Source organism: Tenacibaculum sp. TB-53 (assembly GCF_059716285.2).
In genome coordinates this window covers 3,173,669-3,387,500 of record NZ_CM202790.1, presented here as the reverse complement: position 1 = coordinate 3,387,500, position 213,832 = coordinate 3,173,669, and the positions used below count along the sequence as shown (strand labels likewise).

Sequence of the window (213,832 nt, the reverse complement as noted above, 5' to 3'; positions counted from 1 at the left end):
CTGCTGCCTCCCGTAGGAGTCTGGTCCGTGTCTCAGTACCAGTGTGGGGGATAATCCTCTCAGACCCCCTACCTATCGTTGCCATGGTAAGCCGTTACCTTACCATCTAGCTAATAGGACGCATAGTCATCTTGTACCAATAAATCTTTAATTTAAAAATGATGCCATCTCTAAACATTATGGAGTATTAATCTTCATTTCTAAAGGCTATCCTCCTGTACAAGGCAGATTCTATACGCGTTACGCACCCGTTCGCCGGTCGCCGACATCTAGCAAGCTAGATTCGCTGCCCCTCGACTTGCATGTGTTAAGCCTGCCGCTAGCGTTCATCCTGAGCCAGGATCAAACTCTTCATTGTATAATCTTTAATATTATTAATGTTAAGTTCCAAAAGAATTTTATAATAGCTTAATCTCTTAAACTACTACCGGTAATTCTACTCTTTAATTACGCTGTCAATTTCAATATTTTCAATGAACTTGTGGCGAGTCGCCAATGACAAGTTGTTACTTATCTTACGACTCATCCTCTTGTAGAAACACTAGACTCGAACTAGTAACTTATCGTCTTCCAAAATTTCTGTGATCGTGCCGCTTTGTGAAAGCGGATGCAAAACTACAAACTCTTTTTAATCTGACAAAACTTTTTTTAAAGTTTTTTTCTCGTTTGATTTGCTACACTATGTTAATGAACTGTTCCCCTAAAATTCGGACTGCAAAGATACTCACTTTATTTCCTAATAAACAAGAATTTGTTAAACTATTTTTTAACCTTTTCTTTAAATATCTTAAACCCTATTTTAATGAACTTTTGCTAACTTTAAAACTTAGCGCTTCTCCGTTGGCGGGTGCAAATATAGATACCTTTTCCCACTTAACAAGCAATTTTTAAACTTTTTTTTTTAAAATATTTATTAATACGTTATTATATAATTAGTTACACTCACGTCCTTTATTTTTTCATGACGGAAAAGTAAAATATAGTTCCTTGCCCCTCTTCGTTATTCAACCATATACGCCCTCCTCTTCTCTTCAAGATCTTCTTAACCAAAGCCAACCCCAGCCCTATAGATTGAAAAGAAGATGTTTCTTCTAGCTTTTGAAAAAGATTAAAAATTTTTTTATGATTTTTTTCTTCTATCCCCGGACCATTGTCTTTTACATAAAAAACATATTCTTTATCTTCTTCTTTGCTTCCTATTTCTATACATATATATTCTTTATCGTTGTGCTTAATCGCGTTCTCTATTAAGTTTTCAAACACTTGGATTATCTCAGTTTCATTATACTCTATTATTGGTAGTTTATTCTTTATTTTTATAATACAATTAGGAACAGAATTTAATTCTATTATTTGCTCTACAATATTATTTACTTTTATTTCTTTCTTCACCTCCTTTTCATTCCCTTTTAAGGAATAATTAAGGATACCATTAATTAATAAATCTATCTGCTCTACTTGATCTTTCATCATTCGAAGCATATTGATGTGTTCATTTTTTCCTGAATCATTTACATTACTCTCCAACATCCATTCTGACAAAGCATGTAAATTCCCTAAAGGGGTTTTTAAGTCATGTGATACTACATAGGCGAACTCTTCTAAATCTTCGTTCTTTTCTGACAATTCTTTTGCTCTAATTTCTAAGTCTTTTGTTCTCTCTTTTACTCTATTTTCTAATGACAAATTTATTTCTTGTAATTGTTTTCGATATCTTACATGACCATTTAAAATAATTGTTGAAAAAATAAAAATAGTAGAAGTGGATATTAATATAGCAGATTCTAATACAATATTTATATTTGATGTGAAACCCCAATAAGTTAAATGCAATAACTGGAAAACACTAAAAACCATTATAAAACCTCTATTGTTTAAAATTAGTATAGCTCCAAACATCACAATAAAAGTTCCTAACAAATAATCTATTGAAAAATCATTTACTTTAGTCGTATATATAAGATAATGTTGAAATAAAAATAACACTAAAAAAACCACATAGCCATAGTATTTTTTAGCCCACTCCTTTTTCACAAGAGGTATTATTCCTGCTATAAAAAAAACAACAGCGAAGGTTTCTCTTAAACCAGGGAGTTCTATTGCTTTTTTATTAAAATAAAAAATTAAAACAGAATAAACATACAACCCAGGAGCCATTAAGAGTAAGACTGCACTACTATTTTTTATTTCAAAAGGTTCAAGCTTACCTTTATTTTTAAAAAAATCAAAAAACATATCTAAAAAACAAACGCTAAAAAAACTAAAAGTAATTATTTCATTTTAAAAAACATTAGCTCTCTAAAATTATTGTACTTATAAAATTAATCTTATAATCTTTAATTATTATATATTGCTTACAAAATGCTTTTACAATATCTTTGCGATTCAAAATTTCCACTTGTAAGGAAATTATACATAACACATATATATAATGATTAAAATTACATTACCTGACGGGAGCGTCAAAGAATTTGAAAAGAACAGCACTCCAATGGATGTTGCTAAAAGTATTAGTGAAGGTTTAGCTAGAAATGTTATTTCTGCAAGTTTTGAAGGAGACACCATTGAAACCACCACCCCACTTACCACAGACGGCTCGTTAGTTTTATATACCTTTAATGACGCAGCAGGAAAGAAAGCTTTTTGGCATTCCTCTGCTCACGTATTAGCACAAGCTATTCAAGATTTTTATCCAAATGCAAAATTAACTATTGGACCTGCTATTGAGAATGGTTTTTATTATGATGTTGATTTTGGAGAAGATACTATTTCTGAAAAAGACTTTGATAAAATAGAAAAGAAATTTTTAGAGCGTGCTCGGGAAAAAGCTGAGTTTAAAATGCGCTCTATTTCTAAAGCTGATGCTTTAGCCTACTATAAAGCACAAAACAACCAATATAAGGTAGAACTTATTGAAGGTTTAGAAGATGGTGATATTACTTTTTGTGATCACAGTGATTTTACTGACTTATGCCGTGGAGGACATATTCCGAACACAGGAATTATTAAAGCAGTAAAAATTATGAATGTTGCTGGTGCTTATTGGCGCGGTGACGAAAAGAACAACCAGTTAACTCGTGTCTATGGAATTTCTTTCCCTAAACAAAAAGAGTTAAAACAATATTTAGAACTACTTGAAGAAGCTAAAAAGCGTGACCATAGAAAACTTGGTAAAGAGCTAGAACTTTTTACTTTTTCTCAAAAAGTAGGACAAGGTTTACCGTTATGGTTACCTAAAGGCGCTGCTTTACGTGGTCGTTTAGAAGATTTCTTAAAAGCTGCTCAAAAGAAAGCAGGGTACGAAATGGTTATGACTCCTCACATTGGTCAGAAAGAACTATATGTTACCTCTGGGCACTATGCTAAATATGGTGAAGATAGTTTTCAACCTATTACTACTCCAAAAGAAGACGAGGAGTTTTTGCTAAAACCTATGAACTGTCCACATCACTGTGAGGTGTACAATCACAAACCTTATTCATATAAAGATTTACCTAAACGTTTTGCTGAATTTGGTACTGTATATAGATATGAACAGAGTGGTGAGTTACATGGTTTAACTCGTGTTCGTGGTTTTACTCAAGATGATGCACACATATTCTGTACACCTGAACAATTAGATGAAGAGTTTAAAAATGTAATTGATTTAGTACTATACGTGTTCGGGTCTTTAGGTTTTGAAGATTTTACTGCTCAGGTATCTATTAGAGATATGGCTAACCTTGATAAATATATTGGTTCAGTTGAAAACTGGGAAAAAGCTGAGCAAGCAATCATTAATGCGGCAAAAGACAAAGGGTTAGATTATGTTGTTGAAGAAGGTGAAGCTGCTTTTTATGGTCCCAAGTTAGACTTTATGGTAAAAGATGCTTTAGGTAGAAGTTGGCAATTAGGTACTATTCAAGTCGATTACAACCTACCTGAACGTTTTGATTTACATTACAAAGGTGCTGACAATCAATTACACCGCCCAGTAATGATTCACCGTGCACCATTTGGTTCTATGGAGCGTTTTATTGCTGTTTTATTGGAGCACACAGGTGGTAATTTCCCTCTTTGGCTAACCCCAGAGCAAGTTATTGTACTGCCAATCAGCGAGAAATATCAAAAATATACCGAAAAAGTTTTAACTTTGTTAGAAAATTCCGAAATTCGCGCCCTCGTTGATAACCGTAACGAGAAGACAGGAAGAAAGATACGTGATGCCGAAGTTAGCAAAATACCTTTTATGGTTATTGTTGGTGAACAAGAAGAAAAAGATGGCACAGTATCTGTAAGAAAACATGGTGAAGGTGATTTAGGAACATTTACTATAGAGGAGTTTATTTCTCTAATACAGAAAGAAGTTAGTAAGACATTAGTTCCTTTTGGTAGTTAAAAAATAGATAGTAATTTAAAATTTATAAGTCATAGCAATTAGAAGAAAAGGCGGTAGAAGACCCGCGAGAGTAATTAAAGAAGATCAACATAGAATTAATGAAAAAATTAGACATGTTGATGAAGTTCGTCTTGTAGGCGATAACGTGGAAGTAGGTGTATATCCATTAGCTAAAGCTAAAGAGATTGCACGAGAGTTAGAATTAGATTTAGTTGAAATTTCACCTAAAGCTGTTCCTCCTGTTTGTAAAGTTATTGATTACAAAAAGTTCTTATATGAGCAAAAGAAACGTGAAAAAGCTTTAAAAGCTAAAGCAACTAAAGTTACCGTTAAGGAAATTCGTTTCGGACCTCAAACTGACGAACATGATTACGAATTCAAAAAGAAGCATGCGATTAAGTTCTTACAAGATGGAGCTAAATTAAAAGCTTTTGTATTCTTCAAAGGGCGTTCGATTGTATTTAAAGAACAAGGACAAATTTTACTATTAAAATTAGCTCAAGAATTAGAAGAATACGGTAAGGTAGAACAAATGCCGAAACTAGAAGGAAAACGTATGATTATGTTTATTGCTCCTAAAAAAGGTAAATAATACATACAATAATATAAGCAAGATAAAACTAAAAACAAAGATGCCTAAAATTAAAACAAAATCTAGTGCTAAAAAACGTTTCAAGTTAACTGGTACTGGAAAAATCAAAAGAAAGCACGCGTTTAAAAGCCACATTTTAACAAAAAAGTCTAAAAAACGTAAGCTTGCATTAACACATGCTACATTAGTACACAAATCTGATGAAGCAAACATTAAGCAACAATTAGTTTTAAAATAATTGTTAGCTCAGGGAATTTAATTATTAACCATGGAGTTGGGCTCATTAAAGAACTTTTAAGTAAGTCGCCTACTACAAAAACACATTTGAATTATGCCAAGATCAGTAAATTCAGTAGCTTCAAGAAATAGAAGAAAAAAAATCTTGAAGCAAGCAAAAGGTTACTTTGGACGTCGTAAAAACGTTTATACAGTAGCAAAGAATGCGGTTGAAAAAGGAATGCTTTATGCATACCGTGACCGTAAAAACAATAAGAGAAACTTCCGTTCTTTATGGATTCAACGTATCAACGCTGGAGCTCGTCAGTTCGGAATGTCTTACTCGCAGTTTATGGGTAAAGTTAAAGCTAATAATATCGAATTAAACCGTAAGGTTTTAGCTGATTTAGCTATGAACAATCCAGAAGCTTTTAAGGCCATTGTAGAAAAAGTAAAATAAGTTTCATAACCTTGCTTATACTAAAAACCCAAACCTTAACGTTTGGGTTTTTTTAAACCATATGTATTCATCAATTGAACTAAAATATCAGTATCATGAAATTTTTAAAAATAGTATTCATCTTTATTTTATCTCAAAGTATTATAGCTCAAACCAGTTCTCCTGACCAACCTAATACGGTTGAAAACCAGTTTAAAGAACTTTATAAGAAATCAAACAACTACCAAATTTATAAGGTCGTAAAAAAAAATGAATACTTAAGACTACAAAATAGTATTTTAGACAGTATAAAGGTTATTAAAACAGATGCTGCTGCTAAACAGGTAAAAATAGATGAACAACAAAAAAGTATTGTTGAATTACAAACTAAGATAGATACACTAAACAAAGATTTAGTTACTTCTATTGATAAGGAAGATGCTATTTCTTTTGTTGGAATTCCTTTAAACAAATCCACCTACAACTCTATAGTATGGGGTATTATTTTTGTTTTACTTGCTGCCTTAGCTTTCTTCATATACAGGTTTAATAACAGTAATGTAGTTACTAAAGAAACAAAAAGTTTATTAACTGAAACTGAAGAGGAATTTGAACAATACAAAAAAAAGACCATTGAAAAAGAACAAAAATTACGTAGACAATTACAAGACGAAATTAACAAACAACGTGGTGTGAATTAACATAAAAATATTTTTATTATAAAATAAAACAATCCTTTGGTTAATTATCCAGTAACCAAAGGGTTTCTTTTTTATATTTATTTTCCTTCATTCTTAATATATTTTTTGTTTTATGGAACATCATTTAGAATTAACATCCCAATAGTTTACTTCATGAAAAAGAATTTTACGCTACTGTTTATATTTACTTTTCTAAAGATATTTGGTCAAACTCATTACGAAATCATAGGTTTTTCAGAAAGATATAAAGGACACTTGGTTATTGAAAAAGGTTATGAAAATGAAATTTTCAAAAAAGGAAGTATTACTGTTTACGAATCTAAAACAAATACAAAAATTATAGAAATACACTCTGATGAATTAACTTTTGAGTTAGAAACCTCTGGAGTTGTTAAAACAAGTATGTTAAACATTCCATATGGAAAACAAAGTATTTTAATTTATAAAGACTTTAATTTCGATGGTGTTAAAGACTTAGCTATCATGGATGGACAGTTTAGCTGCTATCATGGACCGTCTTTTAAAATTTATCTAGAAATTAACAACAAACTAACATTTAGCCCTGAGTTTACTCGATTAGCACAAGAATATTGTGGTATGTTTCAAACGGATGACAAAACAAAAACCATTCATACCATTACTAAAAGTGGTTGTTGCTGGCATCAATATTCAACTTTTAAAGTAGTAAACAATATACCTACTCCTATTTTAATTGTAGAAGAAAATGCTGCTTTTACTCCTTTTTATTCGACTACTATAACAGAATGGAACGGAAATAAAAAAAATACCAAAACCACTAAAACACTAGATTTAAAATATGATGGGCTTTCTAAAATATTATCATTTAATCTTATTAAAAACAAGAAACGGGCTGTTCTATTTAGCATGAATGGATTAACTCTTAATTACGCTTTGATTAAACCTGATGGAACTGTAGAATTCTCATTCCCTATTGAATTGATGGGAGTAGATTACAATTTCAGACTCAATAAAACAAAAGACACCTTAGTTTTTAAAAACAAGGGTGTTACTTATCAAATTTACCAAACAATCAAAGAAAGTAAGATTAACAGCATTGGTATACTTGTTAATATAAAAGGTAAAAAATATAATTTAAAAGGGGATTTAAACTCTATAGAGGGGAGTTTAAAAGCTCTAAAAAACATAAAATTAAATAATCTTATTGTCGAATAATCTTTTAATAAATTAAGTCCCGAGTGATAAACAAACTCGGGACTTATTTATTAATAACTATTATTACCTTTTAAAACTTGGCTCTCTTTTAACATGAAAACACATTTAAGTTATAAACGTAAAAAACACCTATGACAAACCAGAAATTAGCCCTTTGTTATCTATTGTCATATTTTCTGATGCTGGAGTTGCGGGTAACCCAGGCATACGCATCATTTTTCCTAAAATTGGAATTATAAATTGTGCTCCTGCTGCTATTTCTATTTCTCTAACATTTACTGTAAACCCCTCTGGTCTTCCAATTAACTTATCATTATCTGAAAATGACTTTTGAGTTTTTGCCATACAAACAGCAAAGTCATTAAAACCTAAACGATCAATTCTTCGCAAGTTTAACTCAGCTTTTTTATCATAGGTTACAGTATCTGCTCCATAAATTTCTTTGGCAATCTTTTCTATTTTTTCTTTTACAGGACTTTTCCAATCGTACAACGGTTTGTATTGGGTAGCTTTGTTTTCAACTACATCAACAACAGCCTCAGCTAATTTTTTAGTTCCTTCACCTCCTTTTGCCCATCCTTCTGAAACAACTGCTTGTACACCTAAACTAGCACAAGCATCAATCACATAATTAACTTCTTCCTCAGTGTCTGAAATAAAAGAATTGATAGCTACTACAGGTTCAATATTAAATTTTCTAATATTCTCTATATGCTTTTCTAGGTTTTTAAATCCGTTTTGTACACGCTCTAATCTTGGGCTATTGTATTCTTCTTTTGATGATCCTCCATGGTGGCGCAATGCTCTAATAGTAGCAACTAGAACCACACATTTAGGATTTAACCCTGCATATTGTGATTTTATATTTAGAAACTTTTCTGCTCCTAAATCAGCTCCAAAACCAGCTTCTGTTACTACATAATTTGATAACGACAACCCCATTTTAGTTGCAATAATTGTATTAGTACCTTGTGCTATATTTGCAAAAGGTCCACCATGAATAATTGCCGGATTTTCTTCTAAGGTTTGTACTAAATTTGGTTTTACTGCATCTTTTAACAAAATAGCCATTGCATCTTGTGCTTTTAAATCACGTGCAAAAACTGGCTTTTTATCAAAAGTGAACCCAATAAAAATACTCCCTAAGCGTTCTTTTAAATCATCAAAAGAAGTTGCCATACAAAGAATAGCCATTACTTCTGATGCTGGTGTAATGTTGAATCCATCTTCGCGTGGTATTCCATTTGCCGTTCCTCCTAAACCAATTGTAATTTGACGTAACGAACGATCGTTCATATCAATCACGCGTTTCCATAAAATCGTACGAGGATCGATATTTAAATTATCAGTGCTGCTCTGTAAATTGTTATCTATTAAAGCTGACAGTAAATTATTTGCTTTCTCTATAGCGTTGAAATCTCCAGTAAAATGTAAGTTTATATCCTCCATTGGTACAACTTGCGAATGTCCACCTCCAGCTGCCCCTCCTTTAATTCCAAAAACAGGTCCTAATGATGGTTCTCTCAATACTACAGTTGCCTGTTTTTCTATTTTATTTAATCCTTCTGTTAAACCTATAGAAACAGTTGTTTTTCCTTCACCTGCTGGCGTAGGTGTTAGTGCTGTTACCAACACTAAGTTATTTTCTTTTACTTTCTCTTCGTTTATTAAACTTAAAGGTAATTTAGCTTTGTATTTCCCATACATTTCTAAATCATCTTCTTTAATTTTTAATTTACTTGCTATATGTTTAATATGTTGTAATTCTTTTGCTTGAGCAATTTCGATATCTGTTAAATGCGCCATGGCGAATTATTTAAAATTTTTAAGTTATTTATTTTGCTAAAAAATAGGTAAATATACGTAATATAATCCCCCTAAAAATTGACATTTGTTAGCAAATATTCCCTATTTATTATCTAATCACATAAATATGATAAAAGAATTGGCTTTTCTTTTAACGAAACGCTATATTTGCACGTTTTTAAAATAAAGTCGATTTAAATTATTTACAATGCAAAACAAAGGATTAATTAAATTATTTGCTATACTTTTTGGTCTAGTGAGTATTTATCAGTTATCGTTTACATTCTTTGCCAATAAGGTAGAAGATAGTGCGAAACAATATGCTAAAGCTAATGTTAGTGATAACAACGGTAGAGCTCTAGCAAGATATGAACGAAAATACTTAGATAGCGTAGCTAACAAAGAGATAGTAAATTTAGGATTTGCAAAGTACTCTTACAATGATATCAGAAACAAGGAGATGAACCTTGGTCTTGATTTAAAAGGGGGTATTAACGCAATTTTACAGGTATCAGTAAAAGATATCTTAATCGGATTGTCTGACGATTCTCAAAACACAACTTTTAAGCAAGCATTAACGAATGCTGATGAAGCTCAAAAAGATAGCCAAGAGAATTACTTAGATTTATTCTACAACGAGTTCGAAAAATTAAGTAATGGTAGTATTAAATTAAGTGACCCTAGTATTTTTGGAACAAAGGCTTTACGTGATAAAATAGACTTCAACAAAACAAACGAGCAGGTTAAATCGACTTTACAAGAAGAAATAAACACTTCTATCAACACTGCTTTTGAAGTATTACGTAGCCGTATTGATAAATTTGGAGTTGTACAACCGAACATTCAACGTATTGGAAACTCTGGTAGAATTCAAGTAGAATTACCAGGTGCTAAAGATATTGATCGTGTAGAAAAACTATTACAAAGTACTGCTGAATTACAGTTTTGGGAAGTACACACGAATGCAGATGTTCAAAACTTTTTCTTTACAGCAAACGCTAAAGTTGCTGAAATGTTAAAAGATGATTCTGCAACTGAACAAGTGAAAGATACTGCTAAGGCAGACAATGATATTGATGATTTATTGGGTGAATCTGCTGATTCTACAAAAGTTGAAACTCAAAAGAACTTATTTACTTACTTATACCCTAATGTAGCTCAGAGTCCACAACAAGTAAGCTCGTTAGTTGCACAAGCTAGAGTTCAAGATACTGCGAAAGTAAATAGTTTCTTACAGAACAAGGAGATAAGAGCTTTATTACCTAACAACTTAAAATATACAAAGTTTTTATGGGATTACAAAACTCAAGCTGGAGCTGATGGAACAGAGATTATTGGTTTGTATGCAATAAAATCTAACCGAAAAGATAAAGCTCCTATTGGTGGTGATGTAATTGCAGATGCTAAACAAGAATACGATCAATTGAGTAAACCTGTAGTATCCATGTTAATGAATGGTTCCGGTACTAAGCAATGGGCAAAAATGACTAGCGAAAATATTGGTAAGTTCGTTGCTGTGGTATTAGACAACTACGTATATACTGCTCCTGTTGTAAATGCAGCTATTACTGGTGGTAGTACTCAAATTTCAGGAGGAACCATGACAGTAACTGAGGCACAAGATATTGCAACAGTTTTAAAAGCTGGTAAACTACCTGCTCCTGCTCGTATTATTCAAGCTGAAGTAGTTGGACCATCATTAGGTAAAGAGTCTATTGATGCAAGTATGTGGTCATTCGGGTTAGCTATTATTTTAGTGTTGGTTTGGATGTTCTTATACTACGGTAGAGCTGGTATTTATGCTAACATTGCTTTAATAGTTAACATCTTATTTATTTTTGGAATTTTAGCTTCATTTAATTCAGTATTAACCTTACCTGGTATTGCTGGTATTATCTTAACCATAGGTATGTCAGTAGATGCAAACGTAATTATTTTTGAAAGAATTAAAGAAGCCTTAAACGGTGGAAAAAACTTAGGTGAATCAGTAGATGAAGGATTTAGTATTAAAGGAGCGTTATCTGCAATTATTGATGCTAACATTACTACTTTATTAACTGGTATTATTTTATACACTTTCGGTACAGGACCAATTAAAGGTTTTGCTTTAACACTGATGATAGGTATTGCTACTTCTTTATTTACAGCTGTATTCATTACTCGTTTATTTATTGACGGTGCTGTTGAAAAGGGAACTAAGTTACCTTTTAATACTGGTTTCTCTAAAAACTGGTTTAAAAATATTAATATTGAATTCTTACAAAAGCGTAAGATAGCTTATATAATTTCAGGATTCTTTATCGTAGTAGGCTTAGCTTCTATTTTTACTGTAGGTTTAAAGCAAGGGGTAGACTTTAAAGGAGGACGTTCTTATGTGGTACGTTTTGACGAAGCCATGAAAGGTAATGAGATATCAGAGCAGCTGAAAGAAGTATTTGGTACAGCTCCAGAAGTAAAAACTTTTGGTTCTGATCACCAATTAAAAATTACTACTGCCTTCAAAATTGATGAAGAAGGTACTAATGTAGATGAACAAGTTCAAAACGCTTTATATCAAGGATTAAAACCATACTTAGGAGACACTTCTTACGAAAACTTTAAACCTGGTTTTGAAAAAGCAGGAAACGGAATTATGAGCTACATTAAGGTAGAACCTACTATTGCAGATGATATTAAGCAATCAGCTTTATGGGCAGTTTTAGGATCGTTAATCGTAGTTTTCTTATACATCTTATTACGTTTTAGAAAAATGGCATACTCTATTGGTGCGGTAGTAGCTGTTTTTCATGATGTGTTAGTAGTATTAGGTGTATTCTCTTTACTATACAAATTCATGCCATTTGATATGGAAATTGGTCAATCATTCATCGCAGCAATTTTAACAGTAGTAGGATACTCATTAAATGATACTGTGGTAATTTTTGATAGAATTAGAGAGTTTACAGAAGGCAAAAACTCTGTTACTGCTAGTTTAGTAAACAAAGCATTAAACAGTACATTAGGAAGGACTATCAACACCTCTTTAACAACATTACTTGTAATGTTAGCTATCTTCTTCTTTGGAGGGGACAGTATTAAAGGATTTATGTTCGCATTAATCGTAGGTGTGGTAGTAGGTACTTATTCTTCTTTATTTGTTGCAACGCCAATTATGTTTGACGTTTCTAAAAAAGAAGAAAACAAGTAACTTAAATAAAAACATACATAAAACCGTTTTGAATAAACTTCAAAACGGTTTTTTCATTTAATATCAAGCAACTATCTTTGCAGTCTGATGAAAATTACAAAACTCCACGATTTATATTTTAAAGAATTCATTTCAGCTGATGAAATTTCTAATATTGTTAGTTCTTTAGCTGAGCAAGTAAGAAAAGATTTACCTTCTGATGAAGTTCCTATTTTCATAGGAATTTTAAACGGGTGCTTTGTTTTTACTGCCGATTTTTTACGTGAATATAAAGGAAACTGTGAAATTAGTTTTGTTAAATTGTCTTCTTACCAAGGCACTTCTTCAACAGAAAATGTAAAGAGCTTAATTGGTCTTAATGAAGATTTATCTGGTCGTACCGTTATTATTTTAGAAGATATTATTGATACTGGTACAACCCTTCAAGAGATTTATGAAATCTTTAAAACAAAAAAATTAAAAGAACTAAAAATAGTAACACTTTTTTACAAGCCTGATGTCTATCGTAAAGAGCTACATATAAATTATATTGGAAAAAGTATTGAAGATAAATTTATTGTAGGTTACGGATTAGATTACAAAGGTTATGGTAGAAACTTGCCTGCTATTTATCAATTAACAACACCACCAAAAATGAAAAACATCGTATTATTCGGTCCTCCAGGTGCAGGAAAAGGTACTCAAGCAGAAGTTTTAAAAGAAAAATACAATTTAGTACACATTTCAACAGGAGATGTATTCCGATTTAATATTAAAAATAAGACTGAATTAGGATTATTAGCAAAAACATATATTGATGCTGGAGATTTAGTTCCTGATGAAGTTACCATTAATATGTTGAAAGAAGAGGTTAACAAAAATGCAGATTCTGCAGGATTTATTTTTGATGGATTTCCTCGTACAGAATCTCAAGCAAAAGCTTTAGATACTTTTTTAGCTGAAAAAGGTGAACGTATTAACGGAATGGTTGCTTTAGAAGTGCCAGAAGACTTATTAGTTGAACGTATCTTAGAAAGAGGAAAAACTAGTGGTCGTTCTGATGATATGGATGAAAGTAAAATCCGTAATCGTTTTAATGAATACAATACTAAAACAGCTGTTTTAAAAGACTATTACCAAACACAAAACAACTACTACGGAGTAAACGGAGTTGGCTCTATTGAAGAAATTACACAACGTTTATCAGACGTATTTGATACACTATAACAAACACTTGTTTAATTGTTAAAGTAATAACAATTATCGCTTTTTAACAATTCAACAAATAAACAACGAACAATGACTGAAGGAAATTTTGTCGACTATATTAAAATCTACGCATCATCAGGTAAAGGTGGTCGTGGATCTGCACACTTACATCGCGAAAAATACATTGCGAAAGGTGGACCTGATGGTGGTGACGGTGGTCGAGGTGGTCACATTATATTACGTGGCGATAAAAATATGTGGACACTTTTCCATTTAAAATTTAAACGTCATTTTAGAGCTGAACACGGTGGTGATGGTAGTAGCAGTAGAAGTACTGGACATGATGGTGCTGATGTTATCATTCCTGTTCCATTAGGAACTATTATCCGTGATGCTGATACTGACGAAATTTTACATGAAGTTATTGAAGACGAACAAGAAATCATCTTATTAGAAGGTGGTAAAGGTGGTCGTGGTAACTGGCATTTTAAGTCATCAACCAATCAAACTCCTCGTTATGCACAGCCAGGTATTGACGGACAAGAAGGTTGGTATCGTATTGAATTAAAAATTTTAGCTGATGTTGGTTTAGTTGGTTTCCCTAATGCAGGAAAATCAACTTTATTATCTGTTATTACCGCCGCCAAACCTAAAATTGCTGATTATGCATTTACAACCCTAAAACCTAATTTAGGTATTGTGGAATATCGTAATCATCAAAGTTTTGTAATGGCAGATATTCCTGGGATTATTGAAGGAGCTGCTGAAGGAAAAGGTTTAGGGCATCACTTTTTACGTCATATAGAACGTAACTCTACCCTACTCTTTTTAATTCCTGCTGATAGCGAGGATATAAAAAGGGAGTATGAAATTTTATTGAATGAGCTTCGCAAACACAATCCTGAATTATTGGATAAAGACCGTTTATTAGCTATATCAAAATCAGATATGCTAGACGACGAATTGAAAGAAGAAATTAAACAAGAATTACCAGAAGGCATTGAAGCGTTATTTATTTCATCTGTAGCTCAACAAGGCTTAATGGAGCTCAAGGATAAATTGTGGCAAATGTTGAATTAAGGAATTGAGTTAATAAGAAAGTAACAAAAGCGCCCTATGGGGCGCTTTTGTTTTAATCCATATTCCATACCTTTTCAAAAATTTCTTTAAAAGCTACTTTAGGATCTTCTTTAGAGCTTTTTTCAATATACAAATTCATTAGCTCTACTCTATCTACAGCACTTGGATGTGTAAATATTTCTGGCCCTAATAAAGATTGAACTACTTCTAAATTCTGTTTTAATTCTTCTCCTAAAGTTTTCTCTTGGGTTAGCATTAAATGTATCGCAATTAAGTCTGCTAAATACTCTGCTTTTTTATAATCATTTGTTTCAATCCCAGAAGGTATTTGTAAACCAAATTTAAACTTTTTTGCTTGATTAAGTGTTACGATGTGACCTATCTCGTGAGATAGTACATAAACTTTTATATAATCTTTATCATAATCTACTAATCCTTGACTTACTTCAATATAATTATCTGCTGCTCCAGCATTAATAGAGTTGTCGTTCTTATCTATCCTAAATTCATTAGGTATTTTTATATCAATATATGAACTAAACAGAGGTTTTATTTTTTCTTGATATAATTTATTTAGCTGTTCTTCTTTAGTTAATTCTAGAACTATGTCTTCATTTTTTATAGCACTTGTTTTACAAGTTACTAATAAAATAGCTATTAATAATATGGTTACTTTATTCATTATAAATTTGCATAAAAAAACACCCTTAAAATAAATTCTAAGAGTGCTTAACTAGGGGAATTAATCAATTAATCAAAATAAGTGTACGTAATGTCAGTGTTAATGAATCCAAATACTACATATGACGCTGTTACAGGATAGTTATCTGTGTTATATGTGTACGTTACAGGTGTATCACTTGAAAAACTACCTTGTGTTGGGTTGTTTACGTTTACTGCATCTAACCCTATTCCTATATTTATCTTTGAAAAAGCTGATGGATAAACACCTTTAAAAGGATTATTTTTATCATCATAAGTGTTTTCCAATGTTTCAGTTCCAATAGTTTGAGACTTTACATTTCCTTCTTTGTTGTATACATAACTTGTATTAGTTATTTTATCATTTTCTTTGTTTACCCTTACCTTCTTTTCTAATCTATTATCAGAATCATAAGTGTAGGTATAAGTATAAACCTCTTTACCATCTTTTTTTTCAATAGCGCTTGCAATTAAACCTGCATCATTGTAAGTGTAAATTGTACTTTTCGTATCAGTTTTAACTTCTATTACTTGGTTTTTATCATCATATACCAATGTGTACGTTGTAGTTGCTCCACCTTCTTCAATTTCATATGACTTAATAAAGTTAGATACATCATCATATGTATAAGTAGTTAAACTCTCGCTATAATCGTCTTTAAAAAGGAAAGTCTTTATTTTAGAACCACTACCTACTTCTCCACGAATATTAATAGTAACATTGTATACTTTCTCATCACCATTTTCTGCAGTAACAGTAAAAGGCATTGCTTCACCGTCAACAAAATTTACCGCTTCTCCTGAGGCTGGTGAAATAGTAGCTTTATCTGATATGGTAATATTAGGAACTAAACCTGTAATATCTGTTTTAAAAGGAACACTTATTGTAATGTTATTTCCTAAATCGTATATAACATCATCTTCACTTAAGCCTTCAAAGTTTATTTTAAAACTTGTAATACTGTTTAAAGATGATTGTACTACTTTATCGTTATCATCACTAGAGCAGCTTACTATTACAAGTGCAATAATTAAAGACAAAAAAGGGAAAACTTTTTTCATAATGTAAATATTTAAATAATTAGTAATTAAGTATCAATTTATTTTTATCCGTTTGATACTTGCCGGATATTTTTATCTTAAAAATTTGGGTTATTTATCTTAGCATCGTTTGGAAACTGAACGACATACCTACTGTCATTTTTATTTAGGCTATAATTTTTTCCTTCGTACCACTTTGTTATTTCAGGTTGTGTAGTTCTTTTTAAGTCATTCCAACGTTGCCCCTCAATTGCAAATTCACGTGCACGCTCGTCTAATATTTCTTCATATAACTGTTGCTTTGTTAATGAATTAATATAAGTGGTATAAGTTATAACTTTAGCTGGTGTATACCTGTTCTTTATTAATACTAACAGTTGCTCTTTTGCAAATGTTAATTCGTTTAATTGTGTATATGCTTCTGCTAAGGTTAAGTATAGTTCAGCTACTCTGAAGGTTGATTTATACTTAAGGTCTGCTGTTTTAGCAGCTCTGTAAACTGTTCCGTCTTTCTTAAAGTAAATATTAAATCTTAAATCATTTATTCTATCATATTTATTTAAAAATTGATCAGAAACCGCAGCATTACTTGCTATGTCAAAAGACGACACTTGATCTAATGCTAAAATAGATTCTACAGAACTAAATTCTGAAGGCATTATTGAACTATCTGAATTTAAGTCTTGTATTGTATTTTTTATAGCTAAGGCTTCTTTACTTACATCAATAGCTTTTTGCCACTCTTTTTTATACAAATACACTCTAGCTTTTAAGCTTTTCAAGGCAATTTTTGAAAATCTATAGTTAAAACCAGAAGCTTGCTGTTCTATATTTAAACGTGCTTCGGCATTAGAAAGATCACTTAGTATTTGCGTATATACTTCTTCTACTGATTGAATGTCATACTTTTGGTCTAAGTTATATTTAGTAACTATAGGAACTCCATTGTCATTACTTGCTGTTGTTGTATCGTATGCCTTTGCATACAAATTAATTAACTGAAAATATTGTAGTGCTCGTAAAGCGTAAGCTTCCCCAACTAATTGGGTAATTGCTGTTGCATCTCCAGTAATTTCTGTTTCTTTTTCTATAACATGGTTTGCATGAAAAATTATTTTATAGAAACTAGCATACGAAAAAGGTGTTGTTAATGGTGATGCACTCGCATCATTCCATAAATAAATATCTTCATACTGCTCTGAACCTACAGAGCTTTTGCTTAACTGTAGTTCATCTGCTCTATAAGTAGTTAATATATGGTTGTTTTTTTCTGTTGCATAAGCTGTTGTTAAAAAGCTTCGGTAATCTTCAACCGATTTTGGTATTACTTGTCCTACCGGTTCTATATCTAAGTAATCATCACAAGAAACGATGCTTACTATACTAATTAATAATATGTATATATGTTTTTTCATTACTGTATTTTTTAAAAAGAAAGATTAAATCCAAAAGAAATAATTTTTGGTATTGGTTGAGAATATGGACTACCAAAGGTTTCTGGATCAAAATATCCGTCATAATCTGTTCCGAAAACAAATAAATTTCTTCCTTCTAGGTTAAAGCTTAATCTTGAAACATTCATACTTTCTAAATATCTGCTTGGTACATTGTATCCAAACTTTATACTATTAATTCTTATGTACGAAATTTTATCTACCCAAATATCTAAATCTCTGTATGTATTACCTGTATCGTAAGTATGATACCAACTATACACTAAATCTGTTTCAAAACCTGGTGTTGTACTTCCTATAAAAGCTGGGTAACTTCCTGTCCCTGCTTTTAAGACTTCTTTATTATAGTTATATGTTGGGCTTATTTGCGTTGGGTGATACGAAGGTGTTCGTTTTATAGTTTGGTTTATGTTAAAATTGGTTGCAACACTTAAACTAAAATCTTTGTATTGAAATTTATTTATGAAACCTCCACTAAATTCAGGATCTCCGTTACCTACATACGTATATAGATTTCTATGCTCTTCTTCTGTTAACTGGCTTCCATCAACCCCTTCTGATAGATTATAAAAATCTACTGCGGTTACTTTTTTTCCATCTTTCCAAAAAAGAGGCAAACCATTACTATCTAAACCTGCTGTTTTTATTGCAAAAACTGCATTTACTCCGTATCCTAATAAAGAAGGTTTTAATTCATTATCTCTAATTTGAATCTTTTCTACTTTATTTTTATTATGTGATATGTTAAAACTTGTACTCCATTTAAAATCATCTTTTATAATATTTCTAGAGTTTATTGCTAATTCAATACCTTTATTACTTAATGTTGCCCAATTGGTATTAATGAAATTAAAGCCAGATTCTAGTGGTATAGATTGTAATCCTATTAAATCTGAACTTTTACGATAATAATAATCTGCTGAAACGTATAATCTATTATTAAATAAGCCTAAGTCAAACCCTACATTTGATGAGATTGTTTTTTCCCAACGTAAATCTTTGTTAGGAGCAGATATTACATTAATTCCTTGTTCAGAATTCCCTGGTAAAATAGTTTCATCTTTATAATTCCCTACTACAAAAGGAGATGTTGATTTGTCTATATTTCCTTGTACCCCGTATGAACCTCTTATTTTAAACTCATTAACAGCATCTATATCAAAAAAGCTTTCTCTAGCTACATTCCAAGAACCTGCAACAGACCATAATGGTAAGTACCTAAACTCTGGATTTACTCCAAATAAGTTTGATCCATCATATCGTAAACTTCCAAATACTGTATACTTTCTATCATAAGTGTAAGAAGCTGTTCCGAAGAAAGAAGCGTAAGCATTTTCATTAATTGTTTTCTTATATGGGTTAAACAATTCATTTCCTAAAGCTCTTTCGTCTGTTATAGGTATAGTTCTTAAAGTATTTGTATTAAAACCAAATCCTTTTGTATGAATTTCAGTTCGTTTATCCTCTCTAAACTCGGTACCTAACATTACATCAACTTCATGAATATTATTTATAGAAGTGTTATAATTTAATGTTGTTTTCCAATTATATTGAAAAGCATCACTATTCCAGTTTTGATTAATACCTCCTTCTGGCATAAAAAAGGCATCGTTACCGTCTTCATCTTGGTATCTAGAGCCAAATCTATATTTTCTAGTGTAGTAACTGTTTTTATCTCCAAATTTTTCAGTTTGATCAAAGTCAAACTGCATACCTAATTGAGTATATAATGTTAAAGCATTATCAAACTTATATGTAAGATCAATTATTGGTTTAATAGAATAAGATGTTAACTCTTGATTTGTATTTTGTCTTTCTTCTAATGGATTGTATTTTAAATTTAAATCTGATCTTTCAATCAAGTCTGGGTCATAATTATAACCTCCATCTGCGTTGTATGGAGTGAAATAAGGGTTTACTCTTCTTGAGTAATTTGCTGGGTTAGTGTATGCATCTGCACCAGTAATATATGATGTGCTTTTATTTCTACTTGCAAAAACAGACACTCCTACATTTAATTTATCATTTACATCATAGTCATTTTTAAACGTAAGATTGTATCTATTTAAACCAGTACCTTTTGTAGTTCCTTCTTCATCAAAATATCCTAAAGAAAAATAATATCTTGATTTTTCACTTCCACCTGAAAGTGTTAATCCGTATTGTTGATTTATTGCTGCTTGATACAACTCATTCCCCCAATTAGTATCTTTGTTTCTTAAGCTATTAATTGCATTCTGAGCTAACGGATTTATACTTGAAAAACCATTATTTTGGAAATTATTATATTCTCCATAGGCCTGTAAAATACGAGAAACTTCTCCTCTTTCACTTTGATAAGTTAAGTCTGATCTACGAGCTAAACCTAATTCAAAATCTACTTTCTCAGAAGCATTCATCAAGTTTAACCTATCAAAATCAGGACGTAAAGTTAAGAATGTGCTTGCATTAAAGTTTATCCTCATATTCCCCTCTTTACCTTTTTTAGTCGTAATTACAATTACTCCGTTTGCAGCTCTTGCTCCATAAATAGAGGTTGCAGAGGCGTCTTTTAAAACTGTTATTTCTTCAATATCTTCAGGATTGATTCCTGCAATTGGAAAAGATTTTAAGTTATCAATATTATCTTTATCTCTAAAATCTTTAGGAATATCATTTCCTTGTAAAGGAATTCCATCTAAAACCCACAAAGGATCAGAAGAACCGTTTAAAGTTGAAGTACCTCTAATTTGAATTTTAGCGGGTGCACCTGGAGCGCCACTAGTTGGTTGAACAAGTACTCCTGAAATTTCTCCAGAAAGCATCTGATCAATATTAGCTGTTCCTGCTCTTTTAACATCATCTGTTTTAATTTTTGCAAACGACGACGTAATTTTACGTTTCTCTATTTTTTGATAACCTGTTACGATAACTTCCCCTAAAAGCTCTTCCTTTTCTTTTAGTGTTATTATCATATCTGTACTTCTATTTTCTACATTTATTTTCTCTGTTTCAAAACCTATATATGATATTATAATATATTTTGTTTCCTTTGGTGCTTTAAAAGAGAAATTTCCGTCGAAATCAGTAGTTGTTCCAATCATTGAAGCTTGAATAACTCCTTCTATATTCGTTTTGTTACCAATTACTTTGGTTGAAGCGTAGATACTAACCCCTGGTAAAGTTTCATTTCTAGCTTCGTCTATTACCGTTCCACTAATCGTTTTTGTGTTTTGTGCAAAAACCGAAAATGGTATAAGAAGCAGTAAGTAAATTATTTTTTTGTTCATCATCTTAATTATTCAAATTATATTCAATTCTAGCTATTAAATCATTGTAGTGATTTTGAGTAGCCTTGTCCCCTTTCTTTCTTTTTCTTTTTAATAATTTTAAGATTCTTTCTAATTCAGCTCTCTTGTTTGAACCTACGTCTGATACCCTTGGTATATAAGAGAAATGTACATTTTTGAAGTTCTTACTTTTTAAGTTTGTTTCTTTAGTTTTCTTTAATAATATATTTCTATCTACTGTTAATACATCCACGTAATTTTTCTGGGTCATACGATCAAACATATCTATAGGTTTGTTATTAATCGTTTTCTTAAAAATAGCCTCGAAAAGTTCATTGAATAAGTACTCTTCTGTAAACACATCATTTTTGTCTGAAGCCAGTACTTTGTTCTCAATAATTCGCATTAATCTATCTGTTTCGATTAAACGATAAATCATATTTGTTTGATAAGCACGGTGCATGGAAATTGGAGAGTAAAAGCGTTCACCATCAGGAGCGTCTCTTACTGGATATACTTTGTGTATAAGATCTGGAGCGAACAACCATTTTTGGGGTAAAATTGTTTCTTTTATGATATAATCGAGTGCTTCTTTTTGTATTTTGGTTGGTACTGGAACGAAAGTGTTTTTACCATCTCCATGTATTGTGTTATTTATATATATACCCCCTATGTTTGCCATTACATGTCCGCTGTATAGTTGCCATTGATCAATCACCGCTTTATAAAGCTTTGCTGCCTTATAATAATCTTCTCCTTCTTCATACGTCCATTTAATAATGTTTGGAACTATTCTTCTTAAGTTCTCTAATCCATACTTACTTGCTTTCACAGCATCATCTCCTAAATCTTCACTTTGAGATCTTGGATCTATAATATTTCTTTGTTGTGGACCATAAAAATACATTGGATCGTTTTCATGCTTTCGTATCCATTGATTTAATATGGGCAACTCTTCATGAGGTGTTTTTATATCTAACCAACGATATCCCCAGTTGATTGCATACTTATCATATACTCCTATTTTTGGACTAATTTCGGTTACATTATCACCTGGTTGAGCTACATAATTATAGCGAGCATAATCCATAATAGATGGTGCTGTGCCTCCCATTTTCTTGGTAAAACTAGCTGACCTTAACGAGTCTACTGGATAACTAAAAGAAGCCCCCATATTATGTTTTAATCCAAAAGTATGCCCCACTTCATGAGAAGATACAAATCTAATAGATTCTCCCATTATTTTATCAGAAAAAATATTAGCTCTTGCTTCTGGGTTTATAGGTCCGGTTTGAACGCGAATCCATTGATGTAATCCTTTCATTAAATTATGCCACCAAATAATATCTGATTCTAAAATCTCTCCACTTCTTGGATCAACTATAGAAGGTCCCATTGCATTTTGTCTTTCTGATGCCACGTAGGTAATTACCGAATAACGAACATCATCAATATCAAAATCTTCATCTTCATTTGTTACTTCCTTAACTACTACAGCATCCTTAAACCCTGCTTCCTCAAAAGCTTTATTCCAATCATATACTCCATTTTTTATGTATGGCACCCATTTTTTTGGTGTTGCTGGGTCTATATAATAAACAATTTGCTTTTTTGGTGTTACTAATTCTCCTTTTTTATATTTCTCTACATCTTCCTTTTTAGGCTCAAGCCTCCAACGTGTAATTAATTCACGATGTTCTACTTCATGCTGACTATCAGAATAATAATCCATAGGCTTACTAAAATATCCTATTCTTTTATCTCCAAAACGTGGCTTCATTATATTTGTTGGTAACAAAACTATATTGGTTGTAACTCCAATTGACAGAGGTAGCGCTGCACTTTTTCCTTCAGATACACTGGTTGTTAAAAGAGATTTTACTACAATGTTTTTAGAAAAAGTTTTTAATTTCTCTATCTTAGATAGTTTTGTCTTAATACTCCCACCTAAGCCAATATTTGACAATAAGTCATTAAAGGTTTTATCTTTACCGTTAAAAACTCTGTTTACTTTAATTAATACTGATGTTTTCTTTTCGTTTTCTGACTCTATTTTAAACTCTTCTACAATAGATTCTCCAAAATTATTACGTACTGAACGAGTTATTGCATTATTTTTTGGTGAAGTTACTCTTGGGTTAATTGTTTTTACCCACACTTTATTTAATACGGTATCTTTATAAAACCTAATTAATTTAGTTTCATAGGCCATACCCTTATTTAATCCATGCCCGTTTAAAGCATAAGGAACTTGAGATATTTTGTTTACTATTAAAAAATCTTTTGAAAGCAATGAATCTGGGATTTCAAAGTAGATGTCTTCTTTTAATCTGTAAATATTAAACAGTCCCTCTTTTTTGTTTCCCTCTTTTTGTAATTTCTTGTACGAAACTTTACTAGTACTTTTAATAGTATCTGTTTTTTCTTCTTCTTTCTTTTGTGCTGCTACCATTGTGGTAAAAAACACCAAGAATAAACTAAGTACTTTTAAATTAATGTTCTTCATTTGAGAATGCCCCTTCATAAATTATGTTGTTATTAAGAAGAAACCAAATGTAGAAATGAAGATGTTTGATTAAAACTAAATGAGAGTGAAGTTACTTTATAAAGGAGTGAATTTTATTATTTTGACAACAAAGGCATATAACATTTAAAATCTTCATTAAAAACCTCTGTCTTAAATGATTTTACGTTATAAAATGCGTAGAAATTACTTAAATACCCTAAGCCTACGCTATAACTTGCTTCTTTCTTATTTTTTCTTGGATTATAATTGTTACTTACTATTATCTGGTCTTCTTCAATTAAAACTTTAATAAAAAGAGGTTTTTTTTTTGTTATTTCATTATGTTTAATAGCATTCTCAACCAATGTTTCTAATGCTAAAAAAGGAATTTTTTTTGATAAAGCTTTTCCTCCACTATTATCTACAACAGATAGATTTATACTATTACTAAATCTAATTTTTTGCAAAAAGAAGTATTGCTCTAAAAAATGTAATTCATCTTTTACTGTAGCCAAGTTTGCTTCTCTTTCTTTTAACAAATACCTATATACCTCTGAAAGTTTTAATACAAATTGCTGAGACATTTTTTTATCTACTCCTATTAAAACATGTAAAGAATTTAGGGTGTTGAATAGAAAATGAGGATTCAGCTTTTTTCGTAATTGACTTAATTGTAATCGTGCGTTTTTTTGTTGATATTGCTCGTTACTAATAGCCAATCGTTTTCTTTCTTGTTCGTACTGAAGCGTTTTTAAATATTGACTCCTTAGTTGACCTCGAGAAAAAGCTAATATTAACATAAAGGTTAGTAATGCCAACAAACTCATCCATAATAAATATTGTTTAATATCGTTAACAGATTCTCTGATTGAAATATTTAAAGGGAAACTTGTTATTAAAATTAACTCAGAGTTACCTACTTGTAACACATCATAATATCTTACCACTTCTAGGTTTAAATACTCTGATTTTACTGTTACTTTTATTGGCCCATTATTTTTCAATTCATTACTCTTCGTTTTTTTTATTATATTTTGGGGTGAAATAGTATTAAAAAATGTCTTTTCATATTTTCCAATGTAATTAGTATCTGGATGCAACATACAAACACCTGTTTTGTCTGTTACAATAACATACCCTCCATAAACACTATATTTTTGTGAAAAATAATTCCAATATTTTAATAAATTAATACTGTAGCCGTATACTATTGTAGTATTGTCTGATTGTTTTCTTACAATAATTTTCTGGTAGTACGTAGTATCTTTTTGTGTTGATACTACTTCAAAAACCTGATTTTCCTTTTTTAATTTTCTAATCCCATGTAGGATTTCTTTTTCAAGTTTTTTTTCTCCTAAAAAAGAAGTATATACGGCCTCATTTTCTTTAAAAAAATAAATAAAACTAGCATCAATAATTTCCTCAGAAAAAGCTAGCTCGCTATTAAAAACCAATCGATTTTTAAGTTGCTCTCTCTTTAATACAGTACTGTTATCTATAATCTTTTCTGCTCCTGAAATAAACTTATCAAACTCGTTAAAATCAAATTGTAATATTCCTTTCTTCTCTCTTACGTTTTGAGTTGTTGCTTCTTCTACTAACCTCTCTGCTTCTGACGTAATTTTATTTGTTATTAATTCGTATCCAATAAAAAATAATATTATTAACGATACACTTACCAGCAGGTAGTATTGATGCTTTCTTTTTTTTAATGGAAACTTCATAAGAACTAATTATCCAACCATTTTTTAAACTCTTTAATTCTTTGAGCACTTACTAAAAGCATCTCTTCTACATTTAAGTTTGGTTGTAATTCTATTTTTATACGATTATTACTATATTTTGATATATTATTAATCGCTGAATGTTGAATAATATATTTTCTATTAATCTTGAAAAAGTATTTTTCAGATAGTTCTTCTTCTAAACTAGAAATTGTTCCATCATAAAGGTAACTTTCGTTATCAAAAGTAAACAAGAACAAGTACTTTCCTTGCGCCATAAAATAAGCGACTTCCTCTCTTTTAATAGAAATAGATAAACTTCCTTTTGACACCAAAAAGCGTTCTTTTTCTTTTTGATGCTGTATTTTATTGTTCATTTGTAACAATAATTGCTCAAGCTTATCAGTGTATCCTTTATTCTCATTAAGGTTTACATATTTTTCTATGGCTTTATTAAGTAGCTCTTCACTGTAGGGTTTTAATAAATAATCTATGGCAAAAAACTGAAATGATTTGATGGCATACTCATCAAAAGCTGTTGTAAAAATAATAGGAATTGAAATTTTCAATCTTTCAAAAATTTCAAAGCTATAACCATCTCCAAGGTGAATATCGCTTAAAATTAAATCGCAAGTGTTTTCTTTAAGCCAAAGAATTGAATCTTCTACACTTTCCAACCGCTTTTTTACAGAAATTGGATAAGGACTTTTCTGCAATAAGTTTTCTAAAGAAGTTGCTGCTAAATCTTCATCTTCAATTATTACTACATCTAATATTTTCATTTACTTTATAGAGATTTAAGAGGGTTCTCCAAAAGTATTAAATTATTTTTATCTTTAACTAAAGGTTATGTTTATGCTAAAAACTATATTTGATTTCTTAACATTTTACAACACCCGTTTTGCTTTAATAAAAGCTCGTTTCCAATAATTCTCATGTAGCGAGGTTACTATTACTCCTCGTGATGTAGTTGAATGTATAAAACGAATATCTCCATTATCTACAGAAGTTACCAACCCTACATGATTTACTTTTCCTCTTTTTCTTGAGGTTTTAAAAAACAGTAAATCTCCTCTTTGAACTTCTCGTAAAGAAATATTTTCTCCTTGTAAATACATTTGATGAGACGTTCTAGCGATAGGCATGTTTCGTTGTTTAAACGAAGTAAAAATCAATCCTGAACAATCCATTCCTCTTTTCGTCATGCCTCCAAAACGATATGGCACACCTTTATAAGTAACCGCTGTCCATACTATTTTATCTGCAACTGTAACTTTGCTTGATGATTTAGTTGTTGCTAATTGTGTGTTTTTCTTAACTTTTGTTACTTTTTTTGTTCTTGTTTGGTATGTAGTACTTACATTCTTTGATGATCCACAAGAAATCATTAAAAATGATACTATACATATAAATAAGATTTTTTTTATCATGCTTTTTTATTTTTTCACTCCTGCAACAATCAACTTCGCTGTTTTTTCAGAAGCTCCTTTTCCTCCTAATTTTTGTTCTAAATCAAAATATGACAAAAATAATTTCTGGCGATGTTCTAACTCTAAAATACGTGTTAGTTCGTACTGTAAATTTTCTTTGGTAAAATCATTTTGTATCAACTCTTTTACCACTTCTCTATCCATTATTAAATTTACTAACGATATATATTTTAATGTTATTATTCGCTTAGCTATTTGATAAGAAATATTACTTCCTTTATAACACACTACCTGAGGCACTTTAAACAAAGCTGCCTCTAGTGTTGCTGTACCTGACGCAACCAAAGCAGCATGTGAAATACTTAACAAGTCATACGTTTTATTATTAATGAATTTTACATTGGCATCTCCAATAATTTCTTTATAAAACTCATACGATTGACTTGGTGCTCCTGCCACTACAAACTGATATTGTGGAAAATCTTTTACCAATGAAAGCATTACTGATAACATTTTTGTTATTTCCTGCTTTCTACTTCCTGGTAACAGTGCTATAACCTCCTTATGTCCAAGGTCGTGTTCTTTTCTAAACTTTTCGATAGAAACTTGCTCTCTTCCTGCAATTCCATCGATTAAAGGATGACCCACAAAGCGAACATTATAATCATACTTTTTGTAAAACTCTTTTTCAAATGGGAGAATTACAAACATTTGGTCGATATCTCGTTTAATATCTTTTACTCTACCTGCTCTACTTGCCCAAACTTGAGGTGATATATAATAATTGGTTCTAAAACCTTGCTTTCTTGCCCACTTAGCTATACGAAGGTTAAAACCTGAGTTATCAATAAAAATTATTACATCAGGATTAAATTGAGCAATATCTTTTTTACAAAAAGAAATCATTCCTAAAATCTTTCGTAAATTCATCAACACCTCAACAAAGCCCATAAAAGCACGCTCTTTATAATGCTTAACAAGTGTACCGCCAACTTCTTGCATTAGGTCACCTCCCCAAAAACGAATGTCAGCTTTCGGATCTTCCTTTAACAAGGCCTTCATCAAATTAGCTCCGTGCAAATCACCTGAAGCCTCACCTACAAGAATGTAATATTTCATGTATTAAAATTAGAAAAACTTTAAATATGCTGTTAATAAAGCTACAGCAATTGTAGTTATTAACACTCCTCTTGCTCTGTAATCTTGTTTTTTCTTTAAAAACACCCAAAAAACAAATAAGTTAGGTATTGCTGCCAGAGCTATTACAGAACCTAATACCCCTCCTTCTCTTATTTTAGAAATCGTTTCTGAAATACTAAGTTCTGAAATGTACTCTAAATAAACAAAGAAGCCACAAGTTGTTGCCAACAATGAGACTATGATTCCTATTAGTATTTCTTTTTTTATATGTCCCATGTATGTAACTTTTGAATTGCGTGATGTGCTGTCATATCAAATTGAACAGGCACTACCGATATAAAACCATTTTCTAACGCCCAAATATCAGTATCTTGTCCTTTATCTCTATTAATAAACTCTCCTGAAAGCCAATAGTACTCTTTGCCAAACGGACTTTTACGTTTATCAAACGTTTCTTTCCAATAACCATTCGCTTGTCTACATATACGAACTCCTTTAATTTCGTCTTCTTTCAACTTCGGAATGTTTACATTTAAAATTACCCCGTCAGGTAATCCGTTTAATAAAACATTTAACGCTATTTTTTCTATAAACTTACGTGCAGCTCTAAAATCAGCATGCCAATCAAAATCTAATAAAGAAAAACCTATTGCTGGAATCCCTTCAATACCTGCTTCAACAGCAGCACTCATGGTTCCTGAATAAATTACATTGATGGATGAATTGGATCCGTGATTGATTCCTGAAACACATAAATCTGGTGTACGATTTAAGATTTCATTTTTTGCCATTTTAACACAATCTGCAGGCGTACCAGAACAACTGTACTCTATTTGTGGACCTTCATCAATGGTTATAGGGTTACAATGTAACACATTATTCACCGTAATAGCATGCCCCATTCCACTTTGTGGGCTATCAGGAGCCACCACCACTACATCCCCTATTTTATTCATAATTTCAATCAACATACGAATACCAGGAGCCGTAATTCCGTCATCATTCGTAACTAAAATCAAAGGTCTATCTTGCATAGTAAGTAAGTTTTACAACAAATGTAATATAAAAAATGGATTCTTTTTTTAACATTTTGTAAAGACAAATTGGTTCATTTTATGTGTAAAATTGTGGTAATCAAACCCAAGCATTATGGTACGGATTATTGTTTATGTAACTATTTTTATAATTTCTTCTTTTTTTTCAATTATTTCAGCACAAAACGCCCCCACAATACCATGTAACGAAATAGGTTATACCCAATTTGATTTTTGGGTCGGAAATTGGAATGTTTATAACACTGAAGGAAAATTAATTGGTCACAATAATGTTATAAAAACGCCTAATGCCTGTGCTATTCAAGAAAATTGGGATTCAAAAACATCCAAAAATAAAGGGACTAGCTACAATTATTACAATAAAAAAGATAATACTTGGAATCAGGTTTGGATTGATAACACTGGTTTTTCATTAGTTTTAAAAGGTAGTTTTAAAGATAATTCTATGATTTTAAAAAGTGATCTTATAAAAAAAGATAAAGGCAATTATTACAATCAAGTTACTTGGACAAAAAACAAAGATGGTTCTGTAACTCAAGTTTGGAATCTTCTAAATGAAGACCATAAAAAGACTCAAGAAGTTTTTAGAGGCATTTATAAAAAGTAATAATGCTAAAAAATTGGCATTATTTTAGTAGCTTAGCAACACAACGACTCAACACAAATTAAAAAGACAGAAGATTTTATGAAGACGAAGTTTATTATACCATTTTTAGCAATCACACTTTTATTTTCTAATTCTGTTAGTTCTAATACAGTTCCTAACAACGATCCAGAAAAAGATCGTGTAATTGTTTACGTTTTAAAAAATATTTTAAGTCGATATCATTACGTTCAAAAAAAATTAAATGATGACTTTTCCGAACATGTATATAACACATTTATCGATGGACTTGATCCTAATAAACGTTATTTTACTCAAGAAGATTTAAAAGAATTCTCTCAATATAAATATCAAATTGACAATCAATTAAGAGACTCAAATATTGATTTTTACAAATTGGTGTATCAACGCTTTTTAGAAAAGATGGAGTCTGGTAAAAAGACCTATCGTTCCTTATTAAAACAACCTTTTAATTATAAAAAGAAAGAGGTTATTGATGTTGATTATGATAAGGTTCCGTATGCTAAAAACGAAACTGAATTAATGAATTACTGGAGAAAGCAATTAAAATTATCTATTTTAAGTAACATTGAAGACGCCGAAAACCAGCAAAACGAAAAAGCTAAAAAGGATAAAAGTTTTAAAAAGAAAAGCTTTAAAGAACTAGAGGCTGAAGCAAGAAAGAAAGTCCTAAAAAATATGGACGATTTATATATGCGTATCGGTGAACTTGAGAACTCTGATTGGTATTCTACTTTTTTAAACAGTGTAGTAAGCGGTTTTGATCCACATACAACCTATATGTCTCCTCGAATTAAAACACGTTTTGATCAAGAGATGTCTGGTAAATTAGAAGGTATTGGAGCTCGTTTGCAAAAAAAAGGAATTTACACCCATATTGTTGAATTAATTTCTGGAGGTCCAGCATGGAAACAAGGTGAATTAGAAGCTGACGATATTATTTTAAAAGTTGCACAAGGTGATGAAGAGCCTTTAGATATTGTTGGAATGCGTTTAGATGATGCCATAAAATTTATCAAAGGAAAAAAAGGAACTGAGGTACGTTTAACTGTAAAGAAAAAGATTGATGGTTCTATTAAAGTAATTCCAATTATTAGAGATGTAGTTGAGCTTGAAGAAACTTTTGTAAAATCAAGTATTGTTGAAAAGAATGGCAAAAAGTATGGGATTATTAATCTTCCTAGGTTTTATATAGATTTTAATGACTTAAGCCGTAGAGATGCTGCTAAAGACATGGAAAAAGAAATTGAGCGTTTAAAAGAAGAAGATGTTCAAGGTTTAATTGTTGATTTGCGTGACAACGGTGGTGGGTCTTTAAAAACAGCTATTGAAATTGGTGGTTTATTCATTAACAAAGGACCAATTGTTCAAGTAAAATATCGTGGTGAAGATCCTTTAGTAAAAGTTGATACTGATCCAAAAATTCAATGGGAAGGACCTTTGGTAGTAATGGTAAATGAATTTTCTGCTTCAGCTTCTGAAATTTTTGCTGCTGCAATGCAAGATTATAAGCGTGGGGTTATTATTGGTGGTAAACAAACTTATGGTAAGGGAACTGTACAAAATGTATTGCCTATTAACCGTTTTTATGAACAATATCCTAACGATTTAGGTGCTTTAAAAATGACCATTCAAAAGTTTTATAGAATTAATGGTGGTTCTACTCAAATTGAAGGAGTTTATTCTGATATTTCTTTACCTACCCGATATAGTTATATGGACTTTGGAGAACGTGATTTAGACGGTGCTTTGCCTTGGGATAAGGTACAACAAGCAAAATATACTGCTACGAATTCATACAGTAACTTTGCTGATGTAGTATACAACAGTAAACAACGTGTAATGAATAACGAAAAGTTTAATAAAATAAATGACTATGCTAAATGGTTAAAGAAAAATCAAGACGAAAGAGTCTATTCTTTAAACTATGATGCTTTTAAAAAGGAAAGCGAAGCTAAAACAAAAGAAGGAGAACAGTTTAAAGATATTTTTAAATTTGATTCTCATCTAACTTTTGTCTCTCCTAAATATGAGTTAAATTTATTTAAAAAGGATACTGTTTTAGAAGAAAAAAGAGTTGCATGGCATAAAAACCTTCAGAAAGATATTTATGTAAATGAAGCGCTAAACGTTCTTAGCGAGTTGAAAATGAACGATAATCATGTAGCTGTAAAACATTAAAAAAAAGGGTTCATTCGAACCCTTTTTCTTTCTACTCATTTTATGTTAAAGAACACTTTTTTAAACTTGTTGGCTACTTACTCAAACGATAATAGCTTCAATATTTTATTGTGGCAAGAAATAGAAGAGCATTATACCAGTAAAAAAAGACATTATCACACATTTGAACATCTTGAAAATTTACTTTTTCAATTAACTCCTATAAGAACCAAAATAAGTAGTTGGAACACAATTCTATTCACACTGTTTTATCACGATGTTATCTATAATTCTTTAAAAAACAACAATGAAGAAAAAAGTGCTGAGTTAGCTGTAAAAAGAATGAATCAACTTTCAATTCCCAATAAAGTTATAGAAAATTGTTTTTCACAGATTTTAGCCACTAAATCTCATAAAACATCTGAAAATTCAGACACCAACTACTTTACAGATGCTGATTTATCTATCTTAGGTCAAAACTGGGAAGTATATACTCAATATTATAAAAATGTTCGAAAAGAATACGCCATTTATCCTAATATAATCTATAATTCAGGTCGTAAAAAAGCTTTACAGCATTTTTTAACAATGGAAAATATATTCAAAACAGAATACTTTTACCAAAAGTTTGAGGAAACAGCACGAAAAAATATTCAGAAAGAAATTGAACTATTATAATAGCTCAATTTTAACTACCAACCCTTCATTAGAACGAACATTAAACACCGTTTCATCCTCAAAAATTAAGTACTGTCCTTTTATCCCCGCCAATTTACCTGTATACGTTCCTTCTTTCTCTAAATTCAAACTTTTAGGCTTTTTAGGGAACTTTTCAACAGGAAAATTAATATTCGTTTCAGTATTATTCGCTATGTAGTATTCTTTCGCTTCATCAGGAATAAACTCTTGTAATCGCTCACGCCATTCTACCAAGTTTTCATCTTTAATATCATTCTTCAACATGGTTCTCCAATTCGTTTTATCCGCTACATGCTCTTTTAAAGCTACCTCGGTAATTCCTGCTAAATAACGATTCGGCACCTCTACTATTTCAATAGCTTCATGCGCTCCTTGATCTATCCAACGAGTGGGTACTTGTTGCTTTCTTGTCACTCCAACCTTTACATTACTTGAGTTTGCTAAATACACAATATGTGGCTGTAGCTGTACCCTTTTTTCATACTCCAAATCTCTATCTTCTTCTCCTAAGTGTGCTTTACTCAATTCAGGACGCATAATCCAATCTCCTGCAGTTGGAATTTCAAAAAAGCATTTTTTACAAAATCCTTGACGGTATATTTTCTTTTCTAAATGACAGTTTAAACACTCGTAAGTAACAAAACTTAAGGTTAATTCTTTATTCAATAACTGATTCATATTCAAAAAATCCACTCCCATATCTAAATAGTATTGAACTGTGTTTAAATTCTCGGTAGGCATTTTTTTTAAAACTCCTTGGTACTGCATGTCTTAAATTTTGTTACATTTAGCTTCACAAAATTACAGTAAAAAAATTGAATTAATAGTTAATCTATGACGTTTCCATTTATAAATTCAATCATCTCTTGGTTCTTAAAAAAGCGTAAACATCAAGTAGAGTTGTTTTTAAAGTATCCTATTGATGTTCAAAACGAGCTACTACTAAAGCTTGTAACTGCTGCTAAAAACACTGAATTTGGGAAACAACAAAACTTTTCTTCAATTAAAAGTTATACTGACTTTGCCAACAACGTTCCCATTCAACGTTATGAAAGTATTGAACCACTTATTGAGCGTTGTAGAAAAGGAGAGCAAAATTTATTTTGGCCTACACCTATACGTTGGTTTGCCAAATCAAGTGGTACTACCAATGCAAAAAGTAAATTTATTCCTGTAAGTGATGAAGCTATTGAATATTGTCACTTTAAAGCAGGAAAAGATATGTTATGCTTATATATCAATAACAATGAAAACGCAAAGCTTTTCACTGGTAAAGGACTCCGTTTAGGTGGTAGTTCTGCTGTATACGAAGACAACAACAGTTACTTTGGTGATTTATCGGCAATAATTATTGAAAACATGCCTTTTTGGGCAGATTTTAGCTCAGCTCCAAAGCAAGAAACAGCATTAATGAGTGAGTGGGAAACAAAAATGGAAGCTATTATTAACGAAACCATTCATGAAAATATTACAAGCTTAGTTGGTGTTCCTTCTTGGATGTTAGTTTTATTAAATAGAGTATTAGAAAAAACAGGAAAGGATAATATTTTAGAAGTTTGGCCTAATCTGGAGGTTTATTTTCATGGAGGAATAAACTTTAACCCGTATAGAGAGCAGTATAAGAAACTCATTCCAAGAGACGATTTTAAATATTATGAAACCTATAATGCATCAGAAGGTTTTTTTGCTATTCAAGACCGAAATGATTCTGACGAAATGTTGTTAATGTTAGACTACGGAATTTTTTACGAGTTTATTCCAATGAGCGAATACAACGGAGAAAATTCTAAAGCAATTCCTCTTTCTGAAGTAAAAAAAGGCATTAATTATGCTATTATTATTACCACAAATGGTGGTTTATGGCGTTACTTAATAGGAGATACTGTTAAGTTTACCTCAACCAATCCTTATCGTATAAAAATTACTGGACGTACTAAGCATCATATCAATGTTTTTGGAGAAGAGTTAATTATTGAAAACGCTGAGGATGCTTTAAAAGTAGCGAGTGATAAAACCAACTGTGAAATTAAAGAATATACCGTTGGTCCTATTTTTATGAATGGTAAAGAAAATGGAGCCCATGAATGGGTTATTGAATTTAAAAAAGCTCCTGAAAACCTTACCTTTTTTACTGAAGAATTAGACGAAGCTTTAAAAAGCTGCAACTCTGACTATGAAGCTAAGCGTTATAATAATATGACTTTAGCAATGCCTAAGATACATCAAGCTCGTGAAGGCCTGTTTTATGACTGGATGAAGAAAAAAGGAAAATTAGGTGGACAACATAAAATTCCTCGTTTATCTAATAGTCGTGATTTTGTTGAAGAACTTTTAAAGCTATAGTTTACTATTCTGTTTTAATTTTAATAGGTAATTGGTACTTTGTTACTACTGGAATTTCTCTTTTGGTAGCGGGAGCAATTCTTGGTAATTTTTCTATTGCCAACTTTATTATACTATCTAATTCTGGTAATTGAGTCATAACAACACTAGAAGCAGTAACCTCAGTTAAAACAAATTTCCCTTCTTTATTAATCAGAATATCAATTAAAACTTCTTCATCTAAACTATTTTTAGTAACAAAATTATGTTGCTGTAAACTCGTCGTTATTCTTTTATGAATTTCTTTTCTAAAACAATTCGCTTTTGCTTTATCAAGTAGATCTTTACATTTATTAAAAGCAGGGTACTCATCTACTTTTGTAAAGTCAACTACTGTATCTACAACTTGTGAGTTATCTTTTTTTAAATATGAAAAGAAGTCACAAGAAGAATATAGTAAAGCACAAAATAAAAAAGCTACACAACGAGAATTCATCTTATTGATTTTAAGATGAATATACAAAATTAAATACTATTGTAAAATCTCTCCTTGTAAGAAATAGTACTTTTTAATTTCTTTTATTCTTTCTTTTGCATATTTGGTTAAAACTGAATCTTTTCTTTCAAAACGATTTACGTAATTTTTGTAATATTTATAAGCTATTCGTTTATCCTTATAATAATCTTCACTAGTTTTAGCTAGTTGGTACAAGGCTTTATAATTTTTTCTATTCTCTTCAAAAGCTCTTTTATAAGACTTTACCTCTTCTTTTGGATTTCCTAATTTTTCGTACACTCTTGCTAATTGATAGTACTCAACATCTCGAGGCTCTTTACCCGCAAAAGTTGCCACCATATAATCTAGCTGAGCTTTATAAAACTTTTTCTTTTCAAAATTGATGTCTCCTAAATAGGTATACGCTTTAAAATCTGATCTATCAATTCTTATAGCTTTATTAAAGTACTTTTTTGCTTCGTCATATTTCTTTAGATTGAAAAAACAACGCCCTAGCATTTTCTGTGTATAATGTTCGTTGGGCGCTATAGTATCTATTCTTTGTAAATATTGAATGGCTTCAGTAAACTTCTCTTCTCTATATAAATTATTAATTTTCAACTTATTTAAGTTCATATGATTTGGGTTCACTACCAAACCTTTATTTATAAAAATGTTTGCTGAATCTTTATCTCTTAATGAAGTGTAGGCTAATGCTAAGTGGTGAATAGACTTGATATGAGTTGTATCATTTTTATAAGCTTCTAAAAAACTATTTATTTTTAGATTTCTTTTTTTTAACATTCCATAAGCAACTCCCAATCGGTAATAATAATTTGCATTTGTACTATCTTGTTTAATGATATTTTTAAAAGTATCGATTGCTTTTGCAGGTTGCTTGGTTTGTGTATACAATTTTCCTAATTGATACTTAATGAGTAAATTTTCAGCATCATCATTTATAATACCTTCATAAACATCAATAGCTTTTTGTAGTTTATTCTCTTTTTTATAAGCTTTTGCTAACTTTATTTTTACTGAATAATCATCTTTTAACTCCAATGCTTTTTCGTAATATATAGAAGCTTTTTTATAATCATCAATTGAAGCGTAAATAGATGCTACTTTTGAGGTTGATTGAAAAGTAGTATCTAACTCATGTAACTTTTTTAATGCTGTTTGGTAACGTCCTATATTCACTAAACTATCAATAGTTTTAAAAGTCGAAACTTGTGCCTCGACTTTTAAAATTCCTATTACAAAAACAATAAGTAAAATTTTATTTCTCACGTTTCTATTTTTGGTATTGTTCATAAGTTATCTAAGCTGGCAATATAGTTAATTATACATTAAAATGTGATAGGCAATACAAACCCAGTTCTTACAATTTTACCATTCTTTTCTCCTGGTTTCATTTGAGGTAATTTTTTTAGCATATCAATTGTGTGTGTTTTTAACTCTGGATGCGGTGCACGAACTTTAAAACCAAATACTCTCCCATCTATTCCTATTTTAAACAAAGCATAGATTCTTTTTTTTCCAGAAATCTCCTTTATTGAATCTGCTAACTTTACATTAAAATTCTTTTTCACAAACTTCATCATACTTAAATTAAAACATTTTCTATCACCTTCTTCACAACCAGGAAATGTTGGAGCTTTATCCAAACTAGAAAATGGTACATCTTCCACTTCACTCATGTTTTCTTTTGTAATATTCTTACTTCTCTTCTCACTAAGTTTTACACTTGAGCACGCAGTATATAAAATCATGCTTCCTAGTAATGGAATTAGCAGCAAATACTTTAGTTGTTTTACTTTTTTTGATTGTGTTTTCGTCATCATAATAATTCGTTTTTTGATTAATGAATGTTTATAAAATTGATTAATGAATGAAATATGCTCGACCTGAAAAATATCAGCGAGTAAATGGTTGATATAATTTTCTTTTTTATCTGATTTACTAGCAATAGCATCTGAAATATATTCATGAACTAACGATATACGATTCTGATACACATACACCATAGGATTAAACCACATAACTATTTTTAAAAACTCAAAAAACAATAAATCTATCGTGTGCTTTTGGTCACTATGCACTAACTCATGTTGAATGATTTTTTCTCTTTTTTGAGAAGGAATGTCGTTTCCTAAAAAAATATAATTGAAGAATGAAAACGCCTTCGTTTCTTTTGGCAATAAAACCAACTTATAATTTTCTTTTCTAGCAACGCCATATTGTAAAACTAATCGAATAATCCGTTCTAACTTCACTAAAAACACTACAAAAAACAATAAACACCCAATCCAAAATAGTACATCTAAATTATTGAAAGATTGATACCAAGACGCTTTTTCAATGACTTTTTGAGGTGATAACACTACCTCTGGCAACAAAATATAATACTCTTTAGGAACAGCCTTTTGAACTGTTGAAATTTTAAACAAAGGCAATACAAACGATAGCACTGCTGTACCCAACAAATACCATCGGTTTTTGGTAAAAAAGGTTTCTTTGCTTAAAAAGAAATCGTACACTGCTACAAAAAGAACTTGAAATAATACAACTTGAATGATATAATTTATCATGACTTCTTATTTTTATTCACTTCTTTTAAAATACTCTCCAGCTCTTGAATATCCATTTTGTTTTCTTTCATAAAAAACGACACCATGCTTTTAAATGAGCCTCCAAAATAGCCGTTCATTAACTTATGTAAACTCTCATTACTATACTCTGACTTTTCTACCAATGGATAGTAGACATATCCCCTACCTTTTGACTCGTGCCCCACAAACTCTTTGGTCTCCAAAATCCTTATAATAGTTGAGACAGTATTATATGCTGGTTTTGGCTCAGGTAATTCAGTTATTACTTCTTTTACTGAAGCTTTTTTTAACTTCCATAATACCTGCATTATTTGCTCTTCTGCCTTCGTTAATTGTTTACTCATGATATCTTTTTATAAATATTTCCGAAACAAATATAACTATAAAATTAGTTAAAACTAATTTTATAGTTAATAAATATGTAACAAAGCTTTTATATCTTCGTCTTATCAATAAAAAGGTTAATGGATATATTTTTAGTAATACTCGGTTTTGTATTTGCTTGTTTAGGAATTATTGGTTCATTTTTACCAGTATTACCAGGCCCTATTACTAGCTGGGTAGGTTTGTTATTATTACATTTAACAAAAGCTGTTCCTCAAAACTGGACATTTTTGGGAATCACTTTAGCTATTGCTGTCATTATCTTTTTTCTTGATTACTTTATCCCTGCTATGGGAACTAAACGATTTGGAGGCACCAAATATGGAGTATATGGCACTACTATCGGATTAATTATTGGACTACTCTCTCCTATTCCTTTCGGAATTTTAATTGGCGCTTTTGTAGGTGCTTTGGTTGGTGAATTGATTTATGATAGCAAAGACACTAACAGAGCAATCAAGGCATCATTTGGTGCTTTTTTAGGTTTTTTAGCTTCTGCAACCATTAAATTTTCAATTTCAATGGTATTCTTAGTGCTGTTTTTTGTTAAGTTCTGGGAATATAAAGCTGCTTTCTTTTAGAAATAAGCTTGTTATATTTAGCTTTTTACTTCCAATCATGAGATTCCTCCTCGTACCTCGTTTGGAATGACAGATATTCATTATTTAAGAAGTCAGCAATTACACTTAATCCTCAGATTAAAGCATTTGTTTAAGCTCCTCGAAGAGAGCGAGTGCGAAAAGCGGGAAATAGCTTCAGAATAAACGTAAATAAAATGCAAAAAAAAAGCAACCCATCTAAGGGAAGCTTTCCATTGGTTAACAAAACCATGATACTATTTAAAGTATCTAACAACACAACTAAATGCTGTCCTTTTAAAATTAGACAGCCTGCAAATATACATTCTTTTTAGAAACTCACAAATAAAAAATAACTTTTTTATAAAATCTATGTGATACTACCGTTGTCTAATTTTGTAATTGATTGTATCTTTGCACCTTTAAATTAAAATTACTTAAAAATTAAGTCAATGCAATTATCAGAACAAGAAGTTGTACGTAGAGAAAAACTATCAAAATTACGTGAACTGGGTATCAATCCATATCCAGCAGATTTATTTCCATTCAATTCAAATTCCAAACAGATTAAACAGGAGTTTAAGGAAGGTAAGAAGGTAGTTATTGCTGGTAGGTTAATGTCTCGTCGTATTCAAGGAAAAGCTTCTTTTGCTGAATTGCAAGATAGTGAAGGACGTATTCAAGTATACTTTAACAGAGATGAAATTTGTACTGGTGAGGACAAAACTTTGTACAACGAAGTATACAAAAAGTTATTAGACATAGGTGATTTTGTAGGTATTGAAGGAGAGTTGTTTAAAACTCAAGTTGGAGAAACCACCGTAATGGTAAAAGATTTTAAATTATTAAGTAAGTCTTTAAAACCATTACCATTACCTAAAGTAGATGCTGAAGGAAATACCTTTGACGGATTTACAGATCCTGAGATGCGCTACCGTCAACGTTATGCTGATTTAGTGGTAAACCCACAAGTAAAGGAAGTATTCGTAAAACGTACTAAGTTATTCAATGCCATGCGTCAGTTTTTTAATGATGCTGGTTATTTTGAAGTAGAAACACCTATTTTACAACCTATTCCAGGTGGGGCTGCCGCCAGACCATTTATTACGCACCATAATGCATTAGACATTCCGTTATACATGCGTATTGCGAATGAGTTATACTTAAAGCGTTTGATTGTTGGTGGTTTTGACGGTGTATATGAGTTTTCTAAAAACTTCCGTAATGAAGGAATGGACAGAACACACAACCCAGAATTTACAGCCATGGAAATTTATGTAGCTTACAAAGACTACAACTGGATGATGGAATTCACCGAAAAATTATTAGAGCACTGTGCTTTAGCAGTAAACGGAACTACGGAAGCTACTTTTGGAGAGCATAAGGTAGATTTTAAAGCTCCGTATGCACGTGTTACGATGGCAGATTCTATCAAACACTTTACTGGTTTTGACATCAACGGAAAATCGGAAGATGAAATTCGTAAAGCTGCTCAAGACATGGGTATCGAAGTAGATGACACCATGGGTAAAGGAAAGTTAATTGATGAAATTTTTGGTGAAAAGTGTGAAGGAAACTACATACAACCAACGTTTATTACTGATTACCCGAAGGAAATGTCCCCATTGTGTAAAGAACACCGTGACAATCCTGAATTAACCGAACGTTTTGAATTAATGGTATGTGGTAAAGAAATTGCCAATGCATACTCTGAATTAAACGACCCTATCGATCAACGTGAGCGTTTTGAAGCACAATTAAAATTAGCAGCTCGTGGTGATGATGAAGCTGGTGAATTTATCGATCAAGACTTCTTACGTGCGTTAGAATATGGTATGCCTCCTACTTCTGGATTAGGAATTGGAATGGACCGTTTAATTATGTATTTAACTAACAATCCGTCAATTCAAGAAGTATTATTCTTTCCACAGATGAAACCTGAAAAGAAAGCTCCTAGTGTTGAATTAAACGACGATGAGAAAGCTGTACTGGCTTTATTAGAAAAAGCTGAAAAAATAGGTTTAAATGATTTAAAAGCTCAAAGTGGTTTATCTAACAAAAAGTGGGATAAAACTATTAAAGGATTAACTAAAAACAACCTTGCTAAAGTTGAAAAAACAGAGGAAGGTTTGTTTGTAGAAATCGTATAAAGTATTTCTGAAACTTAATATAATTGAAAAGCAATCTTACTTCGGCTACGCTCAGTAACCAGTAAGGTTGCTTTTTTGTTTGGTTTTTATGCTTTTTTGGGTAAATTAGCTAGCTATGCTATGGATTTCAGTTATTAAAACTATACTCATATCCTCAATAACGCAATAGTTTATTGTAAAATGCAAGAAACAGAATTATTTCAAAAACAGTTAATTTTGGATATAGAAAGAATTTTCAAAGATCTTGAAAATGATTTGAAGTCAATATCACCTAAATCAAACGAGCGCCTATTAAAAGAAGAACAAGTTCGATCTTGCCTTTATTTTTCATTAAAAAACCAAGGTTATTTTGTTTCTGTTGAAAGAAATTATTCTAGGCATAAAAACATTGAATGTGATATTGTTTTTTGGAAGAATAATTCATTTGAAAAATGGGTTGAAATAAAAACAAGCCATTATTCTGAATTAAAAAATGATAAGAGGAGGCTTGATAAAAACAAGAAGGATACATGGATAAACAAGCCAAAAGAACAAATTAACAATTGGCTTAATGATTTTAAAAAGCTAGAACGCTTGGATATAAATAAAGAAAAATATTTTTTCTTAGTTGAGCAACACTCAAGAGTTTCACTATTTGATATCGAAGTAAATAAAAATGATGAGATCAAAAAATTAAAAAGTAACGAAATTATGAATCTTACCTTTGAGTTGGAGTGGCCCAATGCTCCTGTTGATTTTTGTACATTACGCCTTTTTAAACTATAAAATATGACATTAAAAAGAAATATCCCTGAAGATATAAAAGAAACGAACATTAGAGTTTTAAAAAGGATAAAACCTACTATTGAACCAAGTTGGTTGGGACACACAAAAGATTGTTGCATTATTGATAACGAATTGATAGTTGGTGCCACGAAAGAAGAATTAACATTGAGAAGCGGTAGAGAAGAAAGTGGTGTTCTTGGTCATATTTCACACCTAAAAAAAGAACATGGATTAATTATTTCGAAAAATAATGGAATCTATCGATTTGAATATATGCGCCCAAAATTAAAAAAAGCTTTTACAGTTGATGAGCTTAGCAAACTTTTGGAAGAAGAAATAGAAGAAGTTGCTGAAAACTGCATAGTTAAACTTGAAGATTCAAACAGAAAAGAAAGCTGGTACTCTATTAATATAGACGCTCCTTCTTATAACGGTGAAAATATTAGACCTTTATCAATAAGTAGTAATTTCTCAAAAGCTTTACTTGGAAAAAAAATAAATGATTCTATTAATTTTGGAAATGGTTTTAGAATTATATCAATACGTAAATATATGAGCTTTTAAAAAAACTATGAAAAGTACTACCTCTTTACCTCTATTTTTGTTTGTTACTCTTAACTCTTTTGCTCAAAAAAGGGCTTATAAAATTTACAATACTAAAGAAAAGAAAGTTTCTTATAACAGAGTACTTAAAAAACTAGCAAAAGATGAAAATCCAAATTTGAATTACTCAACAATCATTACGGTTTTACAAAAGGACATTAACAAACTTGAAAAAGAAAGCCGTAAAAAAGCTGATTTTATAATTAGTATTAATGACAACATAACAACAACACATTAGGTATACTCATCTATTAATCAGACAAGTAATATTTTTAATTAATTTTTTCATAACTTTAGAGAGCTATGAAAAAATTGTTAGAATACCCTCCTTTTCACTTTTTGCTGTCCCTTATTGTTGGGATAGCACTCCAATTTTACAAACAAATATGGCTGTATAATTTTATATACTTGGCTTATTCTTTAATAGGGTTTCTCGTTAGTCTTTATTTTTTAAAAAGAACTCAAGCACGAAAAATTTTTAGTATAGCCACATTATTGTTCTTTATTTTTATCGGAATTAGCTCCACATATATTCACAACCCGAAGAATTATAATAGCTATTACGAACATCGATTAACTGAGAATTCTACTTATATACTTGATGTACAAAAAGTATTAAAACCAGGAAACTACTATACAAAATATGTAGCTAAAGTTTCACAAGTAGATTCTACTAAAACCACTGGATATATTCTTCTAAACATTCAAAAGGACAGTCTATCTTCAATATTAAAGGTAGGTAATCGTATTTTTATTAAAACTCCTTTTAAAGAGTTAACCCCTCCTTTAAATCCGTATCAATTTAACTACAAACAGTATTTAGCAAAACAGTATGTTTATCATCAAGTATTTATAAATGATCATCAATTCAAAAAACTTGAAAACTCAAAGCTTTCTTTAATCAGTTTATCTGCTCATATTAGAGGTAAAATACAAGCTTCCTTAAAAAAGTATCATTTTACAAACGATGAATTTGCTGTGATTAATGCTCTATTGCTTGGTCAACGTCAAGAAATTTCAAAAGAGTTATTAGAAAGCTACACCAACGCAGGCGCTATTCATATTCTTGCCATTTCAGGACTCCACGTAGGAATTTTATTATTACTACTCTCCTATCTACTCAAACCTTTAGAAAACCTTCCGTATGGAACAATCATTAAAACCGTTTGTGTTATCTTCTTACTTTGGTCATTTGCTTTTATAGCTGGTTTATCTGCCTCGGTAGTTAGAGCAGTAACTATGTTTACTTTTGTAGCTATCGGGTTATCCTTTAAACGAAAAAAGGTTATTGAGTTTTCTTTAATAAGCTCCATGCTATTTTTACTTTTAATAAAACCGATGTTTTTATTTGATGTTGGGTTTCAATTAAGTTATTTAGCAGTTTTTGGTATTGTTTGGGTACAACCTTTACTTTACAGTATTTGGACACCTAAATTACGATTTCTCGACAAAGGCTGGCAATTATTTACAGTTTCTATAGCTGCACAAGCAGGAATTTTACCAATTAGCTTGTATTACTTTCATCAGTTTCCAGGGTTGTTTATCCTATCTAACTTAATTATCATTCCTTTTTTAGGTACAATTTTGTTTGGTGGAATTGTAATTATTATACTAGCAACGTTTAATATATTGCCTCAATTCTTGGCGAATATATATGGATCAATTATTTCTTTGATGAATTATTTTGTTAGTTGGGTTTCGAAACAAGAAGTGTTTTTATTGAAAGAACTTTCTATGTCTTTTGAAGCAATGATAGCTTGGTACATATTCATTATTTTCTTATTTCAACTTTGGTTTCGTAAAACCTATAATAATATTGTACTCTTTCTAACTTCAACTATTATTTTACAAGGGGTTTATTTATATGAAAAAAGCCAGCGAGTAAACAAAAGTGAATTTATTGTATTTCATAAAAGTAGGTATTCAATTTTAGGAGAAAGAAACAGGAACGAGCTTAACGTTTTTAGTTCACTAAATGACTCTATTCTTCTGCAAGAAAAAATTTTACAATCTTACAGAGTTGCTCAAGGCATTATTTCTAAAAATATTGATTCGATATCATACATTGCTTCTTTCAATAACAAACAAATTTTAATTGTAGATAGTTTAGGGATGTATCAAATAAAAAAACTTAAAAACCCAATAGTGGTTTTAAAAAATAACCCAAAAATAAATTTAAGCAGACTTATTTTTTGGCTAAAACCAAAGCAAATCATTGCTGATGGAAGTAATTACAAATCGTACATTAACGGGTGGAAAGAAACTTGCTATAAACAAAAAACACCATTTTGGTATACTGGTCAAAATGGTGCTTATATTATAAAAGAATAAGTTTTTACATGGAACTTTTAAAGTTCTTTTCAAACTCTGTCCAAGGTGTATTTTTATAATTATCTTTGTTAAAATATGCTAGTATTTTCTCAAATCTTTTTTCTTCTAGGTAGCCAGGTACGTTTTGTAATAATTGCCTATCAGTATTAAAAAAAGCTGTTGAAGGATAACTTAATTGTCCTTTCATAATAGCAGCCGCTAACTCATGATAACCTCTTCTTCCCTGAGACTGATATTTAAAGGTTTTTCCTTGAAACGTAATATCGTGTTTAGCTTCTCCGTTTAACTTTACTGGGTAATAGTGTGTATTGATATACTCAACAATTACTTTGTTCTTATAAGTGGTTTTATCCATCTTCTTACACCAACCACACCAATCGGTGTAAATATCTACTAAAATTGGTTTAGGGTCTTTCTCACTCATTTCCATTGCTTGTTCAAAGCTTAACCAATTTACTTTGTCTTGCGCCTTTACTCCTAATGAAATAAAGGTTAAAGCTATTATTAATATTATTTTTTTCATACTCTTTAGGTCTCAATAAGTGTTCCAAAATTACAAAAAAACCTGCCAATATTTAAAATTGACAGGTTCTAAAAATATTGTTTTAACTTTTATTTAGAGTTATTTAACTCCATGCATTAGTTTTTTAATTAACGGATTTAAAGCTATTACTAACAATCCTGCTAATGTTGGAACTATTGTGAAAATTAAAAAGAATGTTGATAGGCTATATTCTTTTGTTATGTTTTCTATTTGACCTCCTAAAACAGCTGCTGCTTTATTTCCTATTGCTATTGCTAAATACCACATACCAAACATGAATGCAATCATTCTTGCAGGTACTAATTTAGAAACATATGATAGCCCTACAGGAGAAAGGCATAATTCCCCTAAGGTATGAAATAAATATGCTAGTATTAACCATATCATACTCACTTTAACTCCATCGGTTATTCCATAAGATCCAAATGCTAACAACCCAAAACCTACTGCCATTATGATTAGTCCTAATCCATATTTTACAGCTGCAGACGGGTTGTATTTTGAATCCCACCATTTAGAAAAGAAATTAGCAAAGGCTATAATAAAAAATGAGTTTAATATTGAAAACCATGATACCGTTATTTCAGAAGCTTCTGCTGAAAACTCACGATATAACATCCAACCTACCAATGCCCAAACTCCCAGAAAACATATTGCTAATACAAAGTTGGATACAGGAATTCTTTTTCCTGTTTCTTTTCCTAATAAAATTAGTACCCAAGTAATAATAGCTAACGGAATTACAGTTAATAGTGTATTTACAATATTAAAAATTGTTTGTGCATTACCTGTTAAAACTCTATCAACATTATCACGAGCAAAAAGCACTAAAGAAGAAGCTCCTTGTTCGAAACTCATCCAGAAGAAAACAGTAAAAAAAGCAAATATAATTACAGCAATCATTCTATCTCGTACAACCTTAGCATAACGAGATATACGAGAAATAGTTAAAACTAAAAATACTATTAACCCAAACAGTACAGCTACATATTGTCCTTCAAAATTTCCTATTTTAAGAGCTCCAAAAACATCTATACCTCCAATTTTTGATAAAGGATCGTTAATAGCGTATCCTAAACCTATAACAGAGGAAATTACAATTAATATTTTATCTAAACCTGTGAAAGGATTTCTTTTATCCTCTTCTTTTGAGTTTAAACCAGAAGTTTCAACAACATTATTTTCTTCTTTTGAAGGAACATCTCCTATAGTTCCAAATAATGGTTTTGCTAACCAAAACTGTAAAGTACCTAATAACATGAAAATTCCTGCTAAACCGAACCCCCAAGACCAACCTATCTTTTCAGCTAAATATCCACACAACATCATTCCAAAGAAAGCTCCTGCATTAACTCCCATATAAAATATAGTATATGCTCCATCTTTTTTTTCTGGTAAGTCTTTATACATCTCAGAAATAATAGATGTCATATTAGGTTTAAAGAAACCTGTACCAATTACTAATAAAGCTAAACCTACATACAACCAAAACTCAGTTTCAATAGCCATAGCAGCGTGTCCTAGTGTCATAATAATAGAGCCTATAACAACTGCCCAACGATATCCTGTTAATTTGTCTGCTAAAATTCCTCCTAAAATTGGGGTTAAATACAATAACATTGCATAAGTACCAAATAAAGCACCTGCATTTTCTGCTGACCATTCCCAACCAGGGTTAGTTCCAATAGCTGCTGCTGTTAAGAAGTTAACTAATAAAACACGCATTCCGTAAAAAGAAAAGCGCTCCCACATTTCTGTAAAAAATAGCACAAACAACCCTGATGGATGGCCTAGTACTTTTGATTTGAAAAAATCGTTTGATGTAACTGAACTCATATTTATTTATCGTTTATATATAACAAACCTCATGATAAAGATTATCATGAGGTTAAATGCTCCTTATTATTTTACTCCGTGCATTAACTTTTTAAGTGGGAAACTTAAAAGAAATAATACTATACCTCCTCCTATTGGAATCCAAACTAAGATATTAAAGAAATCAGACATAGAAGATTCTTGAGCTATCTTTTCCATGTAACTTGAAAAAGTTCCTGCAATCATATTACCCATGGCAGATGCAAAAAACCAAATACCAAACATAATACCTAATAATCTTTTTGGTGACAATTTATTTACATAAGAAAGACCAACTGGTGATAAACTTAACTCTCCCATAGTATGTAATAGGTAAGCTAAAACTAAAAAGATCATACTAGCCTTTTGTATGGAATCTCCTCCAACATTTGCTGCTCCAAGTACCATTGGTATAAAACCTAATCCAAGTAATATTAATCCAATAGCAAACTTTTGAGGTCCGTTAGGGTTATATTTTGTTTTTGCTAATTTTTGCCAAACCCAAGAAAATAATGGCGCTAAAGTGAAGATAAATAACGCATTTAAACTTTGAAACCATGTTGCTGGTACCTCCGGGTTTTCATCAAAAAACTGATTATAAATCATATATCCAATAATTCCCCACAAAATAACAACACTTAGTGCCATAAACATCATTGCTGTAGCATACGTTTTACCAATTGCTTTAAACATTCCTACAAATAACCATGTTAAAATTATTACTGGTAAAGCTGATAGTAAAGCTCCAAAAATTTTAAATACAATTACTCCTGTCCCTTCTAAACTTCTATCAGTATATTCACTTGCAAAAATATTCATACTCGAACCTGCTTGCTCGAAAGCTGCCCAGAAAAAGATAGAGAAAAATGCTAAAACACCAACAACTATTAACCTCTGAGTTTCAACTTTTGTTAATGGCTTTTTTTCTATTTCTGTAGTTTCTTTAGAAACTTCTTTCTTTGGCGCTAATCCAATTTCTCCAAACATTTTTTGTGCTAAATGGAACTGAATCAATCCTATAAACATAAATATACCTGCTAATCCAAACCCATAATGCCAACCTAAAGTTTCTCCTAAATAACCACATAAAATTGACCCCAAGAAAGCTCCTACGTTAATTCCTTGGTAAAAAATAGTATACCCTGAATCTTTTTTATCACTTCCTTCTGGGTATAATTGCCCTACAATTGAAGATATATTTGGCTTAAAAAAACCATTTCCTATAATTAATAAACCAAGTCCTAAGTAAAACGCTGGCATCGGTTCAAAAGCTAACGATATGTGCCCTAATGTCATTAACACAGCTCCTATAATAATGGCTTTTCTAAATCCTAAAATTTTATCAGCAATAATCCCGCCAATGATTGGAGTAATGTAAACAAGCATTGTGTACCAACCGTATAAGCTACTAGCATCACTTTTAGTCCACCCTAAACCCGGATTATCACTTGCTACTTCGCTAATTAAATATAAAACCAGTAGAGCTCTCATACCGTAGTATGAAAAACGTTCCCACATTTCTGTAAAGAACAACATAAATAATCCTACTGGATGTCCAAATATTTCCCGTTCGGTTGCTACATTTTTAGCCATAATATATTGTTTTAGTTTATAAGTTGTTTTTAATAAAGTTGGTCATTTTGGTATACAGGTGTAAACGAGTATTTCCTCCATAAATACCATGATTCTTGTCCGGATACATTCCCCACTCAAATTGCTTATTTGCTTGAATTAAAGCCTCTGCCATTCTATAAGCATTTTGAACATGTACATTATCATCACCTGTTCCGTGAATTAGTAAATATTTTCCTTTTAATAATTCTGGATAATTCAATGGCGAGTTATCATCATACCCTGCCGGGTTTTCCTCTGGAGTACGCATGTAACGTTCTGTATAAATTGTGTCGTAAAAACGCCATGTAGTAACTGGTGCCACAGCGATAGCTGCTGCAAATACATCATTTCCTTTTAATAAACAGTTCGTACTCATATGACCACCGAATGACCATCCCCAAATACCAATTCTATTCGCGTCAACATATGGTAACTTTGCTAACTCTTTAGCCACCGAAATTTGGTCTTCAGTTTCATACTTCACCAAGTTCATATAAGTAACTTTCTTAAAATCACGACCTTTAAAACCTGTTCCTCTACCATCAACACAAACAACAATATATCCGTTTTGTGCTAACATTTGATGCCAATAATCATTTGAACCATTCCAACTATTTTTTACATTTTGAGAACCTGGCCCTGAATATTGATACATTAAAACTGGATACTTTTTATTTACATCAAAGTTTGCAGGCTTAATAGTGTACATATTTAAGTTGTTACCGTTAACATTAATAGTAGAAAACTCTTTTTTACTTAAATTATATCCTGCAATAGTTTCTTTTAAAGCTGCGTTATCTTTTATAGTTTTTAACACCTTACCTTCATCATTTCTTAGCGTATACACTGGTGGTGTATTTGCATCAGAAAAAGTATTGATGAAATAGTGCATGTTTTTACTAAAAGCAGCGTTGTTTGTTCCTGTAGAGTTACTCAATAGCTTTTTGTTGTTACCGTCTAAAGAAATGCTATACACTCCTCTATTAATAGAACCGTTTTCTACTGATTGGTAATAAATAGTTTTCTTATCAGCATTATATCCGTAGTAAGAAGTAACTTCCCAATTTCCTTTCGTTACTTGATTCAATAACTTACCATCTTTATCATAGTGGTAAATATGGTTGTATCCATCTTTTTCACTTGTCCAAATAAAGCTATTATCGTCTAAAAAAGTTAGGTCGTCTGTAATATCTACATATGCTTTATCTGTTTCGTTTAAAACGATAGAACTATTAAAAGTAGTTGCATCAACAAAATACATTTTTAAATCATTTTGATGACGGTTCAATGTTCTAACAGCTAATATGTTTGGATTGTTTGTCCAGTTAATTCTAGGAATATATTCATAATCTCCTACTCTAATTTCTGCAGTTTTATTCGTTTCTAATGAAAATATACGTAAAGCTACTTTAGCATTTTCTTCACCTGCCTTTGGGTATTTGAATACATGTTGTGTTGGGTATTTTTCTTTTCCATACACATCCATTGAAAAAGTTTTAACCTTACTTTCATCAAAACGTAAATAAGCTAAGTTTTTGCTATCTTTACTCCATTCAAAAGCTTTTACAAAACCAAACTCTTCTTCATAAACCCAATCAGTAATACCGTTAATGATTTCGTTCTTTTTACCACTATTGGTAATTTGAATTACCACATTGGCATCTGAATAATCTTTAATAAATAAATTGTTGTCTTTAGCGTATGCTATTTTTTTACTATCAGGAGAAAAAGTTGGTTCTTGAATATCTGTACCAATTAAGTCTAATGATTTTTTAGCAATATCATACACATAATAAGTACCTAAATATGAATGACGAAAAATTTGCTTAAAGTTCGTTCCTAAAATTAATTTGGTCTCATCATTATTAAAACTATATGATTGAAAATATTTCAATCCTGCTAAATCTTTACTATCAACAATCGTTGCAACTTTTTCTAAAGTTTCATAACTGTATTTATCTACAGTAGAACTTCCATTCTCATAATTTAATAACGAATAAAAATCTCCATTCATAGAATTTAAAGAGTTCATATAATCGGCTCTAAATGTGCCTTTTCGCCATATATCCTCTAAAGAAATATCTTTTTTTTGAGCTTGTACTAGCGAAGATATCCCTATAAACAATAATAATAATTTCTTCATGTTAAGTTGTTGTTTATCTAAAAAGTTTGCCAAGTTTACGGAAAAATAGCCAAAAACCCGCTCAAAAAAATCATAAAAACCAAATAACACAAGCATTTTAACATGATTCACGTATCTTTGAGCCATCAAAAATGAATTGAGAATGTCTAAAACGATCTCTGGTTTTTCTAAACTTACCAAAGAAGAAAAAATAGACTGGTTGGCTAAAACTTACTTTAACAATCAACCAGAAATTATACAAACTATTACGCAATATTGGAATGTAGACGAGAAGTTACAACAATTGCATGATGATTTTATTGAAAATACCATTTCTAATTTTTATATGCCTTACGGCATTGCTCCTAACTTTATTATTAACGGACGCAGTTATGTAATACCAATGGTGGTTGAAGAAAGCTCTGTTGTTGCTGCTGCTTCTTTAGTTGCCAAGTTTTGGAGTACTCGTGGAGGATTTAAAACAGAAGTAATTTCTACTACAAAAATTGGTCAGGTACATTTTATGTATGCTGGTAACAAAAAAGAGTTAGAAACCTATTTTAATCAACAAAAAACAGAATTATACGCAGCTACCGCATCCATTACCAAAAACATGGAAAAACGTGGTGGCGGAATATTACATATTCAACTAGTTGATAAAACAGATAAGCTTGCAAACTACTATCAATTACATGTTACGTTTGAAACAAAAGATAGTATGGGTGCTAACTTTATTAATTCTTGTTTAGAAGCTATTGCTAAAGCTTTTAGAAAAGATGATATTGAAATAGTTATGAGCATTCTTTCTAACTACGTTCCTGAATGTTTAGTTAGAGCAGAAGTAAGCTGTAAAGTAGCCGAATTGGGCGGGAAGAATCCTGAGAAGTTTGCTCAAAAGTTTGAACAGGCTGTTAAAATTGCAGAGGTAGAACCGTACCGTGCAGTTACGCACAACAAAGGTATTATGAACGGAATAGATGCTGTTGTATTAGCTACTGGAAACGATTTTAGAGCTATTGAAGCGGGTGCACATGCGTATGCTTCAAAAGACGGACAATATAAAAGCTTAACTCACTGTGAAGTAAAAGACGGAATTTTTAGATTTTGGATTGAAATTCCTTTAGCATTAGGAACTGTGGGGGGATTAACTGCCTTACACCCAATGGCAAAATTATCGTTAGATATGATGCAAAAACCTAGTGCTCGCACTTTAATGCAAATTATTGCTGCTGCTGGTTTAGCTCAAAATTTTGCTGCTTTGCGTGCTTTAACAACCAAGGGAATTCAACATGGGCATATGAAAATGCACTTGATGAACATTTTAAATCAACACAAAGCTACCAATAAAGAAAAAGAAATTGTAGCCGCCTATTTTGAAGACAGAACAGCTTCTCATAGTGCCGTGGTTGAAAAGTTAAATGAGCTTCGTAAGCCAAAAGTACAATGGGTAGACTTTTTAAACGTAGAAGAAGTACGTGATACTCTTTTAAGTTTAAAAGCCGATGCAAAACCTTTGTTTGGTAAAATGAGTGGACAACACATGGTAGAACATTTAAGCTTGGTTACTCAAATAGCAAATGGAAACTGGAAAGTTGACACCTATGTTTCTGATGAGAAATCAGCTAGAAGAAAACCATTTTTAAATTCTGATAATGAGTTACAAACTGGATTTAAAGCTCCATTTTTATCAGAAGCTCCAACTCCGTTAAAGTTTAGTTCTATGAACGAAGCTATTATTGATTTGATTGAGCAAGTGCAGCACTTCGAAACTGTTTTTAATGAAAATCCAAACCGAACAGTTGTACATCCATTTTTTGGAGAGCTAGATTATGAATATTGGAAAAAATTCCAAGTAAAACATTTTACACATCACTTTAAACAATTCGGACTGGTATAATGCGACACTATTCTAACGGAAAATTATTACTCACTGGAGAATATGTTGTTTTAGATGGTGCAACATCGTTAGCTATTCCTACTAAGTTTGGACAAGACTTAATTGTTGAACCAATTAAAGAATCACAACTTATCTGGGGAAGTTTTACGCATACTGGAGAATGTTGGTTCGAGGCTTCTTTTGATTTACCCAAACTACGATTAACCTCAGCAACGTTTAATTCAGACAAAGAAGGAAGTGCTGAGTTTATTGCTGAAACACTACGTGATATTTTACAAGAAGCGAAACGTTTAAATCCTGAATTTCTAACTACTAAAAACGGTTTCGTTGTAAAAACAAACCTAACATTTCCTCAAAACTGGGGATTAGGAAGTTCCTCAACCTTAATTAATAATATAGCTACTTGGGCAAATGTAAATCCGTTTACCTTACTTTTGAACGCTTTTTCTGGAAGTGGTTACGATATCGCTTGTGCAAAACATAACACTCCGATTCTATATAAGCTAGAAGAAAAACAACCTCATATTCAAGAAGTAAATTTCAATCCACATTTTTCTGAAGAATTATTTTTTGTGCATTTAAACCAAAAACAAAATAGCAGAGAAGGAATTGCTCACTATAAAAAACACAAAGAAGAAGCTAAGATCTTAATTCCTGAAATTGACAATTTAACTCAAGAGTTTTTAAAAGCCAACACTTCTAAAGATTTAGAAAAAATCATTATTGAGCATGAGCAAATCATTAGTTTAATTATAAAACAAGACACTGTAAAACAAAGGTTATTTTCTGACTATTTTGGTGAAGTAAAAAGTTTAGGCGCTTGGGGTGGTGATTTTATTTTAGCTACAGGAAATGAAGATACTACAAGCTATTTTCAACAAAAAGGATTCAATACTATCCTCACCTATAAAGAAATGATTTTATAAAATTAAGCCTGTTACATCGAGTGAATTTATTGAAGAATGAAATAAATTTGTATCGAAATGATTTAAAAAAGTTCTCGATACAATTTCTACTGAAAAATTACTCGAACTGACATAAAAAAGATGAAAAAAGTTATTATTATTGGTGGTGGAGCCGCAGGTTATTTTACTGCGATTAATGCAAAAGAACTTAACCCTGAATTGGACATTACTATTCTTGAGAAAGGAAAAGAGGTTTTACAAAAAGTAAAAATTTCTGGTGGAGGTCGTTGCAATGTTACACATGCTTGTTTTGAACCTAAAGAACTAACAAAATTCTACCCGAGAGGTAAAAAGGAGTTATTAGGTCCTTTTCATAAATTCATGACGGGTGATACTTTTGAATGGTTTGAAAATCGCGGAGTTCCTTTAAAAATTGAAGTAGATAATCGAGTATTTCCAGAAGTAAACACCTCACAAGCTATTATAGATTGCTTTCAAAACGCTGTTGATAACCTCGGAATTAGCGTGTTAAAAAACCATGGTGTAAACTCCATTTATCAACAAGATGAGAAATGGATTATCAACACAAAAAATCAAGATTTTGAAGCTGATTTCGTAGTGGTTGCCGCAGGAAGTAGTAAAAAAGTATGGGATTTATGTAAAACGTTAAATCACACAATTATTAAACCTGTTCCTTCCTTATTTACTTTCAATATAAAAGACAAGCGAATTATTGATTTAGGCGGAATATCAGTTCCAAATGCAGAAGTTACACTTGTTGGAACAAATTTAGAAAATTCTGGTCCATTACTAATTACCCATTGGGGCTTGAGTGGTCCTGCTATTTTAAAATTATCCGCTTTTGGTGCTCGTATTTTAGCTGATAAAAACTATCAATATAACGTATTGGTAAATTGGTTAGGACAAGATACCGATTCAGTTTTTTCAACATTACAAGAGTTAAAAAAATCACAAACTAAAAAACAAGTTAGTTTAAAATCTCCATTTAGTGATATTCCTCGCCGATTATGGGAACGTTTGGTAATGGCTTCAGAAATAAAAAACAACCAAAACTGGGCTGATTTGAGCAATAAGCAACTTCAAAACTTAGCAGATCAGTTAACCAAAGGATTATTCAATGCAAATGGACGTACTACTTTTAAAGAGGAGTTTGTTACTGCTGGCGGTGTAGATTTAAAAGAAATTAACTTTAAACGTTTTGAAAGTAAAAAACACAAAAACTTGTTTTTTGTAGGTGAAGTATTAAATATTGATGCCGTTACTGGTGGCTTCAACTTTCAAAATGCTTGGACAGGTGGTTTTATTTGTGCTAATGCAATTGCTGAATAAATAAAATATCATTTCGAACGAAAATAATTGAGGTTTCTCACTCCGTTCGAAATGACATGCTTTTTTTAATCTTCGTCTTCTCCTTCTTCTTCGTAGCAATTAAAAATAATAGAGTATCCATACTCTACAGCTTCTTCATACAATTCTTTTTGCTCATTATCTTCTACATCATCCACAGAATCTAACGTAAAATATTCGTCTTCTATTTCTACTACTTTCCAATCTTCATTTTTGATATAAAATTTCGCTAATCGCATAGCTCCTTCAATATCTTTATAATCAATATACAAGCTTACGTAAGCTCCTATAACTTGATCATAATGTTCAGAAGATTTTTTTGGTTTTGCTAAGGCATTAATTAAAAACATAGATCTATTTTTTTGTGTTATATTATGCTAATTCTCCTCTATGAGGTTTCAATGCATCTCTAAAGGTTTTCATATATTCCTCATCAACCACAATAAAAGCGATGGTATGCATTTCGTTTAAAGATACAAAATTTACTTCATGATATGGCAAACCATCTATCTGCGTAAATTCTTTTAAATGTATACAGTGATGTTTTGCTGTTTCCAATCCATCAAGACCTTTAAAGTCCCAAATCAGTTTAATTTTTCTCATACAACAAAAATACCCATTTCTATGTTAGAAATAGGTATTAAAAGGATTAACTAATCAAAAATCTAGATTAGCTATCTCTTTTCCACAACAAGATAATATCGAATAGCCCTCAACAATCCAAATGCTGGCGCTAAAACTTGAGACGAAATACTATAGTTACTAGAGAAACCATTAGTAATTTTGAAGCCATATTACCAAGTGATTGTTTTATAAGAGTACATCGTTCTTACATTGTTTCAGTTTCTAAAATTTCCTCATATACTAACGAATATATTGAAGTTACTAAAAAAGCAATCTCAATAAGCAGAAGCTATAAAGAAAGCGTTTTACAAAAATTAGCACAAGTGTAAGCGAAGTTCTATCTTTACAGCAAATTTTTTACACGTTGAATACATCAGATTTCTTATTTCTTTCTCAAGATAAAAAAGTAGATAACTTAACCGTTACATGGCAGACACCTAGTAATATTGCTTTGGTAAAATACTGGGGAAAAAGCGAACCTCAAATTCCTAAAAATGCCTCAATAAGCTTTACATTGAATAATTGCCATACAACTACAAAAATTGAATTCACAAAGACATTACCAAAAAACCAAGTAGAATTTGAATTGTACTTTGAAGGAAAAAAGAAAGATGATTTTAAACCTAAAATAGCCAAATTCTTTGAAAGAATACAAAAATACTGTACCTATATTTTAGAGTATAACATGGTTATTTCTTCTGAAAATTCATTTCCACACAGTAGTGGTATTGCTTCTTCTGCAAGTGGAATGAGTGCTATTGCTATGTGTTTAATGAATTTGGAAAAAGAATTAAATCCAAATTTAACTGATGAATATATTAATAAAAAAGCTTCTTTTTTAGCTCGTTTAGGATCAGGAAGTGCTAGTAGAAGTATTGAAGGGCCATTAGTCGTTTGGGGAAATCATCCTGAGATTAAAGGAAGTTCAGATTTATTCGGCACAAAATTCCCTTATAAAGTTCATCCTATTTTTGAAGACTACCAGGATACTATTTTATTAGTTGATAAAGGTGAAAAGCAAGTTTCAAGTACTGTTGGTCACAATTTAATGCATAATCATCCGTATGCTGAAAATCGTTTTAATCAGGCCAATGAAAACTTAGAAAAACTTTCAAAAATCCTTCAAAATGGAGATATTAAAGCATTTATTGACCTTGTTGAAAGCGAAGCTTTAACATTACATGCAATGATGTTAACAAGTAGTCCATATTTCATTTTAATGAAACCGAACACGTTAGAAATCATCAATAAAATATGGGAATACAGACAAGAAAATGATAGCAATGTTTGCTTTACCTTAGATGCAGGGGCAAATGTACACGTATTATACCCTAATTCGGAAAAGACTGAGATTGAAGTATTTATTAAGAATAATTTAGCTGCATACTGCCAAAAAAATCATTATATTTGTGATAGTGTGGGTTTTGGCGCGAGACCTATTTTAACCTAAATTCCCTACTATTATGAAAACTTCAACATTAATAATTGCCTTTTTTATTGGTTTTATAACCAATTCAGTCAATGCACAAGATACTATTTGGTTTGATAAAAACTGGCAAGAAACAACTAAAGGAGAGCATGAGTTTTATAGACCTGCTCCTAAAAGAATGAATGACGGCTTTTGGATTGTAGATTACTACAAAAATGGTCAAGTACAAATGGAGGGTTTTAGTACTGTGAAAACTCCTAACCAAGAAGAATTTGATGGTTTGGTACTATATTACCATACCAATGGCAAACCTTTTCATAGAGCCAATTACAAAAACGGAAAACTTCACGGAATTCGAAAGGTATACTATGAATCTGGTGAGTTAAAAGAGGAAGGAAAGTATGAAGAAGGTGAAAGAGAAGGTATATGGAAAACTTTTTATAAGAATGGTAAAATAGAAACAAAAGGTAAATATCGCGATAACGAAAAAGTGGGCGTTTGGAAAACTTTTTACAAAAACGTGTACTAGTTTGTAAACTAGTAGTTTTACTTGTATGTTTGCACCGTAATTAAAACACCTATGAAAGGACCCTTATTTTACGCAAAAATATTACTCTTTGGAGAGTATGGAATTATCAAAGACTCTAAAGGATTAGCAATACCTTTTAGTTCTTATAAAGGAGCGTTAAAATCTGCAAAAAACTTAACTGGAGAAGCTGAGAAGTCAAATCAAAGCTTAGCGAAGTTTTATAGTTATTTGACTAACTTAAATTCTGAATTAGTATCTTTTGATTTAGATTCTTTGAAAAGTGATATTGATAACGGAATGTATTTCGATTCTTCAATACCTCAAGGGTACGGAGTTGGAAGTTCTGGCGCTTTAGTAGCTTCTATTTACGATAAGTACGCTAATGATAAAATTACAATTTTAGAAAACCTAACGAGAGACAAGCTTTTAACTTTAAAACAAATTTTTTCATTGATGGAGTCTTTTTTCCATGGAAAAAGCTCTGGGTTAGATCCTTTAAACTCTTATTTAAGTTTACCTATCTTAATCAATTCAAAAGAACATATTGAACCAGCAGGAATCCCTTCTCAAAAAGAAGGAAAAGGAGCTGTTTTCTTATTAGATTCTGAGCAAATTGGGGAGACTGAACCAATGGTAAACATCTTTATGAACAAGATGAAAAACGAAGGTTTCAGAAAAATGATTAGCGAAGAGTTCGCAACACATACAGATGCTTGTATTGAAGACTTTTTACAAGGAAACGTAAAATCGTTATTTGGTAACGTGAAAAAACTATCAAAAGTAGTATTAGCTAACTTTAAACCTATGATTCCTACTGCTTTTCATAAAGTATGGGAAAAAGGTATACAAACCAACGATTACTATTTAAAGCTTTGTGGTTCTGGTGGTGGAGGTTACATCTTAGGATTTACTGAAGATTACGAAAAAGCAAAAAACAGTTTAAAAGATTATAAATTAGAATTAGTGTATCGCTTTTAAAATGCTACTATGAGTACATTTAAAAACAATACATTTTTCTTAAAAATATTTAGCCTTTTATCTGTCATAAGAGGTTATAACATTCTAGTATTAATAGCAGCCCAATATTTGGCTGCTATTTTTATTTTCTCTGATGCAAAATCAGTTAAACCTGTAGTTTTTGATTGGCATTTACTTTATTTAGTTATTGCTACCGTTTGTGTAGTTGCTTCCGGATATATCATCAATAATTTTTACGATAAAAAAGCTGATATTATTAACAGACCTATAAAAACAGGCTTAGATTCTTATGTAAAGCAAGAAACAAAACTAACGTTATATTTTACACTAAATTTTATTGGTTTTTTCTTCGGATGGTTAGTTTCATGGCGAGCAGCATTCTTTTTCTCTGTATATATATTTGGCATTTGGTTTTACTCTCATAAACTAAAAAAACATCCACTAATAGGATTAATAACAGCCACAGTATTAACCATACTTCCTTTTTTTGTAATTTTTGTACACTACAAAAATTTTTCAAAAGTAATTTTCATACACGCAATCTTTCTTTTTCTAGTCATCATGATTCGAGAACTTATGAAGGATTTAGAAAATATTAAAGGAGCTATAGCTAATAACTACAACACTTTCCCTGTTAAATATGGAGAACGAAATACTAAAAAACTAATTATTTTATTAATGGTATTAACTTTAGTACCTATTGGAGTTTTATTTAACTACCCTGCTATAGAATACATGAAATATTATTTTTATTTAGCTGCCATTACCTTAATATTTGTTGGTTTTTACACATGGGAATCAACAAAAAACAATCAATATAGATTAGCTCACAACATTTTAAAGGTCTTGTTATTAATAGGAGTCTTTAGCTTGTTATTTATCGATAAATCTTTAATTGTAGATAAAGTAGTTGAGGTTTTAGATTAAAAACCAAATAATTACCGTAAATTTGCAAACTTTTAAAATTTAATTATGAATTCAAAAAACTCGTCGAGAGGACGACAAGCTGGACGTAACAGCAATCCTCAAGGAAAAAATCAATTCAAAAAAGATTTCAGAAAACCAAAAAGCAATAAACCTACTCAGAAAAAAACTGAGGATACAGGAATTCGCTTGAACAAATTTATCTCTAATTCAGGAATTTGTTCTCGTAGAGAAGCAGATACGTATATTGAACACGGAAGTGTTTCTGTAAACGGGAAATTAGTTACGGAAATGGGTTACAAAGTGCAGCCTACTGATGAAGTTCGTTTTGATGGAACTTTAATTTCTATGGAGCAGAAACGTTACGTTTTATTAAACAAACCTAAAAATTACATTACTACTATGGAAGATGACCGTGGTCGTAAAACTGTAATGGAATTAGTAGGAAACGCCACTAGAGAACGAATTTACCCTGTTGGAAGATTAGATAGAAATACTACTGGTTTATTATTATTTACTAATGACGGTGAATTAGCAAAAAAATTAACGCACCCTAAGCATAACGTTCGTAAATTATACCATGCTTCTTTAGATAAAAAATTAACCATTGCTGATTTAGAAAAATTACGTGGTGATGTAATTATTGAGGGAAGAAAAGTTTTTATTGATGCCGTTTCTTACGTAGAGGGTGAAAAGAAAACTGAGGTAGGTATTGAAATTCACTCTGGTAGAAACCGTATTGTTCGTAAAATTTTTGAACATTATGGATATCATGTAAAAAAATTAGATCGTGTTATTTTTGCTGGTTTAACTAAAAAGAATTTACCTCGTGGTAGATGGCGTGAATTGACACAACAAGAAATTAACACTTTACAAATGTTATAACATAAAAATCCCGAGTTAATACTCGGGATTTTTTTATTACTTCTTTGTTTTTTTATGATCTTTTTGCACTTCCTCATCACGATACTTACAGCACTCATGTAAATTATCATAAGCTTCTTTTGTTGCTTTAAACTCTTTTGTGTCATGACCTACACCAGCAATAGTTTTTTTAACTGTTTCTGTACTTGTTTTGCGTTCATCAATAATTAAACTTAACTCGTGAGTATTCACATCCCATTTTGCAAATTTCACTCCTTTAGTTTTTAACGCTGCTTTTTCTATACGCTGCTTACACATCATACAAACACCGTCTACTTCAAAAGATACTTTTGCATTCTTCTTCTGAGCAAATGTTGATGTGCTTAATAATAAAACAACTGCTAATAAAAATATATTTTTCATGTGTTCTTGATTTTTAATTTATTGAATTAATCTATTTTAAATCGTAACCCTGCATAGAAGTTACTTCCAAAAACTGGTGCATATACAATAGTAGTATCAAAATTTGCACCAAATGGATTATCACTTCCCAGTATAGGATTTTTTTGTTTGTAATTTGTAATATTTTCAGCCCCAGCATACATTTCAAACTTTTTTGAAAACACTTTTGTTATTTGCGTGTTTAATAAGTTATAGCTATCTGAATATGTTGGTAACTGGTTGTTTGTATTAGGTAGTCGTTGCTCTCCTATCCAGTTATAAGTTACATCAAACTTCCAACTGGCATCGCTTTCTTCTGTTTTAGTTTCGTAAGATACATTAGCAAAAAAACGATGTTTTGCTTGTAATGTTTTTGCTAAGTTTCCTGATTTATAATCTGTAGAAACATCATAAAACTTATAAGAGAATCGAGTATTAAAATAAGGGATTATATTTTGATTCATTTCTACCTGAAAACTATTTGCGATACTCTTTCCTTCTAAATTATAAAAAGAAATTTCTTGTGGATTCTCCCAATCGACTACCACCTGATTTGAAAAATTTGTTTGATAAAAATCGAATGTTACATCTCCTTTTCTACCAAATAGTTTATATCCTTGTATAAACGATACTCCGTAATTCCAAGCTTCTTCTGGGTCTAAGCCATAAATATTTCCGCCTGTATTATCAATAATTATTGCTCGTGATGAAGCAAAAAGTTGTTGATTCTCTGCAAAAATATTCGCGCTTCGTTTTCCTCTTCCTACAGAAGCCCTTAACACTCCTCTTTCCCAAGGAACATAACGCATGTGCAATCTTGGTGTTACAAAAGTTCCTAACAAGTTATGAAAGTCTAATCGAACACCTGCTGTAACACTAAGATTATCTGCATTGTCATAAGCATATTCAAAAAAAGCTCCTACAGAATTCTCTTTTCTATTAAAATTAGGAGACAGCAGCTCACTAACAAACTCTTCGTAGTTATCATACGTAAGGCTAGCACCTGTTTTAAACTTATTACGAGTATCTCCAATAATAGAGCTAAAGACAAAACTGCTATAAAAGCTTTGATGCTGAATGTTGTAATCTCTCAATCCAAAATACGAATCTTGTTTATGGTTACTATACGCCGCTTGAAAGCCCATATTTTGAAATGGCATATCTGGAAACACATAGCCTACTTTTACAGAAGTGTCAAAACGTTTGGTTTTAATTTCACTTCCCCAAACAGTATTTGAACCTTTATCTACTTCTGGATCAAAACCAACTTCTCCTACTTGTTTTGAATCGTCTAAATACCTAAAATTGATAAAACTTACCCAACCTTTTTCGGCATCAGTATATTGCCAACGGTTCATCACATTAATTTGTTCTGCTAATGGATTGTCTAAAAAGTTATCCTTGTTTTTATCAAATTTTTCTCCTCTATAGTTTCCATGTACATACAACCCTGTTTGCCACTTTTCGCTCACTTTTTGATTGAAATGGGTATTGAACTCTAACCTACCTCCCAAAGCTCCATAAGCATTCAGGTAAAACTTATGATTGGTAGATGGTTTTACTAGCTCTGTATTTATTTGACCTGAAATACTTTCGAAACCATTTACAACACTTCCTGCTCCTTTTGTTATTTGAATACTTTCAACCCAAGTTCCAGGTGTAAATGTTAATCCGAATGCTTGTGCTGCTCCTCTAATTGAAGGGATATTTTCTTGAGTAATTAACAAATATGGACTTGTTAATCCTAACATTTGAATTTGTTTTGTACCTGTTAACGCATCAGAAAAATTAACATCTATTGACGGATTAGTTTCAAAACTTTCTGACAGATTACAACAAGCGGCTTTTAACAACTCATCACTATTAATAGTTACCAAGTTTTGTGTTTGTAAATACGACCTTTGTGTTGAACTTTTTTTTGCAGAAACTGCAACCTCATTTAACGTATTACTTTCTGTTAAATAGTGATTGATTGGTTTTGTACTGCTAACATTTATTGTATCTGTCTTATAACCAACAAAACTTATTATTAATTTTTTATACTCCTTTTTATACGGAATACTAAAAGTTCCTGTTTCATTGGTGGTCGTTCCTGTATTTGTGTTTAACCAATATACATTCGCCCCAAATATTTCTAAATTATTATTATCTTTTATTACTCCTTTTAACTCTTTTTGAGCAAAAAGTGATAGAGAAATCAGTAAAAAAACACTGATTATGAAGTTTTTTTTCATTATTTATTTCATCATACTATATTATACAATTCTTATTTTTTAAGTAAGAATTGTAAATCATATGATAAAGACTTCGTGAAGCACCTGTATGTCAAAAAATAACTTAGGTGGTACATACTGTTTATGTGGAATAATTTGTTTTTCTAAGTCTTGAAATAACAGACTGTTAAAAACATATGAAGTAACCGCTGTAGCAACCTTTATAAAGGTTATTTTTTCTACAGATGATTTCTGAATTTGAGTTTGCCCTTTTATAAGCTCTACATCGTCTTTACAACACGATGGCTCTTTTATTTTACTCTCACAGCTATCCTCTTCTACATCATCACAGCTAGCTACACTTCCTACATAAGAAACAGCTACTAAAAAATCACCACAAAAATGTTTTTCTACATTAAAAGAGAATGTAGATAGCAACACTGTTAGTGCTAAGGTTATAGCTGTTATTTTAGAAAAATGTTTCTTCATGCCTTGCAAAGGTACAAATTTTTAAAACTTTACATTTCATAACCTTAGGCTTTTACTCTTTTAAAAATTATTTGTAAAACAATAACTCATAACATAGCTTACTTAATTTTATCTCTTTACCATCCACCTATACGTTTACGTTCTGCTTGTTGTTCTTTAGTAGCCTCTGGCGTTGATATTTTGCTTGGGTACAAAGGCTTCGGAAATCCCTCAGCTTTTCTTCGTTCAAAGTCTTGCTGACGATATGGATCAAAAGCATCTCCTGGAGGTAATGGGCGGTTTTTATCCATATACCAAACAGTAAATGACCAATAGTTATTTATGTTATACTCTGCTAATAAACCTCCAACTCTATCTTTACTCTTACTAGACACAAAAGCTAACATACCACTAATAACTCCTGGACTAGAATTTATATGTTTAACCCTTGAAAAACCTGTACTAAAAGGAATAGTTACTGTACTTCTAAAATTTCTAGGCATGACTATAACTCCATTCATCCTATCAAAAATTAAGTATTTAATAGGAGCTACAAAACCATAAATAACTGTTAAAACTCCTGGAATCCCAAAAGTTATTAATATGATAGTTCTTGTCCAGAAATCATCAGAAATCAACCCAAAAAAAGACATCAAAATAAAAAAAACACCTATAATCCAAGACATCCAACCTCTCGCTGTTCTTTTCTCTTTGTAAAAAAGTCATTAGCTTCCTCTATAAAATATTTATTGCTCTCTACACTTTTTTGTGTTGTTTCTTGTGGTTTCTCTTTAACTATCTTTGATAAGTACTCCATTAAAGCTGTTATTTATCTAAGTATAGTTTACCATCCACCAATACGTTTACGTTCTGCTTGTTGTTCTTTTGTAGCTTCGGGCGTGGAAATTTTGCTTGGATATAGGGGTTTTGGGAACCCTTCTGCTTTTCTACGTTCAAAATCTTGTTGACGATATGGATCAAAAGCATCTCCAGGAGGTAGTGGACGGTTTTTATCCATATACCATGTTATAAAAGACATGTCCTCATAACAATCTCCTCCAAATATTGTATAAATATCAAATGTTTTCCACTTATTTGGGCGAATAGTTTGTAACATAAATCCACCTACACCATCTTCACCACCAGTGCTATAGGCAAACTCTACTTTTTCAAATAGCATCGTGATATTTTTTTGCCAAAAAAAGCCTGTCATCGTGATTAAACCATCTTTACGATTTAAAATATGTTCCTTTTTAGGCATTGTAAAACCATAGATTACAAAAAAGATAGTTAAAAAAGCTGATAATATCATAAAAAATAAAATTTCATTATTCAATCCATCTCTGATAAGATACCATAATGTTCCTAATAATAATAACAAAGACACACCCCCACCTATTTGAGGAGTAGCTATACTTCCAGATTTACTAGCTACAAAATTATCATCTACTAATCTATATTGTGATTTCTTGTAATTTCTTTTCTTAAAATTTCTTGGTTTTGTATGTATTTTTTTTACAACTCGATGGTAATATTTTTTAAGTTTTTCTACGTTTTTATATTCTTCATGGGTTATTTTTCGGGTAAAATCTACCATCCTCCAATACGTTTACGTTCTGCTTGTTGTTCTGGCGTAGCTTCGGGTGTTGGTATACTACTTGGGTATAAAGGCATAGGAAAACCTGCTGCTTTTCTTCGTTCAAAATCCGCTTGTCTGTACTCATCAAAAGCACTTCCTGGTGGTAACGGTCTATTTTTATCCATGTACCAAACTATAAAACTCCAATCTTCTATTACTTCATGTCCCATAACATCTGTACTTGTAAACCCATTTGGGTGAAGAAGAGACAAACTTGGACCTGTAGGGTTGATACCAGAATTTTTTACTGACCATGCTGCTAAAGCGTCTTTAAAAGGCATTGTATATGGTTTAAAATATAATGTGTTTGGTATAGTTATAAGCCCTTCTAAACGATTTAATACTAGCTCTTTTTTGGGGCGAGTATAATGATATACTATAAAAAAAGTACCTAACAAAAATAATAAAAACAAGAAAATAAAACTAAGACTCTTATTGAAAAACAGCCTTACTACAACAGTAAATAACACAAAGAAATACCCTGCCAATCCTGTATATATATATATATTACCAATAAGACCATTATTCATTATAAAAAACTGATTATCTACTCTTACATAATAATCAGGATCGTTTACTTTCTCTTTTTCTACCTTTCGTTTCGGTTTTTCATAAATAAGCTTCTCTAAATATCCACCCCATTTACCGTACCTTTTTTTAATTTTTGCCATAAATTATATATTCAATATCAGATCTTTTGCCCACACTAATAAATTATTAAGCGTATCCACCTTTACATTTTTATAATAAAACCCTTTATATTCTGTTGGTTGCGGTTTAAATAACAAACCATCCATATTTTTAGTGCCTGTAACTTTGCTTTCAAACAGTTTTATTTTTATTCCCATAAAACGTTCCTCCCCCACATACGTATGAGGGTAATACTTATTTGTTTCTTCATCTATTGTTAACTTACAAATAAACAACAACTGAAAAATAGTAGTTTGATTGTTATGTCTTTTTCTGTGAACTCTGTTAGGGATATTAATAGTGGTGTTTGTGGCTATTATTTTACCTTTGTTATCTTCTTCTAAATTAACTTCTCCTCTTAATTCTTCTTCAGCTATTTCTTCATAACTTCCTGTTCTAGTATTAACCAAAAAAACTTTATACTGCAATTGGTCTTTAAACCACAAAAATTGGCGAAAACTTGTTTGTATGGTTACCTTACTTACATCGCTTGTAGCAAAAGAAGCACCAGCTCTACCATCTTCTCCACCTATACTAATTGCCCTTTCTGAACTTAATTTAATTTCTTTTACAAACATTGCACTGCACACCATTAAATCTAACAGTTGTTGATGACAAACACGTAAATCTTTCCAATCTTTATATTCTTCTCTATCCTTTATTAATGTGCTGCGATTTTCATACACCCTGTTGATATATTGCCAAGGAGCTTCATTATTATTTCTTGATAAAGCAACCCTATCACTTAACCAATAATGCTTAAAATATCGCTCAAGTGGTGTATCTTTAAAATAGTTTGCTAAGTACACCAAACCTATGGCTACCCCACCAATGACCCAACCGGCGGGTCCTAACACAAAGATACTCGTTGTAAACAACGCTCCTGCGCCTACCCACATAAAAGCCGCATCGTTATCGTTGTCACTAAAAGCATCAATGGCCTCCCAAAAACATACAGCTGCTGTAAATCCTGCTCCTACCTTATTAAAAAATTTTGCTCTATTACCAAGGCTACTAACCACCTTGCTTTCTCTATTTAATGCTACTGCGTTTATTTTTTTCACATTTAAAAAGGCTCCTGTCAACTCAGATCCAATACCCACCAAATTTGCTATACTTTTATAAGACCCTTTGTTTTCATACACCTGATAAGTTGCAGAAGATATATTTAAAATTTGCAAGTAATATAAGCCTTTAGCAAAATGAATATTGTTTAATACCCGTTGGGCTCCTTGCACTTGAGCTTTTGTTTTTTTTGCAGGTATTTTTGCTGGTACATTTAAGGTGTTTTTTCCTTTGGGGTTATACTCATTTACCAAATATATTTCTTCTACGTCTAATATTTTAGCTATTCGATGTCCTTTTTTAAAGTCTACCAACTTTACACTTTCATCTAAAGTGGCTCCATTTTGTTTTAATAAAGCCTCAAGAGTTCTTGTTCGTGTTTGAAAAACTGGTTTGCCTTTATGCGTAAGCACCTTGAGTCTATCAAAAGTAAGGTTTAAGTTTATTTTTTTTGCATTACTAAGCCCTACATAAGCTTCTAAACCATTACTAACATGTCCTGCTACTTTGTTAGCTAAATCAGTTAACAAACTGTTATTTAAAACATTTTCATTTTCATCAAAAAAATCGAGATTTAACTCTTTTTCTAAAACTTCGTGTACTTTTTTATTACTCCCTTTTACGTATTTTATGTAGAATTCTTTAGCTTCTTTGTTTTTATTTTTCAGTTCTCCTTTGTAGTTATCACGATGTTTTTTTAAGTCTAGATAATGATCTATACCCCCTGGAGCAATACTTAATAAACGCATATGAGATGTAGTAATATGCTTTCCTTCTAACAGTCCTATAAAACCATTTTCATTAAAATCTTCAAAATATTGCGTATAATAATCACTACCTAAAATAATTGTAAAATCGTGTCGATAACTCACAATTGATTCACGTATTTTTTTACGTTCTTTTACAGCTAGTATGTCTATTAATTTTTGTTGCAAGATACCATTGCCATCCCAATATATCATTGGAGTTGCCCCAATGTTTATGCCTGTAAATTTTGGTCCGCTACCACTTTCTCCTCCATCATAATCGGTAATCATTTCTTTATCATTATACACTAATTGATAGGTTGTTAATGCTGTTGCTAATAATGTAGATATTTGTTCCTCTCTTGAACCTTTCTTTATTTCTTGTTTTGGTTTTCCTTCAAGAATATCTTTTTTTATTTCAACAGGTTCTTTACCAGTACCTAACGACTCTACTAAAGCTTCTAAATCTGCTATTTTATCAGCTAACTCTACTCCTACATCATTTGCACAACCTACAGGGTCGTGCAACGTAACAAACATATCTTCAAAAACCTCATTATCTCCTTTTTCATCTTGCTTCTTTTCATCTGATAATATTGAATCTAGCATTTTTTCAAGTGCACCTGCCCTTGGATGATTACCAGGAAACGTTGCTCTTACGTTTGTAAATGGTATAACATTTTCATGTTTTTCTTCTTCTCCTTTTTTTATACCACTACAGTCTATCAACTTCATACGTTCTTTACGCTTATTAGCATCCGTATTCAGCTCATTATGATAATCTCTACTCCATTGTACAGGAGAGTATGCTACCCAATATTTTTTTCCTGGTTCTATTATTAACTTATATTCACTCTTGTCTCCAGATGGTTTTCGAATATCTTTATAGTTTCCTTTTTCATCTTTGTTGTATGCCCATATAATATGCTGTAGCTGTCCACTTTCATCAACATATAGTTCGTGGTAATCGTCTTGATCTTCATCGTTAATTAGATAAATATATCCTTTATTTAGAGCAGTTCGGGCTACATAAAAATTATTAATTTGAGGCAATTCTTTTAGTGACAACACCTCTACTTCTTCTAACTCAAGCGTACTGTTTTCTGCTGCATTTGTATTCTGGGTATTAGAATTACAAGTAGCTACATTTTTACATACTGCTTTATCATCTTGTATTAAAACACCTTTGGTTATTCTCGGATCGTTATATTTAGGTGCATTTACATCTTCTTCTGTTTGGTTTTCTGAATTCCTATCAAATAAACCATAACGTAAAAAATGTAAACGAATACCCGGTTTTAAAGCTTCTTTTTCTGGACTCTTTACAGGTTCCGTAACACCACCTCCTGTACATTCAAAAAAATACCTAGCAACTACCTCATTATATTCTGTTAGTTGGTTTTTTTCTAAAATATCGTTAGCCATTTTTTAATTTTTGTTTTTAAAAAGTACTTTAAGATGTTTTCCTCTTTCAAAATATTTTATTCTGAAAATAAATTTGTTTTTGCATAAAACATCGTAATTGTAAATATTCGAAGTAAAGTGAGATTTGTTCTTTTTTGCCAACTCTAAGCTTTTAGAAAATGAATTATAATTTAATAATGTATCTTCTAAATATATGTTAGATAAAGTATCATTTACTGATTCAATTTTATACTCCTCTTTTTTTATCTCCGTATTCGTAAATTTTGATATAATACTTTCTATATCTCCTTTTTCCTTATCTATTATAAACTTAAATATTAAGTTCTCTCTATCATTGGGGTTTGCATTTTCAACAGGCCTTAAAAGCTCATAATCAAAAAAGCTTGATTCTATTTCTTCTTTAGTTACTGAAGCTTTATTAACTACATTTTTAGCTGACTTATCCGCCATTGCACTTCCCGATATAATCTTCTCTTGGACTTTCTTTTTTTGTTTTAGTTTTCTATTTTTTATGTCATCATAAACATAATTAAATATGCTTTCTATTTGATCAGAGTTGCCTTTAAAGTTAAATACATAATCTGCATAATAATCATTTATTGTAACATGTTTTATTTCAAAAGTTGAGTTTTTATTTTTTACTTCCCTCTCACTTAAAAGATATACCCAAAAAGCAGTTGAAAGTAACAAAAGAGACAGTACGATTTTTATTGACTTCTTTTTTTTAATAAAAAAAAGAATGAAAATTACAACAATAACAACTAGAGAAAGAAAAATTAAATTCATGATTCCGAAGGTTTAATATCTACAAACACTGTAAAAGGTCTATACTTTTCAGGATTATTTACATTTTTAAAATGTTGTAAACAGAACATTGCCACCAAACCTGGCACCCATTGCTTAGCCATACCATTAGCTCCTCCATCTTCCCATCCTGCTCCAAAAGTATCAAGAAATATCACCCTATCTATTTCAACTTTTACTTCATTGGTCTTTTCATTTTTTAACACTCTATATTTTGCCAAACAACCTTGAATACCTCCAATAAATGTTGCTGCTTCATTCATATTTGGGTTTAATGATGATGATACTCCATAGTAAGGAAGTGAAGTTTTTATTTTATAAGATGTATTCTTTGTAGAATCATTATCTATAACACCATCTTTATTATATTTCTCTTTAAGTTCCTTTTTTAAAGATGACAAAAAAGACTTAAACCTTTTTGAATCACGTATTTCTTTTGAAGGGTTTGAATTTTGATTAAATTCAAAATCTTTTCCTCCTCCAGAAAAAAAGTGATTAGCTAATTGTATTCCATTTTCTCCAAAACCATCTTCCAGATCAGAAAACAACCAAAGAGTAACTTTCATTTCTGCTTTTAAATATGCTTCTGGGTAAGATTTTGTTAACTTCACATTAAAAATATCATGATCTGACATCCCATTTTTCTTCATTTTAGCTTCACTGGGAACATCTGCATACTCCCAATCATATGCTCTATTTCCATTCCTATTAACAATAATTGTGTTTCCTTCTTCTATAATCCAACTACCTTTTTTAACCTCTCCTTTTTCTACTTCAACAAAACGGTCTTTTTTTTCTTCTTCAGAAGCTGGTACTATTAGATTACTAGGTGATGGTGTTGAATTACACGCTTCTTTTGTATTAGAATTTGAATTACTACCTTCATTATTGGTACTTTCCTTTTCTTCCGAAGCATCTTCAACTTCCCAAGTAACTTCTACTTTTTTATCTTGTACCGTACCTGTTAGTTCAACCACTTCTTCTTCATTTGTGGTTGTACTACCATTTTCATCAGTAGTTTCAACAGGTTTCTTTACTTTAAACGTAATACTTTCTCCATCTGGTATATTATACACATAAGCTCGAAGTGTTACTTCTTTTAACACTTTTGACTTCCGTATTATATTCTTCTCTTTTAGCCATTGTAAGTTATAAATTCGCGGTTCTCCTTGCTCTTCTTCTTTTAGCTTTTCTTGATTTTCTTCCGCTTCTTTTATTTTACTATTGTGAGCTAACCTATCCACAATACTAATTTTTGGAAATGGTATCTTGTTTACAGGCATATTAACTGAAGGAACTGGCGCAGCACTACCCACTATAATATTAGCTTCTCCTGCTGTTATTGTTCCTCCGTGGGCTGTTAGGTCTCCCAAACATGCTACAGGTTTTCCATTAATTAAAATATTAGGAAACCCTTGTGCTATGGTATCTGGTGGTCCTACACAGGTACACATACTACCTATGGTGGCTACGGGTTTACCATTGGCTAATACATTTGTTTCTCCTTGTGCTATTGGTCCTCCAACATGAGGAGTGGTTCCACTACACATAGGACATACATGCATACTACCTACTGTTGCTACTGGTCCTGGCATATGTTTTAGTTTTTAAAAAGATTACATTATATCAAACTTACCGCTTGCTCCTTGTACAACAGTCATTTGCCCTTGTACTTTTGTTTGTTGTCCTTTTAACTCGGCTGCCGCTTGACCTTCAATAGTTGTGTTTTGCCCTTTAATAGTAGCTTTACTACTTGCTTCAATGGCTACATTTGCACTACTTGTAATACTAGCGTCTTTATCTGCCTGAGCTTTAATTGCTCCTTGAGATAAAATTGAAGTGTCTTTTTCTGATGCTGTTTTTATTTCTCCTTTTGCTTGTAGTTCGATATTTTCTTCAGCAATTATTTTTACATTTTTTGCAGAAAACTCCATAGTTTCAGCAGACTGAACAAACAATGATTTTTCTTTAGTATCAAAGGTTATGATACTTCCGTCTTTGTCTTTTATGGTTATTTTCTCTTTATCTTTTGTGTCATCTAACTCAATAGTGTGTCCACCTCGCGTAATAATACTCTTTCTTACATTTTCTTCATCTCCACCTGCTCCATTTTTACCTGTAAACATACTTCCCATTACAAAGGGACGGTTAGGGTCGTTATGCTCAAAACCTACCATTACTTGGTCTCCTACTTCTGGAATAAAAACAAAACCTCTATTAGTTTTAGTAAGATCACTGCTCCCTGCATCTGGGGTCATTACACGAATAAAATCTGTTTTTGCTCCAATAGCTTCTTGCCAGTAAAACTGAACTTGTACACGCCCTTTACTTTCTGGGTCTTTATTACTTACTACTTTTGCTACTTGATTATTAGCTACAGCTGGTGCTATATTTTCGTTTAATGGTAAGCTTTTTGTGTTTGCTGGAATTGCCTCAAAAGTATTAGAATATGCTCCTCCTACATCTGCAAAGTGGCTTATTTGTGTTATAATATATTCTCCATACTGTTTTACAGTATATTTTCCTTCGTCATACTTTGCTGCACTTACTTTAATTACGCTCCCTAAACTTAGTCCTTTCGCTCCTCCACTTGCTTTAAGCACATTACCTCCTGCACTTAACCCTTGTAATCGTTTTTGTAAATACTCATCTAATGATGATTTGTCTTGTAAAAACACATCACTTACACCAAAGTCTTTTACTTCTTTATAAACTTGTTCTGATGCTTTAAGTGCTGTATTTGCTAAATCGTTTAATCCTTCGTTAGTTACTTTTAAATCTCCTTCAAAAAACTGATCATTTAATGAATCGTAACTATAAGTTGCTAAAGTAGGATTATACGTTTTCGTTTTTATTTGTAGCTCTTTTAAGTCTTTACTGTATTCTAGCTCTATTGGTTTTTGACCTTGTGATTCTGGCTTTCCAAAAATAACGTCTACTCCATCAAAATAAAACCATTCATTATACTGATATGCTAATCTTTGTAGGTACTTATAATCGCTCTCTGCGTATTGGCATTGGTAAGGAATTACTGAAGTGTATGCTGGATTAATCTTGTTTTTTATAGCGGTAGTATCCATGATCTCTGAAATAATACTTGCCAAATCTTTTTCTAGCCAAGATTTCTGTTGTTTTCCATTTTCTAGTAAAACTGTTTGAGATAATCCTTTAAGTATTAATTCACCGTGTAAACCTATTTCATTATGGCGCATTGACACATCTAACACAACACCTATAAATGCTTTACCAGAAACGTTAGTTGTTAATTGTTTTCCTAACCATTCTTTTGATTTTTCCAAGGTGTAACTTCCTGCTTCTTCTACAGTTTCTATGTCTACCACGACTTCAAAAGTATGGTGCTGGTATAAGAATTGGTTTATTGTAATTGTTTTATAGCTCTTTACAAAATTACCATCTATAGTAATTTGTTTATCTAATGCTTCTTCTTTTATCTTATGCATGGGGGTATTTTTTCTTTGTTAGAATAATTTTCAATGCTATTTTTTAAACAAAAAAAGACCTTCCTTTGTAATAAAGAGAAGGTCTTTAATAAATAAATTATATAAAACTAAATGTTATTTAGTCCTTCTCATTAAGCTACTGGCCAACGGTTATCTAAGTTTGCGTTACCAATTAATAATTCTTCAGCTGAGAAAGTAACTGTTAATTTCATTGGAATTTCGTTGTTTACATCTAATTCTTCTTTGAAGTAAACGATGTAAGCGTTTTTAAATTCTACTTCTTTCATTTTTGAATCTTCATCTGTTTTCTTGAAAACAATTTTTCCATCTACAGACTTAAACTGGCTATTTACCATTGCCTCGATAACAGAAGTATCTGATGTAGATTCAATAGTTAAAGTAACTCTTCCTCCGTTTACACTTGAAGATGGCTTACCTTTTGTGTCTGTGTTTCTGTTTAAGCTGTACTCAGCTTCTAATACGTCGAATTCTTTTCCTGCGAATTCGAAACTTGCTCTAAATGATCCCATAGTTTCTTTTTTTTGGGTTTAATAATTAATTTTAAAATACTTTTTAGAGCTTTCTCAATAAAAAAAGAGAAAGCTTTAAACAATATAAAACCTTCTCTTTTTTTATTTTTGGCGCCATTCTAAAAGAAGAAAGAAGATAACAAATATTGCCTTGTGTGGTGTAAATTTATACTATAGTTTTCTTACTACCAAATTTTTATGTAAATAAATTGTTACTTTTCTTAAAGTATTTTCTCAAGAAACCTTAACAATCTTAGCTAAACAAAGACTACTACTGATTAAATTGACTTTACGCTCTTTAAAATTATTGGGCTTTTGAAAAGTGTTTTATTTTAAACCCCATATTTTCATATAAAGTAATGAGTTTATCTTTATCATTATAATCTTTAATATCTTTTACTTTCCAACTAACTTTTTCTTTTGTGGCTTTATCAATCAAGTTAAATAAATGCATCATTGCAACTTCTTCGAAGCCCTTGTTTTTTCCATTTCTATCTTGTAAAAAAACTTCTTTACTTCTCATTTTGTCCCACATCTTCACCCATAACCCAGATTCTTTAACTGGAGGCGTGTTCATAGTATCAATATCAAAAACTTCTATTTCGTTTTCTTTAGAGTTTATTGCTACTAACACTTCTACACCTTTATTAGTTGTTTCTATTACACATTTTACTTCTTCACCTACTCGTTCATCTAATAAATACTTAACTTTTTTTAAACGGTTTCTTTCTAGCTCTATTCCTTGTTCTTTCTTTTTTAATTCTTTTAATTTTTTTCTAAATATCAGTTTAAAAATCATACATATAAATTTAATTGAAAAACTGCTACTAACACGTTTATAATTATAATGAAGAAAGAGTTGTATTAAATTTTAATTTGGTTACTACCATATTGTAATTTTATAGTAGCTCTTTTTTCTTCTTCAAAATATAAGAATGTTAGATTTATTCTTCTTTTTAGCAGTTACACAAAAGTAGTAAGTTTTTTATATTGACTGACAGCAATTACTAATAATATACTTGTGTAAAATTAAAAAATGTTCGAGTTTAGTTGTCTACCCTTTAGTTAAGTGAGTAATAAAATAATACACCTATTTTGTACCTAAATAAGTATTTTAGAATTTTTATAAAAAGTTACCCTAACTTACTTTAAAGCAAAGGTCATACTATGCAATAGTACAATTAACCAGCTGCCCCCATACCTTCCAATAAAATCTCTCCCTCTTTTGTTTTAATAAAATAAAAAATCAATGTGCTTTCACTAGAATATTCTTCTCCATCACCTATAATCTTAATCATATAATTATAATAAACGGGTAATAGGTTACAGTCAACATCATCTTCTTTTATTTCAAAGGTTGGCTTAGCATCATTTTTTAAAGCCTGTTCAAAAAGTTCATTGGGAAACTTTTCAAATGTTTCTATGTAATTTTCAGATAAGTATTCAGACATATCCTTTTTTAAATATTCTTTACTAAATTTTAGCAAAAGAGAAGATATTTTTACACTATCCTTACTTTGAAAACAATCTGAATTATTCTTATTTGTTTTTCTTTCGATAGAACTTTCTATTTCAACTTGTTTTGAAGTTTTAACTTCTATACTCTCTTTTCCTTTCTTTCCACAAGAAAAAAATGTAAAAATCAAAATTAACAATAGGAGTTTCATAATATATTTATCTTGTTGTTTTAAATGAACCATCTGCATTTACAGTCATTTCTTTAAGCTTTTTTTCTTCATCTGTGACTTTATAATTTTTGGGTTTTGATATCGATTTTTCTTTACCAATAGTCACAGTACCATACCTAATCTGTTGTTCTCCTGAACTCTTACCTCCTTGATTCCCTCCTAAATAAACATACTTATTCTTTTTTGTGTTTTTACCAACTATAAAAGCTGTATGGGAATACTTTAATGTTATTACTGCTCCATAAAAAGCTTCGCATTATTCTCCATTCTCCCAATTTTTTGGTGTCCAATCAAAGGCTAATGAATTATAACTTCCTCCTTTACTTTCATTAGTTCCTTTATAGTTTTTAGTTTGTTCAAAGCACCAATTTACAAAAGAAGCACACCATGATACTACATCTGTCCACTCTGTTTTCTTTCCGTAATGCGACTTCCCTAATGTTGTACTTTTATGATAATAATCTTTGATTCGTTCTTTTAATGGTGATTTATTTTCATTTATACCTTTAAAGGTTTCATATTCTTGTTCTGCAAACTCCATCCAGGGAGCTCTTTGTTGTTTCCCCAACTCAAACCATTTACCATCTATATCAAGCCAATACTTAGGAGTAGTTCTTTTATCTGGTTCTCCGTTTTTATCAGGATTTCTTCCATTATACACTACCTTTATATCATTAGGAGTGTGGGCATCAACTAATAAGTGCATAAATGCCTTTTTATCCTTAAGCTTATCTAACTCTTCTTTTTCTCTTCTGGTATCTTTATCCCCTAAGATTATTTTAAAAATTGCCCAATCTTTAAAATCAGTTTTGTTGGTTATTTTATTATCTTTTGCATAAGCTCCAACTACTGCTTCAGCTTCTGTAGTTGTACCTTTATCATGCTGTAACATTAAACCTTTTTCTTTAGTTTCTAGTTTTGTCTTCTCCCCTTTTCCTTGCTTTACATTTAGCCTAACTTTTTTATTTGCTAAGTTTAATGTTTTTACAACTACATAAACTTCATCACCTAAATTTGCTGACTTTAACTTTTTAAAAGTCACTTTATTTCCTGTTTTTTCTTTTTTAGGTTGTGAGCCAATATTTAGAGTTTTTCCCACATAAATTGTATTGCTGATTAAGTCATTGTCTGCTTTTATTTTTGCTATTTTACTTAATGAATCCTGAACTACTAATTTTATAAGTCTCTTTTTCTTTTTTTACTTTTGGAGTATCTCTTTCACCTATTATTTCTCCTTCTTCATCTAAGAACAGCCAATTTTCTTCTATTTTATCTATTATTATCTCAGATAATTTATCATTAAATATAAAATCGTACTTTAAAACCAATTCAAAACTAAAACGATTATAAACAATTAAATAATCTATTTGTTCTCCATCGTGGTTAAATATGTTTAACTGAAAACTAACTCCTGGAATATCATTTTCTCCATAATATTGGACAAAACTTCCTATGGTAATGTAATCATCTTTTACCTGTTTAAAGAAAGGATAGTACTTTTTCTCTGTTATATTATAAAAAAAGTTACCGTTATCATGTTCTGTTTTATTACTATTAAAAAAAGAATGAACACATTTATCATAAATATTTAAGCTATCTTTTTTTAAAAAGTACCCTGAATCATCCTCTCTTGTATAATTTCTTATACTTTTTTCTAGTTTAATTTTACTATAGTTAGGTATACTCCCAATACATTTTTGAAAATCATTCTTCTTTTTATCTATATTTATTATAGAGTCATTTTCAATAGTAGCATTTATATTATCAGGTGATTTTAAATTTGTTTGTCCTTCTCCTAATTTACAATTAATAAAAAAATGCAGTATTATTATATAAAATGATATGTATTTATATTTAAACAACAATTTTATACTCTATATTTCTATAAACTTTCCTGAAGAGTTAATTTCATACATTTTTTTTATTTCAGATTTAAGATCTCTTCCCTTAAACTTCTTTTTACAAACTGATATTTTAAAGTCTTCAGTAACTTTAAAATCAGTAATAATTCTCTTAGACTCCTCTTCCATTTCTTCATAATACTGGTAAACCGATATGTAGTCTACTAATTCAGTATTTTTAAACGACAATAGTAAATAATGATTATTATCTCCGCACTCATCTGATAAGATAGCAAGAGTGAATTTTTCATTTTTAGGTAGAAAATACAATGACTTACTATCTGTATTACATAGTTTTTTTATTAGAACTTCATCAAAATCACAATTATATTCAACTGACTCAATATCGTTTTCAATTAATAAGGTCATTAGCTCATCACCCCCCTTAATAGGAAGTGGTAAGAACCTATTTGTAATTTCAAAACAATTACTTTCATACTTTTTTTCGTTTTTTATTAAGTCATTCTCTTCTATTTTTGGCTTAACTATTTGTTTTGAGGTAGACGTATTATTTTTACAAGATAATACTAATAATATTGAGAGGATTAAAAATGTAATTCGTTTCATTGTTACTTTTTTAAGTAGTTTTTAACTTATCTCTCCTCTTCAAAACTTCCTTCTTCAATTAGTTTATTAGTTGTAATTTCAAAGTCTCTGTAAACTACTTTTACCTTATCGCCTTCTTCTGAAAAAACTCTTTGTGACTTAATATTAGAATTAAAAAAATAAAACCACCATGTATTCTTAGGCAAACCACTACTACTTACACCTTTTCCCTTCGCTATTATTTTTTTTCCATCATCAAAAATCTCAATACTATCATTATACTCTATAATATTATCATTCTCATAATAAAATATTTCAGGAATGGTATCTTCATAAGGCACATACCAACTCCCTTCTTTTATTCCTTTCTTATAATTTCCTACTTTATATAATCCAATATCTGCATCTCCATAATAAAACCAAGTACCTTCATAACTAGAACTTAAAGGTGTAGCCCCTTCAATATTTCGAAGTCTCCCTTTTGATAAAAGCTTATTACTTTTTATGATAAAATGTTTAGCCTCAAATAGAGTATCATTTATTCTTGAAGAAACTCTACAAATATTTGCTCTTTCTCTATCAGAAAACAACCATTCATCCCCATAAATATTGTCTGTTTTAAAGAAAAGGGTATCATTTTTTATATTTTCTCTAGTTGAGAAACTTTTATTATTTTGTTTACATGAGATAAAAACTATCAAAAGTAGTATTATTAAACTACTTTTTCTCTTTAATGAACTTTTTGTCATAGTCTTGAATCATAATGTCTTTTTATATTTATCACAGCAATTAATTTCATCATGAGCGGAAGATTAAAGCCATCAATCAAAGATTCTCGTTATTCTAATGATTACATTAATAGATATATTTCAATTAGAAGTTTTTCATTTTCTCTCCATTTTATCCACCCTCTATCTTTGTCTTCGTTTTCTACTTCAATCCAGTCTCCCTGAGTTTCATTTATAACAAAATCATTTTCTGATTTAACTGGTAATTTAATTGAGCTAGAATTAGGTTTTTCTCTTAAAGGGTTTTTACCCCAATCCATATTTTCTATCCCTACTGTTTCTATTAAAAAGTTTTCCCAAGAAATAAATTCAAAATCTCTTTCTTGAACAAAAAAATATTTCGAATTCGCTGATAAAATCTTATACGTTTTATTAATTTTTTCGACACATACCGTATAAAAAATATTATAATCTGGTTTAAAAAAGATTGGAATAATCGATTTAGGCTTATAAATACTTTCTTTTTGAAAAGAACTATTAATACTATTTTTAAAAAACAAAGTATCTTTCTTAGTCTTAACTAATCCTATACCTAGTTTTGAAGTTCTATTATAATATTCTGGTAATTTATAATTTCCATTTTCAGAAGTTAAAACTTGTTTCTCATCTACAACTTCTTTAGTTTTAAGATTTTCTCTTGATATTTTTTCCTTTACATTTCTTTTACAAGAAAATATAATGATTAAGATTAATATTATTTTTATGTATTTCATTTCTATCCTTCAAACTCCCCACAATCATGAATCTCTAGCTTTTTTAAGTTCTTTTTAATTATATAAAATTTATTGATTTGAAAGTTATCTATTTCTTGAAAACTTGCATCTAACTGAACACCATAAATCGGGACTTCTTCTATTTTAGTTATAAATAATCTTATTTTTTTGTTTTCTTGAATAAAGAATATCTCATAAGCTCTTCCTTTTTTAACTATACCTTCAACCTTAAAAACTTTCTCCTCCGAATCTTCACAAATATTAGTTAAGGTTAATTCCTTATAATTAAATTTAATATTAGCTATATCACAAGAATAACAAGCTCCTGAAACATCATACGAATATTTTTTCAAAACCTCATTCTCTTCCTCATTAAAGGATAGTCCTATCATATCCTTGTTCAAGACCTCTTTAATATCAAACTCTAGTTTTTTTTGTATTTCTTGTATTCCCTAAAATGTCTTTCTCTGTATTACTTTTGGAGTCATTTCTATCTACATTTACTAATTGTATTTCTTTCTTTCCTTGTACTATATCATTACCCTCTTTTGTTGTTATTTTACAATTTGTAAGACTTATAAATAGTAACAGAATAATTAATTTAGTGTATTTCATATTGAAATCTATTTTAGTTTTTTACTAATCTAAAATATTCAAGACTCTAACTCCTCTCCTAGTTGGAAACTTCTACTTCTGCTTTATTTTCATGAAACATTCCATCATCTTTTAACATTATTTCTCTTCTTATAAATATAGATTCATCCTCCATTGAATTATAACTATAAACAATAATATTATTAGAATCTATTGTAAAACACTCATGATAAGAAACATCTTCTAACCCAATCCCAGATGTAACCAACCTTACTCTATCTATTAATTTATTCTGAATGTTATTATAAGTGAGTAATTCTAAATTGTAACCTATAGGACTAATGTCTCCTTCTATAGTTTCATCAAATATTTTATTTAACAGTATAAAAAAGTCAATCTCTTTATAATTAGATTTTACTCTTTCATATAGATAGTTTTCTGAAAAAAAAGTCCTTTTAATGTCTTCATCTTTATTTTCTAACAAAAAATAATAATAAGAAGGCTGATACTTTTTAGTTGAACTATTTATTTTTTCTATTGTTGTTTTATATAATAATCTATCTTCATCAGGACTTAGAACATTTAAACTATCAGTATTTAATTGAATATAGTATTCAATATTTTTAATAGTATTTTGCTCTTCTACAATATCTTTATCACAGTTATTTTCAAAAATTTTATTTTCTATAAACTTTACTTTATAAGCAAAACTTTTATTATCACTTTTCTTTACTTCCTCTTTATTAGCGTTCCCTTTATCTTCTTTTTTATTTACACTGGTAGTACATTGTGTTAAAAAAAGAAACGATAGAATAAATATACTTTTCATCATTTTTTATATTTTATTTTAAGCCCTTGAATATGTAAGTGATCTTTATGATGTTTATCTGACTTACAATGATTCAAATCTTTATTTTCATGTGTTTTATTTGATAGATTTTTAATGGTATCCCCCCATCCAAACTTATGTAAAGCATCTAAAAAAGTATTTTGTCTTTCAATATCTAAATCTTTATTATTTACATAAATTACTGGAATTTTATTACCTTTTGAATCTTTATCTATTTTAGCCCTTTTCTTATCTTTTCTTAAATATTTAAAATCCATATTAAACCCATTAAAATGGCTAACACTATAAGCTCCCGTACCATCTGTTGCAACTGAACCATTAGAAACAACATCTACATAATTAACCTCTGCCAACGCTCCAATTAAAGTAGCAAAAGCCTCTGGATTGAAATACTCTCTTGAAGTATCTTCATATAAAGCAAAATTGATATTTTTTGAATCTGAGTATTTAAAAACCTTCGGGCTACCTTTAAAAGGGGTTATTAATGGGTTTTTTAAATTTCCATCTTTTTTATAATAACGAGTTCTTGCTCCTATTGTCACTTTTTTCCATTCTCCTCCTTTCTTTGTTTTCCACTCATGTTTTGTCCCATCAACCCATCTTTGAGACTCAATAACATCAAAATTCCCTAAACTATGTTTACCTCCATCTTTATCATAATAGACATAGCTCACTTCTTTTAATCCTTTAAAGTCCAGCTTACTTATTTCTCCAGTATGGTAAATATTTATGGTATTCTGATATACTAACTCAAACCAATTTCCTTCTCCATAATACCAGTAGTTCGGACGGTTATCAAAAATTTCCTCATATTTTACTTCAAACCAATTTTGATTTGCAGACTCTGCATCTACAACCATAAACAGCTTCGTTTTTTTATCTGTTGTTTTATTTAGAGCTTCTCTGTATTTTTTCTGATCTTTCTCATCCTTAGGTGATAGTGTAACTGCGTCTATTGCGAAGTTTCTAAAATCTTCGGCATTTGATATGTTCTTTTTATTTTGCTCTGCAAATCTGCTTACATACGTTTCAATAACATTAGCTTTTTTACCATCTTGTTGTAAAACAATAGAACTATCCTTTTCTACTAAACAATTTTTTTCGGCTTGTTTTAAACTTAACTTTATGCGTTTATTAGCCATATTTTCGGTTTCAACTACCATATACACCTCATCTCCTAAATTAGCATTAGCTAGTTTTGTAAACTCTATTTTTGGCAGAATTAAAGGAATATCAATACAATCTCCTTTTGTATATGAGTCTTTTTTAAGTACTTCTACTATGTGAGCAACTGTTGTCTGCTGTTGCTTTTTTTGTAAACCTCCCTTAATGTTTTTATAAATAATTGTTGCTATCTTTTCCTTACGAGCTTTTGTACTTGTATTATTGCTCCCTTTGAAAGTATAACTTTCAGTTTCTCCTGTTTTCTCAGTACCTTTAATCTCTTTTTTTGCCAAATAAGCTTTTTTTACTCGTTGGGTTTTAATTTTCAGAGTATTACTTGGTTTTACGGTTAATGTTGCCATAGCTAATTAATTTTGTATTGTTTCTCTTTCTCCTTCTTGTTGAACAACTACACGTAACTTCAATTTATGTTCGCTACTAGTTACCTTAAAATCTTTTATAATATCGTTTTCTATAACCTTATCGTTATATATAAAATCTTTGGTATGGTTACTCAAATCGATATCTATTGTTTGTCCTATAGCATTTTCTGTCTTCAATACTAAGTACACTTCTTCTCCTGTATGTGGTTCTGCTTGTTTATTACCTTCAAGGTCGGTATAATAACAGGTAAAACGTGGTGTTGTATCTTCTTTAGCTTTGTATGGTGCAGCTTCTTTTATTGGTATAAAACTTTCTTGCCAGTGTTTTATATAACGTGTAGTACTTTTTTTACTCCAGCTAGAGTTATTAAAAAATCGGTAGTCTTGCATGGCAGGAGATATGGTTAAAGTAACCTGCATACCTGACTGATTACAAAACTTTTCATGGTAATTGATGAGTGTACCATCTTGAAAGTTGTATTCAAAAATTTCTAATCCGTCATAATCATCTTGATAAAAAACAATTTTACCGTCTCTTAACTGATATAAGTCAAAAGGATATGGTATTTTTTTGTTTTCGGTTCTGTCTGCGATTATCCACTCTAAAAAACTATCATCATACATTTGCGATTCAAATGTAACCGAGATGGTTCCTCCCATTAAGGCAGAGGTAGGTTTTCCGTTCCAATCAATAAGTCGATTGTAATTTAAATTTGTATTGAAAAGTTCTCGTTCTTCTCCACATACAAATAGCTTTGCTTTAACATTCATTTTTAGGCAATTTTCGGGGTTCTTCCTAACTATTAACTAGGGCAATAGTTCTAAAGGTATGAAGTACACTTCACTTCTATAACCTTCTTCTACTTTTTGCAACTTATTTTTTAAAAATAATTCTTCTAATTTATCTATTTTTTCATATTGTTGAAAATAAAACTTTTCAAAACCATTTTTTCCTACTCTTTTTCTTGGTAATTTATATATTCCTAAACAGTAATATCCTTCATGATTTAAAGGAATTCCTGATTTAAAGTAAAATAAATCTGCTATTGTTGCTTTTCTACTTAAAACATATCTATAGGCAGCTTTGTTTAATATTTTTATTTGTTTTTGGTACAATCGTTTTATTACTCTTCGCTTTTTTCTTGTAATGGGTTTTGCCATTTGAGGAAATGTGCTGCGATAATTTTCTATTAATTCTATAATTTCATCTTTATCTAAGACATAGCCTTTTTTTATTATACTATCGTTAAGTAATGATACTTTTTGGTACAATACTTCATGTAAATTGTTTCTGCTTAATTGAAAAAGACGTAAGCTGTCTGTATTTAACTCTTTATATCTTGTTTTTATCGTTGTGCTTGGTTCACTTCTTAAAACTCCTAGTTTTTTATTAAAGTAATTTAACGAGGATATAAGCTTATTATTTGTTAATGTAGATCTTTTTAAAACAGTATCTATCGCTTTTTCTAAAGATAGAGGAGTTAATGAACTTTCTATTCTTGGAAAAATAACGCCTCCATTAAAAAGGCTATTATCTGGAGCATCGTACACATAAATATTATCTTCATCAGCAGGTATCTTTTTTAGGATATTGTTTTCTACTATAATTTCATTATCCACAATAAAATTCTTGATAAATTCATTATAATATTTCCCTGTTTTATACAAAAACTCTTTGCTTCCTAATATATAATTCTGAGATCTTACACTTTGATTATTGTCTAATTGTGCAAAAATAATTTTAGGTGATTTTTTAGCTATTTTTTCAAAAAAAGTATCTTTTTGCCTTTTAATATCATTCGTGTTTTCTTTGCTTGAAGCAATGATGAAGAAATTGTTTTCAAAACGCTTATTTTCATCTGAAAAATTATCTATTACATAATTTACTGCTTTGGGAATAGACATTGTTTTTTCAACATATTCTACAGCTAAATTGTTTTGATTACTTTCTATAAAAGATTCAACAAAGCTAATCCACTCTGAAAAAGAGCTTGTTTTTTCTAATATTGCTGTTCCTTTTCTATCGACTAAAATTGCAGAAAAACTGTATTGAGCTTCAGTAGGTTCTTGAAATAAGGTTATGTATAAACTTTGTAATGAGTTCAATATTTTTTTTAGATGTTCGCTTTCCTCATTTTTAGAAATAAAATGGAAGTTTACTACCTTCGACTCCTCTTTCATAAATTTTATTTCTTTTGTATAAAAGCTATTTCCTTTTACATTAATAAGTTTATTTTTATCATGATTCCAAACATGTACTGGAGCTATCAAGTCTTTAGTAACATCTGTTTTTAAGTTTTTATATCCTGTATATAAGTATTTAGACAATACATCTTCACCTGTAAGTTGAATTGTATCTTTATTACTAACTGCCAATAAACTATCAGTGTCATTTATAACATATACTTGACTTTGTCCAATACGTGTAATTAAGTTTGATGGTATCCAACCTACTGTTTGAGAAATAGAGTCTTTTAAAACGGGTTTATCTGACACAAATACTGCTTTCCCTTTTTCATCATACTTATAAGGGTATACAATTTGATTAGACACTAACTTTTTGTTTGACTTTGTTCTAAAAAAGGGATCTTTAAACACATTTACAGAGTCTACTTCCATATATGGTTTCAAATCAAAAAGTCGTAACGTTTTATCTGTTCCTACCTTATATTTTATAGGTTTATTATTACATGTTTCTAAAAACGAATGATTATACTCTATTACATTACTTGCAGGAATCCATCCTAAATATTCTACTTGCTCTGAATCTTTAAAGTTAAACTTATCTCCATAGAACATAGAAAACAATCCTTTGGGTTTTCCTATTTGATCTGGGTTGGCTACTACTACTTCATACGAGTTTTCTTTTTCATCAATTACATACAACGGAGTAAGTAATCCTTTTTTCTTAAACTTTTCTTGCACATATGGTCCTTTATAAAAAGAGTTTTCCTCTCTATCTGAAAAGACCATTTTTAACGAAGCATCGTGCTTCGTTTTTGCTTTTTTTAGATAGTTAAACCTATCAGTTTTTACTTCTTTTACTTTCTCATATTTCCCTATAGTTTGTGATACAATAGGGAAGGAATATAGCAACAGCAAAAAAATAAAAAGTGTTATTTTTTTTTGCATTATTATCTTAGTAAACTTTGTGTTACATTTAATCTTTTGAAACATTTAATTGTATCTATTTCAACTTTATTTATAATTATTTTGCTTCTTTTCTTATTTTCTAAATAGTGTAAACCTTGGCAGTAACTAAAAAAGTCATTATACCTTCCTCCATTAACAATTACAAGTATGTCTTCTGCTTGATTACATGTATAGTTATTTTTTATATAATTTAAGTTTTTATAAAAAGTTCCTCTATCTGTAACCTTGCTATCTGCTATTGCTTGAAGTCTTTTTCTAATATCATTTTGCACAACCCCTAAAGAGTCTACTTTTTCTAATTCCTCAACTTTTTCAAATCTTGGTAAAATCTTTATATTATGAAATATTGGGTATTTTAATGTATTTGTTTGAAGTTTTACCCTGTAGTCTCCTGGTTTACTATATCTGTAAATTACTTGTTCTTCATAAGCATCAACTGTACCTGTTTCTCCAAACTCCCAATACCAGGTATTTATTCCTTTTCCCTCGGTAAAAAACACTAATTCTTCTCCTACATAACCTTCATCTACGCCATGCAATGTTACCAAAGAGTCTCTAGGTGATAGTTTTGGTAAAGAAACTATACCTATTTGTTTTGAAACAGTAAACTTATCGTTTATTTTTATTGATACTAAATACTTACCTTCTTTACGGTATTTATAATCGATATTTCCTGGTTTTACTATAGAATCTCCATTTCCCATATGCCACACCACTTTTCTTCCTTCAACTAAACTCGTATCATTTAAAAGGAAAAACAGTTTTTCACCAACTTCAAACTGGTAGTTACTATTAGATTCAGACACGTAAAAATCTAAATTACTGAGTCTTGATTTATAAGGTGCAAATATGGCCAGTATTAATACTAATAAAGCTATAAAAATTAAAGCTGATAATTTAAATTTATTAGACATATTCTTTTATTTAAATATTAGCTTTACATTCTTCTAGATTTTCTTTCAGAACTTTATTATTCCTTTTTAAAGCATTGTATTCTTCACTCAAATCGAAAAACATTTTAAGCGTTTTTGATGATTGAACTCCGAATATATATCTATTATTCATATCGTTATCTCTATAAATTTTTTTGTATTGTTGAATTTCCTTATCTAACTCGTCTAATACCTGAATTTGAATAACATCAAAAGGTATTTCTTGAATTTTTTTATGTGTATTTTTTATTTTTTTTGTGTATTCTTCCTGAATATCAAAAATTTCTTCTGAAGCGTCAATACTATTTAGCAGCTCTTTACTTTCTACTACAGGCACTTTAAATATAAATTTAGTTAGTATTATAAACACTACTGTAGAAATTATTATAAACAAAAGAGAAAACCTTATTTTTTCCCAAAAAATCTCATGTTTATCCATAGCTTACTCTTTATTTAAATTTTTATTTAAATCTTTATATTTCTCTCTGCACTTTTCTAATTGTTCTTTATTGGCTTCTCTTGTATTAACTTCTTTGTTATAATTTTCAAGAAGTGATTGTATATTCCTTATTTCAGACAAAAACTCACCGTAAATTTTGTAATAGTTGTTTTCTTTTTTTGTACTATCTATACTTTGTCTTATTTCTACTCTGGTGTTAGTTATAATCTTCTGCATTTGCCTATACTCTCCAATATTCCTTCTTTTATTTTTTAAACTATATAGGTTTTTAAAAAGCTCTTCCATTTTAAAATTTAACATAGCTTGTTTTTTAAAAACTTCATTGTAATGAGATTGTTTACTCTCAATTAAAACAACTCCTTTTTCTGCTATAATTAAAGTGACATATAAACAAAAGAATACGACTACTGCTGTTAAAGAGAATGATGCAAAAAACTTAAGTATTTGTTTTCTCCTTTCTTTGTGATTTAAAGCTTTCATAAGAAATTTATATTAATCAATTATACTCCAAGTACTATTTTTACCTCTATTTCTATTGAATTGCGCTCCAGACTCTTCATTAATTACGATATTATCTTTTCTTTGTCCTATATACTCTAGTTCACTCATCTTTTTAAATACGCGCTCCAACATAACTACAAACCTATTTAACACATCAAACGTTTCTGCTATCTCAATATGGTTGTACTTAACGTTTACAGCATCAACTATTGCATCAAGGAAAACAGAAGGCTTAATGTCTGTCCATTGATAATAATATTGTAGTAATTGCTCTTTCTCTTTATCATCCATAATACTCAAGCAAATAGAAAGCTTATTTGCTAACACCACTAATCTATCAACCAAATACATAGGTGATCTACTAGTAGAAATATTTTCTAAATTAAAAATATTATCACTGTAGTACTCTTGCAGTTTACTGCAAATTGAAAAGGTATTGGCTACTAATTTATTACTGCTTTTTTGCCCATTATTTTTTTTGAAAATTTTAATCGAATAGTTTTTAGACTTAATAAGCATTTGTAATAACCCTTTTCCAAATCCTTCTAACCTTTCATTAGATGTTAAATTAACAACAGGAGGCACATAACTTTCATCAATAGAAAACAATCCATTTGTCCATAACACCTTTCCTATAACCAAAAAGTGCTCTTTTAAAAAGCTAGTATTAATTTTTGAAACTGGAAGTGTATGTAGTTCTAATTTAGGTAATACATTAGGATGATGTAAAGGTATAACTTCAGGGTCTGGAATACCTACTGGTAAATACTCAAATGGAGATAGCGAAAGCATTATATAAAATTCTTCGCTTTCTGTTTTATCAAAATCAGATGTTTTTAATGTTACTGATGGTGAATTTGCCCCATACAAATCTCGGTGATACATAATCCTGTATCCTTTTTCTGTGATGGCGTTACAAGATTTCAGTTTTATTACTAAAGAGTTATCTCCATCGTTTAAAACATCTAATTGTAGGTTTTCAAAATTAGTTCCTCCATCAACTAATCCATATTCATAATTTTTAAGAGAAACCGAATTGTAGTCTTTTATGGTTTCAATTGTGTTGTTATAATTTTTAAAAAAATGTTCTGCAGATATTTTTACTCCGTCAGTCCAATTTATTGGTAAGTAATTCATTTTATTATTTTTCTTATTCATCTTCAATGGTGTTTAATGCAGTTCTTCTTATATATATAGTTTGTTTATTCCTTATTTTATTAAACTTCCCGTCTTTTTCAGCGTCTAAGACTTTTGTAAAAAGAGGAAAATTAAACCATTTGTTTGTGTAAAAAATCCAACCAATTGGCTCTCCCTCCAAATAAGTATCAATCATTCTATCAGGAAATCTAAAGTTTTGATCTTCTATAAATCGATTAAACCACATACCTACTGATACCTCCATGGGTAACTTTACTGAAAAAGAACTGTAGTTTTTATCTTCTGGATTTCTTTTAATTTTTACTGTTACTTGTATTAATTTAAAAACGTCTACATTATCCCAATACATATCACTAACTCCATTATCTGAAACATTCCAGGCTTTATAAAATGGTTTTGATATGTTTAAAAAGTATTCTAAAGACATTGTGTATAGTAATGGTAACACAAACCAAATTATTGATAACATTGCCCAAAGTGCGTAAGGTAAATTACTTATTTTTTCAAAAATTAGATAATACAGCCACCCTGAAAGAAGCATTACTATAAAAGCAAAAAATAGTGTATGGAATTTATTATCTAGGCCTATAGATTTGTAAAACTTTGTATTTTGAAAAAGCATGAAAAACACACCTATAAAAAGATAACACAAAACTGTGAGTATCAATCCTACCCAAACAAATTCATATTTTAATAAACTAATTAAAACTGGGGCTACTAGAACTATAGTTAGCAATAAAACCAAGACTATTGCCTTTTTTATATTAAACGATTTTTTTGCCTTTACTATGTTATTTAATACCATTAAAGAAACAATAGCTATTAATGGTGCTAAAAGAAATTTTAAAAAATATACTATTATTATGTTCATAACTTTTTCTTTTCTTATTTAGTTAAATATGAATCATACCCTAAAAATCTTTCTGATAAAACAAAAGATTGATCAGAGTTTGTTTTATAAGTGATATGAATTTTTCTTGAGGAAATTAAAAAGAAGTTTAACACTTCCTTTATTTGTAAAACACTTTTTTCTAAAACTTTAAAGTTTTCTACTTCTTTTTCTAATACCACAACTACTTTAACATCATCTATCTCACTATAAACCTCACCACTTAAACCCAGATCAACTCCTAAAACAGCATCTCCTAAACTTAAAAAAGGAGATTCTTTTATAGCACAAGGTATATAACTAAGCTCTACTTTTAAGCCTAAAACAATTTGTATTAGTTTTTCTAACTCGACTAAATTCTCTTTAAAAAACTCAGACTTACATAAATTAAGAAATAGTTTATACAATGACTCATCTGATATTTCTATATCAAAACCTATAATTTGTTTAAAAATATTTAATAGGTTTTGTTTTGATTTTTTGTCTGAAAAAAAGTTTAAGCTTCTATTATTAATCCTAACTCTTTCTTTAAATATTTCTGTATCAAATAGTGTAAAAAAATTAATATCTCCTTTTTCTTTTTCCCTATTTCTACGAATTGTATCAACTACTTCTTTCTTATTATCTGAATTAACCCCTAAGGAAAGAGGGTAAAATAATATTTCTGGTAACTGATGATATATACTATTTCTACTTAAATTTACTACTAAGTTCTCTTCAAACCCTGTGTCTTTAGCAATAAAATTTGAATTAATAGACAAAACATCTTTAGATTGAGCTCTAGTATTCATACCGTGATTTTTCACAATTAATACTTCTGAGACATCTTTTTTTAATAAAAACTCTAATTCTTCAATAAAAACCTCACCTATAAAATTAGATGTCATATTACGAACAAGCTCGTCTATAACGGTATCATTTTCATTTACACTAGCTCCCATACAAGATTATTGTTTTTATAATCTAATAGTACATGATCTCCTTTATTTACCTGTTCAGAAACTATCATTTTAGATATTATCTTTTTCACGTATGTTCTTACAACTCCTGCAATGGGTCTGGCTCCATACTTTTGAGAAAATCCTTTTTTTGACAAGAACTCTAAAGCTTCATCAGAAATATCTAACACTATTTGTTTTTGTTGTTCTAATTGCTTTCTTAGTTTATTAAAGTGTATTACTAAAATATCTTGTGCTACTTTTTGATTTATTGGCGCAAATGGAACTACTTCTGTTAACCTCCCTAAAAATTCTGGTCTAAAGTGTTGTGCCATTACCTCTATTAACTCATTTGAGGTCGGAATTTTTCCTCCTGTTATTTGCTCAGCAATCCATTGACTACCTATGTTAGATGTAAAAATGACAATCGCATTAGAGAAATCTCCTTCTCTTCCTAATTTATCATGAATTACTCCTTCATCCATTAATTGTAGAAAAACATCATACACAGAACTGTGAGCTTTTTCAATTTCATCAAATAAAACTACTGAATATGGACGCTGTCTAATTTTTGTTACTAACATACCTCCTTCTTCATATCCTACATAACCCGGAGGAGCTCCATAAAGTAGTGCTGCTGAATGTTCCTCTTTAAATTCAGACATATCAAAACGAATCATTGCTGTTTCATCATCAAATAGTAACTCTGCTAATGATTTAGTTAATTCAGTTTTTCCTGTTCCAGTAGGCCCTAAAAAGAAGAAAGAACCAATTGGTTGTTTAGGGTTACTAAGTCCACTTCGCGATTCAATAATAGCATCAGAGAGTGTTTGAATAGCGTTTGACTGCCCTTTAACTCTTTCTTGTAACTTTTTATCTATATTTAAAAGACGTTCTTTTTCTTCTGTTTGAATTTTTCCTAAAGGAATACCTGTAATTTCAGAAACAACAGCTTCAATATCTATTTCACTTACAGTATCGATTGGAGTCTTAGCTAGCTCTTTTAGCATAGATAAGAATTCATCTACCTTAGACATTTCTTCTTGTAAATCTGGATTATCAGATACTAAATTAAATGACTTGGTTACTTTTGAGGTTTGAATTACACTAACTTTTCTGTAAATGGTATTATAGATTAATTGTAAATCTGAAAATTCAAACTTTTCCGAGTCCTTAACTTCATTAAACTCTTTTTCTATTTTTCTAACCTCTGTTAATACCGTAGCGTTGCTCATCTTTACAGCTGCCACAGTTTTATCTATTAAATCTATTGCACCATAAGGTAACTTCTTTTCCTTAAAATACCTTTTTGAAAGATGTATAGATTCCTCAATTGCTCTATCTGAAATTTTAATATCAAAATGTAGTTCCAACCTTTTTTTATGTCTATGTAAACACTTTAACATCTCTAGGCTACCTAATTCCTCTAGCTTCAATATTTCTAACTTACCATCTATAGGGTGTCTTTCAAGATTTTTCCTGTATGAATCTGAATTAATTGTAAAAATCATATTAATACGCCCTTCACTTAATTGAGCGTTTAAAATATTAACAATAGCATTGGTTTTTCCTGATGCGTTTTCAAGCAATACATGAAGATCATCAATAACTAATATGGAAGGAGCATCAATAGACTCTAATTTCTCAAATAGTTCTGATATTTTCTTATTTACATCATTTTCAGAGCTTGCTCCTGCTAATAATTTTGGGACATTGAGTTTGAATACTAAGTGACTTTTCAAATACTCATCTGTACTATTACTCAATTCTCTTACAAAGTAGTTTACTGTTGCTGTTTTTCCTATGCCTGAATCTCCTACTAAAATAACTCCCTTGCTTTCTGATCTTTCAAAATTTTCTAAAATCAATCGAACTTCTTTTTCTCTACCTAAGATTAAGTTTCCTTTTTGTATTACCTCTTCTGTTTGAAGGTCTTCGATATAGGAACTTATTGCAGAAATATTTTCCTTAACATTTGATTCTAAAAAAGTAGGAGTATTAGCATTGTAATGATTTAAAATATCTTGTTCTGTTATACCTAATGTTTCTATTTGTTGTCCAGAATACACAACTCCCTCTCTTACAACTGCTGTAAAAATACATAAGGCATCAATATTTTCCGTTCCTAATTTAATTTTTGAACGTTCAGACTCTTCGAAAACCTTAGCAACTTCATGGTCTGGATTTACATCTCCAGAAGCTTTTAGTGGAGTTGACTTATACATTTCTTTCATTACCTCAAACCACTCAAGAATATAGTTAGCATCTTTACCCATGCTATCAATAATCTCTTCTAAACCAGTTGGTTCATTAATTAGCGATGTTATTAAATGACTAACACCATAGGTACTTTGATTTTCTCTGTAAGCAATACTTTTAGCTCTTTTTATGCTTGATAAAGCACTTGAACTGTAATCTTTTTCTATCATTTTTTTATAAAAAATACTTTATATGTTATATTTGATATTGATCTTTTTTCTAATTCTTTTTCAAGATAATAACTGAAAAGGTTTTGTTTTTCTTCAGAAATTAACTCTCTTTTAGTTTTTATGTATATATCTGTAGTTCTAATTAATCCTTTTTTCTTTTCTTTTGATATTGCAACACCATCTTTTATAGAAAGGCTCTCAACAAAATGCCCTATTTTATTGTTTATAAAACTTTTTACATCTTCTCTAGTTACAATTCTTTCTCTAGTAAGTAACCCATAGCGCAGTCCATTTATTTTGTCGTGCTCCTCTTTTCTTATATGCCCACCTATTGTATCTGTTTTGAGTTTTATTTTACTATCAATAAACTTACCTGTTCTATACTGATTAAAAGTATAACTAGTATTAATATCATTTGCGTGGTTTGCATTAGTTAGCCAATACTGAAATTCATAATTAAAGGCATCTTTATGTGGATAGGTTAACAAAAATGTTTTGTTATTATTTGCATTAACCTCACCAAATTCTAAATGAATTTTCTTATCAATCTCATCTAGTTTTTCATGCAAATCATCTAAATATGCTTGAATAATATCATACCCTATTGCAGAAAAAGCACTACCTTCTTCTCTTACAGTTTGAGAAGTTTTACTTAACATCATCTTAGCACTTCTTGTATCAAACCTTCCTATGTCTCCAAAGTAGAGAGAATAACCTCCTTCAAGACTTTCTGTAGAGTTTTCTATAACGTTACTATAACTATTTCCTTTATCATCACTTAAACTTTCTATATTTAAAAAGTAGTTTTCACCTTCACTCAGTACCGATAAGATCCTTCCATTTTTTCTAAAGTTATGTTGTTTATACTCTAACTTTCTATTAACTACTGGAAAAGTATTTAAACTTACCTCTATTCCTTGTAGTTTCTCTCTAGAAAAAACTTCTGGTAACTTTACTTTAAACCATAAAAGCTTTTTATCTAAATCTTCAGGCTCAATAAAAAAATCAGTTTGCTCTCCAAATAATTCATTTATTGTTTTTTGTTGTCTACAAGACTCATTTAAATTTAAAGTATAAAAACAGTCTTCATAAAAAGAAATTACATCTTCAAAGTAGTGAACTTCTTTGTTGTTATTTATTAAAACTTCCTTATCTAGAAACATTTCATTCTCATCAACATCATACACCTTCATTGTTTTTAAAAAAGGTAAAAGCGAAGTATCTTTTAGTATAAAACAAAGAGATAGATTATTAGTTTCTTCCAATAAATCATCTAAAATTTCAACACCAAACCAAAGTTCGTAATCTTTAATTTTCTTTTCTTCAGATAAATAAAGAGCATCCTCCATGTTACCAAATCGGTTTTCACAAACCAACAACTTATCATCGTACCCTAAATATTTAACAGATGCATTTATTAGCTTTTTTGTAATAATTGGAGTAAAAAAAACATCTAACTTATCTTCTCCAAATCTTCTCTTTGAGCAATAAAAATGATCTGAAACATTTAATTGTGTTGTATCGTCTTCCGGCTGAGCTTTTAATAAAGCATGTGAAGGTGATGGTAAGGACCACTTGTTACTTACCAAAATTCTAGATAACCTATCTAATAATTCTTTATCTGAAACATCTATTTGTTGGTGTAATTTTGATATTTCATAAGCAAAAGTATGTAAAAGCAAGTCTAAAATAGGATCTACACTCCTTTTATCTTTAATGCCCCATAATTCCATCGAACGCAATAGCATTCGATTTTTAATTTTCATAAAATATTCGTCTCTCATTGCTATTTTTATTTTTTTTATTGTGATAAAGGACTAATGTAAAAAAGTGTAGCAAAATTAAATGGCGCATCGGTTTCTATAATTGTACCAAATACTTTAATTTCTGCTTTTCTTCTTACATGAACATCCGTAGTCTCAGCATCATCATCTATTTCAGATAACCTTACACTAACTCTAATATCCTTGAGTCTTGGCTCATACTCAACAAAGGCATAATATAAAGAATCTTTAACTTTTTCTTCCCATTTATTAATTTTAACCAATTGGTTAAATTCTAAATCCCAAATATCGGAACCATAATTCGGTCTTCCAAAAACCTCACCTTGTTTTGAAGTAGCAATTATCATGAGGTGTTGAGCTATGGATTCTTCAAGTGTACACCCCAATCTATTATTTTCTTTATTTCTTTTTGTTATACTGGAAAAGTCTAGGGGGATCTTCAAATAATTCATTTTTCCTTAATTTTTTTCTGTAAAAATAATTTTTTTTATCAAATATTTAATAGATTCGTAGCAGAATAAAAAAAATTATTATGGCAATGTACAATTACGGAATTGGAGGCAATGAAGTTAAAGTTGATGCTAATGAATCAATCGCAAACATTTCTTCCAACAAAACTTTATTAATCCAAAAACTTACCGACGAAGCTCCTGCAACCCCCGAAGCTATCTATGGTTTAGACACAATCGAAGCTGTATTCGAGAAGTTTTCACCTTCAGTGAATCTTGAACACACCGATGAAAATGGCGCCGACGTTAAAGAATCTTTAAATTTCAACAATTTAGGTGATTTTAATGTTGAGAACATTAAGGCTAATAGCTCTTTTTTAAATAAGCTAGATATAGAAAAAGACCAGTATCTAAGAATTTCAAGACAACTATCTTCTAACAGAGCGCTAATGAAAGCACTTAGTAACCCTGAAACAAAAGATACCTTTATCAAAATTTTAGAAGAGTCAATTAAAGAAATCGAGCAAGCCGAACAATAAAACCAAAAAAAACATAATTAGCTATGTCTACAAAAGTAAAAACGCAGCAATCGGAAGTAGTTAAACAACAATCCCCTAGTCAAGAAGTAGCTAACGCTATTGATGGCATAAAAGAGTACGGTGGTTTCTCTTTTATCGAAAACATCGTTGATGGTTACTCTAACTTAAACCCAAAAAGAAAAGCTAGAAAAAGTCTATTTTTAAACGACGAGCAGTGGAAAGGAGAAAGAAAAAACTTAAAAAACAGACTTTCTGTTTGGTTAGAAATTCTTAAAAGTAGTGACAGTATCGAATCAATGTGTGATACTGCAAAAGAAAAATCTACCAGCATAGAAAGTGTTTTAAATTACAATCTTAAGAAAACCTTAGAAAAAACAAAAGAACTAGAAACCTCTTATAGATCAGTAGCTTTATTCTACAAAAACACCGAAAAAGACAAAGTAAAAAACATCACCATCTTAAATGCCGATTTAAGTCAATTAAAAGATTTAGAAAATCCTCTTTTTATAGACTATGTATCAAATGAGTTTAAACAAAACTTTGATAGATTAGATTTAAAAGACAACTACTCTATATTAGTAGTTCCTGGTTATTTAGGATCTAACGTAGTCTTAGACAAATGGTCTAAAATAGCACATGACAACAAAGCTGTTTTATTAACAGACTTCCAAGATCTTGAAACACCTGACGACATTGTTGACATGTTCTCAAATGCAAATCACTCTGGTGGTGAAATTCACAAATCAAACACTTTAATGACTTGTAACTGGCTACTAGGAAGAAAAAAAGAAGATGCCGTGGGTGAAGAAGACAACCTATACGTTCCGCCATCTTCTGCTTTGGCTGGTAAAATATATCACACATTAATGTCTCAAGTAGTAGCAGGTAAAAAATTTGGAGGTATTAATGAGGTAGAAAGTGTACGATTCGATCTTAAAAAGAGTGAAATTTCAGAAATTGAAAAAATGGGACTTGTTCCTATGGTTAACGAATACAGTAAAGTAATGGCTTTTTCAGCCAAGACTTTATTTAACGGAGACAACTTAGGTTTACAAACTTACTCTGTTGTAAGAGTATTCGATCACATAACAAAGGTTTTATTTGACTTTTTAAATAGAAGAGCTTTTGAAAACTGGAGCTCTAGAACTGAGGCTGATTTACGTCGCCAAATAGTTAAATTCTTAGACGATATTCAAGGACCTACTAAGCTAATTGAGCGTTTTAAGGTTATAAAAATAGAACAAGATCAAAATCAAAAAGACCGTGTTTTATTAGATATTCATATCACTCCTTATTTTCCTGCTAAAAGCTTTGTTATCCAACTAGATGGACACAAAGGAGATGGTCCTGAAGATGCTGTTTGGCATAGTGAATACGTTCAACAGTAATTTTATACTACAGAGAAAAATAAAAAAGCAAAGGTTTTTAACCTTTGCTTTTTTTATTGAAAATATTTTAGCTATCACATAACTTTAAACTCATTCTTTTTGAAATTGTATCGTCTTTCACAAAAAAACACTTAAAACCTCTTGTCTAAGCTATAAAAAATAAAATTCAGTTTTTTATCACAATCCTTACAACTATTTTTGTAAGCTTTAAGCACTCTTTACGAATAAGATAAAAAATATTTTCATGAACATACAAGAACTAAAAAACAATATAGACTTAATAGTTAGTAATAATTCTTCTAAAGAAGAAAAACTACAACAAATCTGCGATTATTTAGCTTCAGAAATCTCTTACTATGACTGGGTTGGTTTTTACTTTAAAAATGGTGATAAAAACGAGTTAAAACTAGCTCAATTTAACGGTGAACCTACAGAACACACAATCATCCCTTTTGGAAAAGGTATTTGTGGACAAGTAGCAGTTAGCAATAAAAACTTTGTTGTACAAGATGTTAGTGAACAAGACAATTATATTTCATGTGGTTGGAAAGTAAAATCTGAAATTGTAATTCCCATCTTTGTAAACGGCGAAAACATCGGTCAAATAGATATTGACTCTCATACTGTTAACCCTTTTACTAAAAACGACGAAGATTTATTGGAATATATTTGCAAAAAAATAGCTAATTTTGTATAATTATTTTATAATCACTTGATTATTAAGTTTTTTTTTACTTTATTTGATGTGATTTTAAACAACCCCATTAATCCCCTTAAATATGAGCAATAGAGAACATCCTTCTTATGCAGCATTAGGCAGTGCTAATGCTCGTTCAAAATCTCAACAATCTTTAATAGAAAAATTCACAATCTGGTTTCGAAACTTCTTAGAAACAGCAGAGTAATTTATATTTATAGTTTTGTTGTATTAAAACACCACCAAAGAATATTTTTGGTGGTGTTTTCAATCTTAAAAGCTAAAAAAATATTGTGTGTCGACTACTCTTTTACTAGCTTTGCAAGCTTAACAACACAACAATAATGAACAATATAAAAACTATTAAATCAGCGTTAATTTCTGTTTTTCACAAAGACGGATTAGAGCCTATTGTTAAAAAACTTAATAATCTAGGTGTTACTATATACTCTACGGGAGGTACTGAAAAATTCATCAAAGACTTAGGTGTTAATGTAGTACCTGTAGAAGATGTTACTTCGTATCCTTCTATCTTAGGAGGAAGAGTAAAAACGTTACACCCTAAAGTTTTTGGCGGCATCTTAAACAGACAAGATCACGAAGGCGATATTACTGAGATGGAAGAATATAACATTCCTCAGTTAGATTTAGTAATTGTAGATTTATACCCTTTTGAAAAAACAGTTGCTTCTGGAGCTTCAGAGCAAGATATTATTGAAAAAATTGATATCGGTGGGATTTCGTTAATCCGTGCAGCTGCAAAAAACTTTAAAGACACTGTTATTATTTCTTCAATGGAACAATATGAAGATTTCTTAACTATTATTTCAGAAAGCAACGGAGAAACTTCGTTAAACGATAGAAAAAAGTTTGCTGCTAAGGCTTTTAATATCTCCTCTCATTATGACACTGCCATTTTCAATTATTTCAATGAAGATGAAGTTGTATATAAAGCTAGTGAAACTACATCTAAAGTATTACGTTATGGAGAAAACCCTCATCAAAAAGGTTTTTTCTTTGGCGATTTAGATGCTATGTTTGATAAGCTACATGGAAAAGAATTAAGCTATAATAACTTATTAGATGTTGATGCTGCTGTTAATTTAATAGAAGAGTTTAAAGGTGAAGATCCAACATTTGCTATTTTAAAACATAACAATGCATGTGGTTTTGCTCAACGTAAAACAATTCATCAAGCTTATATAGACGCTTTAGCTGGTGACCCTGTTTCTGCGTTTGGAGGGATTTTAATTTCTAACACGAAAATTGATAAAGCCACTGCCGAAGAAATTCACAAATTATTCTGTGAAGTAGTTATTGCTCCTGCTTATGATGCTGATGCTTTAGAAATTTTAAAAGGTAAAAAGAATCGAGTAATATTGATTCAAAAAGAAATTGAATTACCTAAACAAACAGTTAGAACTGCTTTAAACGGAGTATTAGTTCAAGATAAAGATTATATTACAGACAAATTAGATGATTTAACTTACCCTACTAACAATAAACCATCAGAAAATGAGTTAGAGGATTTGTTATTTGCATCTAAACTATGTAAAAACACTAAGTCTAATACTATTATTTTAGTAAAGGACAAGCAATTATTAGCTGGGGGAACAGGTCAAACAAGTAGAGTTGATGCTTTGAGACAAGCTATTGAAAAAGCTAATAGTTTTAACTTTGACTTAAACGGAGCTGTTATGGCTAGTGATGCTTTTTTCCCTTTTCCTGACTGTGTAGAAATAGCAGATAAAGCAGGTATAAAAAGTGTAATTCAACCAGGGGGATCTATTAAAGACCAATTAAGTATTGATTATTGTAATGATAATAATGTAGCAATGGTTTTTACTGGAACTAGACATTTTAAACATTAATTATATTGAGTGTAAAATACCCACAGATTTTTATTAGATTTGTGAGAATACATTAAAATTAAATATAAATAACGAAATCTTTATGGGTTTTTTCGATTTCATGACAGAAGATATTGCAGTAGATTTAGGTACTGCAAATACACTTATAATCCACAATGGTAAGGTAGTTATTGACAACCCCTCTATTGTTGCTAGAAATAGGCTCACTGGTAAAATTATCGCTACAGGTCACGAAGCCAGTAGAATGCAAGGAAAAACCCATGAAAACATCAAAACTATACGCCCCTTAAAAGACGGTGTAATTGCTGATTTTCAAGCTTCTGAAGAAATGATCAAGGAATTTGTAAAACAAATTCCTGCTATAAAAAAGAGATTATTTCCACCATCATTACGAATGGTAATCTGTATTCCTTCTGGAATTACTGAAGTTGAAAAACGAGCAGTTATTGATTCTGGTCGTCACATGAATGCTAAGGAAATCTATTTGATTTACGAACCAATGGCAGCAGCTATTGGTGTTGGTGTTGATATAATGGAGCCTAAAGGAAACATGATTATTGATATAGGTGGTGGTACAACTGAAATTGCTGTTATAGCACTAGCTGGTATTGTCTGTGATCAATCAGTAAAAGTTGCTGGAGATTTATTTACCAGCGATATTATGTATTACATGCGTACGCAACACAATTTATATGTTGGGGAAACTACTGCCGAAAAAATAAAACTACAAATAGGTTCAGCTACAGAAGATTTAGACACACCTCCTGAAGACATGATGGTTCAAGGACGTGATTTATTAAGTGGAAAGCCTAAACAAATACAAGTTTCTTATCGTGAAATTGCAAAAGCTCTAGATAAATCAATTTTACGTATTGAAGATGCCGTAATGGAAACACTATCTAAAACACCTCCTGAATTAGCTGCTGATATTTACAATACAGGTATTTATTTAGCTGGGGGTGGATCAATGCTTAGAGGTTTAGATAAGCGTTTATCTAGAAAAACAGATTTACCAGTATATGTTGCTGAAGACCCGTTACGTGCTGTAGTTCGAGGAACAGGTATTGCACTTAAAAATTTAGAAAAATACAAAACTGTATTAATCAAATAAATTTGAATGATTATTTATGCAACAGCTTATTTATTTCTTACAGAAGTATAAGTATTTCTTATTTTTTCTATTCCTAGAAGTTATAGCTGTTGCATTAATCATTAACAACCATTCTTTTCATAAAAGTAAATTTATTAGCTCTACTAATTTCATTACAGGTGGGCTATATCAAAAATCATCTAACATATCGGGGTATCTTGACTTAAAAGAAACAAACTCTGTACTTGTTGAAGAAAACTTAGCGTTAAAAAATAAATTAGAAAAAATTAAAACTTATCTTGATAGTGTTTCTGCTAATCAGATAATAGATACAATAAATCTCTATCAAAATTTCAACTACATTTCTGGAAAAATAATTAAGAACTCTTTTCACAAAGCTGACAACTTTTTAACAATTAACAGAGGTAAAAATTATAATGTTTTTCAAGAAATGGGAGTAATAAATAGCAAAGGGGTTATTGGTATTACTGACAATGTTTCTAATAAATTTGCTAGAGTACAATCTATTTTAAATTCAAAAAGCAATATCAACGCTAAGTTTAAAAATAACAATCATTACGGCACATTAACATGGGACGGTAAGGATTACAATATTGTACAACTAACCGACATTCCACGTCAAGCAGCTTTTAAAAAAGGTGATACTGTAGTTACTGGAGGAAGATCTACCATTTTTCCAAACGGGATACCTATTGGAACAGTCGTAAAAGTACCTGAAGAATTATCTGCGGTTAATAGTATAAACATTAAACTCTTTAACGATATGTCTAACTTAAGTCATGTTTATATAATAACCAACCTAAATAAAAAAGAAATAAAAACTGTAGAAAATAACAATGAATAAAACAGTATACTTAATATTTTTATTCGTTTTCCTCTTGTTACTACAAGTGTTGATTCTAAATAATATTTTATTTTTAGGCTATATAAACCCTTACATTTATATCGTTTTTATTTTTTTATTCCCTATTAAGGAAAACAGGTTTTCTCTTTTATTAGTAGCTTTTTTATTAGGTTTATGTGTAGATGCTTTTTCTAACTCTGGCGGAATTCATGCTTTTTCTACTGTATTTATGGCTTATATCCGTCTATTTGTTTTTAAGGCTGTCTTCAAAAAAACATCATCAGATTATCTGCTCTTTAACCTAAGACATGAATCTTTTGATAAAGTATTTAATTATACAGCAATTTTAACATTAGTTCACCACTTCATTTTATTTAGTTTAACTAACTTTAGCTTTTATAACATTTCAAATGTGCTTATCAATACACTTTTTTCTAGTGTTTTTACGTTACTGTTGTATTTTTTAGGAAGTTTTATATTTAGGAAAAAACTCACATGAAAAGAAGTTTCTTACTTATATTTTTAATTACTCTTATTGGAATTGTTTATATCTGTCGACTATTTCAATTACAAGTAGTACACGGAGGTGAACAAAGCCTAACCAATAGTGCTACCATAAAAATTGAATACGATTATCCTGAACGTGGTTATATTTATGATCGTAATGGAAAATTGTTAGTCGCTAATCAATTATCTTACGATGTAATGATTACTCCCAAAGAAGTAGAACCTTTAGACACTTTAGAATTCTGCTCTCTTTTAAAAATCGACAAGGAAGATTTTATAAAACGTTTTAAAAAAGCTGAAAACTATGCGCGATGGCTTCCTTCGGTATTTCTAAAACAACTAGCCAAAGAAGACTATGCTTTTTTACAAGAGAAACTACCTAAGTATAAAGGATTCTATATACAAAAACGTATTATCCGAAACTATCCTATAAAATCTGCAGCCAATGTACTCGGATTTATTAGCGAGGTAAACGAATATGTAGCTAAGAATAGTGATTACTACGAACAAGGAGAATTAATTGGTAAGCTTGGTGTTGAAAAACAATATGAGAAAGAATTAAGAGGTATTAAAGGGAGAAAATACTTTAAAAGAAATAACCTAAATAAAATTACTGGTTCTTATAAAGATGGAAAATATGACACACTTGCTGTAGCTGGTAAAGATTTGACATTAACTATTGATAGTGAGTTACAACAATATGGAGAATTATTAATGTCTGGAAAAAGAGGAGGTATTGTTGCAATAGAACCTCAAACAGGCGAGATTTTAGCATTAGTAACCGCTCCTTCATATGACCCGAATTTATTAGTTGGAAGGCAACGCTCTCCTAACTCTGTAAAACTTTTTAACGACAGTATAAACATGCCAACTTTTGATAGAGGGCTGCAAGCAATGTATGCTCCTGGTTCGCCTTTCAAAATCCTAACCGGTTTAATTGGCTTACAAGAAGGTGTGATTGATGAAAACTCAGGCTTTTATTGTAATCACGGATATCGCTACGGTAAACGACCAAATGCTTTTATGGGATGCCACTGTAGAATTGTTGGACGACCTGTACGTCTAAAAACTGCTATTGCTAAATCTTGTAATACTTATTTTGCTAACACCTACAGGAAAATTATAGACAACTATGAAAACCCAACAATAGGAACTAATGCTTGGAGTGAACATGCAAAAAGCTTTGGGTTAGGTAACTATTTAGGTTACGATCTTCCTTCTGGTCAAAAAGGAAGAATACCAAATGGAAGATTTTACGACAGAAGTTATGATTTTAGATGGGGAGCTACTACAACAATTTCAAATGCCATTGGACAAGGTGAGGTAGAAACCACACCTATTCAGTTAGCAAACATGACTGCAGCTATTGCTAACAAGGGCTATTTTTACACCCCTCATATTGTTAAGAAAATTGAAGATAAACCTAATCTTGATTCAATATATACAACTCCTAGAAAAACAACAGTTTCCCCTGAACATTTCCCTATTGCTATTGAGGCAATGTATGAAACATTTACCAGAGGTACAGCTAGATATAGTCAAGTTAAGGGAATAGATATTTGTGGGAAAACAGGAACGGTTGAAAACTTTATTAGAGTAAATAAGAAAAAAGTTCAGTTAACAGATCACTCTATTTTTATAGCCTTTGCTCCAAAAGAAAACCCCAAAATAGCCATAGCTATTTTTGTAGAAAACGGAGGATATGGATCTACAATTGCGGCCCCTATTACCAGCTTACTAATTGAAAAATACTTAAACAAATCTATATCAAGAAAACATCTTGAAAACCGTATGATTAACCTAAGTCTTCAAGAAAGATATGACAATCAATTATTAATTCAAAAAAGCGATACTATTGCGACAGGAACGAAATAATATTTTTGCTGGAGTCGACTGGCTACTTGTTTTTCTCTATATACTATTAGTTGGTTTTGGATGGGTTAATATCTATGCTGCATCTTCTACAGAAGAATCGAGAGAAATTTTTGACTTTTCTACAAAATATGGCAAACAATTAATTTTTATAGGACTTAGTTTGCCAGTTATCATCTTCATCCTTTTTTTTAATTCAAAGTTTTACGAACAATTTTCCAGTGTTATGTACATTTTTTCTCTGGTTTTATTAGCTGGAGTACTTGTATTTGGTAAAAAAATTAATGGGGCTACTTCTTGGTATAATTTTGGAGGTATAGGATTGCAACCTTCTGAATTTGCAAAAGCTTTTACCGCACTAGCATTGGCTAAGCTAATGAGTGATCGTCAATACAATCTTAAACTAATAAAAAATCAGGCCAAAGCTTTTATAATTATCTTTTTACCAGCTTTTTTCATCGCATTACAACCCGACATGGGATCCGTACTAATATATTTCGCTTTCTTTTTTGTTTTAAACAGAGAAGGGCTTACGTTAGCATATATATTATTCGGAACAATTTCTATAATTCTATTCTTACTAACTATATATTTTGGAGCAAAGTGGGTTCTTATTTCATGTTTACTTGTAATAACACTTGTTGTTTTTTATGGAATCTATAGAAATAAGCGATTTTTTCGCTTCAATGTTATAAAAATAATTGGTTCTTACCTTTTTTCTATTTTTTTTATTTTGGGAATTAGTTATACTTATAATAATATATTAGGTCAACATCAAAAAGACAGGTTTGATATTTTATTAGGAAAGATACAAGACAACAAAGGTATTGGCTATAACTCTTATCAATCTGAAAAAACAATTAGTTCTGGTGGTTTTTCTGGAAAAGGCTTTTTGCAGGGAGATAGAACTCAAGGCAACTTTGTTCCTGAACAACACACAGATTATATATATAGTACCGTTGGTGAAGAATGGGGCTTTTTAGGGAGTTCTCTTGTCATAGTTTTATTTATGTTTTTGCTTTATAGGATAATTTACTTATCAGAAACACAAACTAATAAATTTGCAAGAATATATGGCTATAGTGTAGCTTCTATTTTCTTTTTTCATATTATTGTTAATATTGGTATGGTAATAGGGCTACTACCTACTGTAGGAATACCACTACCCTTTTTTAGTTATGGAGGATCATCTTTATGGGGATTCACCTTACTGCTATTCATTTTCATTCGTTTAGATGCTCATAAAAAATATGATTGGTAAATAAATTAAAACCATCTTTTTAAACATTAAAAAGAGAAATTGTAGTCTTTTTAATTACTTAAAGAATAAAAGTCAAATAATGGATCTCAAAAGTTGTTGTGGACTTGGATTTATAACATTATTTTTATTTCAAAACTGACTTTATTGGATTCATACAATTGATAGATTATAGGTTCTCTTATCTGAACCAACATTGATAACATAAAATAAACAAAAATGTACTTCTCCTTTATTTTGAGGAGAAGAATGATATTCCAAAATGTCTTTCCTTTGAAAAACTTATTTCAAACGGTTCCAATAAAGAAGTCATAATTCAAACTTTCACTTTTCGTGTAAGCGTGTTTATTTACATATTAGGGACTAACGATAGATAGAAGAGATTATCTTAATAAATCGTGCATAAGAATTAGGATTTTGTAGTATAGGGAACTCATAGAAAAATAGAATTAGTTACTTTTTTAAAAGCACTTGTTTACCACATCAAGGATTACCACTCCATAGCAAATACGATAATTATTAATTATAATTTTATAAATAGGATTGCCTAATGCTAGGACTAAATCTTTTAACACTAAAATAAAAGCGTTAAAAACATAATGTAGAGAAGTAAAAAAACAAAATTCTTCCTTTATAAATTAATAACAATCTTTGTATAAACACAATAATTGTGAGTGCTACTAAATGGCTCTTTGTATTTAATATAAAATAAAAACGCTTCGATAAAAATATCGAAGCGTTTAACTATTAACTAACCTTAAAACTCTTATAAAGCGGCAACATGCTTAGCCAATTTAGACTTTAAATTTGCTGCTTTATTCTTATGAATAATGTTGTTCTTTGCTAACTTATCTAACATAGACACAACAGTCGAAAACATTCTTTCTGCTTCCTTCTTATCTTCAGTAGCTCTTAATTTTCTAACAGCATTACGAGTTGTTTTATGCTGATATTTATTTCTTAAGCGCTTTGCTTCGTTACTTCTAATTCTCTTTAATGCTGACTTGTGATTTGCCATTCTATTAATACGTTAATTGTTTATAAAAAACTTGTAGTCCGTACGGGAATCGAACCCGTGTTACCAGGATGAAAACCTGGCGTCCTAACCCCTAGACGAACGGACCAAAACAATCGTTCTGATTGCGGGTGCAAATATACATTTTTTTTTGTTATCTGCAACTAAATTTATTTTTATTTTATTTATTTCAAAAAAAACAAATAAAAAGAACTTGTAGTCCGTACGGGAATCGAACCCGTGTTACCAGGATGAAAACCTGGCGTCCTAACCCCTAGACGAACGGACCAAAACAATCTTTTTGCGATTGCGGGTGCAAATATAAAAACTGTTTTTTATTACACAAAGCTTTTTTTTATTTTTTTAATATGCTTTTGCAAAAAGTACTCTTTTTGTTGATGGTTTTCCTGTTAACACACATACTCCATTCTCTTCTTTTACATCATTAGGAATACATCTTATTGTAGCTTTTGTTAACTCCTTTATCTTATCTTCTGTTTCAATTGTACCATCCCAATGTGCTGATACAAACCCTCCTTTATTTTCTATCACATCTTTAAACTCTTCAAAAGAGTTTACTTCCGTAATATGATCGTTTCTGTAAATTAATGCTCTATTATATAAGTTCTTTTGAATTTCTTCTAATAAATTAGCTACAATATCTACCACCTCATCTCTAGAGACTGTTTGTTTCTCAAAAGTATCACGACGCGCTACTTCTACTGTTCCATTTTCTAAATCTCTTTTTCCCATTGCAACTCGTACGGGAACACCTTTTAATTCATACTCAGCAAACTTAGCACCTGGTCTAAAAGTGTCTCTATCGTCAAATTTTACTGATATTCCTTTAGCTCGTAATTCTTTTACGATTACATCAACCTTTTCAGAAATAGCACTTAATTGTTCCTCTCCTTTATATATAGGTACAATTACAACTTGAATTGGCGCTAGCTTTGGAGGTAGTACTAAACCAGCATCATCAGAGTGTGTCATTATCAATCCACCTATTAAACGTGTTGATACCCCCCAAGAAGTAGCCCATACATATTCTTGCTTTCCTTCTTTCGAGGTATACTTTACGTCAAATGCCTTAGCAAAATTTTGCCCTAAAAAGTGTGAAGTTCCAGCTTGTAATGCTTTACCATCTTGCATTAAAGCTTCTATTGTTAAGGTATCATCTGCCCCAGCAAAACGTTCACTCTCACTTTTAGCTCCTTTAACAACAGGCATTGCCATAAAATTCTCAGCAAAAGTTGCATACACCTCTTGCATTTGCTTTGCTTCAGCTATTGCTTCTGCCTTTGTTGCATGTGCTGTGTGACCTTCTTGCCATAAAAACTCAGCAGTACGTAAGAATAAACGTGTACGCATTTCCCATCTTACAACATTTGCCCATTGATTTACTAGCAATGGTAAATCTCTGTGTGATTGAATCCATCCTTTATAAGTATTCCAAATAATTGCTTCAGATGTCGGTCGAACGACTAACTCTTCTTCCAATTTAGCCTCAGGATCTACACGTAGCTTTCCTTCATTATCTGGGTCATTTTGTAATCGGTAATGTGTAACTACCGCACATTCTTTTGCAAATCCTTCAGCATTCTTTTCTTCTGCTTCAAACAAACTTTTGGGCACAAAAAGAGGAAAATAAGCATTTTGATGTCCTGTTTCTTTAAACATTCTATCTAATTCTTTTTGCATGTTCTCCCAAATTGCAAATCCGTAGGGCTTAATTACCATGCAACCTCTTACTGCTGAATTCTCAGCTAAATCAGCTTTTACAATCAATTCGTTATACCATTTAGAGTAATCTTCGGCTCTTTTTGTTAAATGTTTGCTCATAATCAAAAGTTTGGCATAAATATTGTTATTTTTTATGCGTAAATTGTATCTGCAAAACTACATTAAAAAGGTAACAAGCCCAACAAAGAACTAATTTTTTGCAGCTCATAAAAAAACAATTTACTTTAACATAAAATAAAAAGTCATGAAGCTACATTACACCAAAACCAAACTCTCTTTTTATACCTTATCATTTTTGATAGCAGCTACCTTTATATCTTGTGGTTCTGCGCAAACGGTTACTGGTAGTGATGACGGTATTTATGCTGATGAAATAGAACAACCACAAAGTAAAGTAGTTGTTACTGATGATCGTGCATATGATAAATATCAAGAAAATTATTTTACCAAAGAAGTGGAACGTTTAGACGCTTTAAATGGTACTGATATTTTTACTGATATAGAAAATTATAAGTCTGAAAACGATGATTCTTATAATGATGAAGATATTATTTATGAAGAAGAACCTGAAACAAGAATTACATACAATGGTAATGAACCATGGGGTTATTCTGACAATAATGATGTAGTTATAAATATTAATACTTATCCAAAATGGGGTTATTACAACGATTGGTATTGGAATTATGGCTATGATTATTACAGACCTTGGTGGAGGCCTCGTTACTATGGTGGTTGGGCATATAACTCTCACTGGCACCCTTACCACTGGAACTCTGGGTTTTATGTAGGTTTAGGAGGAGGTTTCTATAACTCTTACTGGAACTCTCCGTATTACAGGTACAACCATTACAGACCATATAGATACTATAATAATCGCTATTATAGACGTCCTTACAGAGGAGCCAACTACTATAGAAGTCACAGAACTGCAACAACTTCTAGAAGAGGTTATACTACAGGTCGTAGAGGAACTACCACTTCTAGACGCTCTTCTGATGTTTACAGAAGAAGTGATAGTAGAACTTATCGTAACAACAGAAATACTCGTTCTACAAGAAATACGAGAAGCTATAATACTAGAAGAGGAAGCAACTCTAACAATAGAAGTATAAAACGATCAACTAGAACAAGAAGTTATAATTCTAACGGTAGTAGATCTACCCGTAGTTATAGAAGTACGCCTCGCTCAACAAGGAGTTCAAGAGGATATTCTACTAGAAATCATAGAGCTTCTAATAATGACGGTGTTCGTAAATCTTCATCAGTTAGAAACTCTAGAAGCTATACCAAGAGAAACCAATATTCTAATAGATCTGTTAGAAAGTCGTATTCTCCAAGAAATTCTAAAAGTTATTCAAAACCTTCTAGAAATTCTCGTAGTTACTCTGCTCCATCAAGAAGTACAAGAAGTTCTTCTTCTACCAGAAGCTCAAGAGGAAGTAACAGAAGCTCATCAAGAAGCTCTAGAAGATAATCTTGCATCAAAATTTCAAGATATAAGTTTTAACGAATTAATGAAAAAATGAAAAGAATTTTAACTTTCGCGATAATTATCGCTAGTACGTATACTGCCTACTCGCAATCTTTGGGGTACAATGATTTAGGAATCTTATTTTCAAGAGACAATAATTATGGAACTGCTCGTTTTGAAGCAATGAGTGGAGCCTTTGGAGCATTAGGTGGAGACATATCTTCTTTTGGTATTAACCCAGCTGGTAGTGCCGTTGCCATTAAAAGTACTTTTGGGGTAACTTTAGGTAATAGAAACACTACATATACAGCTAAGTATTACGGAAACACAACAGAAACAGAAGATGATTTTTTTAACATTACCCAAGCTGGTGGTATTTTATCTTTTGACTCTGCTCATAACTCTGACTGGAACCGTTTTGCATTAACCTTTAACTATAGATTAAAAAGTGATTTTGAAGGTTTGTTTTCTTCACAAGGTAATAGTGGTCAGGCATTATTCAATGAACACCCTGATGATATTACCAATCAGTACGACAATGGACAAGAACAACGTTTTTTTAATTCTACCTACGGAGAGAGTAGCATTTTTGAGGTGGGATTCTCTGCTGTACATCTAAACAAATTATATGCAGGAGCTAGTATAAAGTTTCATAACTTAAGCTTTGGTCAAGTTACAGAACTTAGAGAAGTTAATGAAGATAATAATGGTAACACATTAAACGCTTTTAATGTTCAAGATAGTTACTTTGAAGGTAGCGGAGTATCTTTTAGTGCTGGTTTTATTTACAAAGTAAATCAAAGCTTCCGTTTCGGGTTAGCTTATGAGACTCCAACATGGTATAATGAAGTTTTTGAAGACAGCAACTTAAACGTCTTCGACCCGAATGACTCTAGATATGATGATTGGATAGGTTACACTGAAATTTCAGCAACAAACCAAAATACCGATGTTAACAGTGGCGAAGAATTTAACTCAAACATTTTCAGACTAAGAACACCAAGTAAACTTACAGCCAGTGCAGCATTTGTTTTTGGTAAACAGGGTTTAATAAGTGCTGACTATACTTATAAAGATTACAGTGGCACAAAATATAGAGAGAACGCCCCTTATTTTATAGAAACTAATCAAAACTTTGATAATGATTTCAAAGGTACTCATTCCTTAAACATTGGTACTGAGTGGCGTTTTGACAAAATGAGTGTTCGTGGTGGTTATCATTATGAAGAAAGCCCTTATAAAAATGCTCTAGACGGTGATAATATTTCTGGCTTTTCATTAGGACTTGGTTATAATTTCGGAAACGTTAAGTTTGATTTATCATATACTAACTCAGAAAACAACAGTCCGTACCATATTTATAACTCAACTGCTGTAAATATAGATCCTATTGAATTAACAACCGATACTTCTAGAATCTCTGGAACAATTACTTTTAGTTTATAATTCATAAAAAACATATATAAAAAGTCCTGCTATAGCAGGACTTTTTATATATACATATCTCAGTTTTTTACCGTAATTTTGCTTCTTATTTACAACTTATGAGTTCAATAAAAATAAACATACAAGAAACTAATAACGAAACCATTCTAAAATTTGTTAGTAACAAAATATTAGTAAACGGTGGTAGTTATGAATACAATAATATAGACGAGGCTAAAAACTCTCCGTTAGCACAACAGCTATTTTATCTTCCTTTTGTAAAGAAGGTATTAGTTACAGCTAACTTCATTGCTATTCAACGATACGATATTGTTGAATGGAGCGATGTTGAAGAAGAGGTTCGCGAGCAAATAGAAGCTTACATCCAAGATGGTAATTCTGTAGTAAAAGAAGAAACTACCAAAAAAGATGCTGTTGAAGTATATGCTGAAGTTACACCAAATCCAGCTGTAATGAAATTCGGAACCAACAAAGCTTTAACACAAACTGATGTTGAGTATACTAATATTGAAGAAGCTAGCAAATCTTCTCCTCTAGCTCAAGCCTTATTTAGTTTTCCTTTTGTAAAAGAAATTTTTATTTCTGAAAACTACATTTCAATCACCAAATACGATATGATTGATTGGAATGAAGTATACCAAGAAGTACGTACTTTTATTCGTAGTTATATACAGGAAGGCAAAAAAATTATATCTGAATTACCAAAACAGCAAACTAAGCAAAACGTTGAAGTTCCTAAAGAGAATTTAACCGATACTGAAGCTAAAATTGTTGATATTTTGGATGAATATATAAAGCCTGCCGTAGCCTCTGATGGCGGTAATATTGCTTTTCAAGCATATGATGCTGATAGCAAAAGAGTAAGCGTTATTTTACAAGGAGCTTGTAGTGGCTGTCCATCATCAACAGTAACATTAAAAAACGGTATTGAAACTATGCTTAAAGAAATGTTACCTAATCAAATTAATGAAGTAGTTGCCATTAATGGGTAATTTACCGTAAACCTAACAAAAACATATGTCTGAAAAGATTAAACCATATAAAGATTCTGAATTAGGAAAGAAAGAGCAAGTAGCTCAAATGTTTGACAATATTTCTGAAGATTACGACGGCTTAAACCGTGTAATTTCTTTAGGAATTGATGTTAGCTGGCGTAAAAAAGTAGTAAAATTAGTAGGAGAAAATAAACCTCAACAAATTTTAGATATTGCTACTGGTACAGGTGATTTAGCCTTAATGATGTCTAAATTAAACCCTGAAAGAATTGTAGGATTAGATATTTCTGAAGGAATGCTACAAGTAGGAAGACATAAAATAGCCAAAGCTGATTTATCTAATAAAATTAAAATGATTGTTGGAGATAGTGAAAACATTCCTTTTCCTGATAATACCTTTGATGCAATTACTGTTTCTTTTGGTGTTAGAAACTTTGAAAACTTAGATAAAGGCTTAACCGAAATATTACGTGTATTAAAACCTGGAGGTAAGTTTGTTGTATTAGAAACCTCAAATCCTACCAAGTTTCCTTTCAAACAAGGATATAAATTGTATACTAATTATATTTTACCTATTATTGGTAAACTCTTTTCAAAAGACAAGGTTGCTTACTCTTATTTATCAAAAACAGCAAATTCCTTCCCTTTTGGAAAGGCTTTCAACAATATTTTACAAAAAAACGGGTTTAAGAATGCAAAGAATATACCTGTAACGTTTGGTGTTGCATCAATTTATACCGCTTTAAAATAATATGTTAAAAAAGCTTTTACTTTTCGGAATTTTAGTAACGTCGTTTTCCACACAAGCGCAAAAAGAAAAAATATTGAAACTTCCTAGTTTTGACAAACCTCTTTTTCACTATGGTTTTTACTTAGGAGCTAATAATAATGGTTATAAAGTTTCTTATGCTCCAAGTGATTTTGATAATGCTGAAATCGAAGTAGAGTCCTCTATTGGTTTTAATGTAGGTTTAATTGCTGACTTAAGGTTACATAATAATATTAACCTACGTTTTGAACCTGGTTTAATGTCTAACACCAAAACATTACGTTTTAAACATATACCTGGAGCAGAAAACGAAAAAACACGTGAGGTTGGAGCCACATACTTACACTTACCACTGCTGTTAAAATTTAGCACAAACAGGCTTAATAATATGAGACCTTATGTAATTGGAGGAGTTTCATACGATCATAACTTTTCAAGTAATGAAAAAAACAGTGATGATAATTTTGCTGGAGAATTTAGAACATCAACCACTAATTTCATGTACGAAGTAGGTATTGGTGTTGATTTTTACTTAAGTTATTTTAAATTCTCACCTTCTATAAGAGGGGTTTTTGCCATAAATAATGAGGCTATATACGATAACAAATCTCCTAGTCAATGGACAGACCCAATTAATTTCTTAGGAACTAGAGGAGTGTTTTTGCACTTAGCTTTTGAATAAGATTTCTTAAACATATATTCACAATAAAAAAAGGCTTTCTAAATTAGAAAGCCTTTTTAAGTTTAAAAATAATATGAAGTCCCCCGAAATCCTATTACTCTTTATTATTTAGACACAAAAAATTTTATTTGGTCACTTATTTTATAAATTATTTAATAATTTATTCAAAAACACAATAGATGTAAATGATTTATTTAAATTTTAAAATAAAAAAAGCCGCAAAAAGCGGCTTTTCATAAAGATTTCTCTTTATCAATCGGATAGAAGTCCCCCGAAATCTATCGTACTGTTAAAAACATTGTTTTTAGCGTTTTCAAAGATATAAAAAAATGTTAATTTTTATTATTTTTTATAACTATTTTATTGTCAACTACATTTTTAATTGGTAATATAACCTTTCCTGTATCTGTATTAATCGTAATACAAATATTATCTATTGCCACAACAACACCTTCTACTTCATCTATTATAACTTTTTCTCCTATTGATATATTCTTTCTTGAATAATAGCCAAAAAGTAATCTAGCAACAGCATCTCTAGCTCCAAAACCAAAAGCTAAAGTAAACGCTAGTAGTACAGAACCTATTAGTAATGTTAAATTACTTTTTATTACTGATGTGTCTACACCTGCTTGATCAAGAGCTGTTATAGATAAAAATATTACAATTAAATAAAAAGCAATATTTCCTACTAAATTTCCACCTGAAATTTCAAGAGACTTAAACATGGTTTGAATGGCTTTTTTTACCATTGTTCCTAAATATACACCTGCCACAAAAATACCTACTGCTGTTAGTAGTTTTGGCAAATAAGCAAAAAAGCTTTTTATCCCATCAGAAACGACATTCATACCAAATACCTCTGCCCCAACCATTACAAAAATGAAAATTAAAAACCACTTTAAAACAGCTAAAATCACATTAGTTAAAACAATATTAATGGTACTGTTCCCAAAAATCTCTGTTTTGTTGAGTTTTTTAGACCATTCATCTATTTTAGTTTTTGATAAAGCCTTTCTAACAATGTATAGAAATACTTTTATTGCCAGCCAAGAAACAATTACAAAAAGAATAAACATCGCTACAGTTGGTAATGTTTTAGCTATGTCTTGAAAAAGATTTAAAAAGGGGGCTAAAATATCTATTTGTAGAGTAATCATAATTTTTTGTAGTTAGAGTAGTTAAAATTTAGTTTTTAATCTTTTTTAGATTCGTTTTTGTTATGCGAACTGCTACTAAGCAAATCTACAATAGTACTCGGATATTTCACAACAAATAAATCTGCTATATCAATTGATAGCTTTATCATTGCTACATCATTAAGCACTTTATCTTTTAGCACTTCCGGTAACTCCTCGTTATGTAATATTTGTTTAAATGGATTATCCATAATTTATTACAGTTCGTTATACGCTTTCACTACTTTATCTTTAGCCCTTTTCAATCGCATCTTAACTGCACTTTCTCCTAAATCTAAACCTATAGAAATATCTTTAATACTCATATCATCCTGATACTTCATTAACAAGATCATTTTCTCTGAAGGAGAAATTATTTCAAGTGCTTTAGCTAGTTTATCTGATTTTAATTCAAATAGTGTAGCGTCTTCAATATCATCAATATTGCTTTCTTCTCTTATTTCATCAGTTACTAAGGTAACTTTTTCTTTTTTTTCTCTTTGTTTCTTTGCACGTAATTAACACAAAAATTATACGTAAAAGAATACAACCAAGTAGAGAATTTAGATTTTCCTTTAAAAGTTCTCAATTTAACAAATAATCGTATAAAAACATCGTGTGTTAAATCTTGTGCCTCTTCTTTACTTTTAGAAAAACTATAACACTTATTATACACCACACCTGCGTAACGGTCGTATAAAACAGCAAACAAATGAGTATCATTTTTTTCTACTATTTTACGAACCAAATCTTCGTCGTTTATTTTCTTTACATCAATACTCTCCAAGGGGCAGTATAGTTAGTTTTTCCTTCTTAGTTACGAATAAATTTAGACACTACTTTAATAGTATGGTCACTTTAAAAAACATTAATACAATTCGTTTTAACATTTATTTAACAAATAGACGATTTTTTTTAAGAAACACAAAAATTTTGTAACATTATTGCAACCTCTTACGTATAAGTTAATGCAGAGTGATTGATAAATTAAAAATATATTTGAAGTAGATGAGACAACTTAAAATTACAAAACAGGTTACCAACAGAGAAACAGCCTCTTTAGACAAATACTTACAAGAAATTGGAAAAGTAGATTTAATTACTGCTGATGAAGAAGTAGAATTAGCGCAAAGAATTAAAGCTGGTGACCAAAGAGCTCTTGAAAAACTAACCAAGGCTAACTTACGTTTTGTGGTATCGGTTGCAAAACAATACCAAAATCAAGGATTAACACTTCCTGATTTAATTAATGAAGGAAATTTAGGTTTAATTAAGGCCGCTAAACGTTTTGATGAAACTCGTGGTTTTAAATTCATCTCTTATGCAGTATGGTGGATTCGTCAATCTATTTTACAAGCATTAGCTGAACAATCTCGTATTGTTCGCCTACCTTTAAACAAAATTGGTTCTATTAATAAAATTAATAAAATGTATGCTTTCTTAGAGCAAGAAAATGAGCGCCCACCAAGTGCTGAGGAAATTGCTAAGAAACTAGACATGACTGTTAATGATGTTAAAGAGTCTATGAAAAACTCTGGACGTCATGTATCAATGGATGCTCCTTTGATTGAAGGTGAAGATTCTAATTTATATGATGTATTAAACTCAGGTGAATCACCAAACCCTGACAAGACATTATTACATGAATCTTTACGTATTGAAATTAACCGCGCACTAGAAACATTAACTCCACGTGAGGCTGATGTTGTAAAATTATACTTTGGTTTAGGAGAGCATCAACCAATGACTTTAGAAGAAATAGGTGAAACATTTGATTTAACACGTGAACGTGTACGTCAAATCAAAGAAAAAGCCATCAGAAGATTAAAACACACATCTCGTAGTAAGATTTTAATGACTTACTTAGGTTAATAACATAAACAACAACAAATAGTTATCGTAACTATTCGTTTTTTGATTAATGAATGAAAGCTCTCTAATTTGAGAGCTTTCTTTTTCATTTTAATGCCCTTAGTTTTAACTATATTTGCACATAATAACAACACAACAACTTATATATTAATGGAAAAACTTGTAGCCCCATCAATTTTAGCGGCTGATTTTGGAAATCTTCAACGTGATGTTGAAATGGTAAATGATAGTAAAGCAGATTGGTTTCATATTGACATTATGGACGGTGTTTTTGTACCAAATATTTCTTTTGGAATGCCTGTTTTAAAATCAATTACAAAACACGCTAATAAAACTATTGATGTGCACTTAATGATTGTAGATCCTGATCGTTACATTCAAACTTTTGCTGATTTAGGCGCCGACATTTTAACAGTACATTACGAGGCTTGTACACATTTACACAGAACAGTTCAAGCAATAAAAGCAGCTGGTATGAAAGCAGGAGTAGCTTTAAATCCGCATACACCAATTGCAGTTTTAGAAGATATTATAAAGGACTTAGATGTGGTTTGTATTATGAGTGTTAACCCTGGGTTTGGAGGGCAATCATTCATTGAAAATACGTACAAAAAAATTCAACAGTTAAAGAACTTAATTGAATTTAGTGAAGCTTCTACTCTAATTGAAATTGATGGTGGTGTAACTGATCAAAACGCTAATAAACTTGTAGAGGTAGGTGCTAATGTATTAGTTGCTGGCAGTTTTGTTTTCAAAAGTGACAACCCAACCGAAACAATTGAAAATTTAAAAACTATTATAAATTAAAAGTCAAAGCGTATTTAGAAACGAATCTAAGTACGCTTTTGATTTAACAGCCCTTTAATCCCTTAAAAGGTACTATAAATATAATATAGTCAATATTAATGTAATCTTTTTGAGGTTAACTTATTCTCCCCCACAAATAACATCATTCATACAAACATAGCCTCGAGGAAGTGGTTCACAGCTATGACACAAAACGTAAATCCATCCTCCATTAATTGATTTTTGTTCTGCTTTATTTAAAGCAATACCTAGGTTTGAAATGTTTTTAAACATAATAAAGTGTTTTAAGTTTCTCAAAAATAAATTCTAGAAAACAATTTAACTCACAAAAAACCATAATAAAAGTATGGTTTTATCGTAAAATTAAACTTTTCACACGGCTTATATTGAAGAAAAAGCTAAAACTGCTCTAATAAGTAATAAATTAAATCCGTGGTAGTTACAATCCCGACTAATTCATTATCATCAACAACTGGCAAAGCATGAAACTCTTTTTTAGCTAGAATTTCTGCTACCTCTTTAATTGTAGTACTAGAATTTACAGTTTCTAAGTTTTTTGCCATTACTTGATCTATTGTAAACATATTGTACACCACAGTATCAACGTCAGTTTCATTTTCATCAATTGCATCTGCAAAACTTATTCGTAAAAGGTCTGTATAACTTAACATTCCTTTTATTTCATTTCCGCTAACTACCGGAATATGTCTTATATGTTCTTTTTTAAATATTTTTTCTGCTGTCATTAAATCATCAGTACTACTTAATGTAATTACATCTTTAGTCATTATTACTGAAACTGGTGTTCTTTTTTTCATTTTAGTAAAGTTTTGTGTTATTATCTACTTCAAATTTCAGTAATAAAAACAAGTATAAACCTGATTAAAATCATAGATTATCATCTATTTTATTTCTATCTAAAATGTAATTATTTAACTATTTTTACAAAAACATTTTATCTTGATAGAAGATTTACAGAAATACTATGGTTATTTATTTGAAGAAGCATTATTAAAAGAAATAACTGATGTTGCAATAGCTAAAGAATTTAAAGCCAATGAAGTTATTATTGATATTGGAAGCTACATTACTTCTATTCCTTTGTTATTAAGTGGTGCTATAAAAATTTTGCGTGAAGATAAAGAGGGAGACGACTTAGTCTTATATTATATTGAAAAAGGTGATACTTGCGCTATGACACTTTCGTGTTGTATGGGACAGACTAAAAGTAAAATTAAAGCCGTGGCTGAAACTGATGTAAAGCTATTAATGATTCCTAAACAAAAAATGAGTGAATGGCTTAGTAAATATAAAAGCTGGCAAGAATTCATCTTACATAGTTATCACAGCAGATTACAAGAGTTTATTGATGCTATTGATACTATTGCTTTTCTAAACATGGATGAACGTTTATTAAAATACCTAAAAGACAAAGCCTTAGTAAATCAAAATGAAACAATTAGCGTAACACACCAACAAATAGCTAACGATTTACACACTTCTAGAGTGGTTATTTCAAGACTTTTAAAAGCTTTAGAAAAAAAAGATAAAATAGAACTAAATAGAAATCAAGTTAAAGTGTTAGAACTTTAACCCTGTAACTTAAGTTACATTTATTACAAGAGAATCGTTTTACCTTTATAGAAAAAAACGATGGGTAAATTTTCTGAAATAATTAAAGGTAAAAAACCTGTTTTGATTGATTTCTTTGCCGAATGGTGCGGTCCATGTAAAACGATGACTCCTATTTTAAAAGAAGTAAAAAAAGATTTAGGAGAAAATGTTATTATTTTAAAAATAGACGTTGATAAAAATCAACAAATAGCCAATACCTACCAAATTAAGGGAGTTCCTACCTTTATGCTTTTTAAAGAAAGGAAGCTATTATGGAGACAATCTGGGACGTTACACAAGGATGATTTGATTCAAATTATTAATAGTCATGTGAAATAATATCATTATTTTTATTCCACCTTATTACTACTAAAAAAACGTTCTTATTTAATAACCTCATAAACAATCTTCGGTATGGAAGACATGCTCTTTTATGATAGAATGCAGTTTGCTTTCACTATTACTTTTCACTACTTATTTCCACAATTAACAATGGGACTATCGTTAATGATAGTTTTTTTCAAATGGAAATTTTTAAGGACTAAAATTGAAAAATACAACGATGCTGCTAAGTTTTGGATGAAAATTTTTGCTTTAAATTTTGCTATGGGAGTTGTTACTGGAATCCCTATGGAATTTCAATTTGGAACTAACTGGGCTAAGTTCTCCGAGCTTACTGGTGGTATTATAGGTCAAACATTAGCTATGGAAGGAATGTTTTCTTTCTTTTTAGAATCTTCCTTTTTAGGGCTGTTTTTATTTGGAGAGAAAAAACTAGGACATAAGCTTCATTTTTTAACTGGGTTCCTTGTCTTTTTAGGCTCTTGGGCGAGTGGTTTTCTAATTATAGCTACACATTCTTGGATGCAAAATCCTGTAGGATATGAAATACTAGCCAATGGTAAATTTGTACTAAATAACTTTTCAGCCTTGTTCTCAAACCCATGGTTATGGCCTTCTTATTTGCACAATCAGGCTGCTTCCTTGGTAACGAGTTCTTTCGTAGTAGCTGGCATTGGAGCTCTTTATCTTTTAAATAAAAAACACGTAGAATTTGGAAAATTATTTTTAAAAACTGGAGTTGTTTTTGGAGTTATAGCATCTATCTTAGTTGCTTTTCCTACAGGCGATTTAGCCGCTAAAAATGTTGTCAAATACCAGCCTATAACCTTTGCTGCTATGGAGGGTATATTTGAAACAGAAAAAGGAGGCTCTGAAATAGTGCTGATTGGACAACCAAATATGCTGGAGAAAAAACTAGACAATAAAATAGCCGTCCCTAACATCTTAAGCTTTTTAACCTATCAAGAATGGAATGCTGAGATTAAAGGACTCAATGAATTTGATGAAAAAAACTACCCAACAAATATACCTGGACTATATTATGCATATCATATAATGGTAGGTTTAGGAACTATTTTTATTGCATTAATGTTAGCTAGCATTATACAGTTATTCAGAAAAAAATTATATCAAACAAAATGGATTTTATGGTCTTTACTCTTCATGATTCCATTTCCATATATTGCCAATACTACCGGCTGGTATACTGCTGAATTAGGACGCCAACCTTGGTTAGTTTATAACTTATTACGAACATCCGCTGGAGCATCTCCTACAGTATCTTCAGGAAACACTTTATTTACTCTTTTAGGGTTTATAGGTTTATACTTACTATTAGGAATGTTATTTCTAATTTTAGTAGGAAAAATCATTAACAAAGGACCTCAAACAACACATTAAATTATGGAACTTTTTTGGTATATAGTATTAGTTACGATGTTAACCATTTATGTTATTTTAGATGGTTATGATTTTGGAGCAGGAATTATTCACTTATTCTTTGCTAAAAAAGAAGAAGATAAAAAGAAAATCGTAAAAGCAATAGGTCCTTTTTGGGATGCGAACGAAGTATGGTTAATCGCTGCGGGTGGTGTCTTATTTTTTGCTTTCCCCACTTTATATGCTTCTTCATTTAGTGGTTTTTATCTTCCTTTAATGATGGTTTTATGGTTACTAATTTTTAGAGCTATTGGATTAGAACTTCGCGGACAAATACATAATAGGATATGGGAAAGTATTTGGGACAAAGCTTTTGGGATTGCAAGTTTGCTTCTCGCCTTATTTTTTGGAGTTGCATTAGGAAATGTGGTACGTGGTGTTAATCTAGGAAATGTAGTAGATGGTGTTTCTACTCATGAAGCACATTACTTTTTCCTCCCTTTATGGAATTCGGAATTCTCTCCTCACTCTGAAACACTTGGAGTTATTGACTGGTTTACTTTACTTCTGGGAATTATTGCAGTGGTATCACTAACTATCCATGGTGCCAATTGGGTTATTTTCAAAACTAATGCTAGTATTAACAACCAACTAAAAAAGGTTGTTTTTACTCTTTCTTTTGTTTTATTAGGTTTAGTAATTATTTCATTAATCGCTTGGCATGTTATAGAGCCTAAACCATTTCATAATTTCATAGAGCATCCTTTTTTATGGATTTTCCCTCTGCTAACTTTTGTAGGGTTATTTGGTTTATTCAACGTAAAAAAGCACAAAAAACACATCACTGGGTTTTTATATTCTTCTTTGTTTTTATTAGGAGGTTTGGCAACTACAGTCGCTTCAATTTTCCCTAAAGTTTTACCTTCAACCAATAACATAAATCCTGATTTAACAATTTATAATGTAGCTGCTAATGAGTATGGTTTGTCCGTAGGTTTAAATTGGTTTTTTATAGCTGCAATCCTAGTAGTTGTTTATTTTATTATTCAGTATAAAGTTTTTAAAGGAAAAATGGATGATGTAGACTATGGTGAACATTAGTATATTCTCTTTTGTATATTCTACATATCCTCTTTACTAAAAAACATACCCTGTGTAACTAAAGTTACTGACTACCGTATATGTTGCCACTAAATTTGCTGTTATAAAACAGTAAAAATGAAAACATCATATATTCGTTTATTTACGCTAGCACTTTTTATAACTGCTACTACCCTAGCTCAAACTAAAATTTCAATTTCCAAAAGTGAGGTTTTAAAAAGAGTTCAGGAAAATAATACCTCATTAAAAATATCTGAACAAAACTATTTACAAGCACGTGCCGATTACAAGCAGACCAACGCTGTGTTCTTGCCAAATATTACTGCTTCTCATACAGGAATTGTAACTACCAATCCGTTAATGGCATTTGGCAGTAAATTGAATCAAGAAATTTTAACACAGGCAGATTTCAATCCTGAATTATTAAACAATCCGAAACGAACACAAAACTTTGCTACTAAAATTGAAGTACAACAACCTTTAGTGAACTTAGACGGTATTTACCAACGTAAAGCCGCTAAAACTAAAATGGAAGCAACCAACTTGCAGACGCAACGTACTCAAGAATATTTATTGTTAGAAGTTGAAAAAGCCTACATGCAATTGCAATTAGCTCACAAGGGAGTTTCGGTATTAGAAAAAGCCTTAAAAGCTGCGGAAGCTAATCAACAAATGGCAGAAAATAGCTTTAAACAAGGGTATTTACAACGTGCTGATGTATTAGCCGTTAAAGTTCGAGTTACCGAAGTAAAAAATCAATTACAAACAGCAAAAAGCAATGTACTAAATGTTTCTAACTACTTGTCTTTTTTAATGAATGAAAAACAAAACAACATTTATGAATCCTCAGATAGTTTACAAGTACACTTAACGAATCAAGTTGCTGACATTACTATTTCTGAAAATCGTTCAGATATTAAAGCAATGGAATTAGCTTCTGAAGCCTATCAAAAAATGCACAAAGCGGATAAAATGGATTTTCTTCCACGCTTAAATGCTTTTGGTAGTTACGAATTGTACGATGATAAAATTTTCAATGTTGATGCAAATGGTTACGTAGTAGGAGCACAATTAACTTGGGATATTTTCAAAGGTTCTAAACGCTACGGAAAAGCACAAAAAAGCAAAGCTCAGTATGAAAAATCAAGATTAGAATACGAGCAGTACAAATCTAAAAGTCAATTAGAGTTAAACAACACTAAACGATTATTAAACGATGCAGAGGAACAATTAAAGTTAACCGAATTAGCCTTACAACAATCGGAAGAAGCCTTAAGAATCAGAAAAAACAGATTTAAAGAAGGACTAGAAAAAACATCCGATTTATTAATCGCTGAAACACAATACGCTCAAAAACAATTAGAATATTACCAAACTGTATATCAATATAACTATACCAAAGCTTATTTAGATTTTTTAACTCACTAAGAGAGATTTAAAACGCTCCGACACTTGTGTCGATTTTTTAAAATCAATTTCCTTTAGATACCTCGTAGGTTTACTTTGAGGTAGTAAACTAAAAAATAATCAATAGTAAAAACAAACAAATGAAAGCTATATATACAATCGCCCTTGCCATATCACTTTTAGTAGTAAGCTGTGGTAAAAAAGAAACAACAAACAATAACAACAAACCAACAGTAGCTGTAAAAGTTGCTAAAGTAACTGCTAATGATACCAATCCGTTTATCACTGCAAGCGGAAAAGTAGCAGCTACCAACAGTGCTGAATTAAGTACTCGTATGATGGGTTATGTAACCAACATACATGTAAAAGTTGGTGATAAGGTAAATAAAGGTCAATTATTAATATCTATCAATAACAGCGATTTACAAGCTAAAAAAGCACAAGTAGAAGCTAATATAATTAAAGCACAAGCAGGATTTTCAAGCGCTGAAAAAGATTACAATCGCTTTAAAAACTTATTTGAACAAAATAGCGCTTCTCAAAAAGAGTTTGATGATATCACTGTTCATTACAATGTTGCCAAAGCGAATTTAGAAGCTACTAAACAGCTAAGAAACGAAATCAATTCTCAGTTTGCTTACACGAATATCAGAGCCCCATTTTCAGGAGTGGTAACTAACAAATTTATCGATAAAGGTGCCATGGCGAATCCTGGAATGCCTTTAATTTCTGTAGAAGGAAAAGACGGATTTGAAGTTACTGCGTTAGTACCAGAAAGTGATATTTCTCAAATTAAAAAAGATACTAAAGTTGATGTTACTATCAAATCAATCAATAAAATGGTTACAGGTAACGTATCAGAAGTAAGTACCTCAGCAAAAAATACGGGTGGACAATACTTAGTTAAAATCAACTTAGATAAAACGGATTTCAACTTGTTATCAGGAATGTTTGCAACAGTTCAGTTTCCTGTTGAAAGAACACAAAAAAGTACTGACATGGTTTTAATTCCGTCAGAAGCTTTGGTACACAAAGGACAACTATCAGGAATTTATACGGTAAGTCAAAATAATACTGCTGTGTTACGTTGGTTACGCTTAGGAAGAACCTTTGAAAATCAAGTAGAAGTATTATCAGGTTTATCAGCCGATGAAAGCTATATCGTTTCTTCTGAAGGGAAATTATATAACGGATTGAAAATCAATGTACAGTAAGCAGTTGCCAATAAACAATTTTCAGTTAGTTGTAAAACTAAATTATAAATCATAGTTGAAAGTTGCGTTAGGGATAGAAGTGGCATCCTTTTACGTCAGTTCGAGTGTCCTGAGCGAAGTCGAAGGATTTATCGAGAACAAGTAAAAAGATATAGCGAATAGCCCGTTAAAACGTCCAAAAAAATATAAATCAAAATGAAAGAAGGTTTAGCAGGAAAAATAGCCAAAGGGTTTATAGGCTCTAAACTTACCATACTATTAATGGTAGTGTTTATGGTAATTGGTGTGTACAGTTCTTTTTTAATTCCGAGAGAAGAAGAACCACAGATTGATGTGCCTATGGCTGACATTTTTGTAGGGTATCCAGGAGCGAGCCCTACAGAAGTAGAATCGAGAGTTATCAAACCCTTAGAAAAAATACTTTCGAACATCAAAGGAATAGAGTACGTATACTCTACTTCAATGAAAGAACAAGGAATGGTGATTGTTCAGTTTTATGTTGGAGAAGACATCGAACGCTCGTTCGTAAAACTATACAACGAGATTAACAAACATATGGATCAAATGCCGAAAGGTGTTACCATGCCTTTGGTAAAGACACGCGCGATTGACGATGTACCTATGTTAGGGTTGACATTATGGAGTGAAAACTACGACGATTATCAGTTAAAGCAACTCGCACAAGAGCTTACTAACGAAATTGAAAAAGTAAACGATGTAGCGATTACCCAAAAAATTGGAGGTAGAAATCGTGAAGTACGTGTGGTCGTAGATAAAGATAAATTAGCAGCTAGTGGACTAGACTTTTTATCGGTTACTGAAATGCTGAAAGCCAGTAATCAGCAACTAAGTGCAGGAAGTTATGATAAAAATGATACCGAGTTTTTAGTAACTACAGGGAAGTTTTTACAATCTGCTGAAGATGTTAAAAACTTAGTGGTTGGTGTACAACAAAATCAACCAATTTATTTAAAACAAGTTGCAAACGTATTAGACGGTCCAGAAATTCCTAAAAACTATGTAAGTTTTGGGTACGGACAAGCAAGTAGTAATGCTTCGACGTATCAATCAGAATATCCAGCGGTAACTATATCGGTAGCTAAACGAAAAGGAGCAGATGCAATGCAAATTGCCGATGTTATTTTAGCGAAGGTTGATCATTTACGTACCAACTTAATTCCTAATGATGTACATGTTGAAATTACCCGTAACTATGGTGAAACAGCATCACAAAAAGTATCAGAATTATTATTACACTTAATCGGTGCAATTATCGCTGTAACCTTGGTAGTAATGTTAGCCATGGGTTGGCGTGGTGGTTTAGTGGTATTCTTATCGGTTCCCATCACCTTTGCACTTACCTTACTAAGTTACTACATGTTAGATTATACCTTAAACCGAATCACCTTGTTCGCCTTGGTATTCGTAACAGGTATTGTGGTAGATGACTCCATTATTATTGCTGAAAATATGCACAGGCATTTTAAAATGAAGCGACTACCGTTTAAGCAAGCTGCCTTGTACGCTATTAACGAAGTAGGAAACCCAACCATATTGGCAACCTTTACGGTAATTGCTTCAGTGTTACCTATGGCATTTGTTTCTGGACTGATGGGGCCTTATATGAGTCCGATGCCTATTGGAGCTTCTATCGCTATGATTTTATCATTATTTGTTGCATTAACGATTACTCCCTATTTAGGATACATCTTCTTACGTGAAAAAGACAAGCACGATACTGAAGAAACCTTTGAAGGAGACGAAACCAAAGCAATGCAAAGCACGCTTATTTACAAGTTATATGAGCGTTTCGAGCGTCCGCTTATTGAAAATAAAACCAAACGTTGGGCTTTCTTAGGAATCACTATTGTTTTATTACTAGTTTCTATGTCGTTGTTCTTTACCAAATCAGTCGCTGTAAAAATGTTGCCTTTTGATAATAAAAACGAATTCCAGGTAGTAATTGATATGCCTGAAGGCACCACGTTAGAGCGTACCGATGCCGTAACCAAAGAAATTGCACAATACCTAGCTACACGATCAGAAGTGGTAAACTACCAAAGTTATGTAGGTACCTCTGCTCCAATTACCTTTAACGGATTGGTTCGTCATTACGATTTACGTGGCGGTAGCAATATGGCGGATATTCAGGTAAACTTAGTTGATAAGAAAGATAGAAATATGCAAAGTCATGGTATTGCAAAATCGATGCGTACTGACATTCAAAACATCGCTAAAAAGTTCAAAGCAAATGTAAAATTAGTGGAAGTTCCACCTGGACCTCCTGTATTATCAACTATTGTTGCAGAAGTGTACGGTCCAGATTATGAAAAGCAAATTGAAATTGCCAACGAAGTTCAAAATATCTTACACAATACAACCGATGTAGTAGATATCGATTGGATGGTAGAAGACAATCAAACTGAATATGAGTTTGTAATTGACAAAGAAAAAGCAATGTTATATGGCGTAGCTCCTCAACAAATTGCTTACACTTTAAACATGGCACTATCTAACAGAGCGGTTTCAACTTTATATGATGAAGATGCTTCTAATCAAGTAGGAATTGTATTTGCTCTGGATGAAAAAGAAAAATCTTCTGTGCAAGACATTGCTCAATTGCAAATTAAATCGAAACACGGCAACCTAGTTTCTATAAGTGATTTAGTTTCTGTGGAAGAAAAAAACAGTGCAAAAAGTATTTACAGAAAGAATCAAAAACGTGTAGTATATGTTATGGCTGATATGGCTGGTGAGCTAGAAAGTCCTGCCTATGCTATTTTAGGAATGGAAGAAAAGTTGAAAGAAATTCCACTTCCGAAGGGATATGAATTAAACGAATTATACATTAAACAACCCGATTTTGAAGATGATTATACCGTAAAATGGGATGGTGAATGGCAAATTACCTTAGAAGTGTTTAGAGATTTAGGTATTGCCTTTTTAGGAGTTATCATCATTATTTATATGTTAATTGTAGGATGGTTTCAAAACTTTAAAGCTCCAATTGTAATGATGGTTGCCATTCCCTTATCAATGGTAGGAATTATTTTAGGACACTGGATGATGGGTGCCTATTTTACAGCTACTTCATTTATTGGAATGATTGCCCTCGCAGGAATTATGGTACGAAACTCCGTCTTACTTATTGACTTTGTCAACTTACGTTTGGCAGAAGGAGTTCCGCTAAAGCAAGCTGTGATTGAAGCTGGTGCAGTACGTACCACTCCTATCCTATTAACAGCAGGTACGGTAGTTATTGGCGCATTTGTAATCTTATTCGACCCTATTTTTCAAGGGTTAGCTATCTCTTTAATGGGAGGAACCATTACAGCTACAGTACTTACCTTGTTGGTAGTGCCTTTGGTATATTATTTAATTGAACGTAAAAATTATAAATAACATGAAAAATAGAATTGTACGTGGTATTGCTGGAACTTTTATACTTAGTAGTTTAATCCTAGCAATTAAAGTAAATAGTAATTGGTTATGGTTCACTGCGTTTGTAGGAGCCAACTTATTACAATCATCATTAACCAAATGGTGTTTACTAGATGATATTTTAACCAAGGTTTTTAAAGTAAAAGATTAATTTATTCTATAGAATAATTCAACATAAGTTGATTTTCTTATACAATTTTGGGAATTGTTGCTGTAAATCTGCTGGAGCTTCAAAAAAATGCTCCATAATTACAGCAACACATTTCTATTTATAGTTTAGTAACAAACCTTCTTCCTACTATTTAATTCTTTCTCATAAACCCATTTTTTCTTTCGTAAAATACTGATAATTATATAACGTACTATCCCTATATTTGTTTTTATGGATGAAATTAGAGCAATCCTTATTGATGATGAACAAAGTGCTAGAAATGTTTTATCTAACTTACTAGAGAGAGCATCTATCAATATTACTGTTCTCGATTCTTGTAATAACTTAGAGTCTGGTGTTCAAAAAATAAAAGAACTACAACCCAATGTGGTGTTTTTAGATGTACAGATGCCTAATTATGCGGGCTATGAAATCGCAAGGTTTTTTGATGTTATATCATTTGAAATTATCTTTGTTACTGCATATGATCACTATGCTATTAAAGCTTTTGAGTTAAATGCTATTGATTATTTAGTAAAACCTATTGACAGAAATAAACTAGATATAGCTCTTAAAAAACTAGAGCATAAACTACATCAAGAAGCTTCGCTAGTTGACTATCAAGCACTTCTTGAAACTATAAAAGATAAAAACTATAAAAAAATTGTTATCCCTGAATTAGGGAATAGACATATTCTTAATTTAACAGACATTGTTGCTATTGAAGCTGACGGAGCTTATAGTAAAATACACGTTGTGAATAAAACAACTATTATCGCTAGTAAAAATTTAAAATTTTTCGAAAACACACTGTCTGAAGAGCCTTCTTTCTTCCGTTCTCATAGAGCGTGGATTGTTAATTTAACTTACATTGAGTTTTTAAACAAAACAACTTTAAACCTCACTCTAGATAATGGAGCTATTACTGCTAAAATTTCTAGATCAAGAATAAGTAGCTTTGAAAGTAGTATTTAGTCATAAACCATCATTTCTTTTAATAAAGTATTTTCTTTTATTACTTATTCTTTGTACTTCAATAGCAACAAAAGCACAAGATCCTGTTTTTATACAATTATCTGAAAAAAATAAACTTCCCGATAATGAATTCTATAACATTCATGAAGATCGTAAAGGTTTTATATGGCTATGTGCAAACAAAGGATTGTATAGATACGATGGTAAAACCTTTAAAAACTATAGTAATCCTTTACAACGTGGAGCTTCTGTATTTAATACTCAAGAAGATAACTTAGGACGAATTTGGTGCAATAATATTTCTGGTCAGTTTTTCTATACCCAAAACGATGAGCTACATTTATTTAAAGACTTAAGTGGTTATTTAAATGGTGAACTGGGTGATTTTGTAATACGAAATGATTTTTTATGGGTTTTTACTGTAAAAACGATCTACAAAATAGATTTAAAAACTAAACAAATAATACAACAACACACTACTAAAAAAGGTTTTGGAACTCCGTTTTCTTTTAACAATACGATTTATTCAGGAGCCATCGATTCTATTATTTCAATAAACAAAGACAACAGTATAACTTCACTAATAGAAACCAATCTTCCTTATAAAGGAAAAAAAGGTAACGCTATAAGTTTGGGAAAGTCTATTATCTTTAAAACGAGCTCAACTTACATATACTCCCAAATAAGAAACAAAAAAAACAGCTTTTATAAATTAAACTTCTCTCAAAAAAAATTAGAATCTGTAAAAGGACTAAAATCTCTTGAAAAAATAAAGCTCTATACTATTTTTGAGCATAACGATGAAACTTGGATAGCAACAAATCAAGGAGTATGGGTTTTTGCTTTCAAAAACGCTGCTTTTCAACTAAAAAAAAGATTTTTAACAGACAAACACATTACCAAAATCATTAGAGATAAAGACAATAATTATTGGCTGACTAGTTTAAATAATGGTGTTTATATTATTCCAAATATTCATATAGAAACCTGTAATATTCCTCTAAAAGAGGAAAATATAAAAACATTAGACAAAATAAACGATAGTACCTTGGTTATGGGGAGTAACCGTGGAAATGTTATTTTTTATAATACCAACTCCCATACTTCTAAAACTATTAATTTACCTGTTAACGAAGGAAAATTATCTAAACTAAAATACAACCCTAATCAGCAAAAAATTTACCTTAGTAAGGGGTTTAGAAGTTATATTTTAGATTATAAAAATTTAACCCTTGAAAAAACTAGATTTTTTGATGCTGCAAAAAGTTTTTCATTCTTAGCTCACAACGATTTACTATATACCAACCATAACAAAGTTGTTTTATTAAAAAATGCTAATTACAACGGTAAAGAAAAATTTATTTCAACAAATAAAAGAACTTACGATTCTTTTTATGACGAAATAAAACACCAAGTTTATGTTGCCTTTGTTGACGAATTAGCTGTATATGATAGCCTTTGGAACAAACAAGTAATTGTAAACAATAAAAAACCCATCTATAGTAAATCGATAACCCAAACCGCTAATGGTATTATTTGGGTTGCCACATTTAAAAATGGCCTTTTGGGAATTAAAAATGGCAAAGTAATTCGACATTATACCACACGAAATGGCTTAACCTCAAATATTATTGAAAAAATTAAAGCTGACCAAAATAACCTATGGATTGTAGGTGTAAACAGTATTCAAAAACTCGATATCCTCACCCACAAATTCAAAACACTTACCAAGCGAGACGGTATTAAATCATACAATATTTCTGGTATTGAAATAATTGGTAACAAAATCTATTTCTCATCTGACAAAGGGTTATTTTCCGTTGATAAAAACAATGCTTTTAAAACATTACATCCTAAAGTATATTTTAGTGCTGTAGAAATTAATGAAAAAGACACCCTAATTACTTCAAATTATACCTTAAGGTATAATCAAAACGCAATAAGAATAAATTTTAATGTTAATGGTTTTTTGTTTAACCAAAAAGGAACGTATAAATATCGTTTAAAAGGATATAACGATGCTTGGTTAACTACAGCTATTGGTGAAAACTCAATAAAATACAATAGTTTACCCGCGGGTGAATACACCTTTCAAGTACACCCATTTTTAAATAGTACAAGTACTAACTATGAAATAAAAGAGCTACACTTTTTTATTAAAAAGCCTTTTTGGAGAACCTTGTGGTTTATCTTATTTATTGTTTCTCTTATTTTAGGAGCTACTATTTTATACTTTAAACAAGCAATGCTAAAAAAGGAAAAAGAGCGCATTGCCCAACTTGAAAAAATATCTTTAGAAAAAGAACTGATCGCTATTAATTTAACTGCTTTGCGTTCACAAATGAATCCGCATTTTATTTTTAATGCGTTAAACTCTATTCAAGATTTAGTTTTACAACAAGACACTGATGCTTCCTACGACTATATTGTATTATTTGCTAAACTTATACGAAGCACCTTAAACTATACAAATCAAGATTTTATTCCTATAGAAAAAGAGTTAGAATTTTTAAATGTATATCTCCAACTAGAAAAACTTCGTTTTGGTGATGACTTTAACTACACCATTACCTACGATTCTCATGAAGAATTAGAAGTTCCTTCTTTATTAATTCAACCTTTTATTGAAAATGCTTTAGTACATGGTTTACTACATAAAGAAGGAGAAAAAAAACTAGACATCACCTTCAATCTATCAGAAAATACCTTACAATGTATTATTACTGATAACGGTATTGGAAGAAAGAAAAGTAAAGAAATTAATCTCCGCCAAGGAAACCGTCATGAATCTTTTGCGTTGAACTCCATAAAAAAACGTTTAGAAATTTTTCAAAAACAATATGTTACTAAAATAGGTTTTGTTATTGAAGATATTTATAAAAACAACAATCCTAATGGCACAAGAGTAATTGTAACCATGCCTTTTAAGTATCTATTCTAAATTAACATCGCTTTTTACCTGCTTGTAAAAAACTATTCATAAACTCTTTTTGCTGTTCACAAAACATTTTCTTACAAAATAATCCTTTACAACTACTATTGCATATCTAATACTAAAAATAGTAAAAATGAAAAGTTTAAAAGAAAGATTATTTATTTTAATGATTGGACTACAATTAATATCATGTGGAAATAATGATGACAATGTAGTTGATACTCCTAAAAACAAAAGTATCACAAAAGCCTATTTCACAAAAACGTTTGCTAACTTCAAAGACACCTATTTCATTTATGATTTAGGAGATGTAATTAATAATTTTTGGGTTCCAGAAGTTTCGGTTGAAGGATATAATAGTGATTACAATTATGAAATAAAAATTAAAGGAGATGTATTAAAACAAGAATATACATTACCTCTTGAGTTTTCAAAAGTTGATGATGCTAATGCAAATATTAGTATCTTAAATTTTATAAAAGAACATTTTAAAGCTAAAACAGACATTTACAAAGCTTTTATTGTAGAAAAAGAAAGTAAGACAGAATTAGAAATAAGCATACCTCCTACTTCACCTAACAGACCTTATATTATGGTTGATGGAGATGAAGATGATTTTTTATATCACTTCTTTTTCCTAAGCAATAGAACTTCAACCTCAACAGTATTAACCGAATTAGGTTTAAGTACCCGTCAGCAATTCGATTTTCACTTTGGATCATCTGCAGCTTCTGCTATTGCTAACAACTTAACCATAAGTATGGAAATATATGATTTAAGTTTAAATAAATTAGGAGAAGTTGCTACTACTCGTTTCTTATCAGGAAACACCTGGGCATACTCTTTTATTACTTCAAATTTTTCAACCTATATTCCAAGTACAGGGAATTACTTTTTAAGATTAAAAGGTTTTACAACAGGTGAATTAAGATACAGTCCTTATCAGAAAATCAATATAATAAAATAATAGATGAAAAAAATATTCTTACTAAGTGTATTAACTTTGTTAACAATAACAATACAAGCACAACAAACTCTTTTTGAAGCACTAGAAAACAATGGAGATGGAGCTACCTACCAAGGTTTTGGTGGTTTAGTAGCTAAAGGCGATGGTACTTATAATTTTAATACAGACTATCTGCCTGTTAAAATTGAATTAGAGCGCACTCCATCGGGCATTCCTGTTGGTTTTGAAGCTAGATTTATTAGTGAAAACAAACGAGCTTTTCGTGAAACCGAACTAAGTGATTATGGTACCTTAGACAATTATGTGTATCCTATGAGTATAAAACACGGTTATACAAAAAAAGGTTATATGGTAATTGATGATTTACTATTTGAATTAAGAAAAATATACGACGGAAGTGCCCCTAGTATGGAAAATGTAACTTCGGTTTATGTGCTTGTAAAAGACAGAAAAGCTACAGCTAAAACTCCTAAAAAGAAAAAGGGAGGGTTCCTTTCTAGAATGAAAGCTAAAATTAAATCAGCCAGAAACTCATCAGTACCTTCTTCACCTACTTACAAATATCTTACATCTTTAAACCTCGATAAAAAGTTTAACGACTATGTAGTTGCTATGAAAAAAAAGCAAGCAATACCTTTAACAGCAAAAGACAAAGCTAAAATAGGCGCTATTAAAAAAGCAAAAAAAATGGATGCTGATGAAATAAAACGTTACAATGATTCTATCAGAGCCACTCCTGAATACAAAAAATTGAAAGAGCATCAAGCTCGTATGAAAGCTATGGATGAGGGAAATGCTTTAACAACCGTAACTTTTATAAACCGAACTGGTAAAGATATTTATGTTTTTAAAGCGGGTAGTAAAAACTCAACCACTATAAGAGCCAATAGCTCTTCTAAATTTAATTGTTCTTACAGTTATTCTTATAAATTTAATCCAAATAGTGGCGGTTCGGGTTTACAATTGTACAATGCTAATTCTGGCTGCGAAAGGTCAGTAATCGTAAAATAACATGAAATTTTTCAACTATATTCTCGTATTTATATTCCCCATTACAGTCTATACTCAAAATGAAGTACCTACTAAAAATATTAATGGCCTTTATCATTTACTTGAAGGAGAAAGAACTGTTGGAAATAAGCAAACCAAAACTAAGTTTTTTCAATATAGCTTATTAGGTACTACAAAAACAGTAGCCGTAGCTGCTTGTAAAAAATGTATCCCTGCAATTTACAAATATCAAGAAGCAGAAAGTAAAGAGCTGAACAGGCCAGTTTTTTATAATAATATTGGTCTTTTTTTAATTTCATATGATAAAGAAAGTTTTGTTATGGTAATGGCAGCCAATAAGCAAGATGCAGATTGGACTAACTTTGCATACAGTAATTTTTATAGTAAAAATTACACAAAAGTAAAAGCAATGTCTCAAAAAAAAATTAAAGAATTTATTGTACGAATAGCAAATTAGTAATCGTCTTTCATAAAACATGCCCCCTAAAAATCAATTGATTTTTAGGGGGTTCATGGTTTATCTTGAATTTACATTTTCAATTTACAAACTCAATTTACTCTTCGTAAACTGTTTTTTTAAAATATCTACATATAAAAGTACTCTTGTACTATTAATTAAAAAAAGATCAAAATGAAATTATTTAAAAAAGGGATATTACTAAGCTTTATTGCTATTCAGCTTATTTCTTGTAGTAAAGACGATGAACCACAAAATACACCTCCTGTAATTAAAGCACAAAGCTTCGCCGTAGCAGAAGATAAAGCAGCTAACACCAAAATAGGTATTATTACTGCTACCGATGTTAATAAAGACGACTTAACATTTAAAATTACTAAAAATGACAACAACTTATTTGCTGTTAATGTTTCTGGAGAACTAAGCATTGCTGCTAACAAAAGTTTAGACTATGAAACCCAAACCAAACACGAAATTACAGTTGAAGTAAGTGATGGTAAAGACAAAGCTTCTGCCACTATGACCATCAATGTCACCGATGTAGTTGAAAATGAAGCCCCAAAAATTAACGATCAAAGTTTTGAGGTTTCAGAAGATGCGACTACAGGGGTTACCTTAGCAACTGTAATTGCCTCAGACCCTAATAATGACACAATCACTTTTACTCTTGATGACAATAGTCTTTTTACATTCACCTCTACAAATGAAGGAAAGCTACAGTTGGCTACAGGAAAGTCTCTTGATTTTGAATCTAAGAACAAACATGAACTAAAGATAACTGTTAGTGATGGAGTTTATACCAGTACAGCAACAATCACTATAAATATTACAGATGTAAATGAGGCTCCAGCTATTACCGACAGCTCCTTTGTTAATGACGTGGCAGAAAATATAAATGATGATGATATTATTGCTGAAATAGTTGCTGTTGATCCTGAAAATGATGTTATTAATTACAGTATTACCTCAGACCCTGATCAACTTTTTGAAATTGACAATCAGGGAAAAATCACGTTAAAAACAGGTAAATCATTAGATTACGAAACAAATACTTCTCATACCATTACCGTAAGAGTTACAGATGATAAAGCCTTATTTACCGAAGAAACATTTACAATAAAAGTAACCGATGTAGATGAAAACGGAAGCAGTGCCACTGTAAGTACTTTCTCAGGATCTACCAGTGGTAGCTCTGGCGATAGGGACGGTATTAATGCCCTTTTTAATTCACCAGGAGGTATTGCAGAACATGGAGGGTTGTATTATGTGGCAGATGAAATGAACCATAGGATTAGAAGAATAAACAGAAATACGCTAGAAGTAACAACCTTTGCTGGTTCTACCCAAGGCTTTGCAGACGGCAATGGTTCGGCTGCTATGTTCAATGCCCCCAGAGATATTATTGTTGATAGCCATGGAACGGTTTATGTAGCGGACACAGGGAACAATGTCATTAGAAAAATTACCCCAGCAGGAGAGGTAACTACATTTGCAGGATCTGGCAATTTTGGCAATGTGGATGCCACAGGTACGGCTGCCTCTTTTTCCAATCCAAGTGGGCTGTGCTTTTCGGGCAGTGATATCTATGTGGCCGATTCTGGCAACCATACCATTAGAAGAATTACACCAAGCGCGGTCGTCACCACTTATGCAGGCAGCCCTGGCAATGCTGGTTATGTAAATGGCGACCGAATAGCCGAGGCACGATTTAATAATCCTGTAGATATTACAGTAGATACTAGAGGAACATTCTATGTTAGTGATAATGGTAACCATGTAATCCGAACTATTAATGGAGGTGTAACGGTACGTTTACATGCTGGTGATCCTAATAGCTTTGGGTTTCAAGATGGAGCTGTCAATACAGGAAAATTAAATAGCCCCCAGCAAATAACGATAGGTGGTTCTGGCATAACGGATTTGTATATTGCTGACAGAGGCAACCATGCTATCCGAAAAGTGACATCCGTCGTTACCAGCGGTGGTGGCGGGTTTGGAACCTCACGGTTAGAACTGGTTACCGTTGCCGGTGGTAATGGTCGTGGAAATACGGATGGAAGTGGGAATACTGCACAATTAAACTTTCCGTACGGAATTATAAGTGATTCAGATGCTCCCGCTACTTCTGTTATTATAACCAACTGGCACTCGCTGCGTAGGATAGAGGAGTAAAGATATATTTTGTAAAAGTTGTGTTCATTAAAACCGGGGTTATACAACCTTGGTTTTTCTAAAACATCTAAAATAGCGACCAGTTTTTAAAAGGGCTGTTAGAACAAAATTATCAATATAAACCAAATAAGAAAACATGCCCATATACTGATGGGCATGTTATGTGTATTATAGTCTAGTTTTGGCCAGTTCTAAGCATTTTCATAAAAAAGTATTGCCGAGGGTAGTATCCCTCAAAAGCAAAACAATAACTCATTAAGATTAGATATTGAAACAAAAGATGAAACAAATAATAGGAATATTCTTGATTTTAATCACTTTAAGTGCTTGTTCTCAAGAGAAAAAAAAAGTAAGCGAACAAAAAGAAACAATACTAAAAGAACCAAAAGTAGATAAACGTATAGAGTTATTAAGCATTGTTTTTAGGCTTGCAGACAGCCATGAATATAGTCAAAATCTTTTTCCTAAGTATGTTGAAAGCATTCAAAATCATTTTGAGAAATTTAAAAGTCACGATTTAATTAAGTATGTAAAAAGTGAATTACATGAAAAAGGAATTGGTTTTAGTTCAGTTATGAGTATGGCTATACATATAACTGAACCTCAAAATATAAAAGCTATGATAGTGGCTTTTTCAAATAAATCACTAGAAAGACCATGGAGTAAAGAAAGCTCTACACAGTTTTTAAAACTGTTAAATGAATTTTATATTGATGCCGACTGTGAAACTTTTTTTAATAAAAATAAAGAACTCTACAAAGCTGCATCAAATAGATTTAAAAAAGTTTATCAAAATTTAGACCTAGAATGGTATCAAAAATTTTATGGAGAAGACCCAAAAGGAGAATTTAAAATTATAAATGCCTTGGGAAATGGAGGAGCGAGCTATGGTCCAAAAATAATTTATCCGGATGGAAATGAGGTGATCTATGCTATAATGGGAACGTGGAGTGTTGATAACTTAGGTATGCCTAAATATGAAGTGAACGATTATTTTCCAACTATTTTACATGAATTCAATCACTCATTTGTAAATCATATTATAGAAAAGCACCGCTCTGAATTACAAGAAAGCGGGACAATCATCTTTGATAAAGTAAAAGATAAAATGAATAAACAAGCATATGGTAATTGGAAAACTATGTATGATGAAGCGTTGGTTAGAGCGACTGTTATTAAATATATGAAGGACCATAATTATGATAAAAAAACAATCGAAAACGAATTGAATGAGCAATTAAATAGCGGTTTTTTATGGACTCATGAGCTAGTCAAAGAACTAGAAAGATATGATAATAATAGAGATAGATATCCAACATTAGAGAGTTTTATGACAGAGTTAATATTTTTTTTCAATAAAACAGCTTCTGAAATAAGCAAACAAAAAATATAAATCCTAAAAAACAGTTAAAATTATTCAACAAAGAAATACTTATTACTCTCCATAACGCTACAACTAATTTATTATATCATAATAATTATTATACAATTAAAAATTCAGTAGAAATTAAGGAAAATATTTTAAGAGAACATTTAACTAGTATTGATTCCTTATACTAAATTAATAAACCTATCTACATTCTTATTAACTTCTATAATTAGAATAAATACAAAATAGTAACCTCTATACTATTTATTAAATAAAACAAGATTAAAAAACTCCAAAACAGTAATAGGTTCTAAAAAACAACATCTTAAAGTAAAAAACAATTAAAAAAACATTAAAAAGAACAAAACTTAAACTATTATAACTAATAACAATACTATATTAACAAAACAACAATAATAACAATTTGTTTTTTATTTATTTACAAAATAAACTTAATTTTTTTAAAAATATGAAAACAAAATTGTTACTACTGTTCTTTCTTGTTACATCAATTGTAATTGCTCAAGAAAAAACAGTATCTGGGATAGTTTCAGATGAATCCGGGGGGCTTCCAGGGGTAAGTATACTCATTAAGGGTACCACAAAAGGTACAGAAACAGACTTTGATGGTAACTACTCTATCAAGGCTAAAGAAAATGATATCTTAATATTTAGTTTTGTAGGAATGACAACTATTGAAAAAACAGTTGGATCCTCTAACGTGATAAGTGTAACTATGTCTACAAACGAAAATGTTTTAGATGAAGTAGTTGTTACAGCTTTAGGTATAAAAAGAGAAAAAAAATCTTTAGGATACGCTACACAGGAAATCAAAGGAAACGACCTAACTAAGGTAAATTCAGGAAACATAGCTAATTCTATTTCTGGTAAAATATCTGGAGTACAAATTAGACGAAATGGTAATATTGGAGGATCCACCAATGTAATTATAAGAGGAACAACATCTTTAACTGGTAACAACCAAGCTCTTTGGGTAGTTGACGGAGTCCCGTTAAATAATGATAACACAAATACTGCTGATCAAAAAAGCGGAGGTAACACAGGAGGATATGACTTTGGTAATGCTGTGGCTGACATCAATCCTGATGATATTGAAACTATGAATGTATTAAAAGGAGCTGCTGCTTCTGCCTTATATGGTTCAAGAGCTACAAACGGTGTTATTATAATTACCACTAAAAAAGGAGGAAAAAGTAAGGGTTTAGGTATTACAATTAATAGTGGCGTAACAATTGGAGCTGTAGATTTTAAAACATTACCTAAATATCAAAAAGAATATGGTAGTGGTTGGTGGAATTCTTTTTCAGACCCTTCAAGAAATATCGATTTAGGCAGTGGTTCTCACCCTTATGAGCCTACAGATGATGCTTCATGGGGGCCTGCTTACGACCCTAATTTATTAGTATACAGGTGGAACTCTTTTTTTCCTGAACTTTCTACCTACGGTAAAGCAACACCATGGACGGCTCCTAAAAATGATGCTAATAGCTTTTACACAAAAAGTATTACTTTTAACAATAATATTTCTATTTCTGGTAATAATGAAGTTGGAAGTTTTCGTTTTAGTTATTCTAAATATGATTTAAATCAAGGAATATTACCAAACAGTAGTTACAAAAGAGATAATTTTAACTTATCAGGAAGCTATAAGCTAAGTAATAAAACTACTGTTACTGCATCTGCTAACTACAATAAAACCCATGGTAGAGGTCTTAATGAAACTGGATATGGTGCTGGTGGTAACAATTACCTCAGTAGTGTAAGACAATGGTACTCTTCTAGTGTTGACTTTGCTGATTTAAAAACAGCTTATAAAGAAACACAACTAAACACAACTTGGAGTGTATATGGACCTTACGATTTAAATGTTGCATTTCATGACAATCCTTATTTTCAAAGAAAGAATAATATAGGAAGTATAAGAAGAAACCGCTTTTTCGGTAATTTTAGTTTAACAACTGAAATAAAAGACTGGTTAAGTGTTACCGGAAGAGGTGGTATTGATTCTTATAATCAAACTCAAGAAGAAACAATAGCTGTTGGCTCTAAAAGACAACCTGAGCTTAAAGGGCAATACTCTAGATTTGATAAAAACTTTAGGGAGTTCAACTTAGATTTAATTTTTAATGCTCAAGGAAAAATTACCAACAATATAAGTTTCACTGCATTATTAGGAGGAAACGTAAGAAGAACAAAAAGCAATTATACTTACGCTATTACAAAAGGCGGCTTAGTTATACCTAACATCTACGCTATAAACAATTCTGTTCAAAATCCAGACCCTTTATCTGAGTCTATATCATCAATTGGTACTAATAGTATTTATACAAACGCTTCTTTGAGCTTTTATGATACTTATTTTTTAGAAGCTACCTACAGAGTTGATCAGTCTTCTACTTTACCTAAAGAAAATAATGTTTATAATTATCCTTCTCTAACTGCTACATATATCTTTAGCAAACACTTGAAAGCTAACTGGCTTTCATTTGGAAAACTGCGCCTTAATTATGCTGAAACAGGTAACGATGCTCCTTTTGCTGTACTTAACTCTCAGTATATTAAATATTCAAACTTTGGAGATGCTATACAATTTTCCACAGAAAACAGCAGAAAAAACCCAAACTTAAGAAGCGAAAAAACTAAAGGTTATGAAATTGGTTTAGAAACAAAAATGTTTAATAATAAATTGGGGTTAGATCTTTCATTATACAAAACCAACACTACAGACCAAATAATGTCTGTTGGTGTAACGGGAGCTACAGGAAGTACATCTGCATGGGTTAACGCTGGTAATGTCGAAAACAAGGGTATTGAAGTCAGCATAAATGCTACCCCTATAAAAACAGATAATTTCACATGGGAATCTCAAATTAATTGGTCTACCAACAAAAATAAAGTTATTAGCCTTAATGAAAATGATAGTCGTTTTGAAATTGGAAGATTTCAAGGAGTGTCTCTAGTTGCAGAAGTAGGTAAACCTGTTGGACAAATGGTTAGCTCAGGATTCAAATACATTAACAATCAAAAAGTTATAAAAGAAAACGGCTACTACGATATTGAAAACAGTAAAATCATAGGTGACATAAATCCTGATTGGATTGGTGGTATAAACAATAAGTTCAAATACAAAGATTTTTCTTTTAGTTTTTTAATAGACGTTAAAAAAGGAGGAGATGTATGGTCTTTAGATCAAAAATACGGAGCACAAACTGGTATTTACCAAAGTAGTGTTGGAAATAATCACTTAGGAAACCCTAAAAGAAACTCTGTTACAAACGATGAAAATAGTGGAGGAGTTATATTAGATGGAGTGCTTTCAGATGGCACTAGAAATACCAAAATTGTTCCTGTTGATTATGATTTAGGTGCAAATACCCCAGATGAGGGGTATGTATATGATGCTTCTTTTGTTAAATTAAGAGAAGTTTCTTTTAGTTACAATCTTCCTAAGAAATTTTTAAAAAACACTTTTCTCAATAGCCTTTCTTTTACAGCAAGTGGTAGCAACTTATGGATAATACATAAAAATTTACCATATGCAGACCCTGAAGCTGGTGCTTCTTCTGGTAACCTACAAGGTTTCCAAACAGGTGTATTACCTACTACTAAAGAATATAGTTTTAACATAAAAGCTCAATTTTAATAGATATGAAAATAGTCGATAAAATAAAAAGAACTGTAATATTAGGATTAGGAATAACTTTATTATTTTCTTCTTGTAATGATATTGAAAACCTAAATACTGACACTAAAGGGTATGAAACTGTATTACCTGAAGCTCTTATGACGCAATCTCAAGTGAGCTACATGTATTTCTTAACAAATACAAACCCTAACTCTAATAATTTCAGAAAATATGTTCAGTATTGGACTAATACCGAATTTGTTGATGAAGACAGATATAATCAAACAAAAAGAAATATTGGTACAGGTTTCTGGAATCTACTTTATAGAGATGTTTTAACTGATTTTAAAAACGCAAAAGAGATAATAATATCACAAAATGTAACACCTAACAAAGAAGCTGAAAAGCAAAACAAAATTGCTATTGTAGAAATACAAATGATTGCCGTTTTTCAAACACTTGTTGATTTATATGGTGATGTACCATATACTGAAGCTTTAGATTTTGTAAAATATCCAAAACCTAAATACGATGATGCTCAAGAAATTTATTTAAGCTTAGCAGATCGTCTTAACAAAGCCATTAATCAGCTAAACACGAATGAATCTAGTTTTTCTTCTGGAGATTTAATTTATGGAGGAAATGTTAATCTATGGAAAAAACTAGCTAACAGTATTAAGCTAAAGTTAGGACTTCATTTAGCAGATATACCTGAACTTAACTCTGATGCTAAAGATTTAATTGAAAGCGCCTTTAAATCTGGAGTAATATCTAATAATTCTGAAAATGCACTATTACAATATTATTCTGTCTCTGGTCAAAGGAATCCTATTTTTCTAGCTCTTACAACTGAAAATCATTATGTTCCAACAAAGTTTTTAGTAGATGAGTTAAATTCAAAAAAAGACCCTAGAAGAGATATTTTTTTTAATTCTAATTCAAAAATAAATGGAGAATATGTTGGTTATCCATACGCAATAGGTCCCAGTGGAGGTGGGTATCAAAATACATCTAATACAAATATTGAAATATTTAGAGATCCTTCTTTGCCTGGTGTTTTGTTTGATTTTGCTGAAACATCATTTTTATTAGCTGATGCTGCTAATAGAGGTTTTGATGTTGGAGGAACAAGTGCCACCTATTATATGCAAGGAATTGAAGCTAGCATGGACTATTGGAATGTAAGTTCTTTAGATAAGCAAAACTACTTAAATAGACCTGATGTTTCTTTTAATACTGCGTCTGGTACCACAAAAGAAAAAATCGCGTATCAATTATGGATATCTTATTACAATAGAGGCTTTGAAGCTTGGACTGAATATCGTAGACTGGACTTTCCAAACATAAAAGCTCCTGATAATGCTGTATCTGAAGCAGATGGCAAAGTACCTGTTAGGAATATCTATTCTCATTTAGAAGCAACACTTAACAAAACGAATTATGAGACTGCTTCAGCAAAAATAGGAGGAGATTTAATGACTACTAAAATATTTTGGGATAAGTATTAAAACATAGTAGGTAAAAACTAAACTTTGTTCTCATAAAAAGATTGTTTTTATCAAAAAGAGATTGTTACTATAACAATCTCTTTTCTATTTTTAGTGACCCAGAGAGGACTCGAACCCCCAACCCTCAGAGCCGAAATCTGATGTTCTATCCAGTTGAACTACTGAGTCTATAAAATAATTGTTATGCCAATTTAGCTTTTACAATTGCTGAAATTGTTTTCCCATCTGCTTGTCCTGCTAATTGCTTCGATACAATTCCCATTACTTTTCCCATATCTTTCATTCCTTCAGCACCAACATCTGCAATAGTTTTCTCTACAATATTTCCAATTTCTTCTTCACTTAAAGCTTCAGGTAAAAATTGTTCTAAAATAGCCGCTTCAGCTAATTCAGGTTCAGCCAAATCATTACGTCCTTGTTCTGTAAACACAGTAGCACTATCTTTACGTTGTTTTACCTGCTTTTGAATAATTTTTAATTCTTCTGCTTCTGTAAGCTCTCCTGCTCCCGCTTCGGTATTTGCTAACATAAAAGCTGACTTTAATGCTCTTAAAGCCGTTAAAGCTACCGTGTCTTTAGACTTCATAGCTTCTTTCATTTTATCCATTACCTGCTTTTGCAAACTCATATTTTTATGTTTTAAAGTATTAAAAAATCCCGATAAATCGGGATTTTAAAAATAAGTGTTATTCTTTTATTAATCCACATTATCGTGTAAAAACGAATTATTAGAACGTAATAAATCGTTATTATCTGTATTCAATGCTGTATCTGATTTACTAATATCTGATCCTGCTTCAATATCAACTCCTAATCTTTTATATGCTGGTTGACGTTCTATTTCATCTATATTTTTACTAACCTGATCATTAAATTTATAATTAAAACCCTTCATTTTCTCTCTTCTTTCCTTAGCTCTTTTCTGCAATTCAGAAATTGTTAAATCTAACGGAGAAACTTCTTCACTTGTAGTGTTTATATTATTAATTTTTTCTTGTGTTTGAGATTTTACCTCAAATTGTAACTCCTCTTCTGCTTGGTCTTTAATTATCGGAGTAGAGCTTTTACCAATTGTTGGTTGTGCACTGAAGTCATCTAATACATAGCGCTTTTCAACCTTATGGTACTTTACTTCTTCAGCTTCTACTTCGATATTTTTAATCTCGTTAGACGTTTCAACTAGATGAGATGCTGGTTTTATTTCTTCATAAGAATTTAATGGTAAATCAAACAACAAGTCTTGTTGTGTTGATTGCTCTTTTACTTCTCTTTCTTCTACTTTAGGTTCGGCTATATTAGTAATAATGAAATCGTCTTCAGAAACTGTTTCTATTTCAATTTCATCGTATGTAACATCTATATTTTTTATTGCTTGTGTTGTTGGAATAATTTCAGCTCTTGGTTCAACTTTTTCTTCCTCTAAAACATGAATAACTTTATTTGATGGCTTGTTTTTTATAGGCTCATTAATTGGTGTAGAAGTTTGTACTTGTTGATCTCCAAAATTATAAGTTGCCTTTTGTTCATCTTCTAAAGTATGAACTATTTTTTTCACCTCAGTATTGGTTATATTCCCTTGCTGATCAGCAGCAAAACCCGTAGCTACAACGGTTACAGCTATTCCGTCTTCTAATGATTCATCTTCTCCAATACCCATAATAATATTGGCGTCATAACCTGCTTCATCCTGAATATAATCATTAATTTCTCCTATTTCATCTAGCGTAACTTCATTTCCTCCCGAAACGATTAATAGTAATACATTTTTAGCTCCTGTAATTTTATTATCGTTCAACAAAGGAGAGTCTAATGCTTTTACAATAGCATTTTTAGCTCTGTTTGCTCCTGTTTCTTTTGCAGATCCCATAATTGCTGTACCACTGTTTGATAGTACTGTTTTAGCATCGTGTAAATCGATGTTTTGCTTATAATGATGGGTAATTACCTCTGCTATACCCTTGGCTGCTGTTGCTAATACTTCATCTGCCTTAGAAAAACCTGCTTTAAAACCTAAGTTACCATAAACTTCGCGCAGTTTATTATTATTGATAACAATTAATGAATCTACATTATCACGTAAATCATCAATTCCTTTTTGAGCTTGTTTTGAGCGCATTCGTCCTTCAAATTGAAATGGCATCGTAACGATTCCTACCGTTAAAATATCCATATCTTTAGCTATTTTTGCTATAATAGGAGCTGCTCCTGTACCCGTACCTCCTCCCATACCTGCGGTGATAAACACCATTTTGGTATGTGTACTCAACATTTGTTGAATTTCCTGTATACTTTCAGCCGCTGCTTGTGCTCCAATTTCTGGATTAGCACCTGCACCTAAACCAGAAGTTAAGTGTGCTCCTAATTGAACCTTATTAGGTATAGGACTGTTTTCTAATGCTTGTGCATCTGTATTACAAATTACAAAATCTACTCCGTGAATTTGTTTACTATACATGTGGTTTACAGCATTGCTTCCTCCCCCACCAACACCAATTACTTTAATGGCATTCGATTGTGTTTTTGGCATGTCGAATGAAATGTTATCAAATTCTGCGCTCATAATAACTTTTCTTTTTTATTAATTCTTATTCAATTTTACACTCCTTTTTAGGGGATTAATTAGGAGTATTCTTATATATACTAATTACTCTGCGTTATCTAAAAATTCTTTGAATCGTTCTGTGAACTTATCAAAAAAAGATTTAGGTTTTTTCGCTTTATGTTCCTTCTCTTCTTGAACTTCTTCTATAATTTCTTTTTCTTCCTCAATAGTTTCTTCTACTAACACCTCTGGTGTTTCTTCAATAACTACTTTTTCTTCTGCTTCTTTTTGTAAACCTTCCATTAACAATCCTACAGCTGTTGCAAATGCTGGACTCGATAATACTTCATCAGAATCTCCAGCTAAATGTTCATTAGGATATCCAATACGAACGTCCATTCCAGTAATATATTCTACCAACTGACGTAAATGTTTTAATTGAGCTCCACCTCCTGTTAATACAATACCTGCAATTAATTTTCCTTTTTGAGTTTCGTGTCCGTAGTTCTTAATTTCTAGATATACGTGTTCAATTATTTCTTGAACTCTTGCGTGAATTATTTTTGATAAATTTTTAAGTGTAATTTCTTTAGGTTCTCTTCCTCTTAACCCTGGAATCGAAACAATTTCTGTTTCTTTGTTTTCTCCGGGCCATGCTGAACCAAACTTTATTTTTAATAATTCTGCCTGTTTTTCAATTATTGAACAACCTTCTTTAATATCTTCTGTAATAACATTACCTCCAAAGGGAATAACTGCTGTATGACGAATAATTCCATCTTTAAATATTGCTAAATCTGTAGTTCCGCCACCTATATCAATTAGTGCTACTCCAGCTTCTTTTTCTTCTTGACTAAGCACTGCCGAAGCTGAGGCTAGTGGTTCAAGTGTAATATCTGAGAGAGTTAAACCTGCACTTTTAATACACCTTCCTACATTTCGAATGGAAGATACTTGACCTACTACAACATGGAAATTAGCTTCTAATCTTCCTCCATACATCCCTATAGGTTCTTTGATATCTGGCTGACTATCTACCTTGAATTCTTGTGGTAATACATGAATAATTTCTTCACCAGGTAACATAACCAATTTGTGTACCTGACTCACTAAATTTTCTATATCAGTTCTGTCAATTACCTCTTCTGATTTTTCTCTAGTTATATAGTCGCTATGATGTAAACTACGTATATGTTGTCCAGCAATACCTACAACAACATTTTCTATTTTATATCCCGAAATACTTTCTGCCTCTTCAGCTGCTTGCTGAATAGATTGAATTGTTTGCGTAATATTATTGACTACACCTCTTTTTACACCTAAACTTTTCGCTTTACCAATACCTAAAACTTCAAGCTTACCGTATTCGTTTTTACGACCAATCATGGCAACAATCTTGGTTGTACCAATATCTAAACCAACTGCTATTTTATTGTTCTCCATCTTGATTTTGTTTTGTGCACACAACTTGGTTGTGGTATTTTACATTTATAGCTTTGTAATTATTAATGGTTTTGTCTGTAAATGCTTTGTTATAAAATGCTGTTAGCTTTTTAAACTTTATTGAGGCATCTATTAACTCTCCAAAAATTATCTTATAGTCACCACTACGAACTGTAAATGTATATTCGCTTTGGGCGTCTCTTTCTATAGCAATAATTTCTTTAGCAAAAAAACTACTACTATTTATGGTTTTTATTAACGTTGTTAATTCTTTGATTTCTTCTGGCTCCCTCACTCCTAAAACTAATGGTACTCTTGCTGAAAAATTTGTAGATAACGGAATTTTAACCCCATACTTATCAACATAAAAAGATTTGTATTTATCAACAATTCTAGCTATCGGTGTTCGTTGTTTTATGGTAGTTTTTAACACCCCATCTATGGTTAAAAACACAGCTATTTTTTCAACATACGGGTTCGCCGAAACATTAGTTTCTAGAAAATGTAAATCTACCAATCTTTTTGGTTGGTTTTTAACAAATTCATCATTTTGTATTAACATTTTATCAACCATACTGTGTGTCAAAAAGTTATTATCTCCAGCAGCAAACTCTACTACCGTGCTTTTTACTTTTTTTGATCCATTTCTATTAGTTGTAAAACCATACAAAAACATCAAAAACATCAGCAGCAAGAAAAAAGATAAAAATGTTGCTAATTTTTTCATTCTATTTTTTATATTTTTCTTCTAATTTGTTTTTTACCTTATTAACTAATAAACCAATATCCCCTGCTCCCAACATTACTATAATTTTTGACTCTGACTTTATAATTTCGTCACTTAATTTTTCTTTAGAGATTAGTTTTTTAGCTTCAATGGTAATTTTCTCTAATAACCAACTTGAGGTAACTCCTTTTATCGGTAATTCTCTTGCTGGATAAATATCTAATAACAACACTTCATCAAACAACGATAATGCTTTAGCAAAATCATCTGCAAAATCCCTTGTTCTACTAAACAAGTGTGGTTGAAATACAGCTAATACCTTTTCTTTGGGATACATTTCTCTAACAGATTGCGATACTGCTTTTATTTCAGTTGGATGGTGTGCATAATCATCAATCAACACAACATCTTCTGTTTTTATCTTATACGAAAACCTACGCTGTACCCCTTTAAAACTTCCTAATTGTTTTTTAGTTTTCTCTAAAGGCACTCCATATACATCTGCGATAGCTAATGCTGCCAAAGCATTCATCATGTTATGATTTCCTGGTAAATGAAATGTTATATTTTTAATTTCTGATGTTGGTGTTTTTACATCAAAAACATATTTACCTTCTTCTATTTTTACATTATAGGCTTTATAGTCTGCTTCTTCATTAACAGCATATGTTAAACCTTTTAAAGGCAACCCTTTTGCGACAATTAAAGTATCAGAAACTTTGCTTGCAAAATCTCTAAATGATTGTTGTAAGAATTCGTTTTCTCCATAGATATCTAAATGATCAGCATCCATAGAGGTTACACAAGCAATATTGGGTGATAATTTTAAAAACGAACGGTCAAATTCATCGGCTTCAACAACAGAGATCCTATCTTCTCCTAAAATTAAATTAGAATCATAGTTTTCTGCAATACCTCCTAAAAACGAAGTTGCTTTCTCAGGTTGCATAATGTGTCCTAAAATTGAAGAAGTTGTTGTTTTTCCATGCGTTCCTGCTACAGCCAAACAAAAAGTATTCTTTGTAATTTCTCCCAATACTTCTGCTCTTTTCAAGACGGTATATCCGTTGTCTTTAAAATAGTTTAATTGTAAGTGATTTTTAGGAACTGCTGGTGTATATACCACCAATGTTTTTTCTTTATATAAAAATGAAATTGGAATATTATTTACTTCATCTTCAAAACTTACTTCAATTTCTATTTCTTCTAAACCTTTAGTGATAGGTGTTGGTGTTTTATCGTAGCCTGCAACTAATTTTCCATTGACAGAGAAATAGCGAGCTAAGGCACTCATTCCTATTCCGCCAATACCAATAAAATAAACGTTATGTATCGTTTTTAAATTCACTAACTAATTAATTTTTCTATTTCGTTAACGATATTACTTGTTGCATTTGGCAACGCTAACTCGTTAATGTTTTCACTTAAACTTTCTTGTTTCCCTTTGTCTTTTAATAAAGTTTCTAATACGACAGGAAAAGTGTCTAATTCACTCTCTTTAACTACTAGAGCTCCATGTTTGTCGGCAATAGATTTTGCATTTTTTGTTTGATGGTCTTCTGCCACATTTGGTGATGGAATAAAAATAGTTGGCTTCCCTACTATACATAATTCCGATACTGAACTTGCTCCTGCTCTCGACACAATGAAATCTGCAGCTGCATAGGCTAAATCCATTCTATTCAAAAACTGATGCACTTGAACATTTTCTAATTCATCATACTTTTTGTATTCTTCATAATACAGCTTACCACATTGCCATATCAATTGAACTCCTTGTTTTTTGAAGAAATCTAAATTTTCTTCTACCAACTGATTTATTTTACGAGCACCAAGGCTTCCACCTAATATTAAAATTGTTTTTTTTGAAGTATCTAATTCAAAAAACTCTTTCCCTTCTTCTATTTTAGTATGAATAAATAGTAAATCTTGACGAACTGGATTTCCTGTTTTTATAATTTTATCTTCAGAGAAAAAACGCTCTAAATTATCATATGCAACACAAATTTTTTGCGCTTTTTTTCCTAACAATCTATTTGTTATTCCTGGGTACGAGTTTTGTTCTTGAATTAAGGTCGGTATCCCTCTTCTATTAGCAACCATTAACGTTGGTCCACTTGCAAAGCCTCCAGTACCCACAGCAACATCTGGTTTAAATTTTCGTATAATTCTATATGCTTTCCATAAACTACTTAAGAGTTTAAAAGGAAACACTAAGTTCTTTAAAGTTAGTTTTCTTTGGATTCCTGAAATCCACAATCCTTTGATTTCATATCCTGCTTGTGGAACTTTTTCCATTTCCATTTTATCTTTTGCTCCTACGAACAAAATGTTAGCTTCTGGATAACGAACTTTTACTTCGTTAGCAATTGCTATTGCAGGATAAATATGACCTCCTGTACCTCCACCACTTATTATGATATTAATCGATTGTTTCATACAGTCTTTTTTATGTTAACAGTGTTGTATGTAACGCTCATAATAGTTCCTACCCATACATCTGTATTTTTAGTCCAGCGTTTCATGTAAAATATCTAAAGGGTTATCATCTAAAATTGTTTCTTCAGTTTCGTTTTTAGAAGCACTTACACTTAAAATCATTCCTAATGCGAAACATGTCATCCAAATTGAGGTACCTCCACTACTAATTAGCGGGAGTGTTTGTCCTGTTACTGGTAAAATATTCACTGCTACCGCCATGTTAATCATTGCTTGAAAAACAATGGGAATTCCCACACCTACAACTAATAAAGTCGCAAATATGGTTGTAGCCTTTTTGGCAGTTATTAAGATTCTGAAAAGCAACAAGAAATAAATAAATATTACCACTATCGCTCCAGCAAAACCGTATTCTTCAACTATAATTGCATAGATAAAATCGGATGAGGATTGTGGTAAAAAGTTTTTCTGTACGCTTTTCCCTGGCCCTTTTCCTATTACTCCTCCTGTTGCAATTGCTATTTTGGCTTTTTCTACTTGGTAATCTTCTTCACCATCAGACTGAGAAAAGCTTTCAATTCTACTTTTCCATGTGTTTACACGATTGGGCATTGCATCTGGAAATGCTTTAGCTACTAAGATAAAAAACAGAAAAGCAAAAAGTCCTATTCCTAATATATACCCTATATATTTTAGTGGATATCCTCCAATAAACGAGACCATTAAAATCATAAAAAACACCATGGCTGTCGTTGAGAAGTTTGCTGGCAATATTAACACCAATACTAAACCTACTGGAAGCCATAACTGCAACAAACTTTCCTTAAAAGAAATTACTTTTTCTTTATTTTTTGCCAAGTATCGAGCAACATATACCATCAATACCAAACCTGCCAATGTAGAGGTTTGAAATCCAATACCTACAAACGGAATACGAATCCATCTACTTGCATTTGCTCCTCCAATGGTAGTTCCTTGTGCTAAGGTAAAAACTAGCAGTAAAACAACTACAGGAAGCATTAATACTGAACCTCCACTAAAATATCTATATGGTATTTTATGTACTCCATAAATGACTGCAAAACCTGTAATTAATAATACAATATGTTTTACTAAATGCCCTAAGGTAGATCCATTACCAACTACGTATACCAAATTGGTACTTGCACTGTATATTGGCATAAATGAAAATATTGCCAACATCGCAACTATAGCCCAAATGGCTCGGTCTCCTTTAATATGTCGAAAGATGTTTTTCATCAATCTTTAGTGTACTTTATATATTTCTTACAGCTTCTTTAAATTTTCTTCCTCTATCTTCATAGCTATCAAATAAATCAAAACTTGCACATGCTGGTGACAACAATACTGTATCTCCTTTTTGCGCTATTTTATAAGCTACTTTTACTGCTTCTTCTGCTCCAGCAGTTTCTACCATAACATCTACTACATTCGCAAAAGTGTCTATGATTTTTTGGTTATCTAACCCTAAACAAACTATTGCTTTTACTTTTTCTCTTACTAAAGGTAGTAAATCTGTATAATCATTTCCTTTATCAACCCCTCCTACAATCCAAACTGTTGGATTGTCCATACACTCCAACGCATAAAAGACCGCATTTACATTTGTAGCTTTACTATCGTTAATGAATTCAATTCCATTTACTTTTTGCACTTTTTCTAAACGATGTTCTACTCCTTCAAAATCAGACAAACTTTCTGCAATTGTTTCTTTTCTTACTTTCAATAACCTTGCTGCCATTGATGTAGCCATTGCATTTTTAGTGTTATGCTTTCCTTGTAATGTTAGCTCAGAAACCTTCATTAATTTTTCTTCTGTATTAAATTTCATTATTATCGTGTCTTGTCTTAAAAAAGCCCCGTACTCTAATTCTTTTTCCATTGAAAATGGCACTAGCGTTGCTTCTGTTTTGTTATTTTTTAACCAATTTTGAATTGCTTCGTCATCGGCATCATATATTAAAAAATCATCTTTCGTTTGATTTTTTGTAATTCTGAATTTTGAGTTTATATAGTTATCAAATTCATATTCATATCGATCTAAATGATCTGGTGTTATATTGGTGATTATTGCAATATGTGGTTTAAAATTTTCAATTCCATCTAACTGAAAACTGCTTAATTCCAATACATATTCGTCATACTTATCTTCAACCACTTGTTCAGCGAAACTATCACCTATATTCCCTCCAACTCCCACATTTAAACCTGCTTTTTTTAACACATAATGTACCAGCATGGTTGTGGTTGTTTTTCCGTTTGAGCCTGTAATCCCCACAATAGTTGCTTCTGTAAACTGAGCAGCGAATTCTATTTCTGAAATCACTTTAACTCCTTTTGAAACCAACTTTTGCACAAGTGTAACTTTCTCTGGAATTCCAGGGCTTTTCATTACCACATCAGCATTTAAAATTTTATCTTCTGTATGCTGATTTTCTTCAAAATCGATTGAGTTATGTAAAAGAACTTTTTTATACCGCTCTGCTATACCTCCTTTATCTGAAACAAAAACCTCATATCCTTTTTGCTTCCCTAAAAGTGCTGTTCCTACACCACTTTCTCCTCCACCAAGCACAACTAATCTTTTCATTTATCTTAACTTCAATGTTACTATAGTAAATACCGCTAATAAAATTCCTACAATCCAAAATCGTACTACAATTTTACTTTCATGATAATTTAGTTTTTGATAATGATGGTGTAGAGGAGACATTTTAAAAATTCGTCTTCCTTCTCCAAACTTCTTCTTTGTGTACTTAAACCATGAAACTTGTAGTATTACCGATAAATTCTCGACTACAAATATTCCAGCCAAAACTGGCAGTAACAACTCTTTCCTTATGGCAATAGCTATTACAGCTATGATACCTCCAATAGTTAAACTTCCTGTATCTCCCATAAACACTTGTGCCGGATAGGTATTATACCATAGAAAACCGATTAAAGCTCCTGCAAACGCTAAAATGAAAACAGTCATTTCTCCAGACTTCGGAATGTACATTACATCTAAATAGTCTGCAAAAATGATGTTACCAGATACCCATGCAAAAATTGCCAGCGTTATTACCATAATTGCTGATGAACCTGCCGCTAATCCATCAATACCATCTGTTAAATTCGCACCGTTTGAAACTCCTGTAACGATAAAAACGGTAACAAAAATGAAGATTATCCATCCAAATTTTTCATATCCATCTCCTAAGAAGCTTAATGCTTTTGCATAATCTAACTCGTTATTCTTTAAAAAAGGAACTGTTGTTTTTGTCGATTTATGAGCCTCACCAAACACCTTCTTTTTACCATCATCTACTTGCACAACTTGTTCTGAAGTTGGCAGTTGTTCTTTGATGGTTACATCTTGGTGAAAATACAGCATAGAACCTACGATTATACCTAATCCTACTTGTCCTAAAACTTTGAACTTTCCTTTTAAACCAGCCTTATCTTTTTTAAATACTTTGATGTAATCATCGGCAAAACCAATAAGCCCCATCCAAACAGTCGTAATCAATAAAATAACGATATATATATTTTCTAGCTTTGCTAAAAATAACACAGGAATTAATGTTGCAAGGATTATAATTACACCTCCCATAGTTGGTGTTCCTGCTTTTTGTACTTGACCATCTAAACCTAAATCTCTTACTGTTTCACCTACTTGCTGCCTTCTTAAGTAGTTAATGATTTTTTTACCAAAAATGGTTGAAATCAACAGAGATAATATGAATGCCATTGCAGATCGAAATGTGATGAATTGAAACACACTTGCTCCTGTTAAGCTAAATTCACTTTCTAAATATTGAAATAAATAATACAGCATTCGTTAGTGTTTTTTTAGTTGATTAAAATAGTTGGTTACTTCTTCTAAATCATCAAAATGATGCCTAACACCATTTATTTCTTGGTAAGTTTCATGTCCTTTTCCTGCAATAAGTACAATATCTCCTGAAGTTGCTAGTTTACAAGCTGTTTTTATAGCCTGTCTTCGGTCTACAATTGATAGTGTTTTTTTATAGTTTTCTGCCGCAACTCCAGTTTCCATTTCATCAATTATCGATTGAGGGTCTTCTGTCCTAGGATTATCTGAAGTAAAAATAGCTTGATCACTCAACTGAGAAGCAATTAATGCCATTTTAGGACGCTTTGTTGTATCTCTATCTCCACCACAACCTACAACTGTAATCACAGTTTCATTTCCTGTTCGGATGTCGTTAATAGTTTGTAATACATTTTTTAGTGCATCTGGTGTATGTGCATAATCTACTATTGCTGTAACTCCCTCGTCAGAAACTGTGTATTGAAACCTTCCACTCACGCTTTCTAACTCACTTACAATACGTAAAATTTCTATTTTCTCTAGTCCCAACAACTCTGCTACTCCATAAATAGCTAACAAGTTGTACGCATTAAATTCTCCTATTAACTTCGTCCAAACTTCTACTCCATTGATTGTTAACAAAGTTCCTGAAAGACGTTTTTCTAACACTTTTGCTTTAAAATCTCCGATTGTTTTAAGCGCATAAGTTTGTTTATTCGCCTTTGTGTTTTGCAACATTATTTGTCCGTTTTTATCATCTAAATTCACCAAAGCAAATGCTGTTTTTGGTAACGAATCAAAAAACGATTTTTTAACATCCCGATACTCTGCAAATGTTTCATGGTAGTCTAAATGATCATGCGATAAGTTTGTAAACACTCCTCCTGCAAACTCTAAGCCTTCAGTACGTTTTTGATGTATTCCATGAGAACTTACCTCCATAAAACAATAATCAACTCCAGCTTCTACCATTTTTGATAAATAATTATTTATCGCTAGTGAGTTTGGTGTTGTATGTGTTGCTTTATATTCTTCTTCATCAACCATTACTCGCACAGTTGATAACAACCCTACTTTATATCCTGCTTTTTTAAACAGTTGGTACAATAAGCTTGCAATTGTAGTTTTACCATTTGTTCCTGTTACTCCTACTAACTGCAAGCTTTTTGACGGGTTGTTATAATAATTTGTTGCTATTATTGCTAATGCCGCATTAGAATCTTCTACTTTAACATAAGTAACCTCTTCATTTTTATTTTCTGGTAAAGACTCACAGATAACAGTCTTAGCACCTAACGATACTGCTTTCGCTATAAACTGATGCCCATCTACTGTCACTCCTTTTTGAGCTACAAAAACATCTTCTTCCTGCACTTGTCTACTATCAAACTGAATATTGCTTATATCAATATCAGTGTTCCCGTAAACTTCTTTTACCGCTACCTTATATAATATGTCTTTTAATTTCTTCAACTATGATAATTTTAAATATATCGTTGCACCTTTTGAGACTTTTTGCCCCCTACCTACGGACTGTTCTGTTACTTTTCCTACTCCTGAAAATTTAACTTTTAACCCCATATTCTCTAATAATGCAATTGCATCCATTCCACTCATACCTAAAACTTTAGGCATAATTGTTTTATACTTCCTTAGTTTTTGATAGTATTCTTGATACTCCCTTTCAAGAACCTCTTCTGAAATATCATCAGAAACAAGCTGATTATTAATTGCTGTTGACGTATAAATTTTTTGAGCTATTTCTTTAAATATAGGAGCAGCAACCGTAGCCCCGTAATATCCTTTTTCTTTTTTAGGACTATGAACTACTACAATGCAAGAGTATTTTGGTTCATCTGCGGGAAAGAAACCTGCAAAAGAAGCCACATACTTTTGATTTGAATAATATCCTCCTTCATATTCTCCCTTAGCATTTTTAGTTCTAGGAATGTATTTTTTTGCCGTTCCTGTTTTTCCTGCCATAGAAAAGTTTGGTGAATAAATTCCTTTACCTGTTCCGTATTTTATAGTATTTTCCATCACTTTTCGTACCTTGTCTAAGGTTTCTTGTGATGCTATTTTTTCTTTTACTACTTCTGTTCCAAAGCTTTCTTCAACTTTACCTCCTACTCTTAGCTCTTTTACAAAATATGGCTTTACCAACTTTCCGTCATTTGCGACTGCATTGTAAAACGCTAGTGTTTGTAACGGTGTAAGAGAAACCCCATAACCCCAAGCCATCCACTCTAATGAAATAGGGCTCCAACTTTTCTCTGTTGGTTCTGGTATATAAGGCTTTCCTTCTCCTTTGATTTTAACACCTGTTAATTGATCCAACCCAAAAGACTTAATTCTATCCGTGAATTTTTTAGGATTTTTATCGTAGTACTTTTGTATTGTTTTCACAATTCCAACATTTGAAGAAACCTCAAATACCCTTCCTAATGATATTTTTCCGTACCCTCCTCTTTTACTATCTTCTACTTTACGATTATTAATATAAATTCTTCCTTTTTCACAATCTACCACAGTTGAAGTATCTACAACTTTATCTTCTAAAGCCACCATTAAGCTAGCTAACTTAAAAGTTGACCCAGGCTCGTGACTCTCCCAAACAGCATAGTTTCTTTTTTCGTAATACCTACCTTTAGAAGTCCTCCCTAAATTAGAAATCGCTTTAATCTCTCCTGTTTCAACTTCCATCACTACAGCACAACCATGATCTGCTTCAAAATACTCCATCTGTCTTAACAGAGCATGATGCGTTATATCTTGAACATTTACATCTATTGTAGTAATTACATCACTTCCATCTACAGGCTCCTTCTCATTTACATCATTAATAGGCTTCCATTGCCCTTTAGCTATCTTTTGTTTTAAACGCCAACCGTTTTCACCTTGCATATAATCCGCAAAAGCACCTTCAATTCCTGCCCCACCTCTGTAATCATCGTAACCAATTGTACGTTCAGCTATTTTTCCTATTGGGTGAACTCTCACTGTTTTTTGTTCCGCGATAAAGCCTCCTCGATACACCCCTCTATTAAAAATGGGAAAGCTTTTCATTTTCACATAATCATTATATCCTACATTACGGGCTATTAACAAATATCGGTTTCTACGTTTTTTTGCATTACGCAACTTCTTTTGATAGTAACTAGCTGATTTCCCTAACAATCCAGAAAGCGACTCAGAAAGTGCTCGGATATTTTTTTCAAAAATCTCAGAATCTACCGCCACCACATCCATTCGAATGGTAAATTTTGACATAGAGGTTGCTAACAAATTTCCATCTGCCGCATACACATTTCCCCTATTTGCAAAAATAGTATCGTTTTTAACTGTTTCTTCTTCAGAAAGATTCCTATACTTATCTCCTTCTACATATTGAAGTTTAAAAAGCCTAAAAATGATAACTACAAAGAAAAGCGTCATTAAAACAACAATCACGTAGAGTTTGTTTAATATGCCTTTTTTTACTACCATTTTATATTACTCTTTATTATATGTTACTTTTATTTTTTGGGGCGGTTTTTTTGCAGGGTACAACCCTTTGTTTTTTACTTTATCTCGAATACTACTCTCTAACTTCATTCGCATTAATTGAGTACTCGTGTCCACATCTTCAGCCCGCAACTCTCTTTTCTTCTTATTAAGCACTGCTATTTGCACCACTTTTGCATCGGCACTATGCGAACTATAGATCATCACTAATAGTAAAACAACTGTAAAAATCAAAATTCGCCAATTCTTAAACGAGCTTTCATCCGTAAGAAAACTACCTCTTAAAAGATCGTATATACCCTTTCTTACTATTGACATTACTTTAATGTTGCTATTCTTAGTTTCGCACTACGTGCTCTATTATTTTCTTTTATCTCCTCTTTTGTTGGCACAATCATTTTACCAACTTTTTTAAGTGGTTCACTGGTATTACCATAAAAATCTTTTTCTGGTTCACCACTAAACAATCCGGTCCTTATAAATCGTTTCACCAACCTATCTTCCAAAGAATGATATGAAATCACACTCAATCTACCTTCTTCATTTAACAAGTCTGGGATTTGCTGCAAAAATTCTTTCAACACCTCCAACTCCTGATTCACTTCTATTCGTATTGCTTGAAAAATTTGCGCTAGTATTTTATGTTCTTTTGCTTTCGGAAGAAATTTTTGCAACACTTCTTTTAACTCAAAGCTCGTTTTAATTTCTCTATCAACTCTTGCCTCAACAATAGTTTTCGCCAAGGTTCGCGCATTCCGCAATTCTCCATACAAAAACAACACATCCGCCAAATCTTCCTCACTATAGGTATTGATTATTTTTTTTCCTGATAATTCAGATTTCTGATCCATTCGCATATCCAAATCTGCATCAAAACGAGTAGAAAAACCTCTTTCTGCTTCATCAAACTGATGTGAAGACACTCCTAAATCAGCCAGCACCCCATCTACTTTCCTAACACCATAAAAGCGCAAAAACCTCGATATGAATCGAAAATTCTCTCCAATCAAAACAAAACGCGGATCGTCAATTTTATTTTGTTGCGCATCAGGATCTTGATCAAAAGCAAACAATCTTCCTTTTTCACCTAATCGACTTAATATTTCTCTAGAATGCCCCCCTCCTCCAAAGGTAACATCCACATAAACTCCATCTTCCTTTATACTAAGTGCATCAACACTTTCTTTCAATAAAACTGGATTATGATAACTCATCTGCTTCCGTATTACCCATTACTTCTTCTGCTAACTCAGCAAAATCAACAACAGCATCATCAATTACTTTTTCGTACTTATCCTTATCCCAAATTTCAATAATATTCACTGCAGAAGAGAGCACCACTTGCTTTTCAATACCCGCAAACTGACATAAATCTTTCGGAATCAAGACTCTCCCTGAAGCATCTACATCCACCATTTTCACACCGGCAGTAAACCTTCTGATAAAATCATTATTTTTCTTTACAAATCGATTTAGTTTATTGATTTTTGCCATTACCAGATTCCATTCTTGCATTGGATACAACTCCAGACAAGACTGAAAAACAGAACGTTTAATCACAAACCCCTCTTGCAACACAGAAGACAATTGCTTCTTGAACGCTGACGACATCATCAACCTCCCTTTAGCATCTACCTTGCACTCATATGTTCCAATTAAACTTACCACGTAAAGAATCTATAGTTTGCATCAAAAATAAAAAATATTTACCACTTTTTACCACTTTTTACCACTTTGTTGATAAGTTTTACTTCTGGAGATAAAAAACTCAAAATAAACCACTTAAAAGACTCGCCTACACAGTAAATAATAAAAATGAAAAAGTGATAAAAAAGAACTACATTTGTGGTTAAGTCAAATCAAAAACATATATGACTGAATTTTTAAAGAAAGAAGACAAATTTACATATGCTGAAGCAGGAGAAGGAAGCCCAATTATCATTCTTCACGGGTTAATGGGAGCTCTTAGTAATTTTGGTTCCACTTTTAATCATCTTTCAAAAAAAGGATATCAAGTTTTTATACCAGAGTTACCCTTATACACATTACCCCTCCTTAAAACTAATGTAAAAAATTTAGCCAAGTTTTTACATGATTTCATAGAGTATAAAGGGCTTAAAAATGTTACTCTACTAGGAAATTCTCTAGGCGGACATATAGCTTTATACTATACAAAACATTATTCTGAAGATGTTAAAGCATTAGTTTTAACAGGTAGTTCTGGATTATACGAAAACTCAATGGGAGATAGCTATCCTAAAAGAGGTGACAAGGAGTTTGTTAGAAAAAAAGCACAAGATGTTTTTTATGATAAAGCCATTGCTACAGACGAACTTGTTGATCAAGTGTACGATGTTATAAATGATAGAAATACCTTGATTAGAACACTAGCTATTGCTAAAAGTGCCATTCGTCATAACATGGCTAAAGATTTACCCAACATGAAACAACCTACCTGTTTAATTTGGGGAAAACAAGACAGTGTTACTCCACCTGAAGTTGCTGAAGACTTCAAAAAACTTTTACCTGATGCCGATTTATTCTGGATTGACAAATGCGGACATGCAGCTATGATGGAAACACCAGAAGAATTTAATAAAATTTTAGAAGGGTGGCTTTCTAAACGCGAAATATAACAGCTAAACTAGCTTAATTATAGTATGAAAATAAAATCTGCTGAATTTGTAATGAGTAACAGCAATGTTACCAAGGCTCCTAAAGACAGAATACCTGAGTACGCTTTTATAGGTCGCTCAAATGTCGGAAAATCTTCATTAATCAATATGTTGATGGAGCGTAAAGATTTGGCAAAAACCTCTGGTAAACCAGGGAAGACACAACTTATCAACCATTTTAAAATTAATGACGAATGGTTTTTAGTAGATCTTCCTGGATATGGTTATGCACAGGTTTCTAAAAAAAAGCGTCAAATTTTTCAATTTTTTATTGAAAACTATTTTAAAGAACGTGAACAGCTGGTTTGTACTTTTGTTTTAATCGATTCTCGCCACGATCCACAAAAAATAGATTTGGAATTCATGCAGTTTTTAGGTGAAAACCGCATTCCGTTTTGTATTGTTTTTACCAAAGCTGATAAACTAGGGAGCTCTAAACTCAACAAACAAATTACCACTTACAAAAAGAAATTATTAAATTACTGGGAGGAATTACCAATTTCTTTTGTTACCTCATCTTCTACAGGGATGGGGCGAGATGAGTTTTTAAACTTTATTGATCAAGTTAACGAAGATGTAGCGGAGAATTTTAAATAATTTTCACCATACCTTAAGGGAAGTATTAATAATGCACTCTATAAAAGAAAACTTACAAGTTTTACATGAAGACAATCACATTATAGTGATTAATAAGCGGGCTGGTGATATAGTGCAAGGTGACAAAACAGGCGACAAACCACTTTTAGATGTTGTTAAAGAATATATTAAAGATAAATACAACAAACCTGGAAACGTATTTTTAGGAACCGTTCACAGGCTAGATCGCCCTACTACAGGTATCGTTATCTACGCACGTACTTCAAAAGCCTTAGAACGACTTAATAAAATGTTACGTGACAAAACCATTAAAAAAACATACTGGGCAGTGGTTCAACAGCAACCTAAAAAAGCAACCGATACCTTAACAAATTACTTAAAAAAGAATCCAAAAAATAACAAATCGACCGCTTACACTAAAGAGGTTAACGGAAGTAAAAAAGCTATACTTCACTACAAAACGCTTAAAAAACTAGATAATTATTCATTATTAGAGGTCGACTTGGAAACTGGACGTCACCATCAAATTCGCGTACAGCTTTCTAACATTGGCTCTACTATAAAAGGAGATTTAAAATACGGTGCTAAAAGAAGCAACAAAGACGGAAGCATTCATTTACATGCTCGAAAAATTCAATTTACACACCCTGTTAGCAAAGAACCTATTAAGGTTACCGCTCCAACTCCTTCTGACCCCGTTTGGGATGCTTGTTTGTAATTTGTATATTTAGACAAATTTCACCCAAGATGAAAGCTCTTAAATTTTTAACGATTTTAACACTCCCTATCACTGTTTACATTTCGTTTACAAATATGGGATGGTTAACACTTTTACCTTTACTTGTTTTCTTCGGCTTAGTTCCTCTTCTCGAATTACTTTTTAAACCTGATAAAAATAATTTCAATAAAGAACAAGAAGCGCAAGAAAAAGAAAATAGACTCTACACCTATATTCTATACGCAATGGTACCTATTCAATTAGTTTTCCTAGTGTGGTTTTTATGGATAATGAAAGACACACAATTAACTATCTTAGAATATATAGGAAAAATCTCAGCTATGGGCTTGCTATGTGGCGTTATTGGTATTAATGTTGGGCATGAGTTAGGACATAGAAACAACCGTTTTGATGAGCTTTTAGGAGAAATTTTACTACTAACTTCATTAGACACCCACTTTCTACCCTACCATAATGCAGGACATCATTTTAATGTAGCCACTCCAAAAGACGCCGCGACTGCAAGAAGAAATGAAATTGTTTACCTGTTTTGGATTCGTTCTCATTTTCAAAGCTATTATCAAGCTTGGGAAGTGGAAAATACACGTTTAAAAAATTCAGAAAGAAGCTGGTTTCACTTACAAAATAGAATGCTCATTTACACACTCTGTAACATTCTTTTATTAGCTGGTATTTTCTTTTTATTCGGATTAAAAGCATTACTAGCTTTTATCACCGCTGCTGTTTTTGGAATTTTATTACTTGAAACTGTAAACTATATAGAACATTATGGACTACTACGTAAACAGAATGAAAAAGGTCGTTATGAGCGTGTAAAAAGAACGCATTCATGGAATTCTGATCACAGAATTGGTATGTTAATGTTGTTTAATTTATCCCGTCACTCCGACCATCACTATAACGGAAGCAAACATTATCAGCTCTTAAAATCATTACCAGAAAGCCCACAAATGCCAACAGGATACCCGGGTATGATGCTGGTAGCCTTGGTTCCTCCATTATGGTTTTCAATAATGAATAAAAAAATACAAGACTTATAGCTTATGAATATTCCCGAATTAGTTCAGTCGCAAAAAAACTATTTTGCTACTCAACAAACCAAAGATATTTCTTTTAGAAAAAGTACCTTAAAAAGATTACAAAAAGAACTTGTTGCAAGAGAAAAAGACATCATAAAAGCACTACATGATGACTTTAAAAAATCAGAATACGAAGCAGTAATGACCGAAACTTCTATTGTTTCGGCTGAATTAAAAATGGCCATAAAAAATATACACTCTTGGAGTAAACCTCAACGTGTATTACCGTCGTTACTAAATTTTCCGTCCTCTGCAAAAATTTATAAAGAACCTTACGGAACTGTACTTATCATTGCTCCTTGGAATTACCCGTATCAACTAGCATTCGCACCATTATTAGGTGCTATTGCAGCAGGTAACACTGTAGTATTGAAACCTTCGGAACTGACACCGCATACAAGTAAAATTACCAAAGAAATTATTGAAGCTGTATTTGATAAAAACCATGTAGCTGTGGTTGAAGGTGGCGTAGATGTTTCTACTGAATTGTTAGCACAACGTTGGGATTATATTTTCTTTACAGGCAGTGTTCCTGTTGGTAAAATTGTCGCCAAAGCCGCTGCTAATAATTTAACTCCTGTTACCCTAGAACTTGGAGGAAAAAGTCCATGTATTGTTGACGAAACTGCCAATATTAAATTGACTGCAAAACGTTTGGTTTGGGGAAAATTCATTAACGGTGGGCAAACTTGTATTGCTCCTGATTATTTATTGATACACAAATCAGTAAAAGAGCAATTTATACAACAATTTAAAGATGAAATTTTTAGAACTTACGGAAGAAACCCTCAAAACTCTCCAGATTTTCCACGTATTGTTAACACTCGTAATTTTGATCGTTTAGCTTTGATGCTAGAAAATGAAAAGTGTGTGATTGGCGGACAAACTGATAGAGACGATCGCTACATTGCTCCTACATTAATTGACGAACCTAATTTAGATAGTGAAGTCATGAAAGGTGAGATTTTCGGACCTATTTTCCCGCTAATCTCTTACGAAAATGAAGCTGACATTGAAAAAATCACTACTAAATACGACAAACCTCTGGCTTTATATGTGTTTACCAATAGAAATTCATTTGCTAAAAAAATGATTCAACGTTATTCATTTGGAGGTGGAACCATAAACGATACCACTGTACATTTTGCTAATCATAGGTTACCTTTTGGTGGCGTTGGTGAAAGCGGTATAGGCAGTTACCATGGAAAAAAAACTTTTGATACGTTTTCTCATCATAAAGGAGTGGTTTCTCGCGGAACTTGGTTAGATGTTCCTACTCGATATGCTCCATACAAAGGAAAATTAAAGCAATTAAAAACCTTAATGAAACTAGGATAAATTAGATAAAAGACAAATAGACACAAGAATCAAGACACCTATATAAATGAGTGAAAAAACCGTATCCGAAGCAGTTAACTACCGTCGTTCAGTAAGAGTATATGACCCTAAAAAACCGATAGACACTGCTGTTGTAAAAAAATGTTTAGAGCAAGCTATTTTAGCTCCTACCAGTAGCAACATGCAACTGTGGGAGTTTTATCATATCACTGATAAAGAAATTATAAAAAAAATGGCTCCATTATGCTTTAATCAAAATGCAGCTAAAACTGCTCAGCAACTAGTGGTTTTTGTGACTCGTAAAGATTTGTGGCGTAAAAGATCCAAAGCTAACTTAGCTTTTATGGATGAAGTTTTTGGTAAAAACAATCCGAAATCAGAACAACGAAGTAGAGAAAAAGTAGCGCGTAACTACTACGGAAAATTAATTCCGTTTACCTACTTTGACATCTTCGGAATTGTTGGTTATCTTAAATATTTAATGATTCTTTTTGTTGGACTTTTCCGACCTATTTACCGTGAAGTTCGTAATAGTGATATGCGCATTGTAGCTCACAAAACTTGCGGATTGGCAGCACAAACATTCATGCTCTCTATGGCTGCTGAAGGTTACGACACCTGCCCTATGGAAGGCTCTGATACTTGGCGTGTAAAACGTTTGCTAGAACTACCTTTTGGTGCAGAAATTAATATGATTGTTTCTTGTGGTATTCGTAAACCAGAAGGTGTATATGGAGAACGTTTTAGAATTCCTTTTGAGGAGGTTTATAAAGAGGTTTAACCCAGAAATAAACCAATTTCTCATTATTTTATGAGTGTTATAACAAATTTTAATATCCTCTTCTATTAAATCAACCACCTTCAAGAAGAAATTAGCTTAACGATTTATTACGAAAAAATTAAAAAGCTATACGTTTTTAGCTTAATAACTTTTCAAAAACAAAGTTTTAAATCTTACCTGTTACAGAAAGTAATTTTTATTATATTAGTTTCCTATTAAATTCAAAAAAAAATTAAAAAGCTGTAAAAATTGACTATAACTAACTATGATATTTCTTTGTTCCCAAGATAATTAATTCTAATTAAAAGTTAGTTCGTTTATTTTTTCACATCTATTGAAATAAAAAACAGACATAGACCTTGAGTGTCTTTAAATGTTCAAGGAATATATAAAAATTTAAATTATTTTGAAAATGAAAAAATCAATTTTAACCTTAGGTAAAGTTTTAAACAAAGCTGATCAAAAACAAATAAAAGGAGGATTAACTTACCCACGCCACTATGATGAATATTGTGACAATCTAAATGAAACTCAATATGACCCTTCTTGCGGCTGTTCTTTTAATAGTCAATGCGCCAATATGGCTGTACCTGCCAGTGATGGTTACGGATATGTTTTAAGATCAGGAACATGCTCTAATGGAACATGTGTTGCTTAACAAGATTCTTATATTATAAAAAAGGAAAAGAGGCTTAAGCCTCTTTTCCTTTTTTATAATAATATTTTCTTATTTTCTAATCTACACTTACTCTTTACTTCGGTAAAAACACCAACTTATTTGCGCTCTTCTTTATAGCTGTCTCATTAAGGCTCATTTTTACAAACTCACCATCTACATATTTTTGTGCTTGGTCTTTGTAATATGGACTAAACACATTTCCTGATTGTCCTGTAGGTAAAATCGCAATGCTATTCTCTACATCTGAAAAATCAATGACTCTACGTGTTGATGGTCCACCATGAATTTTATACACACCTGTACTATCCAATTTAAAAATCTGGTTGTTAATCACCTCATTTCCTCCAATAGTTTCAAACGGACCTACATTGAAAAACTTACGCAACAAACCTCCCGCTTTACCAATAGCGTGTTCGTATTCCACTGAAATTACGCGATTCCACGTCCAATTATCTACATTCTCTCCTAATTGGTTTTGTAAAAACGTGATGGATTTTTGAAAAGCTATTGTTATTATTTCATTTCTAGTTTCAACTTTATTTATTGTTAAAATATTATCCCACCAAACCGATTGCTCTCTTTTAGCTTGTTGTGCTAATACTTGATCTTGTAATTGCGTATCAATAAACAACTGAAAGCTATCTCCTAACTCATCTTTATAAGTAGCAGTTAAAAATTCATACAAAAATCGATTATAAATAGTCGGAGCTACGTTGGTTTTTAAATACTCTCCATCCCACTTTTCTAACACTGAATATGCTTTTTTAGCTGAAGGAGATAGTGACGACTTATCTACACTTGCTAACAATTCTCTCCCAATTTCTGGAACTACAGGTGAGGTTACATCATAAATCATTTCAGCTACATCCTCTTTCGTAAAATCGTTTTTAGATTCTAATAACTGAACAATTCGTTTTGCTCTATCTTCTGGTTGGTAATATCCCGGATATAACTTACCTCTCACAGAATCAGGTTGATTATTTGCTGAATACACATAATTCCAACTAGGATTTTCCGCTTTCGGATTATCTTTAAAATCTAAATATTCTACAATTTCATCCTTACCAGAAGCTCCGTTTAAGTACGTTTTAGAAGACAAACTATCTCTTAATTGATATAATTTAGCCGATGCAAACCAACCTACATTCCCTTTCTTATCTCCATACATTACATTTAATCCTGGTGCATGAATTTTGGCGGTTCCTGTTTTAAAGTCTTGTAACGAATTTGCATGCGACATTTTATGTGATGCTTCTAATAATTGATTAGGCAGTTGCGTATAAATCCAGTTCATTGCAATTGGTCTTTCATCTGTTACATGCTCTATTAATCCGTTCATAATCGGGCCATGTTTACTAACTTTCACTTGATATGTAGTATCTTTTCCTCCTTTAACCTTTATACGTTTGTCCCATAACTCATATTTCTGGTATCCATTAGGTGTTTTGTACTCCATTGAATTTTCTGGATTGTTTTCTTCTATATAAAAGTTCAAATCGTCATTTGCTAACATTGTTAATCCGTAAGCATACTCTTTATTGTGTCCTAACAACGGAAATGGCATCAAAGCCAGATTAAATCCGTAGATTTCAAAGTCTGGAGTTTTTATATGATTTTGATACCAAACAGATGGTTGAGAAAATGCGATATGTGGATCGTTCGCAAAAATTACCTTACCGTTTTTGGCTTTAGGTGGTGCAATTACCCAAGAGTTACTTCCTATAAAAGGTGCAACTGGCAACTGATCTACAATCTTGCTTACCGCTATAGACATCTCTGCTTTAATTGTACCTTTATTAGTTGTCTTATTCAGTGTTAAATTTTTATCGAAAGAATTCAACAACTCATTTACATAAGACTCACCTAACTTTTCTTTTACTTCAGTTAACAACGGATCAGTTTTATGGGCAATTGCAAAACTAAATGCCATATAACCAAAAACATTATACACATCTTTAATTGTATAATTTTCTTTATCCAATCCTACTAAATAAAATTCTAAGGGCGTTGCTCCTTCTTCTATGAACTGATTAACCCCATTTAAATATGCTTCCGTTAATTTATACGTTTCTGAATTTTTATCTAATTCTTGAATTGTTTTTTCAGCAGCTTCTTCAATTCCTAATCCAGAGAAAAATTTATCGACTCTTACCAAATCTTTTCCAAAAACTTCTGCTAATCTTCCAGCTGAAATTCTTCTGATAAGCTCCATTTGCCACAATCTATCTTGTGCATGTACATATCCTAAAGCAGTATAAGCATCTAGTTGATTTTGCGCGTTGATATGCGGCACTCCAACCTCATCATAATACACTGTAACTTTATCTGAAATTGAGTTAAGTTCTAACTCTCCTTTATAAGTTGGATGCAGAGTTTTTGTAAATAGCCAAATTCCAACACTTAATAACACTAAAAGTAGTAAAACAATTTTTAAAGACTTTTTTAATAACTTCATTAGGGATGATTTTCTTCAAAGATAACAGATTTATTTATTGTTCCTCTTTTTGGGTAAATAGTGTAATTTTTACACACTTCTACTCTTTACTTATACACTTTTTACACATAAAGCTATTATCTGCCCAAACCTAAAAAAACAATATACTATTAAAAATCAACACGTTAAAGTTTTTAAAGGTTTAATTAAAGTCGATGGCATATTTATTTCTATACAATAAACAAATATGTAAATAACTTAAAAACTTAATATCATGAAAAATTTAATTTTAGCAGTAGCGATTTTAGCAGGAGCTTCAACTTATGCAACAGTAAATAATACTCTTACACCTATTACTCCAACTCATACAGTTGTAAAGAACGGATTTCAAGAAATATCTTTAGATAAGTTACCTTCAGTTGTAGTGAATGCTGTAAAAGAGAGTTTCCCTAAAGGTACACTAGGAAAAGCTTTTGTAAACAGTAAAGAACAATACAAGTTAGAAATTTCTTTAGAAAATGGCAACAAAACCGTTTTCGCCGACAAAGACGGAAACTGGTTAGACGCTAAAGAGGTAAAGTAAACACATAAATTTCCCTTGTAGTATTACAACAATTAATAATTATAACTTAAAAACTTAATATCATGAAAAAATTAATCTTAGCAGTAGCAATTTTAACAGGTGTTTCAACTTATGCAACAGTAAATAACACTCTTACACCTATTACTCCAATTCATACAGTTGTAGAGAACGGATTTCAAGAAATATCTTTAGATAAATTACCTTCAGCTGTAGTGAATGCTGTAAAAGAGAGTTTTCCTAAAGGTACACTAGGAAAAGCTTTTGTAAACAGTAAAGAACAATACAAGTTAGAAATTTCTTTAGAAAATGGTAACAAAACCGTTTTCGCCGACAAAGACGGAAACTGGTTAGACGCTAAAGAGGTAAAGTAAACACATAAATTTCCCTTGTAGTATTACAACAATTAATAATTATAACTTAAAAACTTAATATCATGAAAAAATTAATCTTAGCAGTAGCAATTTTAACAGGTGTTTCAACTTACGCAACAGTAAACAACACTCTTACACCTATTACTCCAATTCATACAGTTGTAGCTGATGGATTCCAAGAAATATCTTTAGATAAATTACCAGCAGCGTTGGTTAACTCTATTAAAGAAAGTTTCCCTAAGGCTACCTTAAGTAAAGCTTTTATTAATGAAAAAGAGCAGTACAAACTAGAGGTTAGTGAAGGAAGCACCAAGAAGACTATTTACATTGATAAAGAAGGTAATTTGTTAAATGAAAAAGAAGTAAACAATACTAAAAAGTAATTTTTTTATTTCCCTCCTCAATTTTATTAGCAAAAGAGCGTTTTCATATAAAACGCTCTTTTTATTTTTACAGAGAATTTTTATCTGAACAATTTAGAGCAACCTTTTTTATGAAAAATATCTTATTGGTAGAAGACGATGTTACATTTTCTAACATGTTAAAACATTTTTTAGAACGACACAAATATGTTGTCGAGGTTAGTTATACAATTAAAAATGCCTCTACTCTATTGAAAGAAAATTCATATAATTTGATTTTTACTGATTTACGCCTTCCTGACGGTAATGGTATTGATTTATTAAAGCAAAGTAAAAACACTGATAGCGACATCCCTGTTGTTTTAATGACGAGTTATGCTGAAGTATCAACAGCCGTTCAAGCTATGAAACAAGGTGCTTTTGATTATATTTCTAAACCTTTTAATCCTGATGAAGTTTTAGAAGTAATTAATAATGCTCTGGAAGTTAAAACCGAACAAATTACTGAACCTAAAAAAGAAGATAAAAAAGTTTCTAATTCTCATATCGTTACCGGTATAAGCGCAGCTTCTAAAAGCCTTTATGAACACATCCATTTAGTAGCTCCAACTGACATGTCTGTTCTTATTACAGGTGAAAGTGGCACAGGTAAAGAAGTTGTAGCTAGTACAATTCATACTCAAAGCTTACGTAAAGATAAGCCTTTTATTGCCGTGGATTGCGGAGCTATACCTAAAGAGATTGCCTCAAGTGAATTTTTTGGACATCAAAAAGGATCATTTACAGGAGCTATAAATGATAAAATAGGGCATTTTGAAGCAGCGAATGGAGGTACTCTTTTTTTAGATGAAGTAGGAAACTTAAACTACGAAAGTCAGGTACAACTTTTACGTGCTTTACAAGAAAGAAAGATTAAACCTGTGGGAAGCAGTAAGGAAATTATGGTAGATATTCGTTTAATTACTGCCACTAATGAAGATTTATTATCAGCTGTTGAAAAAGGTAATTTTAGAGAAGATTTATACCATCGTTTAAATGAGTTTTCTATTAAAGTCCCTAATCTAAATGATAGAAAAGACGATTTAATTCTTTATGCCGATTTCTTTTTAGAAAAAGCCAACAAACAACTCAATAAATCAATCGTTGGCTTTTCTCATGAAGTACTAACTTTATTTCAACAATATAACTGGCCAGGGAACTTACGAGAGTTATCTAATGTTATCAAAAGAGCTACACTTTTATCTCAGACAGAAATTATAGAAAAAGAAGTGTTGCCTGAAGAATTAAAAAACACTGAAGATCAATACAGCATCCCTAATGAATTTTCTACCAAGGAAAATGAAAAAAAACTTATTATTAGGGCTTTACATGAGGCTAAAAACAACAAAACTAAAGCTGCAAAGCTTTTAAATATTACTAGAAAGACTTTGTATAATAAACTGAAAGAGCATAATATTAGTTAAGATACTTTTTTATTTCTACTAAAAAGATTTCTAATTCTTTTTCAAAATCTTTCCATGAGGTTTTATTTATCTCTTTACTAACCTCAAATTCTTCTAAAAAAGTTATTAACTTAGTAGCTTTTAATTGCCTAAACATTCCCAACATTTTATGACTAACGTCATTAAACCCCTGTACATCATTATTATTCACTAACTCTTTTAATAGCAATAAATTCTCTCCGGTATCTTTTAAAAAAGATTTTAATATTTTCTTTATCTCTACTTCGTCATTATTCAAAAATGTTTTCAAGGAAGTAATATCAAAGCTATTTGTTGTTATTTCGTTGTCAATCTTACTAATAACCACATCTTTTTCCTGGGCTTTGAAATCAAAAAATCGCTGTAAAATTTCTTCCAATTTTTTAGCGTGAAATGGTTTTATTATGGCATCTGAAAAACCATTTTTAACATATTCATTCTCCGATAAATTTGCTCTCCCTGTCATTGCTATAATGGGCTGACCTTTGTAAGATTTGTGTTTTTTTAAGGTTTCCATAAAATGAATACCATTCATTTTAGGAAGTTGTATATCTGTAAGCACTAAATCATAGATAATATTATCTATTCTACTTAGTGCCTCTTGCGCATTACTAAAAGAAGTTACCGCTATTCCTAATTCTTCTAAAACATTTTTCAAAAGTATTCTCAAAGAAGCATCATCCTCAACTATTATAGCATTAATATTAAGGCTTTTATTTTGTGAACTTATCTCTTTTATATTTGATTTTTCTTCAGCAAAAGTAATAGGCACGAACAACGAAAATATACTGCCTTTTCCTAAACTACTTTGTAAAGTTAAAGATCCTCCCAAAAGTTCTGCTAGTCTTCTAGAAATGGTCAAACCTAACCCAAATCCATTTTGCCTATTCTCTTTTTCATGTGCTTGCGTAAATTCTTTAAAAACTTTTTCTTGTTCATCTTTTCCAATTCCAACTCCAGTATCAATCACTCTAATCTCTATATATTTTTTTTCTTTTACGCTTCTTAACTTACTTTTTATTGTTATTGAACCTTCTTTTGTAAACTTACATGCGTTAGTTACTAAATTATATAGTATTTGTTTTATTCTAAAAGGATCACTAACAATTAATGAATTTATATTTTCATCATGATTTACATTTATTGAAATTGGTTTATTTTGAACAAGGCTTTTAGCGCTATTAGCTACTTCCTCTATATTTCTTTTTAAATCGAAAGGAATAGTTTCAATAGTTATTTTACTATTCTCTAATTTAGAAAATTCTAAAAGATCGCCGACAAGCTGTCCCATGTAAACCGATGCATTTTGTATATGCACCACATAATTTTTCTCTTTAGTACTAGTAATTGATTTTTGTAATAACTCGCTAAAACCGGTAATTGTGCTTAAAGGAGTTCTTAAATCATGACTTACCATGGATATTAGTTGCTCCCTACTTTTTAAAAGTGAAGAAGTAACTGTATTTGCACTTTCTAATTCTTGCCTATAATGTTGACTCCTCCAAAAATCATTTAATATTATTATTGAAAAAAGTATAATTATTACAAAACCTACTCCAGCTGCTAATAGAATTATGTTTCTACTACGTTCTAACGTTTCTTCATGTTTTTTATGAGCTATGTTAGCATTAACAATAACATCTTTTTCTAGTACATTTAAAACCTCTCGTAATTTTCTTGAAATTATAATATCATTTTCTATTAATTCTCTCTCTTTTATTCTCAAAAATCTACGTTTAATAACTGTTTCTCTCTGCGCTTTTTGAAGTATTTCTTTAGATGCAGAAACTAATGAGTCAATTTTCTTTTGTTCTTCAACATTAACAGGCTTCTCTTCTCCTTCTTCTTCATTATCAAACAGGCGTAAATACTTTTCTAAACTTAATCCAGTTTTCTTATTAAAAACATCTGGATTATCTACAAGATCTTTTACTGAACCTTTGCCTAATAAAGAATCTATAGACCCTAGCTTGTCTATAGCCTCATCTATTGATTTTTCTGAAGCATTCCTTTGGTTTAACCTTCTTAAACTTGTTATGTTTTTTCGTTTTTTATTTAAAACCAGCTTAACACTGTCTAAAATAAATGTTTTAGATACGTCTTTTGCTATGAAGTTAAGTGAGTCAATTTTTTTCAACAATAATTTATTCTCGGTAACATATTCATTATATCGTTTATAAGAATTTAACTGAATGGCGGCTCTCCCTAAATTTTCATTTTCATATATATCAGCAATTAACCCTCCTGTTTGTATAATATTATTCCTATCAGAAACTCCTTGTTTTTGTATCTCTATGTATGTTTTTATTTCAGAAAACAGCAAGATTCCTGAAATAACCGCTAAAACCGCTAGGGTAGCATAACCCACTAAAACCTTAAAAGCTATTTTACGTTTAGATTCTTTCATTAATTAATAATCTTTGGTAAAAATAACGATACTTCGTCTTTCTTGTTTTAAATATATCTATTAAATTTTGAATTATTAATAGATATTATTTTGCCTAAAGACCTCGTAACAATCAAAGATAGTTTGTATTTTTGATGTTTATAAAATCATGTCAAAATGAGAAAAATTCAAATGGTTGACTTACAAAGTCAATATCAAAAAATTAAAGATACGGTTGATGCTTCTATTCAAGAAGTTTTAAATTCTTCAGCATATATTAACGGACCTTATGTTCGTGATTTTCAAGTTGATTTAGAGAGTTATTTAGGTGTTAAACATGTAATTCCGTGTGCTAACGGTACTGACGCGTTACAAATAGCTATGATGGGCTTAGGTTTAGAGCCAGGTGACGAGGTGATTACAGCTGATTTTACATTTGCTGCAACTGTTGAGGTTATCGGTTTATTAAAATTAACTCCTGTTTTAGTTGATGTTGAACCTGACACTTTTAATATTGACATTGAAGCTCTAAAAAAGGTAATTACCCCTAAAACAAAAGCTATTGTTCCTGTTCATTTATTCGGACAATGTGCTAATATGGAAGCTATTTTAGAAATTGCTAAAGAACATAACTTATTAGTAATAGAAGATAATGCTCAAGCTATTGGAGCAGATTATACTTTTTCTAACGGAACTAAGAAAAAAGCTGGAACTATTGGAAATGTGGGAACAACATCTTTCTTCCCTTCTAAAAACTTAGGTTGCTATGGTGATGGTGGAGCTATTTTTACCAATGATGATGAATTAGCACATACACTTCGCGGAATGGTTAATCACGGAATGTACAAACGCTACTACCATGATGTAGTTGGAGTAAACTCTCGTTTAGATTCTATTCAAGCGGCTGTATTAAAAGCTAAGTTACCTTTATTAGATAACTATTGTGATGCCCGCAGAAAAGCTGCTGAATATTATTCAAATTCATTTGCTAACAACCCAAATATTATCACACCAACTATTAGCGATTTTACAACGCATGTTTTCCATCAGTATACATTGAGAATTACTAACGGAAAACGTAATGAGTTACACCAACATTTATTAGATAACGGAATTCCAAATGCTATTTATTATCCTGTTCCGTTACATGCTCAAAAAGCATATCAAGATGATAGATATAATGAAGATGACTTCACTGTTACCAATCAATTAATAGATGAAGTTATTTCATTGCCAATGCATACAGAATTAGATGAAGAGCAGCTAGCATTTATCTCTAAAACTGTAAATGATTTTATTCAATAATTTGGATTGAAATCTTATGAATCAAAAAATTAAAACTTTAAAAATTATTCACCTTGCCTTAATTGCTGGAATTACTCTTGCTTTTACATTTTTAGGTAATTTCAAGACCATGTTTGACATGGTGATTGATGACTCATCTTTGTTCTATGCATTTATTCCTGCAATAGCTTATGTTGCTAGTAACTTCATCTTTAAAAACATGTTGAGAAACATTCAAAAAGATGCTAGTAATGAAGAGAAACTTGCTATTTATCAGTCTGCTTCTATAGCTAGATGGGCTATTATTGAAGGTGCTTGTTTTTTGATTTTAATTTTAAAACCTGATTTTTTATTGTTAGGAGTAATCTTATTAATTTATTTAATTCTTTTAGCTCCAAAAAAAGCACAAATATTCCAAACCTTAGATATCAGAAGCTAAGATTTCTTATATAAAAAGACAAAAAATCACTCATTTTTGGTTGTTTTTAATCATTTTTGAGTGATTTTTTATTCATTTTAGCAAAAAACAGCTTTTTTACACCTCTAATTTGTGAATTGTTTCTACTTCCTATTATCATATTCTTAAAATAATACACTCTAAATTTAACAACACATATTTATTAGTTGATTTTTAATGTTTTAACGATTATTAATTGACATCACACTTTAAGCTTATTAGCTTTGTACTCTAATTAAATGATACTAGAATAATGAAATTGATTAAAATTAAAAGAGAAACACGTTTGGAAAAACGATTTTCAAGAAAAATGGGTAAACTTCATACTAATGTTACCTACATTAAAAAAATGTTTTTAAATATTATACCTCTGGAAACGGTACACAAATACAGAGAAACCTATTATGGTGAAGTTAAAGATTGTGAAGATTGTGTTTTAGCTAGATAACAATTTTCTTTTTCACAAAACAAAAATCCCGTTCCAAAAGAACGGGATTTTCTATACTATCTGTTTTTACTATTTATGCTAAAGAAGCACCACTAGCAGCTACACTTCTATCAATTTTACGCATTAATCCCTGTAATACTTTACCAGGACCAACTTCAACAAACTCAGTACCACCATCAGCTATCATTGCCTGCACACATTGTGTCCATCTTACTGGCGCTGTTAATTGCGCTATTAAGTTTTCTTTAATTTCAGCAGGGTTTGTTACTGCTTTCGCTACCACATTTTGGTATACTGGACACATAGGTTCGTTAAATGTAGTTTCTTCAATAGCTGCAGCTAACTCCTCACGAGCTGGCTCCATCATTGGTGAATGAAATGCTCCTCCTACAGGTAAAAGTAATGCCCTTTTAGCGCCTTTTTCTTTTAATACTTCACAAGCTTTTTCAACAGCTTCAATTTCTCCAGAGATTACTAATTGTCCTGGACAATTATAGTTTGCTGCTACCACAACTCCATCAATCGAAGCACAAACTTCTTCAACTACAACATCTTCTAATCCTAACACAGCTGCCATAGTAGATGGTTGAATTTCACATGCTTTTTGCATTGCTAAAGCACGCTTAGAAACTAATTTTAATCCATCTTCAAAAGACAATACACCATTAGCTACTAACGCTGATAATTCTCCTAAAGAGTGACCAGCAACCATTTCTGGTTTAAAATCGTCTCCTAAAACTTTTGCTAAAATTACTGAATGCAAAAAGATAGCTGGTTGTGTTACTTTAGTTTGTTTTAATTCTTCAGCAGTACCTTCAAACATTACGTCAGTAATACTAAAACCTAATATATTATTTGCTTTTTCAAAAAGTTCTTGAGCTAATGGAGAGTTTTCATATAAGTCTAACCCCATTCCTGTAAATTGTGCTCCTTGACCTGGAAAAATATACGCTTTCATTTGTTTGTTTTGTTGTTTATTTAACCTTGCAAACATACAACTTTTAAAATTACTATCTTCGTTTTATGACTGTACAACAAAAATCTCAAGCACAACTTATTTACCTAGTTTTAGCTTCGTTATTTATAGCCTCTCTTGTAACTTCAAACCTTATTTTTCAGAAGTTTTTTTATTGGGACCCCTTTAATTTATTTCGTTTTGAAGTATCTGTTGGAATACTTCCGTATCCTATTACTTTTTTAATTACAGATATTCTTTCTGAAATTTATGGTAAGAAAAAGGCCAACAGAGTTGTTGTAGCAGGAATTTTTGCTTCCTTTTTTTCTATGTTAATTATTTTAGTAGCTGATTATGCTCCTGCAATTAATAACTCTCCCATTGGCGACGAAACTTTTACCAAAGTTTTTGGGCTTTCTCCTTTTGCTGTACTAGCTTCTATGCTAGCTTACTTAGCTGCTCAGTTTATAGACATTCGAATTTTTCATTTTTGGAAAAAATTAACTAAAGGAAAACATTTATGGCTTCGCAATAATTTTTCTACCTTTTTGTCACAATTTATAGATACTTTTACCGTATTATTTTTATTGAGTTCTTTTAAAATACTTCCTTGGAGTATTTTTGGTAGCCTTTTACTTAGCGGTTTTTTATTTAAAGTCATTATAGCAGCTCTTGACACTCCTGTTTTGTATGTTGTTATATATTGGTTTAGAAAAAAATTTGACTTACAAATAGGTGAAGAAATCAGCAAATTTTAAACGAATATTACTTTATGTTAAACAAGTTTTTTTATAAAATTTTTAAAGAACAGCTTTCACTTTCAGAAACATTAGCTACATACCTAAATTTATTTGCAAATCTTATTGTGTTTGGAATTTTAGGTTATATCTTATTCAAAGTTTTTAGATACGTTGGAAAAAGAACAGTTAATAAAATGGCAGCTAAAACATCAACTAGTTTTGATGATATGCTTATTAAAAACAAAACCTTTTTAAACCTTTCAAGAATTGTTATTCTTACTATTGTTTTTAATTTTTTAAAAGATATTTTAGTCGATTTCCCTAACCTGTTTACCTACGCTGAACGTATTGCTACTATTGCCATTATTTTTGCTATTATTTGGTTTATACGTAGTATTCTACTAAGTGTTAAAGATTTTCTTCGTACCACAAATGCTTTCAAAGACAAACCCTTAGAGAGCTATGTGCAAATTTTCATGGTAATCATGTGGCTTATTGCTGCTATATCATCTTTTTCTGTATTAACTGGAAAACCTTTAATTAGATTCTTAACTGCATTAGGTGCTTTTTCAGCAGTATTATTATTAATTTTTAAGGACACCATTCTTGGTTTTGTATCAAGCATTCAAGTAGCAGTAAATGATACTGTTAGAATTGGAGATTGGATTACCATGGAAAAATATGGCGCTGATGGTGATGTAGTTGAAATTAACCTTACCTCTGTAATTATTAGAAATTTTGATAATACAATATCTAGCATTCCTACGTATTATTTAACATCCGATTCTTTTAAGAACTGGAGAACAATGAATACTTCAGGTGGTAGACGTATAAAACGATCAATTTTAATTAAAATAAATAGCATTCACTTTCTTACCGATGAAGATATTGAGCGCTTTAAAAAGATTGAGTTAATTTCTGACTATATTGAAAAAAGTAGCAAGGAAGTAAAAAAATACAACGAAGAAAACAATATTGACAAATCTGTAATATTAAACGGTAGAAACTTAACCAATTTTGGGTCTTTTAGAATTTACTTGGATAAATACATTGAAAATCATCCAAAAATAAATCAAGATATGTTGTTAATGTCTCGTCAGTTAGAGCCAACTCCTAACGGAATTCCACTAGAAATTTATGCCTTTAGTAGAGAAAAAAATTGGGTAGATTACGAACGTGTTATGGCGAACATTTTTGATCATATTTTAGCTTCTGTAAAATATTTTGATTTGGAAGTTTTTCAAAATCCATCAAGTATTGACATCAATAACTTGAAAGAAATACAAAAGAGTGAATAATAATACAGGTACATCTTTATGGCAAATAGCTATCCAAAAATTTAAACATAGTAAAACAGGTATGTTTAGTTTTGGATATATTATTTTATGCGGGTTTATTGCTGTTTTTTGTTATGTTTTAGCTCCAGACAACAGTAACTCTGCCAATCAAATGCATTTAGAAATTCACTCGAAACCTCCTGGTTTTTCTGTGCAACTATTAAGCATTCCTTCAGAAGTAAAAAACCAACAATCGTGGTTTTCTATTTTTATGGAAGGAAAGCAAAATTCATCAACAGAAATACCTATAAAGTCATTTTCTGTTAAAAACAATCAGTTAGAAGCTATTAAATACTCCGATGGTTTACCAAAAGAGTTTCCTGTTTCCTTTGAACAATACATTCAACAAAAAACATTTTATTTAGGAACTGATAAATATGGTCGTGATTTATTAAGCAGGTTGTTGATTGGTGCTAGAATTTCATTTTTTATTGGATTTATAGCTGTGTTTATTTCGCTTTTAATAGGAATTCCTATTGGCGCTATTGCTGGCTATTTTGGTGGAAAAATTGATGATTTTATTATGTGGGTTATCAATATCACTTGGTCCATTCCAACACTTTTATTAGTAATCGCTATTACTTTGGCTTTGGGTAAAGGTTTTTGGCAAGTTTTTATTGCAGTGGGATTAACTATGTGGGTAGAGGTTGCTCGTGTAGTTCGGGGTCAAGTAATCACTACTAAACAGCAGCAATATGTGGAAGCTGCCAAAGCTTTAGGTTTTTCTGATTTTAGAATTATTTTCAAACATATTTTACCTAATATTTTAGCTCCTATAATTGTAATTTCCGCCGCAAATTTTGCTGCTGCTATTTTAATTGAAAGCGGACTGAGTTTTTTAGGTATTGGAGCCCAACCTCCTACTCCCTCTTGGGGTGCTATGATTAAAAATCATTATAATTATATCATTTTGGGCAAACCATTTTTAGCATTGATTCCAGGATTAGCAATTATGAGTTTAGTAATGGCATTTATGTTAATTGGAAATACACTTCGTGATGCTTTAGATGTGAAAGCTTAAAATTTGTAAATTCGCTTTCTTAAATTTTTTTGATATGAGTTTTAGTGTTGAGTTTAAAACAAGATGGGCAGATTTTGATGCCAACATACACATGCGTCATACCGCATACAATGATTACGCTGCTGAATTACGTTTACGTTTTTTTAAAGAGCATAATGTAACTGTTCAAGATTTTACTAAGGAAAAAGTTGGTCCTATTTTATTTGAAGAAAACACCAAGTTTTTACGTGAAATACACATGGGAGAAGACATAACTGTAAACTTAAAAGTTACTGGTTTATCTGGAAAAGGTGAACGTTGGAAAATTCAACATGAAGTTTTTAATCAAGCAGGTAAACTTTCTGCAATTATCACTGTTTATGGTGCTTGGTTGGACTTGGTTAAGCGTAAATTAACAGTACCTCCTGTTAAATTTCAAGAGATTTTTAACGAAGTTGAAAAAACTGAAGATTTTAAAGAAATCGTTTTAAGTAATTAAATGAGTACTTCAAGGAAAATAAAGATTGTTATTACCATTATTGCTTTACTTGTAGGTTATTGGTTACAACAAAAAGAAGAAGCTAAGAACTTTTCTGAACCTACAACAGAAACAGCCAGTAATAAAACTAATAACTTCAATTACTTTCCTACCTCAACAACTGGAGTCATTATAAAACATAATGGCTACCAGTTATCGTATAGTGAAAAGCATGAGCAAGCTGAATGGGTTGCTTATCCTTTAGATAAAAGTGATATTGTTTATATCAATCGTAAGCGTCCATTTTTTATTGTAGACCCCAAAGTGAAGACAAAATCTGCAGATTGGAGAAATTATAAAAGATCTGGTTATGACAAAGGACATTTATGTCCTGCTGGTGATAGACGTGCCTCTAAAAGTGCTCATGATGAAACTTTTTACACTTCAAACATTTCTCCTCAAAACCATGAGTTTAATGCTGGTATTTGGAATAAACTAGAGCAAAAAACTCGTTATTGGGCTAAAAAATATAATCACTTGTATGTTGTTACTGGTGGTGTTTTAGAACCTAATTTGAAAACTATAGGAAAGGAAAAAGTAAGTGTTCCTAATTATTTTTATAAGGTTTTACTAGATTATACTCAACCTGAAATTAAAGCCATTGCCTTTTTACTTCCCCATAAGGAAAGTAATAAACCTCTATCTGACTTTGTAGTTTCTATTGATGAATTAGAACAAAAGACAGGTATTGATTTCTTCCCTGAATTACCTGATACTATTGAAAACCAACTAGAGGCTTCTGCTAATTATAAAAATTGGAGCTTTAGGTAATTCCAACATTCCTTTTTAATACCTGCGCTTTTTCTCAAAAACATACGAAAGGATAACCCCATGACTGTTTCCTAACACAGAATCACTAAATGCTGCATTGTAGAAGTACACAAACTTTAAGTTTTTTAGAGCATAAATACCTGCTAAAAAATTAATTGAGGAACTACTTCTATAGCCCGTACCGATTTCAAATTTGTTTTTATAGTTAACAGCAACATTTGCGTCAATCTGCATAGGTGCTCCACCTTCATACTTTAAGAAAATACTAGGTTTAATCATTACTTCCTCAAATCGATTGGTAAAAAAACGATACCCGAAATAACCGTAAATAGGGTTTGATATATTTAAATCATCTCTTGATGCTAATTTATCTCCTAAAAGATTTGGCAGTGAAACTCCTGCATAAAAATCTGCATGATTGTACAAAAACCCAACACCAACGGTTGGTACAGTTACATTCATGTTTTCAGAAAATTCTATATCATCTGTAATACCTAACTCTAACAAATTCTCATGAAACTGTTGTATTCCTGCTGTTAGCCCAAACGATATTACATGTTCGTTATAATGTTGCCAATAAGGTCTATCAATCTCCGTATCAAAAAATATTTTATATGAATATGAAGCATACGCATTTGTATAAGTACTTACTCCTATTTTATCTCGTATAATAGCCCCACCTATCCCCATTTTTTTTCTTGCAATCGGAGTATGAAAGCTTAATGACAATGTTCTGGGACTTCCTTCAATACTATTTATATAGCCATAATTACTAAGTGTAATTTCTGCTCCATCAGACATTCCCGTATAGGCAGAGTTTATAATAAACGGATTATAATTATACTCTGGATACAAAGCTGTTTGTTGTCCCCAATTATTTTGAAGTACCATCATAAAAATAAACAGTAAAATATAGTTCCTTATCTCTTTCATCTTATCTTTTTAAAACTAAAAACCCTTTTGTTTCTTTTGATTTCCCTTCTGTTGAAATTTTTATACTGAAAAAGTATGTCCCTGCTGGTAACTTATCACCTCCCATACCCGTTAGCTTATTGGCTACGCCTCTAAAAACATTAAATTGATTATCATATTCTTTCATCTGAAAAACCATATCTCCCCACCTATTAAAAACAGTTACTATATTATTAGGATGTTCTTCAATTCCCTTTATTTCCCAAAAGTCATTTACTCCATCACCATTTGGAGAAAAACCGTATTTGGTTTCCCCTACTAAGCTTGCTTCAGTTCTAAAACTAATTTCAGAACACCCATTAGCACTTCCTAGCGAGTTGTATGGAGTTACTAATACATAAACTATGGTGTTCTCTGGTAAATCACTAGTTAAAGTATAATTCGTTCCTATTACTGACTCGTTGTTTACAATATCGGTTCCACCTGAAGTTGTTCCAATTGACAGGTAATACACATCGGCATCTGAAACAGTGTCCCAAGTAATTCCAGTACTAACACTAACATTTGTTGCTTTATTGGTTGGAACTGTAATTGTGGTGCAGTTTGGTATAATTGCAACGGTTTCTGTGGTAAAACGAACTTCACCACAGCCCGTTGCTAAGCCCCCCGACTTATATGGTAATACTGATACATAAATTGTTGTGTTCTCTGGTAAATCGCTCGTAGGATTGTATGTTGTTCCTATCACTAGCTCATTGTTTACAATATCGGTTCCACCTGAAGTTGTTCCGATTAATATATAATACCCATCTGTATCAGCTACTGCGTCCCAAGTAATATTTGTATCGACTGCTACATTAGTTCCTCCATCACTTGGAACTGTAATTGTGGTACAACTCGGTGTGGTTGGTACTATTTCCGTAGTAAAACTAATTTCAGAACATCCTGTGGCACTTCCTACCGAATTGTAAGGTATCACTGATACATATATCGAAGTATTCTCAGGTAAATCACTCGTAGGGTTATATATTGTTCCTGCTACTGATTCGTTATTTACAATATCGGTTCCGCCTGAAGTTGTTCCGATTGATATATAATACCCATCTGTATCAGCTACTGCGTTCCAAGTAATATTTGTATCGACTGCTACATTAGTTCCTCCATCACTTGGAACTGTAATTGTGGTACAATTCGGTGCGGTTGGTACTATTTCTGTAGTAAAATTAATTTCTGAACAACCAGTAGCACTTCCTACCGAATTATATGGAATTACTGATACATAAATTGTCGTGTTCTCTGGTAAATCACTAGCTAAAGTATAGCTCGTTCCTGCTACTGATTCATTATTTACAATATCGGTTCCGCTTGAAGTTGTTCCAATTGATAGGTAATATCCGTCAGCATCTGCTACTGCATCCCAACTAATTCCTGTACTAACACTAACATTTGTTGTTCCATTGGTTGGAACTGTGACTGTGGTACAATTCGGTGTGGTTGGTACTATTTCAGTAGTAAAGCTAATCTCAGAACATCCTGTGGCACTTCCTACCGAATTGTAAGGTATCACTGATACATATATCGAAGTATTCTCAGGTAAATCACTAGCTAAAGTATAACTCGTTCCTGCTACTGATTCGCTGTTTACAATATCAGTTCCGCCTGAAGTAGTTCCGATTGAAAGGTAATATCCATCTGTATCAGCTACTGCATCCCAACTAATTCCTGTACTAACACTAACATTCGTTGCTCCGTTACTTGGAACTGTTATTGTGGTACAGTTTGGTGCACTTACCACTGCATCTCCAGCAGTAAAACTTTCTTCTACACAACCTGTAGCGTCTCCTACATCATTGTATGGAATTATACGAACATAATGTATTCTATTTGCTTGTAAGTCTTGAGTAAAACTATAAGTTGTTATGTTTCCTACATCAATACTATTCACAACCTCTATCCCTCCTTGAGTAGTTCCTACACTTACTAAATACCCAGTTGCTTCTGTAATTTCATTCCAAGAAATATCAATATTCAACGGAACATTCGTTGATCCATTTATAGGATTCACTAAACTTGTACAACTAGGTACTACTGGAATAAACTCTGTTTTAAAAGACTCTTCGCCACAACTTATCGCATTACCTTCGTCGTTATAAGGAGTTATAGTTACAAAAATATCAGTGTCTTCTGGTAAATCTACAGGTAAATCATATGTTGCACTATTACCTACATCAATATTATTAAGAATATCTGATCCCCCAGAAGTAGTTCCTACTGTAAGTCTGTATCCATCTGCATTACTTATAACATTCCATTCTAAATTTGTACTTACAGATATATCTGTACCACCAGCAAGTGGTAAGGTTAAGCTGGTACAACCTGGTACTGTAGATGGAGTTGTAGACACCGTAAAGCTTTCTTCTACACAAGGTCCTACTGCATCTCCATTTTCGTTTGAAGGTACAATAGTAACATAAACTATTTCTCCTCCTGAAAAATCTGTAGCAAATTCATAAGTGGTAGCATTTACAACAGTTTCGTTTATTATCATTCCTGAAGGTTCAATTCTAATTGTTAAAGCATATTCACGTGCATACAAAACAGGTTCCCAAGTTAAATTGGTATTTACAGGAACATCTGTTGCTCCATTTAAAGGCGCTATTAACTGTGTACATTCTGGAATAGGACAATCTAAAACATCACCCGTAAAAGACCATCCAAAACTATCAATCATTGATTGTCTTTCTTCTACAGCATCACAATACGGAAGAGTGTTAGCTCCTAGATTTATTCCAGGTGTTAGTGTTTGTTCAGACCATGCAATAAGCGTATTGTCGTAATTCACTCTAGTAAGAGCTGTATTATCTAACATATTTTGCATGTTGGTTACGCCACTAATATTCCAATCACCTAAATCTTGATTAAAAACTGTAGCGTTATTAAACATAGCGTTCATCGATACCGTATTTAATAACCATTGGTTTAAAGGTTGATTAAACAAACTTGCACCTTGAAACATTCTATCCATGTTCATTACTGCTGTTGGCCTCCAATTATTCATTGGTTGATTAAAGTTTGTTGCACCATTAAACATGTCTTGCATGGTGGTTACTCTCCTAATATTCCAACTTCCAATAGCACCATCAAAAGCTATTGCTGTTTGAAACATGCCTTGCATATTAGTTACCGATGCTACATTCCAAGAATCTAATGGTCTACTAAAAGACGTTGCTCCTCGAAACATTTCTTGCATAGTGGTTACAAAAGATACATTCCAATTATTAATATCTTGATTAAATTTAGACGCCCCATAAAACATTTCAGCCATCGTTTGTGCTTCACCTGTATTCCAATTCCCTAAAGGTTGGTTAAATATTTCTGCATTCTTAAACATTGCTTCAAAGTTTGTTACCACAGAAACATTCCAGTTTTCTAACGGACTATTAAAAGCAACAGCTTCTTCAAACATCGAAGGCATTAAGGTTACTGAACTTACATTCCAAGAATTTAATGGTTGATTGAAAACTGTGGCTTCTTGAAACATTTGACTCATGTTAGCAACAGCACTTACATCCCAAGAGTTTAATGGCTGATTAAATGCTTCTGCTCTTCGGAACATACCTGACATATTAACTACTGAGTTTACATCCCAAGAATTTAACGGTTGGTTATACATTTGAGCATTGTAAAACATTAAACTCATGTTGGTTACATTGGTTACATTCCAGCTATTTATGTTCTGATTAAATGCGCTAGCACTCTGAAACATGCTCTCCATGTTGGTTACTGAAGAAACATTCCAATTACTTAGGGCTTGATTAAAAGAAGAAGCGCCTTCAAACATCGAAGTCATGTTTGTAACAGCACCTACATTCCAAGAGTTTAAAGGTTCGTTAAAATCAACACATCTCTGGAACATTTCAGACATATCTGTAACATTACTTACATTCCAATTATCAATATTTTGGTTAAAAGCCATGTTTGAAATAAAACCATTAAACATTTCAGACATATTGGTAACATTACTGACATCCCAATTATTAAGTGGTTGGTTAAATGCTTCTGCTCTTTCAAACATGCTACTCATATCTGTAACACTACTCACATTCCAATTATTAATATTCTGATCAAATACTTCTGCATTTTGGAACATCCCTCCCATATCTGCAACATTTCCTGTATTCCAATTTCCTATGTCTTGATTAAACTCTATGGCACTACCAAACATGTAGTTCATATTAGTAACATTACCTACATCCCAATTATTAAGTGGTTGGTTGTAAACTGAAGTTCCACTAAACATACCACGCATGTTAGTTACATTACTAACATTCCAATCATTAATATTAGCATTTAATTTTCTACAAGAACTAAACATTCTTTCCATATCCGTTACATTGCTAAGATTAGGAGTATCTGTAGCATTGTGCTCCATATTTACACAACTTTCAAAAGCTTCATACATACTTTCCCAGACTTGAGTTCCCCACTGATCTATGGATAATAGTTTGTCAGAGTCTCCAATAGTTTCATGTTTTGGAGAAGGAAAAACACCAATAATACTTACTGTATAAATTCCTGGTGTAAGATATATGTGTGTAATATCACCTGTAACATTGTGGTTGTACTGTCCATCTCCCCAATCTATAGAATAATTGTATGTAAGATATTTTGGATAGCCTGAATTTGTTTCTATTCTTAACTGATTTGTTGGTGTAGTGAATGAAGATTGTATACTTGTATCGTAGGTAAGCTTGAATGTATCTGGGCTATTTACCCAACTTTCTATTACTGTAAAACTAATTTCTTGGCAACCTGTAGCTGGTCCTTCTGCGTTATACGGGACAACTGTTACATATACAGTATCTCCTGCTATAAATTCGTTGGTAAAATCTACTCCTACAACATTTCCTACATCTTCATTATTATATATAACCTGTGAAGTCACTCCGTTTTCTCTTCTTACACTAATTCTATATCCTGTAGCATTAGGAGCTGGATTCCAACGAATATCACTGTTTGCAGGCACTTGCGTGTCACCTGCTTGCGGCATTGTTATTTGAGTACATAATACATAAGAACAGTTTATAACATCTCCTGACATAGTCCAACCGTTATTATCAATTAAACTTTGTCTTTGGTTTAATGCATCACAATAATTAAGGTTCGTCGCTCCTAAGTTAATGTTGTTTTGAACTGTTTGAGCACTCCAAGCTATAAGAATATTATCATAATTTTCTTGAGAAATACCACTATTCGACAACATGTTTGTCATGTTTGTAACACTAGATATGTCCCAAACTCCTATGTTTTGATTAAATGAAGTAGCCTGATTCAACATATAAGACATGTTTCTAGCATTTCCTGTTTGCCAACCACTTATATCTTGGTTAAAAGACGTAGCTCTATCAAACATATACTGAAAATCAGTGATATTACTTACATCCCAAGTATTTAAAGGTTGGTTAAAAGCTTCTGCTCGTTGAAATATGTTGCGTATATTAGTAATATTGCTCACATCCCAAGTATTCAATGGTTGATTGAAAGCTTCTGTTCTTTCAAACATACTTTCTACATTGGTAACCTTGCTAACATTCCACAAACTAATATCTCGATTAAAAACAGTGGCGCCTTCAAACATTCCTCTCATGGTAACAACATTACTTACATTCCAAGTTCCTATACCTTGATTAAAGCCTGAGTTATCTCGGAACATGTAACTCATATCAGTAACATTACTAACATCCCAGTTACCTATGGGTTGATTAAAAACTGCTCCCCAAGCCCATCCATCAAACATACCCGACATGTTTGTTACATTACTAACATCCCAGTTATTTAAAGGTTGATTAAAGGTTCTGTTTCTAAAAAATAGCCTAGACATATTTGTAACATTACTAACATTCCATGTATTTATAGGTTGGTTGAATTTAGCTTGACTAAACATTCCCTCCATTGTTGTAACATTACTTACATTCCAGTTGTCTATTGGGCTATTAAAATTAGAGCCTTTAAATGTGTTATTCATATTGGTAACATTACCAACATTCCAATTATTCATTGGCTGATTATATGCACTTGTATCGTAAAAGGCTCCTTCCATATTAACAACATTAGCTACATTCCAGTTATTAATATTTTGATTGAACCTACGGGCTCTATATAAAAAGTTTTCTAAAGTAGTTACTGCTGATGTGTTCCAGTTATCTAATGGTTCGTTGAATTCCCTTGCATTATAAAAAGTGTAAGACATGTCTATTATACTAGATGTGTCCCATTGATCTAAAGGTCTATTAAAAATTTCGCAATTCATAAATAACCCTGAAATATTAGTTATGGTGCTTACATCCCAATTATTCATAATACCATTAAACAATGAGCAATCTCTAAAAGCATTTTGTAGGCTAGTAGCTTGACTTAAATTTGGTGGAGTAATAGCATCAAAATTTAGATTTGAACATCCATAAAATGCGCTTTCCATACTTTGCCATTGAATAGTACCCCAAGACAAGATTTCGATAATTTTGTCAACGTCTCCAGTATTATTAAAATAAATTGCAGGAAACGTTCCGCTAATGCTTACGGTATAAGTTCCTTGTGTGGCATAAGTATGGGTAATGTCTCCTGTTACGTTTGAATCAATATTTCCATCACCCCAATCAACGGTGTATGAATACGTGTAAGCTGAATTCGTTGGGATGCTTATTTCATTAACTCCAGAAGAGCCAGTACTAATATTTGCCGTGTTCCATAAAGAAGTGAACGACTGCGAAAACAATTGACTACTTAAAATTAAAAAAAGTACTACTAAACCACTTCTTAAAAATTTACCTATTAATGCCTTCATTCTTTTTAATATAATTTTTAACACTTCTATTTTAATCAAGCTTTTTTACATACTACATAAAGTAAGAACTACCCAGCCATTAAATATTGGTTTGATAGGTGTTGTTTGTTTGGTGATATTACCAACTCAAACTGAATCTTCATATATAAAATAAAAGCTAAGTATTACTTAATAATATCGTTTATATTAAGTAATGAGGCGCAAGATATAACCGTTGATTGTTATAGAAGTATCATTCTATAGAGTGGAACCTAATTTATTAGTTTTTTTCGATACTCTGATGGGGTATAACCTGTTTGTTCTTTAAACACACGGTTGAAAGTAGTTTTACTTTTAAAACCAGAATCGTAAGCAACAGCGAGTATTTTGTGGTCTTTGCTTGTAGATAATTGTAACATTTTCTTGGCTTCTTTAATTCGATATGAATTGATGAGTTGATAAAAATTCTTGTCAAATTCAAACGAAAACACTTCAGACAAATGATGACTGCTTAGTGATAATTTTTTAGCAAAACTTGCTTGAGTTAAGTTATGGTTTAAGTATATTTTTTCTTCTTCAATTTCCTTTAATATTTTTTGTTTGTAAGAGCTTCTATCTTCTTTTGATAATGAAGAATTTTTATATTTTTCTTGGATTACTTTTACTTCTTTTGTTTGCTCTTTTATTTCTTCAATAGCACTTTCTTCTTCATTCTTTTTTATATAAATCCAAAATAACCCACCTAAACCAATCATACATAACACACTAAACCACAAGGTTGTTTTTTGTTGGTCTGAGAGTAAAGCTTCTGTATTTTCTTGTGCTGAAATAGTTTCTTCTTTTGCTTTAATTTCTGCCTTTAGCTCTTCTGTTATCGCTTTTTTTTGATTCTTAAGAAAATTTATTCGACTCTCATTATATTTCTTTTCTGTATTTAAGTAAGCTGTCGTTTTGTTTAATTTTTGATATATCGTAGTCAAGTTTTCATAACATATCATTTCAATTTCTTCTATACTTTTTTCAGAAGCTATGCTTAACGCTTGTTTTAAGTATTTTTCTGCTTCACTATAAAACTCTAGTTTTAAATTTGCGACTCCTAAATTAACTAAAAGCCATGCTTTTACCCTAGTATTTTTCTCAAAAGACTTGTATTTTGTTGCTTTGTTTGCTGTTTCAATAGATTTTTGATACGCTCCTAATTTATAATAGGAACTACTAATATGGTTTAAGGATGTTAAAATGATATTTTCATTACCTGTTTCTTCTCCTATTTCTTTTACTTGTTCTGCATATAGTAATGATTTTTCTTCTTTATTTAAAGCTGAATAACTTATCGATAATCCGTTCAACGCAGCCATTTTTATTAACTTTGGTTTTTCAGTATAGGCTGCTTGCTTTAGCACCATCTTCATGGTTTCTATACTCTTTTCATAAAGTTCTACATTATTATATATATTTCCTAAGTTAACTAACACAACAGTTTCAGCTTGTTTGCTTTCTGGTATCGTTTTAGCAATAACTAATGCCTCTTTATACAGTGCTATAGCTTCTACATATTTTGTTTGCATGTTTAAGCTTATTGCCTGGTTAACCATTGCTTTTACTTGTAATGCTTTCAGGTTATTCTTTTTAGATATATTGTATAAAGAGTCACTATAAATTTTATGAAGCTTATAATTTCCTTCTGTATAATTTTCTTGTAGTTTTTCTAAATAATTCTCTGCTTTTTTTTGAATATTTAAGAACTGCAATCCTGTTTTATCCTGGCTATAAAACAAAGTTGTAATACTAAGTAATAAATATGTAGTTATTTTTTTTAACAATTTCTGTTACTTTATTACAAAAATACGTCAAAAATACTTTTTCTTTTTCCATCTATAAATCATTTTTTCAATACAAAAAAGTGTCTTGTAGATATGATAACATACTACACGACACTTTTCATCAAAAACCACAAAAATTTATGTTCTTATTTGCTAGGCTTTAAAGAGTTTAAATTATTTATAATCATATATTCAAGTAAGACTTCTCTTGGGTAATTTTTAAATAAGTTGTCAGCATTAAACAACCTCCCTTCTAAATTACTTAGATACAATTTACTAAATAGCTCAAGATCTACATCTTTCCTTATTTCTCCGTTTACTTTAGCCTCTTCTAGTAAATTTATCACATCTTTAGATACAACATTCTTCGTTACTTCTATATAGGCATCATAGGCATTGGGATAGTATTTTTTTAATCCAAAAATAAAAGAAGGTTTAAACTTTATTACGTATTTAAAAATTACCTCATATATTTCTATTATTTTATTTAATGCTGATTTATCAGATTTTAAAATAGGTTCTATATCAATTTTAAATTCATTTATTAATTCTTTGATACTTTCAATTATCAATTCTTCTTTTGAAGAAAAGCATGCATAAATAGTTTTTTTTGAAATTCCAAGTAACTCAGCTATTTCATCCATTGTAGTATGCTTACTACCAAATGCTATAAATTTTTCTTTTGCAACATTGATAAGTTTTTCCCTATTATTCATAATCAACCCTACTTTATTTCCATCCTCCTCCTAAAGCTTTATATATATTTACTGTACTTAATAATTGATTTAATTTGTTATTTATAACGTTTATTTCTGCGTTCAAAACTCTTTCTCTTGCTGTTAATAAATCAAGATAATTTGCATACCCATTTTTTAACAATTCCTCAGAGTTAGTTTCTGCTCTTCGTAAAGCTTCAACCTCATTTTGTCTGTATTCAAATTTCTCGGTTTCAGCATTATAATCGAAAAGTGCATTTGAAACCTCATTCCCTGCTGTTAACAAAGTCTTTTTGAAACTTAACAATGCTTGTTCTTGTTGTGCCTTAGCTACATCGTGCTGCGTTTTTATTTTTCTTTGATTAAAGATAGGCTGTGTTAAGCCTCCTATAATATTAGCAAATAAGGAATTGGCACTTAGTAATTCATCTAAATCTAAACTCTGAAAACCACCTGTTGCAGTTAATGTTAACGATGGATAGAAATTACTTTTAGCAACATTTGTCATTTCAAAAGCATTAATTAATCCATATTCAGCAGCCATTACATCTGGCCTGTTTCTTAACAAAATAGTAGGAACACCTAGTTTTATAGTAACATCTAACTCTTGTTGTGAAAGTTTACTTCTTTTAACAACTACTGATGTTCTTCCTAATAGCAAGTTTAAGGCATTTTCTGTTTTAAAAATAGAAGCTTCTAAATCTACCTTTAACGCTTTTGCATTGTTATATTGTGCTATATTTTGGTCTACAGCTACTTGATTAACCTGACCTGCTTCTTTTAAAGCTTTAATAGTATTTACACTACTCTCTCTGGTTTCAATAGTTTGTTCAGTAATTTCTAATTGAGCATCTAAAGCTACTAACTGATAATAGGTAGTTGCTATTGCTGAAACTAATTGAGTTTTTACTGCTTGGTGAGCAGCTACACTTTGTAAATATGCTGCTTTTCCTGCTCGTTTATTACTTCGTATTTTACCCCATATATCAGCTTCCCAAGAAAGGTTTCCTGTAATTTCATATTGATCTATACTACCATTAAAAAAAGATCCAAACTGACTGTTTTTTGCTAATTCTTGATGTGTAGCTTTTGCTCCTACACTTAAAGTAGGTAAATACCCTGCTTTACCTTGTTTCATGTAAGCTTCAGCAGCAGCCATTTGTTGTATGGCTACACGGATATCTAAGTTATTCTGAAGTCCTTCATCAATGTATTCTTTCAAATGAGCATCAGTAAACATATCTTTCCAAGACACATCTGCCATTGAGATACTGTCTTTTGGTAAATTATCTGTTCTATACAAATGTTCTGTTTCTTTTAACTCAGGTCGCACATAATCCTTCGCTACGAAACAACTTTGTAGGGTTGTAGCCATAATGACTACAACCAAAGTTTTATTTAAAATAAATTTCATAATTAATCTTCTTTAATTTCAACAACAGCTGGTTTACTTGATACTTTTTCTTGTAACCATTGGAATATTACAAATAATACAGGAATAACAAATACCCCTATTAAAGTACCAATTAATAATCCTCCTGCAGCACCAGTACCGATAGAATTATTCCCTTCAGCTCCTACTCCTTTTGCTAACACTAATGGTAATAACCCTAGAATAAAGGCAAAAGAAGTCATTAAAATAGGTCTTAAACGTACTTTTGCTCCCTCAATAGCAGCATCGTATAAGCTATTTCCTTGCTTACGACGCTGTATTGCGAACTCTACAATAAGAATCGCATTCTTAGCCAACAATCCTAGTAACATAATTAAAGCTATTTGGAAATAGATATTATTTTCTAACCCTGCTAAATATGTTGTATAATATGCTCCTGCTACCCCAATTGGTAATGATAAAATTACTGATAGTGGTAATAGGTAACTCTCGTATTGTGCTGCTAATAAGAAATATACAAACAAAATACTAATCATAAAAATAATGGTAGATTGACCTGATGATGCTATTTCTTCCCTAGTAATTCCTGAGTAAGCAACACTATACCCTTCTGGTAAATTATTTTCTGCTAATGTGTTTATTTTGGTAATTGCATCTCCTGTACTAAACCCTGGAGTGATTCCTCCATTTACTGTTACCGAATTGAATAGGTTGAAACGATTAACTGTTTGTGGTCCATATACACGTTCTAAGCTTACAAATTGAGAGATTGGTGTCATTTCTCCACTTGGTGTTTTTATAAACATGCTGTTTAAACTTTCTTCATTTATTCTATCTTCAGGTAACGACTGTACAAAAACTCTAAATTGCTTTCCAAACCTACTAAAATCTGCTGCGTAATTACCTCCAATATATCCTTGTAAAGCTGAAAGTATAGCACTCGTAGATACTCCTGCTTCTTTAGCTCTTTCTACATTTATATCTAATTCTAGCTGAGGGAACCCAGTATCAAAAGAGTTAGAGGCAAACGCTATTTCGGGCTGCTGATTTAACAAACCAACAAACTGTTTTGCTGTTGCATCCATTTCTGTTAATGGTTTTGCAGAACGATCTAGTAATCGCATTTCAAAACCATCTGCATTACCAAAACCTGGTACACTTGGTGGTGTAAAGAAAATAATGTTTGCATCTGGTATCATTGCTGCTTTACCGAACAATTGCCCCACAATACTTTGAACTGATTCAGCATCACTTTCTCTTTCACTCCAATCTTCCAGAATAATAAAGCCCATTGCGTACGAACTTCCTTCTCCTGAGAAAAAGTTTCTTCCACTAATAAACGATGCCCCTTTGATTCCTTCTATTTCTTTAATACTTTCATATAACTTTTCTGTTACTTTATACGATCTATCTAAAGAAGAACCTGCAGGTAATTCAGCATTCATAAAGACTACACCTCTATCTTCCGAAGGTACAAATCCTGTAGGTATCGTATTACTTGCCCATACAATAGCCAAAACACTTAACCCTAAAATACCTGCTGTTACCCATTTGTGTTTTACTAAAAACCCTAAAGATTTAGTATATTTATTGGTTACCGCATTAAATCCTGCATTAAATGCATCATAAAATCGCTGTAATAGTCCTTTTTTCTTGTGAGTATCGTTATGTGGTTTTAATAGTAATGCGCTTAAAGCTGGTGTTAGTGTTAGTGCGTTTACTGCTGAAATTAAAATAGCAACCATTAGTGTTACCCCAAATTGCTCATAGAATACTCCTGATGGACCTTGTATAAACGTAATTGGTACAAAAACCGCCACCATTACTAACGTAATAGACACAATAGCCCCACTAATTTCACTCATCGCTGAAATTGATGCTTTTTTTGCACTTTCTGCTCCATCTTCCAGTTTAGCATGCACCGCCTCTACTACTACAATAGCATCATCTACCACAATTCCAATTGCTAAAATTAAAGCGAATAGGGTTAATAAGTTGATAGAATACCCAAATAGATTTAAGAAAAAGAAGGTACCAATAATTGATACTGGAACCGCTATTGCGGGTATTAAGGTAGACTTAAAATCTTGTAAGAAGATAAATACTACTACAAACACTAATAAAAAGGCTTCTATTAAAGTACTTTTTACTTTGTTTACAGATGCTGTTAAGAATTTATTGGTATCATAATTAATAATGTAATCTAATCCTTCAGGAAAATCTTTCTTTAAATCTTCTAGTTTTACATAGATGTTTTCAATAATTTCTTGTGCATTAGATCCAGGTGTTTGAAAAACACCAAAGTTAAGTGCTGGATTCCCGTTTGTACGTGATAATGACGAATATGAAAATGCATCTAGCTCTACTTTTGCTACATCTTTAACACGTAAAAACTGCCCATTCCCTAGAGCTTTTACAACAACGTTTTCGTATTCTTTTGCAGTTTTGTATCGTCCTTTATATTTAATTACATATTCAAAAGACTCTCCTGAGTTTTGTCCTAAAGACCCAGCTGCTGCCTCTAAACTTTGTTCATTAATCGCTGCAATTACTTCTCTAGGTTCTAACTTATAAGATGCCATTTTTGCTGGGTCTAACCACACTCGCATCGAATAGTCTTTTGCCCCAAACACGTTTACTGCTCCTACCCCTGATACACGTTGTAATTCTGGTTTTACGTTTATATTTAAGTAATTTTGAATAAAAACATCATCATACTCAGGATTTGTAGAGTAAACTGCAGCATATAATAATGCTGAGTTTTGTTGTTTTGCTGTAATAACTCCTGCTCTTGTTACCTCAGAAGGTAATAACGCATTGGCTCTAGCGACTCTGTTTTGTACGTTTACAGCTGCAATATCTGGATCATATCCCTGTTCAAAGAAAACTTGAATACTTGCTGTACCTGTATTACTTGCAGTAGAAGTCATGTAGGTCATTCCTTCTACTCCGTTTATTTGTTCTTCTATAGGAACAATAACACTTTCTAAAATTGTTTCGGCACTAGCTCCTGGATAAGAAGCAGTAACCTGCACCGTTGGTGGTGCAATATCTGGATATTGCGTTACCGGTAATTGTGTTAATGACAGTACTCCTAATATTACTATAATAATAGAAATTACTGTAGAGAGTACCGGACGCTCTATAAATTTTTGTAACATAACTGGTTTTATTAATTATTTAAATACCGTATCGAATGAATTTACTATGCTATCTAAAGGCGTAGGAATAGGTTTTATTTTTGCTCCAGATCGAACTTTATTTAAGCCTTTAGCTAAGATTGTTTGTTCTGTTGTTAACCCTGATTTTACTACATAAAGCTTTCCTATTTGGGCTTCAACTTCAATAGTTTTTTCTGCCAAAGAATCATTATTTACGATATAAACATATACCTTACCTTGACGCTCAAATGTAGATTCTGATGGTATAACCAACGCATCATTATGCTCTTGAGGTATTAAAATTGTACCACTACTTCCATTACGTAGCAAACCTGCTTTATTATCAAATTTTGCTCTAAAACTGATAGTTCCTGTTTGCTGATTTATATCACCAGCAATGGTTTCAATGGCTCCTGTTTGCTCATACTCTTTACCATTAGCTAATAATAATTTTACTGGTGGTAACTTTTTTATTTTCTCATCCATTGTCTCTCCTTCAGCGGAAGAGATAAAGTTTAAAAACTCTTTTTCATTCATGGAAAAATATGCATATACATTTTTTATAGAAGCTACTTTTGTAAGTGGCATTGCACTTTGTGCACTTACCAAAGCACCTTTTCTATAATTAATTGAACCTACAAACCCGTTTACAGGACTTTTTATATTTGCGTAGTTAATATTAGCTATAACACTATTATATGTACTTTTAGCCTGTGCCAAATTAGCTTTTGCCGTTTCTAATTGTACTGGACTAATAATATTTTTTTCTACTAATGGTTTTAGCTTATTAACTTCTACTTGTGCTGTGTTTACAACTGCTTTTGCCGCTTCAGCATCTTGACTTAATGATTGCGTTTCTAACTTAAACAACAATTGTCCTTGTTTAACCTTTTGACCTTCTTTTACCAAAACGTTTTTTACATATCCAGAAACTTTAGGTCTTATTTCACTATTTACTTCTCCTTCAATAGTTACTGGATATTGTTGGTAATTTGTTATTGATTTTTTTGCAACCTTTACTACTGGAAAAGGTAGCGTTGGCATTTGTTGTTGTTTTTGTTGTTGTTTTTCACAACTTGTAAAAAATAATGCAACAATGCTAAGAATAGCAATACCGTATATGTGTTGATATTTCATTTTATGTATATATAGTTATTGTTTGTGGTTTATAATTTTTTCTTTTAATTTAGTTACAGACGCAATTGCTCCATCTAAAAACTCAATAAAACTATCGTGGAAATCAAGATCAAATCTATCTTCTTCTTTTAGAGTTTTGTTAATGTCTTCTTTGTATTCTTTAACTTCTATGTGTAGTTCTTTTTCTCCTTCCCACTCTTCTATCATATTACTTATTCCTTTTAGCATTGTATCGCTATTTAGAATAAAGTATTTTTTTCTATCACCTGTTTTTGTAAAGTAACTTACTTGTTTTAAACCTTGTAAATGATTAAGATGTGTTGAAATTGTGCTTTTACTAGCACAAAGACCAGATACTAAATCTTCAAAGGTTGCTCCTTGTTTTCCTGTTAAAATAATATGTGAAAGTATTCTTGCTGCAACTGGGGCTAACTGTTCTTTTTTTTCTAAAAAAATTCCCAATTTCTCTACCAATTCACATTTTTTCTTTTCTACTTGATTCATCTCCATAAAAAATTTGCCATGCAAAAATAACTTCAGTTCGGAACAAACCGAACTAATCGAAGTTAAAAAAATGTTAATACATTCTTAATACACTTTCCTTTATTCTATCATCTCTATTTTCAAAGCTTACAAAAGCTACTAACAAGCTCTTTTTCTTTTGTTTATAATATTTTTTTCACTATCTTCACAAAAGATCTAAAAGAAATTTATTATAATGTAATTAAAAGTTATAATTTTTTCTCCCCTTAAAGTTAAAATACTGTTGACTGTTAATAATGCATTATTAACTGTTGTAAACTAGGTAAGCTTTTTTAAGTTTTACTGAGAATATGTTTAAGCTATTTTTAATTTAAGTCTCTCGTGTTATGATTATTTATTTTTTTTCTTATTCAAAAGGTTAGCTATAATTAAACTATTAGTTTTTCCTTAATCCGTATTCCACATATTACTATACTAATAATTAACTATACAGTTACTTTTAAGATTTTCATTAACCTGAAATTCATAAGTAATTATTATTTAGAATTATTAATAGCTCTGTAAAAAGAAACCTGAATTACTATTTGTTGTATTAGTAAATAAAAACTAAACATGTTTACTAAACTACAAATCGCATAATACTATCCTTGCTTACCAACCACTAATTAAAGCTTGATAGTTATTTATAACACCTAACTAATCAACTATTATGAAAAGAATTACTCTAACGTATTTACTCTTACTAAAAAATTATAAAAGATTCAAATTTGTTGAATTAATATTATTGCTCTTAGTATTATCCTCTTTTGTCAAAAAAGAAAATTCGAGTAATAATAATATTAATTATTCTCCTCCTATTACTGTTCCCTGTAATACCGATGCTCCTGTTGCTATCTCTTCATCTAGTTTCACTGATTTAACTGTAACTGAAAATACTAGTGGACTTTGTTTATTGGGTTGCGGTATTTCAAACCTCAACAATTTGACAGACACAAATCTTTCAAACTACACTACTATTTCTACACTTTTAGGTTTAGGTGTAACTCATACAATAACAGTAACAGATAATACCACGGATGAATTTTTTGAAGGAGGAAGCTATGCCGGTTTTTTAATAGAAAATGGCTCTGTTGCTCAAATAGATTTACTAGGAGCTATTACCATAAGAACCTACCTAAACGGTGTTCCTCAAGAAACTAATTCAGGAGCTTCGTTAGTAACACTTGGTAGTTCTCTATTAAATAATGATCAATTCTACGCGGGGTTTTACACTACTTTAGACTACGATAGCATTGAAGTTTCAATAGCTAGTTTAGCAGGTATTGCTTCTAGTACTAATATTTATTATCCGGTTACTAATAGTTTTTGTGTTGGCCCTAATTTAGAACCCAATACTCCTACTTTGATTAATAAACCTGATTTTCCTGCTCGTGTAGTTGACGAACATACTGGAATGGGAGGTGTTTTAAATGTTGGTAGCGTAACCAATACTAATGCTGCGGTAGACTCTAATAGCAACTCATACGCTAGTATTGATTTTACTTTAGGTGTTATAGCTACTGGAAGTATTTCTATAAAAGATGAGCTGACAAATTATCCTGCACAAACGTATGTAGGCTTTGACATTGAAAATGCTTCTGTTTTAAATCTTGAACTACTTGATGAAATTACCATAACAACTTATTTAGATGGTGTTCAACAGGAAGTAAAAACAGGTAGCTCTGAATTATTATCGGTAGACAGTGGTTTATTATTTACTGGTACTGAACGCTCTCAAGTAGGTTTTGTTACTTCATTACCTTTTGATGAAGCTCAATTATCCATTCAACAAACTCTTACTTTAGACTTAGGGAGTACTCGAGTTTATGGTCTTATATTAGAAGCTTTTAGCGAAGGGAATTTAAACTGTGATACTGCTACTTTATTAAACAATCCTTCTCAACCTGTGATAATTAATAACACAAACACTGGTGTAAACGGAGTAGCTTGTGTAGCTTGTGAAGTAGATAACGCAACAAATGTTATTAGCGAAAGTGAATCTGACTTTGCTATGATAAATGTAACTGCTGGTGTTGCAAGTACAGCTTCTATTTCAGTTGAAAATGTTCTAAGTAATTTTCCTTCTGGAAGCACTGCTGGTTTTGTTATTAGGGATACAAATGACCTTTTACAATTAGATTTATTAAATTCTATAACCATAACAACTTATTTAGATGGTTCAGTACAAGAAACACAATCTGGAAACAATTTATTAGCTCTCGAAGCATTAGGTTTAATAAATATAACTCCTTCTACAACTAATGGTTTTTATTTGGTTGGCTTTTCTACTTCACTTGAATATGATGAAGTTCAACTTACAGTTAGTTCACTCGCTGCTACTATTAATAGCATTGAGGTTTATGGTAGTTATGTAGACAATTCCATAAAAATATCAGGTAACACAATAAAAGAAACTTCTATCGGAGCTTCAGATGGAAGCATTTCTTTGTCCGTATCTGGAGGAACACCTCCTTACACTTATCTATGGAGCCCCGGAGACCAAACATCTTCCTCTATTTCTGGATTAACTCAAGGAAGCTATAATGTAACAGTAACAGATGCTAGCGGATGTCAATCAACAGCAGAGTATATTATTTATACAGACGGAGTACAATACCCTGTTCCCTGTAATACAGAAAATCCTGTAGCAGTAACAAATGATAATTTTACAGATTTAACAGTAGATGAAAACACTTCTGGACTCTGTGTAGTAGGTTGTGGCATTTCAGATGCTAGCAACATTATAGACACAGATCCTTCTAACTTTGCTTCTGTATCAACACTTATTGGTCTTGGAGTAACACATACATTAACTGTAACTGATAATACAGCTAGCGAGTTTATCGAATCAGGTGGTTATGCAGGTTTCTTAATAGAAAAACATTTCCATTCTTCAAGCTGATCTTTTAAATGCTATTACCATAACAACCTATCTTGACGGTGTACAACAAGAAACTAACACAAGTACTTCTTTACTTGCTTTAGACAGTCCTATTTTAGGTCAAGATCAATTTTATGTCGGCTTTTACACCTCTATGAATTATGATGCTGTTGAAATCTCTATTTCAAGTTTAGCAGGAGTTGCTTCAACAACTAATGTTTATGCTGCCGTAACTAATAGATTTTGTGAAGGACCTGAGTTAGCTTGTAATACCGCTACCCAACTTACTAAACCAAACTTTCCTGTAAGAGCTGTAGAAGAACACACAGGAACTGGAGGGCTTTTAACACTAGGAAGTGTTAACAACACAAATAATGCTATTGATTCTGATACTTCAAACTATGCTTCTATAGATTTATTAGCAGGTGTTGCAGGTACAGCTACTATAGCCTATAAAAATGAAATTACCGATTACACCGCAAATACTTTTGCTGGTTTTGACATTGAAAATACTACACTTTTAAACACTCAATTGTTTGATGCTATAACCATTTCAACCTATTTAGATGGAACACTTGTTGAATCTAAAACAGGCACAACCGAATTGCTCCCAATTTATTCTGGTTTATTATTAACGGGAAGTGAATCTGTACGATTAGGGTTTATTACTACCGCTCCTTTTGATGAAGTACAACTTTCTATGACACAAACTCTTTCTTTAAACCTAGGTAGTACCAGAGTTTATGGAATGGTACTTCAATCTTTCTGTCCAGGAACGATTAACTGTGATGAACCTTACGTAATATCAAATCCTAGTAGTTCGGTTATTATTAACAACGAAAATACAGGAACCGACGGTGTTGCTTGTATCGCTTGTGAAGTTGATAATGCTGTAAATGTTATATCTGAAGACAATTCTGATTATGCTCTTATAAACATTGTAGCTGGTGTAGCAGGAAATGCTTCTATTTCAGTTCAAGATGTACTTGTTGATTACCCTGCTGGTACACAAGCAGGTTTTATAATTAGAGATACAAACGACTTACTTCAGGCAGATTTATTGAACACACTCACAATTACAACTTATCTTGACGGTGTTCAACAAGAACAACAAACAGCAAATAATTTGTTAGCTCTTGAAGCACTAGGGCTAGTTAATATTACTCCTACTAGTACAGATAGCTTTTACGTTGTAGCTTTTGATACTAGCACTAGTTTTGACGAAATTCAATTAACAGTAAACTCATTAGTTGCCGCTGTAAATTCAATTGAAGTTTACGGTGGATATATAGATGCTACTAACTCAACCTTTTGCCAACAAGCAGGCATTGCTTTATTAAAACAAGGTATTTTTAATGACACAGACAGTGACGGATGCGCAAATCCAGGTGAAACAATTACATATACGTATACCGTAACCAATACTGGTAATGTAAGTATTACAAACGTTGAATTAACCGACCCTATTTCTCCATCTCCTTTAACATTAGAGTCTGGTGATACTGATGGCGATAACGAACTAGATGTTGATGAAACATGGATATACTCATTAGACTATATTATCACTCAAAACGATATTGACAATGGCTCTGTTACTGGTCAAGCTACTGTAACAGGAGTAAGTACAGGAGGAACTAACGTGAGTGACTTGTCTGATGACAACAGTACTCTAGAAGACGACCCTACAGTAACCAATTTATGTCAAAATGAAGGTATTGCACTTATTAAGCAAGGAACCATTAATGATGAAAATGGTGACGGTTGTAGCGATAACGGAGAAACAATAACTTTTACCCTTTCTGTTATAAATACAGGAAACACAACACTAAACTCAATAGTTGTAACCGACCCTTTACTTACAGTTTCTTACAGCTCAGGAGATACTGACTCTGACAATGAGTTAGATGTTGATGAAATTTGGATATATACAGGTTCTTATATTGTTACTCCGCTAGATATTACAAACACTTTTGTACAAAATCAAGCTACAGTGCAAGCTAGTACTGTTTCTGGAGGTACAGTTAGTGATCAATCTGATGACAATAGTATCCTGGAAGATGATATCACTACGATTGATTTATGTCAAGCACCAGACATTGCTATTGTTAAAACAGCCACTTTTAATGATGAAAACTCAGATGGTTGTAGCAATGTCGGAGAAACAATAACCTACACAATGACGGTTACAAATCAAGGTAATACTGGTTTAATTAATGTAACTGTAAATGATCCTTTATTAGGCGGACCTGTTACACTAAATTCAGGAGACCTGAACACAAACAACACACTTGATGTAGGTGAAATATGGATTTATACAGCTGATTATGCCATAACTCAAACCAATATTGATAATGGGTCAATTACGAATCAAGCTACCGCAAGCGGAGAGTCATCGCAAGCTGTCGTTGTTACAGACTTATCTGATAATGATAGTGTGCTTGAAGACGACCCAACACAAACTACAGTGTGTCAATCCGATAGTATTGCACTTATAAAAACGGCTACTTTCAATGATGAAGACACTGATGGTTGTAGCGATGTAGGAGAAACGATAACCTACAATTTTACGCTTACAAACACTGGTAATACCACTATTACCAATGTAGTTCTTACTGATCCAATGCTTGGTGGTACAATTACCCTTGCCTCAGGCGATACCGATAGTGACAACCAACTTGACATTAATGAAACTTGGAGTTATACTGCCAATTACACAATTACTCAAGCAAATATTGATAATGGTTCAGTGACCAATCAAGCAACAGTTACGGGTACAAGTATTAGCGGCAACAATGTAAGCGACTTATCTGATAATGATAGTATACTTGAAGATGACCAAACACAAACTACACTGTGTCAATCAGATGGTATTGCTCTTATTAAAACGGCTACTTTCAATGATGAAAACACAGATGGATGTAGCGATGTCGGAGAAACCATTACCTATAGTTTTATCCTTACAAACACAGGAAATACTACCATTACCAATGTAGTTCTTACTGACTCAATGTTGGGTGGTACAATTATCCTTGCTTCAGGGGATACTGATAACGATAATGAACTTGATATTAATGAATCTTGGAGTTATACTGCCAATTACACAATTACTCAAGCAAATATTGATAATGGTTCAGTAACCAATCAAGCAACTGTTACGGGTACGAGTATTAGTGGTAACAATGCAAGTGATTTGTCTGATGATAATAGTACTCTTGAAGATAATCAAACACAAACCAATCTATGTCAGTCTGATGGAATTGCCTTAATTAAAACTGCTACTTTCAATGATGAGGACAATGATGGTTGTAGCGATGTAGGAGAAACTATAACTTATAATTTCACTCTTACAAACACAGGAAACACTACTATTACAAATGTGATCCTAACTGACCCAATGTTAGGCGGGACAATTACTCTTGCCTCAGGTGATATCAATAGCAACAACCAACTTGATATAAATGAAACATGGAGTTATTCTGCTAGTTACACTATTACACAATCTGATATTGATAATGGTTCTGTTAGTAATCAAGCAACTGTTACAGGTACAAGTATTAGTGGTAACAATGTAAGTGATTTATCTGATGACAATAGTATTCTTGAAGACGATCAAACCCAAACTACATTGTGTCAACCTAATAACAGTATTTCTCTTGAAAAAGTAAGCACCTTTAATGATGCTAATGGAAATGGATATGCTAATGTTGGAGAAACCATAACATATAGTTTTATCATATACAATACTGGAGATTCAGTTTTATATAATATTACTTTACAAGATAACTTACCTGGAATTACAATTAACGGTAGCACCATTCCTCAACTATTACCTGGCGAAGTTGATAGTACAACCTTTACTGCTATTTATGTTATAACTGAACAAGACTTAACAAACGAGTCTGTTACCAATCAAGCATTGGTTACAGCTGAAGACTCTTCAGGAGGTTCTGTAACTGATACTTCTGACGATCCAAACAACTTAGACGATATTGATATTGATAATGATGGTGATCCAGATGATCCTACAATAACAGACCTACCCGTCGAAGAAATTCCTTTTGAAATTTTTAATGCTGTTTCTCCAGATGAAGACGGGGCTAATGATTTCTTCCGCATTAATGGTATTGAAAATTATCCTAACAATAATTTAAAAGTTTTTAATAGATGGGGTGTTTTAGTTTATCAAACTGATGCTTATGGAATTAACGGAAATTTATTTAGAGGAATCTCTGAAGGACGTACAACAGTTAGTAAAGATCAAAAACTACCCACAGGTACCTATTTCTACATACTAACACGATGGAACTCCGATCAAGAAGCCATGACTGATAAAGGATATTTATATCTAAAAAGAAACTAAAAACCACTAAACCTAATGAAACATTATTCTATATTACTATTAATAATTATTAGTGTAAATGTGTGTTTTTCTCAACAAGACCCACAGTATACACAATACATGTATAACACCCAAGTTGTAAACCCGGGTTATATTGGTTCAAAAAATGCTCTTGGTTTAGGGTTACTATACAGAACACAATGGGCTGGATTTGATGGAGCTCCAAATACCGGAACTTTTACTTTTAATATGCCTTTGGGTACCTTAAAACGAAACGCTATAGGACTTTCTATTATTAATGATAAAATAGGTCCTTCTAACGAAACAGGTATTACAATAGATTATGCATACTCATTACTTTTATCAGGTCGTTCAAGAATATCGTTTGGTATTAAAGGAGGACTGAGTATACTAGACGTAGATTACTCCAAACTAAACATATATGATGAAAACGATTGGCAATTTGCAGAAAACATTGACAAAAAAGTACAACCTCAAATAGGTGCAGGTATTTACTATAATAACGACAGACTCTATCTTGGATTATCAGTACCTAATTTTTTCAATTCAAAACATTATAATTCAGATAGCGTCAATAACAACAATGAAGATGCCATAGCCATAGAACGTTTACATTACTTCTTTATAGCGGGTTATGTTTTTGATATTAGTGAAAACCTAAAACTCAAGCCTGCAACTATGTTTAAGTGGGTTAATGGATCTCCTCTGCAAGCCGATTTATCTGCAAATTTTCTGTTCAACAATAAATTTACCCTTGGAGCCTCTTATCGATGGGATGCTGCAATTAGCGCCATGGCAGGGTTTCAAATAACTAATCAGTTATTCTTAGGAATGGGATATGATTTTCAAACTACAGATATCGAAGACCATAGTAATGGTTCTTATGAATTCTTTTTAAGATTTGACATCTTTAATAACCCTGAACGCATACTAACACCAAGATTCTTTTAAACTCTTAATATCATGAAAAAGCATTATTTAATATTCTATTTTTTAACTGCCTTAACAAATACAAACGCTTTTACTCAAATTGCACTAGTTGAAAAGGCAAACATCAAATACAATACGTATGATTTTATAGATGCACAAAAAATCTATTTAAAGGTCGTTGAAGAAGACTATGGATCAGCTGAAATTTATAGAAAACTGGGAAATACGTACTATTTTAATAGTAATTATTCAAGTGCTGCAAAATGGTATTACAATTTAATAGACCGATTTCCAAATGAAGCCCTTACAGTTGATTATTTTAGAGCAGCTCAATGCTTAAAAAGCATTAATCAACCTGAAGAGGCTGAAAAGCTCATGGAAATTTACAGATTAAAAGGAGGTAAAGCCATCCCTTTAGAATCCTATAGAAATGTTGCTGACACTTTATTTAAAAAAGGGGTTCAGGATAAACTTTTTGAAATAGAGAAAATTCCTGTTAATACAGAGTATTCAGATTTTGGTCCAGCCTTTTATGGCAATAATATTGTTTTTGCTTCAAGCAGAAAAAATCCAACTTTATCAAAAGAACATCCTACTGAGCTTGCTGGATGGGATAAGCAACCTTTTCTTAACTTATATCAAGTTCCTTTAGATAAGGATATGAACTTTGGTAAAGTAAAAGCTTTTAACAGAAGTATTAACTCACCTTACCATGAATCTACCGCTATTTTTACAAAAGATGGAAACACTATGTATTTTACTAGGAATAATTATTTAAATGGTAAAAAGAAAAAAGATAAAAATCATGTTGTTAGACTCAAAATATATAAAGCCACTAAAAAAGGTAATACTTGGGGAAATATACAAGAACTTCCTTTTAACAACGATAATTACTCTGTTGGACATCCAGCCCTTAACCCTGAAGAAGACAAACTCTACTTTTCATCAGATATGCCTGGTAGCTTAGGAATGTCCGATATTTGGTATGTCAAAATTTTAGGAGAAGACATTTATACAAATCCTATAAACCTTGGTAACAAGATTAACACTGTTGAAAGGGAAACTTTCCCTTTTGTAAGTGACGATAACGATTTGTATTTTTCTAGTGATGGGCATTCATCAGGTATGGGAGGTTTAGATATTTTTGTTACAAAACTAACAAAAGATTCTCATGGTGAAATATCTACTTTTGGAGAACCTATAAATAGCTCAAAAGACGATTTTGGCTTCATTATAAAAGAAGATAGAATAGGTTACTTTACATCTAATCGTGATGGTAAAGAAGGTAGTAAAAGTGACGATATTTATCAAATTTGGGAACGTTGTGAAATCACCATTCAAGGACCTGTGATTGATAAAAAAACTGGTGAACTAATTCCAAATACAGAAGTTACTTTAATAGATAGTAACAACAAGGAAGTAAAAACAATGACTGTAGGTAATGATGCTACTTTTTCTTTCTTATTGGATTGCCAAGAACAATATACCCTAAGGGCAAAGAAAAAGGAATATTTTCCGAAAGAAAAAGTTATAGAAACCCCTAGCAACCCAAAAACTATTAAAATGCCTATTAAGCTAAACATGCCTTTAGCTTTAGAGCTTTCTGACCCTTGCCCTCCAAATGATTTAGGGTGTAAGTTAACGTTACAACCTATTTATTTTGATTACGACAAATCTAATATTCGCCCTGATGCAGAAATTGAACTGGCTAAAATTTTGGCCGCATTAAAAGAATATCCTACTTTAAAAATTCATATAGAATCACATACAGACTCTAGAGGTAATGATTCTTACAATTCAAGATTATCTGAAAATAGAGCACAAGCTACATTAGATTGGTTTCTTAAAAAAGGAATTGATATAACAAGGCTAAGTGCAAAAGGATATGGAGAATCAAAACTTATTAACAAATGTAATAACCAAACTACGTGTAGTGAAGACGAACATCAACTGAATCGTAGATCCATGTTTATAATTAAAGAATAACTCAAAAAAGCTCTTTTTGAAGAATAAATAACGATAAAACTTCTTTTTCTTAAGAAGTTTTATCGTTACTCTTTTTGTAACTTAACTACAAAATAGGAGCTAACAATCTAGCTAATCTCTCTGTAAAACGTATTAAAACAGGTCTACTATTCCATTGATGTAAGTCTATTTTCTCACTGTTTTTTAAATCTTCCATAAAAGCATTTTTCAACTGACTTGCAAAATCTTTATCATAAACTAATGCGTTAATTTCAAAATTTAAATCAAAACTACGTTCATCTAAATTTGCTGTTCCTACAGAAGAAACTAACTCATCAAATACAATTGTTTTCGCGTGCACAAATCCTTTTTTATATCTATACACCTCCACTCCTATTTCTAACACTTCTTTATAGAAAGAATTTGACACTGCATTAACTAATTTCGAATCTGAAATACTTGGTACCAATAGTTTTATTGTAACCCCACTCAAACTAGCTATTTTAAGAGCATCTAAAAAAGAAGTTCTCGGGACAAAATAAGGGGTTGTGATTAAGATTTCTTTTTTTGACAATAAAATTGCTTGAATAAGAGCATACATAATGTCTGGATGATCAGAATCTGGTCCACTAGAAATTACTTGAACTAATTGCTTATGTTCATTTGTTTTTACTTGATCTCCCGCTGGAAAAAGCTCTTCCTCTATAATAACATTTTGATTAGCACAAAAATTCCAATCCGCTAAAAAAACTCGTTGTAAGTTTAAAACAGCGAGTCCTTCTATTTTAATATGTGTATCTCTCCAATAACAATTAAATTTATTAGGATTAACATACCTTTCAGAAACATTAACACCTCCTACAAAACCAACTTTTCCATCAACTACAATTATTTTTCTATGATTTCTATAATTAATTCTATTAGCTAACAATAACCATTTAATTTTATAAAAAGGGTACGCCTCCACCCCACTATCAATTAAAGACTTCACAAACGATTTACGAATATCTTTACTTCCAAAATCATCATAAATAAAACGTACTTTAACTCCTTCTTTAGCCTTTTCTTTTAAAACATCTCCTATTTGCTTACCAATAGTATCATTTTGAAAAATATAATATTCTATATGTATATGATTTTTTGCTGCTTTTAATACTTTTATAACTTCTGGAAACTTACGTTCCCCGTTTATTAGTAAATTAACTTTGTTATTACTAGTTAAAATATTTTCTTTATGTATAAACTTCGTCAGATTATAAAAATGTCCTAAATGGCTTTTAGACGTTGATAGTATTTTTTCATTATACTTTTTTAGCTTCTCTTTAAGGTCGAAGAAAATGTTTTTGTCTACTTCTAACTTTTTATTATATAACTTATACGTTCTATGGTTTATTCCAACCATCAAATAAATAATAATACCTCCTACAGGAAACAGAATCAGCAAAAATAGATAAGCTATTGCTTTTGGTGGTGTTGAAGTATTAATAATAATAACAGCAACTGTAGCAATAATAGCTACATATAAAATTATAAGTAGTGTAGTTATCAAAATAAAAGTATCTTTTTCTGCTAAAGATATTTAAATTATTATGATTAACACAAAGCTCTAGAAATCTAATCTAATACTTTTATTTTTTTCTCCATTTGCGAGCTTATGAAAAGTATTTTTTACAACTAAAAACAATCAGTTAAGCTTCCCATACAACTAACTCTTGTTAGTGTTAAATTCGTTTTTGGAGATAATTGATTGGTAACTATCCTTAGTGTTGTTCCTACAAAAAATATAGGAATAGCCTTCAATCACTAAAAAGCTAAGTCATGGGTAAAAACTCAAAATACTATCCAATAAGTACCTCCCAATTCTAAAAAAAATGACCAACTGAATAGAATAGCTTAAACTAAAATATTTAGATACATAACTAATTCTTATCTTCTTTTTAATTTTACCGAGCCTCATTTATTTTGCGCGTTAACATTATTATAATATGACTCCTACAACAATTTTCTTAAAAATAGTTTTACGATTTAAGAACATCTCTTATTTCATAATAATGAAAAAAATAATTAAAAGTCTATCCTCACCTTTCCCACTCCTTTAATTAACAAACCACTATTCTATGCAAAAAATATTTAAACATAAAAAAATGTTAAATTATTTTTTATATATTTATACTGGTATTTTAAAAAATTTCTATTCTCTTAATTGTCTATTAAATAAAATAAAAGATGACATAACAGTATCATAATATATAAACAAAATCAAGTCTCCCAACATGAAACACATTTATTATCAAATTTTTAGCATTATAAGATTTATCTTAAATCCTATAATTCTTCTTCTTTGGAAAATTCAACTACCTACCTTTAGAAAAGAGAAAACTATTAGGCTTTCAAAAAAGAAAAAAACATATTTACTAAATCTTCTCAATTCTTTCAATGAAGTTTGTGAGATTGATTCTAAATATCCTCATACAATTTTCACATAATTATGAGCCACAATTAACTAAGTATAAAAAACAACTAACTATTTAGTTAGTTTTTATATTCTATTTACACATAGATTACATTATCAATATAGTTAATAAAGTTTACTATGTTATTTAATTCATATATTAAGTAACATGTAATTACAATCCTGCATAACCCTCCACTTTAAACAAAAAAAGCTTTATATGAAAAATAAACACCCTCACTATAGTGTATATAAAAGCATATTATATATAATTTTCTTAACATTTACTATTAGCCTTAGTTCGCAAGTAATCATAAAAGAAGAATTAAAAAGAAGTAATCTCAACAAAACCTTATCCTATAAACCACCTCAAGACACAAAATTATCCTCATCAAACAATCTAGCTAACCCTATAAGTAGTTCTTTTTTAACAAAAAAAATAACTAATAGTAATTTAAATCAAAGATCCTTTTCATCTACTTTTAGTATGATGATGATGGCTACACCAACTTTAGATTTAAACTCTATAACACCAGGAAATAATTATGATTTCCAACTACAGCCAACAACATCAAACATTTTCCCTGTAACTGTAGATCCAAAAGTAACAACAGATACAGGTGTTTTAAGTGCAACAATAAGTTTTTCTGGAATTGTTGATACTCCTTTTGGTGAATTGTTAGCTATTAATAATGGCGGTGGTTTTGATTTATTATGGTTACAATTACCGGTATCTGGTCCATTTACCTATACTATAGGGAGTTCAACAATACAAATTACACAACTAACAAACACAACATTTAATATTGTAGAAACCTCTGGAAATCCTATCTCTAATTCTGAGTTTGAAACGTTTTTATCCACCTTGTTTTATGGAGACTTGCAAAGCCCATATACAGATGGGGTACGCACAATGGATGTTACCATTTTTGATACAAATGGAGATTCTACCACAGCACAAACCATTATAAGAATCTACACTACTCCCCCAACAGTTGTAGATGAAGCTGATAGTATTCTTGCTAATTCTACTGGAACTATTACAGGTAATGTTCTTACTAATGATTCTGGCTCTACCGCCATATCGGTAACAGAAGTAGATGTCTATCCTTCAGCTGTTAACAACACTTATACTACTTTATATGGAGACATTACAATACAAGCAAATGGTACTTATACTTATGATGTAGATGAAACAAATGCTTCTGTTACAGGTTTAAGAAACGGAGAGAGTTTAGATGATATTATTTCTTATACTGTAGCTGATGCCATTGGTATAAAAGATTATGGTATATTAACCATAACAATTAACGGAGTAGATGAAGCCCCTGACGCAATAGATAACACAGATTCTTTAACTGCTTTTATCGATGCAAGTGCCACAGGTAATGTAATAACCGATCCTGGAACTGGGGGCTCTGATACCGTAGATCGAGGCTTATCTACTTTAGTTTGGGAAAGCAATTTTACAAATGGAGAAACAGTAAATGGAAAAACAAAAACTATTGGTGGCGTGGGGCTTTCTTTTACTACTTTAGACCCTGGAGGATTTGGTACATCCTTTAACCAAACAGTAGATTATACTACCAACGGAGGTCATACAGGTTATTTAATATATAATATAGACGGAACAACTAACCCAACTGATGACACTGTTTTAGTTATAGATTTTGATCAACCTGTTTTTAATTTAGGTTTCTTACTAACAGATATTGATTTTTCACAAGGAAGTTCTTGGCAAGATCAAATAAAAATTGAAGGTAATTTAGATGGTATAAATTCAACTTATAAATTTGTTACAACAGGTGGAGTAATTAACTCAGGAAGTAATACTTTTTATGGAATAGGTAGCGCAATACCTAGTGATGCTACAGGAAATATCAATGTTTTTTTTGAACAGCCAATTAATCAATTAAGATTAAGCTATAATTATGGACCTAATGTTACAGATCCTGACCCTCTTGGACAAATTGCTGGTGTTTCAGATATTTACTGGCAAGGTTCTGGCTCTGTTACCACCATAAGACTTGGTACTACATTAGGTAACCTAAATGCCGGAAATTTAAATATTTTATACCCTGGAACTTACGGGTCAATAATAATGAATCCAGATGGAAGTTATGAATATATTGTTGATACATCAAACCCAGCAGTAGCAGGCTTACTCGTAGGTCAAACATTAACAGATACATTTTTTTATGAAATTTCCGACGGAGTGTCTTCAGATACAGCTAATTTAGTAATTACTATTAATGGATCAGGGACAGACCCTGATGGTGATGGAATAGCCGATAGGCTAGATTTAGATGATGATAATGATGGAATATTAGACACAGAAGAATCATTAGCTTGCGCAGGAACCCCATTAGATTTAACAGGAATTGGAACTACCTTAACCTCTGGAAGTTATTTTGATCAAGATACAGAAAAAATAATAGATGTAACAATTACTACAACAGGTACAGTAGACGAAGGTAATGCTAATGGAGATATCTTAATCACTCAAGGAGGAACAGCAACTTTTACTTTTTCATCCCCAGTAACAGTTTCTCTAAAACATGAAATTGGTATAACTGGAAATTTTGATACAGGGGATACTTGGGAATTAACTTCAACAGGAGAATTTACTGTAGCCGACCCAAATGGTGATTTAATGATTAATTCTAACTCTGGTGGCATTTTGAACTTTGATGCCTTAGGTGCTATTTCAGCATCTGAAGCTTGGGAAATTAAAACAACCACAACATCGCTAAAACTTGATCTAAAATCTGGAAATACAAAATCTCCTATCAACTTAGCTCTAATATGTGGCGGTTTTTTAGATTCCGACAATGATGGAATTCCGAATCATTTAGATTTAGATAGTGATAATGATGGGTGCTTTGATGCAGTAGAAGCAAGTGAAAATGTTTCTTCTGGTCAGTTAGACGGAAATGGAAGAATAGATATAGCAGCTCAAGGAAGTATCGATAGCAATGGAGTTCCTAACCTTGTAAATGCTTCTGGAGCATCAGATATAGGAGGTGATCAAGGACAAGAGACCACAGGTAATGAAATTGTTGCTACTCAAATACAAATGGACACACAACCAAGTGATAGTACTATATGTTTAGGGAGCAATGTTACTTTTACAGCCGCAGCAAGCTCTTTAAGTACAACTACTTATACAGGAACCGCCCCAGGAACAAATCCGGATTACAGTGGTAGTACAAGTACTACAACTGGATTGGTATATCAATGGCTAGAGCAAGTAGGAGGTGTCGGAGCTTGGAATAGTATATCTAATGGAGGAATATATAGCAATGCAACTACCCCTGCATTAACCTTAACCAATCCACCAATAACAGCTTCCAATAATAAATATAGGTTGATAGTAACAAGTACACTTAACACCTGTCAGACTTTAGCTTCAGATGAAGCATCCCTTACAATTATCCCTACTTCGGTGGGAGGAAGCATTGCGGGAAGTACCAATGTGTGTACCGGAACCAATTCAACAACACTGACCCTAAGTGGACAAACAGGAAATATCATCCGTTGGGAAAGTTCTACCGATAACTTTACCACTGATACCGATATTGCCAATACCACTACGACCTTAACTGCAACCAACCTTACCACCACCACGCAATACCGTGCAATCGTACAAAGTGGTGCCTGTACTGAAGCAACTTCTGCTACAGCAACCATTACTGTAGATCCGACTTCGGTGGGAGGAAGCATTGCGGGAAGTACCAATGTGTGTACCGGAACCAATTCAACAACACTGACCCTAAGTGGACAAACAGGAAATATCATCCGTTGGGAAAGTTCTACCGATAACTTTACCACTGATACCGATATTGCCAATACCACCACGACCTTAACAGCAACCAACCTTACCACCACCACGCAATACCGTGCAATCGTACAAAGTGGTGCCTGTGCAGAAGCAACTTCTGCTACAGCAACCATTACTGTAGATCCGACTTCGGTGGGAGGAAGCATTGCGGGAAGTACCAATGTGTGTACCGGAACCAATTCAACAACACTGACCCTAAGTGGACAAACAGGAAATATCATCCGTTGGGAAAGTTCTACCGATAACTTTACCACTGATACCGATATTGCCAATACCACCACGACCTTAACAGCAACCAACCTTACCACCACCACGCAATACCGTGCAATCGTACAAAGTGGTGCCTGTA

At 31.4% G+C, this 213,832-nt stretch carries 179 protein-coding genes, 3 tRNA genes and 1 rRNA gene (2 of these 183 cut by a window edge); 86 read left to right on the top strand and 97 right to left on the bottom strand.

Annotated elements, in window-relative coordinates:
* Both AC3VJB_RS15405 and AC3VJB_RS15400 read right to left on the bottom strand, forming a co-directional pair.
* Window positions 1-358, bottom strand: a 16S ribosomal RNA gene (locus tag AC3VJB_RS15405) (it extends 1,164 nt beyond the left edge of the window).
* A gap of 593 nt (window positions 359-951) precedes the next feature.
* Window positions 952-2,235: a sensor histidine kinase gene (locus AC3VJB_RS15400; RefSeq protein ID WP_437823878.1), complete on the bottom strand. Its 1,284-nt coding sequence runs from the start codon at window positions 2,233-2,235 to the stop codon at window positions 952-954.
* A 196-nt stretch (window positions 2,236-2,431) separates the two neighbouring features.
* Here AC3VJB_RS15400 and thrS point away from each other — a divergent pair, with 196 nt between their 5' ends.
* From thrS to AC3VJB_RS15370, 6 genes are all read left to right on the top strand, one after another.
* Window positions 2,432-4,378, top strand: coding sequence for a threonine--tRNA ligase (gene thrS, locus AC3VJB_RS15395; protein ID WP_047790513.1), 1,947 nt, complete (start codon window positions 2,432-2,434; stop codon window positions 4,376-4,378).
* Window positions 4,379-4,451: 73 nt separating this feature from the next.
* Entirely contained in the window at window positions 4,452-4,970 is a 519-nt protein-coding gene (gene infC, locus AC3VJB_RS15390) for a translation initiation factor IF-3 (RefSeq protein ID WP_073184421.1), read from the top strand.
* Between the two features lie 40 nt (window positions 4,971-5,010).
* Window positions 5,011-5,208: a 50S ribosomal protein L35 gene (rpmI, locus tag AC3VJB_RS15385; RefSeq protein WP_047790515.1), complete on the top strand. Its 198-nt coding sequence runs from the start codon at window positions 5,011-5,013 to the stop codon at window positions 5,206-5,208.
* A 93-nt stretch (window positions 5,209-5,301) separates the two neighbouring features.
* Window positions 5,302-5,646 (top strand): 50S ribosomal protein L20, encoded by a 345-nt coding sequence (gene rplT, locus AC3VJB_RS15380; protein WP_028891166.1) that lies wholly within the window; start codon window positions 5,302-5,304, stop codon window positions 5,644-5,646.
* Between the two features lie 95 nt (window positions 5,647-5,741).
* Complete coding sequence (locus AC3VJB_RS15375; RefSeq protein ID WP_047790516.1) at window positions 5,742-6,326, top strand: hypothetical protein; 585 nt, start codon at window positions 5,742-5,744, stop codon at window positions 6,324-6,326.
* A 153-nt stretch (window positions 6,327-6,479) separates the two neighbouring features.
* Window positions 6,480-7,520, top strand: a complete 1,041-nt coding sequence (locus tag AC3VJB_RS15370) for an XAC2610-related protein (RefSeq protein WP_437823875.1) — start codon at window positions 6,480-6,482, stop codon at window positions 7,518-7,520.
* A 129-nt stretch (window positions 7,521-7,649) separates the two neighbouring features.
* On the opposite strand, the gene AC3VJB_RS15365 is transcribed toward AC3VJB_RS15370, so the two are convergent.
* Complete coding sequence (locus AC3VJB_RS15365) at window positions 7,650-9,326, bottom strand: formate--tetrahydrofolate ligase (protein WP_159494849.1); 1,677 nt, start codon at window positions 9,324-9,326, stop codon at window positions 7,650-7,652.
* A 208-nt stretch (window positions 9,327-9,534) separates the two neighbouring features.
* Here AC3VJB_RS15365 and secDF point away from each other — a divergent pair, with 208 nt between their 5' ends.
* The 3 genes from secDF (at window position 9,535) to obgE (ending at window position 14,781) form a co-directional block, all read left to right on the top strand.
* A complete protein-coding gene (secDF, locus tag AC3VJB_RS15360) occupies window positions 9,535-12,513 on the top strand; it encodes a protein translocase subunit SecDF (RefSeq protein WP_437823873.1) in 2,979 nt (992 codons plus the stop codon).
* Window positions 12,514-12,600: 87 nt separating this feature from the next.
* Window positions 12,601-13,719: an adenylate kinase gene (locus AC3VJB_RS15355; RefSeq protein ID WP_082118684.1), complete on the top strand. Its 1,119-nt coding sequence runs from the start codon at window positions 12,601-12,603 to the stop codon at window positions 13,717-13,719.
* Window positions 13,720-13,791: 72 nt separating this feature from the next.
* Window positions 13,792-14,781 carry a GTPase ObgE gene (obgE, locus tag AC3VJB_RS15350; protein WP_497667310.1) on the top strand — a complete coding sequence of 330 codons (990 nt, stop codon included), beginning with the start codon at window positions 13,792-13,794 and terminating at the stop codon, window positions 14,779-14,781.
* Between the two features lie 52 nt (window positions 14,782-14,833).
* Here obgE and AC3VJB_RS15345 read toward each other — a convergent pair whose 3' ends face one another.
* The 11 genes from AC3VJB_RS15345 to surE all read right to left on the bottom strand — a co-directional run bounded on the left by AC3VJB_RS15345 (window position 14,834) and on the right by surE (window position 29,081).
* Window positions 14,834-15,463 carry a M48 family metalloprotease gene (locus AC3VJB_RS15345; protein ID WP_497667309.1) on the bottom strand — a complete coding sequence of 210 codons (630 nt, stop codon included), beginning with the start codon at window positions 15,461-15,463 and terminating at the stop codon, window positions 14,834-14,836.
* Between the two features lie 68 nt (window positions 15,464-15,531).
* Window positions 15,532-16,545 carry an SGBP N-terminal domain-containing protein gene (locus tag AC3VJB_RS15340; protein ID WP_073184412.1) on the bottom strand — a complete coding sequence of 338 codons (1,014 nt, stop codon included), beginning with the start codon at window positions 16,543-16,545 and terminating at the stop codon, window positions 15,532-15,534.
* Window positions 16,546-16,622: 77 nt separating this feature from the next.
* Entirely contained in the window at window positions 16,623-17,939 is a 1,317-nt protein-coding gene (locus tag AC3VJB_RS15335; RefSeq protein ID WP_497667308.1) for a RagB/SusD family nutrient uptake outer membrane protein, read from the bottom strand.
* Window positions 17,940-17,950: 11 nt separating this feature from the next.
* A complete protein-coding gene (locus AC3VJB_RS15330; RefSeq protein ID WP_317166131.1) occupies window positions 17,951-21,250 on the bottom strand; it encodes a SusC/RagA family TonB-linked outer membrane protein in 3,300 nt (1,099 codons plus the stop codon).
* 1 nt (window position 21,251) lies between these two features.
* On the bottom strand, window positions 21,252-23,771 hold the full coding sequence (locus AC3VJB_RS15325) for a zinc-dependent metalloprotease (RefSeq protein WP_047790525.1): 2,520 nt from the start codon (window positions 23,769-23,771) through the stop codon (window positions 21,252-21,254).
* A gap of 98 nt (window positions 23,772-23,869) precedes the next feature.
* Window positions 23,870-25,477, bottom strand: a complete 1,608-nt coding sequence (locus AC3VJB_RS15320) for a sensor histidine kinase (protein ID WP_253680862.1) — start codon at window positions 25,475-25,477, stop codon at window positions 23,870-23,872.
* A gap of 5 nt (window positions 25,478-25,482) precedes the next feature.
* Window positions 25,483-26,259, bottom strand: a complete 777-nt coding sequence (locus AC3VJB_RS15315) for a LytR/AlgR family response regulator transcription factor (protein WP_159615642.1) — start codon at window positions 26,257-26,259, stop codon at window positions 25,483-25,485.
* A gap of 105 nt (window positions 26,260-26,364) precedes the next feature.
* Complete coding sequence (locus tag AC3VJB_RS15310; protein ID WP_047790528.1) at window positions 26,365-26,907, bottom strand: C40 family peptidase; 543 nt, start codon at window positions 26,905-26,907, stop codon at window positions 26,365-26,367.
* A gap of 6 nt (window positions 26,908-26,913) precedes the next feature.
* On the bottom strand, window positions 26,914-28,026 hold the full coding sequence (gene lpxB / locus AC3VJB_RS15305; RefSeq protein ID WP_437823863.1) for a lipid-A-disaccharide synthase: 1,113 nt from the start codon (window positions 28,024-28,026) through the stop codon (window positions 26,914-26,916).
* A gap of 9 nt (window positions 28,027-28,035) precedes the next feature.
* On the bottom strand, window positions 28,036-28,323 hold the full coding sequence (locus AC3VJB_RS15300) for a hypothetical protein (RefSeq protein ID WP_073184398.1): 288 nt from the start codon (window positions 28,321-28,323) through the stop codon (window positions 28,036-28,038).
* On the bottom strand, window positions 28,311-29,081 hold the full coding sequence (surE, locus tag AC3VJB_RS15295) for a 5'/3'-nucleotidase SurE (protein WP_047790531.1): 771 nt from the start codon (window positions 29,079-29,081) through the stop codon (window positions 28,311-28,313). The genes AC3VJB_RS15300 and surE overlap by 13 nt, the downstream gene beginning before the upstream one ends.
* A gap of 115 nt (window positions 29,082-29,196) precedes the next feature.
* Between surE and AC3VJB_RS15290 the strand changes: the two genes are divergently transcribed.
* The 3 genes from AC3VJB_RS15290 to AC3VJB_RS15280 all read left to right on the top strand — a co-directional run bounded on the left by AC3VJB_RS15290 (window position 29,197) and on the right by AC3VJB_RS15280 (window position 32,565).
* The gene (locus AC3VJB_RS15290; protein ID WP_053056772.1) at window positions 29,197-29,709 is read left to right on the top strand and encodes a hypothetical protein; all 513 of its coding nucleotides are present in this window, start codon (window positions 29,197-29,199) and stop codon (window positions 29,707-29,709) included.
* A 78-nt stretch (window positions 29,710-29,787) separates the two neighbouring features.
* Window positions 29,788-31,908: a carboxy terminal-processing peptidase gene (locus tag AC3VJB_RS15285; RefSeq protein WP_047790532.1), complete on the top strand. Its 2,121-nt coding sequence runs from the start codon at window positions 29,788-29,790 to the stop codon at window positions 31,906-31,908.
* A gap of 42 nt (window positions 31,909-31,950) precedes the next feature.
* On the top strand, window positions 31,951-32,565 hold the full coding sequence (locus tag AC3VJB_RS15280) for an HD domain-containing protein (protein ID WP_437823860.1): 615 nt from the start codon (window positions 31,951-31,953) through the stop codon (window positions 32,563-32,565).
* On the opposite strand, the gene AC3VJB_RS15275 is transcribed toward AC3VJB_RS15280, so the two are convergent.
* A complete protein-coding gene (locus AC3VJB_RS15275; protein WP_437823858.1) occupies window positions 32,560-33,354 on the bottom strand; it encodes a DUF2797 domain-containing protein in 795 nt (264 codons plus the stop codon). The genes AC3VJB_RS15280 and AC3VJB_RS15275 overlap by 6 nt on opposite strands.
* 66 nt (window positions 33,355-33,420) lie before the next feature.
* Here AC3VJB_RS15275 and AC3VJB_RS15270 point away from each other — a divergent pair, with 66 nt between their 5' ends.
* Window positions 33,421-34,929, top strand: a complete 1,509-nt coding sequence (locus AC3VJB_RS15270) for a GH3 auxin-responsive promoter family protein (RefSeq protein ID WP_047790535.1) — start codon at window positions 33,421-33,423, stop codon at window positions 34,927-34,929.
* Between the two features lie 4 nt (window positions 34,930-34,933).
* Here AC3VJB_RS15270 and AC3VJB_RS15265 read toward each other — a convergent pair whose 3' ends face one another.
* The 4 genes from AC3VJB_RS15265 to AC3VJB_RS15250 are packed head-to-tail and all read right to left on the bottom strand — an operon-like array spanning window position 34,934 to window position 38,360.
* Window positions 34,934-35,404 carry a hypothetical protein gene (locus tag AC3VJB_RS15265; protein ID WP_073184394.1) on the bottom strand — a complete coding sequence of 157 codons (471 nt, stop codon included), beginning with the start codon at window positions 35,402-35,404 and terminating at the stop codon, window positions 34,934-34,936.
* Between the two features lie 36 nt (window positions 35,405-35,440).
* Entirely contained in the window at window positions 35,441-36,694 is a 1,254-nt protein-coding gene (locus AC3VJB_RS15260; RefSeq protein WP_437823856.1) for a tetratricopeptide repeat protein, read from the bottom strand.
* A 59-nt stretch (window positions 36,695-36,753) separates the two neighbouring features.
* Complete coding sequence (locus AC3VJB_RS15255) at window positions 36,754-37,995, bottom strand: M56 family metallopeptidase (protein ID WP_437823854.1); 1,242 nt, start codon at window positions 37,993-37,995, stop codon at window positions 36,754-36,756.
* Window positions 37,992-38,360 carry a BlaI/MecI/CopY family transcriptional regulator gene (locus AC3VJB_RS15250; protein ID WP_125066790.1) on the bottom strand — a complete coding sequence of 123 codons (369 nt, stop codon included), beginning with the start codon at window positions 38,358-38,360 and terminating at the stop codon, window positions 37,992-37,994. The genes AC3VJB_RS15255 and AC3VJB_RS15250 overlap by 4 nt, the downstream gene beginning before the upstream one ends.
* A 120-nt stretch (window positions 38,361-38,480) precedes the next feature.
* Between AC3VJB_RS15250 and AC3VJB_RS15245 the strand changes: the two genes are divergently transcribed.
* The 6 genes from AC3VJB_RS15245 to AC3VJB_RS15220 all read left to right on the top strand — a co-directional run bounded on the left by AC3VJB_RS15245 (window position 38,481) and on the right by AC3VJB_RS15220 (window position 44,827).
* Window positions 38,481-38,981, top strand: a complete 501-nt coding sequence (locus AC3VJB_RS15245; RefSeq protein ID WP_099215456.1) for a DUF456 domain-containing protein — start codon at window positions 38,481-38,483, stop codon at window positions 38,979-38,981.
* Between the two features lie 449 nt (window positions 38,982-39,430).
* Window positions 39,431-41,128: a lysine--tRNA ligase gene (gene lysS, locus AC3VJB_RS15240; RefSeq protein WP_437823851.1), complete on the top strand. Its 1,698-nt coding sequence runs from the start codon at window positions 39,431-39,433 to the stop codon at window positions 41,126-41,128.
* Window positions 41,129-41,308: 180 nt separating this feature from the next.
* Window positions 41,309-41,893, top strand: coding sequence for a hypothetical protein (locus AC3VJB_RS15235; protein ID WP_253680876.1), 585 nt, complete (start codon window positions 41,309-41,311; stop codon window positions 41,891-41,893).
* A gap of 3 nt (window positions 41,894-41,896) precedes the next feature.
* Window positions 41,897-42,457: a hypothetical protein gene (locus AC3VJB_RS15230; protein ID WP_437823849.1), complete on the top strand. Its 561-nt coding sequence runs from the start codon at window positions 41,897-41,899 to the stop codon at window positions 42,455-42,457.
* A gap of 7 nt (window positions 42,458-42,464) precedes the next feature.
* Entirely contained in the window at window positions 42,465-42,734 is a 270-nt protein-coding gene (locus AC3VJB_RS15225; protein WP_253680880.1) for a hypothetical protein, read from the top strand.
* Between the two features lie 65 nt (window positions 42,735-42,799).
* Window positions 42,800-44,827 (top strand): ComEC/Rec2 family competence protein, encoded by a 2,028-nt coding sequence (locus AC3VJB_RS15220; RefSeq protein ID WP_497667307.1) that lies wholly within the window; start codon window positions 42,800-42,802, stop codon window positions 44,825-44,827.
* A 4-nt stretch (window positions 44,828-44,831) separates the two neighbouring features.
* Here AC3VJB_RS15220 and AC3VJB_RS15215 read toward each other — a convergent pair whose 3' ends face one another.
* The 4 genes from AC3VJB_RS15215 to AC3VJB_RS15200 all read right to left on the bottom strand — a co-directional run bounded on the left by AC3VJB_RS15215 (window position 44,832) and on the right by AC3VJB_RS15200 (window position 50,982).
* Window positions 44,832-45,350 (bottom strand): thioredoxin family protein, encoded by a 519-nt coding sequence (locus tag AC3VJB_RS15215; protein WP_437823845.1) that lies wholly within the window; start codon window positions 45,348-45,350, stop codon window positions 44,832-44,834.
* 99 nt (window positions 45,351-45,449) lie between these two features.
* A complete protein-coding gene (locus tag AC3VJB_RS15210; RefSeq protein WP_253057458.1) occupies window positions 45,450-47,207 on the bottom strand; it encodes a peptide MFS transporter in 1,758 nt (585 codons plus the stop codon).
* A 66-nt stretch (window positions 47,208-47,273) separates the two neighbouring features.
* A complete protein-coding gene (locus AC3VJB_RS15205) occupies window positions 47,274-48,818 on the bottom strand; it encodes a peptide MFS transporter (RefSeq protein ID WP_047790544.1) in 1,545 nt (514 codons plus the stop codon).
* A gap of 16 nt (window positions 48,819-48,834) precedes the next feature.
* Window positions 48,835-50,982, bottom strand: coding sequence for a S9 family peptidase (locus tag AC3VJB_RS15200; RefSeq protein ID WP_281980734.1), 2,148 nt, complete (start codon window positions 50,980-50,982; stop codon window positions 48,835-48,837).
* A gap of 142 nt (window positions 50,983-51,124) precedes the next feature.
* On the opposite strand from AC3VJB_RS15200, the gene AC3VJB_RS15195 reads away from it, so the two are divergent.
* From AC3VJB_RS15195 to AC3VJB_RS15185, 3 genes are all read left to right on the top strand, one after another.
* Window positions 51,125-52,858 (top strand): hydroxymethylglutaryl-CoA reductase, degradative, encoded by a 1,734-nt coding sequence (locus AC3VJB_RS15195; RefSeq protein ID WP_497667306.1) that lies wholly within the window; start codon window positions 51,125-51,127, stop codon window positions 52,856-52,858.
* Window positions 52,858-53,784, top strand: a complete 927-nt coding sequence (locus AC3VJB_RS15190; RefSeq protein WP_497667305.1) for a GYDIA family GHMP kinase — start codon at window positions 52,858-52,860, stop codon at window positions 53,782-53,784. The genes AC3VJB_RS15195 and AC3VJB_RS15190 overlap by 1 nt, the downstream gene beginning before the upstream one ends.
* A gap of 120 nt (window positions 53,785-53,904) precedes the next feature.
* Window positions 53,905-55,113: a BaiN/RdsA family NAD(P)/FAD-dependent oxidoreductase gene (locus tag AC3VJB_RS15185; protein ID WP_497667304.1), complete on the top strand. Its 1,209-nt coding sequence runs from the start codon at window positions 53,905-53,907 to the stop codon at window positions 55,111-55,113.
* Window positions 55,114-55,178: 65 nt separating this feature from the next.
* Here AC3VJB_RS15185 and AC3VJB_RS15180 read toward each other — a convergent pair whose 3' ends face one another.
* Together AC3VJB_RS15180 and AC3VJB_RS15175 are read right to left on the bottom strand one after the other, a co-directional pair.
* Window positions 55,179-55,481 (bottom strand): hypothetical protein, encoded by a 303-nt coding sequence (locus AC3VJB_RS15180; RefSeq protein WP_047790548.1) that lies wholly within the window; start codon window positions 55,479-55,481, stop codon window positions 55,179-55,181.
* Between the two features lie 22 nt (window positions 55,482-55,503).
* Entirely contained in the window at window positions 55,504-55,734 is a 231-nt protein-coding gene (locus tag AC3VJB_RS15175) for a hypothetical protein (RefSeq protein ID WP_464838790.1), read from the bottom strand.
* Window positions 55,735-55,871: 137 nt separating this feature from the next.
* On the opposite strand from AC3VJB_RS15175, the gene AC3VJB_RS15170 reads away from it, so the two are divergent.
* The 6 genes from AC3VJB_RS15170 to AC3VJB_RS15145 are packed head-to-tail and all read left to right on the top strand — an operon-like array spanning window position 55,872 to window position 60,500.
* On the top strand, window positions 55,872-56,084 hold the full coding sequence (locus AC3VJB_RS15170; protein WP_082118685.1) for a LytTR family DNA-binding domain-containing protein: 213 nt from the start codon (window positions 55,872-55,874) through the stop codon (window positions 56,082-56,084).
* Window positions 56,085-56,119: 35 nt separating this feature from the next.
* A complete protein-coding gene (mvaD, locus tag AC3VJB_RS15165) occupies window positions 56,120-57,205 on the top strand; it encodes a diphosphomevalonate decarboxylase (protein WP_159494826.1) in 1,086 nt (361 codons plus the stop codon).
* A gap of 13 nt (window positions 57,206-57,218) precedes the next feature.
* Window positions 57,219-57,713: a toxin-antitoxin system YwqK family antitoxin gene (locus tag AC3VJB_RS15160; protein ID WP_159494825.1), complete on the top strand. Its 495-nt coding sequence runs from the start codon at window positions 57,219-57,221 to the stop codon at window positions 57,711-57,713.
* A 51-nt stretch (window positions 57,714-57,764) separates the two neighbouring features.
* Window positions 57,765-58,691 carry a mevalonate kinase family protein gene (locus AC3VJB_RS15155; protein WP_047790551.1) on the top strand — a complete coding sequence of 309 codons (927 nt, stop codon included), beginning with the start codon at window positions 57,765-57,767 and terminating at the stop codon, window positions 58,689-58,691.
* 9 nt (window positions 58,692-58,700) lie between these two features.
* Window positions 58,701-59,618 carry a geranylgeranylglycerol-phosphate geranylgeranyltransferase gene (locus tag AC3VJB_RS15150; RefSeq protein WP_047790552.1) on the top strand — a complete coding sequence of 306 codons (918 nt, stop codon included), beginning with the start codon at window positions 58,701-58,703 and terminating at the stop codon, window positions 59,616-59,618.
* A gap of 45 nt (window positions 59,619-59,663) precedes the next feature.
* On the top strand, window positions 59,664-60,500 hold the full coding sequence (locus AC3VJB_RS15145) for a pseudouridine synthase (RefSeq protein ID WP_047790553.1): 837 nt from the start codon (window positions 59,664-59,666) through the stop codon (window positions 60,498-60,500).
* A gap of 36 nt (window positions 60,501-60,536) precedes the next feature.
* On the opposite strand, the gene AC3VJB_RS15140 is transcribed toward AC3VJB_RS15145, so the two are convergent.
* The 34 genes from AC3VJB_RS15140 to AC3VJB_RS14975 all read right to left on the bottom strand — a co-directional run bounded on the left by AC3VJB_RS15140 (window position 60,537) and on the right by AC3VJB_RS14975 (window position 95,284).
* Window positions 60,537-60,902, bottom strand: a complete 366-nt coding sequence (locus AC3VJB_RS15140; protein WP_159615612.1) for a heavy-metal-associated domain-containing protein — start codon at window positions 60,900-60,902, stop codon at window positions 60,537-60,539.
* 26 nt (window positions 60,903-60,928) lie between these two features.
* Window positions 60,929-63,154: a TonB-dependent receptor gene (locus AC3VJB_RS15135; protein ID WP_497667303.1), complete on the bottom strand. Its 2,226-nt coding sequence runs from the start codon at window positions 63,152-63,154 to the stop codon at window positions 60,929-60,931.
* Between the two features lie 57 nt (window positions 63,155-63,211).
* On the bottom strand, window positions 63,212-63,622 hold the full coding sequence (locus tag AC3VJB_RS15130) for an HYC_CC_PP family protein (RefSeq protein WP_073184373.1): 411 nt from the start codon (window positions 63,620-63,622) through the stop codon (window positions 63,212-63,214).
* Between the two features lie 116 nt (window positions 63,623-63,738).
* Window positions 63,739-64,287, bottom strand: a complete 549-nt coding sequence (locus AC3VJB_RS15125) for a hypothetical protein (RefSeq protein WP_167712358.1) — start codon at window positions 64,285-64,287, stop codon at window positions 63,739-63,741.
* Entirely contained in the window at window positions 64,272-64,418 is a 147-nt protein-coding gene (locus AC3VJB_RS15120) for a hypothetical protein (protein ID WP_167712359.1), read from the bottom strand. Before AC3VJB_RS15120 ends, AC3VJB_RS15125 begins: the two co-directional genes overlap by 16 nt.
* Window positions 64,419-64,445: 27 nt before the next feature.
* Window positions 64,446-65,198, bottom strand: a complete 753-nt coding sequence (locus AC3VJB_RS15115) for a hypothetical protein (RefSeq protein ID WP_167712360.1) — start codon at window positions 65,196-65,198, stop codon at window positions 64,446-64,448.
* The gene (locus AC3VJB_RS15110; protein WP_435254269.1) at window positions 65,192-65,911 is read right to left on the bottom strand and encodes a hypothetical protein; all 720 of its coding nucleotides are present in this window, start codon (window positions 65,909-65,911) and stop codon (window positions 65,192-65,194) included. The genes AC3VJB_RS15115 and AC3VJB_RS15110 overlap by 7 nt, the downstream gene beginning before the upstream one ends.
* A 3-nt stretch (window positions 65,912-65,914) precedes the next feature.
* Window positions 65,915-69,166: a toxin VasX gene (locus AC3VJB_RS15105; RefSeq protein WP_437823834.1), complete on the bottom strand. Its 3,252-nt coding sequence runs from the start codon at window positions 69,164-69,166 to the stop codon at window positions 65,915-65,917.
* Window positions 69,167-69,169: 3 nt separating this feature from the next.
* Window positions 69,170-69,952, bottom strand: a complete 783-nt coding sequence (locus tag AC3VJB_RS15100; protein ID WP_047790823.1) for a hypothetical protein — start codon at window positions 69,950-69,952, stop codon at window positions 69,170-69,172.
* Window positions 69,949-71,565 (bottom strand): PAAR domain-containing contractile injection system baseplate protein, encoded by a 1,617-nt coding sequence (locus AC3VJB_RS15095; protein ID WP_366844455.1) that lies wholly within the window; start codon window positions 71,563-71,565, stop codon window positions 69,949-69,951. Before AC3VJB_RS15095 ends, AC3VJB_RS15100 begins: the two co-directional genes overlap by 4 nt.
* A 21-nt stretch (window positions 71,566-71,586) precedes the next feature.
* Window positions 71,587-73,431: a type VI secretion system Vgr family protein gene (locus tag AC3VJB_RS15090; protein WP_159495468.1), complete on the bottom strand. Its 1,845-nt coding sequence runs from the start codon at window positions 73,429-73,431 to the stop codon at window positions 71,587-71,589.
* Window positions 73,432-73,562: 131 nt separating this feature from the next.
* Window positions 73,563-73,961 carry a type VI secretion system tube protein TssD gene (gene tssD / locus AC3VJB_RS15085; RefSeq protein WP_073184365.1) on the bottom strand — a complete coding sequence of 133 codons (399 nt, stop codon included), beginning with the start codon at window positions 73,959-73,961 and terminating at the stop codon, window positions 73,563-73,565.
* Between the two features lie 304 nt (window positions 73,962-74,265).
* Window positions 74,266-74,760, bottom strand: a complete 495-nt coding sequence (locus tag AC3VJB_RS15080; RefSeq protein ID WP_281980564.1) for a hypothetical protein — start codon at window positions 74,758-74,760, stop codon at window positions 74,266-74,268.
* Between the two features lie 382 nt (window positions 74,761-75,142).
* Entirely contained in the window at window positions 75,143-75,661 is a 519-nt protein-coding gene (locus AC3VJB_RS15075; protein ID WP_437823832.1) for a hypothetical protein, read from the bottom strand.
* Between the two features lie 244 nt (window positions 75,662-75,905).
* Window positions 75,906-76,748, bottom strand: coding sequence for a C40 family peptidase (locus AC3VJB_RS15070; RefSeq protein ID WP_437823830.1), 843 nt, complete (start codon window positions 76,746-76,748; stop codon window positions 75,906-75,908).
* Window positions 76,749-76,797: 49 nt separating this feature from the next.
* Complete coding sequence (locus AC3VJB_RS15065; RefSeq protein ID WP_167712366.1) at window positions 76,798-77,511, bottom strand: hypothetical protein; 714 nt, start codon at window positions 77,509-77,511, stop codon at window positions 76,798-76,800.
* 12 nt (window positions 77,512-77,523) lie between these two features.
* The gene (locus tag AC3VJB_RS15060) at window positions 77,524-78,117 is read right to left on the bottom strand and encodes a hypothetical protein (RefSeq protein WP_167712367.1); all 594 of its coding nucleotides are present in this window, start codon (window positions 78,115-78,117) and stop codon (window positions 77,524-77,526) included.
* A gap of 26 nt (window positions 78,118-78,143) precedes the next feature.
* Complete coding sequence (locus tag AC3VJB_RS15055) at window positions 78,144-78,797, bottom strand: hypothetical protein (protein WP_437823828.1); 654 nt, start codon at window positions 78,795-78,797, stop codon at window positions 78,144-78,146.
* Window positions 78,798-78,946: 149 nt separating this feature from the next.
* Window positions 78,947-79,597 carry a hypothetical protein gene (locus AC3VJB_RS15050; RefSeq protein ID WP_167712369.1) on the bottom strand — a complete coding sequence of 217 codons (651 nt, stop codon included), beginning with the start codon at window positions 79,595-79,597 and terminating at the stop codon, window positions 78,947-78,949.
* A gap of 2 nt (window positions 79,598-79,599) precedes the next feature.
* The gene (locus tag AC3VJB_RS15045; protein ID WP_437823826.1) at window positions 79,600-79,989 is read right to left on the bottom strand and encodes a hypothetical protein; all 390 of its coding nucleotides are present in this window, start codon (window positions 79,987-79,989) and stop codon (window positions 79,600-79,602) included.
* A 25-nt stretch (window positions 79,990-80,014) separates the two neighbouring features.
* On the bottom strand, window positions 80,015-80,212 hold the full coding sequence (locus AC3VJB_RS15040; RefSeq protein WP_437823825.1) for a hypothetical protein: 198 nt from the start codon (window positions 80,210-80,212) through the stop codon (window positions 80,015-80,017).
* 58 nt (window positions 80,213-80,270) lie between these two features.
* On the bottom strand, window positions 80,271-81,023 hold the full coding sequence (locus tag AC3VJB_RS15035) for a hypothetical protein (RefSeq protein ID WP_437823824.1): 753 nt from the start codon (window positions 81,021-81,023) through the stop codon (window positions 80,271-80,273).
* Window positions 81,020-82,567, bottom strand: a complete 1,548-nt coding sequence (locus AC3VJB_RS15030) for a hypothetical protein (RefSeq protein ID WP_437823822.1) — start codon at window positions 82,565-82,567, stop codon at window positions 81,020-81,022. The genes AC3VJB_RS15035 and AC3VJB_RS15030 overlap by 4 nt, the downstream gene beginning before the upstream one ends.
* 6 nt (window positions 82,568-82,573) lie before the next feature.
* Window positions 82,574-83,359 (bottom strand): type VI secretion system tube protein TssD, encoded by a 786-nt coding sequence (gene tssD / locus AC3VJB_RS15025; protein ID WP_437823820.1) that lies wholly within the window; start codon window positions 83,357-83,359, stop codon window positions 82,574-82,576.
* A gap of 36 nt (window positions 83,360-83,395) precedes the next feature.
* Complete coding sequence (tssR, locus tag AC3VJB_RS15020; RefSeq protein WP_437823818.1) at window positions 83,396-85,720, bottom strand: type VI secretion system protein TssR domain-containing protein; 2,325 nt, start codon at window positions 85,718-85,720, stop codon at window positions 83,396-83,398.
* 2 nt (window positions 85,721-85,722) lie between these two features.
* Window positions 85,723-86,655: a PKD domain-containing protein gene (locus tag AC3VJB_RS15015; protein WP_047790416.1), complete on the bottom strand. Its 933-nt coding sequence runs from the start codon at window positions 86,653-86,655 to the stop codon at window positions 85,723-85,725.
* 10 nt (window positions 86,656-86,665) lie between these two features.
* Complete coding sequence (gene tssO, locus AC3VJB_RS15010; RefSeq protein ID WP_047790415.1) at window positions 86,666-87,112, bottom strand: type VI secretion system TssO; 447 nt, start codon at window positions 87,110-87,112, stop codon at window positions 86,666-86,668.
* A 3-nt stretch (window positions 87,113-87,115) separates the two neighbouring features.
* Window positions 87,116-87,613 carry a type VI secretion system TssO gene (gene tssO / locus AC3VJB_RS15005; protein ID WP_047790414.1) on the bottom strand — a complete coding sequence of 166 codons (498 nt, stop codon included), beginning with the start codon at window positions 87,611-87,613 and terminating at the stop codon, window positions 87,116-87,118.
* 12 nt (window positions 87,614-87,625) lie between these two features.
* The gene (locus AC3VJB_RS15000) at window positions 87,626-88,792 is read right to left on the bottom strand and encodes a hypothetical protein (RefSeq protein WP_047790413.1); all 1,167 of its coding nucleotides are present in this window, start codon (window positions 88,790-88,792) and stop codon (window positions 87,626-87,628) included.
* Window positions 88,785-89,663: a TssN family type VI secretion system protein gene (locus AC3VJB_RS14995; protein ID WP_047790412.1), complete on the bottom strand. Its 879-nt coding sequence runs from the start codon at window positions 89,661-89,663 to the stop codon at window positions 88,785-88,787. The genes AC3VJB_RS15000 and AC3VJB_RS14995 overlap by 8 nt, the downstream gene beginning before the upstream one ends.
* 14 nt (window positions 89,664-89,677) lie before the next feature.
* Window positions 89,678-90,622: a hypothetical protein gene (locus tag AC3VJB_RS14990; protein WP_073184337.1), complete on the bottom strand. Its 945-nt coding sequence runs from the start codon at window positions 90,620-90,622 to the stop codon at window positions 89,678-89,680.
* Window positions 90,607-93,048, bottom strand: coding sequence for an AAA family ATPase (locus AC3VJB_RS14985; RefSeq protein ID WP_437823814.1), 2,442 nt, complete (start codon window positions 93,046-93,048; stop codon window positions 90,607-90,609). The genes AC3VJB_RS14990 and AC3VJB_RS14985 overlap by 16 nt, the downstream gene beginning before the upstream one ends.
* A complete protein-coding gene (locus tag AC3VJB_RS14980) occupies window positions 93,045-94,832 on the bottom strand; it encodes a type VI secretion system baseplate subunit TssF (RefSeq protein WP_156167107.1) in 1,788 nt (595 codons plus the stop codon). Before AC3VJB_RS14980 ends, AC3VJB_RS14985 begins: the two co-directional genes overlap by 4 nt.
* 17 nt (window positions 94,833-94,849) lie before the next feature.
* The gene (locus AC3VJB_RS14975) at window positions 94,850-95,284 is read right to left on the bottom strand and encodes a GPW/gp25 family protein (RefSeq protein WP_047790408.1); all 435 of its coding nucleotides are present in this window, start codon (window positions 95,282-95,284) and stop codon (window positions 94,850-94,852) included.
* 80 nt (window positions 95,285-95,364) lie between these two features.
* Between AC3VJB_RS14975 and AC3VJB_RS14970 the strand changes: the two genes are divergently transcribed.
* The 10 genes from AC3VJB_RS14970 to rodA all read left to right on the top strand — a co-directional run bounded on the left by AC3VJB_RS14970 (window position 95,365) and on the right by rodA (window position 105,371).
* Window positions 95,365-95,820: a hypothetical protein gene (locus AC3VJB_RS14970; protein ID WP_047790407.1), complete on the top strand. Its 456-nt coding sequence runs from the start codon at window positions 95,365-95,367 to the stop codon at window positions 95,818-95,820.
* A 23-nt stretch (window positions 95,821-95,843) separates the two neighbouring features.
* On the top strand, window positions 95,844-97,208 hold the full coding sequence (locus AC3VJB_RS14965; RefSeq protein ID WP_047790406.1) for a DUF5458 family protein: 1,365 nt from the start codon (window positions 95,844-95,846) through the stop codon (window positions 97,206-97,208).
* A gap of 244 nt (window positions 97,209-97,452) precedes the next feature.
* Window positions 97,453-97,905 (top strand): XrtF-associated fRMsr-like GAF protein, encoded by a 453-nt coding sequence (locus AC3VJB_RS14960; protein WP_047790405.1) that lies wholly within the window; start codon window positions 97,453-97,455, stop codon window positions 97,903-97,905.
* 82 nt (window positions 97,906-97,987) lie between these two features.
* The gene (locus tag AC3VJB_RS14955) at window positions 97,988-98,113 is read left to right on the top strand and encodes a hypothetical protein (RefSeq protein WP_255724779.1); all 126 of its coding nucleotides are present in this window, start codon (window positions 97,988-97,990) and stop codon (window positions 98,111-98,113) included.
* 136 nt (window positions 98,114-98,249) lie between these two features.
* Window positions 98,250-99,776 (top strand): bifunctional phosphoribosylaminoimidazolecarboxamide formyltransferase/IMP cyclohydrolase, encoded by a 1,527-nt coding sequence (purH, locus tag AC3VJB_RS14950; RefSeq protein ID WP_073184329.1) that lies wholly within the window; start codon window positions 98,250-98,252, stop codon window positions 99,774-99,776.
* A gap of 82 nt (window positions 99,777-99,858) precedes the next feature.
* The gene (locus AC3VJB_RS14945; RefSeq protein ID WP_047790403.1) at window positions 99,859-100,887 is read left to right on the top strand and encodes a rod shape-determining protein; all 1,029 of its coding nucleotides are present in this window, start codon (window positions 99,859-99,861) and stop codon (window positions 100,885-100,887) included.
* A gap of 16 nt (window positions 100,888-100,903) precedes the next feature.
* Window positions 100,904-101,731, top strand: a complete 828-nt coding sequence (gene mreC, locus AC3VJB_RS14940; protein ID WP_159615066.1) for a rod shape-determining protein MreC — start codon at window positions 100,904-100,906, stop codon at window positions 101,729-101,731.
* The gene (mreD, locus tag AC3VJB_RS14935; protein WP_437823808.1) at window positions 101,724-102,230 is read left to right on the top strand and encodes a rod shape-determining protein MreD; all 507 of its coding nucleotides are present in this window, start codon (window positions 101,724-101,726) and stop codon (window positions 102,228-102,230) included. The genes mreC and mreD overlap by 8 nt, the downstream gene beginning before the upstream one ends.
* Window positions 102,227-104,113, top strand: a complete 1,887-nt coding sequence (mrdA, locus tag AC3VJB_RS14930; protein ID WP_073184324.1) for a penicillin-binding protein 2 — start codon at window positions 102,227-102,229, stop codon at window positions 104,111-104,113. Before mreD ends, mrdA begins: the two co-directional genes overlap by 4 nt.
* Window positions 104,094-105,371, top strand: a complete 1,278-nt coding sequence (gene rodA / locus AC3VJB_RS14925) for a rod shape-determining protein RodA (RefSeq protein WP_047790399.1) — start codon at window positions 104,094-104,096, stop codon at window positions 105,369-105,371. The genes mrdA and rodA overlap by 20 nt, the downstream gene beginning before the upstream one ends.
* Before the next feature lie 763 nt (window positions 105,372-106,134).
* On the opposite strand, the gene rpsT is transcribed toward rodA, so the two are convergent.
* The 4 genes from rpsT to proS all read right to left on the bottom strand — a co-directional run bounded on the left by rpsT (window position 106,135) and on the right by proS (window position 108,225).
* Complete coding sequence (gene rpsT / locus AC3VJB_RS14920; RefSeq protein WP_497667302.1) at window positions 106,135-106,386, bottom strand: 30S ribosomal protein S20; 252 nt, start codon at window positions 106,384-106,386, stop codon at window positions 106,135-106,137.
* A 34-nt stretch (window positions 106,387-106,420) separates the two neighbouring features.
* Window positions 106,421-106,492, bottom strand: a tRNA-Glu gene (locus tag AC3VJB_RS14915).
* 108 nt (window positions 106,493-106,600) lie between these two features.
* Window positions 106,601-106,672, bottom strand: a tRNA-Glu gene (locus AC3VJB_RS14910).
* Window positions 106,673-106,746: 74 nt separating this feature from the next.
* Entirely contained in the window at window positions 106,747-108,225 is a 1,479-nt protein-coding gene (proS, locus tag AC3VJB_RS14905) for a proline--tRNA ligase (protein ID WP_437823805.1), read from the bottom strand.
* 145 nt (window positions 108,226-108,370) lie between these two features.
* Here proS and AC3VJB_RS14900 point away from each other — a divergent pair, with 145 nt between their 5' ends.
* The 5 genes from AC3VJB_RS14900 to porT all read left to right on the top strand — a co-directional run bounded on the left by AC3VJB_RS14900 (window position 108,371) and on the right by porT (window position 113,492).
* On the top strand, window positions 108,371-109,603 hold the full coding sequence (locus tag AC3VJB_RS14900) for a hypothetical protein (protein ID WP_437823803.1): 1,233 nt from the start codon (window positions 108,371-108,373) through the stop codon (window positions 109,601-109,603).
* 48 nt (window positions 109,604-109,651) lie between these two features.
* The gene (locus AC3VJB_RS14895; protein ID WP_437823801.1) at window positions 109,652-111,046 is read left to right on the top strand and encodes an OmpP1/FadL family transporter; all 1,395 of its coding nucleotides are present in this window, start codon (window positions 109,652-109,654) and stop codon (window positions 111,044-111,046) included.
* Window positions 111,047-111,144: 98 nt separating this feature from the next.
* Entirely contained in the window at window positions 111,145-112,038 is an 894-nt protein-coding gene (locus AC3VJB_RS14890) for a NifU family protein (RefSeq protein WP_159495183.1), read from the top strand.
* Window positions 112,039-112,063: 25 nt separating this feature from the next.
* Window positions 112,064-112,792: a bifunctional demethylmenaquinone methyltransferase/2-methoxy-6-polyprenyl-1,4-benzoquinol methylase UbiE gene (gene ubiE / locus AC3VJB_RS14885; protein ID WP_047790394.1), complete on the top strand. Its 729-nt coding sequence runs from the start codon at window positions 112,064-112,066 to the stop codon at window positions 112,790-112,792.
* A 1-nt stretch (window position 112,793) separates the two neighbouring features.
* Entirely contained in the window at window positions 112,794-113,492 is a 699-nt protein-coding gene (porT, locus tag AC3VJB_RS14880; protein WP_437823799.1) for a type IX secretion/gliding motility protein PorT/SprT, read from the top strand.
* Between the two features lie 332 nt (window positions 113,493-113,824).
* On the opposite strand, the gene AC3VJB_RS14875 is transcribed toward porT, so the two are convergent.
* The 4 genes from AC3VJB_RS14875 to AC3VJB_RS14860 all read right to left on the bottom strand — a co-directional run bounded on the left by AC3VJB_RS14875 (window position 113,825) and on the right by AC3VJB_RS14860 (window position 115,457).
* Complete coding sequence (locus AC3VJB_RS14875; RefSeq protein ID WP_437823797.1) at window positions 113,825-114,652, bottom strand: mechanosensitive ion channel family protein; 828 nt, start codon at window positions 114,650-114,652, stop codon at window positions 113,825-113,827.
* A 35-nt stretch (window positions 114,653-114,687) separates the two neighbouring features.
* Complete coding sequence (locus tag AC3VJB_RS14870) at window positions 114,688-114,882, bottom strand: hypothetical protein (RefSeq protein WP_047790391.1); 195 nt, start codon at window positions 114,880-114,882, stop codon at window positions 114,688-114,690.
* Between the two features lie 6 nt (window positions 114,883-114,888).
* Window positions 114,889-115,014: a sigma factor-like helix-turn-helix DNA-binding protein gene (locus AC3VJB_RS14865; protein ID WP_497667301.1), complete on the bottom strand. Its 126-nt coding sequence runs from the start codon at window positions 115,012-115,014 to the stop codon at window positions 114,889-114,891.
* 128 nt (window positions 115,015-115,142) lie between these two features.
* Window positions 115,143-115,457 carry an RNA polymerase sigma factor gene (locus AC3VJB_RS14860; RefSeq protein WP_497667300.1) on the bottom strand — a complete coding sequence of 105 codons (315 nt, stop codon included), beginning with the start codon at window positions 115,455-115,457 and terminating at the stop codon, window positions 115,143-115,145.
* Window positions 115,458-115,678: 221 nt separating this feature from the next.
* Between AC3VJB_RS14860 and AC3VJB_RS14855 the strand changes: the two genes are divergently transcribed.
* Both AC3VJB_RS14855 and rpe read left to right on the top strand, forming a co-directional pair.
* The gene (locus tag AC3VJB_RS14855) at window positions 115,679-116,542 is read left to right on the top strand and encodes a sigma-70 family RNA polymerase sigma factor (RefSeq protein WP_028891227.1); all 864 of its coding nucleotides are present in this window, start codon (window positions 115,679-115,681) and stop codon (window positions 116,540-116,542) included.
* 150 nt (window positions 116,543-116,692) lie between these two features.
* Entirely contained in the window at window positions 116,693-117,349 is a 657-nt protein-coding gene (gene rpe, locus AC3VJB_RS14850) for a ribulose-phosphate 3-epimerase (RefSeq protein WP_159494738.1), read from the top strand.
* Window positions 117,350-117,469: 120 nt separating this feature from the next.
* Here the strand turns inward: rpe and AC3VJB_RS14845 are convergent, their stop codons facing one another.
* Both AC3VJB_RS14845 and AC3VJB_RS14840 read right to left on the bottom strand, forming a co-directional pair.
* Window positions 117,470-117,622 (bottom strand): hypothetical protein, encoded by a 153-nt coding sequence (locus tag AC3VJB_RS14845; RefSeq protein WP_156167105.1) that lies wholly within the window; start codon window positions 117,620-117,622, stop codon window positions 117,470-117,472.
* A 125-nt stretch (window positions 117,623-117,747) separates the two neighbouring features.
* On the bottom strand, window positions 117,748-118,167 hold the full coding sequence (locus tag AC3VJB_RS14840; protein WP_047790388.1) for a CBS domain-containing protein: 420 nt from the start codon (window positions 118,165-118,167) through the stop codon (window positions 117,748-117,750).
* Window positions 118,168-118,309: 142 nt separating this feature from the next.
* Here AC3VJB_RS14840 and AC3VJB_RS14835 point away from each other — a divergent pair, with 142 nt between their 5' ends.
* From AC3VJB_RS14835 to AC3VJB_RS14800, 8 genes are all read left to right on the top strand, one after another.
* Window positions 118,310-118,942, top strand: coding sequence for a Crp/Fnr family transcriptional regulator (locus tag AC3VJB_RS14835; RefSeq protein ID WP_047790387.1), 633 nt, complete (start codon window positions 118,310-118,312; stop codon window positions 118,940-118,942).
* A gap of 60 nt (window positions 118,943-119,002) precedes the next feature.
* Window positions 119,003-119,302 (top strand): thioredoxin, encoded by a 300-nt coding sequence (trxA, locus tag AC3VJB_RS14830; protein ID WP_437823792.1) that lies wholly within the window; start codon window positions 119,003-119,005, stop codon window positions 119,300-119,302.
* 75 nt (window positions 119,303-119,377) lie between these two features.
* Entirely contained in the window at window positions 119,378-120,706 is a 1,329-nt protein-coding gene (locus tag AC3VJB_RS14825; protein ID WP_159494740.1) for a cytochrome ubiquinol oxidase subunit I, read from the top strand.
* A 3-nt stretch (window positions 120,707-120,709) separates the two neighbouring features.
* Window positions 120,710-121,786, top strand: coding sequence for a cytochrome d ubiquinol oxidase subunit II (gene cydB, locus AC3VJB_RS14820; protein WP_167712380.1), 1,077 nt, complete (start codon window positions 120,710-120,712; stop codon window positions 121,784-121,786).
* 117 nt (window positions 121,787-121,903) lie between these two features.
* A complete protein-coding gene (locus tag AC3VJB_RS14815) occupies window positions 121,904-123,214 on the top strand; it encodes a TolC family protein (protein WP_437823790.1) in 1,311 nt (436 codons plus the stop codon).
* Window positions 123,215-123,333: 119 nt separating this feature from the next.
* Entirely contained in the window at window positions 123,334-124,407 is a 1,074-nt protein-coding gene (locus tag AC3VJB_RS14810; RefSeq protein WP_497667299.1) for an efflux RND transporter periplasmic adaptor subunit, read from the top strand.
* A 195-nt stretch (window positions 124,408-124,602) separates the two neighbouring features.
* Window positions 124,603-127,809: an efflux RND transporter permease subunit gene (locus tag AC3VJB_RS14805; protein WP_497667298.1), complete on the top strand. Its 3,207-nt coding sequence runs from the start codon at window positions 124,603-124,605 to the stop codon at window positions 127,807-127,809.
* A gap of 1 nt (window position 127,810) precedes the next feature.
* Window positions 127,811-127,999: a YgaP family membrane protein gene (locus tag AC3VJB_RS14800; protein ID WP_167712384.1), complete on the top strand. Its 189-nt coding sequence runs from the start codon at window positions 127,811-127,813 to the stop codon at window positions 127,997-127,999.
* An 18-nt stretch (window positions 128,000-128,017) separates the two neighbouring features.
* Here the strand turns inward: AC3VJB_RS14800 and AC3VJB_RS14795 are convergent, their stop codons facing one another.
* A complete protein-coding gene (locus AC3VJB_RS14795) occupies window positions 128,018-128,095 on the bottom strand; it encodes a hypothetical protein (RefSeq protein ID WP_156167118.1) in 78 nt (25 codons plus the stop codon).
* 135 nt (window positions 128,096-128,230) lie between these two features.
* Here AC3VJB_RS14795 and AC3VJB_RS14790 point away from each other — a divergent pair, with 135 nt between their 5' ends.
* From AC3VJB_RS14790 to AC3VJB_RS14750, 9 genes are all read left to right on the top strand, one after another.
* Window positions 128,231-128,974 (top strand): LytR/AlgR family response regulator transcription factor, encoded by a 744-nt coding sequence (locus tag AC3VJB_RS14790; RefSeq protein ID WP_053056758.1) that lies wholly within the window; start codon window positions 128,231-128,233, stop codon window positions 128,972-128,974.
* Window positions 128,958-131,915 (top strand): sensor histidine kinase, encoded by a 2,958-nt coding sequence (locus tag AC3VJB_RS14785; RefSeq protein ID WP_497667297.1) that lies wholly within the window; start codon window positions 128,958-128,960, stop codon window positions 131,913-131,915. The genes AC3VJB_RS14790 and AC3VJB_RS14785 overlap by 17 nt, the downstream gene beginning before the upstream one ends.
* Window positions 131,916-132,042: 127 nt before the next feature.
* Entirely contained in the window at window positions 132,043-132,876 is an 834-nt protein-coding gene (locus tag AC3VJB_RS14780; protein WP_437823780.1) for a hypothetical protein, read from the top strand.
* Between the two features lie 3 nt (window positions 132,877-132,879).
* Window positions 132,880-133,887, top strand: coding sequence for a hypothetical protein (locus AC3VJB_RS14775; protein ID WP_394420258.1), 1,008 nt, complete (start codon window positions 132,880-132,882; stop codon window positions 133,885-133,887).
* Window position 133,888: 1 nt separating this feature from the next.
* Window positions 133,889-134,344 (top strand): hypothetical protein, encoded by a 456-nt coding sequence (locus AC3VJB_RS14770; RefSeq protein ID WP_047790376.1) that lies wholly within the window; start codon window positions 133,889-133,891, stop codon window positions 134,342-134,344.
* A 174-nt stretch (window positions 134,345-134,518) separates the two neighbouring features.
* Window positions 134,519-136,516 carry a cadherin domain-containing protein gene (locus AC3VJB_RS14765; RefSeq protein ID WP_073184287.1) on the top strand — a complete coding sequence of 666 codons (1,998 nt, stop codon included), beginning with the start codon at window positions 134,519-134,521 and terminating at the stop codon, window positions 136,514-136,516.
* A gap of 280 nt (window positions 136,517-136,796) precedes the next feature.
* Window positions 136,797-137,909 (top strand): DUF4932 domain-containing protein, encoded by a 1,113-nt coding sequence (locus AC3VJB_RS14760; protein ID WP_437823777.1) that lies wholly within the window; start codon window positions 136,797-136,799, stop codon window positions 137,907-137,909.
* Window positions 137,910-138,354: 445 nt separating this feature from the next.
* Window positions 138,355-141,549 (top strand): SusC/RagA family TonB-linked outer membrane protein, encoded by a 3,195-nt coding sequence (locus AC3VJB_RS14755; RefSeq protein WP_497667296.1) that lies wholly within the window; start codon window positions 138,355-138,357, stop codon window positions 141,547-141,549.
* 5 nt (window positions 141,550-141,554) lie between these two features.
* Window positions 141,555-143,039: a SusD/RagB family nutrient-binding outer membrane lipoprotein gene (locus AC3VJB_RS14750; protein WP_053056755.1), complete on the top strand. Its 1,485-nt coding sequence runs from the start codon at window positions 141,555-141,557 to the stop codon at window positions 143,037-143,039.
* Window positions 143,040-143,133: 94 nt separating this feature from the next.
* Here AC3VJB_RS14750 and AC3VJB_RS14745 read toward each other — a convergent pair.
* The 15 genes from AC3VJB_RS14745 to mraZ all read right to left on the bottom strand — a co-directional run bounded on the left by AC3VJB_RS14745 (window position 143,134) and on the right by mraZ (window position 159,200).
* Window positions 143,134-143,207, bottom strand: a tRNA-Arg gene (locus AC3VJB_RS14745).
* Window positions 143,208-143,220: 13 nt separating this feature from the next.
* On the bottom strand, window positions 143,221-143,667 hold the full coding sequence (locus AC3VJB_RS14740) for a GatB/YqeY domain-containing protein (protein ID WP_073184279.1): 447 nt from the start codon (window positions 143,665-143,667) through the stop codon (window positions 143,221-143,223).
* Between the two features lie 69 nt (window positions 143,668-143,736).
* Window positions 143,737-145,599 (bottom strand): cell division protein FtsZ, encoded by a 1,863-nt coding sequence (gene ftsZ / locus AC3VJB_RS14735; protein WP_497667295.1) that lies wholly within the window; start codon window positions 145,597-145,599, stop codon window positions 143,737-143,739.
* Between the two features lie 84 nt (window positions 145,600-145,683).
* Window positions 145,684-147,024, bottom strand: a complete 1,341-nt coding sequence (gene ftsA / locus AC3VJB_RS14730; protein ID WP_047790372.1) for a cell division protein FtsA — start codon at window positions 147,022-147,024, stop codon at window positions 145,684-145,686.
* Window positions 147,011-147,751, bottom strand: coding sequence for a cell division protein FtsQ/DivIB (locus AC3VJB_RS14725; RefSeq protein WP_047790371.1), 741 nt, complete (start codon window positions 147,749-147,751; stop codon window positions 147,011-147,013). The genes ftsA and AC3VJB_RS14725 overlap by 14 nt, the downstream gene beginning before the upstream one ends.
* 1 nt (window position 147,752) lies before the next feature.
* Window positions 147,753-149,099, bottom strand: coding sequence for a UDP-N-acetylmuramate--L-alanine ligase (murC, locus tag AC3VJB_RS14720; RefSeq protein ID WP_173360812.1), 1,347 nt, complete (start codon window positions 149,097-149,099; stop codon window positions 147,753-147,755).
* Window positions 149,099-150,190 (bottom strand): undecaprenyldiphospho-muramoylpentapeptide beta-N-acetylglucosaminyltransferase, encoded by a 1,092-nt coding sequence (gene murG, locus AC3VJB_RS14715; protein WP_159615080.1) that lies wholly within the window; start codon window positions 150,188-150,190, stop codon window positions 149,099-149,101. Before murG ends, murC begins: the two co-directional genes overlap by 1 nt.
* A 69-nt stretch (window positions 150,191-150,259) precedes the next feature.
* Window positions 150,260-151,450, bottom strand: a complete 1,191-nt coding sequence (locus AC3VJB_RS14710) for an FtsW/RodA/SpoVE family cell cycle protein (RefSeq protein ID WP_073184272.1) — start codon at window positions 151,448-151,450, stop codon at window positions 150,260-150,262.
* A 16-nt stretch (window positions 151,451-151,466) separates the two neighbouring features.
* Window positions 151,467-152,801 (bottom strand): UDP-N-acetylmuramoyl-L-alanine--D-glutamate ligase, encoded by a 1,335-nt coding sequence (gene murD / locus AC3VJB_RS14705; protein WP_159615081.1) that lies wholly within the window; start codon window positions 152,799-152,801, stop codon window positions 151,467-151,469.
* Window positions 152,802-154,031 carry a phospho-N-acetylmuramoyl-pentapeptide-transferase gene (gene mraY, locus AC3VJB_RS14700; protein ID WP_167712388.1) on the bottom strand — a complete coding sequence of 410 codons (1,230 nt, stop codon included), beginning with the start codon at window positions 154,029-154,031 and terminating at the stop codon, window positions 152,802-152,804.
* A gap of 3 nt (window positions 154,032-154,034) precedes the next feature.
* A complete protein-coding gene (locus tag AC3VJB_RS14695) occupies window positions 154,035-155,501 on the bottom strand; it encodes a UDP-N-acetylmuramoyl-L-alanyl-D-glutamate--2,6-diaminopimelate ligase (protein WP_497650854.1) in 1,467 nt (488 codons plus the stop codon).
* Entirely contained in the window at window positions 155,502-157,514 is a 2,013-nt protein-coding gene (locus AC3VJB_RS14690; protein WP_497650855.1) for a PASTA domain-containing penicillin-binding protein, read from the bottom strand.
* Between the two features lie 6 nt (window positions 157,515-157,520).
* Window positions 157,521-157,850 (bottom strand): FtsL-like putative cell division protein, encoded by a 330-nt coding sequence (locus tag AC3VJB_RS14685; RefSeq protein ID WP_047790362.1) that lies wholly within the window; start codon window positions 157,848-157,850, stop codon window positions 157,521-157,523.
* The gene (rsmH, locus tag AC3VJB_RS14680) at window positions 157,850-158,746 is read right to left on the bottom strand and encodes a 16S rRNA (cytosine(1402)-N(4))-methyltransferase RsmH (protein ID WP_073184260.1); all 897 of its coding nucleotides are present in this window, start codon (window positions 158,744-158,746) and stop codon (window positions 157,850-157,852) included. Before rsmH ends, AC3VJB_RS14685 begins: the two co-directional genes overlap by 1 nt.
* The gene (gene mraZ, locus AC3VJB_RS14675; protein WP_159494756.1) at window positions 158,733-159,200 is read right to left on the bottom strand and encodes a division/cell wall cluster transcriptional repressor MraZ; all 468 of its coding nucleotides are present in this window, start codon (window positions 159,198-159,200) and stop codon (window positions 158,733-158,735) included. The genes rsmH and mraZ overlap by 14 nt, the downstream gene beginning before the upstream one ends.
* A 203-nt stretch (window positions 159,201-159,403) precedes the next feature.
* On the opposite strand from mraZ, the gene AC3VJB_RS14670 reads away from it, so the two are divergent.
* From AC3VJB_RS14670 to AC3VJB_RS14640, 7 genes are all read left to right on the top strand, one after another.
* Window positions 159,404-160,168: an alpha/beta fold hydrolase gene (locus tag AC3VJB_RS14670; RefSeq protein ID WP_073184256.1), complete on the top strand. Its 765-nt coding sequence runs from the start codon at window positions 159,404-159,406 to the stop codon at window positions 160,166-160,168.
* A gap of 24 nt (window positions 160,169-160,192) precedes the next feature.
* Window positions 160,193-160,804, top strand: a complete 612-nt coding sequence (gene yihA, locus AC3VJB_RS14665) for a ribosome biogenesis GTP-binding protein YihA/YsxC (RefSeq protein ID WP_173360818.1) — start codon at window positions 160,193-160,195, stop codon at window positions 160,802-160,804.
* A 31-nt stretch (window positions 160,805-160,835) separates the two neighbouring features.
* Entirely contained in the window at window positions 160,836-161,522 is a 687-nt protein-coding gene (locus tag AC3VJB_RS14660) for an RluA family pseudouridine synthase (RefSeq protein WP_047790357.1), read from the top strand.
* Window positions 161,523-161,551: 29 nt separating this feature from the next.
* Window positions 161,552-162,583 carry an alkane 1-monooxygenase gene (locus tag AC3VJB_RS14655; protein ID WP_047790356.1) on the top strand — a complete coding sequence of 344 codons (1,032 nt, stop codon included), beginning with the start codon at window positions 161,552-161,554 and terminating at the stop codon, window positions 162,581-162,583.
* A 3-nt stretch (window positions 162,584-162,586) separates the two neighbouring features.
* Window positions 162,587-163,960: an aldehyde dehydrogenase gene (locus AC3VJB_RS14650; RefSeq protein WP_497667294.1), complete on the top strand. Its 1,374-nt coding sequence runs from the start codon at window positions 162,587-162,589 to the stop codon at window positions 163,958-163,960.
* A gap of 46 nt (window positions 163,961-164,006) precedes the next feature.
* Window positions 164,007-164,741 carry a nitroreductase family protein gene (locus AC3VJB_RS14645; protein ID WP_167712391.1) on the top strand — a complete coding sequence of 245 codons (735 nt, stop codon included), beginning with the start codon at window positions 164,007-164,009 and terminating at the stop codon, window positions 164,739-164,741.
* Window positions 164,742-165,153: 412 nt separating this feature from the next.
* The gene (locus AC3VJB_RS14640; RefSeq protein WP_073184246.1) at window positions 165,154-165,399 is read left to right on the top strand and encodes a hypothetical protein; all 246 of its coding nucleotides are present in this window, start codon (window positions 165,154-165,156) and stop codon (window positions 165,397-165,399) included.
* Between the two features lie 94 nt (window positions 165,400-165,493).
* Here AC3VJB_RS14640 and AC3VJB_RS14635 read toward each other — a convergent pair whose 3' ends face one another.
* The gene (locus tag AC3VJB_RS14635; protein ID WP_497667293.1) at window positions 165,494-167,875 is read right to left on the bottom strand and encodes a penicillin acylase family protein; all 2,382 of its coding nucleotides are present in this window, start codon (window positions 167,873-167,875) and stop codon (window positions 165,494-165,496) included.
* 253 nt (window positions 167,876-168,128) lie between these two features.
* On the opposite strand from AC3VJB_RS14635, the gene AC3VJB_RS14630 reads away from it, so the two are divergent.
* From AC3VJB_RS14630 to AC3VJB_RS14615, 4 genes are all read left to right on the top strand, one after another.
* Window positions 168,129-168,437, top strand: a complete 309-nt coding sequence (locus AC3VJB_RS14630; protein WP_497667292.1) for a PepSY-like domain-containing protein — start codon at window positions 168,129-168,131, stop codon at window positions 168,435-168,437.
* Window positions 168,438-168,499: 62 nt separating this feature from the next.
* Complete coding sequence (locus AC3VJB_RS14625; protein ID WP_073184239.1) at window positions 168,500-168,808, top strand: PepSY-like domain-containing protein; 309 nt, start codon at window positions 168,500-168,502, stop codon at window positions 168,806-168,808.
* A gap of 62 nt (window positions 168,809-168,870) precedes the next feature.
* Complete coding sequence (locus AC3VJB_RS14620; protein WP_047790858.1) at window positions 168,871-169,191, top strand: hypothetical protein; 321 nt, start codon at window positions 168,871-168,873, stop codon at window positions 169,189-169,191.
* 110 nt (window positions 169,192-169,301) lie between these two features.
* Window positions 169,302-170,633, top strand: a complete 1,332-nt coding sequence (locus AC3VJB_RS14615) for a sigma-54-dependent transcriptional regulator (protein WP_159615090.1) — start codon at window positions 169,302-169,304, stop codon at window positions 170,631-170,633.
* Here AC3VJB_RS14615 and AC3VJB_RS14610 read toward each other — a convergent pair.
* Complete coding sequence (locus tag AC3VJB_RS14610; protein ID WP_497667291.1) at window positions 170,626-173,058, bottom strand: ATP-binding protein; 2,433 nt, start codon at window positions 173,056-173,058, stop codon at window positions 170,626-170,628. The genes AC3VJB_RS14615 and AC3VJB_RS14610 overlap by 8 nt on opposite strands.
* A 156-nt stretch (window positions 173,059-173,214) precedes the next feature.
* Here AC3VJB_RS14610 and AC3VJB_RS14605 point away from each other — a divergent pair, with 156 nt between their 5' ends.
* The 3 genes from AC3VJB_RS14605 to AC3VJB_RS14595 all read left to right on the top strand — a co-directional run bounded on the left by AC3VJB_RS14605 (window position 173,215) and on the right by AC3VJB_RS14595 (window position 175,226).
* Entirely contained in the window at window positions 173,215-174,342 is a 1,128-nt protein-coding gene (locus tag AC3VJB_RS14605; RefSeq protein WP_497667290.1) for a DegT/DnrJ/EryC1/StrS family aminotransferase, read from the top strand.
* 16 nt (window positions 174,343-174,358) lie between these two features.
* The gene (locus AC3VJB_RS14600) at window positions 174,359-174,760 is read left to right on the top strand and encodes an MFS transporter (RefSeq protein ID WP_159615093.1); all 402 of its coding nucleotides are present in this window, start codon (window positions 174,359-174,361) and stop codon (window positions 174,758-174,760) included.
* A 271-nt stretch (window positions 174,761-175,031) separates the two neighbouring features.
* Window positions 175,032-175,226, top strand: coding sequence for a hypothetical protein (locus AC3VJB_RS14595; protein ID WP_073184218.1), 195 nt, complete (start codon window positions 175,032-175,034; stop codon window positions 175,224-175,226).
* A 73-nt stretch (window positions 175,227-175,299) separates the two neighbouring features.
* Here AC3VJB_RS14595 and fabD read toward each other — a convergent pair whose 3' ends face one another.
* Window positions 175,300-176,184: an ACP S-malonyltransferase gene (gene fabD / locus AC3VJB_RS14590; protein WP_159615094.1), complete on the bottom strand. Its 885-nt coding sequence runs from the start codon at window positions 176,182-176,184 to the stop codon at window positions 175,300-175,302.
* Between the two features lie 65 nt (window positions 176,185-176,249).
* Between fabD and AC3VJB_RS14585 the strand changes: the two genes are divergently transcribed.
* The 5 genes from AC3VJB_RS14585 to AC3VJB_RS14565 are packed head-to-tail and all read left to right on the top strand — an operon-like array spanning window position 176,250 to window position 180,567.
* The gene (locus tag AC3VJB_RS14585) at window positions 176,250-176,939 is read left to right on the top strand and encodes a queuosine precursor transporter (RefSeq protein WP_073184216.1); all 690 of its coding nucleotides are present in this window, start codon (window positions 176,250-176,252) and stop codon (window positions 176,937-176,939) included.
* Between the two features lie 14 nt (window positions 176,940-176,953).
* Complete coding sequence (locus AC3VJB_RS14580) at window positions 176,954-178,219, top strand: mechanosensitive ion channel family protein (protein WP_073184214.1); 1,266 nt, start codon at window positions 176,954-176,956, stop codon at window positions 178,217-178,219.
* Entirely contained in the window at window positions 178,212-179,279 is a 1,068-nt protein-coding gene (locus AC3VJB_RS14575) for an ABC transporter permease (RefSeq protein ID WP_173359436.1), read from the top strand. The genes AC3VJB_RS14580 and AC3VJB_RS14575 overlap by 8 nt, the downstream gene beginning before the upstream one ends.
* 34 nt (window positions 179,280-179,313) lie before the next feature.
* Window positions 179,314-179,757, top strand: coding sequence for an acyl-CoA thioesterase (locus tag AC3VJB_RS14570; protein ID WP_047790796.1), 444 nt, complete (start codon window positions 179,314-179,316; stop codon window positions 179,755-179,757).
* Window positions 179,758-180,567: a DNA/RNA non-specific endonuclease gene (locus tag AC3VJB_RS14565; protein WP_497667289.1), complete on the top strand. Its 810-nt coding sequence runs from the start codon at window positions 179,758-179,760 to the stop codon at window positions 180,565-180,567.
* Between the two features lie 15 nt (window positions 180,568-180,582).
* On the opposite strand, the gene AC3VJB_RS14560 is transcribed toward AC3VJB_RS14565, so the two are convergent.
* The 8 genes from AC3VJB_RS14560 to AC3VJB_RS14525 all read right to left on the bottom strand — a co-directional run bounded on the left by AC3VJB_RS14560 (window position 180,583) and on the right by AC3VJB_RS14525 (window position 197,036).
* On the bottom strand, window positions 180,583-181,500 hold the full coding sequence (locus tag AC3VJB_RS14560) for a PorP/SprF family type IX secretion system membrane protein (RefSeq protein ID WP_437823747.1): 918 nt from the start codon (window positions 181,498-181,500) through the stop codon (window positions 180,583-180,585).
* 1 nt (window position 181,501) lies between these two features.
* Window positions 181,502-188,323, bottom strand: coding sequence for a BspA family leucine-rich repeat surface protein (locus AC3VJB_RS14555; RefSeq protein ID WP_437823745.1), 6,822 nt, complete (start codon window positions 188,321-188,323; stop codon window positions 181,502-181,504).
* A 251-nt stretch (window positions 188,324-188,574) separates the two neighbouring features.
* Window positions 188,575-190,125: an AraC family transcriptional regulator gene (locus tag AC3VJB_RS14550; RefSeq protein WP_281980751.1), complete on the bottom strand. Its 1,551-nt coding sequence runs from the start codon at window positions 190,123-190,125 to the stop codon at window positions 188,575-188,577.
* A 146-nt stretch (window positions 190,126-190,271) separates the two neighbouring features.
* The gene (locus AC3VJB_RS14545; protein WP_073184201.1) at window positions 190,272-190,841 is read right to left on the bottom strand and encodes a TetR/AcrR family transcriptional regulator; all 570 of its coding nucleotides are present in this window, start codon (window positions 190,839-190,841) and stop codon (window positions 190,272-190,274) included.
* 13 nt (window positions 190,842-190,854) lie between these two features.
* Window positions 190,855-192,255 (bottom strand): efflux transporter outer membrane subunit, encoded by a 1,401-nt coding sequence (locus AC3VJB_RS14540; protein ID WP_173359425.1) that lies wholly within the window; start codon window positions 192,253-192,255, stop codon window positions 190,855-190,857.
* A gap of 2 nt (window positions 192,256-192,257) precedes the next feature.
* Window positions 192,258-195,395 (bottom strand): efflux RND transporter permease subunit, encoded by a 3,138-nt coding sequence (locus AC3VJB_RS14535; protein ID WP_437823742.1) that lies wholly within the window; start codon window positions 195,393-195,395, stop codon window positions 192,258-192,260.
* Between the two features lie 15 nt (window positions 195,396-195,410).
* Complete coding sequence (locus tag AC3VJB_RS14530) at window positions 195,411-196,532, bottom strand: efflux RND transporter periplasmic adaptor subunit (RefSeq protein WP_047790746.1); 1,122 nt, start codon at window positions 196,530-196,532, stop codon at window positions 195,411-195,413.
* Window positions 196,533-196,547: 15 nt separating this feature from the next.
* Complete coding sequence (locus AC3VJB_RS14525; RefSeq protein ID WP_047790747.1) at window positions 196,548-197,036, bottom strand: GbsR/MarR family transcriptional regulator; 489 nt, start codon at window positions 197,034-197,036, stop codon at window positions 196,548-196,550.
* Between the two features lie 688 nt (window positions 197,037-197,724).
* Between AC3VJB_RS14525 and AC3VJB_RS14520 the strand changes: the two genes are divergently transcribed.
* The 4 genes from AC3VJB_RS14520 to AC3VJB_RS14505 all read left to right on the top strand — a co-directional run bounded on the left by AC3VJB_RS14520 (window position 197,725) and on the right by AC3VJB_RS14505 (window position 207,211).
* Window positions 197,725-199,956 (top strand): SprB repeat-containing protein, encoded by a 2,232-nt coding sequence (locus AC3VJB_RS14520; RefSeq protein ID WP_497667288.1) that lies wholly within the window; start codon window positions 197,725-197,727, stop codon window positions 199,954-199,956.
* A gap of 133 nt (window positions 199,957-200,089) precedes the next feature.
* Window positions 200,090-204,295: a CLIPPER-2 domain-containing protein gene (locus tag AC3VJB_RS14515; RefSeq protein WP_497667287.1), complete on the top strand. Its 4,206-nt coding sequence runs from the start codon at window positions 200,090-200,092 to the stop codon at window positions 204,293-204,295.
* A 15-nt stretch (window positions 204,296-204,310) separates the two neighbouring features.
* The gene (locus AC3VJB_RS14510) at window positions 204,311-205,246 is read left to right on the top strand and encodes a PorP/SprF family type IX secretion system membrane protein (RefSeq protein ID WP_047790750.1); all 936 of its coding nucleotides are present in this window, start codon (window positions 204,311-204,313) and stop codon (window positions 205,244-205,246) included.
* Between the two features lie 12 nt (window positions 205,247-205,258).
* Window positions 205,259-207,211 (top strand): OmpA family protein, encoded by a 1,953-nt coding sequence (locus tag AC3VJB_RS14505; RefSeq protein ID WP_047790751.1) that lies wholly within the window; start codon window positions 205,259-205,261, stop codon window positions 207,209-207,211.
* Window positions 207,212-207,296: 85 nt separating this feature from the next.
* Here the strand turns inward: AC3VJB_RS14505 and cls are convergent, their stop codons facing one another.
* The gene (gene cls / locus AC3VJB_RS14500) at window positions 207,297-208,739 is read right to left on the bottom strand and encodes a cardiolipin synthase (protein ID WP_253055375.1); all 1,443 of its coding nucleotides are present in this window, start codon (window positions 208,737-208,739) and stop codon (window positions 207,297-207,299) included.
* 1,123 nt (window positions 208,740-209,862) lie between these two features.
* Between cls and AC3VJB_RS14495 the strand changes: the two genes are divergently transcribed.
* Window positions 209,863-213,832, top strand: the 5' portion of a protein-coding gene (locus AC3VJB_RS14495) for a DUF8696 domain-containing protein (protein ID WP_497667286.1). Its footprint extends 8,882 nt past the window's final position; only the first 3,970 of its 12,852 coding nucleotides appear in the window; its start codon is at window positions 209,863-209,865; its stop codon lies beyond the right edge, outside the window.

Excerpts from the sequence above, each read along its gene's own strand:
- AC3VJB_RS15400 (WP_437823878.1), bottom strand. The coding sequence starts at position 2,235 with ATGTTTTTTGATTTTTTTAAAAATAAAGGTAAGCTTGAACCTTTTGAA.
- thrS (WP_047790513.1), top strand. The coding sequence starts at position 2,432 with ATGATTAAAATTACATTACCTGACGGGAGCGTCAAAGAATTTGAAAAG.
- rpmI (WP_047790515.1), top strand. The coding sequence starts at position 5,011 with ATGCCTAAAATTAAAACAAAATCTAGTGCTAAAAAACGTTTCAAGTTA.
- rplT (WP_028891166.1), top strand. The coding sequence starts at position 5,302 with ATGCCAAGATCAGTAAATTCAGTAGCTTCAAGAAATAGAAGAAAAAAA.
- AC3VJB_RS15375 (WP_047790516.1), top strand. The coding sequence starts at position 5,742 with ATGAAATTTTTAAAAATAGTATTCATCTTTATTTTATCTCAAAGTATT.
- AC3VJB_RS15370 (WP_437823875.1), top strand. The coding sequence starts at position 6,480 with ATGAAAAAGAATTTTACGCTACTGTTTATATTTACTTTTCTAAAGATA.
- AC3VJB_RS15365 (WP_159494849.1), bottom strand. The coding sequence starts at position 9,326 with ATGGCGCATTTAACAGATATCGAAATTGCTCAAGCAAAAGAATTACAA.
- secDF (WP_437823873.1), top strand. The coding sequence starts at position 9,535 with ATGCAAAACAAAGGATTAATTAAATTATTTGCTATACTTTTTGGTCTA.
- AC3VJB_RS15355 (WP_082118684.1), top strand. The coding sequence starts at position 12,601 with ATGAAAATTACAAAACTCCACGATTTATATTTTAAAGAATTCATTTCA.
- obgE (WP_497667310.1), top strand. The coding sequence starts at position 13,792 with ATGACTGAAGGAAATTTTGTCGACTATATTAAAATCTACGCATCATCA.
- AC3VJB_RS15345 (WP_497667309.1), bottom strand. The coding sequence starts at position 15,463 with ATGAATAAAGTAACCATATTATTAATAGCTATTTTATTAGTAACTTGT.
- AC3VJB_RS15340 (WP_073184412.1), bottom strand. The coding sequence starts at position 16,545 with ATGAAAAAAGTTTTCCCTTTTTTGTCTTTAATTATTGCACTTGTAATA.
- AC3VJB_RS15335 (WP_497667308.1), bottom strand. The coding sequence starts at position 17,939 with ATGAAAAAACATATATACATATTATTAATTAGTATAGTAAGCATCGTT.
- AC3VJB_RS15330 (WP_317166131.1), bottom strand. The coding sequence starts at position 21,250 with ATGATGAACAAAAAAATAATTTACTTACTGCTTCTTATACCATTTTCG.
- AC3VJB_RS15325 (WP_047790525.1), bottom strand. The coding sequence starts at position 23,771 with ATGAAGGGGCATTCTCAAATGAAGAACATTAATTTAAAAGTACTTAGT.
- AC3VJB_RS15320 (WP_253680862.1), bottom strand. The coding sequence starts at position 25,477 with ATGAAGTTTCCATTAAAAAAAAGAAAGCATCAATACTACCTGCTGGTA.
- AC3VJB_RS15315 (WP_159615642.1), bottom strand. The coding sequence starts at position 26,259 with ATGAAAATATTAGATGTAGTAATAATTGAAGATGAAGATTTAGCAGCA.
- AC3VJB_RS15310 (WP_047790528.1), bottom strand. The coding sequence starts at position 26,907 with ATGATAAAAAAAATCTTATTTATATGTATAGTATCATTTTTAATGATT.
- lpxB (WP_437823863.1), bottom strand. The coding sequence starts at position 28,026 with ATGAAATATTACATTCTTGTAGGTGAGGCTTCAGGTGATTTGCACGGA.
- AC3VJB_RS15300 (WP_073184398.1), bottom strand. The coding sequence starts at position 28,323 with ATGGGACATATAAAAAAAGAAATACTAATAGGAATCATAGTCTCATTG.
- surE (WP_047790531.1), bottom strand. The coding sequence starts at position 29,081 with ATGCAAGATAGACCTTTGATTTTAGTTACGAATGATGACGGAATTACG.
- AC3VJB_RS15290 (WP_053056772.1), top strand. The coding sequence starts at position 29,197 with ATGGTACGGATTATTGTTTATGTAACTATTTTTATAATTTCTTCTTTT.
- AC3VJB_RS15285 (WP_047790532.1), top strand. The coding sequence starts at position 29,788 with ATGAAGACGAAGTTTATTATACCATTTTTAGCAATCACACTTTTATTT.
- AC3VJB_RS15280 (WP_437823860.1), top strand. The coding sequence starts at position 31,951 with ATGTTAAAGAACACTTTTTTAAACTTGTTGGCTACTTACTCAAACGAT.
- AC3VJB_RS15275 (WP_437823858.1), bottom strand. The coding sequence starts at position 33,354 with ATGCAGTACCAAGGAGTTTTAAAAAAAATGCCTACCGAGAATTTAAAC.
- AC3VJB_RS15270 (WP_047790535.1), top strand. The coding sequence starts at position 33,421 with ATGACGTTTCCATTTATAAATTCAATCATCTCTTGGTTCTTAAAAAAG.
- AC3VJB_RS15265 (WP_073184394.1), bottom strand. The coding sequence starts at position 35,404 with ATGAATTCTCGTTGTGTAGCTTTTTTATTTTGTGCTTTACTATATTCT.
- AC3VJB_RS15255 (WP_437823854.1), bottom strand. The coding sequence starts at position 37,995 with ATGATAAATTATATCATTCAAGTTGTATTATTTCAAGTTCTTTTTGTA.
- AC3VJB_RS15250 (WP_125066790.1), bottom strand. The coding sequence starts at position 38,360 with ATGAGTAAACAATTAACGAAGGCAGAAGAGCAAATAATGCAGGTATTA.
- AC3VJB_RS15245 (WP_099215456.1), top strand. The coding sequence starts at position 38,481 with ATGGATATATTTTTAGTAATACTCGGTTTTGTATTTGCTTGTTTAGGA.
- lysS (WP_437823851.1), top strand. The coding sequence starts at position 39,431 with ATGCAATTATCAGAACAAGAAGTTGTACGTAGAGAAAAACTATCAAAA.
- AC3VJB_RS15235 (WP_253680876.1), top strand. The coding sequence starts at position 41,309 with ATGCAAGAAACAGAATTATTTCAAAAACAGTTAATTTTGGATATAGAA.
- AC3VJB_RS15230 (WP_437823849.1), top strand. The coding sequence starts at position 41,897 with ATGACATTAAAAAGAAATATCCCTGAAGATATAAAAGAAACGAACATT.
- AC3VJB_RS15225 (WP_253680880.1), top strand. The coding sequence starts at position 42,465 with ATGAAAAGTACTACCTCTTTACCTCTATTTTTGTTTGTTACTCTTAAC.
- AC3VJB_RS15220 (WP_497667307.1), top strand. The coding sequence starts at position 42,800 with ATGAAAAAATTGTTAGAATACCCTCCTTTTCACTTTTTGCTGTCCCTT.
- AC3VJB_RS15215 (WP_437823845.1), bottom strand. The coding sequence starts at position 45,350 with ATGAAAAAAATAATATTAATAATAGCTTTAACCTTTATTTCATTAGGA.
- AC3VJB_RS15210 (WP_253057458.1), bottom strand. The coding sequence starts at position 47,207 with ATGAGTTCAGTTACATCAAACGATTTTTTCAAATCAAAAGTACTAGGC.
- AC3VJB_RS15205 (WP_047790544.1), bottom strand. The coding sequence starts at position 48,818 with ATGGCTAAAAATGTAGCAACCGAACGGGAAATATTTGGACATCCAGTA.
- AC3VJB_RS15200 (WP_281980734.1), bottom strand. The coding sequence starts at position 50,982 with ATGAAGAAATTATTATTATTGTTTATAGGGATATCTTCGCTAGTACAA.
- AC3VJB_RS15195 (WP_497667306.1), top strand. The coding sequence starts at position 51,125 with ATGTCTAAAACGATCTCTGGTTTTTCTAAACTTACCAAAGAAGAAAAA.
- AC3VJB_RS15190 (WP_497667305.1), top strand. The coding sequence starts at position 52,858 with ATGCGACACTATTCTAACGGAAAATTATTACTCACTGGAGAATATGTT.
- AC3VJB_RS15185 (WP_497667304.1), top strand. The coding sequence starts at position 53,905 with ATGAAAAAAGTTATTATTATTGGTGGTGGAGCCGCAGGTTATTTTACT.
- AC3VJB_RS15180 (WP_047790548.1), bottom strand. The coding sequence starts at position 55,481 with ATGTTTTTAATTAATGCCTTAGCAAAACCAAAAAAATCTTCTGAACAT.
- AC3VJB_RS15175 (WP_464838790.1), bottom strand. The coding sequence starts at position 55,734 with ATGAGAAAAATTAAACTGATTTGGGACTTTAAAGGTCTTGATGGATTG.
- AC3VJB_RS15160 (WP_159494825.1), top strand. The coding sequence starts at position 57,219 with ATGAAAACTTCAACATTAATAATTGCCTTTTTTATTGGTTTTATAACC.
- AC3VJB_RS15155 (WP_047790551.1), top strand. The coding sequence starts at position 57,765 with ATGAAAGGACCCTTATTTTACGCAAAAATATTACTCTTTGGAGAGTAT.
- AC3VJB_RS15150 (WP_047790552.1), top strand. The coding sequence starts at position 58,701 with ATGAGTACATTTAAAAACAATACATTTTTCTTAAAAATATTTAGCCTT.
- AC3VJB_RS15145 (WP_047790553.1), top strand. The coding sequence starts at position 59,664 with ATGAATTCAAAAAACTCGTCGAGAGGACGACAAGCTGGACGTAACAGC.
- AC3VJB_RS15140 (WP_159615612.1), bottom strand. The coding sequence starts at position 60,902 with ATGAAAAATATATTTTTATTAGCAGTTGTTTTATTATTAAGCACATCA.
- AC3VJB_RS15135 (WP_497667303.1), bottom strand. The coding sequence starts at position 63,154 with ATGAAAAAAAACTTCATAATCAGTGTTTTTTTACTGATTTCTCTATCA.
- AC3VJB_RS15130 (WP_073184373.1), bottom strand. The coding sequence starts at position 63,622 with ATGAAGAAACATTTTTCTAAAATAACAGCTATAACCTTAGCACTAACA.
- AC3VJB_RS15125 (WP_167712358.1), bottom strand. The coding sequence starts at position 64,287 with ATGTCTTGGATTATAGGTGTTTTTTTTATTTTGATGTCTTTTTTTGGG.
- AC3VJB_RS15120 (WP_167712359.1), bottom strand. The coding sequence starts at position 64,418 with ATGGAGTACTTATCAAAGATAGTTAAAGAGAAACCACAAGAAACAACA.
- AC3VJB_RS15115 (WP_167712360.1), bottom strand. The coding sequence starts at position 65,198 with ATGGTAGATTTTACCCGAAAAATAACCCATGAAGAATATAAAAACGTA.
- AC3VJB_RS15110 (WP_435254269.1), bottom strand. The coding sequence starts at position 65,911 with ATGGCAAAAATTAAAAAAAGGTACGGTAAATGGGGTGGATATTTAGAG.
- AC3VJB_RS15105 (WP_437823834.1), bottom strand. The coding sequence starts at position 69,166 with ATGGCTAACGATATTTTAGAAAAAAACCAACTAACAGAATATAATGAG.
- AC3VJB_RS15100 (WP_047790823.1), bottom strand. The coding sequence starts at position 69,952 with ATGAATTTAATTTTTCTTTCTCTAGTTGTTATTGTTGTAATTTTCATT.
- AC3VJB_RS15095 (WP_366844455.1), bottom strand. The coding sequence starts at position 71,565 with ATGCCAGGACCAGTAGCAACAGTAGGTAGTATGCATGTATGTCCTATG.
- AC3VJB_RS15090 (WP_159495468.1), bottom strand. The coding sequence starts at position 73,431 with ATGCATAAGATAAAAGAAGAAGCATTAGATAAACAAATTACTATAGAT.
- tssD (WP_073184365.1), bottom strand. The coding sequence starts at position 73,961 with ATGGGATCATTTAGAGCAAGTTTCGAATTCGCAGGAAAAGAATTCGAC.
- AC3VJB_RS15080 (WP_281980564.1), bottom strand. The coding sequence starts at position 74,760 with ATGATTTTTAAACTGATATTTAGAAAAAAATTAAAAGAATTAAAAAAG.
- AC3VJB_RS15075 (WP_437823832.1), bottom strand. The coding sequence starts at position 75,661 with ATGGTTCATTTAAAACAACAAGATAAATATATTATGAAACTCCTATTG.
- AC3VJB_RS15060 (WP_167712367.1), bottom strand. The coding sequence starts at position 78,117 with ATGAAACGAATTACATTTTTAATCCTCTCAATATTATTAGTATTATCT.
- AC3VJB_RS15050 (WP_167712369.1), bottom strand. The coding sequence starts at position 79,597 with ATGAAATACATAAAAATAATATTAATCTTAATCATTATATTTTCTTGT.
- AC3VJB_RS15045 (WP_437823826.1), bottom strand. The coding sequence starts at position 79,989 with ATGATAGGACTATCCTTTAATGAGGAAGAGAATGAGGTTTTGAAAAAA.
- AC3VJB_RS15040 (WP_437823825.1), bottom strand. The coding sequence starts at position 80,212 with ATGAAATACACTAAATTAATTATTCTGTTACTATTTATAAGTCTTACA.
- AC3VJB_RS15035 (WP_437823824.1), bottom strand. The coding sequence starts at position 81,023 with ATGATGAAAAGTATATTTATTCTATCGTTTCTTTTTTTAACACAATGT.
- AC3VJB_RS15030 (WP_437823822.1), bottom strand. The coding sequence starts at position 82,567 with ATGGCAACATTAACCGTAAAACCAAGTAATACTCTGAAAATTAAAACC.
- tssD (WP_437823820.1), bottom strand. The coding sequence starts at position 83,359 with ATGAATGTTAAAGCAAAGCTATTTGTATGTGGAGAAGAACGAGAACTT.
- tssR (WP_437823818.1), bottom strand. The coding sequence starts at position 85,720 with ATGCAAAAAAAAATAACACTTTTTATTTTTTTGCTGTTGCTATATTCC.
- AC3VJB_RS15015 (WP_047790416.1), bottom strand. The coding sequence starts at position 86,655 with ATGTCTAATAAATTTAAATTATCAGCTTTAATTTTTATAGCTTTATTA.
- tssO (WP_047790415.1), bottom strand. The coding sequence starts at position 87,112 with ATGGATAAACATGAGATTTTTTGGGAAAAAATAAGGTTTTCTCTTTTG.
- tssO (WP_047790414.1), bottom strand. The coding sequence starts at position 87,613 with ATGAAAGCTTTAAATCACAAAGAAAGGAGAAAACAAATACTTAAGTTT.
- AC3VJB_RS15000 (WP_047790413.1), bottom strand. The coding sequence starts at position 88,792 with ATGAATAAGAAAAATAATAAAATGAATTACTTACCAATAAATTGGACT.
- AC3VJB_RS14995 (WP_047790412.1), bottom strand. The coding sequence starts at position 89,663 with ATGAACATAATAATAGTATATTTTTTAAAATTTCTTTTAGCACCATTA.
- AC3VJB_RS14990 (WP_073184337.1), bottom strand. The coding sequence starts at position 90,622 with ATGGGAGCTAGTGTAAATGAAAATGATACCGTTATAGACGAGCTTGTT.
- AC3VJB_RS14985 (WP_437823814.1), bottom strand. The coding sequence starts at position 93,048 with ATGATAGAAAAAGATTACAGTTCAAGTGCTTTATCAAGCATAAAAAGA.
- AC3VJB_RS14980 (WP_156167107.1), bottom strand. The coding sequence starts at position 94,832 with ATGAGAGACGAATATTTTATGAAAATTAAAAATCGAATGCTATTGCGT.
- AC3VJB_RS14975 (WP_047790408.1), bottom strand. The coding sequence starts at position 95,284 with ATGAATTATTTGAAGATCCCCCTAGACTTTTCCAGTATAACAAAAAGA.
- AC3VJB_RS14970 (WP_047790407.1), top strand. The coding sequence starts at position 95,365 with ATGGCAATGTACAATTACGGAATTGGAGGCAATGAAGTTAAAGTTGAT.
- AC3VJB_RS14965 (WP_047790406.1), top strand. The coding sequence starts at position 95,844 with ATGTCTACAAAAGTAAAAACGCAGCAATCGGAAGTAGTTAAACAACAA.
- AC3VJB_RS14960 (WP_047790405.1), top strand. The coding sequence starts at position 97,453 with ATGAACATACAAGAACTAAAAAACAATATAGACTTAATAGTTAGTAAT.
- AC3VJB_RS14955 (WP_255724779.1), top strand. The coding sequence starts at position 97,988 with ATGAGCAATAGAGAACATCCTTCTTATGCAGCATTAGGCAGTGCTAAT.
- purH (WP_073184329.1), top strand. The coding sequence starts at position 98,250 with ATGAACAATATAAAAACTATTAAATCAGCGTTAATTTCTGTTTTTCAC.
- AC3VJB_RS14945 (WP_047790403.1), top strand. The coding sequence starts at position 99,859 with ATGGGTTTTTTCGATTTCATGACAGAAGATATTGCAGTAGATTTAGGT.
- mreC (WP_159615066.1), top strand. The coding sequence starts at position 100,904 with ATGCAACAGCTTATTTATTTCTTACAGAAGTATAAGTATTTCTTATTT.
- mreD (WP_437823808.1), top strand. The coding sequence starts at position 101,724 with ATGAATAAAACAGTATACTTAATATTTTTATTCGTTTTCCTCTTGTTA.
- mrdA (WP_073184324.1), top strand. The coding sequence starts at position 102,227 with ATGAAAAGAAGTTTCTTACTTATATTTTTAATTACTCTTATTGGAATT.
- rpsT (WP_497667302.1), bottom strand. The coding sequence starts at position 106,386 with ATGGCAAATCACAAGTCAGCATTAAAGAGAATTAGAAGTAACGAAGCA.
- proS (WP_437823805.1), bottom strand. The coding sequence starts at position 108,225 with ATGAGCAAACATTTAACAAAAAGAGCCGAAGATTACTCTAAATGGTAT.
- AC3VJB_RS14900 (WP_437823803.1), top strand. The coding sequence starts at position 108,371 with ATGAAGCTACATTACACCAAAACCAAACTCTCTTTTTATACCTTATCA.
- AC3VJB_RS14895 (WP_437823801.1), top strand. The coding sequence starts at position 109,652 with ATGAAAAGAATTTTAACTTTCGCGATAATTATCGCTAGTACGTATACT.
- AC3VJB_RS14890 (WP_159495183.1), top strand. The coding sequence starts at position 111,145 with ATGAGTTCAATAAAAATAAACATACAAGAAACTAATAACGAAACCATT.
- ubiE (WP_047790394.1), top strand. The coding sequence starts at position 112,064 with ATGTCTGAAAAGATTAAACCATATAAAGATTCTGAATTAGGAAAGAAA.
- porT (WP_437823799.1), top strand. The coding sequence starts at position 112,794 with ATGTTAAAAAAGCTTTTACTTTTCGGAATTTTAGTAACGTCGTTTTCC.
- AC3VJB_RS14875 (WP_437823797.1), bottom strand. The coding sequence starts at position 114,652 with ATGATTACTCTACAAATAGATATTTTAGCCCCCTTTTTAAATCTTTTT.
- AC3VJB_RS14870 (WP_047790391.1), bottom strand. The coding sequence starts at position 114,882 with ATGGATAATCCATTTAAACAAATATTACATAACGAGGAGTTACCGGAA.
- AC3VJB_RS14865 (WP_497667301.1), bottom strand. The coding sequence starts at position 115,014 with ATGAAGTATCAGGATGATATGAGTATTAAAGATATTTCTATAGGTTTA.
- AC3VJB_RS14855 (WP_028891227.1), top strand. The coding sequence starts at position 115,679 with ATGAGACAACTTAAAATTACAAAACAGGTTACCAACAGAGAAACAGCC.
- rpe (WP_159494738.1), top strand. The coding sequence starts at position 116,693 with ATGGAAAAACTTGTAGCCCCATCAATTTTAGCGGCTGATTTTGGAAAT.
- AC3VJB_RS14845 (WP_156167105.1), bottom strand. The coding sequence starts at position 117,622 with ATGTTTAAAAACATTTCAAACCTAGGTATTGCTTTAAATAAAGCAGAA.
- AC3VJB_RS14840 (WP_047790388.1), bottom strand. The coding sequence starts at position 118,167 with ATGAAAAAAAGAACACCAGTTTCAGTAATAATGACTAAAGATGTAATT.
- trxA (WP_437823792.1), top strand. The coding sequence starts at position 119,003 with ATGGGTAAATTTTCTGAAATAATTAAAGGTAAAAAACCTGTTTTGATT.
- AC3VJB_RS14825 (WP_159494740.1), top strand. The coding sequence starts at position 119,378 with ATGGAAGACATGCTCTTTTATGATAGAATGCAGTTTGCTTTCACTATT.
- cydB (WP_167712380.1), top strand. The coding sequence starts at position 120,710 with ATGGAACTTTTTTGGTATATAGTATTAGTTACGATGTTAACCATTTAT.
- AC3VJB_RS14815 (WP_437823790.1), top strand. The coding sequence starts at position 121,904 with ATGAAAACATCATATATTCGTTTATTTACGCTAGCACTTTTTATAACT.
- AC3VJB_RS14810 (WP_497667299.1), top strand. The coding sequence starts at position 123,334 with ATGAAAGCTATATATACAATCGCCCTTGCCATATCACTTTTAGTAGTA.
- AC3VJB_RS14805 (WP_497667298.1), top strand. The coding sequence starts at position 124,603 with ATGAAAGAAGGTTTAGCAGGAAAAATAGCCAAAGGGTTTATAGGCTCT.
- AC3VJB_RS14800 (WP_167712384.1), top strand. The coding sequence starts at position 127,811 with ATGAAAAATAGAATTGTACGTGGTATTGCTGGAACTTTTATACTTAGT.
- AC3VJB_RS14795 (WP_156167118.1), bottom strand. The coding sequence starts at position 128,095 with ATGGAGCATTTTTTTGAAGCTCCAGCAGATTTACAGCAACAATTCCCA.
- AC3VJB_RS14790 (WP_053056758.1), top strand. The coding sequence starts at position 128,231 with ATGGATGAAATTAGAGCAATCCTTATTGATGATGAACAAAGTGCTAGA.
- AC3VJB_RS14780 (WP_437823780.1), top strand. The coding sequence starts at position 132,043 with ATGAAAAGTTTAAAAGAAAGATTATTTATTTTAATGATTGGACTACAA.
- AC3VJB_RS14775 (WP_394420258.1), top strand. The coding sequence starts at position 132,880 with ATGAAAAAAATATTCTTACTAAGTGTATTAACTTTGTTAACAATAACA.
- AC3VJB_RS14770 (WP_047790376.1), top strand. The coding sequence starts at position 133,889 with ATGAAATTTTTCAACTATATTCTCGTATTTATATTCCCCATTACAGTC.
- AC3VJB_RS14765 (WP_073184287.1), top strand. The coding sequence starts at position 134,519 with ATGAAATTATTTAAAAAAGGGATATTACTAAGCTTTATTGCTATTCAG.
- AC3VJB_RS14760 (WP_437823777.1), top strand. The coding sequence starts at position 136,797 with ATGAAACAAATAATAGGAATATTCTTGATTTTAATCACTTTAAGTGCT.
- AC3VJB_RS14755 (WP_497667296.1), top strand. The coding sequence starts at position 138,355 with ATGAAAACAAAATTGTTACTACTGTTCTTTCTTGTTACATCAATTGTA.
- AC3VJB_RS14750 (WP_053056755.1), top strand. The coding sequence starts at position 141,555 with ATGAAAATAGTCGATAAAATAAAAAGAACTGTAATATTAGGATTAGGA.
- AC3VJB_RS14740 (WP_073184279.1), bottom strand. The coding sequence starts at position 143,667 with ATGAGTTTGCAAAAGCAGGTAATGGATAAAATGAAAGAAGCTATGAAG.
- ftsZ (WP_497667295.1), bottom strand. The coding sequence starts at position 145,599 with ATGAGCGCAGAATTTGATAACATTTCATTCGACATGCCAAAAACACAA.
- ftsA (WP_047790372.1), bottom strand. The coding sequence starts at position 147,024 with ATGGAGAACAATAAAATAGCAGTTGGTTTAGATATTGGTACAACCAAG.
- AC3VJB_RS14725 (WP_047790371.1), bottom strand. The coding sequence starts at position 147,751 with ATGAAAAAATTAGCAACATTTTTATCTTTTTTCTTGCTGCTGATGTTT.
- murG (WP_159615080.1), bottom strand. The coding sequence starts at position 150,190 with ATGAAACAATCGATTAATATCATAATAAGTGGTGGAGGTACAGGAGGT.
- AC3VJB_RS14710 (WP_073184272.1), bottom strand. The coding sequence starts at position 151,450 with ATGAAAAACATCTTTCGACATATTAAAGGAGACCGAGCCATTTGGGCT.
- murD (WP_159615081.1), bottom strand. The coding sequence starts at position 152,801 with ATGAAAAGATTAGTTGTGCTTGGTGGAGGAGAAAGTGGTGTAGGAACA.
- mraY (WP_167712388.1), bottom strand. The coding sequence starts at position 154,031 with ATGCTGTATTATTTATTTCAATATTTAGAAAGTGAATTTAGCTTAACA.
- AC3VJB_RS14690 (WP_497650855.1), bottom strand. The coding sequence starts at position 157,514 with ATGGTAGTAAAAAAAGGCATATTAAACAAACTCTACGTGATTGTTGTT.
- AC3VJB_RS14685 (WP_047790362.1), bottom strand. The coding sequence starts at position 157,850 with ATGTCAATAGTAAGAAAGGGTATATACGATCTTTTAAGAGGTAGTTTT.
- rsmH (WP_073184260.1), bottom strand. The coding sequence starts at position 158,746 with ATGAGTTATCATAATCCAGTTTTATTGAAAGAAAGTGTTGATGCACTT.
- AC3VJB_RS14670 (WP_073184256.1), top strand. The coding sequence starts at position 159,404 with ATGACTGAATTTTTAAAGAAAGAAGACAAATTTACATATGCTGAAGCA.
- yihA (WP_173360818.1), top strand. The coding sequence starts at position 160,193 with ATGAAAATAAAATCTGCTGAATTTGTAATGAGTAACAGCAATGTTACC.
- AC3VJB_RS14660 (WP_047790357.1), top strand. The coding sequence starts at position 160,836 with ATGCACTCTATAAAAGAAAACTTACAAGTTTTACATGAAGACAATCAC.
- AC3VJB_RS14655 (WP_047790356.1), top strand. The coding sequence starts at position 161,552 with ATGAAAGCTCTTAAATTTTTAACGATTTTAACACTCCCTATCACTGTT.
- AC3VJB_RS14650 (WP_497667294.1), top strand. The coding sequence starts at position 162,587 with ATGAATATTCCCGAATTAGTTCAGTCGCAAAAAAACTATTTTGCTACT.
- AC3VJB_RS14645 (WP_167712391.1), top strand. The coding sequence starts at position 164,007 with ATGAGTGAAAAAACCGTATCCGAAGCAGTTAACTACCGTCGTTCAGTA.
- AC3VJB_RS14640 (WP_073184246.1), top strand. The coding sequence starts at position 165,154 with ATGAAAAAATCAATTTTAACCTTAGGTAAAGTTTTAAACAAAGCTGAT.
- AC3VJB_RS14635 (WP_497667293.1), bottom strand. The coding sequence starts at position 167,875 with ATGAAGTTATTAAAAAAGTCTTTAAAAATTGTTTTACTACTTTTAGTG.
- AC3VJB_RS14630 (WP_497667292.1), top strand. The coding sequence starts at position 168,129 with ATGAAAAATTTAATTTTAGCAGTAGCGATTTTAGCAGGAGCTTCAACT.
- AC3VJB_RS14625 (WP_073184239.1), top strand. The coding sequence starts at position 168,500 with ATGAAAAAATTAATCTTAGCAGTAGCAATTTTAACAGGTGTTTCAACT.
- AC3VJB_RS14620 (WP_047790858.1), top strand. The coding sequence starts at position 168,871 with ATGAAAAAATTAATCTTAGCAGTAGCAATTTTAACAGGTGTTTCAACT.
- AC3VJB_RS14615 (WP_159615090.1), top strand. The coding sequence starts at position 169,302 with ATGAAAAATATCTTATTGGTAGAAGACGATGTTACATTTTCTAACATG.
- AC3VJB_RS14610 (WP_497667291.1), bottom strand. The coding sequence starts at position 173,058 with ATGAAAGAATCTAAACGTAAAATAGCTTTTAAGGTTTTAGTGGGTTAT.
- AC3VJB_RS14605 (WP_497667290.1), top strand. The coding sequence starts at position 173,215 with ATGAGAAAAATTCAAATGGTTGACTTACAAAGTCAATATCAAAAAATT.
- AC3VJB_RS14600 (WP_159615093.1), top strand. The coding sequence starts at position 174,359 with ATGAATCAAAAAATTAAAACTTTAAAAATTATTCACCTTGCCTTAATT.
- AC3VJB_RS14595 (WP_073184218.1), top strand. The coding sequence starts at position 175,032 with ATGAAATTGATTAAAATTAAAAGAGAAACACGTTTGGAAAAACGATTT.
- fabD (WP_159615094.1), bottom strand. The coding sequence starts at position 176,184 with ATGAAAGCGTATATTTTTCCAGGTCAAGGAGCACAATTTACAGGAATG.
- AC3VJB_RS14585 (WP_073184216.1), top strand. The coding sequence starts at position 176,250 with ATGACTGTACAACAAAAATCTCAAGCACAACTTATTTACCTAGTTTTA.
- AC3VJB_RS14580 (WP_073184214.1), top strand. The coding sequence starts at position 176,954 with ATGTTAAACAAGTTTTTTTATAAAATTTTTAAAGAACAGCTTTCACTT.
- AC3VJB_RS14570 (WP_047790796.1), top strand. The coding sequence starts at position 179,314 with ATGAGTTTTAGTGTTGAGTTTAAAACAAGATGGGCAGATTTTGATGCC.
- AC3VJB_RS14565 (WP_497667289.1), top strand. The coding sequence starts at position 179,758 with ATGAGTACTTCAAGGAAAATAAAGATTGTTATTACCATTATTGCTTTA.
- AC3VJB_RS14560 (WP_437823747.1), bottom strand. The coding sequence starts at position 181,500 with ATGAAAGAGATAAGGAACTATATTTTACTGTTTATTTTTATGATGGTA.
- AC3VJB_RS14555 (WP_437823745.1), bottom strand. The coding sequence starts at position 188,323 with ATGAAGGCATTAATAGGTAAATTTTTAAGAAGTGGTTTAGTAGTACTT.
- AC3VJB_RS14545 (WP_073184201.1), bottom strand. The coding sequence starts at position 190,841 with ATGAATAATAGGGAAAAACTTATCAATGTTGCAAAAGAAAAATTTATA.
- AC3VJB_RS14540 (WP_173359425.1), bottom strand. The coding sequence starts at position 192,255 with ATGAAATTTATTTTAAATAAAACTTTGGTTGTAGTCATTATGGCTACA.
- AC3VJB_RS14535 (WP_437823742.1), bottom strand. The coding sequence starts at position 195,395 with ATGTTACAAAAATTTATAGAGCGTCCGGTACTCTCTACAGTAATTTCT.
- AC3VJB_RS14530 (WP_047790746.1), bottom strand. The coding sequence starts at position 196,532 with ATGAAATATCAACACATATACGGTATTGCTATTCTTAGCATTGTTGCA.
- AC3VJB_RS14525 (WP_047790747.1), bottom strand. The coding sequence starts at position 197,036 with ATGAATCAAGTAGAAAAGAAAAAATGTGAATTGGTAGAGAAATTGGGA.
- AC3VJB_RS14520 (WP_497667288.1), top strand. The coding sequence starts at position 197,725 with ATGAAAAGAATTACTCTAACGTATTTACTCTTACTAAAAAATTATAAA.
- AC3VJB_RS14515 (WP_497667287.1), top strand. The coding sequence starts at position 200,090 with ATGAATTATGATGCTGTTGAAATCTCTATTTCAAGTTTAGCAGGAGTT.
- AC3VJB_RS14510 (WP_047790750.1), top strand. The coding sequence starts at position 204,311 with ATGAAACATTATTCTATATTACTATTAATAATTATTAGTGTAAATGTG.
- AC3VJB_RS14505 (WP_047790751.1), top strand. The coding sequence starts at position 205,259 with ATGAAAAAGCATTATTTAATATTCTATTTTTTAACTGCCTTAACAAAT.